The sequence below is a fragment of the Anaerostipes hadrus ATCC 29173 = JCM 17467 genome, assembly GCF_030296915.1.
GTDB classification, from domain to species: domain Bacteria; phylum Bacillota; class Clostridia; order Lachnospirales; family Lachnospiraceae; genus Anaerostipes; species Anaerostipes hadrus.
This window is the reverse complement of record NZ_AP028031.1, coordinates 1737226-1967911: the sequence shown is the minus strand read 5'-3', so window position 1 is coordinate 1967911 and position 230686 is coordinate 1737226. Positions and strand designations below refer to the sequence as shown.

193 protein-coding genes and 2 pseudogenes (2 of these 195 running past the window's edge) are annotated in these 230686 nt (G+C 37.7%); 175 read left to right on the top strand and 20 right to left on the bottom strand.

What is annotated here, in order from left to right; genetic code table 11:
• Both QUE18_RS09465 and QUE18_RS09460 read left to right on the top strand, forming a co-directional pair.
• A protein-coding gene (locus tag QUE18_RS09465) for an ATP-dependent helicase (RefSeq protein WP_009204364.1) crosses the window boundary here: on the top strand, positions 1-256 show its final stretch. It extends 1607 nt beyond the left edge of the window; 256 of the gene's 1863 nt are visible here — the last part of the coding sequence; its start codon lies off the left edge, out of view; its stop codon occupies positions 254-256.
• Entirely contained in the window at positions 246-824 is a 579-nt protein-coding gene (locus QUE18_RS09460; protein WP_009204365.1) for a DUF1653 domain-containing protein, read from the top strand. The genes QUE18_RS09465 and QUE18_RS09460 overlap by 11 nt, the downstream gene beginning before the upstream one ends.
• 29 nt (positions 825-853) lie before the next feature.
• On the opposite strand, the gene QUE18_RS09455 is transcribed toward QUE18_RS09460, so the two are convergent.
• On the bottom strand, positions 854-1171 hold the full coding sequence (locus tag QUE18_RS09455; protein ID WP_008392507.1) for a DUF1292 domain-containing protein: 318 nt from the start codon (positions 1169-1171) through the stop codon (positions 854-856).
• A 144-nt stretch (positions 1172-1315) separates the two neighbouring features.
• On the opposite strand from QUE18_RS09455, the gene QUE18_RS09450 reads away from it, so the two are divergent.
• Genes QUE18_RS09450 through QUE18_RS09435 form a run of 4 tightly spaced genes read left to right on the top strand, consistent with a single transcriptional unit; the run spans position 1316 to position 8186 of the window.
• Positions 1316-2482, top strand: a complete 1167-nt coding sequence (locus QUE18_RS09450) for a cation:proton antiporter (RefSeq protein ID WP_009204366.1) — start codon at positions 1316-1318, stop codon at positions 2480-2482.
• Positions 2483-2534: 52 nt separating this feature from the next.
• Positions 2535-3473, top strand: a complete 939-nt coding sequence (locus QUE18_RS09445) for a M14 family metallopeptidase (protein WP_008392505.1) — start codon at positions 2535-2537, stop codon at positions 3471-3473.
• Positions 3470-4417 carry a M14 family metallopeptidase gene (locus QUE18_RS09440; protein WP_008392504.1) on the top strand — a complete coding sequence of 316 codons (948 nt, stop codon included), beginning with the start codon at positions 3470-3472 and terminating at the stop codon, positions 4415-4417. Before QUE18_RS09445 ends, QUE18_RS09440 begins: the two co-directional genes overlap by 4 nt.
• Before the next feature lie 13 nt (positions 4418-4430).
• Positions 4431-8186 (top strand): phosphoribosylformylglycinamidine synthase, encoded by a 3756-nt coding sequence (locus tag QUE18_RS09435; RefSeq protein WP_040344500.1) that lies wholly within the window; start codon positions 4431-4433, stop codon positions 8184-8186.
• A gap of 43 nt (positions 8187-8229) precedes the next feature.
• Here the strand turns inward: QUE18_RS09435 and QUE18_RS09430 are convergent, their stop codons facing one another.
• Positions 8230-9480 carry an HlyC/CorC family transporter gene (locus QUE18_RS09430; protein WP_009204368.1) on the bottom strand — a complete coding sequence of 417 codons (1251 nt, stop codon included), beginning with the start codon at positions 9478-9480 and terminating at the stop codon, positions 8230-8232.
• 150 nt (positions 9481-9630) lie between these two features.
• Here QUE18_RS09430 and QUE18_RS09425 point away from each other — a divergent pair, with 150 nt between their 5' ends.
• The 55 genes and pseudogenes from QUE18_RS09425 (at position 9631) to QUE18_RS09150 (ending at position 70303) form a co-directional block, all read left to right on the top strand.
• Positions 9631-10110: a methylated-DNA--[protein]-cysteine S-methyltransferase gene (locus tag QUE18_RS09425; RefSeq protein WP_009204369.1), complete on the top strand. Its 480-nt coding sequence runs from the start codon at positions 9631-9633 to the stop codon at positions 10108-10110.
• Between the two features lie 280 nt (positions 10111-10390).
• Positions 10391-10951, top strand: coding sequence for a manganese efflux pump MntP (locus QUE18_RS09420; RefSeq protein WP_040344502.1), 561 nt, complete (start codon positions 10391-10393; stop codon positions 10949-10951).
• A gap of 159 nt (positions 10952-11110) precedes the next feature.
• Entirely contained in the window at positions 11111-13300 is a 2190-nt protein-coding gene (nrdD, locus tag QUE18_RS09415; protein WP_009204371.1) for an anaerobic ribonucleoside-triphosphate reductase, read from the top strand.
• A 23-nt stretch (positions 13301-13323) separates the two neighbouring features.
• Positions 13324-13812, top strand: coding sequence for an anaerobic ribonucleoside-triphosphate reductase activating protein (nrdG, locus tag QUE18_RS09410; RefSeq protein ID WP_009204372.1), 489 nt, complete (start codon positions 13324-13326; stop codon positions 13810-13812).
• A gap of 150 nt (positions 13813-13962) precedes the next feature.
• Positions 13963-14340 (top strand): GntR family transcriptional regulator, encoded by a 378-nt coding sequence (locus QUE18_RS09405; RefSeq protein WP_009204373.1) that lies wholly within the window; start codon positions 13963-13965, stop codon positions 14338-14340.
• A 14-nt stretch (positions 14341-14354) separates the two neighbouring features.
• Positions 14355-16814: an ATP-dependent Clp protease ATP-binding subunit gene (locus tag QUE18_RS09400; RefSeq protein ID WP_009204374.1), complete on the top strand. Its 2460-nt coding sequence runs from the start codon at positions 14355-14357 to the stop codon at positions 16812-16814.
• 67 nt (positions 16815-16881) lie between these two features.
• The gene (locus QUE18_RS09395; protein WP_008392491.1) at positions 16882-17295 is read left to right on the top strand and encodes a hypothetical protein; all 414 of its coding nucleotides are present in this window, start codon (positions 16882-16884) and stop codon (positions 17293-17295) included.
• 18 nt (positions 17296-17313) lie between these two features.
• The gene (gene radA, locus QUE18_RS09390) at positions 17314-18669 is read left to right on the top strand and encodes a DNA repair protein RadA (protein WP_009204375.1); all 1356 of its coding nucleotides are present in this window, start codon (positions 17314-17316) and stop codon (positions 18667-18669) included.
• Positions 18670-18769: 100 nt separating this feature from the next.
• The gene (locus tag QUE18_RS09385; protein ID WP_022092009.1) at positions 18770-20428 is read left to right on the top strand and encodes a glutamine--tRNA ligase/YqeY domain fusion protein; all 1659 of its coding nucleotides are present in this window, start codon (positions 18770-18772) and stop codon (positions 20426-20428) included.
• 28 nt (positions 20429-20456) lie between these two features.
• Positions 20457-20888, top strand: coding sequence for a PTS sugar transporter subunit IIA (locus QUE18_RS09380; RefSeq protein ID WP_008392488.1), 432 nt, complete (start codon positions 20457-20459; stop codon positions 20886-20888).
• Positions 20885-21370, top strand: coding sequence for a PTS sugar transporter subunit IIB (locus QUE18_RS09375; RefSeq protein WP_009204376.1), 486 nt, complete (start codon positions 20885-20887; stop codon positions 21368-21370). Before QUE18_RS09380 ends, QUE18_RS09375 begins: the two co-directional genes overlap by 4 nt.
• Before the next feature lie 172 nt (positions 21371-21542).
• Positions 21543-21815 carry a co-chaperone GroES gene (locus tag QUE18_RS09370; RefSeq protein WP_009204377.1) on the top strand — a complete coding sequence of 91 codons (273 nt, stop codon included), beginning with the start codon at positions 21543-21545 and terminating at the stop codon, positions 21813-21815.
• A gap of 62 nt (positions 21816-21877) precedes the next feature.
• Positions 21878-23503 carry a chaperonin GroEL gene (gene groL / locus QUE18_RS09365; protein WP_008392485.1) on the top strand — a complete coding sequence of 542 codons (1626 nt, stop codon included), beginning with the start codon at positions 21878-21880 and terminating at the stop codon, positions 23501-23503.
• A 381-nt stretch (positions 23504-23884) separates the two neighbouring features.
• Entirely contained in the window at positions 23885-24763 is an 879-nt protein-coding gene (locus QUE18_RS09360; RefSeq protein WP_040344504.1) for a class II fructose-bisphosphate aldolase, read from the top strand.
• Between the two features lie 83 nt (positions 24764-24846).
• Positions 24847-25896: a zinc-dependent alcohol dehydrogenase gene (locus tag QUE18_RS09355; RefSeq protein WP_040344506.1), complete on the top strand. Its 1050-nt coding sequence runs from the start codon at positions 24847-24849 to the stop codon at positions 25894-25896.
• A gap of 27 nt (positions 25897-25923) precedes the next feature.
• Complete coding sequence (locus tag QUE18_RS09350) at positions 25924-27078, top strand: iron-containing alcohol dehydrogenase (protein WP_009204381.1); 1155 nt, start codon at positions 25924-25926, stop codon at positions 27076-27078.
• 220 nt (positions 27079-27298) lie between these two features.
• Complete coding sequence (locus QUE18_RS09345; protein ID WP_009264050.1) at positions 27299-28120, top strand: sulfide/dihydroorotate dehydrogenase-like FAD/NAD-binding protein; 822 nt, start codon at positions 27299-27301, stop codon at positions 28118-28120.
• Positions 28121-28123: 3 nt separating this feature from the next.
• Positions 28124-29515, top strand: a complete 1392-nt coding sequence (gene gltA, locus QUE18_RS09340) for an NADPH-dependent glutamate synthase (RefSeq protein ID WP_009204382.1) — start codon at positions 28124-28126, stop codon at positions 29513-29515.
• Positions 29516-29529: 14 nt separating this feature from the next.
• On the top strand, positions 29530-29898 hold the full coding sequence (locus QUE18_RS09335) for a PTS glucitol/sorbitol transporter subunit IIA (protein ID WP_008392477.1): 369 nt from the start codon (positions 29530-29532) through the stop codon (positions 29896-29898).
• A 271-nt stretch (positions 29899-30169) separates the two neighbouring features.
• A complete protein-coding gene (gene guaB, locus QUE18_RS09330) occupies positions 30170-31621 on the top strand; it encodes an IMP dehydrogenase (RefSeq protein ID WP_008392476.1) in 1452 nt (483 codons plus the stop codon).
• Positions 31622-31833: 212 nt separating this feature from the next.
• Positions 31834-35511, top strand: coding sequence for an efflux RND transporter permease subunit (locus tag QUE18_RS09325; RefSeq protein WP_009204383.1), 3678 nt, complete (start codon positions 31834-31836; stop codon positions 35509-35511).
• 160 nt (positions 35512-35671) lie between these two features.
• The gene (locus QUE18_RS09320) at positions 35672-36400 is read left to right on the top strand and encodes a phosphatase PAP2 family protein (protein WP_009204384.1); all 729 of its coding nucleotides are present in this window, start codon (positions 35672-35674) and stop codon (positions 36398-36400) included.
• Between the two features lie 5 nt (positions 36401-36405).
• Positions 36406-37431: a lysylphosphatidylglycerol synthase transmembrane domain-containing protein gene (locus QUE18_RS09315; RefSeq protein ID WP_009204385.1), complete on the top strand. Its 1026-nt coding sequence runs from the start codon at positions 36406-36408 to the stop codon at positions 37429-37431.
• Positions 37432-37443: 12 nt separating this feature from the next.
• Positions 37444-38055, top strand: coding sequence for a CDP-alcohol phosphatidyltransferase family protein (locus QUE18_RS09310; protein WP_008391894.1), 612 nt, complete (start codon positions 37444-37446; stop codon positions 38053-38055).
• A gap of 19 nt (positions 38056-38074) precedes the next feature.
• Positions 38075-38941, top strand: coding sequence for a phosphatidylserine decarboxylase (locus QUE18_RS09305; RefSeq protein ID WP_009204386.1), 867 nt, complete (start codon positions 38075-38077; stop codon positions 38939-38941).
• A gap of 132 nt (positions 38942-39073) precedes the next feature.
• Entirely contained in the window at positions 39074-40474 is a 1401-nt protein-coding gene (locus tag QUE18_RS09300) for an alanine/glycine:cation symporter family protein (protein ID WP_009204387.1), read from the top strand.
• Between the two features lie 115 nt (positions 40475-40589).
• Entirely contained in the window at positions 40590-41885 is a 1296-nt protein-coding gene (rpoN, locus tag QUE18_RS09295) for an RNA polymerase factor sigma-54 (protein WP_009204388.1), read from the top strand.
• Positions 41886-42043: 158 nt separating this feature from the next.
• Positions 42044-42754, top strand: coding sequence for a C39 family peptidase (locus tag QUE18_RS09290; RefSeq protein WP_022092007.1), 711 nt, complete (start codon positions 42044-42046; stop codon positions 42752-42754).
• A gap of 423 nt (positions 42755-43177) precedes the next feature.
• Positions 43178-44023 (top strand): BglG family transcription antiterminator LicT, encoded by an 846-nt coding sequence (licT, locus tag QUE18_RS09285; RefSeq protein ID WP_009204390.1) that lies wholly within the window; start codon positions 43178-43180, stop codon positions 44021-44023.
• 141 nt (positions 44024-44164) lie between these two features.
• Positions 44165-46048, top strand: a complete 1884-nt coding sequence (locus QUE18_RS09280; RefSeq protein ID WP_009204391.1) for a beta-glucoside-specific PTS transporter subunit IIABC — start codon at positions 44165-44167, stop codon at positions 46046-46048.
• Between the two features lie 21 nt (positions 46049-46069).
• Positions 46070-47527, top strand: coding sequence for a glycoside hydrolase family 1 protein (locus QUE18_RS09275; protein ID WP_009204392.1), 1458 nt, complete (start codon positions 46070-46072; stop codon positions 47525-47527).
• A gap of 369 nt (positions 47528-47896) precedes the next feature.
• Positions 47897-50521 (top strand): pyruvate, phosphate dikinase, encoded by a 2625-nt coding sequence (gene ppdK / locus QUE18_RS09270; protein WP_008391903.1) that lies wholly within the window; start codon positions 47897-47899, stop codon positions 50519-50521.
• A 166-nt stretch (positions 50522-50687) separates the two neighbouring features.
• Positions 50688-51371 carry a YjjG family noncanonical pyrimidine nucleotidase gene (locus QUE18_RS09265; protein WP_008391905.1) on the top strand — a complete coding sequence of 228 codons (684 nt, stop codon included), beginning with the start codon at positions 50688-50690 and terminating at the stop codon, positions 51369-51371.
• A gap of 46 nt (positions 51372-51417) precedes the next feature.
• Positions 51418-52815, top strand: coding sequence for a phospholipase D family protein (locus QUE18_RS09260; protein WP_009204393.1), 1398 nt, complete (start codon positions 51418-51420; stop codon positions 52813-52815).
• Positions 52816-52848: 33 nt separating this feature from the next.
• The gene (locus tag QUE18_RS09255; RefSeq protein ID WP_009204394.1) at positions 52849-53625 is read left to right on the top strand and encodes a Cof-type HAD-IIB family hydrolase; all 777 of its coding nucleotides are present in this window, start codon (positions 52849-52851) and stop codon (positions 53623-53625) included.
• Between the two features lie 86 nt (positions 53626-53711).
• Positions 53712-53849 carry a hypothetical protein gene (locus tag QUE18_RS09250; RefSeq protein WP_173723825.1) on the top strand — a complete coding sequence of 46 codons (138 nt, stop codon included), beginning with the start codon at positions 53712-53714 and terminating at the stop codon, positions 53847-53849.
• Between the two features lie 404 nt (positions 53850-54253).
• Entirely contained in the window at positions 54254-54811 is a 558-nt protein-coding gene (locus QUE18_RS09245; protein WP_009204397.1) for a hypothetical protein, read from the top strand.
• 88 nt (positions 54812-54899) lie between these two features.
• A pseudogene (locus tag QUE18_RS13850) lies at positions 54900-55651 on the top strand (AAA family ATPase).
• 6 nt (positions 55652-55657) lie between these two features.
• Positions 55658-58813, top strand: coding sequence for an ATP-binding protein (locus QUE18_RS09235; protein WP_009204400.1), 3156 nt, complete (start codon positions 55658-55660; stop codon positions 58811-58813).
• 94 nt (positions 58814-58907) lie between these two features.
• Complete coding sequence (locus QUE18_RS09230; RefSeq protein WP_207642001.1) at positions 58908-59861, top strand: L-lactate dehydrogenase; 954 nt, start codon at positions 58908-58910, stop codon at positions 59859-59861.
• Between the two features lie 28 nt (positions 59862-59889).
• Complete coding sequence (locus tag QUE18_RS09225) at positions 59890-60051, top strand: GNAT family protein (RefSeq protein WP_008391919.1); 162 nt, start codon at positions 59890-59892, stop codon at positions 60049-60051.
• Between the two features lie 21 nt (positions 60052-60072).
• Entirely contained in the window at positions 60073-61443 is a 1371-nt protein-coding gene (locus QUE18_RS09220; RefSeq protein ID WP_009204402.1) for an MATE family efflux transporter, read from the top strand.
• 80 nt (positions 61444-61523) lie between these two features.
• Complete coding sequence (locus QUE18_RS09215) at positions 61524-62156, top strand: 5' nucleotidase, NT5C type (RefSeq protein ID WP_009204403.1); 633 nt, start codon at positions 61524-61526, stop codon at positions 62154-62156.
• 209 nt (positions 62157-62365) lie between these two features.
• A complete protein-coding gene (locus QUE18_RS09210; RefSeq protein WP_009204404.1) occupies positions 62366-62584 on the top strand; it encodes a TetR/AcrR family transcriptional regulator in 219 nt (72 codons plus the stop codon).
• Positions 62585-62626: 42 nt separating this feature from the next.
• Positions 62627-62959 (top strand): hypothetical protein, encoded by a 333-nt coding sequence (locus QUE18_RS09205; protein ID WP_227085214.1) that lies wholly within the window; start codon positions 62627-62629, stop codon positions 62957-62959.
• A 95-nt stretch (positions 62960-63054) separates the two neighbouring features.
• Positions 63055-63216: a hypothetical protein gene (locus QUE18_RS09200; protein WP_009204406.1), complete on the top strand. Its 162-nt coding sequence runs from the start codon at positions 63055-63057 to the stop codon at positions 63214-63216.
• A 144-nt stretch (positions 63217-63360) separates the two neighbouring features.
• On the top strand, positions 63361-64272 hold the full coding sequence (locus QUE18_RS09195) for an ABC transporter ATP-binding protein (protein WP_040344508.1): 912 nt from the start codon (positions 63361-63363) through the stop codon (positions 64270-64272).
• On the top strand, positions 64272-65162 hold the full coding sequence (locus QUE18_RS09190; protein ID WP_009204408.1) for an ABC transporter permease: 891 nt from the start codon (positions 64272-64274) through the stop codon (positions 65160-65162). Before QUE18_RS09195 ends, QUE18_RS09190 begins: the two co-directional genes overlap by 1 nt.
• Positions 65163-65219: 57 nt before the next feature.
• Complete coding sequence (locus QUE18_RS09185) at positions 65220-65834, top strand: TetR/AcrR family transcriptional regulator (RefSeq protein ID WP_009204409.1); 615 nt, start codon at positions 65220-65222, stop codon at positions 65832-65834.
• A 22-nt stretch (positions 65835-65856) separates the two neighbouring features.
• Entirely contained in the window at positions 65857-66093 is a 237-nt protein-coding gene (locus QUE18_RS09180) for a response regulator (RefSeq protein WP_008391929.1), read from the top strand.
• Positions 66094-66163: 70 nt separating this feature from the next.
• Positions 66164-66688 (top strand): annotated as a pseudogene (locus tag QUE18_RS09175) (Fic family protein); the annotation flags it as partial.
• Between the two features lie 209 nt (positions 66689-66897).
• Positions 66898-67776 carry a LysR family transcriptional regulator gene (locus tag QUE18_RS09170; protein ID WP_009204411.1) on the top strand — a complete coding sequence of 293 codons (879 nt, stop codon included), beginning with the start codon at positions 66898-66900 and terminating at the stop codon, positions 67774-67776.
• Between the two features lie 127 nt (positions 67777-67903).
• Complete coding sequence (locus tag QUE18_RS09165) at positions 67904-68374, top strand: flavodoxin (protein WP_009204412.1); 471 nt, start codon at positions 67904-67906, stop codon at positions 68372-68374.
• Between the two features lie 28 nt (positions 68375-68402).
• Positions 68403-69170 (top strand): carboxymuconolactone decarboxylase family protein, encoded by a 768-nt coding sequence (locus QUE18_RS09160; RefSeq protein ID WP_009204413.1) that lies wholly within the window; start codon positions 68403-68405, stop codon positions 69168-69170.
• Positions 69171-69835: 665 nt separating this feature from the next.
• Positions 69836-70303, top strand: a complete 468-nt coding sequence (locus tag QUE18_RS09150; RefSeq protein ID WP_081018811.1) for a low molecular weight protein-tyrosine-phosphatase — start codon at positions 69836-69838, stop codon at positions 70301-70303.
• Between the two features lie 9 nt (positions 70304-70312).
• Here QUE18_RS09150 and QUE18_RS09145 read toward each other — a convergent pair whose 3' ends face one another.
• From QUE18_RS09145 to QUE18_RS09135, 3 genes are all read right to left on the bottom strand, one after another.
• Positions 70313-71062, bottom strand: coding sequence for a TIGR03915 family putative DNA repair protein (locus tag QUE18_RS09145; RefSeq protein ID WP_009204416.1), 750 nt, complete (start codon positions 71060-71062; stop codon positions 70313-70315).
• Between the two features lie 31 nt (positions 71063-71093).
• Positions 71094-72587, bottom strand: coding sequence for a putative DNA modification/repair radical SAM protein (locus QUE18_RS09140; RefSeq protein WP_009204417.1), 1494 nt, complete (start codon positions 72585-72587; stop codon positions 71094-71096).
• A 144-nt stretch (positions 72588-72731) separates the two neighbouring features.
• Positions 72732-73082 (bottom strand): PTS fructose transporter subunit IIB, encoded by a 351-nt coding sequence (locus QUE18_RS09135; protein WP_008391950.1) that lies wholly within the window; start codon positions 73080-73082, stop codon positions 72732-72734.
• Between the two features lie 211 nt (positions 73083-73293).
• Here QUE18_RS09135 and QUE18_RS09130 point away from each other — a divergent pair, with 211 nt between their 5' ends.
• The 12 genes from QUE18_RS09130 (at position 73294) to QUE18_RS09075 (ending at position 89033) form a co-directional block, all read left to right on the top strand.
• Complete coding sequence (locus QUE18_RS09130) at positions 73294-74397, top strand: GntR family transcriptional regulator (protein WP_008391951.1); 1104 nt, start codon at positions 73294-73296, stop codon at positions 74395-74397.
• 22 nt (positions 74398-74419) lie between these two features.
• On the top strand, positions 74420-75916 hold the full coding sequence (araA, locus tag QUE18_RS09125; RefSeq protein WP_008391952.1) for an L-arabinose isomerase: 1497 nt from the start codon (positions 74420-74422) through the stop codon (positions 75914-75916).
• Between the two features lie 17 nt (positions 75917-75933).
• Entirely contained in the window at positions 75934-77526 is a 1593-nt protein-coding gene (locus QUE18_RS09120) for a xylulokinase (RefSeq protein WP_009204418.1), read from the top strand.
• Positions 77527-77540: 14 nt separating this feature from the next.
• Positions 77541-78233 (top strand): L-ribulose-5-phosphate 4-epimerase, encoded by a 693-nt coding sequence (locus QUE18_RS09115; RefSeq protein WP_009204419.1) that lies wholly within the window; start codon positions 77541-77543, stop codon positions 78231-78233.
• 53 nt (positions 78234-78286) lie between these two features.
• Positions 78287-79303: an aldose epimerase family protein gene (locus QUE18_RS09110; protein ID WP_009204420.1), complete on the top strand. Its 1017-nt coding sequence runs from the start codon at positions 78287-78289 to the stop codon at positions 79301-79303.
• 142 nt (positions 79304-79445) lie between these two features.
• Positions 79446-81065: a response regulator gene (locus tag QUE18_RS09105; RefSeq protein WP_009204421.1), complete on the top strand. Its 1620-nt coding sequence runs from the start codon at positions 79446-79448 to the stop codon at positions 81063-81065.
• Positions 81065-82531, top strand: a complete 1467-nt coding sequence (locus QUE18_RS09100; protein ID WP_009204422.1) for a sensor histidine kinase — start codon at positions 81065-81067, stop codon at positions 82529-82531. Before QUE18_RS09105 ends, QUE18_RS09100 begins: the two co-directional genes overlap by 1 nt.
• A 187-nt stretch (positions 82532-82718) precedes the next feature.
• Entirely contained in the window at positions 82719-83723 is a 1005-nt protein-coding gene (locus QUE18_RS09095; RefSeq protein WP_009204423.1) for an ABC transporter substrate-binding protein, read from the top strand.
• 178 nt (positions 83724-83901) lie between these two features.
• Positions 83902-85419, top strand: coding sequence for a sugar ABC transporter ATP-binding protein (locus QUE18_RS09090; RefSeq protein WP_009204424.1), 1518 nt, complete (start codon positions 83902-83904; stop codon positions 85417-85419).
• 2 nt (positions 85420-85421) lie between these two features.
• Entirely contained in the window at positions 85422-86462 is a 1041-nt protein-coding gene (locus QUE18_RS09085) for an ABC transporter permease (RefSeq protein ID WP_008391962.1), read from the top strand.
• Positions 86462-87508 (top strand): ABC transporter permease subunit, encoded by a 1047-nt coding sequence (locus QUE18_RS09080; RefSeq protein ID WP_008391963.1) that lies wholly within the window; start codon positions 86462-86464, stop codon positions 87506-87508. The genes QUE18_RS09085 and QUE18_RS09080 overlap by 1 nt, the downstream gene beginning before the upstream one ends.
• Before the next feature lie 40 nt (positions 87509-87548).
• Positions 87549-89033 (top strand): L-fucose/L-arabinose isomerase family protein, encoded by a 1485-nt coding sequence (locus QUE18_RS09075; RefSeq protein ID WP_015530365.1) that lies wholly within the window; start codon positions 87549-87551, stop codon positions 89031-89033.
• A 106-nt stretch (positions 89034-89139) separates the two neighbouring features.
• Here QUE18_RS09075 and QUE18_RS09070 read toward each other — a convergent pair whose 3' ends face one another.
• On the bottom strand, positions 89140-90156 hold the full coding sequence (locus QUE18_RS09070; protein WP_040344510.1) for a LacI family DNA-binding transcriptional regulator: 1017 nt from the start codon (positions 90154-90156) through the stop codon (positions 89140-89142).
• Between the two features lie 177 nt (positions 90157-90333).
• Here QUE18_RS09070 and melB point away from each other — a divergent pair, with 177 nt between their 5' ends.
• The 11 genes from melB (at position 90334) to QUE18_RS09015 (ending at position 104383) form a co-directional block, all read left to right on the top strand.
• Positions 90334-91716 carry a melibiose:sodium transporter MelB gene (melB, locus tag QUE18_RS09065; RefSeq protein ID WP_008391966.1) on the top strand — a complete coding sequence of 461 codons (1383 nt, stop codon included), beginning with the start codon at positions 90334-90336 and terminating at the stop codon, positions 91714-91716.
• Positions 91700-92983 (top strand): galactokinase, encoded by a 1284-nt coding sequence (locus QUE18_RS09060; protein WP_008391967.1) that lies wholly within the window; start codon positions 91700-91702, stop codon positions 92981-92983. Before melB ends, QUE18_RS09060 begins: the two co-directional genes overlap by 17 nt.
• Position 92984: 1 nt before the next feature.
• Positions 92985-94004: an aldose epimerase family protein gene (locus tag QUE18_RS09055; protein ID WP_009204426.1), complete on the top strand. Its 1020-nt coding sequence runs from the start codon at positions 92985-92987 to the stop codon at positions 94002-94004.
• 1 nt (position 94005) lies between these two features.
• Positions 94006-95502, top strand: coding sequence for a UDP-glucose--hexose-1-phosphate uridylyltransferase (galT, locus tag QUE18_RS09050; RefSeq protein WP_009204427.1), 1497 nt, complete (start codon positions 94006-94008; stop codon positions 95500-95502).
• Between the two features lie 30 nt (positions 95503-95532).
• Complete coding sequence (gene galE, locus QUE18_RS09045) at positions 95533-96543, top strand: UDP-glucose 4-epimerase GalE (protein WP_009204428.1); 1011 nt, start codon at positions 95533-95535, stop codon at positions 96541-96543.
• Between the two features lie 162 nt (positions 96544-96705).
• Complete coding sequence (locus QUE18_RS09040; protein ID WP_009204429.1) at positions 96706-98433, top strand: ABC transporter ATP-binding protein; 1728 nt, start codon at positions 96706-96708, stop codon at positions 98431-98433.
• 4 nt (positions 98434-98437) lie between these two features.
• Positions 98438-100186, top strand: a complete 1749-nt coding sequence (locus QUE18_RS09035) for an ABC transporter ATP-binding protein (RefSeq protein ID WP_009204430.1) — start codon at positions 98438-98440, stop codon at positions 100184-100186.
• A 29-nt stretch (positions 100187-100215) separates the two neighbouring features.
• Positions 100216-100803, top strand: coding sequence for a chromate transporter (locus QUE18_RS09030; RefSeq protein ID WP_009204431.1), 588 nt, complete (start codon positions 100216-100218; stop codon positions 100801-100803).
• Entirely contained in the window at positions 100800-101360 is a 561-nt protein-coding gene (locus tag QUE18_RS09025; protein WP_009204432.1) for a chromate transporter, read from the top strand. Before QUE18_RS09030 ends, QUE18_RS09025 begins: the two co-directional genes overlap by 4 nt.
• Positions 101361-101445: 85 nt before the next feature.
• On the top strand, positions 101446-103323 hold the full coding sequence (gene recQ, locus QUE18_RS09020) for a DNA helicase RecQ (protein ID WP_009204433.1): 1878 nt from the start codon (positions 101446-101448) through the stop codon (positions 103321-103323).
• 31 nt (positions 103324-103354) lie between these two features.
• Positions 103355-104383: a DUF3878 family protein gene (locus QUE18_RS09015; RefSeq protein ID WP_009204434.1), complete on the top strand. Its 1029-nt coding sequence runs from the start codon at positions 103355-103357 to the stop codon at positions 104381-104383.
• 35 nt (positions 104384-104418) lie between these two features.
• On the opposite strand, the gene QUE18_RS09010 is transcribed toward QUE18_RS09015, so the two are convergent.
• Positions 104419-105000 carry a 50S ribosomal protein L25 gene (locus QUE18_RS09010; protein ID WP_009204435.1) on the bottom strand — a complete coding sequence of 194 codons (582 nt, stop codon included), beginning with the start codon at positions 104998-105000 and terminating at the stop codon, positions 104419-104421.
• A gap of 269 nt (positions 105001-105269) precedes the next feature.
• Between QUE18_RS09010 and dpsA the strand changes: the two genes are divergently transcribed.
• From dpsA to asnB, 3 genes are read left to right on the top strand one after another with little or no spacing between them, the layout of a single operon-like run.
• Positions 105270-106142 carry a dipicolinate synthase subunit DpsA gene (dpsA, locus tag QUE18_RS09005; protein WP_009204436.1) on the top strand — a complete coding sequence of 291 codons (873 nt, stop codon included), beginning with the start codon at positions 105270-105272 and terminating at the stop codon, positions 106140-106142.
• Positions 106126-106716, top strand: coding sequence for a dipicolinate synthase subunit B (locus QUE18_RS09000; RefSeq protein ID WP_009263984.1), 591 nt, complete (start codon positions 106126-106128; stop codon positions 106714-106716). The genes dpsA and QUE18_RS09000 overlap by 17 nt, the downstream gene beginning before the upstream one ends.
• A gap of 15 nt (positions 106717-106731) precedes the next feature.
• A complete protein-coding gene (asnB, locus tag QUE18_RS08995; protein ID WP_009204437.1) occupies positions 106732-108588 on the top strand; it encodes an asparagine synthase (glutamine-hydrolyzing) in 1857 nt (618 codons plus the stop codon).
• Here the strand turns inward: asnB and QUE18_RS08990 are convergent, their stop codons facing one another.
• Together QUE18_RS08990 and QUE18_RS08985 are read right to left on the bottom strand one after the other, a co-directional pair.
• Positions 108589-109533, bottom strand: coding sequence for an AEC family transporter (locus QUE18_RS08990; protein ID WP_009204438.1), 945 nt, complete (start codon positions 109531-109533; stop codon positions 108589-108591).
• 2 nt (positions 109534-109535) lie between these two features.
• Complete coding sequence (locus QUE18_RS08985) at positions 109536-110240, bottom strand: YoaK family protein (protein ID WP_237968058.1); 705 nt, start codon at positions 110238-110240, stop codon at positions 109536-109538.
• 303 nt (positions 110241-110543) lie between these two features.
• On the opposite strand from QUE18_RS08985, the gene QUE18_RS08980 reads away from it, so the two are divergent.
• A complete protein-coding gene (locus QUE18_RS08980) occupies positions 110544-110960 on the top strand; it encodes a YjdF family protein (RefSeq protein ID WP_008391986.1) in 417 nt (138 codons plus the stop codon).
• 502 nt (positions 110961-111462) lie between these two features.
• Here the strand turns inward: QUE18_RS08980 and htpG are convergent.
• On the bottom strand, positions 111463-113463 hold the full coding sequence (gene htpG, locus QUE18_RS08975; RefSeq protein WP_009204441.1) for a molecular chaperone HtpG: 2001 nt from the start codon (positions 113461-113463) through the stop codon (positions 111463-111465).
• A gap of 228 nt (positions 113464-113691) precedes the next feature.
• Here htpG and QUE18_RS08970 point away from each other — a divergent pair, with 228 nt between their 5' ends.
• The 15 genes from QUE18_RS08970 to QUE18_RS08900 all read left to right on the top strand — a co-directional run bounded on the left by QUE18_RS08970 (position 113692) and on the right by QUE18_RS08900 (position 131977).
• Complete coding sequence (locus QUE18_RS08970; protein WP_009204442.1) at positions 113692-114324, top strand: epoxyqueuosine reductase QueH; 633 nt, start codon at positions 113692-113694, stop codon at positions 114322-114324.
• A gap of 273 nt (positions 114325-114597) precedes the next feature.
• On the top strand, positions 114598-115677 hold the full coding sequence (locus tag QUE18_RS08965) for a carbamoyl phosphate synthase small subunit (RefSeq protein ID WP_009204443.1): 1080 nt from the start codon (positions 114598-114600) through the stop codon (positions 115675-115677).
• Entirely contained in the window at positions 115670-118870 is a 3201-nt protein-coding gene (gene carB / locus QUE18_RS08960; RefSeq protein ID WP_009204444.1) for a carbamoyl-phosphate synthase large subunit, read from the top strand. Before QUE18_RS08965 ends, carB begins: the two co-directional genes overlap by 8 nt.
• Positions 118871-118895: 25 nt before the next feature.
• Positions 118896-120227 carry a type I glutamate--ammonia ligase gene (glnA, locus tag QUE18_RS08955; protein ID WP_009204445.1) on the top strand — a complete coding sequence of 444 codons (1332 nt, stop codon included), beginning with the start codon at positions 118896-118898 and terminating at the stop codon, positions 120225-120227.
• Between the two features lie 26 nt (positions 120228-120253).
• Positions 120254-120817, top strand: a complete 564-nt coding sequence (locus QUE18_RS08950) for an ANTAR domain-containing response regulator (protein WP_226796624.1) — start codon at positions 120254-120256, stop codon at positions 120815-120817.
• A gap of 9 nt (positions 120818-120826) precedes the next feature.
• Complete coding sequence (locus QUE18_RS08945) at positions 120827-122041, top strand: LL-diaminopimelate aminotransferase (RefSeq protein ID WP_008391995.1); 1215 nt, start codon at positions 120827-120829, stop codon at positions 122039-122041.
• A 308-nt stretch (positions 122042-122349) separates the two neighbouring features.
• Positions 122350-123063 carry an IMP cyclohydrolase gene (locus tag QUE18_RS08940; RefSeq protein WP_009204447.1) on the top strand — a complete coding sequence of 238 codons (714 nt, stop codon included), beginning with the start codon at positions 122350-122352 and terminating at the stop codon, positions 123061-123063.
• A gap of 32 nt (positions 123064-123095) precedes the next feature.
• Entirely contained in the window at positions 123096-124274 is a 1179-nt protein-coding gene (locus tag QUE18_RS08935) for a phosphoribosylaminoimidazolecarboxamide formyltransferase (protein WP_008392001.1), read from the top strand.
• A gap of 254 nt (positions 124275-124528) precedes the next feature.
• Entirely contained in the window at positions 124529-126781 is a 2253-nt protein-coding gene (pflB, locus tag QUE18_RS08930) for a formate C-acetyltransferase (protein ID WP_009204448.1), read from the top strand.
• 16 nt (positions 126782-126797) lie between these two features.
• Positions 126798-127550, top strand: a complete 753-nt coding sequence (pflA, locus tag QUE18_RS08925; protein WP_009204449.1) for a pyruvate formate-lyase-activating protein — start codon at positions 126798-126800, stop codon at positions 127548-127550.
• 321 nt (positions 127551-127871) lie between these two features.
• A complete protein-coding gene (locus tag QUE18_RS08920) occupies positions 127872-128246 on the top strand; it encodes a BlaI/MecI/CopY family transcriptional regulator (RefSeq protein ID WP_008392006.1) in 375 nt (124 codons plus the stop codon).
• A complete protein-coding gene (locus QUE18_RS08915; RefSeq protein ID WP_009204451.1) occupies positions 128230-129447 on the top strand; it encodes a M56 family metallopeptidase in 1218 nt (405 codons plus the stop codon). The genes QUE18_RS08920 and QUE18_RS08915 overlap by 17 nt, the downstream gene beginning before the upstream one ends.
• 186 nt (positions 129448-129633) lie before the next feature.
• Positions 129634-130758, top strand: a complete 1125-nt coding sequence (locus tag QUE18_RS08910) for a hypothetical protein (RefSeq protein WP_008392009.1) — start codon at positions 129634-129636, stop codon at positions 130756-130758.
• The gene (locus tag QUE18_RS08905; RefSeq protein WP_242852749.1) at positions 130755-131654 is read left to right on the top strand and encodes a VanZ family protein; all 900 of its coding nucleotides are present in this window, start codon (positions 130755-130757) and stop codon (positions 131652-131654) included. Before QUE18_RS08910 ends, QUE18_RS08905 begins: the two co-directional genes overlap by 4 nt.
• Before the next feature lie 62 nt (positions 131655-131716).
• Entirely contained in the window at positions 131717-131977 is a 261-nt protein-coding gene (locus QUE18_RS08900) for a hypothetical protein (RefSeq protein ID WP_009204454.1), read from the top strand.
• Positions 131978-132448: 471 nt separating this feature from the next.
• Here the strand turns inward: QUE18_RS08900 and ychF are convergent, their stop codons facing one another.
• Positions 132449-133540 carry a redox-regulated ATPase YchF gene (ychF, locus tag QUE18_RS08895; protein WP_008392014.1) on the bottom strand — a complete coding sequence of 364 codons (1092 nt, stop codon included), beginning with the start codon at positions 133538-133540 and terminating at the stop codon, positions 132449-132451.
• Between the two features lie 185 nt (positions 133541-133725).
• Between ychF and lgt the strand changes: the two genes are divergently transcribed.
• From lgt to ftsZ, 11 genes are all read left to right on the top strand, one after another.
• Positions 133726-134613 carry a prolipoprotein diacylglyceryl transferase gene (gene lgt, locus QUE18_RS08890; protein WP_009204456.1) on the top strand — a complete coding sequence of 296 codons (888 nt, stop codon included), beginning with the start codon at positions 133726-133728 and terminating at the stop codon, positions 134611-134613.
• A gap of 179 nt (positions 134614-134792) precedes the next feature.
• Positions 134793-135224, top strand: coding sequence for a division/cell wall cluster transcriptional repressor MraZ (gene mraZ / locus QUE18_RS08885; RefSeq protein ID WP_040344548.1), 432 nt, complete (start codon positions 134793-134795; stop codon positions 135222-135224).
• Positions 135225-135236: 12 nt separating this feature from the next.
• Positions 135237-136175 (top strand): 16S rRNA (cytosine(1402)-N(4))-methyltransferase RsmH, encoded by a 939-nt coding sequence (gene rsmH / locus QUE18_RS08880; protein ID WP_008392018.1) that lies wholly within the window; start codon positions 135237-135239, stop codon positions 136173-136175.
• A 12-nt stretch (positions 136176-136187) separates the two neighbouring features.
• Entirely contained in the window at positions 136188-136682 is a 495-nt protein-coding gene (locus QUE18_RS08875) for a septum formation initiator family protein (protein WP_008392019.1), read from the top strand.
• Between the two features lie 3 nt (positions 136683-136685).
• Positions 136686-138509: a peptidoglycan D,D-transpeptidase FtsI family protein gene (locus QUE18_RS08870; RefSeq protein ID WP_009204458.1), complete on the top strand. Its 1824-nt coding sequence runs from the start codon at positions 136686-136688 to the stop codon at positions 138507-138509.
• Between the two features lie 55 nt (positions 138510-138564).
• Positions 138565-140301, top strand: a complete 1737-nt coding sequence (locus QUE18_RS08865; protein WP_009204459.1) for a peptidoglycan D,D-transpeptidase FtsI family protein — start codon at positions 138565-138567, stop codon at positions 140299-140301.
• A 28-nt stretch (positions 140302-140329) separates the two neighbouring features.
• Positions 140330-141301, top strand: coding sequence for a phospho-N-acetylmuramoyl-pentapeptide-transferase (gene mraY / locus QUE18_RS08860; RefSeq protein ID WP_009204460.1), 972 nt, complete (start codon positions 140330-140332; stop codon positions 141299-141301).
• Between the two features lie 13 nt (positions 141302-141314).
• Positions 141315-142679 carry a UDP-N-acetylmuramoyl-L-alanine--D-glutamate ligase gene (gene murD, locus QUE18_RS08855; protein ID WP_009204461.1) on the top strand — a complete coding sequence of 455 codons (1365 nt, stop codon included), beginning with the start codon at positions 141315-141317 and terminating at the stop codon, positions 142677-142679.
• Positions 142680-142682: 3 nt separating this feature from the next.
• Positions 142683-143801: an FtsW/RodA/SpoVE family cell cycle protein gene (locus tag QUE18_RS08850; protein ID WP_009204462.1), complete on the top strand. Its 1119-nt coding sequence runs from the start codon at positions 142683-142685 to the stop codon at positions 143799-143801.
• Positions 143802-143812: 11 nt separating this feature from the next.
• A complete protein-coding gene (locus QUE18_RS08845; RefSeq protein ID WP_009204463.1) occupies positions 143813-144583 on the top strand; it encodes a cell division protein FtsQ/DivIB in 771 nt (256 codons plus the stop codon).
• 99 nt (positions 144584-144682) lie between these two features.
• On the top strand, positions 144683-145840 hold the full coding sequence (ftsZ, locus tag QUE18_RS08840; RefSeq protein WP_008392026.1) for a cell division protein FtsZ: 1158 nt from the start codon (positions 144683-144685) through the stop codon (positions 145838-145840).
• Positions 145841-145969: 129 nt separating this feature from the next.
• Here ftsZ and hydE read toward each other — a convergent pair whose 3' ends face one another.
• Complete coding sequence (gene hydE, locus QUE18_RS08835; protein ID WP_009204464.1) at positions 145970-147013, bottom strand: [FeFe] hydrogenase H-cluster radical SAM maturase HydE; 1044 nt, start codon at positions 147011-147013, stop codon at positions 145970-145972.
• 191 nt (positions 147014-147204) lie between these two features.
• Between hydE and typA the strand changes: the two genes are divergently transcribed.
• The 5 genes from typA to dapB all read left to right on the top strand — a co-directional run bounded on the left by typA (position 147205) and on the right by dapB (position 152060).
• Positions 147205-149025 carry a translational GTPase TypA gene (typA, locus tag QUE18_RS08830; RefSeq protein ID WP_009204465.1) on the top strand — a complete coding sequence of 607 codons (1821 nt, stop codon included), beginning with the start codon at positions 147205-147207 and terminating at the stop codon, positions 149023-149025.
• A 139-nt stretch (positions 149026-149164) separates the two neighbouring features.
• Complete coding sequence (locus QUE18_RS08825; RefSeq protein ID WP_009263958.1) at positions 149165-149800, top strand: single-stranded DNA-binding protein; 636 nt, start codon at positions 149165-149167, stop codon at positions 149798-149800.
• A gap of 81 nt (positions 149801-149881) precedes the next feature.
• On the top strand, positions 149882-150370 hold the full coding sequence (locus QUE18_RS08820) for a cob(I)yrinic acid a,c-diamide adenosyltransferase (RefSeq protein ID WP_008392031.1): 489 nt from the start codon (positions 149882-149884) through the stop codon (positions 150368-150370).
• 36 nt (positions 150371-150406) lie between these two features.
• Positions 150407-151291 carry a 4-hydroxy-tetrahydrodipicolinate synthase gene (dapA, locus tag QUE18_RS08815; protein WP_008392032.1) on the top strand — a complete coding sequence of 295 codons (885 nt, stop codon included), beginning with the start codon at positions 150407-150409 and terminating at the stop codon, positions 151289-151291.
• A 13-nt stretch (positions 151292-151304) separates the two neighbouring features.
• On the top strand, positions 151305-152060 hold the full coding sequence (gene dapB, locus QUE18_RS08810) for a 4-hydroxy-tetrahydrodipicolinate reductase (RefSeq protein WP_008392033.1): 756 nt from the start codon (positions 151305-151307) through the stop codon (positions 152058-152060).
• Positions 152061-152160: 100 nt separating this feature from the next.
• On the opposite strand, the gene QUE18_RS08805 is transcribed toward dapB, so the two are convergent.
• The gene (locus tag QUE18_RS08805; RefSeq protein ID WP_009204466.1) at positions 152161-153459 is read right to left on the bottom strand and encodes a putative ABC transporter permease; all 1299 of its coding nucleotides are present in this window, start codon (positions 153457-153459) and stop codon (positions 152161-152163) included.
• 297 nt (positions 153460-153756) lie between these two features.
• Between QUE18_RS08805 and QUE18_RS08800 the strand changes: the two genes are divergently transcribed.
• Complete coding sequence (locus QUE18_RS08800) at positions 153757-154848, top strand: glycerol dehydrogenase (RefSeq protein WP_040344514.1); 1092 nt, start codon at positions 153757-153759, stop codon at positions 154846-154848.
• 165 nt (positions 154849-155013) lie between these two features.
• Here the strand turns inward: QUE18_RS08800 and glmS are convergent, their stop codons facing one another.
• Positions 155014-156834, bottom strand: coding sequence for a glutamine--fructose-6-phosphate transaminase (isomerizing) (gene glmS / locus QUE18_RS08795; RefSeq protein WP_040344516.1), 1821 nt, complete (start codon positions 156832-156834; stop codon positions 155014-155016).
• 679 nt (positions 156835-157513) lie between these two features.
• Between glmS and QUE18_RS08790 the strand changes: the two genes are divergently transcribed.
• Complete coding sequence (locus tag QUE18_RS08790; RefSeq protein WP_009204469.1) at positions 157514-161545, top strand: fibronectin type III domain-containing protein; 4032 nt, start codon at positions 157514-157516, stop codon at positions 161543-161545.
• 67 nt (positions 161546-161612) lie between these two features.
• Entirely contained in the window at positions 161613-164666 is a 3054-nt protein-coding gene (locus QUE18_RS08785) for an Ig-like domain-containing protein (protein ID WP_009204470.1), read from the top strand.
• Positions 164667-164729: 63 nt separating this feature from the next.
• Here QUE18_RS08785 and QUE18_RS08780 read toward each other — a convergent pair whose 3' ends face one another.
• The 3 genes from QUE18_RS08780 to QUE18_RS08770 form a co-directional block, all read right to left on the bottom strand.
• Entirely contained in the window at positions 164730-166466 is a 1737-nt protein-coding gene (locus QUE18_RS08780) for a class I adenylate-forming enzyme family protein (protein ID WP_009204471.1), read from the bottom strand.
• A 216-nt stretch (positions 166467-166682) separates the two neighbouring features.
• On the bottom strand, positions 166683-168164 hold the full coding sequence (locus tag QUE18_RS08775) for a helix-turn-helix domain-containing protein (protein ID WP_009204472.1): 1482 nt from the start codon (positions 168162-168164) through the stop codon (positions 166683-166685).
• A gap of 169 nt (positions 168165-168333) precedes the next feature.
• Positions 168334-168588, bottom strand: coding sequence for a hypothetical protein (locus tag QUE18_RS08770; protein WP_040344518.1), 255 nt, complete (start codon positions 168586-168588; stop codon positions 168334-168336).
• Between the two features lie 115 nt (positions 168589-168703).
• On the opposite strand from QUE18_RS08770, the gene QUE18_RS13845 reads away from it, so the two are divergent.
• From QUE18_RS13845 to QUE18_RS08740, 6 genes are all read left to right on the top strand, one after another.
• On the top strand, positions 168704-168967 hold the full coding sequence (locus tag QUE18_RS13845) for a terminase small subunit (RefSeq protein WP_081018812.1): 264 nt from the start codon (positions 168704-168706) through the stop codon (positions 168965-168967).
• A 321-nt stretch (positions 168968-169288) separates the two neighbouring features.
• Positions 169289-169447, top strand: coding sequence for a DUF6462 family protein (locus QUE18_RS08760; RefSeq protein ID WP_242852750.1), 159 nt, complete (start codon positions 169289-169291; stop codon positions 169445-169447).
• A gap of 93 nt (positions 169448-169540) precedes the next feature.
• The gene (locus QUE18_RS08755) at positions 169541-171799 is read left to right on the top strand and encodes a phage/plasmid primase, P4 family (protein WP_009204476.1); all 2259 of its coding nucleotides are present in this window, start codon (positions 169541-169543) and stop codon (positions 171797-171799) included.
• Positions 171800-171956: 157 nt separating this feature from the next.
• Positions 171957-172226 (top strand): hypothetical protein, encoded by a 270-nt coding sequence (locus QUE18_RS08750; RefSeq protein ID WP_040344520.1) that lies wholly within the window; start codon positions 171957-171959, stop codon positions 172224-172226.
• A complete protein-coding gene (locus tag QUE18_RS08745) occupies positions 172213-172752 on the top strand; it encodes an ERCC4 domain-containing protein (RefSeq protein WP_009204478.1) in 540 nt (179 codons plus the stop codon). The genes QUE18_RS08750 and QUE18_RS08745 overlap by 14 nt, the downstream gene beginning before the upstream one ends.
• A 116-nt stretch (positions 172753-172868) precedes the next feature.
• Positions 172869-173930, top strand: coding sequence for a site-specific integrase (locus QUE18_RS08740; RefSeq protein WP_009204479.1), 1062 nt, complete (start codon positions 172869-172871; stop codon positions 173928-173930).
• Between the two features lie 345 nt (positions 173931-174275).
• Here the strand turns inward: QUE18_RS08740 and QUE18_RS08735 are convergent, their stop codons facing one another.
• The gene (locus QUE18_RS08735; protein WP_009204480.1) at positions 174276-174494 is read right to left on the bottom strand and encodes a helix-turn-helix domain-containing protein; all 219 of its coding nucleotides are present in this window, start codon (positions 174492-174494) and stop codon (positions 174276-174278) included.
• 285 nt (positions 174495-174779) lie between these two features.
• Between QUE18_RS08735 and QUE18_RS08730 the strand changes: the two genes are divergently transcribed.
• The 17 genes from QUE18_RS08730 (at position 174780) to QUE18_RS08650 (ending at position 194230) form a co-directional block, all read left to right on the top strand.
• Positions 174780-175067, top strand: a complete 288-nt coding sequence (locus tag QUE18_RS08730) for a hypothetical protein (RefSeq protein ID WP_009204481.1) — start codon at positions 174780-174782, stop codon at positions 175065-175067.
• A gap of 36 nt (positions 175068-175103) precedes the next feature.
• Complete coding sequence (locus tag QUE18_RS08725; protein WP_009204482.1) at positions 175104-175328, top strand: hypothetical protein; 225 nt, start codon at positions 175104-175106, stop codon at positions 175326-175328.
• A gap of 164 nt (positions 175329-175492) precedes the next feature.
• Complete coding sequence (locus QUE18_RS08720) at positions 175493-176629, top strand: tyrosine-type recombinase/integrase (RefSeq protein WP_009204483.1); 1137 nt, start codon at positions 175493-175495, stop codon at positions 176627-176629.
• Positions 176630-176876: 247 nt separating this feature from the next.
• Positions 176877-178883, top strand: coding sequence for an LTA synthase family protein (locus QUE18_RS08715; protein WP_009204484.1), 2007 nt, complete (start codon positions 176877-176879; stop codon positions 178881-178883).
• Positions 178884-178981: 98 nt separating this feature from the next.
• Positions 178982-180262 (top strand): trigger factor, encoded by a 1281-nt coding sequence (gene tig / locus QUE18_RS08710; RefSeq protein WP_009204485.1) that lies wholly within the window; start codon positions 178982-178984, stop codon positions 180260-180262.
• Positions 180263-180340: 78 nt separating this feature from the next.
• Complete coding sequence (gene clpP, locus QUE18_RS08705; protein WP_008392628.1) at positions 180341-180922, top strand: ATP-dependent Clp endopeptidase proteolytic subunit ClpP; 582 nt, start codon at positions 180341-180343, stop codon at positions 180920-180922.
• 23 nt (positions 180923-180945) lie between these two features.
• Complete coding sequence (gene clpX, locus QUE18_RS08700; protein WP_044921850.1) at positions 180946-182250, top strand: ATP-dependent Clp protease ATP-binding subunit ClpX; 1305 nt, start codon at positions 180946-180948, stop codon at positions 182248-182250.
• Between the two features lie 117 nt (positions 182251-182367).
• Positions 182368-184674 carry an endopeptidase La gene (lon, locus tag QUE18_RS08695; protein WP_009204487.1) on the top strand — a complete coding sequence of 769 codons (2307 nt, stop codon included), beginning with the start codon at positions 182368-182370 and terminating at the stop codon, positions 184672-184674.
• A gap of 29 nt (positions 184675-184703) precedes the next feature.
• Positions 184704-185978 (top strand): bifunctional folylpolyglutamate synthase/dihydrofolate synthase, encoded by a 1275-nt coding sequence (locus QUE18_RS08690; protein WP_009204488.1) that lies wholly within the window; start codon positions 184704-184706, stop codon positions 185976-185978.
• 12 nt (positions 185979-185990) lie between these two features.
• A complete protein-coding gene (locus QUE18_RS08685; RefSeq protein WP_008392623.1) occupies positions 185991-186470 on the top strand; it encodes an HD domain-containing protein in 480 nt (159 codons plus the stop codon).
• 10 nt (positions 186471-186480) lie between these two features.
• Entirely contained in the window at positions 186481-187287 is an 807-nt protein-coding gene (gene folP / locus QUE18_RS08680; protein WP_009204489.1) for a dihydropteroate synthase, read from the top strand.
• A gap of 12 nt (positions 187288-187299) precedes the next feature.
• The gene (gene folK / locus QUE18_RS08675) at positions 187300-188121 is read left to right on the top strand and encodes a 2-amino-4-hydroxy-6-hydroxymethyldihydropteridine diphosphokinase (protein WP_009204490.1); all 822 of its coding nucleotides are present in this window, start codon (positions 187300-187302) and stop codon (positions 188119-188121) included.
• Between the two features lie 3 nt (positions 188122-188124).
• Entirely contained in the window at positions 188125-189258 is a 1134-nt protein-coding gene (locus tag QUE18_RS08670) for a bifunctional chorismate mutase/prephenate dehydratase (RefSeq protein ID WP_009204491.1), read from the top strand.
• 69 nt (positions 189259-189327) lie between these two features.
• Complete coding sequence (locus QUE18_RS08665; protein WP_008392618.1) at positions 189328-191823, top strand: LTA synthase family protein; 2496 nt, start codon at positions 189328-189330, stop codon at positions 191821-191823.
• Between the two features lie 142 nt (positions 191824-191965).
• Complete coding sequence (locus tag QUE18_RS08660) at positions 191966-193252, top strand: adenylosuccinate synthase (RefSeq protein WP_008392617.1); 1287 nt, start codon at positions 191966-191968, stop codon at positions 193250-193252.
• A 19-nt stretch (positions 193253-193271) separates the two neighbouring features.
• Positions 193272-193823: a signal peptidase I gene (gene lepB / locus QUE18_RS08655; protein WP_008392616.1), complete on the top strand. Its 552-nt coding sequence runs from the start codon at positions 193272-193274 to the stop codon at positions 193821-193823.
• A 29-nt stretch (positions 193824-193852) separates the two neighbouring features.
• Positions 193853-194230 carry a RidA family protein gene (locus tag QUE18_RS08650; RefSeq protein WP_008392614.1) on the top strand — a complete coding sequence of 126 codons (378 nt, stop codon included), beginning with the start codon at positions 193853-193855 and terminating at the stop codon, positions 194228-194230.
• 84 nt (positions 194231-194314) lie between these two features.
• Here the strand turns inward: QUE18_RS08650 and QUE18_RS08645 are convergent, their stop codons facing one another.
• Positions 194315-195400 carry a pyridoxal phosphate-dependent aminotransferase gene (locus QUE18_RS08645; protein ID WP_009204492.1) on the bottom strand — a complete coding sequence of 362 codons (1086 nt, stop codon included), beginning with the start codon at positions 195398-195400 and terminating at the stop codon, positions 194315-194317.
• Between the two features lie 155 nt (positions 195401-195555).
• Between QUE18_RS08645 and QUE18_RS08640 the strand changes: the two genes are divergently transcribed.
• From QUE18_RS08640 to QUE18_RS08615, 6 genes are read left to right on the top strand one after another with little or no spacing between them, the layout of a single operon-like run.
• A complete protein-coding gene (locus tag QUE18_RS08640) occupies positions 195556-198699 on the top strand; it encodes a DUF5717 family protein (protein WP_009204493.1) in 3144 nt (1047 codons plus the stop codon).
• A gap of 3 nt (positions 198700-198702) precedes the next feature.
• Entirely contained in the window at positions 198703-199737 is a 1035-nt protein-coding gene (locus QUE18_RS08635; RefSeq protein WP_008392611.1) for a DUF5716 family protein, read from the top strand.
• Positions 199730-200530, top strand: a complete 801-nt coding sequence (locus QUE18_RS08630) for a tetratricopeptide repeat protein (RefSeq protein ID WP_009204494.1) — start codon at positions 199730-199732, stop codon at positions 200528-200530. Before QUE18_RS08635 ends, QUE18_RS08630 begins: the two co-directional genes overlap by 8 nt.
• Positions 200505-201521 (top strand): hypothetical protein, encoded by a 1017-nt coding sequence (locus QUE18_RS08625; protein WP_009204495.1) that lies wholly within the window; start codon positions 200505-200507, stop codon positions 201519-201521. The genes QUE18_RS08630 and QUE18_RS08625 overlap by 26 nt, the downstream gene beginning before the upstream one ends.
• 11 nt (positions 201522-201532) lie before the next feature.
• Positions 201533-204172, top strand: a complete 2640-nt coding sequence (locus QUE18_RS08620) for a valine--tRNA ligase (RefSeq protein WP_009204496.1) — start codon at positions 201533-201535, stop codon at positions 204170-204172.
• Positions 204173-204208: 36 nt separating this feature from the next.
• Positions 204209-204952, top strand: a complete 744-nt coding sequence (locus QUE18_RS08615; protein ID WP_009204497.1) for a phosphatase — start codon at positions 204209-204211, stop codon at positions 204950-204952.
• A gap of 50 nt (positions 204953-205002) precedes the next feature.
• Here the strand turns inward: QUE18_RS08615 and QUE18_RS08610 are convergent, their stop codons facing one another.
• Positions 205003-205935, bottom strand: coding sequence for a ribonuclease H-like domain-containing protein (locus QUE18_RS08610; protein ID WP_009204498.1), 933 nt, complete (start codon positions 205933-205935; stop codon positions 205003-205005).
• 230 nt (positions 205936-206165) lie between these two features.
• On the opposite strand from QUE18_RS08610, the gene ruvA reads away from it, so the two are divergent.
• The 24 genes from ruvA to QUE18_RS08490 form a co-directional block, all read left to right on the top strand.
• Complete coding sequence (gene ruvA, locus QUE18_RS08605) at positions 206166-206771, top strand: Holliday junction branch migration protein RuvA (protein WP_009263937.1); 606 nt, start codon at positions 206166-206168, stop codon at positions 206769-206771.
• Between the two features lie 13 nt (positions 206772-206784).
• Positions 206785-207789 carry a Holliday junction branch migration DNA helicase RuvB gene (gene ruvB, locus QUE18_RS08600; RefSeq protein ID WP_008392602.1) on the top strand — a complete coding sequence of 335 codons (1005 nt, stop codon included), beginning with the start codon at positions 206785-206787 and terminating at the stop codon, positions 207787-207789.
• A gap of 3 nt (positions 207790-207792) precedes the next feature.
• Positions 207793-210174, top strand: coding sequence for a U32 family peptidase (locus QUE18_RS08595; protein WP_009204499.1), 2382 nt, complete (start codon positions 207793-207795; stop codon positions 210172-210174).
• A 6-nt stretch (positions 210175-210180) separates the two neighbouring features.
• On the top strand, positions 210181-211557 hold the full coding sequence (locus tag QUE18_RS08590) for an FtsW/RodA/SpoVE family cell cycle protein (RefSeq protein ID WP_008392599.1): 1377 nt from the start codon (positions 210181-210183) through the stop codon (positions 211555-211557).
• Entirely contained in the window at positions 211490-212971 is a 1482-nt protein-coding gene (locus QUE18_RS08585; protein WP_009204500.1) for a peptidoglycan D,D-transpeptidase FtsI family protein, read from the top strand. The genes QUE18_RS08590 and QUE18_RS08585 overlap by 68 nt, the downstream gene beginning before the upstream one ends.
• A 125-nt stretch (positions 212972-213096) precedes the next feature.
• Positions 213097-213546, top strand: coding sequence for an NUDIX hydrolase (locus tag QUE18_RS08580; RefSeq protein WP_008392597.1), 450 nt, complete (start codon positions 213097-213099; stop codon positions 213544-213546).
• Positions 213547-213680: 134 nt separating this feature from the next.
• Positions 213681-214880 (top strand): D-alanyl-D-alanine carboxypeptidase family protein, encoded by a 1200-nt coding sequence (locus tag QUE18_RS08575; RefSeq protein ID WP_009204501.1) that lies wholly within the window; start codon positions 213681-213683, stop codon positions 214878-214880.
• Positions 214881-214991: 111 nt separating this feature from the next.
• Positions 214992-215807: an SDR family oxidoreductase gene (locus tag QUE18_RS08570; RefSeq protein ID WP_008392594.1), complete on the top strand. Its 816-nt coding sequence runs from the start codon at positions 214992-214994 to the stop codon at positions 215805-215807.
• 37 nt (positions 215808-215844) lie between these two features.
• On the top strand, positions 215845-217767 hold the full coding sequence (locus tag QUE18_RS08565; RefSeq protein WP_009204502.1) for a BglG family transcription antiterminator: 1923 nt from the start codon (positions 215845-215847) through the stop codon (positions 217765-217767).
• Positions 217768-217785: 18 nt separating this feature from the next.
• Positions 217786-218235: a transcriptional regulator GutM gene (locus tag QUE18_RS08560; protein ID WP_015530380.1), complete on the top strand. Its 450-nt coding sequence runs from the start codon at positions 217786-217788 to the stop codon at positions 218233-218235.
• 17 nt (positions 218236-218252) lie between these two features.
• Positions 218253-218795, top strand: coding sequence for a PTS glucitol/sorbitol transporter subunit IIC (srlA, locus tag QUE18_RS08555; RefSeq protein WP_009204504.1), 543 nt, complete (start codon positions 218253-218255; stop codon positions 218793-218795).
• A 34-nt stretch (positions 218796-218829) separates the two neighbouring features.
• On the top strand, positions 218830-219843 hold the full coding sequence (srlE, locus tag QUE18_RS08550) for a PTS glucitol/sorbitol transporter subunit IIB (protein WP_009204505.1): 1014 nt from the start codon (positions 218830-218832) through the stop codon (positions 219841-219843).
• 33 nt (positions 219844-219876) lie between these two features.
• Positions 219877-220230 (top strand): PTS glucitol/sorbitol transporter subunit IIA, encoded by a 354-nt coding sequence (locus QUE18_RS08545; RefSeq protein ID WP_008392588.1) that lies wholly within the window; start codon positions 219877-219879, stop codon positions 220228-220230.
• Between the two features lie 189 nt (positions 220231-220419).
• On the top strand, positions 220420-221304 hold the full coding sequence (locus tag QUE18_RS08540) for a metallophosphoesterase (RefSeq protein WP_070099282.1): 885 nt from the start codon (positions 220420-220422) through the stop codon (positions 221302-221304).
• A 3-nt stretch (positions 221305-221307) separates the two neighbouring features.
• Entirely contained in the window at positions 221308-222048 is a 741-nt protein-coding gene (locus QUE18_RS08535) for a segregation and condensation protein A (protein WP_009204507.1), read from the top strand.
• Between the two features lie 7 nt (positions 222049-222055).
• Entirely contained in the window at positions 222056-222649 is a 594-nt protein-coding gene (gene scpB / locus QUE18_RS08530; RefSeq protein ID WP_040344525.1) for an SMC-Scp complex subunit ScpB, read from the top strand.
• A gap of 1 nt (position 222650) precedes the next feature.
• Positions 222651-224396 (top strand): biosynthetic-type acetolactate synthase large subunit, encoded by a 1746-nt coding sequence (gene ilvB, locus QUE18_RS08525; RefSeq protein WP_009204509.1) that lies wholly within the window; start codon positions 222651-222653, stop codon positions 224394-224396.
• 11 nt (positions 224397-224407) lie between these two features.
• On the top strand, positions 224408-224917 hold the full coding sequence (ilvN, locus tag QUE18_RS08520; protein ID WP_015530385.1) for an acetolactate synthase small subunit: 510 nt from the start codon (positions 224408-224410) through the stop codon (positions 224915-224917).
• Between the two features lie 544 nt (positions 224918-225461).
• Complete coding sequence (locus tag QUE18_RS08515) at positions 225462-226646, top strand: acetyl-CoA C-acetyltransferase (RefSeq protein ID WP_009204510.1); 1185 nt, start codon at positions 225462-225464, stop codon at positions 226644-226646.
• Between the two features lie 36 nt (positions 226647-226682).
• Positions 226683-227474 carry an enoyl-CoA hydratase-related protein gene (locus tag QUE18_RS08510; RefSeq protein ID WP_008392578.1) on the top strand — a complete coding sequence of 264 codons (792 nt, stop codon included), beginning with the start codon at positions 226683-226685 and terminating at the stop codon, positions 227472-227474.
• A gap of 87 nt (positions 227475-227561) precedes the next feature.
• A complete protein-coding gene (locus QUE18_RS08505) occupies positions 227562-228401 on the top strand; it encodes a 3-hydroxybutyryl-CoA dehydrogenase (protein WP_008392577.1) in 840 nt (279 codons plus the stop codon).
• 87 nt (positions 228402-228488) lie between these two features.
• A complete protein-coding gene (locus QUE18_RS08500; RefSeq protein WP_008392576.1) occupies positions 228489-229640 on the top strand; it encodes an acyl-CoA dehydrogenase in 1152 nt (383 codons plus the stop codon).
• Positions 229641-229653: 13 nt separating this feature from the next.
• The gene (locus QUE18_RS08495; RefSeq protein ID WP_008392574.1) at positions 229654-230436 is read left to right on the top strand and encodes an electron transfer flavoprotein subunit beta/FixA family protein; all 783 of its coding nucleotides are present in this window, start codon (positions 229654-229656) and stop codon (positions 230434-230436) included.
• A 24-nt stretch (positions 230437-230460) separates the two neighbouring features.
• Positions 230461-230686, top strand: partial view of an electron transfer flavoprotein subunit alpha/FixB family protein gene (locus tag QUE18_RS08490; protein WP_008392573.1) — the beginning only. 809 nt of this gene lie beyond the right edge of the window; 226 of the gene's 1035 nt are visible here — the first part of the coding sequence; it begins with the start codon at positions 230461-230463; its stop codon lies off the right edge, out of view.

Below are 230686 nucleotides of genomic sequence, written 5' to 3'. Positions count from 1 at the left end.
CAGTACCAAAGGATTGGAATTTGAACGTGTCTTTTTGCCAGATGTCAATGAAGACGTGATTCCACATAAGAAGTCCATGAAAGAAGAAGACGTGGAAGAAGAAAGACGTTTGTTTTACGTTGGAGTTACAAGAGCCAAGAAATATCTGCACATCTTATCAGTAAAGAAACTTTATAACAAAGACAGCAGGCCGTCAAGGTTCGTAGAAGAACTAAGAAGCCGTCAGGAGAAAAGAGGTGTTTTGCATGGAAAATAGAGCGATGCCAAGAGCAGGCGAATTTTATATGCATTTTAAAGGAAAACTTTATCAGATCGTTACGGTTGCAATACATACAGAGACAGAAGAACCATTGGTGGTCTATCAGGCAATGTATGGAACGTTTAAGACATATGCAAGACCACTTGCGATGTTCTTAAGTGAAGTCGATCATGAAAAATACCCAGATGTGCAACAGATATACCGTTTTCGGAAAGTAGAACTGTGTGAAAATGCAGGAGACCAGTATGGTATAAAAATCACGGAGACAGAACAAGATTCAGAGGCAGAACTGGTTGATGAAGTGACAGCACAGGAAAATGAATATGATGAGACAGAAGAAACAGCAGACATTGAGCCACTGTTGAAATTCTTAGATGAAACAGATCTTCATGAGCGCCTGAATATTTTATTACAGTATAGAGATCAGATCACAGAAACGATGCTGGAATCCATGGGTATGGCAATGGATTGTGTCCTGAATGGAAAAACTCTGGAAGAAAAGTATTATGAACTTGACAAAGTGATCCGAACAAAACTTCAATATGAAAAAAAGCCCCGCATATAAGATGCAAGGGCTTTTTTATTAATATCATATTATTCTTCGTCTTCTAAGATCTCATCTAAGACAGCAGTGACTGTCTCATATTCTTCGTCTGTTTCAATGTTGTCAAGACTGAAAGTATCAGGATCTTCAGGGTCTTCGTTGTAACGATATAAAAGTAAAGCCCCTTCTTCGTCATCACTTTCTAAGTCTTCAACAGTGATCAATGCGATATATTCCTGATCATCTAATTCTTCTACAGAGAATAAAGCAATCACTGCACAGTCTTGTTCAGTTCCATCTTCTAATTCTAAATGGAGCACAGGAGTTTCTTCTTCGATGATATTATCTACTTCGTTAAATTCACTCATTTTGATACCTCTTTTCTTAGTCTTTTCTCCACTATACTAAAGGATCATAAAAAAAGCAAGAAAAGGATAAAAAAAGATCACTTTGTCTAAGAATTGACAAGAAAAAACAGGTATGATACGATACGAACTAATGGAGGTAAAACAATGGAAGAATATAAGTTTTTGCTGGATATCGCAATCATTCTGGCAATGACCAAGTCTTTTAGTCTTGTGTCGAAGAAGTTTAACATGCCGCCAGTCGTTGGAGCATTGATCGCGGGAATCATTTTAGGACCAGTGGTCCTTAATGTAGTGAGTCCTTCAGATTCAGTTTTAAATCTGGCTGAAGTAGGTGTAGTTGTTTTAATGTTTCAGGCAGGTCTTGAGACAGATATTGATGAGTTGAAGAAGAGTGGAATTCCTGCATTCGTCATTGCGTTATGTGGAGTATTGATCCCACTTATCATGGGAGCTGTTTTATCCGTTATATATGGAAATAATATCATGGAATCGATCTTTATCGGAGTGATCCTAACAGCAACTTCAGTAAGTATCACAGTAGAAGCCTTACAGGATATGGGACATTTAAAAGGAAGAGTCGGAACAGCAATCCTTGGGGCAGCGATCATTGATGATATCTTGGGAATCGTTTTATTATCAATTATGACAAGCCTTGGGGGAGCATCTGGATTCCATATTCAGGCAATCCTTAAGATCTTGATCCAGATGGCAGCATTCTTTGCGATTTCTATTATCGGTGGAGTTGGGATCAAGAAGTTCTTTGAGTGGCTTTCTACTTATAAGAATCCAGAGATTGAACGTCATAGAAGAAGAGTTCCGGTGTTTGCACTTGCATTTTGCTTAGCACTTGCATTTCTTGCAGAAGTGTTTGGAATCGCTGATATCACAGGTGCATATCTTGCAGGGATCATTTTATGCAGGCTCCCAGAACGATTTTATATATACAACAAGATTGAAGTTTTATCGTATATGCTGATCACACCAGTATTCTTTGCAAGTATCGGTCTGAATGTAAACATTCATGGAATGACACAGACGTTGATCATCTTTACGATCATTTTATGTGTGATCGCAGTGATCTCGAAGATCGCGGGATGCGGTTTTGGAGCATTGTTGTGCAAATATACGAAGAGAGAATCTGTACAGATCGGAGCAGGAATGGTATGCCGAGGTGAAGTTGCACTGATCGTTGCACAGAAAGGAATTTCTGTTGGATTATTATCAGAAGTTTTCTTTGCACCAGTGGTTATCATGGTCCTCGTCACAACACTCTTATCACCGATCATATTAAAAATGTTATTTGCAAAATAAGAAAAGTAAAATATTTACGATACAGATAAAACAATAGAAAAGAGGCTTTAATATGATAGACACAGTCGTATCTGTAAAACTTCCGATCGGAGAGATGCTAAGGATCAAAAGAAATCGTCTGATGCCGGATGTGGTGACTGGAGAGGAGAAGAGAATCTGTCTGGTGTCTGGAATCTACGGAGATGAGCTTGGCGGACAGTATATCTGCGGAGAGATCATTCGCCGGATCAAGGCAGAATTTGAGAATTTGACAGGTATTGTCGATGTGTATCCGGCGGTCAATCCATTAGGACTGGATGCACGAACAAGAGCAGTACCAATCTCAGATATCGATTACAGCAGTGCATTTCCAGGAGACATCAATGGAGGTCTGGAAGATTATACAGCAGCTAAATTGATCGAAGATATTAAAGGAGCATCCTGTTGCATTGATATTCATTCTAGTAATATCTTTTTGCAGGAAGTTCCTCAAGTACGTTTAAATAACGATTACGATGAGACATTACTTCATCTGTCAAAATATATGAATACGGATCTTGTCTGGATCCATCCTTCTCAGACAGTGAATGAAGGAAGTTTAGCTTTCACTTTAAACCAGATGGGAATCCCAACTATGGTTACGGAATCCGGTGCAGCATTTCGTATCCGTTACGAGTACTGCCGCCAGATTATAGATGGAATTTTTTCGGTGATGGCAGAACTTGGTATCTGGAAGGGAAAGGTTCAAGGCAAAACAAAGGTTCCGTTTATCCACGAAGACCAGATCTTTTATTTAAATTGTGAATCCAGTGGATTGTTTGTTTCTTACAAGCGATTAAAGGATCCGGTAAAGAAAGGCGAGATCATAGGGATCGTACAGAATCCTTTAATGGGAGCAACGGAAGAAGAAGTGGTTGCCCCAACCGATGGTATTTTGATGACATTAAGAGAACATCCAAGTGTAACGGAAGGGTCCTTGGTAGCCAGAGTGATCGGAGGGAATGCACTATGAAAAAAGAAATCATATATTCCTCAGGAAATTACTTAAGAGATGAGTTTAAGATCGAAGGATATCTCTTTGGAAAACAAAGTGAAGGATCAGAACCAGCGGCATGTATTGTCGGAGCAATGCGTGGAAATGAATATCAGCAGTTATATATTTGTTCTCAGTTAGTCAAACGTTTAAAAGAACTGGAAAACAGTGGTGCGATCGTTGGAGATAATCAGATTCTGGTCATTCCATGTGTGAATAATTTTTCAATGAATGTCGGAATGAAATACTGGGTATCTGATAACAGTGATATCAACCGTCAGTTTCCTGGGAATTTTGACGGGGAACCAACAAGCCGTCTGGCAGCACATTTATTTGAACGGGTTAAAGGATTCCGCTATGGAATCCATTTTGCATCATTTTTCAGAAGTGGGGATTTTGTGCCACATGTGCGAATGCCTGCAACAGGAAAAGAAAGCACCAGCCTTGCAAGTCTGTTCGGGCTGCCTTATGTATTAACAAGCAAACAACGAAATTTTGATAAAAAGACATTAACTTATAACTGGCAGATCAATGGGACGGATGCATTTTCGGTATATTCTGGGGAAACAGATAATATCGATGTGAATCTGGCCAGGAAGGCTGTATCTGCCGTGCTTCGCTTCTTGACTCGAATGGGTATTTTAAAATATAATTGCCATAACGGGTATATTGCGAGTATTATAGAAGAAGAGGATCTTGTATCCGTCAAAGCAAGTGCTCCGGGATTCCTAAGACGTTTTGTGACGATCAATGAGGAAGTTAACCGAGGTCAGCTGCTTGGTGAAGTCATTAATCCATATAATGGAGAGATTTTATCAGAGATCCGTTCAACGGCAGATGGGATCATATTCTATGCCGAGGATCAGCCAACGATTTTGGAAAATGCATCTGCATTTCAGGTGATTAAGAAACTACATGAATAAATGGGAGGAAATCATGGGAGAAGTTAGAAGAGTCTATGTTGAAAAGAAAAAAGACTACGCAGTAAAAGCAAAAGAGCTGCATGCATCATTGAAGCAGTATCTTGGACTGGATGTCGAATCTGTTCGTGTCCTTGTCCGCTATGACATCGAGAATCTATCCGATGCAAGTTATGAAAAAGCACTGGTTACAGTATTTAGTGAACCACCAGTTGACGACGTGTATGAAGAGACATTACCACTTGCCGATGGGGAAATATCTTTCAGCGTTGAGTTTCTGCCAGGTCAGTTCGATCAGAGAGCAGATTCTGCACAGCAGTGTGTGAAACTGTTGAATGAGGACGAAGATGCCCTGATCAGAAGTGCAACAACTTATGTTGTAAAAGGTGACTTAACTGACGAACAGTTAGAAGCAGTCAAAGAATATTGCATCAACCCAGTTGACTCAAGAGAGGCAGCTGCAGACAAACCAGAGACATTAGTGATGGATTTTGAAGAACCAGCAGATGTTAAGATTCTGGATGGATTCAAAGATATGGAAGAAGACAAATTTAAAGAATTATATGATTCTTTAAATCTTGCTATGACATTCAAAGATTTCCTTCATATCCAGAATTATTATAAAGGAGAAGAAAAGAGAGATCCTTCCATGACAGAGATCCGTGTACTGGATACTTATTGGTCAGATCACTGTCGTCATACAACATTCTCTACAGAACTTACAAGCATTGGATTCCAGGATGGATTTTATCGTGCACCATTAGAAGAAGCATATTATTCTTACATGGATGACTTTGAAGAGATGTACAAAGACCGTGATGACAAATATGTCTGCTTAATGGATATGGCATTAATGGCGATGAAACGTCTTAAAAAAGATGGAATTCTTGACAATATGGAAGAAAGCGATGAGATCAACGCCTGCAGCATTGTTGTACCAGTAGAAATTGATGGTAAGGAAGAAGAATGGCTGATCAGTTTCAAGAATGAGACACATAACCATCCAACAGAGATCGAACCATTTGGTGGAGCGGCAACATGTCTTGGAGGAGCGATCCGTGACCCATTATCAGGACGTTCTTATGTATATCAGGCAATGCGTGTTACAGGTGCTGCTGATCCAACAGTCCCATTAAAAGACACATTAAAAGGTAAATTACCACAGTATAAGATTGTAAATGAAGCTGCGAATGGATACAGTTCTTATGGAAACCAGATCGGTCTTGCAACAGGATATGTTAATGAAGTATATCATCCAGACTATGTTGCAAAACGTATGGAGATCGGTGCCGTTATGGGTGCAGCACCTAGAAAGAACGTGATCAGAGAGAACTCTGACCCAGGAGATATCATCATCTTATTAGGTGGAAGAACAGGACGTGACGGTTGTGGAGGAGCAACAGGATCATCTAAAGTTCATACAGAAGAATCTATCGAGACATGTGGAGCTGAAGTTCAGAAAGGTAATCCACCAACAGAACGTAAGATCCAGAGATTATTCAGAAGAGAAGAAGTCAGCCGTCTGATCAAGAAATGTAACGACTTTGGTGCAGGTGGAGTTTCCGTAGCGATCGGAGAACTTGCAGATGGTCTGGTTGTAGATCTTGATAAAGTACCTAAGAAATATGCAGGACTTGATGGAACAGAATTAGCGATTTCTGAATCTCAGGAACGTATGGCTGTTGTTGTAGATCCAAAAGACGTAGATCAGTTCCTTGCATACTCTGCAGAAGAGAACTTAGAGGCTGTAGAAGTTGCTGTTGTAACAGAAGATCCAAGATTAGTACTGAAATGGAGAGGAAAAGAGATCGTTAATATCTCAAGAGCTTTCCTTGATACAAACGGAGCACATCAGGAAACAGAAGTATTTGTAGAGATCCCTCACCGTGTAGAATCTTACTTTAACCGCAAAGACGAGACAGGTACATTTGAAGAAGTGTGCAAGAATACATTATCTGATCTTAATGTATGTTCACAGAAAGGTCTCGTAGAGAGATTCGACAGCTCTATCGGAGCAGCAACAGTTACAATGCCATATGGTGGAAAATACCAGATGACACCAATTCAGACAATGGTCGCAAAACTTCCAGTATTGAAAGGGGAATGCGATACAGTCACAATGATGAGTTATGGATTTGATCCATATCTGTCCAAATGGAGCCCATTCCATGGAGCAGTTTATGCGATCACAGAATCTATCGCGAAGATCGTGGCTACTGGTGGAGATTATAGAAATATCCGCCTGACATTCCAGGAATACTTTAAACGTCTTGGAGAAGATAAGACACGCTGGGGACAGCCGGTTGCAGCACTACTTGGTGCATATCAGGCACAGATGGGATTTGGACTTGCATCGATTGGTGGAAAGGACAGTATGTCTGGAACATTCAATGACATTGATGTACCACCAACACTGGTATCTTTTGCAGTCGATGTAGCGAAGACAACAGATGTTATCACACCAGAACTTAAGAGAGCAGGAAACCGTCTGATCCGTATCTGTATCCCAACAGATGCATACAATCTTCCAATCTATTCTGAAGTGAAGAAAGTATACAAACGTATTACAAAACTGATCAAAGATGGAATTATCAAATCTGCATATGCAATTGGCGGCGGAGGAGCTTTAGAAGCAGTTGCCAAGATGGCATTTGGTAATAAATTAGGTGTGATCTTTGATGAAGAAGTAGAATTAAAAGACTTAACAGATCCTAAGTTTGGATCATTTGTTGTTGAAATGAGCACAAGAGATGTTCATAAACTTGCGATTCCAGGATTAATGTTAGGTGAGGTTACAGACAAACATGAATTTGTATTTGGTGACGAAGTTGTAACATTAGAAGAAGCGATCGATACATGGAAGAAACCATTAGAGAAAGTATTCCCAACAAGATCTGAAGGAGATCAGAGCATCGTTGATACAACAAGACACTATATAAAAGGAAATATTTACGTATGTAAGAATAAAGTTGCAAAACCAAATGTATTTATTCCAGTATTCCCAGGAACAAACTGTGAATATGATTCAGCGAAAGCATTTGAACGTGCAGGAGCGAACGTGATCACAAAGGTATTTAAGAACTTAGATGCACAGGGAATCCGTGATTCAGTGGAAGTTTTTGAAAAAGCGATCAAAGAATCCCAGATCATCATGTTCCCAGGTGGATTCAGTGCCGGTGATGAACCAGATGGATCTGCAAAATTCTTTGCAACAGCATTTAGAAATGAAAAATTAAAAGAAGCAGTCATGGATCTGTTAAATAACCGTGATGGACTGGCACTTGGTATCTGTAACGGATTCCAGGCCCTGATCAAATTAGGACTTGTTCCAGAAGGTAAAATCGTAGAACAGAATGCGAAATCACCTACACTGACAACAAACCGCATTGGTCGTCATATTTCTAAGGTTGCTTATACAAGAATTGCTTCTAATCTGTCACCATGGTTTAACAATGTACATGTAGATGATATCTTCAGTATACCAGTATCTCATGGAGAAGGACGATTCGTAGCAGATGAAGATGTGATCCAGAAACTGTTTGAAAATGGACAGGTAGCAACACAGTATGTTGACCTCAATGGTGATCCTACAATGAATGAAGAATTCAATCCAAATGGTTCTTACCATGCGATTGAAGGTATCACAAGTCCAGACGGAAGAGTCCTTGGTAAGATGGGACATTCAGAACGTCGTGACAGCTATGTAGGAATCAATATTTACGGACAGAAAGATCAGAAGATTTTCGAATCCGGAGTAGAATATTTCAAATAAGAGTACAAAAAAAGAACCTTGCAAGAAAAAGCAAGGTTCTTTTTTACTGCTCTTTTGGAATGATATGAATTGTTTCCATACGGTTTTTGTCAACGGAAACAACTTTAAAAAGAAAATGTTCATCTTCTGCAGTTTCGCCCTCTGAAGGCAGATGATCAAGCAGTTCGATGATATATCCGCCAAGAGAATCATAATCCTCAGAATCAAGGTCTACGTCAAGCAGATCATCAAGATCATCAAGCTTTAAAGAAGCGGATACCATATAAGATCCATCGGATAATTTTTTGAAAGTTTCTTCCTCAGAATCATCATATTCATCACGCAGTTCTCCAAAAATCTCTTCAACGATATCTTCTAGAGTAATAAGACCTGCAGTCACTCCATATTCATCCAAAACAATGGAGAAACTAACAGATTTTTCACGCATCTGTGCAAGAAGGCTTGATACTTTCTGAGTTTCATACGTAAAGAACGGCTTACGCAGAACATCTTTCAAATGAAAGATCTCGCCTCTGTGCTGGCTGCGGTAGAAATAAACATCCTTAAAATAAACAATACCAACAACATGATCTTTACTTCCTTCATAAACAGGAAGTCTAGAATAACCGGCCTCGCGGAAAATATCAAGAACTTCATCATAAGAAGCATCTACAGACACAAAAGTTACATCAATTCGCGGGATCATAATATCCTTGGCAAGAGATTCCTTAAAATCAAAAACGTTGTTTAACATATCTTTCTCAGATTCTTCAATAACGCCTTCTTCGTGGCTGACATCAACGATCGTACGAAGTTCACGTTCAGTCATGATACGTTTGGATTGTTTCGAGTCGATCCGCAAGATGATAAGGATCGCTGTAGAAAGTTTGTTGATAATGTAAACAACCGGTGTCAGTAATTTTGTGATCAGATAAATGCTGGAAGCATAGCTTAGAGCAAGTTTTGTATTATTGATCGTTGCAAAAGTCTTTGGTGTGATCTCACCAAAGATCAATACAAGTACTGTGATCACAGCAGTTGCGATTCCGGCTCCCATGCTTCCAAAGATACGAATAGCGATCGTTGTAGTAAGGGATGTTAATGAAATATTCACAAGGTTATTTCCGACTAAGACGCTGGAAAGCATCTGGCTTGGATTCTCGATCAATTTTAAAACAATAGCAGCTTTTTTATTGCCATCTTCTGCCATGGCACGCATACTATGTGGATTGACGGTTGTAAGTGCTGTTTCTGCAGATGAAAAATAAGCAGAAAGCATTAATAAAATGATAATTGCGATTATCTGTAATATCATACTGGGGTCCAATGAAAATTCCTCCTAAAATAAATATCTGTTCATTTTTATACAGTTCTTTTCATTGTACGCAAGAAATATGTACATGTCAAGTTAGTCCTTGCCAACCATGGAAGAATATGGTATACCTATTTTTAGGAGGATTGTCATATGAGGTACTATTATGATTATAGTTTTCCAATCGGTAATTTAACGATTGAGGAAGATGGGCATGGCATTTGCGGGATATATTTTGGGACGAAGACATTAGAAGGCGAGAAGAAGAATACAGAATTGATCAGGGAAGCAGCACTGCAATTATCACAGTATTTTGATGGGCGGAGAAAGAAGTTTGACCTGAAGATTTCTTATCATGGAACAGAATTCCAGATCAAAGTATGGAAAGCATTGGAGAAGATTCCATATGGGGAAACTTGTACTTACAAAGACATTGCGGAATCAGTAGGGATTCCAAAAGGATGTCGAGCTGTTGGCATGGCGAATAACAGGAATCCGATCGTGATCGTTGTTCCATGTCACAGAGTGATCGGAATGAACGGTTCACTGACAGGATATGCAGGTGGTCTGGAAATGAAAGAATACCTGTTAGATCTTGAAAAGCGTAATCAAAAATTAAAGGAAAGATATTGACAAAGATTCTCAGTTGAGATATGATACATAGGCACATTTTGCCGGAAGCACATCCGGTATGATCTTATAGATATTTCCGTGAGGGAGTAGTTAGCAGAGAATCTGTGACAGTATCAACATAATGATGAACGACATCTGGTGCTGTCTTAATTAACGAGACTCACAGACGATAAGCTTTTGTTTATAACAAGGCTTTCGTCTGTGGGTCTTTTTCATATCATAGGAAATTCCGATGGAATCCCCTATGATATGAAAAACTTACGATATGGAGGACGTTTTTATGGATTTACTTACGTTATTAACACTGGCTGTTGGATTGGCGATGGATGCATTTGCTGTTTCTATCTGCAAAGGACTAGCGATGAGAGAAAAAGTTTTGAAAAAAGGGATCATTGTTGGTTTATGGTTTGGAGGATTTCAGGCACTGATGCCAACAATCGGATTTTTCCTTGGAACACAGTTTAAAGACCAGATCACATCGATCGACCATTGGATCGCATTTGTGCTTCTTGGGCTGATCGGAATCAATATGGTCAAAGAAGCATTATCAAATGATGAAGAACAGGCAGATGATTCGATCGCAGTGAAAGAAATGTTCATGCTTGCTGTTGCGACAAGTATCGATGCATTAGCAGTTGGGATCACATTTGCCTTTTTAAATGTGCATATTGTATCCGCAGCGTCGATGATTGGAGTCTGTACTTTCTTGATTTCATTTGTAGGAGTAAAGATCGGAAATATTTTTGGAACAAAATATAAATCCAAGGCAGAGCTCGCAGGTGGCATAATACTGATACTTTTGGGATTTAAGATTCTGTTTGAGCATCTTCATATTCTCTAAAATGAAAAATTAGCTCTTTCTTTTTTATGAAAAAGAGTGTAATATAATAAAGGCAATGGCACAAGATATAGTGCTGATTGGTAGAACGACAACAAGATTTTGTGCCAGAAAATGGAAACACACAGAATCTTGTAATTTTATATAAATGAGGGAGAAACTATGAATGGTGATGTAAAAACAAAGATTATCAAGAGAAACGGTGAGGAGGTAACCTTTGATCTCGATAAGATCATCAATGCGATCACGAAGGCGAATGAAGAGGTAACAAAGATCCATCAGATGAATCAGTATCAGATAATGGCGATCGCAGAGAAGGTTGCAGATCAGGTAGCAAACTCTTCTCATGCGGTGAATGTAGAAGATATCCAGAATATGGTCGAGACAGGGATCATGGAGATGAGAGGATATGAAGTTGCCCAGAAGTATGTAAGATATCGTTTTAAGAGAGAACTGAGAAGAAAATCAAATACGACCGATGATGGAATTCTTTCTTTACTTGATAATATTAATGAGGAAGTAAATCAGGAGAATTCGAATAAGAACCCAGTGATCAATTCCACGCAGAGAGATTATATGGCAGGAGAAGTCAGCAAAGACTTAAGTAAACGTGTCCTTCTGCCAAATGAGATCATTCGTGCTCATGAAGAAGGAATCATCCATTTTCATGATTCTGACTATTTTGCACAGAGAGAACATAACTGTGATCTGATCAACTTGGAAGATATGCTTCAGAATGGAACTGTGATCAGTGAGACATTGATCGAGAAACCACATTCATTTTTTACAGCATGTAATGTGACAACACAGATTGTTGCTCAGGTTGCAAGCAACCAGTATGGAGGACAGTCTTTTACATTAGCACATTTAGCACCATTTGTAGACATCAGTCGAAAGAAGCTGCGTAAGAATGTCGTGAAGGAACGTAAAGTGATCGGAGAATCTATGGATGATGCGATCATCGACAAGATTACAGAGATGCGTCTGTATGATGAGATCAAACAGGGAATCCAGACGATCCAGTATCAGCTGGTAACTTTAATGACATGTAATGGACAGGCGCCATTTGTCACAGTCTTTATGTATCTTGACGAAGTACCAGAAGGACAGACAAGAGACGATCTGGCTCTTGTGATCGAAGAAGTCCTGAAACAGAGAATTCAGGGTGTTAAGAATGAAAAAGGAGTCTGGATCACTCCAGCCTTCCCAAAACTTATTTATGCATTAGATGATGATAACATCACACCAGATTCCAAGTATTGGCATCTGACAGAATTAGCTGCAAAATGTACAGCAAAACGCATGGTTCCAGACTATATCTCAGCGAAAGTGATGAGAGAACTGAAGAATGGTGAAGTATATCCTTGCATGGGATGCAGATCATTCTTAACGGTCGAAGATTCCCAGAGAAATGCAGATGGAAGCCATAAGTTCTATGGAAGATTTAATCAGGGTGTTGTAACGATCAACTTGGTTGATGTCGCATGCAGTTCTAATGGAGATATGGACAAATTCTGGGACATCTTAGAAGAGAGACTGGAATTGTGCCACAGAGCATTAAGATGTCGCCATGAGAGATTAAAGGGAGCGGTATCTGATGTTGCGCCGATCCTTTGGCAACATGGAGCGCTTGCGAGACTGAAGAAAGGCGAGAAGATCGATAAGTTATTATACGATGGATATTCCACGATTTCCCTTGGATATGCAGGACTTTATGAGATGTGTGTCCGCATGACAGGCAAGTCTCATACATCCGATGAAGGAAAAGAATTTGCATTAAAAGTTATGCAGAAATTAAATGATAAATGTAATGAATGGAAGGCAGCAGAGAACATCAGCTATTCTGTATACGGAACACCAATGGAATCAACAACTTACAAGTTTGCAAAATGCTTACAGAAACGTTTTGGTATCATTCCGGGAGTTACAGATAAGAACTACATCACAAACAGCTATCATGTTCATGTAACAGAAGAGATCGATGCATTCAGCAAACTGGCATTTGAGTCAGAATTCCAGAAATTATCTCCAGGCGGAGCGATCAGCTACATTGAAGTACCAAACATGCAGGATAATATTCCAGCCGTCTTATCCGTGATGAAATTTATTTACAATAACATCATGTATGCAGAGTTAAATACAAAGAGTGATTACTGTGAATGTTGTGGATACGACGGAGAGATTCAGATCAAAGAAGATGAATCAGGAAAACTGATCTGGGAATGTCCAAACTGTGGAAATACAGATCAGGATCATATGTTTGTTGCAAGACGTACTTGTGGATATATCGGAACACAGTTCTGGAATCAGGGACGTACACAGGAGATCAAGGATCGAGTCCTTCATTTATAAGACACGATGACAGAGGAGATCATATGCACTACGGAGAAATTAAAAAATGTGATATTGCGAATGGACCAGGAGTCAGAGTCAGCTTATTCGTATCAGGCTGCCGAAATCATTGTCCAGGATGCTTTAATAAGGAGACATGGGACTTTTGTTATGGAAAGCCATTTACGACGGAGACAAAAGATTATATCATGGAACTGTTAAAGCCAGATTATATTGAAGGTTTTTCGCTTCTTGGAGGGGAACCATTTGAACCGGAGAATCAGGAAGAACTGGTCAGATTATTAAAAGAGATCAAAGAAAATTATCCAAAGAAGAATATCTGGTGCTATACAGGATATACGTATGACAAAGATTTGCTCGAAGGTGGTAAAGTATACACACCGTTTACGGAAGAGATGTTATCTTATATTGATACGCTGGTTGATGGACAGTTTATCGAATCCCAGAAAGATATCACATTAAAATTCCGAGGAAGTGCAAATCAAAGAATTTTAGATTTGAATGAAAAATAGACGAGAGAGATGTAGTTTTTTACACTGCATCTTTTTCTTTATCATCTGGAAGAGAAGCTCTTGACAGACTGTGCTTTATATTATAGTCTATGTATAACAAAATATCATAGATAAGTTGTAAATTTCGAAAGAGGAAAGAAGGGTTGCACAATGATACTGGAGATTGATTTCAATAGTGACGAGGCAATCTATGTACAGTTAAGAAATCAGATCATTATGGGAATCGCATGTGCAGAATTTGCTGATGGAGAATCACTTCCATCTGTCCGTCAGTTAGCACAGGTGCTTGGAGTGAACATGCACACGGTGAACAAAGCCTATGCGATCTTAAGAGAAGAAGGATACCTGAAACTAGACCGAAGAAAAGGTGCAGTCATAAGTGTTGAAACTTTGGAAAAACAGCAGGAATTAGCAAGCATTCAAGAGAATTTAAGGATGTTAGTTGCAGAAGCTGTCTGTAAAGGAGTTACAGAAGACGAGATGAACCGGTTGATTCATGATATGTACCAGAAATTAGACAGAAAGTAATAACAGGAGGAATTATGAACCGATTACCATTTACAAAATATGCCTCCAAAGCATTGAATGAAGGACGAGAGATTGCTGGATATCTTGGATTTAAAGATGTCAGCAGTATTTTTGTTCTGCTAGGACTTTATGGGGCAGACGGATCTCTTGCAAGTGAAGTGCTCAAGATGCACGGAGTGACAAGAGAATTAATAGAAGAAGCGATCAAAGAGAAGTCAAAGATGCCAAAAGACCGAAGAAGAACGGTAATGGATACTCCGAAGACAGAATACCTGTTAGAAATTGCAGGAGAACTTGCAATGAAATACGGGTGTGAAGCGATCGGATCAGAACATATCTTGATGGCGATGATCAAAGATGGAGATAATGAAGCATTCCGTTTTCTGGAAGATCATAAGATTTCATCCGAAGGAATCTATACAGATATTTTAGTTACTGCAGGAATTGATTTCAGAAGTGCGAAGAATGAATATAATGAAGCAATCTCTGATGGCGGTGATATGGAAGATGGAGCGGGAGAATATATGCTGCTTCAGTATAGTACAGATCTGACAGAGAAAGCCATGCTTGGGAAGCTTGATCCGATGATCGGACGTGAAAGTGAGATGGAACGTCTGATGCAGATCCTTTGCAGAAGGACAAAGAATAATCCATGTCTGATCGGTGATCCAGGGGTTGGTAAAACAGCAATCGTTGAAGGCCTTGCACAAAGGATCGCCGAAGGCAATATGCCAAGAATTCTTAAGAATAAGAGGATTTTGTCCTTAGACCTTACGAAAGTGATCGCTGGAACGAAATTCCGTGGAGAATTTGAAGAACGAATGAAACGTATCGTAACCGAAGCAACACAGGATGATTCTATTATTTTGTTTATTGATGAGATTCATACGATCATTGGAGCTGGAGGTTCTGAGGGAGCTATGGATGCATCTAATATCTTAAAACCAGCATTGGCAAGAGGAGATTTTCAGCTGATCGGTGCGACAACGAGTGAAGAATATACAAAATATTTTGAAAAAGATGCAGCATTAGTTCGAAGATTCCAACCAGTCAGAGTGAAAGAACCAACCGTAGAAGAAACGATCACGATCTTAAAAGGGATCAAACATCGTTTTGAAGATTATCATAGGATCCTGGTATCAGAAGATGTGGCAGAGGCGATCGCCTCTCTTTCTGATCGATATATCAGTGATCGTTTTCTGCCAGATAAAGCCATTGATCTGTTAGATGAAGCCTGTGCAAGGAAACGAATGGAACAGCTTGGAAGTCATGCAGGTTTTAAGAAAGAACGCAAGGAGATCAGGGAGATCATAGAGAAGATCGAAGCAGCGCTTTCTGATGGAGATATTACAGAAGCAAGAGAGCTTAAGAAAGAGAAGAACAAACTTGAGAAATCTCTGGAACGTAAGATGAAGAGAAATCAGAAGAAGCAAAATGAGATTCCAGAATTGACAACAGAGGATGCCGCAGAAGTCGTTTCTTTATGGACACAGATTCCAGTAACACAGCTTACAAAGGGAGATATGGAACGATTAAGACATTTAGAGAAAGAACTTCACAAACATGTGATCGGGCAAGATGAAGCGGTCAATGCAGTTGCCAAAGCTGTGAAGAGAAGCAGAGTCGGTCTTAAGAGTCCAAACCGTCCGATCGGATCATTCTTATTTTTAGGGCCAACAGGAGTTGGTAAGACGGAGCTGTCAAAGACATTAGCAAAAGCTTTATTTGGAAGAGAAGAAGATCTGATCCGTGTGGATATGTCTGAATATATGGAGAAGCACAGTGTATCAAAGATCATTGGATCTCCTCCAGGATATGTTGGATTTGGAGAAGGCGGACAGCTGAGTGAACAGATTCGAAGACATCCTTACTCTGTCCTTCTTTTTGATGAGATCGAAAAAGCTCATCCTGATGTATTTAATATCCTGCTTCAGGTATTAGATGACGGACATATTACAGATTCCAATGGAAGAAAAGTCGACTTTAAGAATACTGTTATCATTATGACTTCCAATGCAGGTGCAAACCGTATCATTGCACCAAAACATTTAGGATTTTCTATGGATGATACAGATAAAGCCAAGACTCATGAACGTATGAAAAAGGGTGTTATGGAAGAAGTGAAACAGATCTTTCGCCCAGAGTTTTTAAATCGAATTGATGAGACGATCGTATTTGCCGTCCTTACAAAGGAAGAAGTTAAGAAGATCGCAAAATTATTTATGGATGAATTGAGAGCCCGTTTATTAAGAGAACATCAGATCACATTAAAGATCACATCTGGTGCGATGGATCTGTTAGCAGATAAGGGATATGATGAGAATTATGGGGCAAGACCATTAAGAAGGATCATCCAGAATGAGATTGAAGATGTACTGGCAGATAAGATCTTAGAAGGAACCCTTACGAATGGACAGACGATGACGATTGGTAAAAAAGATAAAAAACTTACTTTTTCGGTAAAGGAAAACTAGTAAATAATACTGAAATATATTATAATATACATACGACGACCGAAACAGATATTAGGAGGAAAAGACAATGGCAGTGGTAACTGAATTATTCCGCAGCGAAGACAATGGAACACTTAGCTTTGGTGACTATACATTAGCACAGAAAGCGAAGAAAGGAGATATCCAGTTTGAAGGAGATATCTATAAGATCAAGACTTTCAAGACAATGACAAAACTGGACAAGAACGGACAGCTGATCTTTGAATCAGTTCCAGGTTCAGCAGTACATAACTTTGTTGCAACAACAGATGGAGTTGCATTTGAGATTGAATCTTCATCTGATGTCCAGGTTACTTTAGAAGTAGAAGCCGGACAGGAATATAAAGTTTTTATTGATAATACGAATGTAGGAATGATGAAAGCAAATCTTGGAGGAAAACTAACTCTGAGTGTTGAGTTAAGCGAGGGAACAGCAGCAGCTGTTCGTGTAAAGAAACAGTAGTAACATAAAGGAGCACCAATGGCAAAACAAAAGACAGTTTATTTTTGCAGCCAGTGTGGTCATGAGTCTTCCAAGTGGATGGGGCAGTGTCCTGCCTGTAAGCAGTGGAATACTTTTACAGAAGAGAAAGTTACAGAAACGAAAAAAGGAGGGGCGAAGTCTTTAAAGACTTCTGCCTCTCCTATGAATATATCCGAGGTAACCGTAGAGAATGAAGAGAGGATTCCAACAGGGATTCATGAACTAGACCGTGTGTTAGGCGGCGGGATCGTCAAAGGTTCCCTATCGCTGGTCGGAGGAGATCCGGGAATTGGGAAATCCACGTTATTATTACAGGTATGCAGGAATCTTGCGAATAGCAAACGTAAGGTTTTGTATATTTCTGGGGAAGAATCTATGCATCAGATCAAGATGAGAGCAGAGAGGATCGGAACATTTGAAGAAGAGATGCTTCTGTATTGTGAGACAGATCTTGATGCGATCACGAATGCGATCTTAAAGACGAAACCAGAATTTGCGGTGATTGATTCGATTCAGACAATGTACAGCGAGGATCTTTCCTCGGCAGCAGGCAGTGTGTCTCAGGTAAGAGAAGTGACTGCAGCGATGATGAGAGTTGCGAAAGAGAATAATATCGCAGTTTTTATCGTAGGACATGTGACCAAAGAAGGAGTGGTTGCAGGACCAAGAACACTTGAGCATATGGTAGATACGGTCCTTTATTTTGAAGGGGAAAGAGAAGCGGCATACAGAATCTTAAGAGGTGTCAAAAACCGTTTTGGATCCACGAACGAGATCGGTGTGTTTGAGATGTGTAACAATGGACTTGTAGAAGTGGAGAATCCGTCAAAGACGATGCTTAATGGAAGACCCCTTGATGCGTCAGGATCCGTTGTTGTATGTTCCATGGAAGGGACCAGACCGATCCTGATCGAGATTCAGGCATTGGTATCACCAACAAGCTTTCAGATGCCGAGAAGAACAGCAGTTGGAATTGATTATAACAGGGTGAATCTTTTGATGGCAGTGCTTGAGAAGAGAGTTGGACTGCAGCTTGGCGGCTGTGATGCGTATGTGAATCTGGCTGGAGGTATGAAACTTGGCGAACCAGCGATCGATCTTGGTATTATTATGGCAATCGCATCGAGTTATAAGAACCGGCCGATCTTAGAAGATACGATCATTTTTGGAGAAGTTGGTCTGGTAGGAGAAGTAAGAGCCGTATCAGGTGGAGAAGCAAGGATCAAAGAAGCACAGAAACTAGGATTTAAACGATGCGTTCTGCCTCAGGCGAATGTAGATCAGATCAAGGTCCAGACAGACATGAGACTTGTAGGAGTTTCAAATGTCATGGAGGCATTAGATCTTATATAGAAGGATTATCTGTATTTCACAATGATACAGAAATTATATGATTGCAAGTGTATAGAAGATACATTATAATCAGAATAGAAAAAACTATATGGAGGAAGACATGGAAGAAACGATTTCTAAGAATTTTATCGAACAGATCATAGAAAAAGATATAGAAGAAGGGCATTGCAAGAAGGTAGTTACAAGATTTCCACCAGAACCAAACGGATATCTTCATATCGGACACGCAAAATCCATCTTATTAAACTATGGACTGGCTCAGGAATATGGCGGAGATTTCCATTTCCGTTTTGATGATACAAACCCAACAAAAGAGAAGGAAGAATATGTAAATTCTATTAAAGAGGACGTAGAATGGTTAGGAGCAGATTATCACGAACATATTTATTATGCTTCCAACTACTTTGACAAGATGTATGAATGTGCAGAATTCCTGATCAAGAAGGGAAAAGCATATGTCTGTGATCTGAATGCTGAACAGATCAGAGAATACAGAGGAACTTTAACAGAACCTGGAAAGAACAGTCCATACCGTGACCGTACACCAGAAGAGAACTTACAGTTATTCCGCGAGATGAAGGAAGGAAAATACCCAGATGGAAGCAAAGTTCTTCGTGCCAAGATCGATATGACATCTGGAAATATCAACATGAGGGATCCAATTCTTTATCGTATCGCAAGAATGGAACATCATAATACAGGAAACAAATGGTGTATTTATCCAATGTACGATTTTGCTCATCCATTAGAGGATGCATTTGAAGGGGTAACACACTCTATCTGTACACTGGAATTTGAAGATCACAGACCACTGTATGACTGGGTTGTTAACGAATGCGAATTTGAGAATCCACCAAAACAGATCGAATTTGCGAAGTTATATCTGACAAATGTTGTTACAGGAAAACGTTATATCAAGAAACTGGTAGAAGATGGAATCGTAGATGGATGGGATGATCCACGTCTGGTATCATTATCAGCACTTAGAAGAAGAGGATATACACCAGAATCCATCAAGAAGTTTATGGAACTTGTCGGAGTTGCAAAGAGCCACAGCTCTGTAGATTCAGCGATGCTTGAATACTGCATCCGTGATGATCTGAAATTAAAACGTCCACGTATGGCAGCGATCTTAGATCCGATCAAACTGGTGATCACAAACTATCCAGAAGGAGAAGGGGAACTCGTTGACGTTCCAAATAATCAGGAAAACGAAGAGATGGGAACAAGACAGGTACCATTTTCAAGAGAATTATATATCGAACGAGAAGATTTCAAGATTGAAAAGCCTAAGAAATACCGTCGTTTATATGTAGGTAATGAAGTACGTCTGATGAATGCATATTTTGTGACATGTACAGGGTACGATGTAGATGAGGACGGCAATGTAACCTGTGTATATGCGACATATGATCCAGAATCCAGAGGAGGAAACAGTCCAGATGGAAGAAAGGTTCGCGGAACGATCCATTGGGTATCTGTACCAACTGCGAAAAAAGCAGAAATCCGTCTATATGAAAACATTGTAGATGAAGAAAAAGGTGTATATAATGAAGATGGAAGTATTAATGTGAATCCAAATTCACTGACTGTGATCAAGGAAGCATATGTAGAGCCTGAGTTAGAGAAATATGATAAGGAAGACAGTTTCCAGTTTATGAGAACAGGATATTTCTGTTTAGATTCCAAAGATTCTACAAAAGAACACATGGTATTTAATAGAATTGTAAGCTTAAAGAGTTCTTACAAACCAAATTAATCAAATTTGTCGTAACAGGCAAGATGTGATGAGAGAGAAGAGAGGAAAATTGATGAAGGTAATCGTGGTATCTCATGGAAGTTATGCAAGAGGACTTGTGGATACAGCACAGATGATCGCAGGGGAACAGGAAGACCTTGAGGCATTTGGGCTTGAACCAGAAGAATCAGTGGATACTTTGAGAGAGAAGATCAGAGAGAGTATTGAACAGACATCAGAAGGAGAAGAAGTCCTTATATTAACAGATCTGTTTTATGGAAGTCCGTTTAATACGGTCATTTCTTTAATGTCAGAATACGATCTCTACCACGTAACTGGAATCAATCTTCCGTTGATGATGGAAGTAGTTATGGGACGTTACGCGGGAAAGAGCGCACAAGAGGTGTGCAAAGATCTTCTTAAGGCAGCGCCAGAGACAGTGAAAGATGTGCGTGAATTATATAAGGAGGTAGAAGAATGAAAAACATTGTATTAGCGAGAGTTGATGACAGGCTCATACATACGGAGATTTTGACATTATGGGTGCCGGAAGTCAGAGCGAACAGGATCATTATTGTAGATGATGTTGTGGCGAAGGATAAATTCCGAAGCAAAGTGATCAAAGAGATGGCGCCCCAAGGCCTTATAATTCATGTATATGGGATCGATCGTGCAACGGAGAAATTAAAAGAAGCCCCATCCTTTGATGGAGAGCGGGTGATCGTAATTGCAGAATCCCCACTGGTATTTGAAGAATTGATCAAACGAGGAATCAAGATCAATCAGCTTAATATCGGAGGTATGGGAATTCGTGGAGAACGTAAAGCAGTTGCAAGAAGAGTTGCGTGTGATGCCATGGAGATGGAAGCTATTCATGAACTGATCAAAAAACATGTACATGTATATTTCCAGACTGTTCCAACAAGAAGTTCAGAAGAAGCAAAAAAATACATCAAAGAATAAGTAAAATACCAAAGAATGCAATCTCAGTTTATGGATTTTTTATAAAAAGGGGGTTGCATTTTTTTTGTCTGGTGTTATACTAAAGAACATAGAGTTAGCACTCGATATAAGCGAGTGCTAACAAAAGATAAAAAGAACAATAATTCTAATATATTTAGGAGGTAATATCATTATGAAGTTAACACCATTAGGAGATAGAGTTGTATTAAAACAGCTGGAAGCAGAAACAACAACTAAGTCAGGAATCGTCCTTACAACAGCAACACAGGAAAAACCACAGGAAGCAGAAGTTGTTGCAGTTGGACCTGGAACAGAAGATGTGAAGATGGAAGTTTCTGTAGGACAGAAAGTTATTTATTCTAAATATGCAGGAACAGAAGTAAAATTAGAAGATGAAGAATATATCATCGTAAAACAGAATGATATTTTAGCAGTTGTAGAATAGTTTTATTATAATACACAATTATTTAATTTCATTAAAAAATTTAGTCGGAGGTAATGAAGATCATGGCAAAAGAGATTAAATACGGAATTGAAGCAAGAAAAGCACTGGAAGCAGGAGTTAACCAGTTAGCAGATACAGTAAGAGTTACAATCGGACCAAAAGGACGCAACGTTGTATTAGACAAATCTTTTGGTGCACCACTGATCACAAATGACGGTGTAACGATCGCAAAAGAAATCGAATTAGAAGATCCATTTGAGAATATGGGAGCTCAGGTAGTCAAAGAAGTAGCAACTAAGACAAATGATGTTGCTGGAGATGGTACAACAACAGCTACAGTTCTTGCACAGGCAATGATCAACGAAGGAATGAAAAACTTAGCAGCAGGAGCAAACCCAATCATTCTTCGTAAAGGAATGAAGAAAGCGACAGAAGCAGCTGTTGAAGCAATTGCTGAGATGAGTAGCAAAGTTACAGGAAGAGATCAGATCGCGAAAGTAGCAGCAATCTCTGCAGCAGACGAAGAAGTTGGAGAATTAGTAGCAGATGCTATGGAAAAGGTATCTAACGACGGAGTTATCACGATCGAAGAATCTAAAACAATGAAAACAGAATTAGATTTAGTAGAAGGAATGCAGTTTGATCGTGGATATTTATCAGCATATTTCTCAACAGATATGGAAAAAATGGTTGCTGAATTAGATGATCCATATATTCTGATCACAGACAAGAAGATCACTAATATTCAGGAAATCCTTCCATTATTAGAGCAGATTGTACAGAGTGGTAAGAAATTACTGATCATTGCTGAAGATATCGAAGGTGAAGCATTAACAACACTGATCGTTAACAAATTACGTGGAACATTCTCTGTATGTGCAGTGAAAGCACCTGGATATGGAGACAGAAGAAAAGCAATGCTTGAAGATATCGCTATCTTAACAGGTGGTACAGTGATCTCTGAAGAAGTTGGTCTGGAATTAAAAGACGCAACATTAGATCAGTTAGGACGTGCAAAATCTGTCAAAGTTGAAAAAGAAAACACAGTCATCGTAGACGGTGAAGGAGATAAAGATGCAATCCAGGCACGTCTTGGACAGATCAAAGCACAGATCGAAGAAACAACATCTGAATTCGACAAAGAAAAATTACAGGAAAGATTAGCTAAATTATCTGGTGGAGTTGCAGTGATCCGTGTTGGAGCAGCAACAGAAACAGAGATGAAAGAAAGCAAATTACGTCTGGAAGATGCCTTAGCAGCAACAAAAGCAGCAGTAGAAGAAGGAATCATCTTCGGTGGAGGATCTGCTTATATCCATGCATCTAAGAAAGCAGCTGAGAAAGTAGCAGACTTAGAAGGAGACGAAAAGACAGGAGCAAACATCATCCTCAAAGCATTAGAAGCACCATTATTCCAGATCGCAGTCAATGCAGGTCTTGAAGGAGCTGTGATCGTCAATAAAGTAAAAGAAGCAGAAATCGGAAAAGGATTCGATGCATTACATGGAGAATACGTAGACATGGTAGAAAAAGGAATCATCGATCCAGCCAAAGTAACAAGAAGCGCATTACAGAATGCAACATCCGTAGCTTCTACATTATTAACAACAGAATCAGTTGTTGCGAACATCAAAGAAGAAGCACCAGCAATGCCAGCAGGAGCACCAGCCGGAATGGGAATGATGTAGGCATTGAACACTGGCATTGAACACTTAGTGAAAACAAGCTGACAAGTGAAGTTTGAACTTAGTGAGAAAGCCCATCCAGAACCTTAGCGAATCCGAGCCACAGGCGAAAGATGAGCTTAGTTGAGGGATGTTACCTTGTGGAGCGAAGCAACTCAAAGATTAAATAAAAAAACACCTCAGAATTCGAAAGAATTTTGAGGTGTTTTTTTCGTATAGAGAAAAATCCTATAAATCAAAAAAACAGTCTGAGAAAATGCGATATGGTCAAATGACCATGCAGCTGGAAAAATGTTTGACAAAACAAATGAGTTGTATTATTATAAATACAACAAGAACAAAATCACGTCACAAGGTGCATATGCACAAATGGAGGTAAAAACTATGCTGACAGATATGGGAACAATCTTAAGACAGGCGAAGAAAGAAGGATATGGAGTTGCCGCTCCAAACGCATGGAGTTTAAATACAGTAAAGAGTATTTTTGAAGCAGCAAGTGAATTAAAAGCACCGGTCATCATTGATGGTGCTGGAATTCATCAGATTGAAGAAATATCAGATGCCGTTCATTTTTATGAAAAGAAATTTCCAGAAGTAACAGCAGCATTAAATTTAGACCATGGAGGACCATTTGAAGAGATCATCCAGGCAATCCGCTGTGGATATACATCTGTCATGGTAGACCGTTCTACATTGACATTTGAAGAGAATGTCAGAGAAGTTGCAGAAATCGTAAAGATTGCTCATGCAGTTGGAGTTTCTGTAGAAGCAGAACTTGGACATGTTGGACAGGGATTTGAATACGAACAGACCAGAGATTCCGGTCTTACAAGGAAAGAAGAAGCGATTGATTTTGTAAAACAGACAAATGTAGATGCGTTGGCAGTATCTGTTGGAACTTCTCACGGAACTTACCATGGAACTCCAAAACTGGAATTTGAACTATTAGCAGACTTGCATCAGATGGTTGAAGTGCCATTAGTTCTTCATGGAGGATCAGGAACAGGAGATGATAACCTGAAGAAAGCAGTGCAGACAGGAATTCAGAAAGTTAATTTGTGCACAGACTTAAGTAATGCAGGGTTAGAAACATTAAAAGGATACTTACAGATTGACTATGATCATATGAAGAAAGATGGAAGTCTTGGAGAATTTGGAAATAAAACAGCGAATATGTTTGATCTTTCTAATGAGATGAGGATAGGATACAAAGAAGCATTAAAACACTACATCACACTATTCGGCAGTGTAAACAAAGCATAGCAATGGAGTAGTCTAGGTACGGTACATCAATATATGAAAAAATAAAGATAAGAAGGATGAATTTTGAAAGGAAGTGCAGTGTCATGGGAAGGAAAATGAAGTTTGGGTGTTTGGTAAAAAAGGGTGTTGCAGAGGTCAGAGAACGTGATCTTCCAGAAGTAGGGCCATATGATGTATTACTTCATATGAAAGTATGTAATATCTGCACGACAGATTATGGACAGTGGTTAGGATTACGAGAACATCAGGGATATCCTATGGCAGGAGGACATGAAGCAGCAGGGATCGTTGAACAGGTTGGAGAAAAAGTAACAGATCTCAAAGTAGGAGATATGGTAGCAACTGGATACGAAGGATGTGGACATTGTCCTGCTTGTCGTGAAGGACATATCGATCAGTGTGAAGAAATTCGCAATGATACAGAAGATGGATATAAATGGGGATTCTTTGGTTTTTCAAATTATTGTGTAAAGAATTCAAGTGGAGTTTATAAAGTGGCGAATGACCTAAATCCATCGGAAGCAGGATTTATGGAACCACTTGCAACAGTCATTCATGGAGCAAAGAAATTAAGATTAAAGCCATTTGAAACAGTTGTAGTCATTGGTGCAGGAACTATGGGATTAATTAACGCCCAGACAGCGAAAGCTTACGGATGTCGTGTGATCGTATCAGAGATGATTCCTAAGAAGATTGAGACAGCCAAAGCGATGGGATTTGAAGTGATAGACTGTAATGAAAGTGATCCTGTAGAAAAGGTAAAAGAGTTAACGGAAGGAATTGGAGCAGATGCTGTGATCGTAGCTGTTGGATCAACCAGTGCCAACAGTCAGGGACTTGAGATGTTAAAACAAAATGATGGAAGAATGTTATTATTTGCGGCAGGATATCCAGTTCCAGAGTTGAAAGTTGACTCAAATATGTTACACTATAGAAAGATGGAACTGATCGGGACATTCGGGGCAGATCATGAAGACTTCAAAGAAGCTGCCCAAGCATTAAGTACCAAGGTTGTGGATGTGTCTAAATTGGTAGAAGAGAAGAAATTTCCACTAAGCAGACTGCAAGAAGCTTATGAAGAGGCAAGCAAACCTGGAATGTACAGGGTCAGTGTCATGTTAGACGAAGAATAAATGAAACATTAAAAACAGGAGGTAGCCATGAACAATTTTACGTATTCTATTCCAACAAAGATTCATTTTGGAAAAGGACAGATTTCTCATCTTAGTGAACTTTCAGAGAGCGGTAACAAAGTTTTACTATGCTATGGCGGTGGAAGTATCAAAAAAGCAGGAATTTATGACGAAGCAGTCAAGATTTTAAAAGAAGAAGATATGGAAATCTTTGAATTATCAGGAATCGCACCAAATCCAAAGATTGAATCTGTTAGAGAAGGTGTAAAACTTTGTAAAGAAAACAGCATCGATATGGTACTTGCTATTGGAGGAGGATCTGTCATTGACTGTGCAAAGGTTGTAGCGGCAGGAGCTTGCTATGATGGGGATCCATGGGATCTGGTTATTACACCAAGATGGATCAAGAAAGCATTGCCAATTTACAGTGTCCTGACATTATCAGCCACAGGATCAGAGATGGATAAATTTGCGGTTATCTCCGATATGTCAAAGAATGAAAAATGGGGAACTGCAAGTGATCATATGAAACCAAAGATGTCAATCCTTGATCCGGAATATACCTATTCTGTATCAAAAAAACAGACAGCGGCTGGAACAGCAGATATCATCAGTCATATTTGCGAGAATTACTTTACCAATGTGAAGAATGCAGACGTTCAAGCAAGATTTGCGGAAGGACTGTTAAAGAACTGTTTTAAATATGGTCCTGTTGCTTTAGAAGAACCAGACAATTATGATGCAAGAGCTAATCTGATGTGGACAGCAAGTATGGCAATTAACGGAATGATTCAATATGGAGCTGAAGTCGCATGGTGTGTACATCCAATGGAACATGAATTAAGCGCATTCTATGATATCACACATGGAGAAGGATTAGCAATCTTAACACCTCACTGGATGGAATTTGCACTGAATGATGATACAGCATATAAATTTGCAGACTATGCAAGAAATGTCTGGGATGTTGTAAATGACGATGATATGGCAGCAGCCAAAGAAGGAATTGCATGTACAAGAGAATACTTTAAGAAGATGGGACTTCCACAGACGTTAACAGATGTTGGAATTGATAAAGAATATTTTGACATTATGGCACAGAAAGCGGCCGATGGATGCAAGGGATCTTTTGTACCATTGAGTAAGGAAGATATTGTAAGTATTTACGAAGCAGCTCTATAATAATGTAGAAAGTAAGCAGCATGGCAGCAAAGAAAGCAGTTATGCTGCTTTTTACATAAAAAATAACAAAATATAAAATAAAATTTCATTAAATATTGCAATACGAAATAAAATTTTATATAATTTTATTGTCGACAAAAAATAAATAAAAAAACACTTTCTTATTGTGCAGATTCCATGTATAATAAAAAGAAGATATTTTAAGAAAGAGGTGTACGTGGTGTATAAGATTGTCAAGAAGCAGACACTTAACCAGGCAGTTGAGTTAATGGAGATTCATGCTCCTTATGTGGCAAGAAAATGTGAACCGGGACAGTTCATCATTATCCGAGTAGATGAAGATGGAGAAAGAGTTCCTTTAACGATCGCAGATTATGATCGTGAGAAAGAGACAGTAACGATCATTTATCAGGTTGTAGGATATACAACAGAATTGTTAAGCAAGAAAGCAGAAGGAGATTATGTACAGGATTTCGTGGGACCATTAGGTCAGCCAGCTCCTTTGCACAAGTGTGACCGTGTCATCGGTGTAGCCGGTGGTGTAGGTGCAGCCCCATTATATCCACAGCTTCGTAAGTTAGCGAAGATGGGAGTACCAGTTGATGTGATCATTGGTGGTAAGAGTGCAGAATTTGTTATTCTTAAGGAATTATTCGAAGAATTCTGCGATAATGTATATATTGCAACAGATGACGGAAGTCTTGGAACCAAAGGTTTCGTTACAACAGTATTAGAAGACCAGATCAAAGCTGGAGTAAAATACGATGAAGTTATCGCAATCGGGCCACTTATCATGATGAAGAATGTGGTTAAGATCACAAAAGAATATGACATCCCAACTATGGTATCTTTAAATCCAATCATGATCGACGGAACAGGAATGTGCGGTGGATGCCGTGTCAACATCGGTGGAGAAACAAAATTCGCATGTGTTGACGGACCAGATTTTGATGGATTTAAAGTAAACTTTGACGAATGTATGCAGCGTCAGGGTATGTTCAGAGAAGAAGAACATGAATGTAGAATTGGAAGGGGGATGTAAACGATGGCAAATATGAGTCTTAAGAAGGTAGCTATGCCAGAACAGGACCCAAATGTCCGTAATAAGAACTTTGAAGAAGTTGCTCTTGGATATACAAAAGAGATGGCAATGGAAGAAGCAGCTCGTTGCTTAAACTGTAAGAATAAACCTTGTGTTGGAGGATGTCCGGTTAACGTACCAATTCCAGCATTTATCGAGAAAGTAGCAGCAGGAGATTTTGAAGGTGCATACGAAGTGATCACAACAGAGAATGCATTACCTGCAATCTGCGGACGAGTATGTCCACAGGAGAACCAGTGTGAAGGAAAATGTGTCCGTGGTATCAAGGGAGAGCCTGTTGGTATTGGACGTATGGAACGTTTCGTCGCAGACTGGCATATGGCAAACGCCAAAGAAACAGAAGTTAATATTGAGAAGAACGGAATGAAAGTAGCAGTTGTCGGATGTGGACCTGCTGGTATCACATGTGCCGGAGAACTGATCAAGAAAGGTTATGATGTAACAGTCTTTGAAGCATTACATAAACCAGGTGGAGTATTAAGTTATGGTATTCCAGAATTCCGTCTGCCAAAAGATCTGGTAGCAAAAGAGATCGAAAGCGTTCAGAAGTTAGGTGTAGATATTGAGACAAACGTTATCGTTGGACGTTCTATCACAATTGATGAATTAATGGAAGATGGATACAAAGCAGTCTTCGTAGGAAGTGGAGCAGGACTTCCAAGATTTTTAAATATTCCTGGAGAAAACCACTTAGGAGTATATTCTGCAAATGAATTCTTGACTCGTGTAAACTTAATGAAGGGATACAAATTCCCAGAGTGCCCAACTCCAGTCAAAGTTGGTAAGAAAGTAGCAGTCGTAGGTGCTGGTAACGTAGCAATGGATGCTGCCAGAACAGCAAAACGATTAGGTGCAGAAGAAGTTTATATCGTATATCGCCGTAGCGAGGAAGAAGCACCAGCACGTTTAGAAGAATTACATCACGCAAAAGAAGAAGGAATTATCTTCAAATTCTTAAATAACCCAGCTGCGATTAAAGCAGATGAAAACGGATGGGTAAGCAGCATGGAGGTCATTAAACAGGAACTGGGTGAACCAGATGCATCTGGAAGACGTTCTCCACAGCCAATCGAAGGATCTAACTATGATCTTGATGTTGATACAGTCATCATTGCGATCGGACAGAGCCCTAACCCACTGATCCGTCACACAACACCAGGACTTGACACTCAGAAGTGGGGTGGAATCATTGTCAACGAAGAGACAATGGAGACAAGCAAAGATGGTGTGTACGCAGGTGGAGATACAGTAACTGGAGCAGCAACAGTTATCCTTGCCATGGGAGCAGGAAAGAAAGCAGCAGCAACAATCGATCAGAAATTACAGGGTAAATAAAAGGAGGATTCCAAATGGGAAAAGCAATATTTCAGACTGAGATTATCGAACTGGGAGAACAGGTAGATGCTTTTTTTGAGGAAGGTATGTTTGTATTATTCGGAGACAATGTACCAGATACATTAAAAGATTTCTGTCATTTCATCGATCAGAAGAAGGTAGACGGAACAATCAAAAAAGGAGATAAACTGGTTGTGGATCAGAAAGAATATCTCATCACTGCCGTAGGAGATATTGCCCAGTCTAATTTGGAGACACTGGGACATTTAACCGTTGTCTTCAGTGGAGCGAAAGAAGCAGGTCTTCCTGGAAGTATTTGTGTTGAGGCAAAGCCAATGCCAAAACTTGCGATTGGAAGTAAAATTTCTATCGTAGAAGAGTAGAGATTACAAGAGATATCAAGCGGATTGCTATCAAGATCATAGAAAAGGAGTTATTGTGAAAGCAGTAATTCCTTTTCTTGTACTTAAAAAGATGTAAAGTGTGGATTGCTATATTTAGAATATTCAGATAATTCCACACATGTACAGAAAATAATCCATACGTTTTAAAAAAAGTATAAAATAATCTGTTGACATCAAAGAAACTATTTGTTAACATATCTAACAATACAAATCAGATATTAAAATACAAGAAAGTGAGGAAAACAAGAAAATGGGTAAGTTAATTGGTGAAGGAATTACATTTGATGATGTTTTATTAGTACCAGCATTTTCAGAAGTGATTGCGAATGATGTGGATACACGTACACGATTGACAAACAAGATTCAGTTAAATATTCCACTGATGAGTGCCAGCATGGATACTGTTACAGAACACCGCATGGCAATCGCAATGGCAAGACAGGGTGGAATTGGTATTATACATAAGAACATGTCAATTGAAGAACAGGCAGAAGAAGTGGATAAGGTAAAACGTTCTGAAAACGGGGTTATCACAGATCCATTTTCATTATCACCAGAACATACCATTCAGGATGCTGACGACTTAATGGCGAAGTATCGTATTTCCGGTGTACCAATTACAGAAGGTACAAAGCTTGTTGGTATTATCACAAACCGTGACTTAAAGTTCGAGACAGATTTCTCTAAGAAGATCAAAGAATCTATGACTTCTGAAGGACTAGTAACAGCTAAAGAAGGAATTACATTAGAAGAAGCAAAACAGATTTTAGGAAAAGCAAGAAAAGAAAAATTACCAATCGTTGATGATGACTTTAATTTAAAAGGATTGATCACGATCAAAGATATTGAGAAACAGATCAAATATCCAAATGCAGCGAAAGATGATCAGGGAAGATTATTATGTGGAGCTGGTGTTGGTATCACAGCAGACGTTTTAGATCGTGTGCAGGCATTAGTGAATGCTCATGTTGACGTTATCGTTGTTGACTCAGCACATGGACATTCTGCAAATGTATTAAGAGTCGTAAGAATGGTCAAAGACAAATTCCCAGATCTTCAGGTGATCGCAGGTAACGTTGCAACAGGAGCAGGAGCAAAAGCACTGATCGAAGCAGGAGCTGACTGTGTGAAGATCGGTATCGGACCTGGATCTATCTGTACAACTCGTGTCGTAGCTGGTATCGGTGTACCACAGATCACAGCGATCATGAGTGCATATGAAGAAGCTAAGAAAGCAGGAATTCCAATTATTGCCGATGGTGGTATCAAATATTCAGGAGAACTTACAAAAGCGATCGCAGCTGGAGCTGATGTATGTATGTTAGGAAGTATGCTTGCAGGATGTGACGAAAGCCCTGGAGACTTCGAATTATACCAGGGAAGAAAATACAAAGTATATCGTGGAATGGGATCCTTAGCAGCTATGGAGAATGGTAGTAAAGACCGTTACTTCCAGACAAACGCTAAGAAGTTAGTTCCAGAAGGTGTCGAAGGACGTGTTGCATATAAAGGAACTGTTGAAGACACAATCTTCCAGATGATGGGTGGTCTTCGTTCTGGAATGGGATATTGTGGAGCAAAAGATATCAAGACATTACAGGAGACAGGAGAATTTGTTAAGATTTCTGCTGCATCCTTAAAAGAAAGTCATCCACATGACATCCATATCACAAAAGAAGCACCAAACTACAGTGTAGAATAAGAGATCAAGAATATACAGAAGCCAGAGTACATAAGAAGATGTATTCTGGTTTCTTTTTGTTGTGTGAAAAAAGTTCATAATCCGATACATTAATTGACAATTATCAATAAAAGTGATTGACTTCTTTAAGAAACAGGAATATCATTAAATTACTTTGGCTATCAAAAGAGACAAACAAGGAATAAGAAAAGAAATGTGAGAAAGGTAAGAAAATGATTTCAAAATTCAGCGTAAAGAAACCGTATACAGTCATTGTAGCGGTTGTACTAGTTATCATTTTAGGAATCGTGTCATTTACAAAGATGACAACAGACTTGCTTCCAAGTATGGAACTGCCATATGCAATCGTTATGACGACATATCAGGGAGCATCTCCGGAGACTGTGGAAACGACAGTTACAAAACCAGTGGAACAATCAATGGCAACGATTTCAAATATCAAAGAAGTTAATTCAATTTCCAGTGAGAATATGTCAATGGTCATTTTGGAATTTGAAGGTGACACGGATATGAATGCAGTATCTCTTGATATGAGAGAGAAGCTTGACATGATCAAAGGCTACTGGCCAGACGAAGTAGGCAATCCAACGATCATGAAATTAAATCCAGATATGATGCCGGTTATGGTAACAGCTATGGATTCTGATAAGTTAAGTAATACGGAATTATCAGAGTTGATCAATGATAAGATTGCACCATCTTTAGAAGCTGTTGACGGAGTCGCATCCGTAAGTAGTACAGGACTTGTAACAGAACAGATCAATGCGATCATCAGCGAGAAGAAGATCAATAAATTAAATGAGAAGATCGAGAAGGCATTGAATGGTCAGTTTGATGAAGCTCAAAATAAGATTGATCAGGCAAGAGCCCAGATGGAATCTGGAAAGAACACATTAGATGCACAGAGAACAAAGGCTAATACTCAGCTTGCGAAAGCTCAGACTGCACTTACGGATGGACAGTTAAGTCTTGCTCAGAAAGAGGTGCAGGTAACGAGTTCAATCACGAATTTGAAGGTGCAGAAACAATCGTTGCAGACATCCCTCAAGACATTAAAAACACAGATCGCCAAGATGGAAGAACAGGCAAAACAAGTTCCGGATGCAGCAACAAAGATGCAGCTTGCGGCTCAGATCGAAGAACTGAAAAAGCAGGAGACAACAGCAAAAAGTTCGATCAAAGCATTGGATAAGAATTTAAAAACATTAAACAATGCATTAAAACAGATCAAAAAAGGAAAGAAAACGATCAATTCTAAACTGACACAGTTTAATGTACAATCAGCAACGGCAACCCAGAAGATGAATGATGGGGAGATCAAACTGGCACAGGGAGAAGCACAGTTGAATTCCAGCCAGCAGCAACTTGATTCCAGTAAAGAGCAGGCAAAAGAAGCTGCAAATATTAAGAATAAGCTGACAGTTGCGAATGTCAAAGCACTGTTAACAGCACAGAACTTTGAGATGCCGGCAGGATATATCAGTGAAGGGAATACACAGTATCTGGTACGTGTTGGAGATAAGGTGACGAATCAAAAAGATCTTGCCAATATGGAATTATTAGATCTTGGAATCAAAGGAATCCCACCGGTCAAACTTTGTGATGTAGCAGACGTAGCGATTGTAGATAACTCAGCAGATACATATTGTCGTGTGAATGGAAATAACGGTGTTGTATTAACAGTCCAGAAACAGAATAATTATTCTACAGCTGATGTAGCAGACAAAGTTGCAGCGAAGATGAAGACACTTACCAAAGAAAATAAAGGATTCCATTATGTTAATATTATGGATCAGGGTGTATACATTGATATGGTGACAGGTTCTGTCATCCAGAATCTGTTAATGGGAGCAATCCTTGCAGTCTTTATCCTATTATTATTTTTGAAAGACGTCAGACCGACGATCGTTATTGCATGCTCCATTCCATTAAGTGTCATTTTTGCGGTGGTGTTGATGTACTTTACAGGAATTACGCTAAATGTAATCTCCTTGTCGGGACTCGCACTTGGAGTGGGAATGCTTGTGGACAACTCGATCGTAGTTATTGAGAATATCTATCGATTAAGAAAAGAAGGAGTTCCAGTTAAAGAAGCAGCGATCACAGGAGCAAGAGGGGTTGCAGGAGCGATCACATCTTCGACACTAACAACAATTTCTGTATTCCTGCCGATCGTATTCACGACAGGGCTTACAAAACAGCTCTTTGTGGATATGGGACTAACCATCGGTTATTCTCTGGTAGCCAGCCTGATCGTAGCGGTGACATTTGTGCCAATGATGTCAGCTGGAGTACTCAATAAAGTCACACAAAAAGATAGTAAAGTGATCAATAAACTGCAGACATTATACCGTAAAGTTATGACAAGGTTGTTAAATCGTAAGATCATTGTAGTAGCTGTAACACTCGCACTGTTTGCGGGAAGTATTTTTGGAGCAATGAATATTGGAAGTTCTTTAATGCCAAGCATGGACAGCACACAGATGACGATGACGATCAAGATGCCACAGGGATCTTCAATGGAAGAAACAGCATCGATGACAGATACAGTAATGAAGAAAGTAAAAGAGATCAAAGATGTTGATAGTGTAGCAGGAATGATTTCTTCTGGCTCTTCTGGAATCTCTTCAATGACATCAGGAGGATCTTCAAATGAAGACCAATCCAGTATGTATGTTTTATTAAAAGAAAAGAAGAAACATACAAACAAAGAGATCAAGAAAGAAATCCTAAAGAAAACAAAGAAATTTGATTGTGAGGTTGAAGTGCAGGAATCCAGTATGGATATGAGTGCACTTGGTGGAAGCGGTATTTCCGTACAGATCAAAGGAAATGATTTAAATAAACTAAGGTCTATTGGAAAAGATATTGCCCAGATTGTAGAGGATACGAAAGGAACACAGAACATCTCGAATGGAAGTGAAGAGACAACACCAGATCTTTATGTTGTGGTAGACAAGAAAAAGGCAGTAAAAAATGGTTTAACAGTTGCAACAATCTATCAACAGTTAAGTGAGAAATTAAAAGATGCTAGTGAAGCAACAACGATCACGATCAATGAAAAAGAGTATAGTGTCAATGTTGGAAATAGTGCAAAGAATACACTGACAAGAGATGATCTTAAGAAAGTGAAACTTACAGGAACAGTAAGTGGAAAAGAAAAAGAAGTTACATTGGATCAGGTAGCGAACTTCAGAAATAGTGACAGTTTATCTTCTATTAATAGAAACCAGCAGGAAAGAACATTGAGTGTAACATCAGAGATCAAAGATGGCTACAATGTAGGAAAAGTCAGCAGCGCTGTACAAAAGAAGATTAAGAAATACAATGCACCAAAAGGATACAGTATTACAATGAAAGGTGAGATGGAATCCATTCAGGAAACAACAGGACAGATTGGCCTGATGTTATTGCTGGCAGTAGCATTTATGTATTTGATCATGGTAGCACAGTTCCAGTCACTGAAATCGCCATTTATCATTTTATTTACGATTCCAATGGCATTTACAGGAGGATTCTTAGGACTGCTGATCACTGGAAAAGACTTAAGTGCGATTGCAATGATCGGATTTGTTATGCTTGCAGGTATCATTGTAAATAATGGTATCGTGCTGGTAGATACGATCAATCAGTTAAGAGAATCGGGATACGAATTTGAAGAAGCAATCCTGACAGCAGGTACGATGCGTGTACGCCCGATCTTGATGACAGCCCTTACAACGATTCTTGGATTATCTACAATGGCGATTGGTTTAGGGCAAGGTGCCGAGATGATGCAGCCGATGGCGATCGTTACGATCGGTGGTTTGATTTATGGAACTTTACTAACATTATTAGTGGTTCCATGTATTTATGGACTCTTCAATAGAAGAAAAAAGAAAGCAGAGTAAATCTTACAAAACTATTAAATATGACCGCTTTCCTTTACTTTTAAAAAGAGAAAAGATATAATAGTACAAGAATCATGTCAGAATTGACATGATTCTTTGATATATGGAAGAACCATAAGAGAGAAAAGAAAGAGGATAGATCATTGGAAGGAGCAGACATATGAATCAGAAAAAAGATTATGTTCTGAGATGGATTCCGAAGTATTCTATCATTCCGCTGATTACAGCGTTAGTACTGAATACGTTGGTTTACAGTGGAACAATGGTGCTTTGTAAAGGATTATATCATCATGATTTTACAACAGCATTTGACCGGATGGTACCGGTGATCCCAGAATTTACAAGTATTTATTTGATATGTTATGTGTTTTGGGTTGTGAACTACATTATGACTGCGAGAATCAGTAGAGAACATATGTATAGATTTTTGACAGCAGATTATCTGTCAAGGATCGTATGTGGGATTTTCTTTGTCTTTTTGCCAACAACACTGGTAAGACCAGAGATCACAGGAACAGGATTTTGGGATCAGGCATTACGATTTGTGTATTCGATCGATCAATCGGCAAACTTATTTCCATCGATTCACTGTCTGGTAAGCTGGTTTTGTTATATTGGGATCAGGCATCAGAAGAAGATTCCAGTGTGGTATCAGAGATTTTCACTTGTTTTTGCAATTTTAGTCTGTATTTCCACGCAGGTAACCAAGCAGCATTATATCATAGATGTGTTTGGCGGGATCATTTTAAGTGAAGTTTGTTATCTGATCGGAAGAAAGACCAATTTGTATCAAGGACTCTGGAAGGTGTTTGAGAAGGTCAACCAACGAGTTGGTTTAGAGAGAAAATCTGTGAAATACAAAGGAAAATTATCGGAGATCAAAGGGTAGGAAAGATGAAGAATAAGAAAAAAGTCATCGGTAATACAGTCTTTTTCTTTGCATTATTTGGATTGACTGCATATGCCGTATTGAAAGGAAAGGAACTTTCTGAGCTGGCGGAAGTTCTAAAATCAGTAAAACCTGCATATTATATTGCGGGATTGGTTATGATCGTTGTGTTTGTGTGCTGCGAGTCGTATATTATTTATCGCATGCTACGGCTGCTTCATTACAATGATGTGCCGAAGAGAAATTGCGTCAAATATTCGTTTGTAGGTTTCTTTTTCAGTTGTATTACACCGTCTGCAACTGGCGGACAGCCAATGCAGCTTTACTACATGAACCGCGATAAAGTTGACATATCCGTGGGAACCGTCATTTTGATGATCGTTACCATTTTATATAAATTTGTTCTGGTATTTTTAGGAGCACTGATCTTTTTATTCCGTCATTTTCTTGTGGCAGAATATATTGGGAAGGCAGCATTCTTCTTTTACCTTGGAATGGCATTGAATGTGTTTTGTGTTGCGTTCATGCTGATTCTTGTATTTGAGCCAACGTTAGCATCCAAAATCGTGCTGTGGCTGTTTCAGAAATTAGAAAAGTTCCATATTTTAAAGAAAAAAGAAGAACGTCTTGAAAAACTTCAGAATTCTATGATCGAGTATCATAAAGCAGCAGCAATCATTCAAGGACATCGGATTTTTATTTTTCGGATGTTCGTTGTCACATTGATTCAGAGACTGATCCATTTTTCAATTACATATCTTGTATACAGAGCAATGGGACTTTCTGCATTAGGATTTATTGATGTAGTTGCTTTACAGAGTGTTATTTCAATTTCTGTGGATATGCTTCCGTTGCCAGGCGGAATGGGAATCAGTGAAGGCTTATTTTTAAATATCTTTAAGAAGATTTTTGTTGGCGGATTATTATATCCGGCAATGCTGTTAAGCCGAGGAATCAGTTATTATGCACTGGTATTGATCAGTGCAGTGATGACAGGAGTCGCACATGTTACGATAAAGCGTAAAGAATAGAGGGAAAAAGGTATGATAGGATTTTATAATGCATCTGTAATACTGACATATTTAGGAGTTGTCAGTGCAGTATTTGGAATGTCACAGGCATTCAATGGAAACTTTAAGATCGCAATTTTATGTTTGATGATCTCAGGATTAACAGATATGTATGATGGAACGATCGCAAAGATGATCAAGAGAAGTGAAGACGCCAAGAAGTTTGGAATCGAGATTGATTCTTTATGTGATCTTGTCTGTTTTGGAGTGTATCCGGTTGTGATCGGTTACTGCCTTGGAATGGACCAATGGTATGCAAGGATCATTTATATGTGTTATGTTTTAGGCGGAGTTATTCGTCTGGCATATTTTAATGTTACAGAAGAACAGCGTCAGGCACACAGCAGTTCCAGAAGAAAACATTATCAGGGACTGCCAATTACATCGGTTGCACTGATCATTCCGATCGTATATCAGCTTCGAAGATTCTTTCCAGAAGAATTTCCATACATATATGTTGCAATGTTAGCAGTGATCGCTTTCTTATTTGTATTTGATTTTAAAGTCTTTAAACCAGATAAGAAATGTATGCTTGCATTTGTAGTTATTGGAGCATTGATCGCAGTAAAGATGTTCTTACTGTAAGATGATAGGAGAATCGTAGATGAGATATGCCGATAGAGATGGGAATATTTACGAAGAAGAGAATGGGCAAGATCGTTTGCTTCATTGGATGTATACAACTATGGCAGGACGAGCCAGTCTAAAAATATTAATCAGACCTTGGGTATCCAAACTAGGGGGAGCTTTCTTAAGTTCTCCCATCTCCAAATGTCTGATCAAAGGATTTGTCAAGAATAATCATATTGATATGAGTGAATATGAGAAGAAAAATTACAAATCTTATAATGAATTCTTCTCAAGAAAGATCAAAGAAGGAAAACGTCCATTTCCGGAAGATAAAACAATCTTAGGAAGTCCTTGCGACTGTAAAGTAAGTGTGTATCCAATCGAAGAGAAGACATCTTTTGTTGTAAAGGATACAAGATATACGTTGGATTCATTGATCAGAAACCGCAAGATCGCAAGACATTTTCAGGGCGGTTATGCCGTGATCTTACGCCTGACAGTAGATGATTATCATAGATACTGCTATTTTGATGATGGAATTAAGAGTGAGAATCATAGGATTGATGGAGTTTATCATACCGTCAATCCGATCGCAAATGATCATGTGAAAATCTATAAAGAGAATACCAGAGAATATACATTGATGAAGACAAAACATTTTGGAGATGCACTCCAGATGGAAGTTGGAGCATTGATGGTTGGAAAGATTGTTAATCACGATGGAGCCGGATCTATGAGGCGCGGGATTGAGAAAGGATATTTTCAGTTTGGAGGTTCAACGATCATTTTATTATTAGAAAAGGATAAGGTTGAGATCAGAGAAGAACTGTTAGAACGTACCAAGAACCAGTGTGAGACAAAGATCAGGCAGGGTGAGATGATCGGGAAAGCATTGGTATGACCTTAAAATAAATATTGACAGAGTGGTCATATATGGCTATACTAAGCTCATAAGTTGAAGGAGCAACGAATTTTCGTTGCTCCTTTTTTGCATTTTAGAAATGAAAATAAGATCAGAGAGGAGAGATAGTATATGTTAAGTAAGATCATATCTGATGTGGATGCTTTTGTATGGGGACCAGTGATGCTAGTGCTTCTCGTGGGAACAGGAATCCTTTTAACAATTCGATGCAATTTCCTAACCTGGAGAAACCTTCCTTGGGCGATTATAAAGACATTAAGTAAAGAATCCAGAACAAAAAACAGAGGAGAGGGTGATGTATCACCATTTTCAGCATTGACAACAGCACTGGCGGCAACAATCGGAACTGGAAATATCGTAGGAGTAGCGACAGCAATGGTTTCAGGAGGTGCTGGAGCATTGGTGTGGATGTGGATTTCTGCATGTTTTGGATTATCATCTAAATTTTCAGAATGTATGTTGGCAATCAAATACAGAGAAGTCAATGAAAAGGGCGAGATGTCCGGTGGACCAATGTATACAATGAAAAAGGCACTCAAGAACAAAAAGCTTGGAGCCGTACTTGGATGGCTGTTTGCTTTATTTGCCGTGATCGCATCCTTTGGAATTGGAAATATGACACAGGGAAATTCAATTTCAACAGCAGTTCATGAGACATTTGGAGTATCGGTTAGTACTGTTGGAGCAGTGATCACTATTTTAGCCTTACTGATCATCATCGGTGGAATAAAAACGATATCAAAAGTATCTTCTGTCGTAGTTCCAGTGATGGCAATCTTTTATGTGATCGCAGGAGTCATCGTTATTCTTGGGAATATCAGTAATCTTCCAGCAGGACTTTCTATGATCTTTCATATGGCATTTAGTGTGAAAGCGGTTGGTGGGGCTCTTTGTGGAAATATCGTCGCATCTATGATGAATGCAGCACGTTACGGAGTTGCCAGAGGATGTTTTTCAAATGAAGCTGGAATGGGATCTGCAGCGATTACAGCGGCAGCAGCAACAACAGATCATCCGGTTCGGCAGGCATATATCAATATGACAGGAACTTTCTGGGATACGATCGTTGTCTGTACGATCACAGGTCTTGCGATCGCAAGCTCCGGAGTGCTCGGACAGATCGATCCGGCAACAGGAGAGATGTACATAGGTTCTGCATTAACGATTGCGGCATTTTCCACAGTTCTTGGAAAAGTTGGAGGATATCTGGTAACGATCGGAATTGCACTTTTTGCATTTTCCACAATTCTTGGATGGGAGTATCATGGAGAAAAGGCGTTTGAGTATCTGATGGGAACTCATAAGTTCAACATGATCTACCGAATTATCTTTTCTCTGGTAGCTTATGTCGGGGCAACACAGACATTGGAGCTTGTATGGAACTTCTCAGATATTGCAAATGCATTGATGGCAATCCCAAATCTGATCTGTATGCTGTTATTAAGCGGTGAGATCGCAAAAGATGTGAAAGAATTTCAGAAGACCATAGAAGAAGAGAAAGCGGGAAAATAGATATAAGATAACTTAGAAAAAGAGATCATCCAAGCAAAATCTCTTTTATTCAGAGTGAAAATAGATTATGATAAGATTAAGTACTTGATCAAAGAAAGTAATTGGAGGATGTAAAATGTCATATGAAATGAAGCTGGAACAAGGCTTGTCACAGCAATTAAATCAGTTTCAGGTACAATCATTAAAGATCTTATCGTTTGATAATTATGAACTTGAGAAGTTTTTGCAGGATGAATATGCAGAAAATCCATTGATGGAACATAAGGAATCTGGAAAGGAATTCTTTACATTGCATGGAAATGCAGGCGGATATCAGGATATTGAGCAAAGTGATATTGAAGATAAGAAAATCGAAGATCCCGAAGCCTTCTTTATGGAACAGTTAAATGCAAAAGATTATACAAAGAAAGAGTGGAATGTTATGAAATACATGGCACAATGCCTAGAGGAATCCGGGCTTTTGCTTGTTTCCACAAAAGAGATCAGTCACAAGCTTGGAATTGAAGAAAAAGATTGTGAAAGGCTTTTAGATCATCTCAAGCAATTAGAACCAGCAGGTGTATTTGCAGAAAGTGTATCGGAATGTCTCCTTCTTCAGCTTGAAAGAGAAGGAATATTAAATGATGACCTGCGATATATCGTAGAAAATCACCTGGAAGATATCGCAATGGGACATTTATCGACTGTTTCAAGAGCACTTGATATTAAGACATCACAGGTAAGAAAGTATATTTTTAAAATTCAAGAATTAAATCCAAGACCGTTAAGTGGATATACAGGGGGAACCGATCAGTATATCGTCCCAGACATTTTAATGGAAAAAGATGGAGAAGAACTAAAGATTCGTTTAAATGATGACTGGATCGGTGATTATTCAATCAATGATTATTATGTCAAAATGATGGAACAGGCAGAAGATTCTGAGCTAAAAGAATATTTCAGAAAGAAATATGAGAGATGTCGTTTTATCATTACAAGTATTGAACAAAGAAGAGAGACGATGCTTAAGATTTCAAATGCAATCCTAGATTGTCAGAGAGAATATTTTATGAACCATAAGCAGTTGAAACCAATGACTATGCAAAATATAGCAGATGATATTGAAATGCATGTATCAACGGTAAGTCGCGCAGTCAAAGGAAAGTATATTCAATATCCAGGTGGAACGATCGGAATGAGAGACATTTTTAATAATACACAGACATTTGGAGACCAAGATTCGACGACAGAAGAGATTAAGGAAGAAATCAGACGGCTTGTGAAAGAAGAAGATAAGAAAAAACCATTAAGTGACAGTAAGATCGTAAGTTTGTTAGAACAAAAGAATATGAAGATTTCAAGAAGAACCGTAGCAAAATATCGTGCACAGCTTGGAATTGCAGGAACGACACAGCGAAAAATTCATGAATAAATGCAGCGACATTTATCATCTTTTGGCAAAAAAATGAAAAAATGTAAACGAGATTTAATAAAAAATTAACAATTGAAACACTTGATTAACAAACTACCCTCTGTTATAATTAATAACTGATGTATTATGTCAAAAGCAGAAGTTATCTGGAGGGTACTATGAGATTGAACAAGATGACTGGCAGAGTGATCGCAACGATGGGGATCGCAGCAATGATGATGACACAGACAGCAGGGGTTATGGCTGCAGAGCAGACAGAGAACAAGCAATTAAAAGTTGTTTATTATAATCAGGCAGATTATCCGGGAAAGAAGATCGGCGGAAGTACGATTCAGGCAGCAGGATGCGGACCAACCGCAGTTGCTGTATGCTACAGTTCTTTAACTGGAAAGAAAGCTGATGTTCCAAAGATGTGCAAACAGGCATATAAACATGGATGGTATTACACAGGACAGGGATGTTCTCACAGCGTAGTTCCAGGATTATCCAAATTATACGGAATGGAGTGTAAAGGTCTCGGAATGGATAAAGATGCTGTAGAGAAAGCATTAAGAGCAGGACATCCGGTCGTGGCACTGATGGGGCCTGGAGATTTCACAAAGAATGGACATTTTGTTGTATTAACAAGAATGGTCGGCAAAGATAAAGTAAAGATTGCCGATGTAGGAAGCAGAGCCAGAACAGCTGAGACGTGGTCGCTTAAGAAAGTGATCCGACAAGGCAAAGAAGGTGCTAATGCAGGGGGACCATTCTGGGAGATCAGTGTGAAAGAAGAGAAGCAGGAAGAACCAGATTATAAACAAAAGATGTTAGATGGTCACAAAAACATAGATGCTGTGACAAATGCGATCGATAAGATTGCGGATTAGAATTAAAAATAAAATGTAAAAATTATGAAAAATACATAAAAATTCACAGATTCGTCATAATGCACAAAAAAAGTTTGTGAAATTAGAATAAATGACGAAAATAGAAAAAACAATGGACAAATAAAAAGTTACCTGATATTATAATAGCAGTAAGTTTGTTATTACGTAATGGTAAGCAAGACTGTTTATGACATAGGAAGAGAAGTATGTCTTAAGCAGTCTTTTTTTATATCATAGGAAATTCCGATGGAATCCCTTATGATATGAAAAAGCCCTCCGGGCAGGATCGCACTGCGGCGGAAGGGTAATATGTCGCAGAAGCGACCCGCCGTAGGCGGAGAATCCTGTAAATCAGGATTCTTTCTTGTACATTTATAGAGATACAAAAAATGATGAAAAACTTAGATAAAATTAGAGGAGAGGATGAACGTGAAAATAATCAGAGTTCTGAATACAAATGCTGTTGTCAGTGTAGATTCACAAGGAATGGAATTGATCATGACAGGTCCGGGAATTGGATTTAAAAAAAGAAAAGGTGAAAATATTGATCAGTCTCTGGTAGATAAGACATATCATCTAGAGAATAAAGAAGAAAGCAAGAGACTACAGGAAGTAGTAAAAGAGATTTCGGAAGAATACCTTGGAATTGCGGATCGTGTAGTAAAAGAGGCAAAAAAAGAAAAATTAGAAATAAGAGATTCCTTATATGTGACACTGACGGATCATATCAATTCAGCAGTCGCTCGTTATCGAGAAGGAATCGCATTAAAGAATATGATGAAAATCGATATTCGTAAGTTTTATCCAAAGGAATATCAGGTTGGTATGCATGCGATTGAATGGATTAAAGAACAGACAGGAGAGGATTTGGGAGATGATGAAGCTGCATTTATTGCAATGCATATCGTGTCTGCAGAATTAAATGCACAGAATATAACCTATGTGAATCAGATTACAGAGTTGATCAATACAGTCTTACAGATTGTAAGGATTCATTTTAAGATAGATTTAAATGAAGAATCTATTTCGTATGAGAGATTTTTAACACATTTAAAGTTTTTTGCGGCAAGAGTCTTTGACCATATGGAATATAAAGATACGATGCAAGAAATTTATAAAGTGATGGTAGAACAGAATGAAAATGCTTTTTCAGGAGTAAAAAAAATTGCAGAATATATTAAAAAGCAATATAACTATAAATTAACAATTGATGAACAATTATATTTATTAATTCATATCAAACGAATTTTAGATGAACAAACAAAATAATCATAGGTTTGTTATTATTAAGTTAAGCAAGACCTGACAATAGATGAAATAACCCCGGGAATTATTTTATCTATTGTCAGGTCTTTGTTATATAAAGAAAAATGAAAATTTTTAGATCCAGAAAAAAAGGAGGAAAACAAAATGGATTATGAAAATACAGCAAAAAAGATCCTTCAAAGAGTTGGAGGAAAAGATAATGTCATCAATCTGGTACATTGTATGACAAGACTTCGTTTCACATTAAAAGATGAATCCATCGTTGATGATGAAGCAGTAAAGAAAACAAAAGGTGTTATGGGAATCATGAAAAAGGGTGGACAATATCAGATCATTATTGGAAATGATGTTGGAAACGTATTTAACGAATTAAATAAACTTGGGAATTTTTCTAATGAAGTAAAAGAAGTACCAGCAAAATCGAATGAAAAGAAAAATATCTTTACAATGCTGATGGATACGATTTTAGGTATCATGGCACCTGTTATTCCAGCAATCATTGGTGCAGCTATGATCAAAGTATTGCTTACATTACTTCCTATGATCGGTGTGTTAAGCACAAATGGGCAAACATATCAGTTATTAAGTGTTATAGGAGATGGTGCGTTTTTCTTCATGCCAGTACTGATTGCAATTTCAGCATCCAAAAAGTTTGGAACAAATATGTATTATGCAGCAAGTATTGCACTGATCATGTTACATCCAAACTTGATCACACTGATGAATACAGCACATGATGCAGGACAGACTGTGAAATTTTTGAAATATATTCCGGTAACTTATGCATCCTATTCTTATTCGGTTATCCCAATCATTTTGGCAGTATATTCTCTAAGATATGTAGAACGTTTTGTAGATAAAATCACGCCAGTTGTCACAAAGAACTTCTTAAAACCAATGTTAGTTGTTTTAATTGAAGCACCGATTGCATTGATCATTCTTGGACCTTTAGGAGCTATTTGCGGTAATGGATTATCAACAGTAGTTTATGCAATTCATGATAAATTAGGATTTATTGCCATTGGTCTTGTGGCTGGCGTTTATCCATTCGTTGTTATGGCAGGTATGCATCATGCATTTACACCGATTAAATTAGGGATGATCGCAACAACAGGATATGAGAACTTTATCTGTATCGGAGAATTATGTTCTAATATGGCACAGGGTGCAGCCTCCCTTGCAGTTGCACTTCGAAGCAAAAACAAAGACTTTAAACAGATCGCAGGATCTTCTGCGTTTTCAGCATTATTTGCTGGTATCACAGAACCTGCACTTTATGGTGTAACACTTCGTTTAAAACGACCAATGTTAGGAGCATGTATTGGTGGTGCTGTTGGTGGATTAGTCGGTGGATTTTTCCAAATGAAATGTTTTGGAATTGCAACACCAGCAATCGTAACGATTGTTCAGTATGTAGAAAAAGGAAAACCACAGACATTATTATTTGCAGCACTCACAATTTTGGTCACAGTAGTTGTTACATTTGTTGCAACACTGATTATTGGCTTTGAAGATATTGTAGATGAAGATGATGATTTAGATTTTGTAGAAGAATCTAATGCACAGTTATTAGATAATGAGATCAGCATTACAAGTCCAGTTGAAGGGAAAGTGATTCCTTTAACAGAAGTGAAAGATCCAACATTTTCGCAAGAAATCTTAGGAAAAGGAGCAGCGATCATTCCTGAAAAAGGAGTTGTCTATGCACCATTTGACGGAAAAGTAGATGCTGTTTTTGAAACAGGACATGCATTAGGATTAGTAAGTGAAGATGGAGTAGAACTTTTGGTACATGTAGGAATCGATACAGTAAATTTAAAAGGAAAATATTTTACTCCAAAGAAAAAATCTGGAGATACAATGAAAAAAGGGGATATCTTACTAGAATTTGATATTGACAAGATTAAAGCAGATGGATACGATGTAACAACACCGATCATTATTTCCAATACAGAACAATTTGCAAAAGTTAAAGCATGTGAAGATAAAGTAGTAACAAAGGAAAGTAAATTATTAAGTGTACAGTAGCAGAAAGGAAGCGTAACATTTATGGAAGAAATGAAAGTTACAAAATTTCCAGAAGGATTTTTGTGGGGAAGTGCTTCAGCTGCCTATCAGATTGAAGGCGGCTGGAGAGAAGATGGAAAAGGGATCACAAACTGGGATCAATTTGTAAGGATTCCAGGAAAAACATATAAAGCGACAACCGGAGATGTTGCAGTTGACCATTATCATCGCTACAAAGAAGATATCGCGTTGATGGCGGAAATGGGATTAAAAACCTATCGTTTTTCTGTTTCATGGGCAAGAATCTATCCGGAAGGAAGAGGAGAGGTCAATCCCAAAGGAATTGAGTTTTATGAAAATATTATTGATGAATGTTTAAAATATGGGATTGAACCAATGGTGACAATCTACCATTGGGATCTTCCTCAGGCATTAGTGGATCTCTATGGAGGATGGGAATCTGAGGAGATCATTGAGGATTATGTAAATTATGCTAAGACTTTATTTAAGGCATATGGAAGTAAGGTAAAATACTGGATTACATTTAATGAACAAAATATTTTTACATCACTTGGATGGCTGACAGCACAGCATCCTCCAGGAAAGTTTGACGATCAGAAAACATTTTATCAAGTGAACCATCACGTCTTTATGGCACATGCAAAGGCTGTTTTGGCATATCGCGAGATAGGCGGAACAGGAAAGATTGGTGCAAGCTTTGCTTATACACCATCTTATGCACTTGATTGTAAACCTGAAAATGTTATGTCAAAACATGATTATGATGAGCTGAAGAATTTCTGGTGGATGGATGTTTATGCATATGGAAGATATCCCAAAGCAGCCATGAATTATTTAAGAAAAAAAGGATTTGCACCAGTTGTTACAAAAGACGATCAGAAAATTTTAAAGGCAGCAGCGGCAGAGATTGATTTTATGGGAGTTAATTATTATCAAAGTTGTGTATGCGAGTATAATCCGATGGATGGAGTAACACCATATGGTACAATGAATACAACAGGAGTGAAAGGTTCTGCGCAGGTACTTGGAGTTCCTGGAATTTATAAAAATCCAGGCAATCCATATTTGATGACAACAGACTGGGATTGGAGTATTGATCCAGTTGGGCTTCGCTATTGTTGTCGTGAGATCACAAGTCGTTATGATCTGCCAATCATCATTTCGGAAAATGGACTTGGAGCATTTGATAAGAAGACGGAAGATCATAAGATTCATGATGAATATCGAATTGATTATCTAAGAGAACATTTAAAAGAATTAGGAAAAGCCATCGAGGAAGGCTGTGAAGTGCTTGCATATTGTACATGGTCTTTTACCGATTTGTTAAGCTGGCTGAATGGATATCAAAAACGATATGGATTTGTGTATGTAGATCGCGAAGAAGAAGAGGGCGCTACATTAGATCGATATAAGAAAGATAGTTTTTATTGGTATCAAGATGTGATCAAACAGGATGGAGAGAATCTGTTTAAAGAATAAATAATTAGAAATTTTGGATAAAGAAAAAAAGAAGCAGCAAAAACCAGACTATAAAAAGAAAACATTCTTAAAAAACTGAATAACTTTGATATAAAAATGAAATCCTAGGATCTTTTCAGTGAAAAGACTCTGGGATTTTTTATATATTGTATACAAAAAATAAAACATAAAAATCGTTAAAATAAGACAAAAATAACAGTATAAATTGCATCGAAAATCATGTAAATGTGCAGTTTTTATAATGAAAAACGAGAAAAATGAAAAAAATTATGTAAAATACACAAAAAAGTTTTGCAAAATCTGAAATTTGTGGTACAATAAGTTCAATGACATATGAATGTGACATAATTAATTTTAGGAGGTATTGACATGGCAACAAAATGGGTCTACAAATTTAGTGAAGGAAATGCCGAAATGCGTAACCTTCTTGGAGGAAAAGGTGCAAACTTAGCAGAGATGACAGGACTTAATTTACCAATTCCTCAGGGATTCACAGTTACAACAGAAGCGTGCACAAACTATTATGACTGCGGTGGAAAAATCAGTGATGAAGTAGCATCACAGGTAATTGAAGCAATGAAAGACTTGGAAGAGATTCAGGGAAAGAAGTTCGGAGACCTTGAAGATCCTCTATTAGTATCAGTAAGATCAGGAGCAAGAGTATCCATGCCGGGTATGATGGATACGATCCTTAACTTAGGATTGAATGATGAAGCTGTCGAAGGATTTGCGAAGAAGACAGGCAATCCTCGTTTTGCATATGATTCTTATCGTCGTTTTATCCAGATGTTCTCAGACGTTGTAAAAGAAGTGGATAAAGCGAAATTCGAAGATGTCTTAGATGACATCAAAGCAGAGAAAGGTGTGAAGTTTGATACAGACTTAGATGCCGATGATCTGAAAGAAGTGATCAAGAGATACAAAGGTATCTATCGCAAAGCTTTGAATGAAGAATTCCCTCAGGATCCAAAGGACCAGTTATTTGAAGCAATCAAAGCGGTATTCCGCTCTTGGGACAACCCACGTGCTATCTATTATCGTCGAATGAACGACATCCCAGGAGACTGGGGAACAGCTGTTAACGTTCAGACAATGGTATTTGGTAACATGGGAGATACATCAGGAACAGGTGTGGCATTTACAAGAAACCCATCTACAGGTGAGAAACAGATCTACGGAGAATACCTGATCAATGCACAGGGTGAAGACGTAGTAGCTGGTGTTCGTACACCACAGCCAATTACTAAACTGGCAGAAGACTTACCAGATTGTTATAAACAGTTTATGGACATTGCTCATACACTGGAAGAACATTATCGTGATATGCAGGATATGGAATTTACAATTCAGGAAGGAAAACTGTACTTCTTACAGACAAGAAATGGTAAGAGAACAGCCCCAGCTGCACTCCGTATCGCCTGTGAATTAGTAGATGAAGGAAAAATCACAAAAGAAGAAGCAGTTTCAAGAATCGATGCGAAAGCATTAGATCAGTTACTGCATCCAAACTTTGACCAGGCAGCATTGAAAGCCGCTCTTCCAATCGGAGAAGCACTTCCAGCATCTCCAGGAGCTGCTGCTGGTAAAGTATATTTTGATGCTGAGATGGCGAAACTGCATCATGAAGCAGGACTGAAAGTTATCTTAGTTCGTTTAGAAACATCACCAGAAGATATCGAAGGAATGCATGCAGCAGAAGGTATCTTAACAGCTCGTGGTGGTATGACATCTCACGCAGCCGTTGTAGCACGTGGTATGGGAACAGCGTGTGTAGCAGGATGCGGAGATATCAAGTTTGCTGAAGATGGCAAATCTTTCACATTAGGTGGAAAGACAGTACAGGAAGGAGATTATATTTCCTTAGATGGATCCACAGGTAAGATTTATCTGGGTGAGATCCGTACAGTACCTGCAAGTATCAGTGGTAATTTCGATCGTATCATGACATGGGCCGATGAAATCCGTACATTACAGGTAAGAACAAATGCAGATACACCTGCCGATGCATTGAATGCAGTGAAATTCGGAGCACAGGGTATTGGACTTTGCCGTACAGAGCATATGTTCTTTGATGCAGAGAGAATTCCAAAGATTCGTCGTATGATCCTCTCTACAACAAAAGAAGCAAGAGAAATCGCATTAAATCAGTTAATTCCTTATCAGAAGAAAGACTTTAAAGATTTATATGAGGTTATGGAAGGAAGACCGGTCACAATCCGTTTCTTAGATCCACCTCTTCATGAGTTCCTTCCAAATACAATGGAAGAGATCACAGCTCTTGCCAAAGATATGGGAGTTACAGTAGAAGAGATCAATATGAGACGTGCAGCTCTTCATGAATTTAACCCTATGATGGGACATCGTGGATGCCGTCTGGCAGTTACTTATCCAGAGATTGCCAAGATGCAGACAAGAGCCGTTATGGAAGCAGCGATCGAAGTAAAACAGGAAAAAGGATATGATATCGTTCCTGAGATCATGATTCCATTAGTAGGAGAGAAGAAAGAGTTAGCATATGTTAAAGAAGTTGTTGTACAGACAGCTGAGAAAGTAAAAGCTTACTATGAATCTGACATTAAGTACAAAGTTGGTACAATGATTGAGATTCCTCGTGCAGCATTATTGGCAGACGAGATTGCCGAAGAAGCAGAATTCTTCTCTTTCGGAACAAATGACTTAACACAGATGACATTTGGATTCTCTCGTGATGATGCAGGTAAGTTCTTAGAGTCTTACTATGAGAACAAGATTTACGAATCTGATCCATTTGCTAAATTAGACCAGAAAGGTGTTGGACAGCTGATCGAGATGGCAGCTAAGAAAGGAAAAGCAACTCGTCCAGATATCCACTTAGGAATCTGTGGAGAACATGGTGGAGATCCATCATCTGTAGAATTCTGCTACAGAGCCGGATTAGACTATGTATCCTGCTCACCATTCCGTGTACCAATTGCAAGATTAGCAGCAGCTCAGGCAGTATTGAAAGACAAATAAGTCGATCATTATTCATATAATCTATAACAATTCATTCTAACGAAAAGAGATTCATCAATTATGATGAATCTCTTTTTGGATATATGTGCAAGGACAAACATAATTTATACTTTTGATACTTACATCATGTTATAATATCACTATATATTAAAAGGGAGATTGATTTATGATCGATACATTATTATTTGATTTAGACAATACATTACTGGATTTTGATAAAGCAGAAGCCAATGCAATTACAAGGGCATTAGGTGATGTAGGAATTTCTGTGACGAATGAGATGCGTGATTGCTATCATAAGATTAATCTTGCTCAATGGAAATTGTTGGAACAAGGGAAAATGACAAGAGAAGAAGTAAAAATGCGCAGATTTAAGCTTTTATTTCAAGAATTTGATATAAAAGCATCACCACAGGAAGTGGCAAAACATTATCAGGACTATTTAGGACAGGGACACTATTTTATCGAAGGAGCCGAAGAAGTTTTACAGGAATTATCAAAGAGATTTCGTATCTATCTTGTAACGAATGGAACATTGTCTGTACAAAGAGGAAGATTAAAAAGTTCAGGAATTGAGAAGTATCTGCAAGGTGTTTTTATTTCCGAGGAAATTGGATATAACAAACCAAGCATTGAATATTTTGAGAAATGTTTTTCTAAGATTCCAGATTTTAAGAAGGAGAACACAGCGATCATTGGAGACAGCTTGAGTTCTGATATTCAAGGCGGGATCAATGCAGGGATCAAGACAATCTGGTTTCACAGAGCACAAGATCTGACAGAAGATCCACAACCAAAACCCGATTATGAAATCAATAGTTTAAAATCTTTATTAAAGATGTTAAAATAGAGACAGTAAAATTATTTATCTAAATTAAAATAAGGATTTTAGAACAATGAAAAAATTAAAAATAGCAGGAATCGTTCTGATTTTGTTTATTTTGTATGTGATCATTGGAATGCTTGTACCATTTATACATATGCAATCGGTAAGCAAAACAAATAAGTCAAAGATTCATACGGAAACATTTTATTCAACATCAAACGAAAATGGATCAGACCGAGCAAAGATCGTCAGTGATAATCAGGAAGCACTTGATCTGCGGTTGGATATGATACGAAAAGCAAAGAAAGAGATCATTCTATCAACCTTTGATATCCGTGAAGGAAGCAGCAGTGATGATATTTTTTCAGAATTACTCAAAGCATCCAGACGAGGCGTCAAGATAAAGATTCTGGTTGATGGGCTTTATGGAACGATCCATATGACAGGAAAGGATATTTTTGCAGCAGTTGGAAGTGAGCCAAATGTTGAAATTCGTTTTTATAACACGCCAAATCTTTTGAAACCATGGACGATCAATGGATGTCTGCATGACAAATATATTGTGGCAGATCATAAGTATCTCTTAATGGGTGGCAGAAATATGTTTGATTATTTCCTTGGAACACACAAAGGAAAAAGCAAAGGTATAGACAGGGAGATTCTGATCGTCAATCAAGGATCAAAAGATCAAGGTGCAGTCGGACAGATCAGAAGATATTTTCAAAAAGTCTGGAACTTAGAAGTCTGCAAAACAAAATTTAGTACATGCTCAAAGAATAAAAAAGAGAAGGAAGTCAAGCGCCTTTTATCCCATGCAGAGAAAGTGAAAGTTCCAGATTATGATTATCAAAAGATTACAGTTCCAACGAAGAAAACAACACTGGTAACCAATCCGACAACAATTTATGGAAAAGAACCAGTTGTATTTGAAACGCTGAAGCAGTTGATGTTACAGGCAAAAAGCAAAGTTATCATTCATACACCATATGCAGTGTTTTCCAAAGAAATGTACGAAGGGATCGCACAGGTGAAACAACAGGTTCCGAACACAACAATGATCTTGAATTCAATCGCATCAGGAGATAATATTTGTGCATCAGCAGATTATCAAAAGAACCGATCAAAGATTTTAGGTACAGGAGTGTCACTGTATGAATATATGGGCAGACATTCCACACACGGAAAATCTCTGATCATTGATGATGATATAGCAGTGGTTGGTTCTTACAACTTTGATTGCAGAAGTACCTATGTAGACACAGAAACGATGCTTGTTGTACAAGGAAAAGAGATCACAAAACAGCTGGAAGAAGATTTTAGCAGATTAAAAAGCGGATCTTTGAAAGTGAATCAAGATGGAAGTTATCAAAATGACAAGGATGTAGCAGAACGCACGATGGATAGCAAAAAGCAGGGTATGATCAAGATTTTGTCTTATATCATACAGGCATTTCGTTATTTAGCGTAAACTCTCATCATAATATAGAAGGAAAAGAAAGACATGAAAGATATTAAAATCATATTTTTTGACATTGATGGTACATTGATCGCTATGGATCAAGATACGATTTCAGAAAAAACATTAGAAGCATTAAAGCGACTACAGGAAAAAGGAGTCAAACTTTGTTTGGCAACAGGAAGAGGACCGATGCTTGTCCCACATTTTGAAGGAGTTGAGTTTGATGCATTTCTTACATACAATGGGTCTTATTGCTATGATCACAGTGGAACACTCTATAGCAATTGTATTCCATTAAAAGATATTGAAAGGATCATTAAAAATGCAGACAAAATGGGAAAGCCAGTTGCATTAGCAACGAAAGACCGTATGGCTGCAAATGGAAAAGATCAGGACTTGATCGATTACTATGCATTTGGGAATGCCGAAGTTGATGTAGCAGAAGATTTCGAAGATATAAAAAAAGAAAAAGTTTATCAAGTGTTGATGGGTGCAAGAGTAGAAGAGTATCAAGAGATCTTAAAAGGTGTCCAGGGAGCTGAGATTACGGCATGGTGGGATCGAGCAGTTGACATCATACCGGTCAATGCAGGAAAAGGAGCAGGGATTGAGAAAATGTTAAAACATTATGGCATAGATAAATCTCAGGCTATGGCATTTGGGGATGGCAATAACGATATCGAAATGTTAAAAGCAGTTGGCAATGGAATTGCAATGGCAAATGCATCCGATGATCTGAAAGCAGTGGCAGATGAAATCTGTGGAGATGTTTCGGAGGATGGAATTTATCATTATTGTTTGGAAAAGAGACTGATTTGAGCAGCAGATGAGGGCGATGAATTCTGTCCTCGTTGTGATGCAAATCTTACATTGCAGAAAAGATACTGAATATGGAAAAGCGTACGATGAAACCATTATATGCAAAAGACAAGCGGGATGCATGCATCATCGTAGCAGTGAACCACAGAAAATATGATCTGGGCGATATTGATGAAATACTGGAAAATCAAAGGTTGACGAAATTATCAAAAGGAATTGAATAACGGATTTATTACATCCTCACCATTATGGTGGGGATTTCTTTTTATTCAGAAGTGTACAATTGTAACCAAACAAAAGAAGGAGAAATGAATATGAAGAAGAAAATATTGTTAGGATTAGTGCTTATTTTTCGTTTAATGGATATGGGGTTAGTCGTAGACAATTTGAAGCATATGTAGAAAAAGTAAAAACAAAATTTTCAGATATTGAAACTGACGACAGTGACATAAAATATTTTGAAGCAAAAAATAATAATGGTGATGAAATAGAATTATCATACTATACGGAAATTCAGGTTAGAGTTACAAAGAAATTAGCGGATATTCAATAAATACATAGGAAAATATTTTACAAAAAAATTTCACAAGAGTATAATTAAAGAAATTTAAATTTACGGAGGAAGATCATGAGCAAACTTACAGATTTTATAAAGTTAATGACTGGTCATTTTGACAACAAAGAACAATTTGACAAAATGCAGGCAGAAGGAAAAACCTATCCATATGCAAAACACATCAATACAGCATGTAACGATAAAATCAAAAATCTCCCAGAAAACTTCAATGGTACATTTGTTGTAGAAGAAAGTTACTATAAAACAGATGGAAAAAGCCACACATCACCACATCTTTTTCTTATTTCAGAAAATAATGAAGGAATTGTGCTTTCTTCCTACGATATTCCGAATGGAGAAGATAAGAATACATTTTCTTATGATTCTATGAAAGCAGTAGATTACAGTGAACTGAACGAATCAAAAAAATTCACACCAGCACTTTATCGCGAGAAGGATGGTGTCTGGGAAGGCGGCAGTACAAGCCAGTTTTCACCAGTTATGATCTTTAAATTATGGGAAAGATTTTCAGAGGATAGTCTGGAGGTATCAGAGATCATAGAAGTAAATGGAAGAAGAACATTTGGATATGATGATCCAATCGTGTATAAACGGAAGATTTTTGTTTGATTGTATCTCACTACACATCATGTTATAATGTTTTGTAAATTATAGCATAAAAGAAAGATTTCCATGGGCGAGCATAGTGGAGGTGTATATGGCAGACACTTTGAAATTACCAGTAGGTGTTGATAGTTTCGAAAAAATCAGAAGAAACAGATTTTATTATATAGACAAGACAAAGCTGATAGAACAACTTGTAGAAATGGGTGGAGAGGTAACACTGTTTACGCGTCCTCGTCGTTTTGGAAAGACATTAAATATGAGTATGTTGCGTTCCTTTTTTGAGATAGGTGCGGATGCTTTATTGTTTGAAGGGCTGTATATTGCTAAAAACAAATCCCTTTGTGAAGCGTTATTATCAACAAATGATTTCTATGATTCGAGGGATTTTGGTTTTACAGATCATGAGGTAAAGAAAATACTGGATGATTATGGATTGACATCACATTTAAAAGAAATAAAGGAATGGTATGATGGATATCATTTTGGTAATGCTGATATATATTGCCCATGGGATGTCATAAATTATATAGATCAGCTTAAGTATGATCAGTCAATGGATCCACAGGATATCTGACACACAAAGGCCGTACAGAAAGTGGAAAATACCATCTGATAATTCCAAACCGAGAGATCAGGAATTTTTTTGTAAAGAAGATCAGAGAGTGGTTTTCGGATGTCTCAAGAAAAGATGGTGGGAATCTGGATGCTGCGTGTGATGAAGCATTAAGACAGATTGAGGAAAAAGATTATACAGCGAAACTAAAGCAGGATGGAATGATAAATTTCATCAAGTACGGGATTGCATGTTATAAGAAATTTTCTAAAGTAGTGATAGGGGAATAAAAGTTTATGTCTGATACGGCAAAAAGAAAAAAACCAAATATGATCCATATCGGCATCGGTATTCTGACGGTACTTTTAGTGGTCTTTATCGTCATCCTGATGCAGTTGGTCTCGAACATTCAGGGAACAGCCCGCGTTGTAAATTATGCAGGGTTAATAAGGGGAGAAACACAAAGGATTATTAAGCTAGAGAATTCCGGACAGCGAGAAGATGAGCTGATCAAGGAAGTGCAGTCCTTTATCGAAGGGCTGCGTCATGGCAATGACCAATTAAAACTCGTACGATTAAAGGATGATGATTTTCAGGATAAGATGAAGGAACTGGATGAATATTTTATTTCCTTACACAAAGAAATTTATCGTGTGCGGACGGTCGGCTATGAGCATACAGATATCATTTCAAAGAGCGAGAGATTCTTTAAGATCTGTGATGAGGCAACAGGTCTTGCGGAAGTATATGCACAGAGAAAAGCAACGTCATTAGCAACTCTTGAGAAATTCATCACAGCAGATATCGTTGTATTGATGCTGCTGATCGGATATGAGTTTATTAAAGCGGTCCGTTTTGCGGCGATGAACCGTATATTGCGGCATAAAGCTTATTTAGATAATGCAACAGGACTTCCGAATAAGAATAAATGTGAAGAGATATTAGGTGAACTGAATCCACCAGAGGATATTATTGTATGCAGTTTTGACCTTAATAATCTCCGTCGGATCAACGATAGTATGGGACATGATGCAGGAGATGCGTATATTTATCGGTTTGCTGTTTGTCTGCGATCTTCCATACCATCGGAACATTTTGTCGGAAGACTTGGGGGAGACGAATTTATCGCAGTGCTGCAGGGGCTTGATAAACAAGCGGTGAGAAAGCTATTTGAAGATCTTCGCAAAGATATAGCAGCAGAATCCAAAGAACATCGAGAGATTCCGTTAAGTTATGCAGCGGGTTTTGCTATGGCAAGTGATTATCCTGGCAAAACAATGAGAGAATTATTCAATGATGCAGATAAAAATATGTACATCAATAAAAACCATGTGAAACGGGAAGAAGCACTTGAAGAGAAGCGGTTGAATTATCAATTATTAAAACTGCTGAATCAACATGGAAAGAACTTTTTAGACTGTTTATATTGTGATGCTAAGCTGGATACATATCGTGTGATCCGTTCCAGTGAAAACTTTTTCTTAGCTTTAGATGGTGCGTATTCCAGTGCAGTAGAGCAGATCGTACAGGAAAAGATTGGGAAAGATGAGCAGAAGAACATTTGGGAAAGGCTTCAGATCACAAGACTTCAAGAGAAGATGAAGGAGAAACAGGATGTACAGGAATATCAATATGATATGCAGGAAGAAGGATTCTATAAGCGTATGACATTGATCCCAGTTGACTGGGATGAAGATAAGAAATTACATCATTTTCTTCTGGCATTTGAAATCATCCGAAAAGGAGCTGACGATCAGACAGGGGCCAGAGAACAGTTACAGATTTATTATGAACAGCTAAAACAATCAATCATTGAAAATGACAGTTATGTCGATGCACTTTTGGAATTATCCGATGTGATCTATACGGTCAATCTAAAGACAGATATTCTGGAGAAAAATATTATTCTAAAGGGAAAAGAGCAAAAGAACAAAGAGCTGTTTCTTGATTATCCATTACCATGTAATTATCAGGATTACTGTGCAGAATATGAGAAAAAAGTCACGAAGGAGACAAAAGCAGAGTATAATATGACAAATGATACGAAAAAACTGCTGGAGAGATACAACAATGGTGACACAAATATTTCTGTGGAATATTGTTTTCATGAAGATGATGGAAGTATTCGCTGGGTACAAAAAACAATTCTTATGACACAGATCGTGGTATACGATGAAGAGACAATGAGCGAGATTCCGACAGTTTATGCGATCACGCTCTTACAGGATACATCGCAAAGACATAAACAAGAAGAATTAGAACACGCACGTTTACAGGCAGCATTTGACGAAATGCGTACAGCAAGTCAGGCGAAGACCGATTTCTTAAGCCGTATGAGCCATGATATCAGAACACCATTAAATGGAATCATTGGACTTCTAAATATCAATGAAAAACATTTCGATGATCAGAAACTGGTATTAGAGAATCATAAGAAAATGGAAACTGCTGCCAAACATCTGCTTTCTCTGATCAACGATGTATTGCAGATGAGTAAGATCGAGGAAGGTCAGATCACACTGGCACACCAAGAGATTGCTGTGAAGAAACTGATGCGGGAAGTTGAGACGATGATCAGAGAGCGGGTTCTAGAGGCAGGAATCCGATGGAACTATGAAGAAGATAACATAGATGACAGATATCCATATGTATATGCAAGCCCATTGCATCTTCGTCAGATCTTATTGAATATTTATGGAAACTGTATTAAATATAATCATCCGGGTGGAACTATTTCTACAAAGATGGAACAAATGGATGTTCATGATAAGATCTGTACGTATCGTTGGACGATCAAAGACACGGGAATTGGTATCAGTAAAGATTATATCGATCATATTTTTGAGCCATTTTCACAGGAAAAGATGGATGCCCGAAGTGTATATCAGGGGACTGGGCTTGGAATGTCGATCGTCAAGGGACTGGTAGAACAGATGCATGGAGAAATCAAAGTGACAAGCGAGAAAGGAATGGGATCTACCTTTGTGATTACGATTCCATTTGAAATCGCACAGAAGAAAGAACAGCCAGTGGCTGAGAAGATAGTGGAGCAAGCAGATATTCGTGGTTTAAACTTATTAGTTGCCGAGGATAATCAATTGAATGCAGAAATCATACAGACACTTCTGACGGATGATGGAGCCAATGTCACTGTTGTGGAAGATGGGCAACAGGCAGTGGATCAATTTAAGAATGCTCCACAAGGAACATTTGATGCGATATTAATGGATATTATGATGCCGGTTATGGATGGATTGACAGCGACCAAGGAGATTCGATCCATCAAACGAGACGATGCAGCACAGATACCGATCATCGCTATGACAGCAAATGCATTTGAAGAAGATGCAAAGAAATGTTTTGCAGCAGGGATGAATGCACACTTAGCGAAACCATTTCAGATTGATAAGGTTGAAAAAACATTAGTACAATGTATTCATAAGAGTATATAATAAACAATATAGTAAAAATCTTTTTGCATGAATTGATATAATGGAATTGGGTGATAATATTGTCATTCTAAAAAATGTAAAAGGAGACCCAATAATGAGTAAAGGAATAAACAGCAGAAAAGTAGCAGTGATCGGAACAGGATTTGTAGGTTCATCTTCTGCATTTGCATTAATGGAAAGTGGATTATTTACTGAAATGATGTTGATCGATGCTGATAAGAATCGTGCAGAAGGAGAGGCATTAGATATTGCCCATGGACTCCCATTTGCCAGACCAATGAAGATCACAGCAGGCGATTATGATGATATCGTGGATGCAGCGATCATTGTTGTGACAGCGGGTGCAGGACAGAAACCAGGAGAGACAAGACTTGATCTTGTCAAGAAAAATGTAGCAATCTTTCAATCGATCATTCCAGAGATCGCACAGAGAAAATGTGAAGGGATTCTTTTGATTGTAGCCAATCCAGTAGATATTTTGACACAAGTTGCAGTAAAACTATCAGGATTTCCTGAAAACAGAGTCTTTGGTTCTGGTACAACCCTAGATTCTGCCAGATTAAAATATCTTCTTGGAGAACATTTACAGGTAGATGCAAGATCTGTTCATGCATGGATCATCGGGGAACATGGAGATTCTGAAATCGTAGCATGGTCAAGTGCCAATGTATCAGGCGTACCAATTTCAGAATTTTGCGAGATGAGAGGTTACACAGAACACGACGAGCATATGGAGGAGATTGCACAGGGAGTCAAAAACAGTGCATATAAGATCATTGAAAAGAAAAAAGCAACATATTATGGAGTTGCAATGGCTGTCAGAAGAATCTGCGAAGCAATCATCCGAGATGAAAAATCTGTATTACCAGTATCTTCTATCCAACATGATACCTATGGAATTGAAGGTGTTACATTAAGTATGCCAGCGATCGTAGGAAAAAATGGTATTGAGAAACAACTGGCGATTAAGCTGAATGAAAAAGAACAGGAAGCATTGAAGAAATCAGCAGAAGCCTTGAAAGAAGTGTTAGAAGATCTGGATATTTAAAAATTTATTTTTGGCCAGGAGGATTCGTATGTGGTTTATGATCAGGAAATTACAGAAAACAGATATAAATAGAGTTGCAGATATATGGTTAGATACAAATTTAAAAGCACATGATTTTATTCCTGCCAAGTATTGGAAAAACAATTTTCAATTAGTAAAAGAATATGTAATGATATGGTCGCAAAAATAAATTCACAGGAGAGAAAAGTAATTGGAAGGAAATTTAACAAAAGGACCAATTTTAAAAACACTAACGAAACTTGCGGTGCCGATCATGGCATCGTCATTTTTAGGAACATTATACAACATTACAGACATGGCATGGATTGGACTTCTTGGATCAAAAGCAGTTGCCGGAGTTGGTGTCGGAGGCATGTTTACGTGGTTTTCACAAGGATTAGCTTCGATGTCGAGAATGGGAGGACAGGTACAGGTAGCACAATGCATTGGACGAGGAGACAAAGAAGAAGCCCATAAGTATGCACAGACAGCAGTTCAGCTGGCAACGCTTATGGGACTTTTATTTGCAGCAGTGATGTTACTGTTTTTGCATCCGCTGGTAGGATTCTTTCAGCTACAAGATCCAGAGGCATTGCAGGCAGCATTATCTTACACAAAAATAGCCTGTGGATTGATCGTGTTTTCATTTTTGACACTCACTTTAACTGGAATCTATACAGCACAAGGAGATTCAAAGACGCCATTTATAGCCAATTTTATAGGACTTGTAACGAATATGATCTTGGATCCATTACTGATCCTGGGGCTTGGACCAGTAAACAAGTTTGGGGTAAATGGAGCTGCGATTGCAACAGTAAGTGCACAGGCAATTGTTATGACTATTTTGATCCTTGGAATTATCCGACAGAAAAAACAAAATGTATTAAAAGGAATCAAGTTATTTACAAAAATTCCATTTAAATATCTAAGTGGAATCTGCAAGATTGGTATTCCGACAGCGATTCAGGGAATGGTTTACTGTGGAATTTCCATGGTATTAACTCGTATGGTTTCAGGGTTTGGAGCAGAAGCAGTTGCAGTCCAGAGAGTCGGAGGGCAGATTGAATCTGTTTCATGGAATACAGCCGATGGATTTGGGACAGCTCTAAATGCATTTATCGGGCAAAATTATGGAGCAGGAAAGATGGATCGTGTCAGAAAAGGATACAAAGCCTCTTTGTGCAGCGTTGGAATATGGGGAATCTTTATTACGATCATGTTTGTTTTTCAACCAAAGGCAATCGCAGAGATTTTCTTCCATGAACCAAAGGCAATTATGATCGCGATCGGATATTTGACGATCATTGGGGTGAGTGAAGCGTTTATGGCTGTAGAACTGATGACAGTAGGGGCATTATCAGGATTAGGAAAAACACATTTATGCAGTGTGATCAGCATTTTATTTACCAGTGCAAGAATTCCGCTTGCGATCATTTTGGGTGGAGCATTGCTTGGACTGGAAGGTATATGGTGGGCATTTTCTGTGACATCAATTGTAAAAGGAATTATCTTTGTATGTACATTTTGCTGGATCACGAGAGACAAAGGTACGGCAAAAATGACGAAACTCAATAAGGAATAATAGAATTATTGCCGATAATATAGTTTGATCATGTTTAAGGGATGTCTAAAATATATATGTAGACTGGAAAGGATGTAGCGATGAAAATATATATAGACTTTGATGACGTTATCTGTGAAACAGCGAAGTATTTTACCAAAATTGCAAAAGAATTATTTAATATTGATGTGCCATATAGGGAAGTACAGTTCTTTAATCTTCAGAAATCATTTGATCTAAGTGGAGAACAGTATGATGAATTGATGAAGGCAGGGCATATTCCAGAAAATTTACTAGATTATGAAGAAACACCGGGAGCTTCAGAAGTGATCAACAAGTGGGTTGATGAAGGACATGAGGTTTTTGTTGTCACAGGCAGACCATTTGATTCTTATGAACCATCTAGAAGATGGTTGGATGAACATCACTTAAATAGGCTTCCTATTTATTTTGTTGATAAATATGGACGAGAAATGTTCAAACAGGATCATACCTATAATCTGACATTAGAAGAACTTTATTGCATGCATTTTGATTTTGCAATCGAAGATTCACCAGCTGCGTTTGAGCATGTGCAGCATTTTAAAGATTGTAAAGTAGCTGTATATGATCGTCCGTGGAACAAGCAGGTGGAATTTCCAGATGAAAGCTTTGTGAGATGCCTGGATTGGAAGGAAATAGATAGATTATGGCAACAGCAGGTTGCTTTTCAGACGGCAGATTTATCGATATGATAAAGATGACGGAGGAGACCGGTGTTTTGGTATTCTGGCAGATATGGATTTTATCATCATATGTACATATGAAAAAGATGGTGAAAATCCAGAACTTCTGATTTATAAAAAGAGATAATATAAACAAAAAGAAAAGTATTGACAAATAAACGATCGTTTACTGTTATTAAGATGTAAACGGTCGTTTATTTATTTTGGAGGAAATGTGCATGGGTAATAGGAAAGAAGAAATATTAATTGTGGCACTGCATCTGTTCGCCAGAGATGGCTACGAGGCTGTCTCTGTTAGCCAGATAGCAGGAGAACTTGATATGACAAAAGGGGCATTGTACCGTCACTACAAAAGTAAAAGAGATATTTTTGACTGTATTGTGCAGCGTATGGAGCAACAGGATGGCGAACAGGCAACAGAATATGATATGCCATAAGAGGATAAAGAGAAAACGCCTGAAAAGTATGAGACAGTATCATTGGATGATTTTGTGGAATACAGCAAGTCTATGTTTGAATATTGGACAGAGGATGATTTTGCATCATCGTTTCGGAAGATGCTGACAATAGAGCAGTTTCGTAGTGAAGAGATGCAGAATTTATATCAGCAATATCTGGTATCTGGACCGGCAGGATACGTGAAGGATCTCTTCAAAAATATGAAAATAAAAGATCCAGAGGAGAATGCAGTTAAGTTTTATGCAAATATGTTTTTTTATTATAGCTTGTATGATGGTGCAGCAGATAAGGCGAAAGCAAAATGTCAGTTTGAACAGATGCTAGATAAAATAGTAGAAGAAATGAAACAGTAATATAAGAGCCAGACGCTTAAGACGCAGAGCCGTTAATTCTGATACTGAAAAATTAGGATTATCGGTTTTTATTTTTAAGAAAGGACATAAAAGAAATGGAAAAAAGTAATATTGAGATTCGTTTAGAGAAAAAGGAAGAACAACAAAAAGTAGAAAATCTGGTAAGAGAAAGTTTTTGGGATGTGTATCGTCCAGGATGCCTTGAGCAGATTGGGAGATTTGGCTGTTTTTTCGTCATGTTCATTTGTTATAAGTAATAAAAGATTGACAAGTTACCGTTTGGTTACTATAATATAAGTAACCAAACGGTAACCTATGAAGAAAATGAAGGTAAGAATAGTAAAGGTAAATCTAATATATACTGTGGCATTTAAAGAAAAATGAAAACAAAAGGAGAATATATGGAATCAGATATAATTAAAATCAGCCATCTGAATAAAAGCTTTGGCGATGTAAAAGCGGTAAATGATTTGAGCTTTCGTGTGAAAAAAGGAGAATTGTTTGCTTTTCTTGGAGTAAACGGTGCAGGGAAAAGTACAACCATTTCTATTCTTTGTGGACTGCTGAAAAAAGACAGTGGAACGGTTCAGGTAAACGGAATAGAAACTGACAAAGCCGGCGCACAGACAAAAAGGATGCTTGGTGTTGTATTTCAGGATAGCGTACTTGATAAACCACTTACGGTGAAAGAGAACCTAATGAGCAGAGCTGCTTTGTACGGAATTACAGGAAATGCCTTTGATAAGAGATTACAGGAGCTGGTCGAGATTCTGGATTTTGACGAGTTTTTAAACAGACCTGTAGGTAAGCTGTCGGGAGGTCAGAGAAGAAGAATTGATATTGCCCGTGCATTATTGCACAGACCGGAAATTTTGATTCTTGACGAGCCTACCACAGGGCTTGATCCACAGACAAGACAGTTAATCTGGAATGTTATCGAGAAGCTTCAGAAAACAGAAAATATGACAGTATTTTTGACTACACATTATATGGAAGAGGCTGCCAATGCTGGTTATGTTGTAATTCTTGACAAAGGAAGTGTTGCAGCAGAAGGTACACCGTTTGAACTTAAGAATGATTATGTACAGGATATAGTGTCTGTTTATGGTGTTTCCGAAGATGAAATAAAGTCATTGAACAGAGAATATAAAAAAATACGTGACGGATATCAGATAAAAGTAAGAAATACGAAGGAAGCTACGAAGCTTATTGTAGAGCATCAGGACCTATTCATGGATTATGAAGTAGTAAAAGGCGGTATGGATGATGTATTTCTTGCAGTCACAGGGAAGAAGCTTGGAGGTGAGCATTAATGAGAACAGTATTGGCGTTAATGAACAGGAATAGGAAACTGTTTTTTAAAGATAAAGGGATGTTGTTTACATCAATGATCACACCCGTCATTCTGATTGTTCTGTATGCTACGTTTCTTGCAAAGGTTTTCAGAGATTCTTTTACAGCAGCGATTCCGGATGTGATCACAATTTCGGATAAGCTCATTAATGGAACAGTAGCAGCACAGCTGACAGCATCACTTATGGCAGTAAGTTGTATTACTGTAACATTTTGTGTGAATCTGACTATGGTGCAGGACAAGGCAAATGGAACAAGGAAGGACTTTGATGTTTCACCTATCAGCAGTGGAAAAATTTATTTGGGATATTTTCTGTCAACAGTTGCTAATTCTTTGATGGTCAATGGACTTGCGTTTGTATTATGCCTGGGATATTTACTTAAAATGGGATGGTATATGAATGCAGCAGATGTATTATGGGGTCTATTTGATATGATATTGCTCGTTCTGTTTGGAAGTACGCTTTCAAGTATCGTTAGCTTTCCATTAACAACACAGGGACAGCTTTCAGCTGTAGGTACAATTGTCAGCGCAGGATATGGTTTTATATGTGGTGCTTATATGCCGATTTCAAATTTTGGTTCAGGTCTTCAGAAGGCACTGTCTTATCTTCCGAGTACATATGCCACTTCATTGATTAAGAATCATATGCTTCACGGAGTATTCAGGGAGATGGAGAGAAAACATTATTCTGGTGAAATGGTTGATGTAATAAAAAGAACTCTTGATTGCAATCCGGTATTTCATGGAAATGTGGTAAGTGTAAATCAGATGATTGGTATTATGCTGGGAAGTATAGCTGTATTTGGAATTATTTATTATATTGTTACAGTGTCATCGGACAGGTAACTATAATTAAAGTAACCAAAAGGTAACTTGATAACGGATTTAAATTAGGAGATATATATGGAAAGTAAAGAAAAGAACACAAAGGAAAAAATATTGGAAGAAGCCCTGAAGTTATTTGCACAGAGTGGATATATGGGAACATCCATGAATGATATTGCTTCAAAACTTGGAGTGACCAAGGCTGCATTGTATAAGCATTATAAAAGCAAGCAGGAGATATTAGACAGTATTATTGAAAAAATGAAGGAATTGGATATTGAGAGAGCAAAGCAGTATGAAATGCCGGAGGGTGATCTGGAAAAGGTTACAGCCGAGTATAAAGAAATGGCATTTGATAAGATCAAGCAGTTCACAAAGGTGCAGTTTCTTCATTGGACAGAGGAAGAGTTTTCAAGCTGTTTTCGTAAGATGTTGACATTGGAACAGTACAGGGAACCACAGATGGCACAGCTATATCAGAATTATCTTGCAAGCGGACCATTAACATATATGGAAGCTTTGTTTTCAGGAATGCTAGGCGACGCAGGAAAAGCCAGACAGACAGCACTTGATTTTTATGGACCTATTTTTTTGCTTTACAGCATATATGATGGAGCAGAAGACAAGAGCCATGTGATAAAACTACTGGAAGAGCATATGGATCATTTCTTACAGGAAATGCAGATAAGTTGAAGGATAAAGCAATAAGACAAGATTGTCAGATAAGGATAAAGCGAGTATACCGATTATTGCAATGACAGCAAATGCATTTGAAGAAGATAAGAGAGATGCTATTGCAGCCGGAATGAATGGACATATAGCAAAGCCAATCCAGGTTGATAAACTGTTGTCGATATTATCAGAAGTAATAAGGAAACAGTCGTTATATCGGCTAAAAAATGGTACTATGGGTAAAACTGATGATGTTTTTGCCGATAATGTGATATATTAGTTAGTAGATTAGTATGTTTTGAATTTGGGTTATGGTTTGTGATGGAGGATTGTAGATGAAATACCTTTTAGTTGCTGAAACAGCAAATCACTTCCGTTGCATTGACATGATTATTGATGATGCAAAAGCAGCTTTGACGGAGAAGTTCATCAAAGAACTTCACTTGGTTTTGAAGAATGGCACCAGCGATTCCAGAAAAGATTGGTTTGCTGTTGGTGATTATAAGAAACTTCCGAATGAAGTTGGCGGCAGGGATACAGCCCTTCCGGAAAAAGTTGCCGATAAAATGAAAGCCTTGCTGACGGAATACAGCACCAAAGAAGAAAAGACCTTTGAGGATATTCTGGACTTCCATGTGAAGTTTGAGCGGATTCACCCATTCCAAGATGGAAACGGTCGTGTGGGCAGATTGATCATGTTTAAGGAGTGCCTGAAATACAATATTGTTCCGTTCATCATTGAGGACAATTTGAAGATGTTCTATTATCGTGGATTGAAGGAATGGGACAACGAAAAAGGATATCTGACAGATACCTGTCTGACAGCACAAGATAAATATAAAGCATATTTGGATTATTTTAGGATTACGTATTAAAAGTAAAAGGGGATAGTGCGATATGACAAGTTGGAAAAATGTGATGTGGTATACAGTTGATTTGTAATCCATTTTTACACCTTTTGCGGATGATATTATGCGAAAATAAACTACGGTATTTTGTGCAGATATTACATGTAAATATAGATGATGTTTGGGATGCAACATGATAGAAGGGTTATAAGAAAAATTTGTAGGAATATAAAGATATGGAATTAAGATTATTACGCTATTTTTTAACAGTAGCAAAAGAACAGAGCTTTACAAAAGCAGCAGAACAATTGCATATTACCCAGCCAACGCTTTCCAGACAAATGGCGGCATTTGAAGAGGACCTGGGAATAACATTATTTATTCGAAGTGGGAAGAAAATTTCGCTTACTGATGAGGGGATTCTATTAAAAAGGCGTGCCTTGGAGATTCTTAATCTTGAGGAAAGGACGCTTGAGGAACTGAAAGGAAAAGAAGAGGTTGTAGAGAGTACGATAACCATTGGATGCGGTGAATTTGCAGCAGTGGAGACATTGGCGAAGATATGTAAAACATATAAAGAAAAATATCCGCTGGTTCAGATTGTATTGCATACTGCAACAGCAGATGTAGTGTATGAGATGATGAACAAAGGGCTTGTAGATATTGCATTATTCATGGAGCCGGTGGACACCGAAGGGCTGGATTATATCCGGATCACAGATTGCGATCACTGGTGTGTCGGAATGCGGCCGGATGATCCGCTGGCAGAAAAAGAGTTTATAAAAAAAGAAGATCTTATTGGAAAGCCCTTGATCCTGCCGGAAAGAATGAACGTTCAAAGTGAACTTGCCAACTGGTTTGGGAAAGACTTTTCAAAATTACAGATTGCTTTTACGAGTAATCTTGGAACGAATGCCGGAGTTATGGTGGCAAATGGACTGGGGTATCCAATTTCAATTGAGGGTGCTGCAAAGTATTGGCGAGAGGATATTCTTGTACAGCGAAGAATTTCTCCTGAAATCACGACCAGTACGGTGATTGCTTGGCGACGGAATATTCCATATTCTTTGGCAGTCCGTAAAATGATCGAGGAGATTAATGCTTTTCAGGCATAAAATAAAATTCAATATAAGCATTAGACATAATGAAGCGATAGAGCTTAAAATAGATGTGTAAGATGAATGTAAATCTTATACATCTATTTTTTTTGTGAAAAATACGTAAAGAAAGGGGCTTTTTATTATGAGTAAAAAATTAGTGGCATTTTTCAGTGCAAGCGGAACAACGAAAAAAGTAGCAGAAATGATTGCAGAGGAAGTAAAGGCGGATTTATTTGAGATTGAGCCGAAAGTTCCATATACAAAGGCTGATCTTGACTGGATGAATAAAAAATCCCGAAGCAGTGTGGAAATGAGTGATAAGAAATACAGACCGGCGATTATGAAAAAAGAGATGGATATGAGTTCTTATGACGAGATCCTTCTGGGATTCCCAATCTGGTGGTATGTGGCTCCGACAATCATCAATACATTTTTAGAAACTTACAATTTCAGTGGTAAAAAGATTGTGCTTTTTGCAACATCCGGAGGAAGTGGATTTGGGAACACTGTAAAAGAATTGCAGTCATCTGCATCAGACGCAGTTATTACAGAAGGCAGACTGTTAAATCATGGAACAAAACAGGAAATCAGTGCTTGGATAAACTCTTTATAAACAACAGTATTATGGAGGTATACAGAAAATGGGAAAAATAATACAGACAGCAGGAAGAAATGCACTTGGTGAATTTGCACCAGAGTTTGCACATTTTAACGATGATGTGCTTTTTGGCGAAAACTGGAATAATCAGGATATCGATGTAAAGACAAGAAGTATCATCACAGTGGTTGCTCTGATGGCTTCCGGAATTACGGATTCTTCTTTAAAATATCATCTTCAAAATGCAAAAAATCATGGTGTAACACAAAAAGAGATTGCTGCAGTGATCACACATGTCGCATTCTATGCAGGTTGGCCAAAAGCATGGGCTGATTTCAATCTTGCAAAGGAAGTGTGGGAGGCAGGCGAAGGAGATTTACCATACAAAGAGGATGCAATGCGTGCGCATGCAAAAGAGATGGTATTTCCAATCGGCGCACCAAATGATGGGTTTGCACAGTATTTTTCTGGCAGAAGTTTTCTTGCACCGATCTCCACTTCTCAGGTTGGAATTTTCAATGTGACATTCGAACCTGGATGCAGAAATAACTGGCATATTCATCATGCGAAAAGTGGCGGGGGACAAATTCTGGTATGCGTTGCCGGAAGAGGATATTATCAGGAGGAAGGCAACGAAGCTATAGAAATGAAGCCAGGTGACTGCATTAATATTCCTACAGGTGTTAAACACTGGCATGGTGCTGCACCGGATGAATGGTTTTCTCATCTGGCAATAGAGGTTCCAAGCGAAAATGGTTCTAATGAATGGCTTGAACCGGTAAGTGATGAAGAATATGGGAAATTACAATAGGAAAGTGAATGAAATGTTTGATAGAAGTATTGTATTGAATAATGGAGTAAAATTCCACAGCTCTGCATTAGATATACGCTTCAGCTTGGTGCAATTTCTTTGCCAAAAACAGGTAATCCTGAACATATGAAGAGTAATGCCCAATTAGATTTTCAAATTAGTGCTGAAGACATGGAACTGTTAAAGAATTTTAAAAAAATTAAGAGCTATGGTGACAGTGGAAATTTCCCTGTTTATGGTGGAAAGATGTAAGAAATTTAACAACAAACGGCTAATCCGTTGGAAATCCAAATATTGAATAACAACTTAATATCATGTATAGCAAAGCTATAAGATTTCAAAAATGGAGTCTTATAGCTGTTTTTTTTGCATTTGCTCACTGTATTTTACCCTCTGAGCGATAGTTCCAATGCAGAATATCTGTTGTGGAACGGAAACCGTGTGCAGATCAAGAAAGATTTGAACGATTTATAGATACACTTAGTGCAATATAAAAAGACAAATATGAAAAAATAAAAAAAGGAGATGTTCGAGGTGTAGACAACGTGATATACTAACAATATCATGTTGCGTCCCCTTGGAGGTAGAATATGATTTCAAAGAGACGTGTATGAATGCTGGAAAGCCAGTATTTACAAGGCTTTGAGAAGATATAAGGAGATAAAATGAGCAAGATAAAAGTGTTATTCATCTGCCACGGCAATATCTGCCGAAGCACAATGACCCAATTTGTTTTCCAACACATGGTAAACGATCAAGGACTAAAAGACAAATTTTACATCGACTCTGCTGCAACGAGCAGAGAAGAAATCGGTAATCCACCACATTATGGAACGGTAAATAAACTAAGACAGGAAGGAATCCCAGTCCTAAAACACCGTGCCATCCAGATGACAAAACAAGATTACAAAGAATACGATTATATTATCGGTATGGATGCATGGAATCTAAGAAATATGAATCGTATTACAGGTGGTGACCCAGATGGAAAGATTCATCTGTTATTAGACTATTCCAAACATCCAAGAGACATCGCAGATCCATGGTATACAGGGAATTTTGACGATACATACAGAGATGTAGTCGAAGGGTGTGAAGCGTTCATGAAATATTTAAGGGAAGAACAATTATAAAACTGAAAATTACTGAAATTCTGTCATATGTTTCCGATACCACAATGGCATCAGATTCCTCTGACACTGATGATTTTCTCGTTCTTTAATTCCGATCGTATTGAAAAAGTCTTTCCATAGATCAATAAACGGATCGTCTGTCTGAATGGACAGCCGATCCATTTCTTCTTTTGAAAGTATTGTTAAATAATAATCTTGATCTGCAGGATGAACGACAGCGATGAAGCGTTTATCATCAATGATCATCCAGTTTTCAGAAGGCAGACGATCAGAAAAATGTGGTGCAACCAGAGTTAATACATTACTCTTTGGCTCAATATGACTTACCAACACATCCCCAGGCATATTCGCAAATCGGATAAATTCCACATGAAAATGAGCTTCATTTCCAACTTTACGTTTCAATTCAAACATCCGCATAACCACAGGTTCCTGAAGAAAATCCACAACATGAGCACCATAATGGAATCCAGCAACCATAAAACGATAAATCGTATCTAATTTATCCTCGGCATCAGACATTGCAGCTTCATAGATCATAATATAAGCCTGATAAGAAATCTTACTCTTGATAGAACGAACGACACTGGCAGTTTTCTCCGGATCAGCATCCACATGCCGATAATCACAGAATAATTCCAGATTCCCAATCGGTTCTGTCTTCAATTTAATATTGGAATGACCAAGTCTTGATGCCCAGGCCTCATAAACACAAGTCATCATCGCATCAAAATTATCTTCACAGGTAAAAACAGTCATAATAGCCTCCAGAATAAAAAAATAACGAAAATTACATCTGTCCAAACAAAGTTTTCGAAGAATCTTCTACAGTGACTTCAGATTGAAAATTAAAATCATCAAATAAAGAAAGCTGTCGATAGGTCTGTGGATGATCGATCTCCCAATTTTGCTTTCCATCCTCACCAATCAGCTGCCTGGTAATAAAATCTTCCTCAATCGGTATCCGATACATCATCTTCCCGCTGCAGGTGATAAAATACTTCGCACGTTTTAATACAATCCCCATTTTCTTCAAATGCTCAAAATTAAGAGTTCCATGTTTGCGTGCCTTTACAATACGAAATGCAGACTTTGTCCCAATTCCAGGAACACGAAGCAACACATCATAAGAAGCACGATTGATCTCAACTGGATAAATATCAAGGTGACGTAACGCCCAGTCACACTTTGGATCAAGCATCGTATTAAAATTCGGCCGATCTACAGAAAGTAATTCATCTGCCTTAAATCCGTAAAACCGTAGCAGCCAGTCTGCCTGATACAGACGGTGTTCCCGAAGAAGTGGCGGTGCGGTTCCAAGAGCTGGCAGATTAGAATCCTCATTCAAAGGAACATAGGCAGAATAAAACACACGTTTCAAGTCATACTGCTGATATAATTTCTGCGTTGTTGATAAAAGCTGCAGATCACTCTCCCCAGTTGCGCCAATGATCATCTGTGTACTTTGACCGGCAGGAACAAAAGAAGCTGGTTTCCCATTATTTTGCAAACGTAAAGTATTCTTAAGAGAAGGATCTGCAAGTGTCAATGGGGAAGAACCAGTCTGAATCCGCTGATAAGGATTCTCTTGAAAGATCGTATGCTTCAAATACTTATTACTTTGAGAACGTTCCATAGAGGCATTTTTCCCGATCATCAACCGATGATCCACGATTCCATTCTGAATCTGACGAATTGGAGCAACAAGTTTCTTCGGATTCTTATGAGGAGCCAGTCTCTTAAGCCCGTCAATTGTAGGAAGTTCTAGATTCACACTCATACGATCGACAAGATATCCCATATTCGTGATCAATTCATCCGAAGTGCCAGGAATCGCTTTCACATGGATATATCCATTAAAATGGTACTTTGTACGAAGCAGATAAATCGCCTGATACATTAATTCCATCGTATAAGTCGGACTCTTTACGATTCCAGAGCTTAAAAATAACCCTTCAATATAATTTCTTCGATAAAATTCCACAACAAGTGTACAGATCTCGTCCGGAGTAAATGTTGTACGAACCCTGTCATTACTTACTCGGTTTAGACAATACTTACAATCATAAATACATTCATTGCTAAGTAAAATCTTAAGCAAAGACACACAGCGCCCATCCGAAGAAAAACTATGACAGATTCCAGCAGCCTCTGTATTCCCGAGCATTCCTTTCTTTCCACGGCGGGAAGAACCACTGGAAGTACAGGCGACATCGTATTTTGCTGCATCAGCTAAAATCTTCAATTTTTCATTTAAAGATAAATCTTTTGATGAGATTTCCATATCAAACAGTTCCTTTCGAATATATGTTCTAGTTTAACATAAATAAACGTAATTTACAAATTGTATTTTGATCTGATCATCACATATATTTGAAAAAAACCACCACATTAGTGACCATTAAGATCATAAATGTGATGGCTTTTTCTAACCAAGAATCTTCTTATTCGATACAGCTGCATCCTGATAAGAATATGACTTGGTTGTCAGAGATTCTAAAATCTGCTCAGGATGAACAATGGCATCTTCTAAAGATGTGACATAAAGCTTTTTATTACCGAAGCGGGAAGCTTCGTCGATCGCAACATCAGCAGCAATCACAATATAATCAGCTTCATCGATCTGTTCAGGGGAAAACTGATTTTGAATTCCCATAGCTCCCTGTGTTTCCACAGAAAGGTCAACGCCAAGTTTCTTACCTGCCTGTTCTAGTTTCTCTGCCGCAACATAGGTTTGAACCATTCCAGTTGGGCATTTTGTTACACACAAAATTTTCATGAAATCCTCCAATCGTATGTTACTCCTTCTTGATAGTCAGTATAGCATGAGATAGTAGAAAAGGAAAAGCAGAATGATAGAAAAAATAGTTTTTGTTAAAAGTGCATAGAAATAAAGTGAAAATATTGTTAATATCGACCATAAACAACAACTTGTAAAGAGGACCGTACAAGTTTTAAAATAAGAACCATAAGGAAGGAGGATGTCAAGCATGGGAAAGAACAAAGGAGAAATGAAATATCACACATTAAAGGAATCACTGAAGAATGATATTTTATCTGGTGTCTATCAACCGGGAGATAAGATGCCGTCAGAGAATCAACTAGTACAGGAATATGATCTTAGCCGCCATACCGTACGTAAGGCGCTGTCAATTCTGGAAGAAGAAGGTTATATCATTGCAGTTCATGGAAAGGGAACGTTTTGTACAGAACGGGCACTTCATAAAAAGGAATCAAAGAACATTGCAGTGGTTACAACCTATATTTCTGATTATATATTCCCTAGATTGATCCAAGGGATCAACAGTGTCCTTTCCAAAGATGGATACAGCATTATTTTTAAGACAACAGAAAATAGCAGACGAGGAGAGACAGCATGTCTTGAAGATATTCTTACAAAAGATATTGATGGCTTGATCATTGAGCCAAGTAAAAGTGAGATTGTATGCAGACATCCAAAACTTTATGAGAATCTTGATAAATATGAAATTCCCTACATTTTTATTCACGGAGTCTATGAGGAGATGAAAGACAAACCCCACATTCTTATGGACGACTGTAAAGGAGGTTATCTGCTTACAAAATATCTGATCGATATGGGACATCAACATATCGTAGGAGTTTTTAAAGCAGATGATCATCAAGGAAGAGAACGACATAAAGGTTATGTGATGGCACTTCAGGAAGCAGGATATCAATATGATCCAGATATGGTTGTCTGGTTTCATACAGAAGATCGTCAGACGAAACCAGTAACATCGGTTGTTCAGATGATAAAGGATCAAAGAAAGATGGATGCAGTTGTCTGTTACAATGACCAGATCGCATTTTCAATCATTGGAGGATTGCATCAGATTGGTGTTTCAATTCCAGAAGACTTGTCGATTACAGGATATGATAATTCAATGCTTGCACATCAGCATCCACTTTCTTTAACGACTATTGCTCATCCACAGGAAAAACTTGGCGAGATGGCAGGACAGTTGTTGCTAGAAAAGATACAAGGTGGATCAGATAAAGACATGAAAACAGAGTATTTGATCGAACCGAAATTGGTGATCGGAAACTCATGTAAAAATAGGAATCAAGAATAGATATAAAACTGGGAGGCAAAAAATGGAACTTAAAAAAAATTACAAATTTTGGTTTGCAACAGGATCACAGGATTTATATGGAGATGAATGTTTAAGCCATGTGGCAAAACATGCACAGATCATTGTGCAGAATTTCAATGAAAGTGGTATCTTACCATTTGAAGTTGTATGGAAACCGACATTAATTGATAGTACTTCGATCAGAAGAACATTTGAAGAAGCAAATGCAGATGAAGAATGTGCCGGTGTCATCACATGGATGCACACATTCTCCCCAGCAAAATCATGGATCGCAGGATTACAGGCATTTAAGAAACCATTATTACATCTTCACACACAGTTTAATGAAGAAATCCCATATGACACGATTGATATGGATTTTATGAATGAAAACCAGTCAGCACATGGTGACAGGGAATTTGGACATATCGTAACAAGAATGGGAATCCCAAGAGAAGTTGTTGTTGGATATTATGAATCAAAAGAAGTGAAAGAAAAGATCGCATCTTGGATGAGAAGTGCAATCGGAATGGTGGAAAGTAAAAATATCCGTGTGGTAAGGATTGCGGATAATATGAGAAATGTTGCGGTTACAGAAGGTGATAAAGTCGAAGCACAGATTAAATTTGGATGGGAGATCGATGCATATCCAGTCAATGAAGTTGTAGATTATGTCAATGCAGTCAGCAAAGGTGATATTGATGCACTGACACAGTTATATTATGAAAAATACAATCTTTTATTAGAGGGCAGAGATCCGATCGAATTTAAGAAACATGTAGAGGTACAGGCAGGAATCGAGATCGGACTGGAAAAATTCTTAAAAGACCATGATTATCAGGCAGTTGTTACACACTTTGGCGATCTTGGTGGATTAAAACAGCTTCCAGGACTTGCGATTCAGAGATTAATGGAAAAAGGTTATGGATTTGGTGCAGAAGGTGACTGGAAGACAGCAGCAATGGTACGACTGATGAAAGTTATGACAGCAGGAAAGAAAGATGCCAAAGGAACATCATTTATGGAAGATTATACATACAATTTTGTTCCGGGAAAAGAGGGTATCTTAGAAGCTCATATGTTGGAAGTATGCCCAACGATCGCGGATGGTCCTGTTTCAATCAAAGTAAATCCATTATCTATGGGAGATCGTGAAGATCCTGCAAGACTTGTATTTACAGCAAAAGAAGGAGAAGGAATAGCCACTTCTTTGATCGATCTTGGACATCGTTTCCGTCTGATCATTAATAAAGTGGATTGTAAAAAGACAGAAAAACCAATGCCAGAGCTTCCAGTAGCGACGGCATTCTGGACACCAAAACCAGATCTTTATAAAGGAGCAGAGGCATGGATCTTAGCTGGTGGAGCACATCATACAGCATTTTCTTATGATCTTAGTGTAGATCAGATGGTTGCATGGGCAGAGGCTATGGGAATTGAGAGTGTTGTCATTGATGAGAATACAGATATCAGAATATTAAAGAATGAATTAAGATGGAATGAAGTAGTTTATCGTTAGAAAATGGAGGTAGTATCATGGAAACAAAGCAAATGATCGCAGATGGAAAAACAGCATTGGGAATCGAATTTGGATCAACAAGGATCAAAGTTGTACTGATCGACAAAGATCATCATCCGATCGCATCCGGAAGCCATGACTGGGAAAATCGTCTGGAGAATAATATATGGACTTATACATTAGAAGACATCTGGAGTGGACTACAAGACAGTTACCAAAACTTGGTAAACGACGTGAAAGAAAAATATGATATTACACTAACTAAGGTTGGAAGTATCGGATTTAGTGCGATGATGCATGGATATATGGCATTTGATAAAGATGGAGAATTGTTAGTGCCATTCCGAACATGGAGAAATACAATGACAGAAGAAGCTTCTGAGAAATTAACGGAAGCATTTTCTTATCACATTCCTCAAAGATGGAGTATCGCACATCTGTATCAGGCAATTTTAAAAGAAGAAGAACATGTAAAAGATATTGATTATCTGACAACACTGGCAGGATATGTCCATTGGAAATTAACAGGTGAAAAGGTGCTCGGTGTTGGAGAAGCGTCTGGAATGTTCCCAATCGATATTGAAACAAAAGATTATAACCAGACGATGATCAAGACATTTGACAACCTGATCAAAGATAAAAAATTTGGATGGAAATTAGAAAATATCTTACCAAAAGTTTTAATAGCTGGAGATAAAGCGGGTATCTTAAGCGAAGAAGGAGCAAAATTATTAGATCCATCTGGTAATCTGGAAGCTGGAATTCCTTTATGTCCTCCAGAAGGAGATGCAGGAACTGGAATGGTTGCGACAAACAGCGTGACAAGAAAAACAGGAAATGTATCTGCAGGAACAAGTGTTTTTGCAATGATCGTTTTAGAGAAAGAATTAAAGAAAGTTTATGATGAGATCGATCTTGTCACAACGCCATCAGGTGATCTTGTGGGTATGGTACATTGTAATAACTGTACATCAGATCTGAATGCATGGGTCAACTTATTTAAAGAATTTGCACAGAACTTTGGTGTGGAAGATGTAGATATGGATCAGCTTTATGGAACTCTTTACAATAAAGCATTAGAAGGTGACAAGGATTGTGGTGGATTACTTGCATACAACTATTTCTCAGGAGAACATATCACAGGATTTGAAGAAGGAAGGCCATTATTTGTAAGAAAACCAGATAGTAATTTTAATCTTGCAAACTTTATGAGAGTTCATCTATACACAGCACTTGGAGCTTTGAAGACGGGGCTTGATATCTTGATGAAAGAAGAAGATGTCAAAGTTGATAAAATGCTGGGACATGGTGGATTATTCAAAACAGAAGGTGTTGGACAAAAGATCATGGCAGCGGCTGTGAATGCACCAGTATCAGTTATGAAAACAGCTGGAGAAGGTGGTGCATGGGGAATGGCGATCCTTGCAGCCTATATGCTGGATAAAGCAGAAGATGAGACGCTTGATACCTATCTTTCTGACAAAGTATTTGCAGGGGAAGAAGGTACAACGATCGCTCCAGATGAAAAAGATGTGGAAGGCTTTGATGAATTTATCAAACAATATCAAAAAGGTCTTGCACTTGAACGAGTTGCAATTGATGTCATGTAAAAAGGAGACGAAAAATGTTAGAACAATTAAAAAAAGAAGTCTATGAAGCAAATATGGAACTTCCTAAAAGAGGTCTGATCACATATACATGGGGAAATGTCAGTGGAATTGATAGAGAAAGTGGTTTATTTGTTATTAAACCAAGTGGTGTGGATTATGATAAACTTTCTCCAGAAGATATGGTTGTCATGGATCTTGATGGAAACAGAGTGGAAGGAGATTTAAATCCATCTTCTGATACACCAACGCATATTGAATTATATAAAGCATTCGAAGATTTAGGAGGAATTGTACATACACATTCCCCATGGGCAACATCATGGGCACAGGCGGGGAGAAGTATTCCATGCTATGGAACAACACATGCAGATTACTTCTATGGAGAAATTCCATGTGCAAGAAGCCTCACAAAAGAAGAAATTGAAGAAGCCTATGAGAAGAATACAGGATTGGTGATCATTGAGACATTTAAAGATAAGAATCCAGTTTATGTTCCAGGAGTGCTTTGTACAAATCATGGACCATTTACATGGGGAGCTGATGCAGCCGAGGCAGTTCATAATGCCGTTGTCTTAGAAGAAGTCGCAAAGATGGCATACCGTTGCGAGCATTTAAATCCAGAAGCAAAGCCAGCACCACAATATCTGCAGGATAAACATTTCTTCAGAAAACATGGGGCAAATGCTTACTATGGCCAAGGCAAATAATGAAAATGGATCAATAAAGATATCAGATAAAATTTAAAAGAAAGTGTTGTAAAATGATGAAAGTAAAAATGATCGAAAAAAGACAAAATGGAGTCTGCTTATTTGAATTACAAAATGATGAGATAAAAGTGATCACGAGTAACCTTGGTTGTCATATTTTATCTGTGTTCACAAAAGACAGAGATGGGAATTATGGAGATGTCGTTCTTGGATATCAAGATGTGGAAGATTGTCATAAAGATGATAAATTTTTAGGATGTATCATCGGACGTGTTGCAAACAGAATTGCAAATGGAGAGTTTCAGTTGAATGGAAAGACCTATAAACTTGCAGTAAATTCTGGACCGAATACGCTTCATGGTGGTATAAATGGATTTAATCAGAAGATTTTTAACTATGAGATTTTAGAAGATGGAATCCGTTTTATCTATCTTTCTCCAGATATGGAAGAAGGATTTCCAGGAAGTCTTTGTTTAAAGATAGTATATCGTCTATCTGGAAATGAATTAAAGATGGAATATGAAGCAATGACAGATCAAGACACACTGATCAATATAGCCAATCATTCCTATTTTAATCTTTCAGCAAAAGACAGTAAGATCTATGATCATCAATTGATGATCAAATCAGATCAGATTGCATATGCAGATGAGAATGGTCTTCCAACAGGTGAGTTTTTGGATGTAGAGAATACACCATTTGATTTTAAAAGTTTTCATGAGATTGGAGAACGGATTCATGATGATGATGAACAGTTGAGATTCGTTGGAGGCTATGATCATTGTTTTATGTTAAAGGATGAGAAAGATCAGGCAGTCTTATATGATAAAGAAAGTGGACGAAAATTAACGATCACAACAACACTTCCATGCATGCAGTTATATGCAGGAAACTTTCTGGCAGGAGGAAGTGATGGTAAATTTGGAAAACCATATGAGAACAGAGATGGTGTTGCATTAGAACCACAATTCTTGCCTAATTCTATGAATATAGAGAAAAAGCCAAGAGTTATTTTAAGAAAAGGCGAAGAGTATGAAGCAGTGACAACATACCGATTTGAAACAGAATAATATAGATTGAAATTAAAAAATAAGAATCATATCCATACAATATCCCCTTCCCCTTTTTATTTGTATGGATATATTCTTGTTTATTTCTGGAATATAATTCTATAAGAGAGTATAATAATATTTTAGAAAAGAGGAAGGTAATATGATCAAAGTATTTTTAGTAGAAGATGAAAAGATCATTCGTAAGAGTATAAAGAATAACGTAAAATGGGAAGAAAATGGTTTTGAATTTGCGGGAGAAGCACCAGATGGTGAGATGGCTCTTCCAATGATCGAAAAACTACATCCAGATATCGTGATCACAGATATCAAGATGCCATTTATGGATGGACTTGAATTAAGTGATATCTTAAAGAAAAAAATGCCCAAAATACAGATCATCATACTTTCTGGATATGGGGAGTTTGACTATGCAAAAGAAGCGATCAAGATCGGTGTAACAGATTATCTGACCAAACCAGTAACTGGTGAGCAGTTATTAGAAGCACTAAATAAAGTAAAACAAAAGCTTGATAAGAAAAAAAGACAGGAAGAAGATATAAAAAAATTACAAAAAAATATAAAAACACAAATGAAAAATATGAGATATCAATTTTTCGGGAATCTGATCCGTGGAAAGATATCTGTATCTAAATTAATGGAACAAGGGAATGAACTTGGAATAGATCTTATGGCACCGGCATACAATTTTATGTTATTTAAAATATTTTCAAAGAATGAGAATGATACAGAGGCAGTATATGATCTTCGTACCAAAGAAGATACGATCGTAGAAGAAGTAAGCAGCCAGTTTGAAAATATGATTGTTTTTCACCGTGTAACAGAGGGCTATGTTTTAATGATCAAGGCACAGAATACAGAGGAAACCATACAAGTGGCAAAAGATTATGTTGCAGCATTGACAAAGCGTATGAAAAAAGAGAAAGAACTACAATGGTTTGCAGGGATTGGACATGCAGTGGAACGATTACATAACCTTTCGGAATCTTACGACAGTGCAAGCAAGGCTTTTGCATACCAGTATCAGTCTTCTGGGAATGAAGCGGTGTTTTTTGATAAATTAGATAATGAAAAGATAGAAAGAGCAGAAGATCTGCAGCAAGTAGATTTTACCAAAGTAAATTCAGAATCGCTGGAAGAGTTTTTGAAAAATGGAAAAGAAGAAGCTGTACATTTATTTGTAGAGGATTATACCAAGACATTAGGAAAATCTAATATGGATTCCTTTATGTTTTGTCAGTATATGCTGATCAATATACAGGTAGGTGTTATGAAATTCGTTGAGAAAATGGGAGTTGAGAAAGCAAATATCGATCGCACGTTTAAGGATTACAAACAACAGATCGCTGCAGTTTCAACAGGAGAGAAAGCAGCGGAGTATATCGAAGAACTTATCATACAAGCGATCAGAATGCGAAATGAAAGATTAGGGAAGAAACATTCTTCATTGATAACGGAGGCAAAAGAATTTATTGTGAAAAATTATCAAGAAGAAACATTATCGTTGAGTGATGTTGCAGATCAGGTTGGATTAAGCAGCAGTCATTTTAGTACAACGTTTAAACAAGAAACAGGGAAATCTTTTGTGGAATTTTTGACATCAGTCAGAATGGATAAAGCAAAAGAAATGCTTTGTTTTACAGATATGAAGGCATCACAGATCAGCTATGAAGTGGGATATAAGGATCCACATTACTTTAGCTACCTGTTTAAAAAAACGCAAGGATGTACTCCGAGTGAATATAGATCAAGGAGGATGTAATGAAAAAATATGTGAGAGAATTTATTGCTCGATTTCGGAAGTTCTCAATAGAAAAAAAACTAAAATGGTTAAGGATGGTCGTGATAATTCCTGCGTTAGTGGGGATTATCACGCTTCTTGTTATCATGATAAATTTTAATGAAAGTTATAATGAGGCGGTAAAAAACGTATCAGTAGCTAGCAAGTTTAATTTCTCATTTTCAGAAGATATGGATTATAAAATGTATCGTATTGTTATCGGTGCAGAGAGTTTTGATGCGATGAAACCATATGAGGAGATTAAGGAAGCGAAGGAGCTGGTAAAGGAACTGAATAAAAATGCTGTAACAGATGAAAGTAAATTAAGAACGAGACAGATAGGAAAACTGTTGGATAATCTGAAGATTTCCATTGAAGAAATTGAACACTCAGATCTAAAAAACGATTATATGGAAAATAATCAGAGATTAAGATTAAATGTGAATGTATTTACAGAGATCATTAAAGAAAAAGTATCCGAATACATTTACTATGAGATTGGGAATATGGAGAGTATGCGTGTAAAACTGGAAAAAGAAATCATGCATACGATCACGATCACATTGATCGCTGTACTGTTTTTGTCTCTGATAACATGGAAATTATCGAAATTGATTTCGCAAAGCATTAGTTATCCAGTCAGACAGTTATGTGAGATGACAAAGGAAGTGGCGCAGGGAAATTTTGATGTACATGGACCTCAAAATACAACAGAAGAGCTGCAGATCTTAACAAATAATTTCGAACATATGGCACAAAAGGTAGAGAGATTGATCGAAGATGTAAAAGTAGAACAACAAAATCTTCGAAAAAAAGAGCTGCAGTTACTACAAGAGCAGATTAATCCACATTTCCTTTATAATACATTGGACACGATCATGTGGCTTGCCATTGATCATCAGGATGACAAAGTGGTAGAAATGGTAGCTGCCTTGTCTGGCTTTTTCCGTACAAGTTTAAGTCACGGAGAAGATAAGATAACGATTAGGGAAGAATTAGAGCATGTTGAAAATTATTTAAAGATACAACAATTAAGATACGGGGATATTATGGAATATTCTATTGATGTCCCAGATGAGATCAAGAAAAATGATATTGTAAAGATCACTTTACAGCCATTAGTAGAAAATGCATTATATCATGGATTGAAAAAACAAAGAGAAAAAGGAATGATAAAGATTTCCAGTGTAGATGATGAAAATAATATATTCCTGATCGTTGAAGATAATGGAGTTGGTATGCAGCCTGAGCAGGTAGTTCAGATCAATAAAGAAATGTATGAAGATATATGGGTAAACAGGACAACAGGGTTTGGAATTGCAAATGTAAATCGGCGGATTAAATTATATTATGGAGAAGAATATGGGTTGATCCTTGAAAGTGAACCAGATATTGGAACTAAGGTGATCGTAGTTGTACCGAAGACTAGACAAGCAGAGAAAAAATAATCAAAAATCAAAAAAATTCAAACCATTATCAAAAAAAATCAAACTTTAAACAGACAAGATAAAAATTTCATAAAATAATCCACCAAATGCAAAAGAAATTGCATTGAAAGAAATACAATTTCAAGTAAAATATAACTTGTAATTAAGGAAAACGAAAAAATCAAAAAAGAAAAAGGAGGAAATCATAATGAGAAGAAGTATTAAGAAGGTGGCTGCAGGTTTACTTGCAACAATGATGATCGGAACAATGCTTACTGGTTGTGGTGGAGGAAACAAGAAAGACAGTGGTTCTTCAAAGAAGGAAACTTCAGAGATCAACATCGGATTTTCACAGGTTGGAGCTGAGAGTGATTGGCGTGTAGCGAATACAAAGTCTATGAAATCTGAATTAACAGCAAAGAACGGATTTAAATTATCATTTGCAGATGCTCAGCAGAAACAGGAAAATCAGACAAAAGCGGTCAGAGAATTTATCACACAGGGTGTTGATGTGATCGCAATCGCACCTGTAACAGAAACAGGTTGGGAAACAGTTTTAAAAGAAGCAAAGAAAGCTGACATTCCAGTTATCACAGTTGACCGTCAGATCAAAACTTCTGATGATTCACTAATCACAGCATGGGTTGGATCAGACTTCAAAAAAGAAGGTGTGAAAGCGGCTGAATGGTTAATTAAAGAAAAGGGAAAAGAAAAAGGTGACGTAAACATCGCTGTATTACAGGGAACGATTGGTTCTTCTGCAGAAATCGGACGTACAAAAGGATTTAAAGAAGGAATCAAAGATCAGAAAAACTTCAAGATCATTGCTTCTCAGACAGGAGAATTTACACAGGCAAAAGGTCAGGAAGTTATGGAATCTTTCTTAAAACAGAACAAAGACATTGATGTTGTAGTAGCACAGAATGATAACATGGCATTCGGAGCAATCGATGCATTAAAAGCAGCAGGAAAAACACCTGGTAAAGACGTAACGATCATTTCTTTCGATGCGATCAAAGCAGCATTAAAGAAAGTTCAGTCTGGAGAGATCAATGCTGAATTTGAATGTAACCCACTTCATGGACCTCGTGTAGCTGAATTAGCTAAGAAGATCATGAAAGGTGAAAAAGTAGATAAGATCCAGTATGTAGATGAGCAGGTATTTACAAAAGATAATACTACAAAAGAAGTTATTAACAAACGTGCATATTAATAAACATTGTTGAAAATCCCCTTAAGTACACACATGTAACTATTAACAATCGCACTACAAATAAAGATTGCAGGCTCTGGGTCAGGACAATCTGACTTATCCTGTAATTTTTATGCCAAAAATCAGGGCATTTTCATTAAAATCGGCTCAAAAATCATGAAAAGAAAGGAGAATTGTCATGAGTGATGAAAAGAAGACAGTTCTATCCATGCGACATATTAATAAAACATTCCCAGGAGTGAAAGCACTGTCCGATGCACAGCTTACATTGAGAGAAGGAGAGATTCATGCCTTAATGGGAGAAAATGGTGCAGGAAAATCTACACTGATCAAAGTTCTTACAGGAGTTGAGGAATTTGAGACAGGTGAGATCATCATGGATGGAAAAAGTATTATTAACACATCCCCTCAAGAAGCGGGAAACAATGGAATCAGCACCGTTTATCAGGAAGTAAACCTGTGTCCGAATCTAACGGTAGCAGAAAATATCTTTATCGGAAGAGAACCAATGAAAATGGGGAGGATCGACTGGAAGACGATGAATACACAGGCACAGAAGATCCTTGATAATCTGGAATTAGAAATTGATGCCACACAGGAATTGGAAAACTATTCCGTAGCGATTCAGCAGATGGTGGCGATCGCAAGAGCAGTTGACATTCAGTCAAAAGTATTGATCCTTGATGAACCAACATCAAGTCTTGATGAAGGAGAAGTTGAGAAATTATTTAAGGTTATGAATATGCTAAAGAAACGCGGAACAGCGATCGTATTCGTAACACACTTTTTGGAACAGGTCTATGCAGTCTGTGACAGGATCACAGTACTTAGAAATGGACATTTTGTAGGTGAATATAAGACAGAAGAGCTTCCAAGATTTAAATTAGTTGCAACAATGATGGGAAAAGAATTTGATGATCTGGCAGACATCAAAGGAAGTGGAACATCATCAAAGAAACAAAGCGACGAAGTTGTGATCGAAGCAAAAGGTCTTTATCATAAAGGAACGATCAAACCATTTGACATTAAGATCCATAAAGGAGAAGTTGTTGGATTATCTGGATTATTAGGATCTGGACGTTCCGAACTTGTAAGAGCGATTTATGGAGCAGATAAACCAGATGGAGGAGAATTATATGTCAAAGGAGAAAAATTAGATGTCAAAGCACCAATTGATGCAATGCATAAAGGAATGGCATATTGTCCGGAAGATCGTAAAGTAGAAGGAATCATTGCAGATCTTTCTGTAAGAGAAAACATGATCTTGGCACTTCAGGCAAAACGAGGAATGTTCAAACTGATGAGCAGAAAAGAACAGGAAGAGTTGACAGATAAGTATATTAAGATGCTGCAGGTTAAGACAGCAAGCAGAGAAACACCGATCAAATCATTAAGTGGTGGTAATCAGCAGAAAGTAATCCTCGGAAGATGGCTGATGACAGAACCAGATTTCCTGATCCTTGATGAACCAACCAGAGGTATTGATGTTGGAACAAAGACAGAGATTCAGAAATTAGTCGTAAAACTTGCAAATGAAGGAATGTCTGTTGTATTTATTTCATCCGAAGTAGAAGAAATGCTTCGTACCGTGACTCACATGGGAATCTTACGAGATGGTGAGAAAGTTGGAGAATTGGAAGAAAGTGAATTATCACAGGAAAATGTAATGAAAGCAATCGCAGGAGGTGACAAATAATTATGGATAAATTAAAAAAGATGACATCATATCGCCTCTTCTGGCCAATTGTATGTCTGGCACTTGTATTATTATTTAACCTTATAAAATCCCCATCATTTTTTGAAATCTCAATTAAAAATGGTGTGTTATATGGATATCTGGTCGATATTTTCAACCGATCCAGTGAATTGATCATCTTAGCAGTTGGTATGACACTTTGTGTAGCATCCAGTGCAGGAACTGATATCTCTGTCGGAGCGATCATGGCATTATCAGGAGCTGTATCTGTTTATCTTCTTGGAAGTGGAGAAACATATGCAATTCCTTGGATCGCAGCAATCCTGATTGGGCTTGTGGTATCTGTATTATGTGGTATGTGGAACGGATTCTTAGTTGCGAATATGAAGATCCAGCCAATGGTAGCAACCTTGATCTTATTTACCGCAGGACGAGGAATGGCACAGTTGATCACAGGTGGAAATAACTTATATGTCAAAGTGGACAGCTTTAAGTATTTAGGAGGATTTCTGCCACATATTCCAGTTCCAACACCGATTTTGGTAGCGATCATCGTAGTCATTTTAGCAACATTATTCTTAAATAAGACAGCAACAAAATTGTATATTGAAAGTGTAGGTATCAACCCAAGAGCCAGTCGTTTGTTTGGACTGAATTCTACAAAGATCATCTTTATCACATATGCAGCCTGCGGACTTTGTGCAGGAATCGCGGGAATGATCGCAACATCAAGAATCACATCCATTGATGCAAATAACGTAGGAAACTTGATGGAATTAGATGCGATCTTAGCAGTAGCACTTGGAGGAAACTCTCTTGCAGGTGGTAAATTCTCAGTCGCAGGAAGTGTTATTGGAGCGATTACGATCCAGGCATTATCTACAACATTATATGCAATGAAAGTAACTGGAGATCAGCTTCCACTTTATAAAGCGATCGTGGTTATCATAATCGTGACATTACAGTCTCCAGAATTTAAGAAATACTTAAATCGTATTAAAGCAAAACGTGCAGCAAAAACTGCTGGAGAGAAGGTGGCATAATGGCAATGGTAGAGAAAATTAAAAATAAACTTAGAGGAAATGGATTTTTGCTTGCAGTTACGATCGTATTATTCTTCGTGCTCTATATTGCAGGTGCGATCCTTTACGGAGATCGAAACTTTACAAGCCCACAGGTGTTTTTAAACTTGTTCATTAGTAATGCTGGATTGATCATTGCAGCCGTTGGTATGACATTTGTACTGATCACAGGAGGAATCGATATTTCGATCGGTTCCGTCATCGGTGTTGTTTGTATGATGCTTGCATGGATGATGGAAGTGAAGCATATGAGCGCAGTCGTTGCAATTATTCTGGTATTAGCATTTGGTGTGATCTTCGGATTGGTTCAAGGATTTTTAGTAGCTTATTTAAAAATACAGCCATTCATCGTAACACTAGGAGGAATGTTCTTTGCCAGAGGTCTTACAGCATTGATTAGTTCCGATATGATCAGTATTGAAAATCCAACATTTTTAAGTCTTGCAAACTATCGAATTTATTTTGGATTTATTACATATTACAACAACCGAGGAGTTGCAATGCATCCTTATATCTACCTAAGTGTTGTCATTGCATTATTGGTTGTAGCGATTTCCTTTGTGATCCTTCGATACACAAAATTTGGACGTGCCGTATTTGCAGTAGGTGGAAATGAACAGTCTGCATTATTAATGGGATTAAATCCTAAAGTTACAAAATTAAAAGTTTATGTGTTAAATGGATTTTTAGCATCATTAGCTGGATTTGCTTTCTGCTTAAACTCTTGTGGTGGATTCGTAGAGCAGGCCAGAGGATTTGAGATGGATGCGATCGCAGCAGCAGTTATTGGTGGAACACTTTTAACAGGAGGTGTTGGAACTGTCGTAGGATCACTATTTGGATCACTGATCAAGGGTATCATTGAAACGATCATTACATTCCAGGGAACATTATCATCCTGGTGGACAAGAATCGTGATCGCATTACTTCTTTGCTTCTTCGTAATCTTACAGAGTGTATTTAAATCAATTCGTGAGAAGCGTCTTGCACAAGGTAATGAAAAGTAGATAGTTATATTTGGTTGATGTATTAAAGGAGGAAAACAATATGAATAATATGCCAAAAACAAAGATCGGGATCGTAGCAGTCAGTCGTGACTGCTTCCCAGAAAGTTTATCAGTTACAAGAAGAGAAGCATTGATAAAAGCATATAAAGAAAAATATGATCCTGAGGACATTTATGAATGTCCAGTCTGTATCGTGGAGAGTGAGATTCACATGGTACAGGCATTAGAAGATATTAAAAAAGCAGGATGTGATGCATTAGTTGTTTATCTTGGAAACTTTGGACCAGAAATCTCAGAAACACTTCTTGCAAAACACTTTGATGGACCAAAGATGTTTGTGGCAGCAGCTGAGGAAAGTGGTGATAACCTCTTAGATGGAAGAGGAGATGCATATTGTGGAATGTTAAATGCAAGTTATAATCTGAAATTAAGAAATATAAAAGCATATATTCCTGAATATCCAGTAGGAACAGCAGAAGAATGTGCAGATATGATCCATGAATTTTTGCCAATCGCAAGAACAGTAAAAGCATTAAGTGAATTGAAGATCATAAGTTTTGGACCAAGACCACTGAATTTCCTTGCATGTAATGCACCGATCAAACCATTATATGATCTTGGAATCGAAATTGAAGAAAACTCAGAATTAGATTTATTTGAAGCATTTAATCAGCATGAAGGGGATGAAAGAATTCCTGCAATCATAAAAGAAATGGAAGAAGAACTGGGTGCAGGAAATAAAAAACCAGAGATTCTTTCCAAGCTTGCACAGTATGAACTGACATTAAAAGACTGGATCAGGGATCATAAAGGTTACAGAAAATATGTAACAATTGCCGGAAAATGCTGGCCAGCATTCCAGACTCAGTTTGGATTTGTACCATGTTATGTAAACAGTCGTTTGGCAGCACAGGGAATTCCAGTATCCTGTGAAGTAGATATCTATGGTGCATTAAGCGAATTTATTGGAACGGTTGTAAGTCAGGATGCTGTGACATTATTAGATATCAACAACTCCGTACCAGCAGATATGTATAATGAAGAAATTAAAGATAACTATGACTATACACAAAAAGATACATTTATGGGATTCCATTGTGGAAACACAGCAAAATCTAAATTATCTTTCTGTGAGATGAAATATCAGAAGATCATGGCAAGAACATTACCGGAAGAAGTGACACAGGGAACATTAGAAGGTGATATCGCGCCAGGAGATATTACATTCTTCCGTTTACAAAGTACAGCAGATACAAAATTAAGAGCATACGTTGCACAAGGAGAAATTCTTCCAGTAGCAACAAGATCTTTCGGATCTATTGGTGTATTTGCTATCCCAGAAATGGGAAGATTTTACCGCCATGTACTGATCGAAAAGAATTTCCCACACCATGGAGCTGTTGCTTTTGGTCATTTTGGAAAAACTTTATATGAAGTATTCAAATACATTGGTGTTGATGTCGATGAGATTGGATTTAATCAGCCAAAGAATATGCTTTATAAGACTGAGAATCCATTTTCATAAATAAATTTTACCTATTAACTTTTTACTCCTTCTTGGGAAAAACTGCATGCGGTTAGCATGCAGTTTTTTCTATGCTTAGAAAAACAAGTAAAAATATTACTAAATATTATGACTGTTTGCGCGGAGCAGCACAAGAGTTACGGACAATAAGATTACATGGAAGTGTCAGACGAATCGGAGTCTGCTGCTCCAGAGAATCTTCTTTTGTCCGAAGTAAAATATAATGAGCAGCATATTCTCCCATAAATTCAGCCGGTGTATGAATCGTTGTCAGCGGAGGGTTTGAAAAACTTGCAACGCTGATATCATCAAAACCAATGATGGATATATCATCTGGAATTTTATAACCATTCTCATATAAAGCACGCATTGCACCGATTGCAAGAGGATCACTGGCAGAGAAAATAGCGGTTGGAAGGTCGCCATCAGCAATCATTTGTTTTGTCATGTTATATCCGGATTCAGCAGAATAATCTCCCTCATAAATAAAAGATTTATGGTCAATGGAATGTTCCTGGCAGAAGTTGATGAAGGTATCTTTACGTTCTTCAAAATATACACTGTTATCAGCGAGAACTTCCTTCCCGCCAAGATAAGCAATCTTTCGATGGCCAAGATCATACAAATAATCTAATGCTTCAGTAACTGCCTGTTGGAAATCAAGATTGATCGTATCACAATAAATCTTTGGTGTCTTCATATCAACAAAAATAGTGTTGGAATTAAGTTTTTGAAAAGACTTAATCTGAGATTTATTAAATTTACCAATACAAATCAGACCTTGAAGATCCTTGAGTGTGTCAGGATAATTGCAATCGCTCTGGAAAGCACGGACAACGTGGATATTATGATCGGCACAATATTTTTCAATACCGACACGGATTGCCTGATAATAAGGATCTTCCAGTTCCTGAAAGACAGAATACCATTGAAAGATACCGATAGAAATCGATTTTTCAACGGTATTTTTTAGATGCTTTGTATAATTTAATTCCTGGGCAACCTTTAAAACGCGCTGTTTTGTTTCGTCGGTTACACTCAGGGTATCGTCTTGGTTTAAAATTCTTGATACAGTTGCAGCAGAAACAGATGCTTTCTGTGCAATGTCTTTGATTGTTGCCATGGAGATAAAATCCTTTCTCATAAATATTAATTTATCTCATTATAACAGAGAAAAGCACAAAAGTAAATTTAGTAAAATAAAAGTAAAAAATTTAGTAAAAATATATTGACAATTTTACTAAAAAGTTTTACTATACAAGTATCAAAGACAGTTTACTAAAAACAGGAGGAAAGAAAAATGGGAACAACTAATGGAAAGGTTCCAGGCAGAGTAAAATATACTTTTGCATTTGGAGCATTGGGAAAAGATTTAATTTATGGAATGATGGCGACATTCGCTATGATCTACTTTACGGATGTATTGAAAGTATCACCGGGGTTTGTAGGAATCGTTTTCTTCGTAGCAAAACTTTGGGATGCATTTAACGATCTGTTTATGGGAATGATCGTAGATAACACAAGATCACGCTTTGGAAAATTCGTACCATGGCTAGTGATCGGAACTTTAGTCAATTCCGTTGTGTTTGTCGTATTATTTACTGACTTTAAATTAACAGGAACTTCACTTTGCATCTTCGTTGCAGTGATCTATGTATTATGGGGAATGACTTATACGATTATGGATATTCCATACTGGTCTGTAATTCCAAACCTTACATCAGATCCACACGAACGAGAAGTTGTTTCCGTTTTACCTAGAATTTTCGCAAGCATTGGACAGTCATTAGTCATCGCAGGATTCGGTGTTCAGATCATTGCAGCATTAGGTGGAGGATATATCGGATATCATCGTTTTGCTATGATTATTGCAGGAACATTTATTCTTACGATCGGTGTTGCAGTTTGTAACCTGAAAGTCAAAGAAAACAATGCACCAAGTGAGAAGATTTCTTTCAAAGATGTATTCTCAATCATTAAGAAAAATGACCAGTTACAGTCAGCTGTAGGACTGATTCTTTTATATAATGTAGGAATTCAGTTTATCATGGGTGTTGCAGTTTACTACTTTACATATGTATGTGGAAATGCCAACATGTTATCAGCCTTCATGATCAGCGCATCTATCGCAGAAGTTGTTGGGTTGATCATCTTCCCAGAAGTAGCAAAGAAATTATCCAGACATACATCATTTTTACTGGCATGTATTTTACCATTTATTGGTTTAGCATTATTATTAGTCGTTGGATTTGTATGCCCACAGAATATCGTATTAACAGCAGTTGCAGGAGTGATCGTAAAGACAGGAACAGGATTAGAACTTGGATGTGCGACAGTATTCTTATCTGATGTCGTTGACTATGGTGAGTACAAACTGGGAACAAGAAATGAATCCGTTGTATTCTCTTTACAGACATTGATCGTAAAATTCACAGCGGCTTTAACATCACTTTTCATTGGATTTGCACTGGAACGTACAGGATATATTCCAAATCCAAACGCAGTACAGTCTGCATTAACATTAAATTCTATTCGATTTTTAATGTGTGCGATCCCAGCGGTGTCCATGCTTGTAGCCTATGTAGTTTATAAAAAAGCCTATCATTTGGATGACAGTTTCATGAAGAAAGTTATTCAGACAATCGAAGAAAGGAGAGCAAATCGCAATGCCGAACAGTATTAAAAAATTAGAAGAAGCTTTTAAAGAAGGGAAATATGATCAGTTATTAAAAGATATCTATGTAGATGAAAGTGTTCTTGCATATCAGCAGGAACGTTATATCAAAGCATTAGAATCCTTTAAAGATATTTATGGAGAAAAAGAAGTAGAAATCTATAGTGCTCCAGGAAGAAGTGAAGTAGGAGGAAACCACACAGACCATCAGTTTGGAAAAGTTCTTGCAACTTCCATTAACTTGGATGCGATCGCAATCGTTGCAAAAAGAGATGACGATGTGATCGATCTGAAATCAGAAGGATATGAAAGAATCATAGTAAGTCTTAGTTCTTTTGACCCAGCCAAAGCAGAAAAAGGAACATCACAGGCACTGATTCAGGGAGTTGCTTCTAAATTAAAAGAAGAAGGATATAAAATCGGTGGATTTGAAGCTTATGTAACAAGTGATGTATTAAATGGGGCTGGAATGTCATCTTCTGCTGCATTTGAAGTATTGATCGGAAATATTTTATCTGGGTTATATAACGATATGAAGATCGATCCTGTATTTTTGGCGCAGGCCGGACAGTATGCAGAGAATGTATACTTTGGAAAACCATGTGGATTGATGGATCAGATGGCATCTTCCATTGGAGGTCTGATCAATATTGATTTTGAAGATCCTCAAAGTCCAAAGATCAAAAAGGTTGAAGTGGATTTTGAAGAATATGGACACAGCTTATGCATTGTGGATACAAAAGGATCTCATGCAGATTTAACAGATGATTATGCAGCAATTCCATACGAAATGAAGAAAGTTGCCAATTACTTTAATCAGGAAGCATTAAGAGAAGTTGATAAAGATGATTTTTACTTAAATCTACCAAAGATCAGAGAAATCTTAGGAGATAGAGCAGTTCTTCGTGCAATGCATTTATTTGAGGAAAATAAACGTGTAGATCAGCAGGTAAAAGCTTTAGAAGAAGGAGATTTTGATACATTTAAGAAATTGATCAAAGAATCTGGTGATTCATCCTTTAAATATTTACAAAATGTATATTCAAGCCATGACCTGACAAATCAGAGTGTATCGATCGGATTGGCGATCAGTGATATTTCATTAGGTGATAAAGGAGTCAGCCGAGTTCATGGCGGAGGATTTGCAGGAACGATTCAGGCGTTTGTGCCAAATGATATTGTTAGTATGTACAAAAAGAACATGGAACATGTATTTGGTGAAGGAGCATGTCATGTCTTAAAAGTACGTCCATACGGAGGAATGAAGGTATTATAAGATGATGAAAGTAAGAATGATAGAACAAAGAGATAACGGAGTCTGCTTATTCGAATTAAAAAATGATGAGATCAAAGTGATCACAAGTAACCTTGGATGTCATGTATTATCTGTATTTACAAAAGACAGAGAAGGAAACTTTGGGGATGTTGTTCTTGGATTTGAGAATGTGGAAGATTGTTGGCATGGAGATGGAAGTTACATGGGAGCGATCGCCGGACGTGTTGCAAATCGTATCGGAGATGCAAAGTTTGAATTAAATGGAAAGACATACGAATTGGCAGCAAACAATGGAAAGAATTCTCTCCATGGAGGAATCAAAGGATTTAATCAAAAGATATTTAAATATGAATTGTTGGAAGATGGAATCCGTTTTATCTATCTCTCACCAGATATGGAAGAAGGATATCCGGGAAATCTTTATCTGAAAGTTGTGTATCGTTTATGCGATAATACATTAAAAATGGAATATGAAGCAGTATCCGATCAGGATACACTGATCAATATCACAAATCATTCTTACTTTAATTTATCTGCTGGAAAAGATAAAATTTATCATCATCAGTTAAAGGTAAAAGCGGATGAGATTGCATGTGTTGATGAAAACTGTCTTGCCAATGGAACATTTTTAAAGATAGAAAACACACCATTTGACTTTAAAGAATTTCATGAGATCGGAGAGCGGATCAACGATGATCATGAACAGTTAAAACTTGCCGGAGGTTATGATCATTCTTTTATGGTAAAAGATGAAGATGACCAGTTAGTTCTATATGACAAAGAAACTGGAAGAAAAATGACGATGACAACAACACTTCCATGCATTCAGGTATACACAGGAAACTTCCTGTCTGGCGGATGTAATGGAAAAGGTGGGAAACCATATGAAAACAGAGATGGTGTTGCCTTAGAAGCCCAGTTCTTACCAAACTCCATACATATAGAAAAAGAACCAAAGGTAATTTTAAGAAAAGGCGAAGAATACGAAGCAGTAACAACATATCGATTTGAGGTGGAATAAGATGGATTTACAAAAAGATATCAAAAAACTTGTAACATATGGACTTGATAAAAAACTGATCATGCCAGAAGATGAAATCTATACGATCAATCAATATCTGGAAGTGTTTCGATTAGATGAATATGAAGATCCTGATATTGAAGGAGAAGAAATCATCCTGCCAGAGATTTTAGATCGTTTGACAGATACAGCTTATGACCGCTATATCATCAAAAGTGATGATATCGTGACAAGAGATTTATTTGACACAAAATTAATGGGAATCCTGACACCAAAACCAAGCCAGGTCATCAAAGAATTCCGTACCTATTATGAAGAGAGTCCAAAGAAAGCAACAGAGTTTTTCTATGAATTCAGCCAGGATACCAACTATATCCGAAGAGACCGCGTCAAAAAAGATATGAAATGGAAAGTAAATAGTCCATATGGAGATATTGATATCACGATCAATCTCTCCAAACCAGAGAAAGATCCGAAAGCGATCGCAGCAGCGAAAAATGCAAAGCAAAGTTCTTATCCAAAGTGTCAGCTTTGCATGGAAAATGAAGGATATGCAGGAAGAATGAATCACCCTGCAAGACAGAATCACAGGATCATACCGCTTACGATCAATGACAGAAAATGGGGATTCCAGTATTCTCCATATGTATACTACAATGAGCATTGTATCGTATTTAATGGACAGCATGTACCAATGAAGATCGATCGGGCAGCATTTACAAAACTATTTGATTTTGTAAAACAGTTTCCTCATTATTTCCTTGGATCGAATGCCGATCTTCCGATCGTTGGAGGTTCTATCTTAACACACGATCATTTCCAAGGCGGTCATTATGAATTTGCTATGGAACGAGCAGAGATTGAAAAAGAATTTACAATCCCAGGATATGAAGATGTCAAAGCAGGAATCGTTCACTGGCCATTATCTGTGATCCGTATTCAGAGTAAAGATGAAAAACGCCTCATTGATCTTGCTGATCATATTTTGAAAAAATGGCGTGGATACACGGATGAAGAAGCATATATTTTTGCTGAGACAGAAGGAGAACCACATAATACGATCACACCGATCGCACGTAAAAAAGGTGATATGTATGAACTGGATCTGACACTTCGTAATAATATCACAACTGAAGAGTGCCCATTAGGACTTTACCATCCACACAATGAGTATCATCATATCAAGAAAGAAAATATCGGGCTGATCGAGGTTATGGGACTTGCTGTTCTGCCATCTAGATTAAAGGCAGAGATGGAACATTTAAGCCAGTGTCTGATCAAAGGAGAAGATATTGTTTCTAAGGAAGATTTAAAGAAGCATGCAGCATGGGTTGAAGAAATCAAAGGAAAATATACAGATATCAATAAAGGAAATGTCATGGATATCTTAAAAGAAGAGATCGGACAGGTATTTGTTAAGGTTCTTGAAGACGCCGGAGTTTATAAATATAATGAAGAAGGAAGAAAAGCATTCGACCGATTTATTGCAGTTTTATAATGACAAGGTCATAGAAAGGAAAGCAAGACAATGAAAATATTAGTATTAGGCGGAGCTGGATACATAGGTTCTCATACAGTATACGAACTGATCGATGCTGGAGAAGAAGTCGTGATCATCGATAATCTGGAAACAGGACATATCGAGGCAGTTCATCCACAGGCGAAGTTTTATAAAGGAGATTTAAGAGATAAAGACTTTGTAGACAGTGTACTAGATCAGGAAAAAGATATTGATGCAGTCATTCATTTTGCGGCAAACTCCTTAGTCGGAGAAAGCATGGTTGACCCATTAAAATATTACGATAACAACCTTTGTGGAACAAAAACAATGGTACAGTCTTTGGTAGAACATGGTATCGATAAGATCGTATTTTCCTCAACAGCAGCAACTTATGGAGAACCAGAAAAGGTACCGATCGTAGAGACAGACCGTACAGAACCTACCAACACTTATGGAGAGACAAAGCTTTCCATGGAAAAAATGTTTAAATGGGTTGGACGCGCTCACGGACTTCGTTATGTATCTTTAAGATACTTTAACGCCTGCGGAGCACATGTAAGTGGACAGATCGGAGAAGATCATAATCCAGAAACACATTTGATCCCATTGATCTTACAGGTGCCAAATGGCAAAAGAGAAGCAATCAGTATCTTTGGAACTGATTATGATACAAAAGATGGAACTTGTGTAAGAGACTATATTCATGTAACAGATCTTGCACAAGCACATATTCTGGCAGTGAAATACTTAATGGAAGGTAATGAAAGCAACATCTTCAATCTTGGAAATGGTGTTGGATTTACTGTAAAAGAAGTCATCGAAACAGCCAGAAAAGTGACAGGAAAGCCGATCAAGGCTGTGGAAGAAGGAAGAAGAGCTGGAGATCCGGCTGTCTTGATCGCTTCCAGTGAAAAAGCGAAGAATATCCTTGGCTGGAAGCCAGAACATGCAGATCTTGAAGAAATCATTGCATCCGCATGGAAATGGCACAGCAGCCACCCACAAGGATATTGTTCTGTTCAAAAGGAAGACAAATAACTCTTTTTGAACCATAAATCATCCCCGTACCGTTTAGAGCATGTTACCTGGCTCTAAGCGGTACTTTTTTGTTTTCGTAAAATATCTGGTACTATGTTCAAATAAAAAATAAAATGGTGTATACTAAAGAAAATAGTAAGATAAAAGAAGGAGTACGAATCGATGAAACGGTTACTAGGATATTTAAAGGAGCATCTTTGTGTTACGATCCTTGCACCATTATTTAAGATGCTGGAAGCTAGTTTTGAACTATTTGTACCATTGGTCGTTGCCAGAATGATCGATGTAGGAATCGGACATCACGATATTGGATATTTGTGGAAGATGGGAGGATTATTGATCTTACTTGGAATCATTGGATTTTCATTTTCTATCACAGCACAGTATTTTGCGGCAAGATCGGCTGTGTATACAGGAAAGTCGATGAGAAGTGATTTGTTTGCACATATGAATCAATTTTCTTATCAGGAGATCGATCAGGTTGGGACATCAACGCTGATTAATCGTATGAGTAATGATATCAATCAGGTGCAAAATGGAGTTAACATGTTCCTGCGTTTGTTTTTAAGGTCACCATTTGTTGTATTTGGTGCGATGTTCATGGCATTTACGGTGGATCATAAGGCAGCAGTTTCCTTTGTATTTACGATCACAGCATTGGCAGTAGTTGTCGGACTGATCTTATGGATCACGATGCCAATGTATAAGAAAGTACAAAAAAAGGTCGATGAAGTATTAAAAAGCACAAGGGAAAATCTCCTTGGAATTCGTGTGATCCGTGCGTTTAACAGACAAAGAAGCGAAGAAGAGAATTTCAGAGTACAAAGTGGACAGCTTTATAACAAACAGATCCATGTTGGAAAGATTTCAGCGTTACTAAATCCTCTGACTTACATGATCATTAATTTGGGGATCATTGCAATCCTATGGTCTGGTGGAAAACAGGTTGATCTGGGTTATTTAACACAAGGACAGATCATTGCCCTGATCAATTATATGTCACAGATCCTTGTAGAACTTGTAAAACTTGCGAATCTTTTGATCATCTTATCTAGAGCGTTTGCAAGTCTTGACCGTGTGGATCAGATTTTTGCATTAGAGCCATCCATGAAGGAAACTGGAAAAACAGATATAGAAGAGAAGAAAGATACACCTATTCTTGAGTTTAAAGATACATCGTTTGTCTATCATGGTGCAAGAAAAGAGACGATCCATCCATTTGATTTTGCGGTGAAAGAAGGCGAAACGATCGGGGTGATCGGAGGTACAGGGTCAGGAAAGAGTACTTTTGTATCTTTGATCGCAAGATTATATGATGTGACATCAGGAAGAATTCTATACCGTGGAGTTGATGAGAAAGAATTAAAACCAGAATTTATCCGAGGAAAGATCGGATTTGTTCCGCAGAAAGCATCTTTGTTTGAAGGAAGCCTAAGAGATAATATGAAATGGGGTAAAGAAGATGCCATAGATGAAGAAATCTATCAGGCATTGGATATCGCACAGGCAAGAGAATTTGTTGATCAGAAGGAACAGGGATTAGACTTTAGAATTGAACAAAATGGAGGAAACTTATCTGGCGGACAAAAACAGAGACTAACGATCGCAAGAGCATTAGTACGTAAACCTGAGATCTTAATTCTTGACGATAGTGCATCCGCACTTGACTTTGCAACAGATGCAAGACTTCGAAAAGCGATCAAAGAAAATACAGATAATATGACAGTATTTCTTGTATCCCAGAGAGTATCAACGATTCGTAATGCTGACCATATCTTAGTGTTGGATGATGGAAAGATTGCAGGAATCGGGACTCATCTACAGCTATTAAAAGAGAATCAGGTATATAAAGAAATCTGCGCATCACAGATGGCAGGAGAGGAGGCATAAGATCATGAAGAAAGACAAAAAACAAAAGACATTACAAAGGATCATGGAATATATGAAGCCTTATCGATTTTTGATTTTTGCGTCTTTAGTGTTGGCGGTGATCAGTGTGGCACTGACACTTTATGTTCCGATTCTGACAGGACAAGGTGTGGATTGCATTATATCAAAAGGAAATGTTGATTTTGCAAGATTGATAAGTATTATAAAAACGATCGTGATCTGTATCGTATTGACGGCGGCAGCGCAGTGGCTGATGAATCATGTCAATAACCAGATTACATATAAGATTGGAAAAGATTTAAGGATTCAGGCATTTGAGCATTTGCAGAAACTGCCATTATCTTATGTAGATGCACACTCCTCAGGAGACTTGATCAGCCGGATCGTAACGGATATTGATCAGTTTACGGATGGATTGCTGCTTGGATTTACACAGTTATTTACTGGTGTGATCACGATCATTGGAACCATTTGTTTTATGTTAGGAATCAATCCATGGATCACATTGGTCGTTGTTATTTTAAGTCCGTTTTCGTTTTTTATCGCAAGTTTTATCTCAAAGCGAAGTTTTAATATGTTCCGGAAACAATCACAGACTAGAGGAAATATGACAGGATTTGTCAATGAAATGCTTGGAAATATTAAAGTAGTCAAAGTGTTTGATCATGGAGAAAAAGCACAGGAAGAGTTTGATCAGATCAATGATGATCTTGCATATTACTCCTTAAGAGCGACATTTTTCTCATCTATCACAAATCCGGCAACCAGATTTATGTATTCAGGAATCTATGCAGGGGTTGCGATCGCAGGATGTATGAGTGTTATTCGCGGAAGTATCAGTGTTGGGCAGTTATCAAGTTTTTTAAGTTATACAAACCAGTATACAAAGCCGTTTAATGAGATCACAGGGGTTATCACAGAATTTCAGAATTCTTTAGCGTCTGCGGCAAGAGTTTTTGAATTATTAGATGAGGAGCCGATGATTCCTGATGCCAAAGATGCGAAGGAGTTACAGGATGTGAAAGGAAATGTAGAATTAGAGCATGTGGACTTTTCTTATGTGAAAGAAGTACCTTTGATCCAGGATTTTAATCTGAAAGTGGAACCAGGACAGCGGATTGCAATCGTTGGACCGACAGGATGTGGGAAAACAACGTTGATCAATCTGTTAATGCGTTTTTATGATGTGAATGTAGGAATGATCAAGGTGGAAGGAAATGATATCCGGGATGTCACAAGAGAAAGTTTACGATCTAGTTATGGAATGGTACTTCAGGAGACATGGTTAAAAGCAGGAACGATTCGTGAAAATATCTGCTATGGAAAACCAGATGCAACTGAGGAAGAGATGATCATGGCAGCAAAAGAAGCCAATGCACATGGATTTATCGAGCGAATGCCAGATGGTTATGATACGATCATTACAGAAGGTGGCGGAAATCTCTCTCAAGGACAGAAACAGCTCCTTTGTATTGCAAGAATCATGTTAAGTCTTCCTCCAATGCTGATCTTAGATGAAGCGACATCATCAATTGATACGATGACAGAGATCCGAATTCAGAAAGCATTTGAAACGATGATGAAAGGAAGAACAAGTTTTATCGTAGCCCACCGACTTTCAACGATTCAGAATGCGGATGTGATACTTGTTATGGAAAATGGACATATTTTGGAGCAGGGAACACATGAAGAACTTTTAGCGAAAAATGGTGCGTATGCCAGATTATATAACAGCCAGTTTGCACCAGTATAAATGGTAAGATTTTTGACTGGAGATGTCATATGGAAGAAAAAGGAATGAAAAAAAAGAAAAAATTATTGAGGTTGTTTATAGAAACTTTTTATTTAAGTGCATTTACCTTTGGTGGCGGCTATATGATCGTATCTTTGATGAAGAAGAAGTTTGTGAATGAATATCATTGGATCGAAGAAGACGAGATGCTTGATCTGGTGGCAATCGCACAATCAGCCCCAGGAGCAATCGCAGTGAATGGAGCAATCGTTGTTGGCTATAAATTAGCAGGTATCAGTGGTGTGATCGTAAGTGTATTCGGAGCTGTTCTACCGCCATTTTTGATTATATCTGTAGTCTCTGTTTTTTATGAAATATTTCGGGATAACAGGATTGTTGCAGCGATGCTTTCTGGTATGCAGACGGGTGTTGGCGCGGTGATCATCAGTGTTGTGTACGAGATGGCAAAAGGGCAAAGTAAGAAGGAAAACAGAATAGAACTTGCGATCATTATGGTTGTGGCATTTATGGCAAGTTTTGTCTTTGATATTAGTGTGATCTACATTATTCTTGCATGTATTGGAGTTGGAATCGTACAATATGGTATTTCAAGAAAGAAGACAGGAGGCAGAAAATGATCTATTTGCAATTATTTTTAAGCTTCTTAAAGATCGGAGCATTTAGTTTCGGAGGTGGATATGCAGCAATGCCAATGATACAGCAGCAGGTGGTAGATGCATATCATTGGCTGTCTGTGTCTGAATTTGGAGATCTCGTGACGATTTCACAGATGACACCGGGACCAATCGCAATTAATGCGGCGACTTTTGTTGGTATAAGGGTAGTTGGATGGCAAGGAGCATTATGTGCAACGATGGGATGCGTATTCCCGGCGTGTGTGATCGTTACAGTGATTGCTTATTTTTATGTAAAATATCGTCATATGGAAGGACTACAAATGGTGTTAAATACTTTACGCCCTGCGGTGATCGCACTGATCTTAACTTCTGGAATCACGATCCTTACACAGGCATTTTTTCAGGAAAGTCATATAGATCTTCAACAGATCAACTGGATACAGGGTGGTATTTTTATCATTTGTATGTACCTTTTATTGAGAAAGAAAAAAGATCCGATCATTGTCATGCTGTTTGCGGGTGTGCTAAATGTGATTGGAAGCTTTTTCATTTTATAGGAAATTTCGATGAAATCCCCTATGAAATAAAAAAATGGGAATATAAACGATGAGCGTGGTAAAAGTATAAATAAAACAATAGGAAGTGATAGATTTGAGTAAGATACAAGAAGCGAAGAAACTATTAAAACAATACTTTGGATACGATGAATTCCGCCAAGGTCAGGAACAATTGATCGAGGCAGCATTAAATGGGCAGGATGTCTTAGGGATCATGCCGACAGGAGCAGGAAAGTCTCTTTGTTTTCAGATTCCAGCATTGATGATGGATGGAATTACACTTGTGATCTCTCCACTGATCTCGCTGATGAAAGATCAGGTTGGGACACTGAATCAAGCCGGAATTCATGCGGCATTTTTAAATAGTTCTCTGACACAGGGACAGTATCATACCGCATTAAAATATGCGATGCAAGGAAGATACAAGATTATCTATGTGGCACCAGAACGCTTGGAAACAGAAGGTTTTATCAATTTTGCGCTAAATAGTGGAGTGAAGATATCAATGTTGGCAGTTGATGAGGCACATTGTGTGTCTCAGTGGGGGCAGGATTTCAGACCAAGTTATCTAAAAATTCTGGAATTTTTAAAGAAACTTCCGTATCGTCCTGTACTGACTGCATATACAGCAACAGCGACAGCAGAAGTCAGGGATGATATTATGGATATTTTGAACCTGAGAGATCCATTTGTATTAACGACAGGGTTTGACCGGGAGAATCTTTACTATGCAGTAAAACGTCCAAGGGATAAGTATAGAGAATTACTAAGTTATTTAAAAGAAAAAGAAGAAAAGATGCCAGGAAGCAGTGGGATCATTTACTGTTTATCTAGGAAAAATGTTGAGGAAGTCTGCTATCAGTTAAGAGAAGATGGATTCTCCGTGACAAGATACCATGCAGGATTATCGGATGAAGAACGAAAGGAAAATCAGGAAGATTTTATCTATGACAGAAAGCAGATCATGGTAGCGACAAATGCCTTTGGAATGGGAATCGACAAGCCGGATGTCCGTTTTGTTGTTCATTATAATATGCCGAAGAACATGGAAAGTTATTATCAGGAAGCAGGAAGAGCAGGACGTGATGGAGAACCTGCGGAATGTATCTTATATTATGCGCCGATTGATAACCGAACCAATCGTTTTCTGATCGAAAATGGAGAGGAGAATGAGGAATTAGATGCGATCACAAAGCAGATCGTGATGGAAAGAGACTGGGAAAGACTTCGTCAGATGACATTTTACTGCTATACGAAGGAATGTTTACGTCATTATATTTTAAATTATTTTGGAGAACAGACAAGCGGATACTGTGGAAACTGCTTAAACTGTCTGACCGAGTTTGAAACGGTTGATGCAACAATGGAAGCGAAAGCTATCATCCAATGTATTAGAGATTGTTATCGAGATTTCGGACTATCCACGATCGTGGATATTTTAAAAGGTTCAAAGAGCCAGAAAGTATTAAGCCGTCATTTAGATGAGAATTCACAATATGGAGCATTGGCATCAGAAAGCATTGCAAGGATACGACAGATCATCAATGAAATGTTAGTCTATGGATATCTGGAAATGACAGCTGATGAATATCCGGTTTTAAGCGTTGCAGATATCACTAAGATTGATGATAACTGGAATTTTGAGATCAAGATTCCAAAAGAAGTCGAAAAAGAGAAAGAAGAACGAAAGATTCAGACGAAGAAACGTAAGAAAGCAGGGGCTGTGGCAGCACTTGCTGAGGAAGATACAGAATTGTTCGAAGCATTACGTGTACTTCGAAGAATGATCGCATCCGAACAGAAAATCCCGCCATATATGGTCTTTTCCGATAAGACACTGGTACATATGAGTACGATGAAACCTTCTAATGATGAGGAAATGTTAGAAGTCAATGGAGTCGGAGAACATAAGCTTCAGAAATATGGCGAACGTTTTTTAAATGAAATTCAGAAATATAAATAAAATACATAGATAATAGGAAAAGGAATTCCGTATGAACTATTTTGAAACAAATTTAGAAGAAATATCAAGATCAACACAGTTGCTTGCACAGATTTTTGAATATCAGGTGTTTGAACTTCAAGTTGAAGAAAAAGATGGAAATCAAACAGGATATGTTCCATATATGATGAACGATGCAATTGAGTGTTATCTAAGTTTCCATGGACTTCGTATCTCTGGAAAATATGACAAAGACTATGAAGGAGAGATGTGGGCACAACTAGAAGAACGAGAAGGTCGTTATGGGTTAATTGTTCATCAGGGAGAAGAAAGTGTCTTTACGATGTGGTTTGATGCGATCATGGAACATACGAACTGTTACCGGTATCATGAGATCGGACATTTCTGGAGAGATGGAGCTGAGCAGTGGCGCCAGCTAGTCTATATGATTGGAACGATCCGTGAGAAATATCGCTTTTTAGGGGAAGAAGTGTGTAATGATCAAGAGATGGAGATCATGTCACTGATCGAATTTGCACCATTTTATTACTATTTTCCAATCAATGAAGATCCAGAAGAATGGTATGACAAAACCGAAGAAGGATTAGAATGTATGAGAAATCTTGCTATGCAGGCAGGTGATAAAGATTATTTAAAATGGATCGATAAATATGAGAAGCACCCAACCAAACGAATGGAGATGACGCTTGCAAAGAAACTGCAAGATCCAAAGAGACAAGATTTATATGAATTGATCTGCGAGAAAGTCTGCAATGCTTCTGATCCATATCCAGCAAGGAATTATGGAGAAAGAATCGATCAGAAGATTCAACGATACAGGGAACAGGTTGATAAAAAACTGAAAGAACAAGGATTTACAGGAACTTATCCACAATATGAGAGTGAACATTTATCGGTTTGTGTAACAGAAGAACATCCATTTACGATCTTGGAATCTGAAGATTTTAAATTTAAGATTCAGTTGATGATCTCAGAATGCAGAGAAAAACATCCGAGAAAAAATGCTGGATTTTTTAAAGGATATCAAAGAAAAGGCAAAATAAAAAGACTCGATTTTTAATTATGAAAATCGAGTCTTTTCTTTCACTGATTTATTTATTCTTCAGCCGCTTCTTCGTCTTCATCTTCAGGAACAGCTTCAGGTTCTGCGATGTTAACGACCAGAGTATCTTCTGGTGTAACAAGAGAGATTTTGCTGTTAGCAGCTAATGGCAAGTCTTTGACATGGATCATATCACCAACATTGTACTGTGTTAAATCAATCTCAACCTTTTCAACGATATCAGCTGGGAATGCTTTGTATTCGATTTCAGATAAGGACTGTTCAACGATACCATTCTGTACAGCATCTTCGTTTAATAATTCGATCGCAGCAGTTGTGTGGATCTTTTCGTCAGCAACTAATGCCTGGAAGTTAATAAACATTGTTTCGTTTTTCATGGCATTGTAGTCGATTTCTTTTACGATGGCGTCTACATTTTCTCCGTCAACAAGTAAAGTAATATGAGCTCCTTTTTTGTTATCCTTTAAGAATTTAGCGGCTTCACGGGAATCAACTTTCAATGGAATGGAATTTTCGATATCTCTGCCAAACAGATTTCCGATAACATAACCTTCTTTTCTTAATTTTTTAGCCTTTGTTTTCAAATCTCTTTTTTCTGCAGTTAATGTGTTCATAAAAAGTTCCTCCTTGAAAAAACATTAAGATATTATGCATGTTATGGTATAACACCGGAAGTACTTTGTGTATAAAATATATAAATACACAAAAAGAGCTCCCAGTGTAGTGGAAGCTCTTGCTGTATTGTAGGTGTTTCTATGCACTTGAGTTTATTATATCACTACTTTTTAATTTTTAAAGGGGTAAAATTGATGTATTTTTAAAAGAACAAAATGAATAAAAATCACATATATTAAATAGAAGAAAAAAGAAAGGAAAAAAGACTGTGATTTATGATTTTGCCGTTATCGGCGGTGATATGAGACAGGTATATTTAGCCAACTATCTAAAAAATCAAAGATATCAGGTTATCACATATGCAACCAAAAAAGAAGGCTCAGAATGCAAGGAAGGTAAATCTTTTGAAAATGTCATAAGAGAAGCAAAGTGCATTATTGGACCCGTCGTTTTTTCAAAAAACGGGGAAATCACAGGAAGTTCTAGTAACAAAAAAATGTCAGTAGAAACACTGTTTCAAGAAATGACGAAAGAACAGATTTTATTTGGGGGATGTATCAATGAAGAAATTCGACATGAATGTGAACAAAAAGAAATCAAAGCATTTGACTTCATGAAAATGGATGATGTCGCTATCTACAATGCGATCGCAACTGCAGAAGGTGCGATCATGGAAGCGATCAAGATGCAGCCGATCAATCTTCACAAAAGTCGTTGTCTGGTTCTTGGCTATGGAAGATGTGCAAAAGTTCTTGCAGCGAAACTAAAAGGAATGGATGCTCAGGTAACAGTCTGTGCCAGAAATAAAACAGCAAGAAGTCTTGCAAAATCTTTTGGACTTGATGTTATGGATTTTACGGAACTAAAACGGCGGATCTGTCAGTATGATCATATTTTTAATACCGTTCCAAAACAGATCCTAAAAGAAGATATCCTCAGGAAGATCTCCAAAGAATCCTGTATCATAGATATTGCTTCCTATCCTGGTGGAACAAACCATCAAATGGCGGAAAAACTAGGAATCTGTGCAAAACTATGCCCAAGTCTTCCAGGCATTTATTCCCCGAAATCTTCTGGGATCATGCTTGCAAAAAAAGTTTTAGAAATCAGTGGAGAGATCAAACATGGTATTGAAAAATAAAAGAATCGGAGTAGCAATGACAGGTTCCTTTTGCACTTACACAAAAGCCTTTGAACAGATTGATCGCTTACTAGAAGAAGGTGCGATCTTGCAGACGATCTTTTCTGACATATCCCAGCATATTAAATGCAGGTTTGGAAAAGGTGAGGAATTTGTAAAAAGAGCACACGATATGACAGGAAATGAACCGATGAAAACGATTGAAGAAGCAGAAATCATCGGTCCGACAGGGTGTCTGGATATCCTGATTTTAATGCCATGTACAGGAAATACCATGGCGAAACTTGCCAATGGAATTACAGATACTCCGGTTTTAATGGCAGCTAAAGCGCAGCTGCGGAATGAAAAACCAGTCGTTATCTCTATGGCGAGCAATGATGCCTTAGGTATGAATCTTAAGAATATCGGGAATCTTTTAAATCATAAGCATATTTATTTTGTACCATTCGGACAGGATGATCCGGTAAAGAAGCCAAACTCCATGATCGCGGATACAAGACTGCTCATTCCGACAATTTTGCAGGCATTAAAAGGCAGACAATACCAGCCGGTTCTCATTGATCATAAAAAATAAAAAGAGGTAGCGTGTATGTGTGGAATTGCAGGATTTCTAAATCCTAGAAACAATGATAAAAAAACAGAGAAAGAAATATATCAGATCTTAAAGAAAATGAATGAAGTTCAAAGACATCGAGGTCCAGATGATGAAGGAATATTTTTGGAAAATGGCTGTGCATTAGGGCATGTACGATTGTCAATCCTTGACCTTTACAGGGGACATCAGCCAATGTGTAAAAAGAAAGAAGGAAATACCTACGCAATCATCTTAAATGGCGAGATTTATAACATGAAAACGTTAAAAGAACAACTGATCAAAGAAGGAGAAATGTTTTCGACAACGAGTGACACGGAAGTTGTATTAACCGGGTATATCAGGTATGGGATTTCTTATATTGAAGAGTTGAATGGAATTTTTTCTATTGCTCTGTGGGATGGGAAACGGAAGAAATTATATTTGATCAGAGATCGTGTTGGTGTGAAGCCATTATTCTATATAAAACGGGGAGATACATTAATCTTTGCATCTGAGATCAAAGGCTTGTTTGCCTATCCAGGAGTCAAACCAGTGATCAACAGAGAAGGACTTTGTGAAATCTTTGGGTTGGGACCTGCAAAGTCATATGGAAAAGGAGTGTTCAAAGATATTTATGAAGTCCTTCCAGGGCATTTCCTGGAATACGATCGTGAAGGGCTGAAAGATCGTGCATATTGGGAATTGAAAGCGAAAAAACACACAGACAGCGAAAAAGATACGATCGAGCATACAAGGTGGCTAGTAAAAGATGCCGTGGAAATGCAGATGTTATCCGATATTCCAATCAGTACATTTTTATCTGGTGGAGTTGACAGTAGTCTTGTCACAGCAATCTGTGCGAAAAAGCTTCAAAAAGAAGGAAAAAATTTAAACACATTTTCCTTTGATTTTGTAAATAATCATAAATATTTTAAATCAAACGCCTTCCAGCCAAGCGAAGACCGCCCATGGGTTGATAAGATGGTTGATTATGCAAAGACAGATCACAGATATTTGGAATGCGACAATGAAAATATGATCGAAAATCTATACAAAGCAGTTGATGCCAGAGATCTTCCATGTATGGCAGATGTGGAGTCTTCGATGCTATATTTTTGTTCGAAAGTTGTAAAATATAACAAAGTAACATTAACAGGGGAGTGTGCAGATGAAATTTTTGGCGGTTATCCATGGTTTCATAAAGAGGAATGCTTCAAGGCAGAGATTTTCCCATGGTCTATGGATATGCAGCCAAGAAAAATGCTGTTAAATGATGATATCATACAGAAAGTGGATTTAGAATCTTATGCAAGAACAGCTTATCAAAAGACGATCAATGAGACGCCAAAACTTTATGGAGAAGATCAGATCGAAGCTAGAAGAAGGCAGATTTCTTATCTGAATCTAAGATGGTTTATGGTAACCTTAATGGATCGCATGGATCGCACGAGCATGCATTGTGGGTTAGAAGCACGAGTGCCGTTTGCTGATCATAGGATCGTGGAATATCTTTATAATGTTCCGTGGGAGTTAAAATGTTTAAATGGTGTGGTAAAAGGATTGCTAAGAGCAGCAGGGGAAGGAATCCTGCCAGATGAGGTATTGTATCGAAGAAAAAGTCCATATCCAAAGACTTATGATCCAAACTATGAAAAAATCTTATCCAAAGAACTTCTGAAAGTTATGGCAAAAAAAGGAGCACCGATCAAAGAACTGATCGATGCATATAAACTAAGCAGATTCTTAGACAGTCCGAAAGACTATGGTAAACCATGGTATGGACAGTTGATGGCAGGTCCTCAGATGATCGCTTACCTTCTGCAAGTCAATTACTGGCTGGAAAAATACCAGATCATATTGGATCTAAGTTAGCTAGATTAACATAAAATGTCTTAAAATATATAGCCATCCCGTAACTGTAAATGCACTAAACATCGTTGTTAACATGACAACACTGGAAGAAAGAGTTCCCTCATGTCCCATATTCTTCGCCATAACAAAACTACTTACTGTTGTTGCGGAACCAAGCATGATAAGGATGGCAACCAACTTATCGGTACGGAATCCAAGTTTCACTGCAATTGGCAGGAAAATGGCACAAAGACCAATAAGTTTCATAAAAGCAGCAATGGCAGATGGTTTGATCTTTCCAAAAGCTTTTTTGATATCGAAGGTAGCGCCCATCGCCATGAGTCCCATTGGAGTGGCGACATTTCCAATGCTTGAAATAACCTTTTTAGGGATTGCAGGCATTGGAATTTTTAATGCAGACCAGACAAGTCCAGCAACAATTCCGATAAGGATTGGGTTTGTCACGATTCCTTTGACCGTTTTTTTCACAACAGTATGGTCAAGCCCACTCTGTCCAGGTTTAAATACAGATAAGACAACAACAGCCATCATATTATATAATGGTACACTTCCAATGATCATCAAAGGAGCCATTCCGGCATTTCCATAAATGTTTTGGATAAATGCGATTCCAAGGAGAGCAGCACTGCTTCGGTAAGCCGCCTGAATAAATTCTCCACGGATCGTTTTATCACCTAGCAGACAAGAAATCAGAAAAGAAATCGTAATACTGATCATGGTAACGATAAAACAAAACAGGACAAACTTAACATCCCAGACTTTTGAAAAATCAACCGTTGCAAGATCCTCAAATACCAAGACAGGCAAAGGAACCATAAAAACAAACTTATTCATTTTCGAAGCAAAAATATCATCAATCCATCCAATCTTTTTAAAGACAAGTCCTAAGAGCATCATCAAAAAGACAGGAACTGTAGCGTTTAAGCTAAAGATTAAATTTTCCATAATTACTCACTTTCTGTAGTATAAGCTGAACTTTTCTTTGGTGTGATCAGATAGTTGTAGACAAAATGTTTCACTGCAACAAAATGTTTTCTCGTCCACACAAGACAAAAACCACTGAAAACAGGCAGAAAACATACAAGAGAACCAGTATGTCCAAAGTTTTTGCAAGATAGATAAGAAACGATAACACCAAAATGGAAACAAAGCAAAACAGAAGCGAAAAATTTCCATTTTCTTAAGGCGTCGGGATCTTTACTGCAAAGATATTCTGTCATAGATGTCGTAAACTGACGCAGGTTATTCGTAGAAAAAATTGTAGAGCAGGTAAATCCATCCCCACCCTTAAAGGAACACCACTGAATTGCCATTGCAAAATACAACGGATAGAGGGCAATGAAATCATTCAGATCCGATGGAAGAAAAGCAACGATCAAGGCTGCCATTGCATCTATAAAAAGACTGACATAAGGAAGATGCAGCCTTGTAAACTTTGGTAAGATCACCGTCAGTGATAATGCAAACATATAAATAAAAACACCAAGAAGTCGCACAAAGAAATTCGCATCCGGGTGTCCAGCAAGATCTGCAAATACAGAGATCAGATTCGAAGTCTGCGCAGAACCAAAGAGTTCATGATGATTAAGAATCGCAAAACCACCAAGAAATCCCCCAACGATTGCCATATTAAAATGGATCCAACGATCCATATCCCTACTACACATGAAAAAACCAGCTTTCTTAAAAATATTTCCAAAATATTATATATCCATCCAGAAGAATTGTAAAGATGAGGAAGAGATAAAAAAGAAGCAAAATTTTCATACAACAATGAAAATTTTATGGTATTATTACTGATAGAGTAGCTTATAAATGCAAAGATAAAAACGCAACGTACAATCATTTATGTACCAGAGCCGGTAGGTAGCCCGGCCGTCCTATGTAAATAGGGTAAGTAACCTGCCCCTCCGGGTTGTCCATTCTTTGCCTAATTAATTTTAGGAGGGATTCTTATGGACAAAACAAATGGAAAACTGACGGTATATTTTGAAAAGCCATTTTGGGTAGGCATATTTGAGCGTACGGAAGACGGCAAACTATCTGTGGCGAAGGTAACGTTTGGTGTAGAACCAAAAGATTATGAAGTGCAGGAATATATTCAAAAACACTATTTTCGTTTGAAATTCAGTCCAGCTGTTGAAACTGTTGTAAAGGATTTAAGAAGAAATCCGAAACGGATGCATCGAGAAGCAAAAAAGCAGATGCTGGAAACAGGCATTGGGACAAAATCGCAGCAGGTGTTGAAATTACAGCAGGAACAGAACAAACAGAAGCGTAAAGAGAAAAGTCGCAAGAAAAAAGAGACCAAAAAACAACGAACGTTTGAGCTGAAACAGCAAAAGAAAAGAGAAAAGCATAAGGGACATTAAAGTCCCTTGGTCTTTTCATAAGTGAATCATCTATATAAAAGACCTGTTGTTTGATGACAGGTCCTGTTTGTATGCTATAAATGCTTATTACCCAGCACCACCAGCAAAAAAATTCCAGCCACATAGAATTTATGTTCTTCTGAGTGAAGAAGGAACCATTTATAGATTAGAAATCAATACCGTTTAACATACATACCCACTTAAGTTTTTCAATCTTGTAATTGTCCACACTTTAGACTTCTGGTATATGATAAAAAATAAATAAACGATCGGAAGAGCAGCATTAGAATTTTGCCACGTTTTTTACGGATTCGCAGCCGGCTTGGTGCGTTGTTTGAGCTTCAAAGAGTTCTGGTTTGAATATCATTGAAGGCGAGTTACGCAAGGAAAGCCGGCGGATCAGCGATCTGTAAAAAACGTGAGAAAAATTCTCTAGCTGCTCTTCCGATCGTTTATTTATTTTTTATCATATACTCAAAATCTACAGTTGGCCAACTACAAATTAAAATTTCGTGATCATTTCCATAATCTCATTACTTCTCTGAACAAATTTTGTCATTTCTTCAGGAGCTAATGTTGTATGACTTAACATGGCAAGATCATACAGCTGTTCGCAAATAATCTTTGCATTTTGGGCATCTCCATGCTCAAACAGATATTTCACAAGTGTATTATTTGCATTTAGAGTCAGAACCTGTGCAGGAGCACCAAACATATTAGGGTCCATACCAGGCATTGCATACATCTTCATCATATCCTGCATACGTCTGCTTTCTTCAGATAAAGTGATGATAGAAGAAATCTTTGCATCTTTTAATTTTTCAACGTGAACTTCAAGGTTTTCTTTGTTTAAAGTCTTTCTAAACAGGTCAGTTAAAGAAGTCTTGATTTCATCTAATTCTTTTTCATCTACATCTTCTTTAAGGGCATCTTCGACATCCGCATCGATACGTTTAAATTTGATATGCTGATTCTGCTGTTCGATCTGTGTGATAAATGCAGAATCAATGTTATGATTTAAAATGACAGCATCCATATCCTGTTCTTTGAACATATTGATATACTGGCTTTGCTGAACTTCATCTGTGATATAGTATAAAGTTGTCACATCATCATCGTTTGCAGGAGCTGGAACCAGGTCGCTTAATGTTACATATTTATGTTCCATATTCTTAAATAAGATGTAATCTTTGATCTTATCTGCGAATTTCTGGTCACGGATGAATCCAAATTTGATAAATGGACTGATATCATCCCAGTATTTTTCATAAGATTCACGGTCTGTCTTGCACATACCAGTTAACTTATCAGCAACTTTCTTTGTGATGTAATCAGAAATTTTCTTCACGAATCCATCGTTCTGAAGAGCACTTCTTGATACGTTCAGTGGAAGGTCAGGACAATCGATCACACCTTTTAATAACATTAAGAATTCAGGAATGACTTCTTTGATGTTATCGGCGATAAATACCTGATTGTTATATAATTTAATTGTTCCTTCGATAGAATCATATTCTGTATTGATCTGAGGGAAGTAAAGGATACCTTTTAAGTTAAATGGGTAATCCATGTTTAGGTGGATCCAGAATAATGGTTCTTTAAAGTCATGGAAGACTTTGTGATAGAAGTTTTTGTATTCTTCATCAGTACATTCATTTGGACGTTTATTCCAAAGAGGATGTGTATCACTTAAAGAAACAGGCCGTTTATTGATCTTAACAAGATCTTTTGCAGGGGAAACTTCTATAGTTTCTTTTGTACCGTCTTCGTTTTCTTTTTCTTCAGTTTTTGCATCTTCATGGATGTGTTCTACAACGACATCATCGTCTTTTACCTGATCTTCTGGGATTGTCTCAAATTCTTGTTCGGCACCTTCTACAGATAAGAAAATCTCTGTTGGCATGAAAGAACAGTATTTCTCGATGATCTCTCTTGCACGGTATTCATTTGCGAATTCTGTGCTTTCTTCATTTAAGAATAAAGTGATCTCTGTACCAACCGTTTCTTTTGTACCTGTTGCCATTGTGTATTCTGTACCACCATCACAAGTCCAGTGAACAGGTTCTGCTCCTTCTTTATAAGAAAGAGTGTCAATCGTAACTTCGTCCGCTACCATAAATGCAGAATAGAAACCAAGACCAAAATGTCCGATGATCTGGTCACCTTCTGTTTTGTCTTTGTACTGTTCTAAGAACTGAGTTGCACCAGAAAATGCAATCTGAGTGATGTATTTTTCAACTTCATCAGCAGTCATACCAAGACCAGTATCGATGAATTTTAAAGTTTTCTTCTCAGGATCAAGGATAACTTCAACTTTGTTTTTATGTCCTTCTGGGAAATTGTATTCTCCCATCATATCTAATTTCTTTAATTTTGTGATGGCATCACATCCGTTAGAGATTAATTCACGGAAGAAAATATCGTGATCGGAATAAAGCCATTTCTTAATGATTGGGAAAATATTATCGCTGTTAATGGAAAGAGTTCCCTTTGTTTCTGCCATAATTTGTACACTCCTTTATCTAAAAATATTATGATCTTAATCAAGTGTTCTATGCCAAATAGAACTTTTACAAAGAGTATTGTAGAACCAAAGTTGATAAAAGTCAAGTAAAAATTAGCACTCATGAAAAAAGAGTGCTAACAATTAACTGCCGGTGTTTTCTTTTTATATAAATACTAGTATAATAGAAAGAAAACAGTAAAAAACAAAATCAGAAAGAGACAGCCAATGAACAAAATAAACTACCAAAAACAATTAGATAAAGTAATCGAAAACTTAGGAGAAACCAAACCAACCCTATTACTCCACAGTTGCTGTGCGCCATGTAGCAGCTATGTCATGGAATATCTCTCCCAATATTTTGATATCACCATTGACTACTACAATCCAAATATCGACTCCAAAGAAGAGTATGAAAAAAGAGTCCACGAACAACAGCGTCTGGTCAGTGAAATGAATCTTCCTATTAAAGTGATCGATGCTGGATATGCCCCGCAGACTTTTTTTGATATGGCAAAGGGCTATGAACAGGAACCAGAAGGTGGTAAGAGATGTTATCGTTGTTACAAATTAAGATTGGATCAGGCGGCAAAACTTGCCCAAGAAGGTGGATATGATTATTTCACAACAACCCTTACGATTAGTCCATTAAAAAATGCTGCATGGCTGAATGAACTTGGACAGAAAGCAGGAGAATTAGCAGGAGTTAGATTTCTTCCATCTGATTTTAAAAAGAAAGGTGGTTATCAGAGATCTATTCAATTATCGAAAGAATATAATTTGTATCGTCAGAATTTCTGCGGATGTGTTTTTTCTAAAAGAGAGAGTGAAGAGCGGATGCATAAAGAAAAAAACATATAAAAATACAAAAAAGTACTTGCAACGACAAAAAATATATGATAAAATTTTTACAATTTGTAGAGAAATATTTCTGAAATAAAAAATAACTTGGGTATTGGAAGGACAAGATCGCTGAATTTCCAATACTTAGCTTTGTAATTTTTATTTTAGGGTATTTCTTTTTTTTATATAAAATCAAGGGTTTTGGCAAAACTCTTATTTTATAAATAGGAAGTTAGTTCTTCCTGACAAAATACAACCCTATGAAAGAGACTTTTTAGGAGGAAAAATTACATGAACGCATTTTTGATATTGGAAGACGGACACGTATTTGAGGGAAAAAGTTTTGGAGCCCAAAAAGAAGTGATCTGTGAAGTCGTATTTAATACTTCCATGACAGGCTATTTAGAAGTATTAACAGATCCTTCCTATCAGGGACAGGGAGTCGTAATGACTTACCCACTGATAGGAAATTATGGAGTATGTCTAGAGGACATCGAATCTGAAAAACCTTGGCACTCAGCCTTTATCGTAAGAGAAATCTCAAGAACTTCAAGCAACTTCAGAAGAGAAGAAGACTTAGAAGATTATCTGAAAGAACATGACATTCCAGGTATTTGTGGTGTTGACACAAGAGCTATCACAAAGATTTTAAGAGAACATGGATGCATGGGTGGAATGATCACCACAAATCCTGATTTCAATTTAGATGAAATCCTTCCAAAATTAAAAGAATATACAGTAACAGATGCAGTAAAAACTGTTTCCAGAACAGAAAAAGAACATTTCAATGGAGATGGATTTAAAGTTGCATTATTAGACCTTGGAACAAAGAATAATATTATTCGTTCTTTAGAAAAACGTGGATGTGATGTAACAGTTTATCCAGCAGATACAACAGCAGAAGAAATCTTAGGAGATCAGCCAGACGGTATCATGTTATCAAACGGACCTGGAGATCCAAAAGAATGTGTACAGATCATCAAAGAGATCAAGAAATTATATGACAGCGAGGTACCTATCTTTGCAATCTGTTTAGGACATCAGTTGATGGCACTTGCAACAGGTGCAGACACAGAAAAAATGCGTTGGGGACATCGTGGAGGAAATCATCCGGTGAAAGACTTAAAGAGCGGAAGAGTTTATATTTCTTCTCAGAACCACGGATATGTGATCAAGGAAGAAACAATTGATCCAGATGTTGCAGAAGTTTCCTTTATTAATGTAAATGATAAAACAATCGAAGGATTAGACTATAAAAATAAAAACATTCGAACAGTTCAGTTCCATCCAGAAGCATGCCCTGGACCACAGGATACAGCTTACTTATTTGATGAATTTATGGATAGAATGAAAGGAGCAAAAAATGCCTAAGAGAGAAGATATAAAGAAAGTACTTGTAATCGGATCAGGACCGATCGTTATTGGACAGGCAGCAGAATTTGACTATGCAGGAACACAGGCTTGTAGAGCACTTCAGGAAGAGGGAGTGGAAGTAGTCTTAGTAAACTCAAACCCTGCAACGATCATGACAGATAAAGACATTGCAGATAAAGTATATATCGAGCCATTAACAGCTTCTGTCATCGAAAAGATCATTGAAAAAGAAAAACCAGACAGTATCCTTCCAACACTTGGTGGACAGGCAGCCTTAAATCTGGCCATGGAATTAGTAGAGAGCGGATACCTTGAAAAATCCGGAGTGAAATTGATCGGTACATCTCCATCTACGATCAAAAAAGCAGAAGACCGTTTAGAATTCCAGCAGACAATGGAAAAGATCGGGGAACCGATCGCCGCAGGACAGGTTGTTAAAACAGTAGAAGATGGTGTGGAATTCGCTAAAGTGATCGGATATCCAGCAGTACTTCGTCCAGCATATACACTTGGAGGAAGTGGTGGAGGAATCGCCCATAACCAGGAAGAATTAGAGACGATCCTTGAGAATGGTCTTCGTCTAAGCCGTGTAGGTGAAGTATTAGTAGAACGTTACATCGGTGGATGGAAGGAAATCGAATACGAAGTAATGCGTGATGAAAATGGAACATGTATTACAATCTGTAACATGGAAAACATCGACCCAGTTGGTGTTCATACAGGAGACAGTATCGTAGTAGCTCCATCTCAGACTTTAGGAGATAAAGAATACCAGATGCTTCGTACATCTGCATTAAACATCATCACAGAATTAGATGTTCATGGTGGATGTAACGTACAGTACGCATTGAATCCAGACAGCTTTGAATACTGCGTTATTGAGGTAAACCCTCGTGTCAGCCGTTCTTCAGCCTTAGCTTCCAAAGCAACAGGATACCCAATTGCGAAAGTAACAGCAAAGATCGCGATTGGATATACATTAGATGAAATCGAAAATGCGGTAACAAAGAAAACGTATGCAAGTTTTGAGCCAATGCTTGACTATTGTGTAGTGAAAATGCCTAGACTTCCATTCGATAAGTTTATTCATGCAAAACGTACTCTGACAACTCAGATGAAAGCAACTGGAGAAGTTATGAGTATTGGAACAAACTTTGAAGGGGCGTTAATGAAAGCCATCCGTTCCTTAGAGCAGCATGTAGACAGCTTAATTTTCGGTGATTACGATAAATTAACAGATGATGAATTATTAAAAGAACTTGAAAAGATCGACGACCTTCGTATCTATGTGATCGCAGAAGCAATTCGTCGTGGATTTGACTATGATACGATCTTTAACATCACAAAGATTGACCGCTGGTTCTTAGATAAGATCGCAGTCTTAGTTGAGATGGAAAAGAAATTAGCACAAGCCGATACATTAGATAAAGCTTTATTACAGGAAGCAAAACGTTTAGAATTCCCAGATAAAGTGATCGGAAGCTTAACAGGTAAGACAGAACGTGAGATCAAAGAATTAAGAAATGAATATAATATTCATGCATCTTACAAGATGGTAGATACATGTGCAGCTGAGTTTGATGCAGCAACACCTTACTACTATTCTTGCTATGACGGAGAAAATGAAGTCGAAGAAACATCAGGAAAGAAAAAAGTCATGGTACTTGGTTCTGGACCAATCCGTATCGGACAGGGTATCGAATTCGACTTCTGTTCTGTACACAGTGTATGGGCATTAAGCAAAGAAGGATACGAGACAATCATCGTAAACAACAACCCTGAAACAGTTTCTACAGACTTTGATGTTGCTGATAAACTTTATTTTGAGCCATTAACAGCAGAAGATGTAGAAAGTATCGTAGATCTTGAGAAACCAGACGGTGCAGTCGTACAGTTCGGTGGACAGACAGCGATCAAATTAACAGAAGCACTGATGAAGATGGGAGTACCAATCCTTGGAACAAGTGCTGAAAATGTAGATGCAGCTGAAGATAGAGAATTATTTGACGAGATCTTAGAAGAATGCTGTATCCCAAGACCAAAAGGAACAACAGTCTTTACATGCGAAGAAGCAATCAAAGTTGCACATGAACTTGGATATCCAGTGCTTGTAAGACCTTCTTATGTACTTGGTGGACAGGGAATGCAGATTGCGGTATCTGATGAAGATATCACGGCATTTATGGAAGTTATCAACCGTTACGAGCAGGAACATCCAATCTTGATCGATAAATATCTGGTTGGTAAAGAAGTCGAAGTTGATGCTGTTTGTGATGGAACAGATATTCTGATCCCAGGAATCATGGAACATGTGGAACGTGCCGGAATCCATTCAGGAGACAGCATTTCCGTATATCCATCTATTAATTTAACAGACAGGATTAAACGAATCATCGCAGAATATACAAGAAAACTTGCAAAATCATTACACGTTATCGGACTGATCAACATTCAGTTTATCGTAGCAGATGATGAAGTATATGTCATCGAAGTAAACCCAAGATCTAGCCGTACTGTACCTTATATCAGTAAAGTAACAGGTATTCCGATCGTAGCATTAGCAGCGAAAGTGATCACAGGGGCAAAGATCAGAGATCTTGGATATGAACCAGGACTTCAGAAAGAATCTGAATACTATGCAGTGAAGAAACCTGTCTTCTCATTTGAAAAATTAAGAGGAGCAGAGATCAGCCTTGGACCTGAAATGAAATCTACAGGTGAGTGCTTAGGTATTTCTAAGAACTTCCATGAAGCATTATATAAAGCGTTCTTAGGAGCTGGAGTCAATCTTCCAAAATATAAGAAGATGATCTTAACAGTGAAAGACTCCGATAAGATCGATGCGATTGATATTGGACGCAGATTTGAAGCATTAGGATATGAGATTTTCTCAACAAAGAGCACTTGCAGAGTCTTAAATGAAGCTGGAGTTCATGCAAAACAGATTAATAAATTAGAAGAAGAATCTCCAAACTTGCTAGATCTCATTTTAGATGATAAAATTGATTTAGTCATTGATACACCATCTCAGGGTGTAGGTCGAAGCAGAGATGGATTCCTGATCCGCCGTTACGCGATTGAAACAGGAGTAACATGCCTTACAAGTCTTGATACGGCAGATGCTCTACTGACTAGTTTGGAAACAGGAAACAGAGATCAGCTCAGCGTAGTTGATATCGCACAGATTTAATTAAGAAGTAAGAAGGAGTGATGTTATGGGTCGATACACAAAACAGGATGTGATAGACCTCGTCAGAGAAAATGATGTCGAATTTATCAGACTACAATTTTCTGACTTGTTCGGAACAATGAAGAACGTCGCGATCACCGCAAGACAGCTTGAGAAAGCGTTGGATAATAAGTGTACATTTGATGGATCTAGTGTAGATGGATTTGTCCGTATTGAAGAATCAGATATGTATTTATATCCAGATCTTGACAGCTTTGCAATCTTCCCGTGGAATGCGGGAGGAAACCGCGTGGCAAGATTGATCTGTGATGTATACGGACAAGATGGACTTCCATTTGCTGGAGATCCAAGAAATGTATTAAAACGAGTGATGGTTGAGTGCCAGAAAATGGGTTATAAATTTAACGTCGGTCCGGAATGTGAATTTTTCTTATTCCACACAGATGAAGAAGGCCGCCCAACGACGGTTTCTCATGAGAAAGCCGGATATTTTGATGTAGCTCCGTTAGATTTAGGAGAAAGTGCCAGAAGAGATATGATCTTGAATCTTGAAGATATGGGATTTGAGATCGAGGCATCTCATCATGAAGTTGCACCAGCACAGCATGAGATCGACTTTAAGTATGACAATGCCTTAAGAACGGCCGATAACATCCTCACATTTAAATTCATCGTAAAATATATTGCTAAAAGACATGGACTTTATGCAAGTTTTATGCCAAAACCGATCACTGGAGTGGACGGTTCAGGAATGCATCTTAACATGTCTTTATGGAAGAATGGAAAGAATATTTTTGCTGATTCTAAGAATAATCTTGGAATCAGTGAGGAGGCTTTTCACTTCATGGCTGGAGTTATGGAACATGCAAATGAGATGTGCCTGATTACAAATCCACTGGTAAACTCTTATAAGAGAATCGTGCCAGGATATGAGGCACCTGTGGATGTTTCGTGGTCACCATCGAACAGAAGTCCACTTATCAGAGTACCAGCAGCCCGTGGAAGCGGAACAAGGCTTGAATTTAGAAGCCCTGATTCTGCTGCGAATCCTTACCTTGCACTGGCAGTCAGCCTTGCAGCAGGATTAGATGGGATCAAGCGCAAATTAACACCAGGAAAAGGTTCCATGAAGAATCAGTATGAGATGGCTGAGGGAGAAAAACAAGAAGCAGGGATTAATACACTGCCAAGAGACATGAAAGAAGCTCTTGAGATTTTCAAACAAAGCACTTATATGAAAGAACTTTTAGGAGATCATATTTTTAACAAGTATGTTGAAGCTAAGAGTGCTGAATGGGAGTCTTATCAGAAGTTCGTATCACAATGGGAAGTCGATCGTTATTTATACAAGATCTAATGATTGATATATACATGATACGGGAGGTGAGAAGCTTGGTAAACGTCATCGTTTTATTCCCGAAACAAGAAGTCGCCAGAAGCATTAGGAATCTTCTGGTAAGAAGTGGTTTTGAAGTGACCGCTGTATGTGCAACGGGTGCACAGGTAGTCCAGCGTATGGAAGGTGTTGAAGAAGGACTAGTCGTCTGCGGATACAAATGTTCCGATATGATCTACAGTGAATTAAGAGAATATCTTTCTGAAGAGGTCAAGATGTTGCTGATCGCTTCTCGCCAATATTTAGATGACTGCGTGTATCCGAATGTCATAGGACTTTCGATGCCGTTAAAAGGGTATGAATTAGTCGAGAAAACGAGAGAGATCGTTACCGAAATTTCTGAGAAGCAAAGACGAAGAAAACAACGTCCAAAACAACGTACGAGAGAAGAAGTCCGTCTTCTGGAAGAAGTCAAAGAATTACTGATGCAGAATAATCAGATTACAGAGAGTGAAGCCCACGCATATATACAACAAAGAAGCATGAACAGTGGAGTGGGTCTTATCGAAATGGCAAAGATGATTAAAGAATCATTAACATATCAAAACTAGGAGGAATTTATGTTTAAAATTAACGACAATTACTTGAAACTGCCTGGAAGTTATTTATTTTCTACAATTGCGAAAAAAGTAAATGCATATTCCGAGGCAAACCCTGACAAAAATATTATTCGTTTAGGAATTGGAGACGTAACACAGCCTCTGGCACCAGCGATCATTGACTCTTTACACAAAGCAGTAGATGAAATGGGACATGCAGAAACATTTCACGGATACGCACCAGACCTTGGATATGAATTTTTAAGAAATGCAATCGCAAAGAATGATTATCAGGATCGTGGAGCAGATATCAAAGCAGATGAAATCTTTGTAAGTGATGGAGCAAAATGTGATTCTGGAAATATTCAGGAAATCTTTGCACAGGATAACAAGATTGCCGTATGTGACCCTGTATACCCAGTATATGTAGATACAAACGTTATGGCAGGAAGAGCCGGAACATATGATAAAGCAACAGAAACATGGAGCGATGTTATCTACATGCCATGTACAGCAGAGAATAACTTCGCACCAGATTTCCCAAGCGAAGTGCCAGATATCATTTACCTTTGCTTCCCTAACAATCCAACTGGATCAACAATCACAAAAGACCAGTTACAGGGATGGGTAGACTATGCAAACAAAAACGGATGCGTGATCATTTATGATGCAGCATACGAAGCATATATCTCAGAAGATAACGTTGCACATACAATTTATGAATGTGAAGGTGCAAGAACATGTGCGATCGAATTAAAGAGTTTCTCTAAGAACGCAGGATTTACAGGAGTTCGTTTAGGATATACTGTTATCCCTAAAGATTTAAAATGTGGAGATACACAGTTACATGCGTTATGGGCAAGACGTCACGGAACAAAATATAACGGAGCTCCATACATCGTACAGAGAGCTGGAGAAGCAGTTTACTCTGAAGCCGGAAAAGCTCAGTTAAAAGAACAGGTTGGATACTACATGAACAATGCAAAAGTAATCTTTAACGGATTACAGGATGCAGGATACACAGTATCTGGTGGTGTCAATGCACCATACATCTGGTTAAAGACACCAGACAACATGACATCTTGGGAATTCTTCGATCATCTGTTAGAAGATGCCAACGTCGTTGGAACACCAGGATCAGGATTCGGACCAAGCGGAGAAGGATACTTCCGACTTACAGCGTTCGGTAACTATGAGAATACAGTCGAAGCTATTGAACGAATCAAGAGAATGTAATTTTTGAATATAAAATAAGAAAAAGGATGGAATGTCAGGGATTGATGTTCCATTCTTTTTTGTATGTTAAAATAATAAATTATGCGGAATTTCTACCTTATGGAGTTGCTTGCTATAAGAAGGATTGTAAAATAAAAAAGCATAACTATGTAAAAAATGATAGAAATAAAGGACAGTGTTACAAAAATATATAGGAAACCTGCCCTTTATTTTATAATTGTTAGTTTTTTCTTGTATTCAATCCATTTTTTATATACAATAGAAGAAATAAAAAAACAAGATTTTCAAAAGAAGGAGATTTAAGACCAATGAAGAAGTTAGCTCTTGCTCAGGAATTAAAGGAAAATGCTTACCCAGGACGAGGAATCGTCATCGGAAGATCCAAAGATGGGAAGAAAGCGGTCACTGCATACTTTATCATGGGACGCAGTGAGAATAGCCGTAATCGTGTCTTTGTAGAAGAAGGGGAAGGAATTCGCACACAGGCATTTGATCCTGCTAAACTAGAAGATCCAAGCCTGATCATTTATGCACCAGTTCGTGTTCTTGGAGACGAGACGATCGTTACGAACGGGGATCAGACAGACACAGTATATGAAGGAAGAGAAAAGGGACTTACCTTTGAAGAATCTTTAAGAAGTCGTGAGTTTGAACCAGACGGACCAAACTATACACCAAGAATTTCTGGTCTGATGAAGATTAAAGATGGGACATTTCACTATGCAATGTCTATTTTAAAGAGTAACAATGGAAATCCAGAAAGTTGCAATCGATTTACATATACATATGAAAATCCAATCGCAGGAGAAGGACGTTTTATCCACACATATATGCATGATGGGAATCCACTTCCAAGTTTTGAAGGAGAACCTAAATTAGTAGCAATCGAAGAAGATATCGATGACTTCACAAATACACTTTGGAACAGCTTAAACGATGACAACAAAGTATCTCTGTTTGTACGTTATATTGATATTGCAACAGGAGAATATGAGACAAGAATCGTAAATAAGAACAAATAATCAGTCAATCAGCAGATCAAAGGAGAAGAAAAATGAAGGAATTAGAATTAAAGTACGGATGTAATCCAAACCAGAAACCATCAAGAATCTACATGGCAGACGGAAGTGAACTTCCAATTGAAGTATTAAACGGAAGACCAGGGTACATCAACTTTTTGGATGCATTTAATGGATGGCAGCTGGTAAGAGAATTAAAGAAAGCAACAGGACTTCCTGCTGCAACTTCTTTCAAACACGTATCACCTGCGGGAGCATCTGTAGGACGTCCAATGTCTGATACCTTAAAGAAGATCTACTGGGTAGATGATATGGGAGATTTATCTCCATTAGCATGTGCATATGCCAGAGCAAGAGGTGCAGACCGTATGTCTTCATTTGGTGACTTTATTTCTTTATCTGATGTATGTGATGCAGATACAGCACGTCTGATCAAGAGAGAAGTATCTGACGGAGTGATCGCACCAGGATACACAGATGAAGCACTGGAAATCTTAAAAGCAAAGAAAAACGGAAACTATAACATCATCAAGATCGATGAGAACTATACACCAGCACCATTAGAGCATAAACAGGTATTTGGTGTTACATTTGAACAGGGAAGACAGGAACTTCCGATCGATGATGAATTATTATCTAATATCGTGACTGAGAACAAAGAGATTCCAGAAGAAGCATTGATCGATATGAAGATTTCTTTGATCGTATTAAAATACACACAGTCTAACTCTGTATGTTTCGTAAAAGACGGACAGGCGATCGGAATCGGAGCAGGGCAGCAGTCACGTGTGCATTGTACAAGACTTGCAGGACAGAAAGCAGACAACTGGTGGTTAAGACAGTGTCCAAAAGTTATGAACCTGCCATTTAAAGAAAAAATCCGTCGTGCAGACAGAGATAATGCGATCGATCTTTACATTGGAGATGAATACATGGATGTTTTAGCAGACGGAGCATGGGAAAACATCTTCACTGAGAAGCCAGAGGTCTTTACAAAGGAAGAAAAGAGAGAATGGTTAGATAAATTAACAGATGTTACATTGGGATCTGATGCATTCTTCCCATTCTTTGATAACATTGAGAGAGCACATAAGAGTGGTGTAAAATACATCGCACAGCCAGGTGGATCTGTAAGAGATGACGCTGTCATTGACTGCTGTAATAAGTACAACATGGCAATGGCATTTACAGGAATCAGATTATTCCATCACTAAAAAGTTTCTTTATATAGTCATTGAACATGAAAAAACAGTATATGGTCTGAAGTATAATTTTTTGGACCATATACTGTTTTTGTATGCAAAAAAATATGAAAAACAGGAGTTGTTATTTATTTAACGAGAAAGTTTATCGGTTAAGTATATTGTATTCAATTTTATTTTTGCTATAATGTAATTGAGTTAGATAGAGCTAACCAAAGGAGTTTTTATAATAATTTTAATCCAAAAGAAATGGAGGAGTTTTCAAAATGAAACAGTTTGAAGAATGGGAAGGATTTAAAGGTAGAATCTGGAAGGAAGAAATCAATACAAGAGATTTCATCCAGGAAAACTACACACCTTATGATGGAGACGAAAGCTTCCTTGCAGGATCTACAGAAGCAACAGATAAGCTATGGGGTATCTTACAGGGACTTCAGAAAGAAGAACGAAAAAAAGGTGGAGTTCTTGACATGGATACAGATATCGTATCTTCTTTAACTTCTCATGGACCTGGTTATATCAGCGAAGAAACAAAAGATTTAGAACAGATCGTTGGTCTTCAGACAGACAAACCATTAAAACGTGCATTTATGCCATATGGTGGTATCAAAATGGCAGAAGAATCTTGTCGTAACTATGGTTATGAACCAAGCGAAAGATTGCATGAAATCTTTACAAAATATTCAAAGACTCATAACACAGCTGTTTTCGATGCGTACACACCAGAAATGAAAAAAGCAAGACATAACAAGATCATCACGGGTCTTCCAGATACTTATGGACGTGGTCGAATTGTAGGTGACTACCGTCGTGTTGCTTTATACGGAATCGACTACTTATTAGAAGAAAAAGAAAATGATTTTGCAAACTGTGGATGCGGTGTGATGACAGATGATGTGATCCGTCTTCGTGAAGAGATCGCAGAACAGAAAAAAGCATTAAAAGGTATGAAAGAAATGGCTAAGATCTATGGATTTGACATTTCAAGACCAGCGAAAACTGCAAAAGAAGCAATCCAGTGGATGTACTTTGGATATTTAGCAGCAATCAAAACTCAGAATGGAGCTGCCATGAGTATCGGACGTGTCGCTACATTCCTTGATATTTATATCCAGCGTGACCTTGACAAAGGAATCATCACAGAAGAAGAAGCTCAGGAAATGATCGATCATTTAACAATGAAATTCAGAATGGTAAAATTCGCAAGAATTCCTTCTTACAACCAGTTATTCTCAGGAGACCCAGTATGGGCAACACTTGACCTTGCTGGTATCGGCGTGGATGGACGTTCCATGGTTACAAAGACTGACTTCCGTTTCTTGCATACATTAGAGAACATGGGACCATCTCCAGAACCAAACATCACGGTATTATATTCTTCTGATCTTCCAGAAAACTTCAAGAAATATGCAGCTGATATCTCTATTCGTACAAGTTCTATACAGTACGAAAATGATGATGTTATGAAACCAGTATGGGGAGATGATTATGCAATCTGTTGCTGTGTATCTGCAACTAAGACTGGTAAGGAAATGCAGTTCTTTGGTGCAAGAGCAAACCTTGCAAAATGCTTATTATATGCGATCAACGGTGGTGTGGACTGCAAATCAAAACAGCAGGTAGGACCTTCTTACAAACCAATCATGTCTGAATATTTAGACTATGACGAAGTCATGGAGAAATATGATGTTATGATGGACTGGTTAGTAGATCTTTATGTGAACACATTAAACTTGATCCAGTATATGCATGACAAATATTACTATGAAGCAGCGGAATTAGCATTAATGGATACAGAACTTGAAAGAACATTTGCAACAGGAATCGCAGGATTCTCTCATGCAGTTGACTCTTTAAGTGCGATCAAATATGCAAAAGTAAAAGCAATCCGTGATGAAGATGGATTAGTTGTAGACTATGAGATCGAAGGAGACTTCCCTAAATACGGAAACGATGATGACAGAGCTGATGATATCGCAGTATGGCTGTTAAGAACATTCTTAGCTAAGATCAAAAAACATCACACATATCGAAACTCTGAGCCTACAACATCTATCCTTACGATCACATCTAACGTTGTATACGGAAAAGCAACAGGAACAATGCCAGATGGTAGAAAAGCAGGAGAACCTTTAGCACCAGGAGCAAACCCAAGTTATGGTGCAGAACAGAACGGATTATTAGCATCCTTAAACTCTGTAGCTAAACTTCCATATGAATGGGCATTAGATGGTATTTCTAATACACAGACGATCAACCCAGATGCATTAGGACATGAAGAAGGCGAAAGGATCAACAATCTTGTAAATGTTATGGATGGATACTTTGATCAGGGAGCTCACCACTTAAATGTAAACGTATTTGGTAAAGAAAAACTGATCGATGCGATGGAACATCCTGAAAAAGAAGAATATGCAAACTTTACAATCCGTGTATCTGGATATGCAGTTAAGTTCATCGACTTAACAAGAGAACAGCAGATGGACGTTATTTCCAGAACATGCCATGCAACAATGTAATTAGTGGAATGAAACTATGAATGAAAAAATAACCGGAAAAATCCATTCCATCGAGACTTTTGGTCTCGTGGATGGTCCCGGTGTGCGGTTTATCGCTTTCATGCAAGGCTGCCGGATGAGATGCAAATATTGTCACAATCCGGAGACTTGGCAGGAAAACTGCGGTGAAGACTGGCAGGCAGAAGCCCTCTTAAAGAGGGCTTTGCGTTACCGCATGTACTGGGGAAGTGATGGAGGAATTACAGTCAGCGGTGGAGAACCCCTTCTACAGATCGAGTTCTTGATCGAATTTTTTAAATTGGCAAAACGAGAAGGAATCCATACTGCACTTGATACCTCTGCTAATCCATATACAAAAGAAGAACCATTTCACAGCAAATGGTTAGAATTAATGAAATACACTGACCTTGTCATTCTAGACTTAAAAGAAATGGACAAGGAAAAACATAAGAAATTGACAGGCTGTCCAAATAGTAATATTTTAGCAATGGCACAGGAAATCTCAGACCTCGGAGTAGATCTGTGGATCCGTCACGTGCTAGTGCCAGATTTAACAGACGATGAAAAAGGACTAGCAGACTTAAAACATTTCATCGATGGACTAAAGACAGTTAAGAGAGTGGAAATCTTGCCATACCATACACTTGGACTCTTTAAATGGGAAAAATTAGGGATAAAATACCCATTAGAAGGCGTAAATCCGCCAAGCGAAGAAGCTGTAGCAAAGGCAGAAAAGATCCTTGGTATTGAGAAAGTTTCTCAAAAATAAAGGTAGACAAAACATCCAGGATAGGATATTATAATAACAGTTAGTTAAGACTAACTAACATAAAACAAAAACAAAACATAACAAAGCTAGAAAATCTGACCAGACTTCCTTGGGTCGGATTTTTTATTTGGCTTTTTTAGCGTGTTGAATATGTATGAGTCAATAAAAATGGATATGCGAAGGCTGAGAAAAAGACAAAAGTGAAAAATCAAAGATAGTTTTTGTATACAAATTCGTTATAATTATCACTAATCTTGACAAAGACAAGCTTGATTTATATAATGGTTATAATAATAACCAGTTTAGATGGAAGGAAGAACAATGAAATTAATAGAATTATCAGAAGTAGAAATACTTATCATGAAAAGTATTTGGAAACTTGGGGATGGGATTACGGTATATGAAATTATTGATTATCTAGATCAAGTATATGATAGGAAATATACAAGAAGCACAGTAAAGACATATATCACAAAATTAAAGAAAAAAGGATTTGTAGATACACAAGTGAAAGGCAATTACAGCTATATCACAGCAAAGATCACAGAAGAAATGTATCGTGAAGAACAGATGGAATTGATGAAGGATTTCTGGCATGATGGGTCGATGAAAGAATTGGTTCAGACGTTAACACACACAATATCAAAAGAAGAGAAAGAAGAATTAAAGGATTTGATCAATGATTTGGATGATTAAAAAAATATATATTTATGTCATCAGTATGATACTGCTGAATGGTTTGGTGGGAAGTATTTCGTATCTTTGCTTTCGCAAGATAAGGCAACAACTAGAGCGAAAAGGATTGATCAGTATGTGCATTACTGTTTTAAGAGGAGCAGTTTTATCATTTCTGATGCCAATCGTAATTGTATTGATCTATTTCATTTATTATGTATATGAAGAAGATTATACAATGTTTGCACTGTCTCCATTGGTAGGATGGGTATTTTTTGTTGTAGGAATCATTTGGACGATTGGATTTTTAAAAGCTATACTGAAAACAATACGTATTCAGGCACAAATGAATCAATTACGAAAGAGGGCATGTGTATGCAGCAGATCTATTTTAGATTGCAAGAATCAATGGAAAGAAGAAGTAGGTGTTCGTAGAAATATAGAAATTAAAGCTGTATATGGATTGGCGGTACCGATTATTTGCGGATTTCTAAAACCGATGATTTTGCTTCCAGAAAGAGAATATAACAAAGAAGAATTAAAGATTATATGCATCCATGAGTTGATTCACTGTAAGCATAAAGATATTTTGTGGAAACAGTTATGCGGACTTGTAAGGGTCATTCATTGGTGGAATCCATTAGTAAAACAATTAGATATGGATGTAGACAGCTGGAATGAAACATACTGCGATTTAGAATCAATCACAATTATGAAAAGCAAAAAAAGATATTTTACAACAATCTGTGAAATCGGAATATCACCATTTGCAAAAGGAGCATATCTGTGCGCAGCATTAGGAGAAGACAAAAGTCAATTAAAGACACGAATTTTAAGAATTAAATCAATTGAAAACAAAAATACAAGGAATGTAATGGCAGGAACATTCCTTTGTATAGGATTATCTTTCGTGGTCGTTGCGGTAATTATTCTAAGCACGATCGGCTATCATAAAATTTATGTAGAAACAGTCTGGGCAACGGAAATAGAAGAGGATCTTCCAGAAGAAGAGACAGAATATACAATGGATTTGAAAGAATATACCGCAAAAAGGATCGGGACAAACTTAGCAGTTACAAAACTAAAACAAAATATCAAAAAAGGAGAAGAACTAGATGTAGTTCAGCCATTAAACGCAAAAACAAGGCTAGAAACAAAAGAGCTGGAATTAAAAAAAGGCGAGAAAATTAAACTGACCGTTTTTTCATCTCAAGAAATATAAAGAGACGACAAGGATTTTGTAGCAGGAGTTATAGATGGGACAGGAAAAGAACGATATGTGATGCATGCGGTCGATATTATACATGACTTTTATGTGAAAAAAGATGGAAAATATAAAGTATTCGTTGAAAATCGTTATAAAAAGAAAATAAAAATAGGAATAGCGATTTGTGTGGAGAAATGATAAATGAGGAAATATGTAGTTCGTTTTATGGTATTTTATATATTAAGCATTGGGTGTTTACTGGGAATTATTATATATTCGTATCAAAATAAGATTGATCGTCATAATGAACAAGTGGAGATAGAATACCCTGGAGTATGGAAGTTATCAGATGAATATGATAATAGAAATTCTAGCTATATGGAATTCCTTCATCAGAAAAACTCTCTCAGTATTTTAAAAAAAGTATATAAAGAATTAGAAAAAGCAGAGTTATACAGAGAATATTCCAGACAGATTCTATCTTATCATGAATATTTTCGTGGGAATGAAAAACTTGCATCTGGATCATATAATGACAAAACGGAAGATGGATATCTTACAAATTTAACTGTACTTCAGATGCCAGAGAAAATGATAAGTGAAAAGAAGATAGAACAACATATTGAAAAAGGTCGTTGCTTTACTTTAAAAGAGTATCAAAGACCTTTGAATCAAGAGATTCCATTAATTGCAGGATATGATTATCAAAAAGTTTTCCATTTGAATCAGAAAATTAAGGCAGGATATTTGGGAACTGAAAATTGTACGTTTAAAATTGTTGGGTTTTTACATAAGAATACTAGGTTGTCATCGGAATTAAATCTTGATGAAACATTGATTATGCCAACAGTAAGTAAAATGAAAACAATGAAACAAGAGAATGAAAAAATATTAATGTCAGTAAAATGTTCAGGTTATTTTTGTTATAAGAATGAGAAAGAGTATCGTCAAATAAGTAATTTGCTAAAAAGAATACGCAGGGAGACAGGTTATCGTTATGTGATACCGCAGATGAAATGGAAATCAAATAATTTATTACCAATGACAACTGAAAAAGCATTGATATTCATGAGTTTAAATTTGCTACTAGAATTCATCGTTGTATATAAAGTACTGGCTGTGAATACAAGAAAAGTGAAAACATTGGTATATAAAACAGTAGCCCTATGTACAAGTGGGAGTATATTTGCAAATGTATTTTTGCGGTTCTTGTTTCCTAAACACATAAAAATAATTCAAATATATTCTTCTGATTTTGTGGCTTATATGATAATAGTATTTTTGTTATGTGCAGGAATGATTGGATTAAAGGAGAAAAGAACATGATGGAGAAAATTCTGCTTGGGAGTAGTTATCTAGCTCAAGCTATTGTTATGGCAACGATTGCATTTGCAGTCATAAGCACAATTTACTATTTACGATATAATAAAAAGATTATATGTCAGCCAGGATGGATCATAAAATACATATTTTTGGTTTACATAGCAACCGTTGGCATGGTCACGAGAGTATTAGACATCACATCATGGTCATATGGAGGATTTACAGCCTGGAATATTGTACCATTTGTGAATGAAAGCTGGAAATTGATGCTGTTAAATACATTAATGTTTCTGCCAATGGGACTTTTTGTTCCCATATTTATAAAGAAAATAAAATGGAACTATGGAAAAGCAATAATTGCAGGGGCATTGATATCTTTGATGATTGAGTTTGTACAAGTTGTATTTGCAGGAAGAATTGGTGATATTGATGATATCATTTTTAATACACTAGGATTTCTGATCGGGTATATCCTAGAGAACCTATTGCAAAAAATTCTTTTGAAAAAGCAATTAGGATTTGGAACAGAGGCATTGATACTGGTTATGATTAATGGATTTTTAAGTATCCCATTTTATGAGAAGACGGTGTCAATTGGAGATATGATTTTGGATAGTTTGAATCTCAACAGTTGGTCAGGAAATAGTGGATATATATTGTCATATAACGGCATCCACTACACAATGATCCCATGTATAATACTAGCAGTCATCAGCTGGGCTATAGCACATAGACATCCAAAAGACTATGGTGCTAAAACAGCGAAAATAATCAGTATATTTATGATTGTTTGCTTCATTGGAAATTTTATTCAGATTTTAAGCCAAGATAGTATTATACCAATGCTTGCTGCATCCATTGTGTGTGCGGTAATAAGTCGAAAAACTATTAGATATTAGGGATTTGATATTCCATGAAAAATATGAGATACTATAGTATAAAACATTAAGGAGAATAAGATATGAAAAAATTATCAATACTACTTGCAGGGGTATGCCTAACAGCTGCACTATACAGCGCAGGCACAACTTATGGACAAAACAAAACCAACTCTGCCAAGCAGAAAGAAGACACAGTTACAACAAATAAATACCAAGGTGTAACGATTAAAGACAAAGCCAAAGGAAAAGTAACAAAGCAACAAGTCAGGGAACTAAAAAAAGAACACTCCGGTAAAGATGAAGGAAACATCATTATCTGGGAAGCAGAAGAAGCTAAATAGAGGGGAAAGAAATGTTAATACCAGATCTAATTATACAACTTATCACAGTAGTTATTGGAGTGGTACTATATACAGCTATATTTAAAATAGTAAAAAATGTGATTCATAAAATAATACATTAAAGAGGACAGTATTAGTTTTAGGGAAACAGTTGTGATATAACCAACACATTTTATTATTCAATAGTTCTTTCCAATAAACTTCAAGTATGTAAGATATCATAACAATCAAATAGTTCCCGTCCACAACGATTAGCATTTTATCATTATTTTTGACCGATTCGCAGCCGACATGGTGTATTGTCTGAGCGATATGGAAGTCATTTTGGACTTCCATAAGCGAGTTATACAAGGAATGTCGGCGAATCAGCGATCGGTCAAAAATGATGAATAAAACGCGTGTTGTGGACGGGAACTATTTGATTGTTATGATATCTTATATACTCAAAGTCTATGGTAAAGAAACTATAAATTAAACATTAAAGCGGAATACAATAATATCTCCATCTTTAACAACATATTCTTTTCCTTCCTGACGTACAAGCCCTTTCTCCTTACAAGCCTGCATCGTACCATACTCCTTCAAATCTTCAAAAGAAACAACTTCAGCACAGATAAATCCACGCTCAAAGTCTGTATGGATCTTACCAGCAGCCTGAGGAGCCTTTGTACCTTCTTTGATCGTCCAAGCACGTGTCTCGTCTTCTCCGGAAGTTAAGAAACTGATCAGTCCAAGAAGAGAGTAGCTGGCAGAGATCAGTTTTTCAAGACCAGATTCTTCTAATCCAAGATCCTCTAAGAATTCTTTCTTCTCATCATCATCTAATTCAGAGATTTCCTGTTCAATCTGAGCACATACAACGAATACTTTCGCATCAACGTCTGCAGCATACTCACGGACAGCTTTTACATAATCATTATCTTCTCCAGCAAGTTCATCTTCGTTAACGTTTGCAGCAAAGATCACTGGTTTGATCGTTAACAGGTTGCAGGAATTTAGGATTTCCTGATCTTCTTCATCATCGACTTCGAATGTCTTAGCAAGCTTTCCATCTTCCAGATGAGCTTTTACCTTAGATAAGAATTCAACTTCGTGAGCAAGAGATTTATCATTTCTTGATCCTTTTGTTGATTTTGCGATACGACGGTCTAACACTTCGATATCAGAGAAGATCAGCTCGAAGTTGATCGTTTCGATATCACGAAGTGGGTTTACAGAACCGTCAACGTGAACGATATTTCCATCATCAAAACAACGAACAACGTGAACGATCGCATCGACTTCACGGATATTTGCAAGGAACTGGTTTCCAAGACCTTCCCCTTTGGAAGCTCCTTTCACAAGACCTGCGATATCAACGAATTCGATCGCTGCAGGGATCACTTTCTTTGAATGGTATTTCTCAGCCAGATAATCAACACGAGCATCTGGAACTGTTACGATTCCCACATTAGGGTCGATCGTACAGAATGGATAGTTAGCGGATTCAGCACCGGCTTTTGTTAAAGAGTTAAATAATGTACTCTTTCCGACGTTTGGTAATCCAACGATTCCTAATTTCATAATCTATTAATTTCCTTTCTCATGGGTATTTCTTAAAACAGACCTTGAAAAAATATCCAAGGTCATACTGTAGATAGTTTACCATAAGCGACTTGAAAAGAAAAGAGAAATGGGATAAGATATCTTTGATTTGAGTAACAAAACAAAGAAGAGACAAAACGAGGCTTTAGAAAGGAAGAAAAGTGATGGAACATCAAATCAGATTCCCACATTTAGGGATCGTACTGAAAAATGTCGGTGATGGAATCAATATTGGAGGGTTTGAGATCAAATATTATGGAATGATCATTGCAACAGGATTCTTGCTTGGATTGATCGTTTCTTATTACGCAGCAAAACATGAAAATAAATTTGATCCGGAATTAGTCTTTGACTATCTGATCACGATGATCATTCCGGCGATCGTAGGAGCAAGACTCTATTATGTGATCTTTTCATGGGATTATTATAAGAATCATTTGTCAGAGATCATACAGATCAGAAATGGAGGACTTGCAATTTATGGAGGTGTGATCGCAGGTGCAATCACATTATATATCTTCTGCAAGAAGAAACATTTATCTATGCTTCAGTTTGGAGATGTGGCGGTAAAAGGGCTGCTTGTCGGTCAGATTCTTGGACGATGGGGCAATTTCTTTAACAGAGAAGCGTTTGGATCATATACCAACAGTTTATTTGCAATGCAGATTCCGACAAATTTCTTTATTGAACACGGAAGGATTGATGAGATCGTATCCAATGGATTGTATGATAAGGCAACTTATGTTGTATCTGGAAATGAAGCAGCAACCTTTATTCAGGTACATCCGACATTCTTATATGAATCTATGTGGAATCTTGTTTTACTACTGTTGATCATTTTCTTTTTTACGAAGAGAAAGAAATTTGATGGAGAATTGATTGCCATTTATTGTATTGGTTATGGAATCGGAAGATTTTTGATTGAAGGATTAAGGACCGATTCCCTGATGATCGGATCTACAGGGATCAGGGTATCCCAGATTTTAGCACTGATCCTTGCAGTATTTGGAACGGCATTTATCATATATAAAAGGAAGAAAATAACGAAATAAGACACAAAAAGAAGGGAAATAAAACCACTTTTAGGGAATCCCTTCTTTTTTGTGCAAAAAAACAAGGATTTCTAAGAAAAAACTAAGATTTGATTGTGGATTATTCCTTGCAATTTATAAGTCTATCGTATAAAATGAAATTTATAAGTGGTAAGAAGTGGTGGAAAGTGGTGATGTCCATGTTTATGGGGGAATTTAATCACACGATTGATGCAAAAGGCAGGCTGATCATTCCTTCACGATTCCGGGAAGAATTAGGTCAGGAATTTGTGATGACAAAGGGATTGGATGGATGCCTGTTTGTGTTCCCACAAAACGAATGGGAAAGTTTTCAAGGGAAGCTAAAAACTTTGCCACTTATTAATAAAGATGCCAGAAAGTTTTCGAGATTTTTCATGGCAGGGGCAGCTCCATGTGAGATGGACAAGCAGGGAAGAACCTTGGTCCCAGCGACACTTCGGGAATTTGCCCAGATGAAGAAAGAAGTTGTATTAACAGGAATGGCTGACCGCATCGAAATCTGGAGTAAGGAGAAGTGGATTGAGAACAATTCTTATGAGGATATGGATGATATTGCAGCCAGCATGCAGGAATTAGGATTAAGTATATAAGTTAGGTGGATTATGGAATTTAAACACATTTCCGTTTTATTAGACGAAACGATCGAAGAACTACATATTAAACCAGACGGAATCTATGTGGATGGGACTCTGGGCGGAGGCGGACATGCATATCATGTATGCCAGAAACTATCAGAGAAAGGAAGATACATCGGGATCGACCAGGATGCGGATGCGATTGCTGCAAGCACGAAGCGGTTAGAACCGTTTAAGGACAAAGTAACGATCGTGCGTGATAATTATGTAAACATGCCGAAAGTGTTACATGATCTTGGAATCGAACATGTTGATGGAATCTTGTTAGATCTTGGGGTATCATCCTTTCAGTTAGATGAGAAGGAACGTGGATTTACTTACAGAGAAGATGTTCCGCTTGATATGAGAATGGATCAGAGACAGTCACTGACTGCAAGAGATATTGTCAATGAATATTCCGAGATGGAACTATTCCATATAATCAGAGACTACGGCGAAGAGAAATTTGCAAAGAACATTGCAAAACATATCGTGAATAAGAGAAAAGAAAGTCCGATCGAAACGACCGGACAGTTAATAGAAGTCATCAAAGGTGCGATTCCGATGAAAGTCAGAGCCGTTGGAGGACATCCGGCGAAGAAGACATTTCAGGCGATCCGTATCGAATGTAACAGAGAATTAGACGTATTGAAAGACAGCATTGATGCGATGATCGATCTTTTAAATCCAGGTGGAAGATTATGTATCATTACCTTCCATTCTTTAGAAGACCGTATCGTCAAACGAGCTTTTAAGAAGAATGAGAATCCTTGTACATGCCCGCCAAACTTCCCAGTATGTGTATGTGGCAACGTATCGAAAGGAAAACAGTTAACAAGAAAACCAATCATTCCAGGGGAAGAAGAACTAGAGTACAATAAGAGAGCAAAAAGTTCCAAGCTTCGAGTATTTGAAAGGGCAGAATAAGGGAGAGTATCAATGGACAAGACGAGACAAGAACGATATAACATGATCTATGGCAACACAGCAAGGAAGATAGAAGATCTTGCTGCAGAGCCAGTGCGCAGACAGCCAAGGAAGACAAGAAAGGCAAGACCAAGAAGAGAACATCAGGTAAAGGAGTCAACAAGACAGAATCAGAAGAGAGCAATGTCGATCGATCTGGCCTTTATCAAGGTATTAGTTGCGGGACTTTGTGTGATCGCAGTTGCAAGTTTCTTTTATCTGTCAGAGCGTACGAAAGTTTTGAATCAAAAAGCGGCTCTTACGGATGCAAAGACACAGTTGAACACGCTGCAGGTAGAGAATGAAGATCTGAATCTTGAGATTGAACAGAGTATTCGTTTTGATACTGTAGAAACTGCGGCAAAGAAATATGGAATGGTGAAACCAGATTCCAAACATACTCTTCGTTATGAGAGCCAGGATGCAGAATACATACGCCAGTACGGGAAGATACCAAAAGCAGACTAAGAGGTGGCAAACTTGAAGAAAAGAAGAAAACCTATCAAACGATTAAATGATGCTATGAAACGACGTACGATGATCGCGTGCGGAATCATAGCACTTCTTTTTGTTCTACTGATTGGAAGATTGATCTATTTTAGTATATTTAAGAACGGAATTTACAAAAGACAGGTATTATCACAGCAGAATTATTCTAGTGAAACGCTTCCGTATAAAAGGGGAGATATCTTAGATCGTGATGGAAATACATTAGCAACCAGCCAGAAGATGTATACATTGGTTTTAGAACCAAAGAATATTTTAAGATCTGAAGAGGTACAGAAAGCAACCATTGATGCACTTCATAAATATATGAAGTTAGATGAAGATAAGCTGTTAAAATTTATAAAAAGACATAAAGATTCTTACTATTCTGTATATCGAGAAGAACTTTCTTATAGTCAGATCGCAGATCTGAAAGATTTTATCGCTTCAGACAAAGCAGAGAATGTCTCAGGGATCGTATTTAATGAAAAATACAAACGTCGTTATCCGAATCAGTCACTGGCAAGCCAGGTCATTGGCTTTGTATCAGACGGTACGATCGGAACTGGAGGGATCGAGCAGTATTATAACAGTACTTTATCAGGCGTCGATGGAAGAAAATATAAATATTTAAACGAAGAATTAGAACAGGATAGCTCCATTGTGGAGCCAGAGAATGGGAAAACAGTTGTCACAACGATTGACTCCAATATTCAGAAACTGGCAGAAGATCAGCTTTCTAAGTTTGAAAAGAAATATGGAAGTAAGGGAAGCAGCATTCTTGTGATGAATCCCAATAATGGAGAGATCTATGCAATGGCAAATTCTACTTCCTATAATCTGGAAAGCCCAAGAGATGATAAGAATCTCTTAAAGAAATACTCACAAAGTCAAGTTAATAAGATGAGTGAGAAAGAAAAGACAAAAGCATTTAATGAGATCTGGAAGAATCCAATTGTATCAAATGCATTTGAACCAGGTTCAACATATAAGCCATTTACGGTAGCAGCTGGTCTTGAAGAAGGAATCTTAAAGGGCAATGAAACTTATTATTGTGATGGATACCAGAAGGTTGGACCGCATACTATTCACTGTTCTCATAGAAGCGGACATGGATTGATCACGTTGTCTCAGAGTATTTCATTATCGTGTAATGATGCATTGATGCAGATTGCAGCCAAAGAAGGCAAGAATGTATTCGCAAGATATCAGAAGAATTTCAATTTTGGGAATAAGACAGGGATCGATCTTCCTGGAGAAGCACAGACAGCATCGCTTCTTCATGATGCAAAAGATATGACAGCTGCAGATCTTGCCACAAGTTCTTTTGGACAGTCATTTAACTGCTCTATGATCCAGATGGGAAGTGCATTTTGTTCTCTGATCAATGGAGGAAATTATTACAAACCGCATGTGGTCAAACAACTTCGAAGCAGTAATGGAGAAGTTGTCAGCAATATAGAGCCGACGTTAGTGAAACAGACGATCTCAAAAGAGACATCGGATAAATTAAGAAAATACATGAAAGAAACTGTTGATTCAGGAACTGGAACAAAGGCAAAGATGAAAGATTATACAGCTGGTGGTAAGACTGGTACTGCACAGAAGATTCCAAGAAGTGCAGGAACTTATATCGTATCTTTTTGTGGATTTGCTCCAGTGGAGAATCCACAGGTGTTAGTTTATGTTGTGATCGATGAGATTCAGAGGGATTCTCAGACGAATACAGGACTTGCAGTTGAGATCGCAAAGAAGGTGTTAGAAGGATCACTCAAGGAATTAAATGTTGCGAAAAGCAGCAAAAAGTAATATCATCATTTTATTTTCATAATCTTTATATTAAGACAGGGATCATGGAGATAAAATGAGGACGAAAGCAAAGAAAAAACTGTTGCTTGTCACGGCTGCATTTTTCACAGGGTTTTTGGTTGTGACGATAAAACTTTCTTATGTGATGATCGCTCAGGCGGATAAATATTTAAGTTTAGCCAGAAACCTGCATCAAAGAGACCGGGAGATTAAAGCGCCAAGAGGCAGTATTTACGACAGAAATGGCGTAAAGATCGCTTCGAACAAAGCAGTCTATTCGATCTCTGTGATATATTCTCAGGTGACCGACAGGGAAAAAGTAATAAAGGTCTTATCTGAGAATCTTAAGATCAAAGAATCTTTGATCCGAAAAAAAGTATATAAAAATTCAGTAAGGGAAAAAATTAAAAGTAATGTAGAAAAAGACATCGCAGACCGTATCCGTAAGTTTAAACTTGACGGGGTCAAGGTGGATGAAGATTACAAAAGAGTATATCCATATAATAACCTGGCATCGAAAGTTCTTGGATTTACAGGAGGAGATAACCAGGGAATCATTGGACTGGAGGTTTTTTATGATCGATATCTTAAAGGAAAGTCCGGAAGGATCCGGACACTGACAGATGGAAGCGGCATAGAAATCGATGGAGCATATGAAGAGAGGGAAGAACCAGTTGCCGGAGGGGATCTTTATATTTCGCTTGATGTGAATCTGCAAAATTATGCCGTGCAGGCATGTAAGAAGGTGAAGAAAGAGAAGAAGGCAAAACAGGTATCCATGATCTTGATGAATCCACAGAATGGAGAAATCTATGCAATGGTCAATGTTCCAGAATATGATTTGAATGATCCTTTTTCTTTGTCGGCAAAGAAAAGAAAGGCAAATAGTAAGAAACAACAGGAATATCTCAATAAGAAGTGGCGGAATTCCTGTTTAAATGATACTTATGAACCGGGATCGGTCTTTAAGATCGTAACGGCGACTGCAGGACTGGAATCATCGAAAGTCAGCGTGAATGATCATTTTAATTGTCCAGGATTTCGGATTGTGGAGGATCGCAAGATCCGGTGTCACAAAGTCGGAGGACATGGAAGTGAGACATTTAAAGAAGGTGTTATGAATTCCTGTAATCCAGTATTTATGGATGTCGGTGCCAGAGTTGGTGTGGATGGAATGTATCAGACATTCCGCCAGCTTGGACTGTTTGAGAAAACAGGGATCGACCTTCCTGGAGAAGCATCTTCGATCATGCATCAAAAGAAGAATGTCGGTGCAGTTGAACTTGCAACGATGTCTTTTGGACAGTCCATACAGATCACACCGTTACAGCTGTTAAGAGCAGTCAGTGCGGTGATCAACGGCGGGAAGCTGATCACACCGCATTTTGGAAGATATGTTCAGAAGCAGGATGGAACAAGATTAAAAGCTTTTTTTTATTCAGTGAAAGAAGGTGTCATAAAAAAACAGACATCGGAGACGATGAAAGAATTGTTAGAAGCAGTTGTTTCCGATGGATCAGGAAGAAACTGCCGGATGGATGGTTTTTCCATTGGGGGAAAGACGGCAACCAGTGAGAAACTTCCAAGAGGAAATGGAAAATATATTTCTTCTTTTTTAGGATTTGCGAAAGCAGACAATCCTGCGATCATTGGGATCGTGTTGATCGATGAACCACATGGAACTTACTATGGAGGAACGATCGCAGCCCCTGTGATGAGAAGTGTGTTTCAAACTGCACTTCCATACATGGGGATTTATAAAGAATATACGCCAGATAAAAAAGAACCGTAGACGAAACAAGAACAAATGAGGTGGCGACATGAATTATGGTATTGTAAAACCAGTTTTAATTGCCTTTTTTATCAGCGTACTTCTTAGCCCGATGATGATCAGGTATTTACACAAATTAAAATTCGGTCAGTTTATCCGGGGAGAAGGACCCGAATCACATCTGAAGAAATCAGGGACTCCGACGATGGGAGGACTGATCATATTACTTGGAATCGTAATCGCATCGTTATTTTATGTTAGAAGATATCCGATGATCATCCCAGTGCTGTTTGTGACGCTGGGATTTGGATTTATCGGATTTATCGATGATTACATCAAGGTAGTTATGAAAAGGAACCTGGGACTGCGGGCCTGGCAGAAGATGTTTGGGCAGATCATAGTCACAGGAATCTTTGCGTATTATTTGATAAATTACACGCAGATAGGAACTTCGATGCTGATTCCTTTTACACATGGTAAATATTTAAACCTTGGAGTATTTTTTATCCCAGCGGTTTTTATCATTTTGTTAGGAACTGTGAATGGAGCTAATTTTACGGATGGATTGGATGGACTTGCATCAAGTGTTACGGTATTGATCGCAACATTTTTTACAGTGGCAGCCATTGGAATGGGGCATAATGATCTGGCAGCTGGAATCTGGCCGGTATCTTGTGCGACGGTTGGCTCACTTCTTGGTTTTTTAGTATTTAATGTATATCCGGCGAGAGTGTTTATGGGAGATACAGGCTCGCTTGCACTTGGGGGATTTGTGGCAGCAACAGCATTGATGCTTCGCCTGTCTTTATTTATCCCAATTGTTGCATTGATCTATATGATCGAGGTATTATCTGTTATGGCACAGGTATTATATTTTAAAATGACAAAAGGAAAAAGATTATTTAAAATGGCACCGATCCATCATCATTTTGAATTGTCAGGATGGCCAGAAACAAAGGTTGTAGCAATCTTTGCGATCACCACGGCAGTTTGTTGCCTGATCGGACTGGTAGCGATTTAGTAAGGAGAAAGAAATGATAGATACAAGCAAGAAATTTTTAGTAGCAGGAGCAGGAAAAAGTGGAATTGGTTCTGTCAATCTGCTTTTAAAAACAGGTGCAGATGTCAGTCTGTATGATGGAAAGGAAGACCTTGAGAAAGAGGCACTTTATGAGAAATTATATGAAAAGAAAGAGATTCCATTGATCTTAGGAAATATCACAAAAGAAGATGTAAGTAAGTTCGATCTATTAGTGTTAAGTCCTGGGATTTCAGTAAATGCACCGATCGCACAGATGTTTCGTGATCAGGAAAAGCCAGTATGGAGTGAGATTGAATTAGCATATCAGGCATCCAAAGGAAGAATCGCAGCGATCACAGGAACCAACGGAAAGACAACGACAACAGCGCTGACTGGAGAGATCATGAAAGGATATTATGAAAGCAGTTTTGTTGTCGGAAATATCGGAATTCCTTATACAAGTGTTGCGCTTGATACAAAAGAGGACAGTGTAACAACTGCAGAGATCAGCAGTTTCCAGTTAGAAACGATCGTTGATTTTAAACCGGATGTATGTGCAGTTCTTAATATCACACCAGATCATTTGGATCGTCATGGTACAGTAGAAGTTTATGCACAGACAAAAGAATCCATTGGAAAAAACCAGACAAAAGACCAGGTAATGGTATTAAATTATGAAGATGATACAACAAGAGCTATGGCAGACAGAGCGAATGGAACAGTTCTGTTTTTCAGTTTGCATCATAAAATAAAAGAAGGGGTTTCCATGGAAGGTGATGCATTTATCATCGAAGAAAATGGAAAGAAACAGATCGTATGTACATTAGATGATGTGAATCTGTTAGGAGACCATAATTATGAAAATATTTTAGCAGCGATCGCAGTGACTTATTCTATGGGGGTTCCAGTTTCATATATCAAAGAAGGAATCAAGAGGTTTAAAGGTGTAGAACATCGTATTGAATATGTGGATACAGTGAAAGGTGTTGCATACTATAACGATTCTAAAGGAACGAATCCAGATGCAGCGATCAAAGGAATCAAAGCAATGAACCGCCCAACATGGCTGATCGGTGGTGGATATGACAAGAAATCTACATATGATGAGTGGATCGAAGCATTTGACGGAAAAGTTAAAGAACTGATCTTGATGGGTGTAACAGCACCAAAGATCGCTGATTGTGCAAAAACACATGGATTTGATAAGATCAAGTTTGTTGATTCTATGGAAGAAGCAGTTTCATACATTGCAGGAAAAGCCCAAGATGGAGAAGCAGTTTTATTATCACCTGCATGTGCAAGCTGGGGAATGTTCCCGAATTATGAAGTCAGGGGAGATATCTTCAAAGATTGTGTCAGAAAATTAAAGGAGAACTAAAAAGTGGCAAATCGCATCAAAGAAAAATATATGGCCGGCAAAAGATACTTTGATTATCCGATGTTGTTTTTGGTAATATTTCTGATATGTTTTGGTCTGGTTATGATCTATAGTACAAGTTCATATAAGAGTACTGTCACATATGGAAATTCCTATCACTGGCTGTTAAGGCAGGCAGTTGCGATAGTGTTAGGTGCGGTTGCAATGGTTGTATGCTGTAAACTAGATTACCACATCATGAAAAGTGAGAAGTTTGGAAATGGCTGTTATTGGGCTAGTATCGTACTGTTAGTTCTTGTGTTGATCATAGGTGCAGCAAAGAAGGGTGCAGTCCGCTGGATCAGCATCGCAGGATTTCAGTTTCAGCCATCAGAAGTATCTAAGATCCTGGTTGTGATCTATCTCGCGAACAGATTATCAGCAAATGCTCATAAGATTCGAACATTCAAAGATAGTATCGTGATCGTTCTTCCAACGGTCCCGATCATTGCTCTGATCGTTACACAGAACTTAAGTACAGCACTTGTCGTGTGTTCGATGATCGGTGTCATGCTGTTTGTGGTAAGTCCGAAGATGAAAGAACTTATGTTAACAGCAGGCGGTGGAATAATACTCTTGTTCGTGTATCTGTTGACGGCAAATAGTTATCGAAACGAGCGTGTACAGATTTGGCTGCATCCAGAAAGTCACAAAAAGGGATTTCAGACGATGCAGGCATTATATGCGATCGGTTCCGGTGGGATTTTTGGAAAAGGACTTGGGCAGAGTATGCAGAAGATGGGATTTATTCCAGAATCACACAATGATATGATCTTTTCAATCATTTGTGAAGAATTAGGATTGTTCGGGGCAGTTTGTCTGATCCTTGTGTTTGTGGCACTGATCTTTCGGATGCTCTTGATCGCACTGAATACAGAAGACTTATTTGGATCACTGGTTGTGATCGGTTTTATGACACATATCGCAATTCAGGTATTCATTAATATCGCCGTTGTAACAAACACGATCCCACCGACAGGAATTCCACTTCCATTTATCAGTTATGGAGGTACATCGATCCTTGTTGTTATGATCGAAATGGGAATCGTATTATCAATTTCTAAGAAAATTCACATAAGATAAGGGTGAGTGTGATGGAAGAAAAAAAAGTCATCCGTATGGATGAGCATAAAAACAAGAATAAAGTACATAAACTATCGGGGAAGAAAATACTGCTTGGTATCGTTGCAGTTTTGATCCTTACAGTTGTGATCATTGCAGGGACGTGTAAAACAAAACAGATCAAAATTTCTGGATTAAGTTATTATACAGAAGCAGAAGTTAAAAAGGCAGTTGTAGAGAATGGATATATTGATAACTCGGTTGCATATTTCTTAAAATGTAAGATTGCGTCACCAGATCTTCTGCCATTTATAGATTCGATTCATGTAAGGATCAACCGGCCAGATACGATCACGGTCGAGGTAAAAGAAAAAAAGAGGGCTGGATGCCTTCTGTATAATGGAAAATATGTCTATTTTGATAAAAATGGTTATGCATTGGAAAGCTATGAAAAGAAATATGACGATGTTCCATTGGTTACAGGGCTTAAATATGATGAATTGGTCATGCAGGAGAAGATCCCAGTCAAGAAAGAGAAAGTTTTTTCTTATCTTTTAGAACTTACGACTGCAATTGATAAATATAATCTTCCGATCGATCAGATTTATATCAAAGAAGATGGAAATGCCTTATTGATCAGCGATAAGATAACGGTTGATCTTTATAATAAAAAGGATATTGATATCAAGATTTCTGAATTAGCAGGGATGCTTAAGAAAGTAAAAGGGAAAGGTGGAACTATTGACATGAAGTACTTTAGCGAGGACCACAAAATTGCTGTTTTTCAACCAAAAAAGAGTTGAAAAAACTTAGTAAAGAAGGTATCATTAAGTTAGTGTACAGAATTTAAGGGAGTCATTTTAACATAGATGGCGTGAAGGAGGAACAACGTGGTTGAGATTATGCCTAGTGTTGAGAACACACAAGCAAGGATTTTAGTAATAGGAGTCGGTGGAGCAGGAAACAATGCGGTAAACCGAATGGTAGATGAGAATGTCCAGGGTGTTGAACTCGTGGGTGTGAATACAGATAGACAGGCTTTATCTTTATGTAAAGCAGGAACAAAGATCCAGATCGGGGAGAAACTGACAAAGGGACTTGGAGCAGGAGCAAAACCTGAGATCGGGGAAGCAGCGGTTGAAGAGAATCGTGAAGAGATCACAGAATTGGTTCAGGGATCAGATATGGTATTTGTAACATGTGGAATGGGTGGAGGTACCGGTACAGGTGCAGCACCGATCATTGCAGAGATTTCCAAAGGACTTGGAATCTTAACAGTTGGAGTTGTGACAAAACCATTTACATTTGAAGGAAAGCCTCGTATGAACAATGCAATGTCAGGAATTGCACGCCTTCAGGATCAGGTGGATACAATGATCGTCATTCCGAATGACAAGTTGTTACAGATCTGTGATAAGAGAACAACGATCCCAGATGCACTGAAGAAAGCAGATGAAGTACTGCAGCAGGGTGTACAGGGAATTACAGATATGATCTACAACCCAGGATTGATCAATGTCGATTTTGCTGATATTCAGACAGTTATGAGAGATAAAGGTATTGCACATATCGGTATGGGTGTTGCAGACGAAGAACTTGAAGCAATCAAGACAGCGATGGAAAGTCCATTGCTTGAGACAACTGTTGCAGGAGCTACAGATGTGATCGTCAATTTCGCAGGAGCGGTTGGAATGTTAGAAGCACAGCAGGCTGTGGAATACTTGAAAGACGAAGCAGGAGACGATGTCAATGTCATCTTCGGTACAGTCAATGCAGATTTTGGAGATCAGATCAGTGCAACGATCATCGCAACAGGAATCAAATCCGCAGATATTACAGGGAATGCAAGAACTGGATTTGCTGCAGCGAAGAAGCCAGTACAGCAGACACAGCAGGCTCCGGAATTTTCAGGGCAGCCATTACATAATGGAAAGGTCATGGAGGAAGAACAGCCAGTACAGACAACAAGCTATGTTTCTGAACCTGAGATGAAAGAGATCGAACAGGAAAGCTCTAAGATCAACATACCAGAGTTCTTATTAAAGAGCAGAAGAAGATAATTTCTTAACAGATAAAAGACAGAATAAAAGCGTGTAGGATTTCAAAGATTCTACACGCTTTTTCATATCATAGGAAATTCCGATGGAATCTCCTATGCAAAGATTCTTTCTTAACTGCTGATAAGCAGGTTATTCGATATAATCTCCACGGCTGAATACAAGCTGATAATCAATACTGGCAAGACGTCTTCCAAGACAGCCAGCACATTCAGCAGCTTCCTCACCAGTGCAGATCTTATTGTCATATAAAGAATAATCTTTTCTTACTGCAACAGGAGAAAGGTTCGGCATAACAACATTTGCACCTGCAAGAATTCCTTTTTCCCTTCCACGAGGATCAATCGTACCAAGTGCTGTTGTGGAAGGAAGCAAAAGATGAGGATTCATCAGACGAAGAATACTCACAAGGTATGTGGTAAGTTCCACACTTCCAGAAGGGAATTCCTTAAATCTTGTATCGTGATGTGGAACAAAAGGACCGATTCCGACCATCTGTGGGTCAAGTTCCTTGATAAATAGCAGGTCGTCTGCAAGATTCTCAACCGTCTGATAAGGGGCTCCAACCATAAATCCAGTTCCTACAGCATAGCCGATTTCTTTTAGATTCCACAGACACTGGATCCGGTTTTCTAAAGAAAGACTTTCTGGGTGGAGTTTCTGGTATAGCTCTGGGTCAGCAGCTTCATGTCGAAGCAGATAACGATCAGCACCTGCATCATATAATTTTTGATAACTTTCTTTGGAGCGTTCCCCAAGAGAAAGTGTGATGGCACAATCAGGGTAGCGCTTTCTGATCTCTGCCACGATAGGAACCATAACTTCATCTGTATAATGAGGATCCTCACCGCCTTGAAGAACAAAGCTTCGATATCCAAGCTGGTAACCATTCTCACAGGCAGAAAGGATTTCCTCTTTTGACAGACGGTAACGATTTGCATTTGGATTGCTGCCTTGAATTCCGCAGTAATAGCAGTTATTTTTGCAGTAATTCGTAAATTCTACCAATCCACGTGGGAAAACACCATTTCCATAGATATTTACAGCTTCTTCTCTGGCAAGAGAGGCAAGATAAGATGCGCTTTCTTCGTTCCGTTCTTTAATAAGTGTGATAAATTCTTCTTTTGTCAATGTATGCTCTTTATGCAAACGATCAATTAGTTCGTGTAAATTCATAATGTCCAACTCCTTTTCTGGTCTATAAGAAATATAACATATAATAGAAGAAAAGCCAAAGAATATCGTTGGTACAAAATAATAAAATTGCAACTTTTCATTGAGTGTGATAGAATAAGAAAGTTAATCTTGGCATGCTTTATAAATGCCATGGAAACTGATACAGAAAGATACTAGAAAGAAGGATATAAATGAAGCGCGAAGATGTGAGAAATATTGCAATCATTGCCCATGTCGATCATGGTAAGACAACATTAGTAGACGAGATGTTAAAACAGAGCGGAATCTTCCGTGACAATCAGGAAGTCGCAGAGAGAGTCATGGACTCAAATGACATCGAGAAAGAAAGAGGAATCACGATTCTGTCTAAGAATACAGGAGTTATGTATAATGGAATCAAGATCAATATCATCGATACACCGGGGCATGCTGACTTTGGTGGAGAAGTAGAACGTGTACTGAAGATGGTAAATGGTGTTGTATTAGTTGTTGATGCATTTGAAGGACCAATGCCACAGACAAAGTTTGTATTAAAGAAAGCATTAGAGCTTGATCTGTCTGTGATCGTATGTGTCAATAAAGTAGACCGTCCAGAAGCAAGACCAGATGAAGTTGTTGATGAGACATTAGAACTATTAATGGAATTAGATGCAGGGGATAAACAGCTTGACTGTCCATTTGTATTTGCATCAGCCAAAGAGGGATTCGCAACATTAGATCTTGATGGTGAGAAGAAAGATATGAAACCATTATTTGAGACGATCATTGAACATATCGAAGCACCAGAAGGTGATCCAGAGAAACCATTACAGGTATTGATCAGTACGATCGACTACAATGAATATGTTGGACGTATCGGAATCGGTAAAGTAGATAATGGCGAGATCGCGGTCAACAAAGAATGCATCGTAGTGAATGCTCATGACCCAGAACGTAAAGAAAAAGTCCGCATCACAAAATTATATGAATTTGAAGGACTTGATAAAGTAGATGTAAAGAATGCACAGATAGGATCTATTGTAGCGATCTCAGGAATCTCAGATCTGTCAATTGGAGATACGATCTGTGATGTGGATGGAGCAGAAGCAATTCCATTCCAGAAGATCTCAGAGCCAACGATCTCTATGCAGTTTATGGTAAATGACAGCCCTCTTGCAGGTCAGGAAGGTAAATATGTTACATCAAGACATATCAGAGACAGATTGTTCAGAGAATTGAATACGGATGTCAGCCTTCGTGTGGAAGAAAGTGAGAATCAGGACAGCTATAAAGTATCTGGACGTGGAGAATTACATTTATCTGTATTGATCGAGAACATGCGTCGTGAAGGATATGAATTTGCAGTCAGTAAAGCAGAAGTATTATATCATTATGATGAGAATGGTAAGAAATTAGAGCCAATGGAGATTGCCGTCATTGATGTTCCAGAAGAATTTACAGGGGCAGTTATTGAGAAGTTAAGCCAGAGAAAAGGTGAACTTCAGAATATGACAGCAGCCAATGGAGGTTATGCAAGACTTGAATTCTCTATCCCATCCAGAGGACTGATCGGGTATCGTGGAGAATTTATGACAGATACAAAAGGAAATGGTATCTTAAATACACTGTTTGATGGATATGGACCATACAAAGGGGATATCCAGTATCGTAAACAGGGATCATTGATCGCATATGAAGCAGGAGAAACGATCACATATGGTCTGTTTAATGCACAGGAGAGAGGTACTTTATTTGTAGGACCTGGTGAGAAAGTATACGGTGGAATGGTCATCGGACAGACTGGTAAAACAGAAGATATCGAGATCAACGTATGCCGCAGCAAGAAGCTTACAAATACACGTGCTTCAGGATCAGATGATGCATTAAAATTATCTCCTCCAAAGATCTTAAGCTTAGAGCAGGCATTAGAGTTTATCGATACGGATGAATTACTTGAGATCACTCCAGAGAATATCCGTATCCGCAAGAAGATCTTAGATCCAACAATGAGAAAACGTGCAAAATTCTCATAAGATCATGCACGGTATGAAAGCCGTTTAAAACATGTCGAAAAAGTGTGACTAACTTTGTCGAAGGATTTTTCTTCTAATTGTGTCAAAATTGGAATACGATTTAAAGTATACTAATAGAACACAAGAAGGGAGAAAGAGTATGACAGAGCAGGGAATCAATCATAATCAAGTGGAGGTTTGCGGACGAATTAATTCAGCGTTTGAATACAGCCATGAGATTTTCGGAGAAGGATTTTATACAGTCAAACTTTTAGTAAACAGATTAAGTGAAGCAACAGACGAGATACCATTATTAATATCAGAGAGGCTCGTTGATGTGACAAAAGATTACAAAGGAATGCTTGTAAGAGCTTGCGGTCAATTCCGTTCCTTCAACAAGCACGAGGAGAATCGTAATCATTTGATCTTATCTGTATTCGTCAGGGATCTGGAATTTATAGAAAGCATGGATGGAGTCAGACCGAATCAGATCATTTTAGATGGATTTATCTGTAAGCAGCCAGTATATCGGATGACACCGCTGGGAAGAGAGATTTGTGACATCTTGCTTGCAGTGAACCGTTCCTATGGCAAATCCGACTACATACCATGCATCTGCTGGGGAAGGAATGCGAGATTTGCAGGGAATCTTGAAATCGGTTCAAGAATTCAGCTGATCGGAAGAATTCAAAGCAGAGAATATCAGAAAAGAGTTTCAGAAAATGAACTGATCAGACGAGTTGCATATGAGGTATCAGTAAACAAACTGGAGTTTCATGAAAAGGATGAAGAATAGTTGTATTTATAGTATCAGAAATGATATAATATCCTAAACCAAATATATTACTACAAAAGGAAGATTCTTTGAGGTGAAAAGATGGAAGGACGAGTGGAAATATACTGTGGCCAGGGCAGAGGGAAGACATCCTGTGCGATCGGCCAGTGTGTGAAAGCAGCCGGGCAGGAAAAGCAGATCATTATGGTTCAGTTCCTGAAAGGAAAGGAGACCGAAGAATTAAGCTTTTTCAAACGTTTAGAACCAGAAGTACAGTTGTTTCGTTTTGAAAAGTACGAGAGATTGTATGAGGATCTGAATGAAGAAGAGAAGAAAGAACAAGATCATTTTATTTATAATGGATTAAAATATGCACATAAAGTCATAGATACGAGACAGTGCGACATGGTCGTTTTAGATGAAGTGCTTGGACTTTTGGACCTTGGACTATTAAAGACCGAAGAACTGGTGGAGATGTTAGAAAATCGTAGTGATGACCAGACGATCATCATGACAGGACGGCAGATTCCAGAAGCATTGATTCCATATGCAGATGCAGTATATGAGATTAGTACGATCAAAGAATCTTAATGTTGATGCTACATAGGATGATAGGAGGAAAGAAAAATGTCAATTTTTACAGGTGCAGGTGTTGCATTAGTGACACCATTCAAAGAAGATTTATCGGTGGATTATGATCAGTTAGAGAAATTTATTGATTTCCAGATCGATAACGGAACAGACAGTATCGTTATCTGTGGAACTTCAGGAGAGGCTTCTACAATGTCTCATGACGAGCAGATCGAAGTAGTCAGTGCATGTGTTTCTCATGTCAATGGAAGAGTTCCAGTTATCGCAGGAGCAGGAGCGAACTGCACAGATGAAGCACTGAACCTTGCCAAGAGATCAGAGAAAGCAGGAGCAGACGGACTGTTAGTCGTAACACCATACTATAACAAAGCAACACAGAAAGGTTTGGAAGAATATTATACAACAGTTGGTAATTCTGTAGACATTCCAATCATCATGTACAATGTGCCAGGAAGAACAGGAACAAACATCCAGCCAGCTACAGCAGTGAAGATCGCGAAGAGTGTTGATAATATCGTAGCGATCAAAGAAGCAAGCGGAGATATCGGTCAGGTAGCAACTCTTGCAGCATTAGCAGACGGATGCTTAGATATTTATTCAGGAAATGATGATCAGGTTGTACCTCTTTTAGCATTAGGTGGAAAAGGTGTCATCTCTGTATTATCCAATGTAGCACCAAGAGAAACTCATGATATGGTAATGAAGTTCTTAGAAGGGGACGTCAAAGGAAGTTTAGATATCCAGTTAAAATACATGGATGTGATCCATAACTTATTTAGCGAAGTAAACCCAATTCCTGCAAAACGTGCAGTAGCAGAGATGGGATATTGTAAAAATATCGTTCGCCGTCCATTAACAGAGATGGAAGAGGATCACGCACAGGTATTAATTCAGTCAATGAAAGAAGCAGGAATTCTTTAAGGAGTTACAAAAGATGGTTAAGATTATGATGCATGGCTGCAATGGAGTCATGGGACAGGTGATCAGCAAGATCGTAGAAGAGACAGAAGGAGCTGTTATGGCATGCGGTGTTGACCGTGTGGATGATGGGCACAACGATTATCCTGTATTTACAGATATCAATGCGTGTGATGTAGAAGTTGATGCGATCATCGACTTTTCCGCAGCACCAGCCGTTGATGGTTTACTGGATTTTGCAGTAGAGAGACAGATTCCAGTTGTGTTATGTACAACAGGATTAAGCGATGAACAGTTAGAAAGAGTTCATGAAGCAAGTAAGAAGACAGCAGTTCTTCGTTCTGCGAATATGTCATTAGGAGTTAACACATTATTCAAAGTATTAAAATCTATGACAAAGTTATTAGCAGATGCAGGATTTGATATTGATATCGTGGAGAAACATCACAGAAGAAAGTTAGATGCACCATCTGGAACAGCAATCGCGCTTGCAGAAGCTGTCAATGAGCCGTTGAATAACGAATATGAATTCGTATATGACAGAAGCCAGAGAAGAGAACAGCGTCCAAAGAAAGAGATTGGAATCTCAGCAGTCCGTGGTGGAACGATCGTTGGAGAACATGAGATCATTTTTGCAGGACAGGATGAAGTTATTGAGTTAAAACATACTGCATACAGCAGAGCTATTTTTGGAAAGGGAGCAGTCAGTGCAGCTCTTTATCTTGCAGGAAAAGAAGCAGGTATGTATGATATGAGTGATGTGATCGGATAGGATCATATTTTAAAGAAAAGATAAGAAAAGGGAATGAAACAACAAAATGTTAGTTTCATTCCCTTTTTCTGCATCAGAAGTTTTTGTAAAAGTATCTCAATCAATGCACTTTCTTTGCTTTAGGATAGATGAGTTTCATTTTCTGGTCGTTATAATGGGTATCCAGATATCGTTCAAAGAAATTAGAAGCAGGTATTTTTTTGCCACGCTGATCATAACGGATCAAGGCAGATAGTGACATGAACATATTTAATACCATGAAAACGACAATGATCCATGTAAATACAGTTCCAAATGCAATCGGAAGTTTCTCGATCAGATTGGATAAGAAAGGATAAATCCTCTTAAACCAGACAACGGTTGCAATTCCCCAGAAGAAACAATAAAGAAGATTGATTCTTCCATTCAAGTTAAAAGGCATTTTACTGTAATCCCAGAAAACCTTTCCAAAGACGATTTCACTTAAAACGCTGCAGAGATATTCATAGGCGCCGCCAAGAAAAGTACCAGTTAAAAATAGAAAGCTGTCTGAACGATCTTTATAGCGGTATAGAAGCAATGTAACACCAGCAAAGGCAAATCCCCACACAATGCTAAAAGGACCCCATACAAGGCTGCTCCTGCTCATCCAGACGCCCATCTTCAAACGACAGAAGATCGTTTCAATGATATCTCCAAGCAAAGAACCGATGGAAAATAACAAAAACACCTTATAAAAACCGCATCCCTGGGCAAATACACCAGTCTTTGGGATCGTTGGCAGTTTTAATTTACGCTGTGGATAAGCACGTTCAACACGACGATCCACATAAGATGTTATCAACGAACTCAATTTCACGCTGATCTTTGTAAGATAAGCATCCGCAGATTCCCAACGTCGTTTATCGATATTTTTTCCAAAGACAACGATCGTGGTTGCTAAAATATCAATGATCAGGACTGCAAGAAGGATAAAAATGATAAGATGCCGGATAAATGGTGGAATCAGATGATAAAATTTAAAGAGCAGTGGATTGACAAACTTTACTCCGATATATCCTAAAAGTCCCCAGAAAACCGAATGGGACAGGCAGATGTAGCCATCAAGATTCCATTTATTTTTGGAATAATCCCACCAGCGTTCATGGTAAAAATGTTCAATAAAATGTCCGCCAAACCATTCAATGACTGTGGCATCGATCATGGCGGCAGCAAAGATCCATAGGCCGCTCATCTGATGCGTATTGATCGTAATAACGATAGCTCCGATTCCATAGGAAATACAAAGCGGTGAGTTGATAAAACCACGGTTTACCAAACGTTTCTGATGAAATGCTGATTGTACCACTTCTAAGATCCAGCCGATAAATGAGTAGATAAAGAAGAGAAAGCTTAGCAAAAATAAAGTTTTGATCATCATTTGTAAATGTCTCCTTTTGTCGGATTTTGTATTCAGTATGTATAAGTATATGGAAAAATGATAAAAAAGGCAAGAAAATAGAAAAAATCTAAACGAAAATTTGACAATATATTAACGTGAGAAATAAAAAAATGATAAACTTACGGGTAAAAACAGATAAAAAAAGAATGAATATAAATATATTTATGTTTAAATATAACAAAAAGAGTGTTATAATAATAACGAGATGTTGATATCAAATGGTATTTTGACCATGGTATCATGATGAGAAATAGAGTTGATATGGAGGGAAATATTATGGCAGCAATTATTGGAAGTCCAACACGCTACATTCAAGGTAAAGGAGAGATGAAGAATCTTTGTTCTTATGCAGATAAATTTGGAAAGAATCTCTTTATTCTGACGAGTGCATCTGGAAGAAAAAGAGTAGAACCGGCGATCAATGAAGGAAATAAAGACAGCAATCTTGTTTATGATGTATTCAATGGAGAATGCTGTATGACGGAGATCAACCGAATTATAAAGATCGTGGAAGAAGCAGGAAGTGATGTGATCATTGGAATTGGCGGTGGTAAGATTCATGATACATCAAAAGCGGTTGCCTATTATACAAAGAAACCAGTGATCATCGTGCCAACGATCGCATCTACGGATGCACCATGCAGTGCATTATCTGTTATCTATACAGATGAAGGTGTTTTTGAAAAATATCTGTTCTTGCCATCAAGCCCAGATATGGTCATGGTAGATACCGATATCGTCTGTAAAGCACCAGTAAGACTGTTGATCTCAGGAATGGGAGATGCTTTAGCGACATATTTTGAAGCGAGAGCATGTAAAAGATCTGATGCAAGTAACTGTGTTGGAGGTAAATGTACATTGGCAGCAATGAATCTTGCTCAATTATGCTATGATACATTAATGGAAAATGGAGTACAGGCAATGATAGCAGCTAAAGAAGGAATTTGTACAAAAGCTGTGGAGAATGTTATTGAAGCTAATACTTATTTATCAGGAATTGGATTTGAGAGTGGAGGATTAGCAGGGGCTCATGCAATCCACAACGGATTTACAGCGATTCCAGAAACACATAAGATGTATCATGGAGAGAAGGTGGCATTCGGAACACTGGTTCAGCTGGTATTAGAAGATGCGGGAGAAGATGAGATCATGGAAGTGATTGATTTCTGCAGTGAAATTGGACTTCCTGTAACATTAAAAGGATTAGGAATCGAGGAAGTGAAACCAGAGCAGATCATGGAAGTGGCACGTCTTGCATGTGCACCAGATGATACAATGGGGAATATGCCATTTGATGTGGAACCAGAAGATCTGTATGCTGCGATCATGGGTGCGGATGCTTTGGGCAGATATTATACGGAAGAGTAGAATTGTAATAGAATATGTTTTTTCGAATCAGAACTAAATGATATATGAATAAAAAGAAGTGATAGAATTTGGTGCGGAAGCCTTAAACTCTATCACTTCTTTTTATATAAGTTTCTTTGTTCTGTGAATCTAGGTTGTGGCGTGTTGAACACGTCAACTCAATGCCTACTCTACAGTTACAGATTTAGCCAGGTTTCTTGGCTGGTCTACATCATATCCTCTAAATACTGTGACATGATAAGCAAGTAACTGTAATGCAACGGTAGAAGCAAATGTTGCAAACAGGTCGTCTGTTGCAGGAACCTGAATCAAATCATCATAGATTCCTTCGTAATTACTCATATCTTTATCTGTTACTACGATCACATGAGCACCACGAGCTTTTACTTCTTCAACGTTTGCCATTAATTTTGGTAAGACATTTTCCTGTGTAGCGATCGCAATAATAGGTACACCTTCTGTAATCAGAGAAATTGTTCCATGTTTCAATTCTCCGGCACAGTATGCTTCTGCATTTACATAAGAGATTTCTTTTAATTTTAAGCAGGCTTCACAAGCAATACCGTAATCTAATCCTCTTCCAAGATAGAAAGCAGAGAATGTATCTTTGATCTTTTCTGAGATTCCTTTGATATAATCATCCATCTTTAAGACTTCTTCAACGGTTCCGATCGCCTGTTCAAATTTATCACAGAAATCTTTCATCTGTTCATCTGTCATTAAGTTGTTAACTTCTGCAAGTTTTAATGCGATCAGATACATACCTGCACACTGTACAGAGAACGCTTTTGTACTTGCAACAGCGATCTCTGGACCTGCATGTGTATATAATACATAATCACTTTCACGAGCGATACTTGATCCTTTTACGTTAACGATAGAGATCGTTTTTGCTCCACGTTCATTTGCAAGACGAAGTGCAGCAAGGGAATCAGCTGTTTCACCAGACTGTGTGATGACAACAACTAAAGTATGTTCATCTAAGATCGGATTCATGTAACGGAATTCAGAAGCTAATTCAACGGTTACAGGAATACGGATCATAGCTTCGATCAGATGTCTTCCAACTAATCCTGCATGCCATGCAGTACCACAAGCTGTTACGATCACACGGTTTACACCTTTAAAGATATCATCAGAGATGTTATCTGCACTAAAGTCAGCGTGACCATTATGGATACGAGGCATGATTGTATTATGAAGAGCCTCTGGCTGATCATAGATCTCTTTCTGCATAAAGAAATCATATCCGCCTTTCTGGGCAGCTGTTGTATCCCAGTCAACATGAAGCATCTTAGGTTCTTCAACCCCACCGTCCATTGTATATAATGTAATGCTGTCAGCTTTCATGACAACGATATGTTCTTCTGGTACAACAAAATAATCTTTTGTGTATTTTAATAATGCAACCATGTCAGAAGCGATAAAAGATCCGTCTTCTGTATGGGAAGCAACTAAAGGACTGGCGTTTCTCATGCAGTAGATCTCGCCTGGATGATCTTTAAACATAACACAGAAACCATAAGCTCCTTCTAGCATTTGATCTGCTTCTTTTAATGCTGCAAATGGATCTCCATCATATAAAGAATCGATCAACATAGCAGCTACTTCTGTATCAGTTTCGGAAATAGCAGTAAATCCTTTTGTTTTTAAGGAAGCAGCTAATTCTTTGTAGTTTTCAATGATTCCGTTATGGATCAGAGTTACATTTCCAGATACATGAGGATGTGCGTTAACTTCTGTAACACCACCATGAGTTGCCCAGCGAGTATGTCCGATACCGCATGTTCCAGCAAGGTCAGCAGTAGCTTCAACTTTCTCACGAAGTGTTGCAACTTTTCCAGTTGTTTTTACGATCTTAGTTTCTGATCCATTATTTACTGCGATTCCGGCACTGTCATATCCTCTGTATTCTAACTGCTGTAATCCATCAACTAAAATTCCAGGTGCCTGTAAATTTCCAGTAAATCCAATAATTCCACACATAATATAAATCTCCTTAAAATTGCGCAAAGAAAATAAAAGGAAGTATAGATATGTAAAAAACTTCCAAATAAATCTTTTGTTTTCTTTTTCTAAATCATATGCGGTTTTGTCCAGATTATACTGCCTCTGTTTCATGATCACTCATGGGTTTACTCAGTATATCACGTAGTCTGGAGCTGCGGGAAAGCATCCGCCGAATCTTTCGATTACTTTCCTCCTCGTTAACCTTCCTATCAGACCCTCATCGGTCTGTTTCCGTATCAGGAAGGTGCATGGCGCTTAAATTCTGTAAAACTCCCTTCGAACATATTTTGTCAAAAACCCAAAACCCAAAGTTTTTAACGTTAGTGATTTTAACACGGAATATGTGTGAAGTCAAATGAGAATGTGGTATTTTATAAAAACTTAATAAGTTCATATGAATGAAAAGAATTTACCTATTAAAAAGGAGAGTGTATTTAAAACAGAAGAAGTGATTGACGAAAAGTACCAATAAATGTATAATATACATGTGATGATGAATACAAATGATCGCAATTTGTTTGTGATATTTTCCTTAGGTTAGGAAGATATCGCATATATTTTTGATATTTGTATTATAGGGGGGTTATAGGACTCGATGAGTTATATAACCATAGAACAAAAAAATTAACACATGAGTTCATGAGAAGGAGGAACTATGAGGAAGATGAAGAAGATTCTGGCATGGTTAACAGTCTTGACAGTTAATGTCAGCATGATGCCTATGCCAACAGTAGCAGCTGCTACTGCTACAGACGCTTCTACAGCATCAAATGAAGAGACAACAACTTCTGATGCAACTAAAGAAGCAACACAGGCGCAAGAAGTAGCAAAGAAAGCTGTAGAAAGCGCAACAAAAGCAGCAGCTACGACAACAGCAAAGAAAGTAACAACAGAAACGAAGAAAGCAGAGAGCAAATCAAAATCTGTAGCTTCAACACAGAGTTTACAGGATACGATTGAAGAAGGAATCGTCAAAGATCGTGACCAGACAAAGATCGATGTATCTGATTATGATGCGTCAAAAGCAGAAGTAAAGAAAGCTACAAACAAAGTATTAAAAGATAATAGTCTGTCTAAATTAACAGATGTTACTTATGATACAAATTCTGAAGGAAAAGTCGAAACTGTAAATGTTGAGACGGATGCAACTTATTTAATGGCAGTTGATGAATTAGAAGCAATCAACGATGCTGCTAGTGATGAGGATAAGGCTTCAGAAGTTACAATGGAAGAAGTAGAGAAAAGTTATGCTGAACTTCAATCATACTATGAATCTCAGCCAGAGTACTTTGGTATTGCAGTACCATACTTCACATCAAAAGATGCAAAAGAAGGACCAATCAGTGCCTTACTTTCTGTTGCTGATATTCCAAGAGCAGCAATCGGAGTTGAAGGTGGAGTAACGATCAAGGATGTTCAACAGTTAGTTGATGGATTTAAACAGGCATTGCCAGGATTGGTTCAGGCTCATGGAAAAGAGCTGTTAGCTGCTAGAAAACAGGCACTGTCCCATATTAAGGCTGGCATGACAACAGCTGAGAAATTACTAGTACTGAATGACTGGTTAGGTAATTACAGTAATTTTGATATGGCTGATATCATGAAGAATCAGAAAAAGGATTCTGGTTCAGAAGATACAAGCAAACAGGCAGTTGAAGCAAAAGTTCAGAAAGCAGCAGATGATCCATTTGCAGAATTATATAAATCAACAGCATTTGGAACTCTTACAAATAGAAAATCTGTATGTATGTCATATACAGCAGCTTATAATTATCTTGTGCAGTGCGCATTCCCAGAAGTTTACCAAAACTCTGATGGAACATGGAAGACAAAAGATGAAGTTAACGGTAAATTAGAACTGAAGACAGATGCTGATGGTAACGCTATCTTAGATAGTGAAGGAAACAAACAGTATATAACAAAAGTACTGAAGAAAGATGAAGATGGAAATCCGGTTAAAGACGATCAGGGAAATGAAATCTATGAAGAAGGTGGAACACCTGATTATATGGTGGATTTTGTTAGAATTCAGTGGAAGTCTGAAGTAGAAATGTTAGGAGAAACATCTACTTTCAATAACCCTCATTTCTTTAGTGCAGCAAAAGTTGATGGAAAATGGTACTATGTAGATTCTTGCTACAATGACATTTATGTAGAATGCATGCAGCGTAATAGAGTTGAGACTGATGGTAATATGACTCATTCTTATTTCTTAGTAAGTGATACAACTTTAAGAGATCAGTTTAAAGGAAACTTTGATTACATTGATACATTATATGAAAATGTTGCGACAGATACTACATATGAAGATTCATGGGTAAACAAGGCGCAGGGACCGGTTTCTTATGATGATACATATTATTATTATATAAAGAATACATCTAGCTACAGCCAGTCAGATGGATATAAAAAGGGAGAAGAACAGATTGTTCGAGTTCCTCGCAAATCCGGATTAACTTCAAGTGATGGAGAAGAGGTTCTTCTTAACTTATCTACAGGAGACACAAAGAGTGATAATAAAGAAGCTGCAGAACTTGTTAAAAAAGAATTTGCAGTAGATAATGATGTGAATTCAAAAAAATATGCTGGAATTACACATTCTGTAGGTTATTATAACAGTGCATTATACTTTAATGTTAATAATAAGATTTTTAAATATGATTTAGAGTCAGATAAGATTACAGAAGTTAAAGAATACAATACAGTTTCCGCACAGCAGGATGAAGATAATGAATTCACAGGAATGTCATTTACAGTAACAACTGACAAAGACAAGACGGTTCATACAGTAAAGAATCATCCAATTGCTGCATTAGCAATCAAAGATGATGGAAAGATGTATGTATCTATTGCAACAAACTATTGTTATGCATCTGATTATAAATATGAAGAAACAAACTACAATAGTGAATACATGAACTATAAGATGGGCAATCAGACAATCAAAAGAGGTGGAGATAACGACAACCAGGAATTTATGTGGAGTGCAAATTTTGTAGATACACTGGATATGTCAAAAGTTTCTTCAACAGATGAATCAGCACATCATTTTGATAAAGTAACAGTCAATCCAACTTGTGATGCAAACGGATTCACAGAAGAACGTTGTACAGATGCAGACTGTGGCATTGTCAAAGCTGACACGAAAGAAGATACAGATCAGAAAGCAACAGGACATCATTATATCAAAGCAAATGATCTTTATTATACAAAAGATGATGCTGGTAATAGAAAGTCTGGTACCTACTATTTATGTACAAATTGTTTAGATGCACAGTCATCTCTTCCAGATGGTGAAACAGCAGAACATACATATGGAAATGCAAAAGCAACATGGAATGATGACAATACAAAAGCAGATGTAACAGTTTCTTGTACTGTATGTCAAGATAAAGAATTAGACGCTTTATTAGATGATCAGAACAAAGATACACAAGAACTTATAAAAACTGCAGAGACAAAAGATATCAAAGTAAAGAAGCCAGACGATTTTGATTGTGAAAAAGGTGGAAATGTTACTTATGTAGCAACTGCAACAATCGATGGAAAAGAATATGAAGTAGAGAAAACAGTGACTGTAGAAGCAGGCCAGCATACATATGGAAAACCATCTTATAGTTGGAGCAAAGATGACAAAGGAAATATGATTTGTGTAGCAAAATTTACATGTGAAAAATGTAAAAAAGAAGAACCTCCTGTGCCAGTGAAAGAAAATGCTACAACAGATAATGGTACGATCACAGTTGAAAAAGTAGAACCTACATGTACAGAAGATGGAACATACACATATAAAGCAGTTGTTAAATTCCAGGGTGAATCATATACAGAAACAAAAGTTGAGACAGTGAAGAAAACTGGTCATAAATATGACAACAATGGTGTTTGTACAGTATGTGGACACAAGAGACCAACAATCACTTTAACATCCAAGAAAGAAGTTTACACAGGAAAACCAATTTCAATCGATGCACCAAAAGTTGTTGGAGACGTTAAAGACTTAAAATATAGCTACTATTCTGATAATGCTTGTAAGAATGAAATCAGTGAACCAACTGATCCAGGTGTATACTATGTAAAAGTAACTGCTGATGCAGGAGTAACAAGTAACATAGCAACACTTACGATCGTTCCACAGACTGCTAAGATAACAACTGTTGCAAATGCAACAAGTTACATGACAGTATCTTGGAACAAAGTTAACAAAGCAAGTGGATATTATGTATACCGCAGTACTAATGGTAAGAAATTCACGAAGATTGCAACTGTAAAATCTGCAAATGCAGCAAAATACAGTGATAAGAAAGCAACAAAGAATGGCCAGAAATATGTATACAAAGTTGTAACATATTATAATGGAAACCAGACAGTATCAAGTGCAGATTCATCTGTTAAGACAGGATATCGTTTAAGTACAATGAAAGTCTCAAGTCTTACAAATAAAAAAGGTAAGAAGGCTTACATTAAATGGACGAAGAATCCTAAGTCTACAGGATATCAGATTAAATATGTAACTGGTAAATCAAAAGCTAAGACAGTTAAAGCTTCATCAAAAGCTAAGACAAAGACAATTAGCAAATTGAAAAAAGGTAAGACGTATAAAGTAAGAATCAGATCTTACAAGAAAGTCTCTAATGTAACATATTATAGTGCATGGAGCAAACAAAAATCAGTTAAAATTAAAAAATAACATGAGATGAACATGCTCCGATTACACTTATTTGTTGTGATCGGAGTTTGTTTGTGGAGGTTTATAGATGAAACTAAGTAAAATCATAAAAAAGGGGATTATGATGGTATTGTTTGTCTTTTTATCTTTAAATTTTCCAAATACTCATGTGAATGTACAGGCAAGTGTTGAAGCGAAAGAAGTAATTGAGCAGCAGTTGTTTGGAAAAGATGGAAAGACGTCGATAGATGTTTCACAATATCAGCTTAATAAAACTGAAACAAAGCAAATAGTAACGGAACTTCAAAAAGATTACGGAACAATAGGCTTGATGGAATGTACTTATCAAACAGATGAGAGTGGTTCTGTACAGACAATCAAAGTACAGACAGATGAAAGTTTAAAATCTGTGATCAGTGAAATTAATGAGATAGAGGAAAAGACAGATGCGGATGATTCACAAGAGAAACTAAAACAACAGGTAATCAGTGATTATGTCGAATTGCAGAAGTATTATGAGGCGAATCCAGATTATTTTGGTGTTGCAGTTCCGTATTTTGCAGATAAAGATACGGAAGAGACTCCATTGGGGGCAATCATAGAATTGGCTGAGCTTGATGAAAATAATTTGAATTTGAATCAGTTAGATCAGACAATATTAGGCATAAAATATAGCCTTGAAATGTATGTAAAGAATTATGGGGAGAATCTTTTGAAAATTAAAGATGAAATTCTTTCCAAGACAGATGATGATATGTCAGAAATTGAGAAACTACTTGTTATACATGATGCGTTGGCAAATCGTACTTCGTTTGATACAGATTATTTAGAAGAAAACGGAAATGGTGGTAGTGGATTTTTATCTAGCACAGTTTTTGGTGCATTAAATAATAAGAAAGCGATTTGTTTAGGGTATGCTGCAGCATATGCTTATCTAGTTCAAAATATGCATCCGGAGATTTATAAACATGCAGATGGAACATGGAAGACAAAGGAAGAAGTTGATGATGATTACATTATAGATTATTCTAAGTACACGAATGGAAATCCTCATTATATGAATGTTGTTAAAATAAATGGTAATTGGTATTATTTAGACCCAAGTTTTGATGATAGCAAGATTGATGAGGTTGCTAGATTAAGAACTCAAACAGATGGAAATTGCAGCCATAGATTTTTCTTGTATACAGAAGATAATATGGAAACTTGGTTGAACCTATCTTCAAATAAGATTGATGGTGCATACAAGGAAAAATGTGTAGATACTAATTATAGTAATCAATGGTATACGAATGTTTCTTCAGAGATATCTCATGATGATCAAGCTTGGTATTATGTAAAACCTCAGGTGGTTCCGGAAAGCCAAGTGTCTGGAGTTATTGGAAATTATAAGTATATTGATAAAAAAGACCAACTTGTAATGCGCCAGAGAGAGAATGGAAAAATGCAAACTTTAATTGATTATGAATCAGGACAGGTTTATAACACAGATGGTACTTTGATGGAAACGAATGAGGAAATCAAAGAAGAATATCAAAGAGATATTGTTTATAATAAGGTTTACCCAGCATTGCAGCATAGTGCCAGCTTATATAATGGAAGTTTATATTTTAATCTTGGAAATAAGATTTATGCTTATTCTCTGAAAGATGCAAGTGTAGTAAAGATTAAGGAATATAATAAATTATATATTAAAAAAGATAATACAATATCACCAATCAGAGAAGGCTTTTTTTTGACAGATAAAGCCGGAGATAATACAAATTACAATTTTGTAGAACATCCAATTGCAGGTCTTTCGATTAAGGATGATGGGAAGATGTATGTATCTCTTGCAACTAATTTAAGTGGTATGTATTCTTATGAGAGAGAAGCATTAAATTATGTTCCTTATTATGGATCCTTGGGAGAAACAATCGTATGTAATAATGCACAATTTAAAAAATGTGCGAATGCAAAAGAAATGATTGATATGGCGCATTTGATTGGTGATGATCATGAGTATGAGACGGTGAAAGTAGATCCGACTTGCTTACGGAAAGGATTTAGTGAAGAACGTTGCAAAGTTTGTGGAAGAATTAAAGAAAGCACTTGTAAAGTGACAGATGATAAAGTAGATCATCATTATATCTATGATTCTCAAGTAAAAAAATACCGTTGTACATTCTGTAATCAGGTGATTTCTGATGCGTTGGAACATAACTATAAGAAGCCGAAATTTATATGGAGTGATGATAAGAAAAGCTGTGAGGCTTCTTTTGTTTGTTCATCGTGTGGAAATATAGAGAAGGTTGAATGCGAAATAACATCTAAAGTGATCAAGAAAAGCAACTGTATTGAAGAAGGAATAGAAGAATATACAGCAAAATGTAAATTCCAAGGAAATTTCTATAATGATAATCGTGCAAAGATGATAGCAAGGCTTACGCCAGATGTATCTCTTGAAGAGACGAAATTAACTGTCCATGTTACAGAAGGGAAAGAAATAGATTTAAATTCTAATTATCCTAATGATTATATAAAATCTTTAAAAGCAGCAAAGAATGGAATTGTCCGTGTTAAGGGAAATGAGATTTACGGAGAAAAACCAGGGAAAGTGATCATTACAGTAACAACAAAGAGCAATATGAAATTAAGTTGTGTAGTGACGGTAGAAAAAGCATATGTTTCATTATCTAAAAAGACTCTTACGCTTATTGCTAAGAATACATATAAATTAACAGTTATTAAAAAGATTCGTTCAGATTCTATATCCAAATGGATTTCATCGAATAAGAAGGTTGTAACAGTGGATAGAAATGGAAAAATAACTGCGAAATCTAAAGGTACTTGTTATATCACAGTAATAATGAAGAGTGGAGCTAGTGCGAAAGTCAAAGTTACAGTACAAAAAAAAGTTGCGATTAAGAAATTAAAACCTAATGTAAAAACTGTAGTTTTGCGTGGAATAGGAAAAAACTATCAACTGAAAGTTAAGAAAATCCCGGCGAAAGCTAATGAAAAAATTATTTATAAAACATCTAGGAGCAAGATTGCAACAGTAAGTAACCAAGGAAAGATTACAGCAAAAAAAAGGGGAACTTGTGTGATTACAGTGATTGGAGGTAAAAAGAAAGCACGAGTGAAAATTACAGTAAAATAAATATAATAAATGAAAAAGCCGAAACACTTATGATATAAAATCAAAGTGTTTCGACTTTTTTATTTATTCGAATTTGCCATTTAAGATATCATTTGTTAAACCAATACGATTTGTTTTGAAATGGAAGAATGGACGTTCTTCAAGTTCGATGATATCAACAGGATACATATATGGCTCCAGACATTCGGTAACCTTTTCGCGGATATCGTCAACTGAATAACCATCTTCTAAAACTACAAATAGATATGGTAGGAAGCAACGATGATGTTCCTCATCAGGAATGATTACAAAGAATTCGTCATCAATTCCTTCAATTTTCGCATCAGCAAGCAGATTTTCCATTGGAAGTGTCGCAAGATCTCCTCCACCATAACGAGGAGCGCTTCCTCGTGTCAATTCAAAGATGGTTCCATCTTCTGTCATATAACCAATATCGCCTGTATGCAGCCATTTTTTACCGTCAGAATGGAGTTTGATTGCGTTATCAGTTGCTTTCTTATTGTCATATCCAAGCATTGTTCCAGGACCAGACTGGCAAATCTCACCTAACTGATTATATGTACATTCTTCCTCTGTATTTGGTTGGAAGATGGAGATTGTAGTCAATGGCATAGGAATTCCAACGTTTCCATTTCCAATTGGATGAGCGGACATAGGAAGACTCATGTTAGATCCTGCTTCACTGCACCCATATCCAGCGGTAAAACGTGTTTTACAGTTATGGTCATTTAAGAACTTCTGGGCACGTTCTAACTGGTTGTTATTGTATGCTTCGCATCCTGCACCAGCAGAGATTAAATGAGACATATCATAGTCGTCAGGAACTCTTCCATTGCGCATAACAAGCTCGATAAACATCGGAATCAGTGGCCAGCAGTTTGGACGATAGCGCATCATCTCAAGGTCAACGTCCTCAGCTGCAACAAATGGACAAAGAATCAATAGTTTGTTGGATGCAAGTGGCAACAATACCATAGAAACAACAACAGCAACCAGAGATGGTGGCAATAATGTTACCATCCATGTTGGACGAAATTGATCAGAAGAACCGTAGAAATTCATTTGCTGTACGACACCAACCATAGAAAACGCAGAATGGACTACCTGTTTAGATGGACCTGTAGATCCACTTGTGTATGCACGGAATAAAGGACGATGGATGTCTTTAGGTGCTTCTACTTCCCCGGTGTAGTTTTCGCCTAATGCAAGGAAGTCATCCCATGTCATAGTACAAGGACCATAAGCAGGATAATCTGTATATTGGGAATTTAAGAAATCCCAGCTGTAATCAGGAAGAGTTGATTTGTCAGCACTGCGCAGTGGGCTTAAAAGGATTGCTTCACGGACACCACAAGCGCGGAATTTGTTAAAATCTTCCTGTGAAAGAAAATCATGAGCAAAAATTATTTTTGCTCCAGCTTTCTTGACAGCTGCAACATTTTCTTCAATTGTATTATCTCGACAAAGTAGAGAAGCTCCGATTTTTTCTGCACCTAAAAGCAGGAAGATAAATTCAGGCACAGATCTTAGGAACATAGGAATTTCATCGTTTTCACCAAAACCAACAGCCTTTAAAGCACGTGCAACCTTGTCTGTTTCTTCTTTTATCTGTTTCCATGTGATGTCACGTCCGTAATAGTGAATGGCAACAACATCATCACCTGGACAATTATACATTAAATATTCATAAATTGTAGAATTTGGAACAGTAAGATTTTCAATCATCTCCTGTGGATAATATTGCATCCATGGACGATCAATACTTGGTTTTCCAGTCAATTTTTGTTTTATACTCATCATAACAACCTCTTTTTTTTAGTTTTTGCATTAATTCATTTATATAAAAATAATAATTAATTAAATGCTGAATTCTAGTTTATCATAGAAAAGAATGAATTGAAAAGAATAGACTTGAAAAAAAATGACGTTTTTTGATTTTTATACAAAAAGCAACTGCAACATAAAAAAATAACGATTTTATCGCATGTTGCAGCTACATAAAAAGTAAGTTATGATCTATATTTCTGATAAAATATTGATTTGTTGAATGATATGGATGAAAAATGAATGTATTTCACTGTAATCAGAGAGAAGTTCACTAGTCGCATCATTCCATACCGCGTTAAAGAAACGGTCAAACATATGTTTAAGGTTTGGATGATTAATGATCGCAAGATTATTTGCCCAGTTATATGTGTTTAATCGAATATAAGAAAACTGGTCCGACAAAAAGATACATTGATTAGTTTGATATTTGAAATCAAGGATCATTGGTTCTTTTGCAAGCTTAAAGGTAAGGTTGGAATTCGTCTCAAATACATGTAGTAAATGATTGAAGTACTTTTTTCTCTGCGATAAAGTAAGATGAACTTTCTGGTCGTAAAAATCAAGATTTCCATCAACTACAAGATCTGATAATGCCTGGCAGTGGATAAAAAGATCAATTTCTGATTCTGCGAGTGTTCTTTGTGTCATAGAATGAAGATAACAAAGGTGATCTTCATCAAAGAACAATTCGTCGTTACTGCTTTTAAGCAAATCAAGAATTTCATGAAACAGATCATCTGGCAGGAAATGCTCTGTCATGTGACCAATTCCCCATTTTGAATGAAGAGACAAGATGGAATGCATATAATCGTGAGAGGAAAGCATCTCTTTCATGCTTGTTCTTCGGCAGAGTAAAGATTCTCTGGTACATCTGTCTTTTATTCCGTGATAGATTGGGTTGCAGTTTTTCTCATTACTGCTGATTGTAACTGACATGCAACGGTCAGGATTTACAAGAAGAGCGGAAATCATAAAATCATTTTTGACTGTAAAGATCATTCGTCCAGAAGCTTGCTGATTCTGGTACAAATAAAAATCCACCTGAGACATGGCAGAAAGCATGTTCATTATGAAGATTGAATCATAAATGTCATCAATTTTATTAAGAGACAAGTCAATAACAAGAGAGAAATGAACATCCGGGTAGGTATGTAATAACTTTCGATGGACATCACCTTGCATAATCTGTAAGCGGTATTCGTGGTTTAATTTTAAAAGATCCATCTCTGCCATAATATCAAGCATTTTTACTCGTCTAAGTACAGGGTGCTGCATCTTTGTAATATACTGGGCGGGGCTTAAAGATGCAAAGAAGCTCACATCAGGTGCGATTAAGGAACCACAAGTATTTTGAAGATCTGTAACATAGTCATATTCGATTTCTAAGTTATCATAAATAACATTTTCAAGTTCTTCTGGAAATGAAACCTGGTAATTAGCATATAAATTTTCAAGTCCTTCAGAAGTACTTTGGCTTACAATTTCATGACTTAGACCAGAGAGAATCTTTTTCTTTGTTTTTTCTGTTGGGAGCAGGCGTCCACTGACCCATTTGCTGATATAACTGGCATCATACTGCAATGCCTTTGCAAGACCGGAATTTTTTACACCGGAGATACTTATTAATTCTTCAAGCAGGGTGCTGAATCTGTTTTTTTCATTTGTTGACATATGATTACCTCGTGTATGTAAGATATACTTTGTTATCTTTAGTATAGCACAAAAAAAGATTTAATAAAGATTTAAGAAGTTCCCTCACTCTATGTTGGCATAGAATGGGGGATTTTTATATATAAAGGTTGGCTAGTGTACCACTTTTTGTACCACATTTTGAAAATTATCATTTTTCTTCTTTCATCTTTGCATATCGTCCAGTTCCATTTGCATAATGGATTCCGTCACAGATTTTCATAGTTACTTCTAACATTCCCAATGGTTCAAACTGCCTACGAATGTTTCTCGGAATTGTTTTGTCCTTTAAATACTCATGCATATCATTCAGTAATTCAAACCATTCCTGTTCATGTTCTGATACATCCATATCTTGTTTCATTAGCTGATCGAATTTTTCTTTTAATTCAAGATGTTTTTCCATTTTCCAAAACCTCCTTATTTGATCTGCGATCGCCAATTAAATTATATACGTAAATTATCAGGTATTCAATTTTTATGAAACAAACGAATATTAGAAATATAATCAATGTAATAATCTGTTACGGAAAAGATATTTTTATTTATCGGAGTACTCCAAACAAAAAAATAATAGCCAAACCAAAGCCGGTGTTGAAGAAGTTAAACAGGTTATAGAAAATCCTGAATTAACTGATAAACAGCGGCTTTTTTGCATTTATTATGTACGTTGTTTTAATGCTGTGAAAGCATATCAAAAAGCATATAGATGTAGTTATCAAACAGCAGCATCAGGAGCATATCGAATGTTGGAAAATGATAGAGTACTGCCTAAAAAATCCTAAGATAAAAAAACAAGTGTATGGAGTCCTAAAAAGGGCTTCTTTTTGTGGATATTCATAAAAGTTATGACAGACGGTTGATTAATAAATAAAATATATATCTATTCAGATTTTAACAAATTTTATTAAACTTTATTATGTATTTCAGTTATTTCAGCTATTTTGCTTTATGGAAAAAAATGTTGATTAATACCAATTTGCAAACAAATCAAAACCGTGTTGAAATATAGCCATAACAAAGGCAACGGACAATCATACACAAGAAAGCGAGGTATCTACATGAATAGTAGAGAAAATATTTCGATTAAAGGAGAATCTAGATTAATGGACACAACAGAGCTTAGAGCCTATACCAATTTAGGAAAAAACATGGCTACAAAGCTAGGAATTGAAGCAGGAGCAAAAATCAAGATTGGTAGACGAACATTATGGGACAGGGTTAAGATTGATCAATATTTGAATGAGCTGACAGGCGTTGAGTAATCAAATGATTAGAAAAGATACAGGGTTAACACAAGCATCTATAAGGCTGCTGCCAGATCAGGCAAATACAGACAGCAGGAGAAAGGACCAAGAATGAATTTAAAAGAAGCTAGTACATATTTTGACGGAGTAACAAGATTTAAAGATAACAGTTTTCAATGCAAATGCCCCGTACATAATGATCACACGGCAAGCATGACCGTATCTAAGGGCGAGAAAGGAATCTTGATACATTGCCATGCAGGGTGTGAAACAAAATCAATCCTAGAGGCTGTCGGGCTTCGTGAGAGTGATCTATTTTATGATAGTAACGTTACAAAGATAAAGCAGGACTGGAAAGACCGCTTAGAACACAGCAAGAAAAAGAAGATCGTAGAAATTTATGATTATGTGGACCAGAGCGGCAAATACCTATACAGCAAGATTAGATTTGAAAAGGACGAGAACGGCAAAAAAGAAATGCTGTACGGAGTTCTCAACAAAGAAAAAGACTGGTTTCAATATGGATTAAAGGGAAAACATAAGACTCTTTACAATCTGCCAGAGATCAGAGAGGCAGCAGCACAAAAACGAACAATTTACTACGTTGAGGGAGAAAAGGACGTTGAAACACTGCGAGGACTGGGATTGATCGCAACCACGGCAGGAAGTTCTGTGGATTGGCGTAGATTCTTTTCTAAGTACTTTTCAGGGGCTGACGTGGTCCTGCTGCCAGATAATGACGAAGCAGGCGAGAAACTAACAGCAAGGATCATAAGTGATCTGATCGGAGTCGTTAACAGTATCAAGGTAGTAAAAACATCTGAACGGAATCATGGAGATGTAACGGATTACTTCCAAGACGGCTACACGATCGAAGATTTCAACAAATTAGTGAGAGAAGCGGAAGCTATTCCACAGAATCAAGGGCAGGAAGTGGACAAGCCAAAGAAGAAAAAGGAAATACCGCAATGGATCAAGGATAAGGTTGCAGAGCTAAAGCCAGAAGTTAACTATTCATTGGATGATCGAGGCAATGGAGATCTATTTGCTGATGTGTTTAAAGGTGTATGCAGGTTTAACAGCACGGCCAGATGTTGGTATTGCTATAACGGGAAATATTGGGAAGAAGATAGCTCTGATCTGATCGTTGCAGAAAGAGCCAAAATCTTACAAGATGCCTTGATGATCTATTCGATTACCATTGAGGACTACAAGAAACGAGAAGAATATACTAAGCACATTATCAAAATGGGAAAACAGCACATAAGAAAGAACATGATCATAGATGCAAGGTCTAAATATCCAGTAAAAACAGAAGAGTTTGACCAGAATACAAATCTATTCAACTGCAAGAACGGTACATATAACTTAGAAACTGGAACGTTACAAAAACACAATCCAGGGGACTATATTTCTAAGATCAGCAACGTTTATTATGATCCTGCTGCCCCAAGTACAGAAATAGAAAAGATCATGGACACGATCATGCAGGGAAACAAGGAAAATGTTGAATACATTCAAAAGATTCTAGGTTTGGCACTGATGGGGAACACAGACGAAGAAAAGTTATTTATTTTTTACGGACCATCTACCAGAAACGGAAAGAGTACACTTGTAGAAACGTATCTTTCAATGGTGCGAGATTACGGCACAACGATGCAGCCTGAATCATTGGCATTAAGTAAAAAAGATTCAAGATCTGCGAGCAGTGATATAGCAAGACTCAAAGGCGTAAGGTTTGTCGATGCACCAGAACCACCGCAGAGTATGAGGCTAGATGCTGCACTGATCAAGCAGTTAACAGGTAACGATATGATCACAGCCAGAAAGATATATCAGGAAGAGATCACGTTCATGCCAGTGTTCATTACAGTGATCAATACCAATCATTTACCGATCATCACAGATGAAACGTTATTTACTAGCGGCAGAATTGTAGTAATTCCATTCAAGAAGCATTTTACGGCAAAAGAGCAGGACAAGGGTTTGAAACGTAGATTAAGAAAAAGGCAGAATATTAGCGGATTTTTTAACTGGTGTGTTGCAGGGTATCAGAAATATTTGAAAGATGGACTGAAAACAACAGAATCCATGAATAAAGAAATAGAATCTTATCATACGGACAGTGACAGAGTAGCAGCGTTCATTAGTGAGGAGTTAACGGAAGATTTAAGCCAATCCGTTACGATTATAGAACTTTATCCAGAGTATGAAAAATGGTGTACAAGAAATAATTATCAGGCGTTAGGAAAAACGAAATTTACTGACTATTTTAGAAGAATGGGAAGATTGAGAAATCAGCTAAAAATTAATGGGAAAAACTATAAAAATGTTATTAAAGGATATTATATAAATCCATTTAAAAAATAAGGCGGTACCAAAAGTACCCTTTTATGGTGGGAACTATTCTATATAGGAGTTTTTATATAAAAGTTTACGCCTAAAAAAGGTACTTTTGGTACCGATATGTTAGAAACTGCATAAATACGTGGTTTTACGGCACTGCAAAAAATAGAGAAAATCAATCTTGAAATTTGCAAAATCAAAAATGAAATTTAAAGGGCTTAAAAACATGGCAAAAAATGAAGAGATGAAAACAGAGTTTAATGTCTTTAAAGATGTGTGGAATGTCTACAAGAAATTTTACTTTGTAACGGATAATAATGAGTTTTGGGATGAACTTGTAAATGAATGTGGAAAGGTCAGGGATAAATACAAAAATAGTAATCTGTGCAGCAGGCTATTGATGGTTATTATTCAGGATCTGGAAGAAAGGGGGAAGAATGATGATCACTGAATGCAAGTTTAGTTATGACCAGATCAAGAAGCTATCAAAAGAAATGGTCATACTGATTGATACAAAAGAGAAAGCAAACGATCATATCACAGATTACTTTGATAAAAAGGGGATTGCATACAAGAGGCAGGCGTTAGAGTTTGGAGATTATAGTTTTATGATTCCACAGGTTGAGGGTTTGACTAGTAACGAGCTGTATTTTCATAAAGAAATCGTAGTAGAACGCAAGAATAGCCTTGAAGAATTGAGTGGCAACCTAGGGAAGAATCGCGATCGGTTCGAGAAAGAATTTCTAAAGGCTAGGAATAACGGTTGCAGCATCCATCTAATGGTTGAGAATCCGCAGGGCTACAACGACATTATGAGACACAACTACAACACAGATTTCAAGCCCGTTGCGTATATGGCCAGTCTAAAGAGCTTTGAACAGCGATATGATCTGAAAGTACAGTTTATAGATAAGCAGTACAGCGGATACAACATATATAGCACGTTTTACTACTACATGAGAGAAATGTTGCACTGATGTTATAAAATGGCTAGAAAACGATTCTGTGAAGTCACAGATGTATATAACATGATTGTGAACATAACAATAGATAAAAAATGTTCTAAATTATTAAAGCTAAGGAGAGTGATACTATGCCAGCATACAAAGACACACAACGTAATACCTGGTACTGTCAATTTTATTACACTGATTGGAAAGGTGATCGAAGACAAAAACGTAAACGAGGATTTATCAAAAAGAAAGATGCTCAAGAATTTGAAAGAATGTTCCTGGAACAATTTAGTATTTCTCCAGACATTACTTTTGAAACATTGATTGATAAATATTATGACAATGTAAGACATCGTCGTAAAGAATCTACGTTATACAATTTAAGAGGACATATAGAAAAGCATTATTTACCATTTTTTAAGAAGTTAAAAATAGACAAAATAACAAGCGCACATATTGCCAAATGGCAAAATAGCCTCATTTTAAGCAATTATAAGAGGTCATATATAAAGACATTGACTAGTCAGTTATCTTCGATATTTGAATATGCTGTGCGCCATTGCGGACTAAAAGAAAATCCTTGCAGGAATCTCGATCAATTAAAAGATAAAGGCAGCAAAAAATTTCAAATCTGGACAGAACAAGAATTTAATGAATTTTATAATTTATTGTCAAATCCTCGTCAAAAAATAATGTTCGAAACTTTATTTTATACTGGGATGAGAAAAGGTGAACTTATGGCAATAAATCAAGACGATCTATATTATGATCAACAAAATACCTGCTATATGATTAGCATTACAAAGACGTATTCAACTGTTGGTAATAAAAAGATGATCACTACACCTAAGACAAAGAAAGCGGTCAGAGATATCTCGATTCCAGACTTTTTGTATTTTGATCTCATTGCTTATATCAAAAGAGTTCCTGGAATGAAATCAACAGATAGAATCTTTCCAGTTAATTCAACATATTTAAATGATGCAATGCTTTCAATGTACAAAAAGCACCCAGAAATCAGACAGATCAAAGTCCATGATCTCCGACATTCCCATGCATCAATGTTGATCCATATGAAGGTAGATATCGCAACACTATCTTACCGACTCGGACATGAAAATATTTCTACTACTCTTGATACTTACTCACATATGTATGGTAATAGTCAAAAATCTATTGCGGATCAGTTAACAATAGGGTGAAATATCAATGATGAAATTAAAAATAATACTGCAGGGCAGCAGGTAATTAATGAACACGATACACGCACGAGATCAGAAAAAGCGTATACGGAATGATAGGAAATCGTAATAAGTTACGTTTTGGACAAAAATGTCCGAAAGTGAGGGGCGTACTTTAGGTACGGTTGTACTGAAAAAGTTAAGAAATGTTAAGATTGAAACATATATATAGGCAAGATGTTGAGAATGAACTCCGAGGGAACACGGGAAAATGCTAAGAAACGTTAAGGATGAATCTATATGCACCAAAAAAAGGACGCACACAAAAGTATAAGGTGCATCCCTGATCATTTGATTGTAACGGGGTTATTTCTTTTGAAAATCAATAAGGAGATCATAACCCATGGCATTAAGAATTTTAGCAGCATCTTCAAAACCGAAGTTCTTTTTATTCATAAGTTTAGTGAGTCCCTGCGGTTTCATTTTGAGGATTTCGGCAATTTGGCGTTGGGTTATTTTATTCTCAAGCATAAGTTTTTTGATTTCGATTAAAATTTGATCGTTATTTTTATAAATAATTTGCATTATATTATATACTCCTTTCTAAGTGGATTATAAAACAAAAAGGGTTATAAGTCAATCTAATAGAATTATAAATAATAAAAAAAGATATTACAAAATGGTTGACAGGTAACCCAAAAAGGGTTATAATATAATTACAGTAAAGGAAAGGCAACCGAGGAAAGCCGAAAGCACTCGATACCTGAAACCATATCCTTGTGAGCTACCAAAGGGATTCGCAATAGTCAAGAAGATGATTCAGGGGTTGCCGAACTAATACAAGAACCACAAAGAAAGGAAGTGTAAGCTATGGGAGAAAGAGCAATACAAAACAGAATCCGCAGGCTTCAGGAACTGGACAGGCAGCAGGCAGAGATTGAAGCTGAGAGGGAGAAGTTAAAGGAAGAAATCAAGAAAGATATGCAGAAGAAAGGTATTGATCAGGTAAAGGCGGGCAACTTTATCGTAAGATGCAAGAAGATCATATCTAGTCGTTTTGATTCTAAGAGATTCAGAGCAGATCATGAGGACCTTTATAAAAGTTACCAGAAGAAACAGGAAACAATGAGATTTTCCGTTACGGGAATGAATGCATAGGACTAACACAAGAACTAATTAGAAAAGGAGAAAAAGGTGGAAACAACGACTAGAAATACACTGGACAATATAACATATCAGATGTATGCAGTAAGGGCAGGATTAAAAGTGCTAGAAAATAGCTTTTTATATGCAGATGCAAATGATAAGAATTTTAATACGGACCATGGATATGTAACAGAATTGATAACGAACACAGTAGATAAATGTATAAATGATTTAGAGAACATTGAATATGACATTAGGAATCAAAGTAATTAAAAATAAAAATGCTCTGTAGACACAGGCAAATGAGCTACAGAGCTAACACAAGAACCTATTAACAGAAAGTAATAGGCTGATTAAATTATATCATAATTCAGCCTAAAAGCAACAGGCGGCAGACATAAAAACCTGCTGCCTTTTTTGTACAAGGGGGAATTAGTATGGCAAAGCTACCCAATGGAGTAACACAGCGAAAAGACGGCTTGTATGTAGGTCGTTTTCAATATCAGGGAATCAGGTACAACGTTACTGATCAGGACATGAAGAAGTGTGCTGACAAACTGGAAAAGATGAAATACGAGATCAAGAACGGGATCTACTGCAAAGAGTCCGTTGTAACGGTCAACAGTTGGTTTCGTACATGGATAGACGAATACAAAAAGCCAACCGTTAAGGAAAACACGATTGATACATATGAGATTATTTATAAAAAGCATATCAAAAAGCCTTTGGGCAGCAGGAAGATAAAAGAGGTACGCCCCGAAATGATCCAGAGACTGTATAATTCAATGAAAAAGCGTGATCTATCAAAGTCAACGATTCAGACAACAGGAACGATCTTACACAGTATGTTTCAACAGGCGTACAAGAATGAGATGATACAGAAAAATCCCGTATCAATGGCAACGATCCCAAAAATGAAGAACAAAAAGGAGTCAAGAGTTATGACGTTGGAAGAACAGAAGTTATTTATGGAATATGCAAAAGATAGTGAAATAGCGGATATATGCGAATTATTCCTATCCACAGGGCTTAGAAGTGGAGAATTAAGAGGCTTAGACTGGGAAACTGATATAGATTTCAAGAATAAAGTGATCCATGTAACGGGTACATTATGCCACAGTGGGGAAACTGGATGGCGTAAAGATGAACCAAAGACCAGAACATCAAAGAGAGATATACCGATGTTGGGCAATGTGGAACGCCTGCTAAAGAGAGTAAGGCGGCAGCAGATGGAAAAAAAGCTGTATATGGGGGATAAGTGGCAGCCAGTCAAAGGCTTTGAAAATCTTGTGTTTCTGGAAGAATCAGGACTACCAATGTACCAAAGTTCGTTAAAAACCAAAGTAGATAAAATACAACGTACGATCATTAAGGATGGTCATGTGTTTGAATGGATCACGCCCCACACATTTCGTCATACATTTGCTACAAGATGTATAGAGAATGGAATACCACCGCAGGTATTAAAAGGAATTTTAGGACACAGTACGTTATCAATGACAATGGATTTATACGCCCATGTACTGCCAGATACCAAAGCAAAAGAGCTACAGAAGATAGCCAACCTATTTTAACCGTTGATTATTCAGCGGTTCTTTTTTTACTTTGTAACGGGTTTAGTGTACCACTTTTTGTACCACTTTCTATAAAACATGATAATCAAAGACGGTAGTATAATATAGAAGAAATGGCGTAAATAGGCGTTGATAATCAAAGATAGACATGAAAAGATTTAATAAAGATTTAAGAAGTTATAACTAGATACTTTCTGTTTTGAATGATATAATACTATGATAGCGAAAAAGAGCAAAGGAGAAAAGCATGAAAACTTTTTTTAAGAATATCGGGAATACGATCGTAAAGAAGCTTCGAAAACATCCATTGATATGTAATTTTGCATTGTCAGTTGTGCTTGCGTTTGTATTGGAAGTTTTGGGACGTCAGACATTTGATCTTAGTGCTATGGGATTTGTGGATCAGAGAAGTAAGATGTTTTTATATAGCATCTTTATTATTTTTGTAACATACTCTGTGACACTGATTACTAAGAGACGACTATTTTCCTATATAATAGTAACACTGCTATGGAGTATCGTTGGAATCGTAAATTTTATGATGCTCAGTTCAAGAAATACTCCATTTACGTATGTAGATATTACGTTGATGAAGTCTGTATTGCCAGTTATGAATAATTACTTCTCGCCACTTGAGATTGGAGCAATGGGAGCATTGTTACTGATCGCATTGGTATTGTTAGTAGTGGCTTACATGTATCTTCCAATAGAAGAACACTTAAACCGTAAGAGCGGATTTATAAAAGTTATAGTGATCATAGCAGTATTTTCGGGAGTTACTTCTTATGGATTTAAGAGTGGAATGCTGGTAGATCAGATCCATAATATCCGAATTGCATTCAGTGATTATGGAACACCGTATTGTTTCAGTATTACAGCCTTGAAGAATGGAATTGATAAACCATCAGATTATTCGGAAAAGAAGATCAAAAAGATTGAGAAACGAACACAGAAGAAGGTTGCAAAGATGAAGAAAGAAAAGGTAAAGAAACCAAATATCATCTTTGTACAGTTGGAATCACATTTTGATATTACGCAGGTCAAAGGAGTTAAGTTTGACAAAGATCCATTACCAAATTTCCATAAGTATATGAAAGGATATTCCTCTGGACAGCTTTCTATGCCGTCTTATGGGGCAGGAACAGCAAACTCTGAGTTTGAACTGATCACAGGAATGAATCTGGACCATTTTGGAGCAGCAGAATATCCATATAAAACAGTGCTTCAGAATACAACGACAGAGAGCATGGCGACGGTATTGAAGAATTACGGATATAAGGCACACGCGATCCATGATAACAGTGCGGCATTTTATGATCGAGATCTGGTATTCTCACAGCTTGGTTTTGATACATTTACAACAAAAGAAAGTATGAACATCAAGAAATGGACAGAAAATGGATGGGCAAAAGATCAGATCCTGACCGGTTGTATTATGGATAGTCTGGATTCTACAAAGGGACAGGATTATGTTTATTGTATTTCTGTACAGGGACATGGAGATTATCCAACAACACAGATCATCGAGAATCCAGAGATCACGGTTGAAGGAATTGAGGATGAAGCACTGAAGAATAGATATACTTATTATGTCAATCAGGTTTATCAGATGGATCAATTTGTCGGGGAATTGGTCAAAGCATTACAACAGCGTGGAGAACCAACGATTCTTTGTATGTATGGAGATCATCTTCCAAGTTTGGAGATCGAAGATGAAGATCTGACATATGGAAATAAATATCAGACAAGTTATTTTATGTGGGATAATATTGGATTGAAGAAGAAGGACGGAACGATCGAGGCGTATGATCTTGGATCAGAAGTTCTGAATAAGTGTAATATTCATACAGGACTAATGAACAGTTTTCACCAGACAAGAAAAGGTACAAAAAATTATCAGAAAGACATGAAAGAGCTCCAGTATGATATGTTGTACGGAAAACAGTATGTATGGAATCAGGAGAATCCATTTAAGGCAACGGATCTTCAATTTGGAATCCGGCCGCTTACGGTGACGAAGGTATATGAGACAAAGGACAGCATCTTTATCGTAGGAAACAATTTTACGAATTTCTGTCAGGTATTTAATGGCGATGTAAAGATCAATACAACCTACCATAATGAACATCTTTTGGAGGTATCGAAGAAAGATCTCAAAGATGTGGATACGTTTAAAGTGAGTATCGTCAGCAAGGCTCTAAGGGTACTAAGCAGTTCAAATGAGTATGTTTATCAAGAAAAAAGTGAAAAATAACGCAAAGATGCTTGTATAACGCGCAAATCTTATGCTATAATAGGTGAATGTTTGTGAAATTACAAAAAAGATAATAATTTTTAGGAGGATCTATACAGATGAGTTTGCAAGTGGAAAACTTAGAACATAATATGGCAAAGGTAACAATTGAAGTTGAAGCAGCGAAATTAGATGACGCTATCAAACAGGCTTTCAACAAGAAAAAAGGACAGTTTAATGTACCTGGATTCCGTAAAGGAAAAGTACCTTTCCAGTTGATCGCAAAAGAATACGGAGTTGAAATCTTCTATGAAGATGCAGCAAACATCTTAATTCCAGACGCTTATGCAGAAGCTATGAAAGATACAGATTTAGAGATCGTTTCAAGACCAGAAATCGATGTTACTCAGTTAGAGAAAGGTAAAGACTTTATCTTCACAGCAACATTTGCATTAAAACCAGAAGTAACTTTAGGAGACTACAAAGGAATTGAAGTACCTAAAACAAGAGTTACAGTGAAAAAAGACGAAATCGAAGAAGAATTAAAGAAAGTTCAGGAACAGAACGCAAGAGAGATCACAATTGAAGATCGTGCAGTAAAAGACGGCGATATCTTAACAATTGATTACTCTGGATCTGTTGATGGAGTGAAATTCGAAGGTGGAACAGCTGAAGATCAGACATTAGTTATCGGATCTGGAGCATTCATCCCAGGATTTGAAGAACAGTTAGTAGGAAAGAATTTAAACGAAACAGCAGATATCAACGTGACATTCCCAGAAGAATATCATGCACCTGATCTTGCAGGAAAAGATGCTGTATTTACAGTAACAGTAAAAGCAATCAAAGAAAAAGAACTTCCAGAATTAGATGATGAATTCGCAGCAGAAGTATCTGAATTTGAAACATTAGAAGATTACAAAGCAGATATTAAAGAAAAGATCCGCGATAGAAAGAAAGAAGCAGCTAATACTGAAAGAGAAAACAAGATCGTAGATGCAGCTGTAGAAGCAGCTACAATGGATATTCCAGAAGCTATGATTGAAGAACAGGTTCAGCAGATGACAGATGAATTTGCTCAGAGATTAAGCTATCAGGGACTTTCTATGGAACAGTATTTAATGTTCTCTGGAATGGATGCACAGAAATTCGCAGATGACTTAAAACCACAGGCAGTTAAGAGAATCGAAACACGTCTGGTATTAGAAGCGATCGCGAAAGCAGAAGATATCACAGCAAGCGAGGAAGACTTCAAAGCAGAACTGGAAAAGATGGCAGGAATGTATCAGATGGAAACAGAGCAGCTTGAAAAGATCATTCAGGGAGCTCAGAAAGACCAGATGATGGATGACATCGCAGTACAGAAAGCTGTAGATTTCCTTGTAGGTGAAGCAAAATAAGCAAGGCATTTTATAACTTTATGTTCTATTTGACAGACATAAATAAACTGCCTTAACTATCATTAGGAGGATGCAAGGATGAGTTTAGTACCTTATGTCATTGAACAAACAAGCAGAGGAGAAAGATCTTATGATATTTACTCCAGACTGCTGAAAGAAAGAATTATTTTCTTAGGAGAAGAAGTGAATGATGTCACAGCAGGACTTGTGGTTTCTCAGTTATTATTCTTAGAATCAGAAGATCCAGATAAAGACATCAATTTATATATCAATAGCCCTGGCGGTTCTGTAACCGCCGGAATGGCAATCTATGATACGATGCAGTATGTGAAGTGTGACGTATCCACAATGTGTATGGGAATGGCTGCCAGCATGGGAGCGTTCCTGTTATCTGGTGGAACAAAAGGAAAACGTCTGGCTTTACCGAATGCTGAGATCATGATCCATCAGCCATCTGGAGGAGCACAGGGACAGGCAACAGAGATTGAGATCGCAGCAGAACATATTCTTAGAACAAAGAAAAAATTAAACACGATCTTAAGCGAGAATACAGGACAGCCATACGAGACAATCGTCAAGGATACAGAACGTGATAACTGGCTCACTGCACAGGAAGCACTGGAATACGGCCTGATCGATAAGGTTATGGAAAATAGATAGTGATAGAATAGTGGGGTGATCTGGTGGCAGGTTATAATGACGAAAAAAAAGTATTAAGATGTTCTTTTTGCAATAAGACACAGGACCAAGTCCGCAAACTGATCGCGGGACCAAAGGGTAAGAATGTTTATATTTGTGATGAATGTATTGACATTTGTTCTGAGATTATTGAAGAAGAATTTGAACAGTATGCAGAGAATGACGGAGAGATCAATTTACGTAAGCCAAAAGAGATCAAAGAATTTCTAGACCAGTATGTTATTGGACAGGATGAAGCAAAGAAAGTACTTTCTGTAGCTGTATATAATCATTACAAAAGAATTTTAATGGGTGGAGACTCTGATGTGGAATTGCAGAAGAGTAATATTTTAATGCTTGGACCAACAGGTTCAGGAAAAACATTATTAGCCCAGACATTAGCAAAGATGTTAAATGTACCATTTGCGATCGCAGATGCGACTGCTCTTACAGAAGCAGGATATGTTGGTGAGGATGTTGAGAATATTCTTCTTAAGATCATTCAGGCAGCAGATTATGATATTGACCGTGCACAGTGTGGAATCATCTATATTGATGAGATTGATAAGATCACAAGAAAGTCTGAGAATACATCGATCACAAGAGATGTCTCTGGAGAGGGTGTGCAGCAGGCATTATTAAAGATCATTGAAGGTACTGTAGCGTCTGTGCCGCCACAGGGAGGAAGAAAACATCCTCATCAGGAATTTATTCAGATTGATACATCCAATATCCTGTTTATCTGTGGAGGAGCCTTTGACGGATTAGAGAAGATCATCGAATCAAGAATTGGCAAGAAATCTATTGGATTTGGAGCAGATGTATTTGGGCAGAAGGAAACAGATCTCGGTGAGCTGTTAAGACAGGTATTGCCAGAAGATTTTGTGAAGTTTGGTCTGATTCCAGAGTTCATTGGACGAGTTCCAGTGAATGTATCTTTAAATCCATTGGATGAAGAAGCCTTAGTGCGCATTTTGAAAGAACCAAAGAGTGCTCTTGTGAAACAGTACCAGAGATTGTTCGAGATGGATGGTGTGAAACTTACGTTTGATGATGATGCATTAATTGCAATTGCCAAGAAAGCATTAGAACGTAAGACAGGTGCCAGAGGACTTCGTGCGATCATGGAAGGTGTGATCATGGATTTAATGTACGAAATCCCATCACAGACAGATGTATCAGAGTGCCTGATCACAAAAGATGTCGTAGAAGGTAAAGAAAAACCAATGATCGAACATTCTGGAGTGAAGGTGAAAGCCGCAGTGCCAAAGAAACGGGTAAAGACAAGCAATCATGGTGAGATTGCATAGATAGATTAGCCGAAATAAAAACTGCTTTCATGCAAGAGATTCTTGTGTCAAAGCAGTTTTTCTTCATGTCTGACGAAATTTACAGACAAATAATTCAGAAATGAAAGGAAGACTTGAATGAAAAAAACACTACCAATGCTTCCACTGAGAGGCAAGTATATATTTCCGAATACAGTCATTCATTTTGATGTATCACGAAGCCGTTCTGTAAAAGCAATTGAAGAAGCTATGGAACATGATCAGATGATCTTTTTAAATAATCAGATCGATCCGACGGCAGAAGACCCAGGAATTGAAGATTTATATCGTGTAGGAACACTGGCAAGGATCAAACAGGTTGTAAAGCTTCCAAAGAATATTTTGAGAGTTTTTGCAGAAGGATTATTTCGTGCAGAGCTTTCTGAAACTGTTGAGTACGAACCATTCTATAAAGTAGAGGTTTTATATGATCATGTAGAACAACAGTCATTTGAGGAATTTGAAAGAGAAGCATTTCTTCGAATGATCAAAGAAGCATTTGAAGGTTATGCGAAAGCCTGGCCACATTTGGATCAGAATATAGTAAATTATATTTTATTATTGACAGATGTGGAGATTCTGGTGGACGAACTTGCAACACATATTCCATTTTCTTATCCAGAGAAACAGAAACTTTTGGAAGAAATGGATCTAAAAGAGCGCTGTGAATTAATGCTTGTCATGCTGCAGGAAGAACTAGATGTTCTGAAATTGAAGCAGAAGATCCAACAGAAAGTTAAAGTGAATATTGACAAAAATCAGAAAGAATATGTGCTGCGAGAGCAGATCAAAGTGATCCGTGAGGAACTTGGAGAGACGAATGTAGAAGATGAAGCGGATGAATTTATGGAGAAACTTAAGAATCTAAAAGCATCCGATGAAGTCAAAGAGAAGCTCAAAAAAGAAATATCGCGTTTTCAAACAATGGGAAATCAGACACCAGAAAGCTCTGTGTTAAGAACTTATATCGAGACAATGTTTGAAGTTCCATGGGAAGAGATGAGCGAAGATTCCACAGACTTAGATCATGCACAACAGATACTCGATCGAGATCATTATGGAATGGAAAAAGTCAAGGAACGTGTTTTGGAATATTTAGCAGCACGTGCTATGAGTGGAAAGAAAGATGCAGCGATCCTTTGTCTTGTAGGGCCTCCAGGAACAGGAAAGACATCCATTGCCAGATCAATTGCGAAAGCAACGAACAAAAAATATATTCGTTTATCTCTTGGCGGCGTCAGGGATGAATCAGAGATCCGTGGACATAGGAAAACTTATGTTGGAGCGATGCCAGGACGTATTGTTGAAGCATTAAAGAAGGTAAAAGTTAGAAATCCGTTAATGTTATTGGATGAGATCGATAAGACAGGGAAAGACCAGAGAGGAGATACCGCTTCTGCACTGCTTGAAGTATTAGACCCGGAACAGAATGAACATTTTACAGATCATTATCTGGAAGTTGCATTGAATTTAAGTGATGTCTTATTTGTTGCAACGGCCAATGACCTTTCTACGATTCCAAGACCACTGCTTGACCGTATGGAGATCATCGAGGTATCAAGTTATACAGAGAATGAGAAGTATCACATTGCGAATGACTATCTGGTAAAGAAACAGATGGAAGCAAATGGATTAAATGATACACAGATTCACTGGAAGGAAGATGCCCTGAGATTTCTGATCACAGATTACACAAGAGAAGCAGGGGTCAGAAACTTAGAGAGAAGAATTGGACAAGTTTCGAGAAAGGTGACAAGAGACATCTACCAGAAGAAACACAGAAAAGTAACGATCACAAAGAAAGTGATCAAAGATTATCTTGGAAGACCTGTTTATGAATGGGAAAAAGACACTCTAAGAGATCATGTCGGAATTGTTCATGGACTGGCTTGGACAGCTGTTGGTGGGGTGACATTAAAGATTGAAGTAAATGTTATGCCGGGAAAAGGAGCGATTCAGGTGACAGGATCCCTTGGAAATGTTATGAAAGAGTCTGCACAGGCGGCGATCAGTTATATCAGAAGCCAGAGTAGAAAATATAAGATCAAACAGGATTTCTTTGAAAAACATGATATACATATTCATATTCCAGAAGGAGCCGTGCCAAAAGACGGACCATCTGCTGGAATTACGATGACAACAGCCGTTTTGTCAGCGATCACAGGTAATAAAGTCTGTGGAAATCTGGCAATGACAGGGGAAGTTACGATCCGCGGAGATGTTCTTATGATCGGTGGATTAAAAGAAAAGCTTCTCGCAGCAAAACGGCTTGGAATTACAAAAGTACTTGTTCCAAAATCAAATGAAAAAGATGTCAAAGAGTTTGAAGAGGAAGTTGTCGAAGGACTTGAGATCGTCTATGTAAAAACTATGACACAGGTGATCAAAGAAGCATTTGTACATTAGATCGAAGGAAATAGAAACTGGAGGCAGTGATGAATTACGAAGAAGCAATGAATTTTATACAAAATACGAGTAAATTTGGAAGTGTTTTAGGACTTGATAATATCAAAGAATTATTAGAAAGACTTGGAAATCCACAGGATCAGCTTAAAGTGGTTCATATTGCCGGAACCAATGGAAAAGGATCAACACTTGCATTTCTTGCAGGAATCTTCAGAGAAAGTGGATATCGTGCGGGGAGGTATGTCTCCCCGGCATCTTTTTGCTACGAAGAGAGATTTCGCATCAATGAAGAGAACATTTCGAAAGAAGATCTGTGCTTTTATATGGAAAAAATAAAGAAAATTTCAGAAGAGATGGTGAGAGACGGGATGTCACATCCGACAATGTTTGAGATTGAAACGGCACTCAGTTTTCTTTATTTTCTCGATAAAAAAGTGGATGTTGTGTTATTGGAAACAGGAATGGGTGGCAGACTTGATGCAACGAACGTAGTTAAGAAACCGATCGCGGTGATCATTGCATCGATCGGAATGGACCATATGCAGTTCCTTGGAGACACGATAGAAAAGATCGCAGCAGAAAAAGCGGGAATCATAAAAGAAGGATGTCCAGTTATTTCATATAACAATCAAGAATCCGTAAACGAAGTGATCAAGGAAAAAGCAAAAGAGATGCACTGCAAGGTTACTTTTGTAAATTCGGAAGGGATCCGTGTGTTAAGTGAATCTTTAAATGGGGAGAGCTTTTCTTATCGCACATCTGATGGAAGATGGTATGAAAAGATAGAAATCCCGCTTCTTGGAAGACATCAGATCAATAATGCTGCCTTGGCATTAGAAGCATTGAATACGATAAGAAATTATTATTGTATCAGTGAATTTCAGACAGAAGATGGATTACGCAAAACAATCTGGAGAGGCAGGATTGAGATCTTAGAAAAGGACCCACTGGTCATTTGTGACGGAGCACATAATCCGGATGGAGCGAAAAGTCTGTTAAATTTTTTACAAAATAATTTTACAAATAGACGATTAATCTATATAATGGGAGTGTTATCAGACAAAGACTATGAACAGATGATACAGATCCTTACGCCGATGGCAGCAAAAGTTTATACGGTAGCACCAGATAATGCGAGGGCTTTATCAAGCAAAGATCTTGCAGAATGTGTAAGAAAATATCATCATAATGTAGAAGAAAGACAGAGACTGAAAGAGTGTCTTGAAGAGGTAAAACAACAAGCAGATAAAGAAGACGTGATCATAATCTGTGGTACATTATCATTTCAGAATGAATTAAAATAGAGGATAGAAACAGTGGAAAGATTCCAAAAGATCGTATGGCATGAGAAATACAAGGAGACATACGAGAGACTACAACAATTAGAAATAGATCGAAAGTTTTGCGGTCATGATATAGAACATTTTTTGTCGGTGGCAAGAATCAGTTATTTGATGATCCTTGAAAAAAGACTTCCTGTGTCCAAAGATATCATTTATGCGACAGCATTGCTTCATGATCTTGGGAGAGCTGATCAGTATGAAAAGGGAATTTCTCACGAGGAAGCGGGAGCGATTCTTGCCGAGGAGATCTTAACGGACTGTGGATATACCAGAGAAGAGAGAAAGTTTATGACAGATACGATCTTAAGGCATAGAGATATGAAAGAAGAAAGCGAAAGTTTTGCATCAATCTTTTATCGTGCAGATAAACTTTCAAGAGATTGCATCCACTGCAAAGCAAGACAGGAATGTTATTGGCCGGAAGAAAAGAAAAACAACAAGTATATATACTAGGAGAGATGCTATGATTATTGGAAATAAGACATTTGATACGAAACATCATGGATACATCATGGGAATTTTGAATGTGACACCAGATTCATTTTCAGATGGAGGAAAATATGATCATTTAGATGCGGCACTAAAGCATGCTGATGAGATGGTCAGAGATGGAGCAGCGATCATTGATGTTGGAGGAGAATCTACAAGACCTGGATACACGTTGATCTCTGATGAAGAAGAGATCGCAAGAGTCACACCTGTGATCGAAGCATTAAAAAAGGAATTTGATGTGCCAGTATCCCTAGATACTTATAAATCAGGAGTTGCAAAAGCGGGAATCGAGGCTGGAGCAGATCTGATCAATGACATCTGGGGGCTTAAGTGGGATGGAACTATGGCTGCAGTTTTAGCAGAAACAGGAGTTGCTTCTTGCTTGATGCATAACCGTAAGGATACAGATTATAAGGATTATTTAAATGATGTGGTAGCAGATTTAGATGAGACGATGAAGATGGCAAAGGAAGCTGGAATCAAGAAAGAAACGATCATGCTGGATCCAGGAATTGGATTTGCCAAGGATCTTGATCAGAATTTAGAGCTTATGAACCATCTGGAGTTATTAAATCAGTGGGATGTACCAGTTCTTCTTGGAACATCTAGAAAATCCATGATCGGTTTAACGCTGAATCTTCCATCAGATCAGAGAGTAGAAGGAACTGTGGCAACAACGGTCAGTGGATATATGAAAGGATGCAGATTTTTCAGGGTTCACGATGTTAAAGAAAATATGCGTGCGATGAAGATGATAGAAGCAATTTGTGCAAAATAGGGAGAACAGATGATGGATCAGATTACAATCAAAGATTTGGAAGTTTATGCAAATCATGGTTTGTATAAAGAAGAGAAAGCACTTGGGCAAAAATTTCTGGTATCTGCAATTTTATCGCTTGATACGAAACTTGCAGGTGTCAGTGATCAGATGGATTATTCCGTTGATTATGGTAAAGTATGTCATAGGATCAAAGAGATCCTTACAGAAAATGACTTTAACCTGATCGAATGTGTGGCTGAAACAGTGGCGAAGAAATTATTACTTGAGTTTTCATTGATCAGAAAACTAGAGATTGAAGTAAAAAAACCATGGGCGCCGATCGGATTGCCACTCGACTATGTTTCAGTAAAGATCAAAAGAGGATGGCACAGAGCGTATCTTGGAGTAGGATCAAATATGGGAGATCGTATGGAATACATTAATCAGGCAATCAATGCGATCGAGGCACAGGATGATACAAGAGTTGTTCATGTTTCCAGTCTGATCGAGACCAAGCCATATGGCGGTGTGGTACAGGATGATTTTTTGAATGGATGTATTGCTATTGACACATTAAAAGAGCCAGAAGAACTGTTGGACTTTCTGATGGATGTTGAAGCACAGGCGGAAAGAGTCAGAACAATTCATTGGGGACCAAGAACATTAGATCTTGATATCCTGATGTATGATGATCTGGTGATGAATGAGAGAAGACTGACGATTCCACATAAAGAGATGCACAAGAGATTATTTGTATTAGAACCATTAGAAGAAATCGCCCCATATCTGATGCATCCGCTTCTTGGACAGACGATCACGCAATTAAAAGAAAAGATAAAAGAGGAACAGTAACTTATGAGAGATTTGACGGAGATAAGGCAGCAGATCGATCAGATCGATCAGAAAATGCTTGCATTATTTAAAGAAAGAATGGGATGTTCTGTAGAAGTTGCAGAGTATAAAAGAGGAACAGGAAAGGCAATTTATGATCCTGTTCGTGAAAGACAGAAAATTGATGCCTTGACAAAAGACGAAGATGAACTTATCATTAAAAAGTCTGTCGAAGAGATGTTTCTTCAGATGATGAGTATCAGCCGAAGATATCAGTATAGTCTGTTATCACAAGAAGATGCTTATATTGATCAGACATTTGAAGAAGTGGAAGCATTGGATATCAATGAAGATACCAAAGTTGTATATCAGGGAATTCCAGGGGCATATCAGGAACAGGCAATGGTACAGTATTTTGGAGAGGATGTCAAGAATTTTTCTGTACCAGAATTTAAAGATGTTGTAAAGACTCTAGATCGAGGAGAAGCTGATTATGGAGTATTGCCAATAGAGAATACTTCAGCAGGAACAGTCAGTGGAATTTATGATATGATCCTTGACTATGACATTTGCGTCGTGGGAGAAGAATCTGTAGATGTAAGGCATGTATTGGCTGCAATTCCTGGAACGAGCTTAGATAAGATTGAAAAAGTATATTCTCATCCACAAGGATTGATGCAGTGTAAAGGATTCTTGGATGAACATCCAGACTGGGATCAGGTAAAAGTTGCAAATACAGCGATCAGCGCAAAGAAAGTAGCAGATGATAATAAGCCTGTGAAAGCTGCAATCTGCAGTGAACGTGCTGCAAAGATGTATGGACTTGAGATTTTGAAACGTGAGGTGAATGATGAAGGAAATAATACAACAAGATTTGTGATCATGTCAAAGAAGAAACAGTACAGAAAAGATGCGGGCAAAGTCAGCATCAGTTTTAGCGTGCCACATGAATCAGGATCTTTATACAATATTCTGACGCATTTCATGTTTAACAATGTCAGTATGAGTAACATTGAATCTAGACCACTTCCAGGAAGAAAGTGGGAATACGGATTTTATGTGGATGTGATCGGGAATCTGGATGATCCTGCGATCCGTAATTCCCTTGCAGGAATTAAAGAAGAAACCAAAGATTTCAAAATCTTAGGGAATTTTTAAGAGAGAATGAAAAAGAGAGAAAAAGGAAAAATAACTGGGGAAATACAAACGAATGGAAGGTAAGGTAAAATGACACAGACAAATGGTGAAACGAAATTACAAAAATTTCACAGCGTCATGCAAAAAGTTCTGAAATATGGAATTGTTTTAGCATTGATCGCATTTATCGTATTGGTTTTGATGAATAAAGACCAGTTTTCCGAAAAAGTTGCAAAAGGAACACCAGAACATAAGCTGACGAAGATTGAAGTGACAGATGGTGATAAGGTTGTTCAGAAATTTAAAGCAGTTTCACATACGATGGAACGGTTAGATATCATGATCGACCGAAACGAACAGACAGGAAGAGCAGGAAGTATTGATCTGAATGTAAAAGACAGTAAAGGAAAATCTATTTTCCACATTACTCCAACACTGTTAGAGGTTGACGGACTGACAGATATGAAAGCAACGATGCGTCGTACTTTGCGTAATGAAAATAAATGGTACAAAGTAGTCGTGAATCAGAAGTTGAATAAAGGGGAAACTTATACGATCGAGATAACAGGAAAGGGTATTAAGGCCGAACGCCCATTATATCTGTATACATCAAGCAATATGGGAAAAATCTATCAGTCAGCTAAATTAAATGGTGTAACACAGAAGAATTTTCATGTTAGAACCAGAGTGTGGACGACACAGATTGATGTATCAGCAGTTGTTTTAACAGTAGCGATCACACTTGCTTTGATCATTTTAATTCTTACACCATTAAAGATTCCAGAAAAATGGAATAAGAGATTCACATGGGCATTATTTATCGTCAATCCATGGGTCGCATTTTATATGGTAGAAAAAGTATTCTATAATCCGATCAGTGTGATGAATAAATTGGCATTTGGAATGAACATCCTATGGTACTATATATTGTTCTTCATTTTATTACTGATCTTTAACCGTGTGAAATGGGCGTTGCTCGTTGGAGATGTATTTTTATATGCAGCTGCGATCGGAAACTATTTTGTATTAGCATTCCGTGGAACACCGATCACGCCGGCAGATATTTATGCACTTGGAACAGCAATGGACGTTGCAGATCATTATGTATTAAGTTATGATAAACCAGCAATCGTTGCGACGGTTGTATTATTGGGATTATGTGTGTTTGCATGTAAACTCGATACATATAAGATCTTCCATTGGAAGAAACGTCTAGTTGCATTACTGATCACAGCAATCGTAACAGTAGGAAGTTCTTTCTTCTTGACAAGAGTAGACTTTTTGTCAAAGAAAGGTGTTGCTGTAAACTTCTGGCAACAGAAGAAAGGATACTTAAAAAATGGATATATTTTAAGCTTTTTAATGAATATTCAGTATACGATCGTTTCCCAGCCAGATGGATATAGTCCAGAAGCGGTAGATAAGATCGCAGATAAGTATCAGGTAACACAGGGAACCAATAAGAAATTAAAACAGAAACCAAATGTTGTCGTGATAATGAATGAAACATTCTCAGATCTGAATGTAGTAAATAAGATCAAGACAAACAAAGAGGTTATGCCATTTATCAATAGTTTAAGTGAAAATACGATCAAAGGACATATGCTGGTATCTGTTTTTGGTGGAGGAACAAGTAATTCAGAGTATGAGTTCTTAACAGGAAACTCTGTATCATCTCTTCCATTAAACGGAAATGCATATACACAGTTTGTAAAACATAAGGTGCCAAGTCTGGCATCTCAGTTAAAACAGCAGGGATATGATACACTGGCATTCCATCCATACAAAGCACACGGATGGAACCGAGATACGGTATATCCGCTAATTGGATTTGATAATTTCTTAGATGAGACATCTATGAATCCAAATGGAGAGAAATTCAGAGGATGGTATAGTGATGCAGAAGATTACAATAAGATCATAGATATCTTTAATAAGAAAAAAGCGGGACAGCCATTATTCTTATTCAATGTAACGATCCAGAACCATGGTGGATATCTGATCGCAGACAAGAACTTTAAGGAAGAGATCAAGATCAAAGATGAGAAGGCAACAGATACAGCAAACCGTTATTTATCACTGATCCATGAATCAGATCGAGCATTCGAGAAGATCATCAACTACTTTAAGAATCAGAAAGAGCCAACGATCGTTGTAATGTTTGGAGATCATCAGCCAAAACTTGAGGATTCTTTCTATGAGCTGTTATATGGAAAATCTCTAAACAGCTTAAGTTTAAAAGAACTGCAGAAGAAATATACAGTTCCATTTATCATCTGGGCAAATTATGATATTGATGCAAAGAGCGATGTGGAAAATGTCAGTGCAAACTATTTATCAAGCCTGATGTTACAGCAGACAAACTTAAAGATGTCAAGATACAATGAGTTCTTATTAAATATGAGAAATGAAGTCCCAGCATTAAATGCCAATGGATATGTTGATAAAGATGGAAAGAACCATGAGTTATCTGAGAATAATGAATATACAAAACTGATCACTCAGTATCAGTATCTACAGTATAACAGTCTGATGGATAAGAAACATGTAAGTACAGACCTGTTTAGTGTAAAAGATGGAAAATAAATTAAAGCTTTGGACACTCTGCCTTGACAGAGTGCCCAAAACGATATAGAATGAAACGTGTTGTCATGTTGTTAAATATAACAGCATTATAAATAATATAAGAAAAAGTCAAAGTAATTGATTTTATTAGGAGGATACACATATGGTAAAAGCAGTCGTTGGAGCCAATTGGGGAGACGAAGGAAAAGGTAAGATTACAGACATGTTGGGTGAAACATCCGATATTATCGTTCGTTTTCAGGGAGGAGCAAATGCAGGTCATACGATCATTAATGACTATGGTAAGTTTGCATTGCATACATTACCATCTGGGGTATTCTACAACCATACAACTAGTGTGATCGGTAATGGTGTGGCATTAAATATCCCTGTATTATTTAAAGAGATCGAAGGAATCGTAAGTCAGGGTGTTCCACAGCCAAAGATCTTAGTATCAGATCGTGCACAGATGGTCATGCCATATCATATTTTATTTGATCAGTATGAAGAAGAACGTTTAGGAAAGAATTCTTTTGGATCAACAAAATCTGGTATTGCACCATTTTATTCAGACAAATATGCAAAGATCGGTTTCCAGGTAAGCGAATTATTTGATGATGATTCTTTAAAAGAAAAGATCAAAGCAGTATGTGAAAAGAAGAATGTTTTATTAGAGCATTTATACCATAAACCACTTCTTGATCCAGATGAATTATACAATACATTAATGGAATACAAAGAGATGGTAGCACCATATGTATGTGATACATCTCTGTTCTTGCATGAAGCGATCAAAGAAGGAAAGAATATCTTATTAGAAGGACAGTTAGGATCATTAAAAGACCCTGATCACGGAATCTATCCAATGGTTACATCATCTTCTACATTAGCAGGATATGGTGCGATCGGAGCCGGAATCCCTCCATATGAGATCAAGAAAGTCGTTACAGTTGTAAAGGCATATTCAAGTGCTGTAGGAGCTGGAGCTTTCGTAAGTGAGATCTTTGGAGATGAAGCAGATGAACTTCGCCGCCGCGGTGGAGATGGAGGAGAATTTGGAGCAACTACAGGACGTCCAAGAAGAATGGGATGGTTTGATGTTGTAGCAACCAAATACGGATGCCGTATGCAGGGAACAACAGATGTTGCATTTACAGTATTAGACGTACTTGGATACTTAGATGAGATTCCTGTATGTGTTGGATACGAAATTGATGGAGAAGTAACAACAGATTTCCCAACAACAGGAAAACTTGAGAAAGCGAAACCAGTATTAGAAGTACTTCCAGGATGGAAATCTGATATCCGTGGAATCAAAAACTACGAAGATCTTCCAGAAAACTGCCGTAAGTACATCGAGTTCGTAGAAGAGAAGATAGGATATCCGATCACTTTGATATCTAACGGACCAGAAAGACATGATATCATCAGACGTGGTTTTGAGGATTAATTATTAAGGACAGATCAATATGAGCAAAGAAAATGCAGATAAAGAACAGAAGAGAAGTTTCAAGCGTGAGGCATTTAGCTGGATCGCATGTATTGTTGTAACGATTCTTCTGACAGAATTTATCTTGAATTTTGTAATTATCAATGCGAATATTCCAAGTGGTTCGATGGAGAATACGATCATGACGAATGATAAACTGATCGCTCTTCGAACATCCTATTGGTTTAACGATCCGAAACGTGGAGATATCATTATCTTCAAATATCCGGATGATGAGACAGAATGGTTTATTAAGCGTGTAATAGCACTTCCAGGAGAGACTGTGTTGGTAAAAGACGGTAAAGTATATATTAATGGAAGTAAGAAAGCACTCAGTGAGCCATATATCAAAGAAGAACCAGTAGAAGATTTTGGACCATATAAAGTACCAAAGAACGGGTATTTTGTGATGGGAGATAACAGAAATAATTCAAATGATGCCAGAGAATGGGAGACCCATTATGTTTCCAGAGATGAAGTCTTAGGAAAAGCATGGTTTAGGTATTACCCATCGATTAAAGTGATCAAGTAAATGACCAAAGAGAAAGGCAGGAAGATAAGATGGATACAAAGATCATCAATGCAGAGAATGCTCCAGCAGCAGTAGGACCATATTGTCATGCAGTAGAAGCAGGAGATTTCGTATTTACATCCGGACAGATCGGATTAGATCCACAGACACAGGAATTAAAAGAAGGTGTCGCAGCACAGACCAAACAGGTATTAGCGAACTTAGGTGCTGTATTAAAAGCATCAGATCTTACATTAGATAATGTTATCAAAACAACAGTGTTCTTAGCAGATATCAACGATTTTGCAGAAATCAATGAAATCTACGAAGAAGCATTTGGAGATAACAAACCAGCAAGATCTTGTGTACAGGCAGGAGCTCTACCAAAAGGAGCACTGATCGAGATTGAAGTTATCGCAGTAAAATAAATAGATGAGTTATAGAAATCCCTGAGAATGAGTTGTAAAAGATTCATTCTCAGGGATTTCTTGTTTTTATAAAAATATTTATGATCAGAGTGTCAATAAATTCAGCAAACGATCGTTATCTTCTTTCTTCTGAATACAGAATCGGATAAATTCACCGTCTAGTCCATGGAAACTTGCACAGTCACGGATCATCAGGCCAGACTTAATGCAACGTTCAAACATTTCAAAAGAAGTTGTGCCATCTAATAATTTTACAAGGATAAAGTTTGCATAAGCTGGATAAATCTTTAGGTTATCGCGTTTGGATAAAATATCAATGCAGCGTGTACGTTCAGATTGTATATAATCCTTTGTTGTTTGAATATAATCTGTATCCATAAACATAGCTTCTCCTGCAAGAGCAGCAAGTGTATTGATCGTCCAAGGATTTTTGATACTGTTCATACGTTCAAGGAAAGCAAGATTTCCACAGATTCCATATCCAAGTCGCAGTCCTGGAGCGCAGAAGAATTTGGAAGTTCCACGAAGTATCATGAAATTATCGAATTTTGTTGTTAGGGATACTGCAGAGATCGTATCAATATCAGGTGCAAATTCTACATAAGTTTCATCGATCATAACGAAGATATCATGTAATTTACAATGAGTTAGGATCTTTGTGATCTCTTCGGTATTCAAAGCGCTGGACGTCGGGTTGTTTGGGTTACAGATCGCAAGAAGATCAATATCATCGGTAAGCTTTGAAATCAGGTCATTAAGATCTAGTTTAAAATCAAGATCTTCTCTTAAAAAATATTCTTCTACATGTCCGCCAACCAGATCGATCTCTCTTGTATACTCAGAATAAGTTGGAGAAAGCAGCAAGGCATGTTTTGGACGTAACAGCTGCATGGTCAGACTGATCATCTCAGTTGCACCATTTCCAACAATGATATGTTCCATTGGGACATTGCAGTAAAGTGCAAGGGTGGAACGAAGCTCTTTATAATCACGGTCAGGATATTCGCTGATCGATTCAATATGAGAAGCCATACTTTTCTTTAACAAAGGAGAAATTCCGAGCGGATTGACATTTCCGGCAAAGGGAATGATATCTTCTTTTTTGATTCCATAATAAGCTTCTACTTTCTCAAGATCACTTCCGTGAAATTCTTGTTTTTTTTCTGACATGGTAATTCCTCTTTTCCTTTTCTATTGTGTCGAAATTTGGTATAATACATATTATGCGATAAGTACGCATGGGTGTACTTGAATTTGTATTTTTGATATTTACATCATAATTATACCCACAAAATCTTTTGGTTGGCAAGGAGCAGAATAAGATTATGTCAGAATCATTGGAAAATTTTACAAATATCGTGAAAGAAGATATAAAAGAGGCAAAAACACTCTTTTTTTCTGAAGCGTTTAAAGAAGAATATCTAAAAGATCGAAGAGAAGAAAAAGAGCTTTATCATCAGCTTTTGCTGGGGAGAAACAGGAATCAGATCTTGGAGGAATTTTTGCTGAGTTCAGGACAGAAAAAGCCGGTTCTCTTGAGTGCAGCAAAGACGATCTATCAGGCAACGATCATGAATCTTGATGAACCATTGGAGATAAAAGTCAAGAGAGAAGGATGGGGGTATCTGGTAGGGAGAATAAAAAGTGACGGAACTTTCCTGTCTCTTCACAAGAATACATTTCAGGCAGAGGATTTTGAAGATGGCACTCTGACGATCTATGCAGATATGAAAACAATTCCGAAGGATGGAGATATCGACCATCTGATCATTCAGACTGTTTATCAGACTCTGCAGATCGAGGTTGTCTATAAAGAACAGAAAAGTGAAAGAAAAAAAGAAGAAGAATTCCGTCAAAAGAAATTGATCGAATTATATGTGGATTTCTGTACAGGAAGGATTACAACAAGTCAGCTTTATGAGAGAGGAAATATGGTTCTTGATAAGATGCCGGATGATCCGGTTAAGAATCGTATTTATGATCTGATGAAACTGCATCTTTCTATTCTTGAAGGAAAAGGAGACTTAGAAGAAAAGATTCCAGAAGATGCATCGAAAGAGCCGCTTTTGATCGCGCAGGGCTATGTTTGGTATCTTCAGGCATTTTATGATAAGGAAGAAGAAACGATCATAAGATCAAGAGATGAGATTAAAGAACTCTATGATCAATGCGAAGATGGAAAAATCAAAGGATATCTGTTCTGGCTTTATATGAATCTAAGCGAAGAATTGATGAAGGATGCTAAACTTCGAATGGAACTGATCAAAGAATTATATCAGGAAGGATGTCAAAATCCGCTTTTGCAATTTGAAGGATGCTGTATTTTAGGCGAAGATGAGCAGCTGTTGGATGAGATAGATTCTTATGAATTATGGGTGCTTGAATTTGGTGCAGAGGAGAAGATCCTGAATTCCAAACTCATTGGAAGGATTTGTTTTTTGATTTCAAGAAACAAGGTGTTTTCCGAAGAAGTCCTTTGGTTGTTCCTTTGTATTTATAAAGAATACCGTCAGAGTGATGTGCTGCAGGGAATCTGCGCACTGATGATCCAAGGCAATTGTATGGACGAGGACTGTCATCCTTATTATGAGGAAGCACTTCAAAGAGGAGTACAGCTCATTGGCTTGCAGGAAGCTTTTTTAAGAACAATCCCGAAGGGACAATATCCATTGCTCCCAGAAGAGATCTTAAGATATTTTACGTATAGTAAGAGTCTTGGAAAAGAAGATCAAAGCCGTCTGTTTGCAAATGTTGTACAGAACAGAAGAAAATACCATAAGGTGTTTGCAAATTATGAAGAATTGATCAGAGCTTTTTTAAGAGAAGAATTAAGAAGAGGTCAGATCAATGAAGATCTGATCTTATTATACCGGTATTATTTTGAAGAATTGCTGGAAGATGAGAGATCAAGGCAGGATTTAGGTAATATTATTTTTGTCAGACAGTTGATCTGTGACAATGAATTTATCCAGAAAGCGGAGATTAGTCAGAGATGGAAGAAGAATCTGGATGTTTGTTACTTAAGAGAAGAAAAGATCTATGTAGAGATTTTTGACGAACATGCATCATTTGTGTTTTTTGACAGTGAGGAAAACAGATACATTGGATCAGTGGCTTATCAGTTAAAACCAATCTGGACGAAGGAGCAGATCCAGGCATATTGTGAGGCAGCAGACGGAACGAATGAGCATTTTGTCCTATATAAAGGTGCAGCTTTTGAAAGAAAACAACAATTAGAAGACGAAGACTTCCCAGTTGTGTTATCTGCATTAAAGAGTAGAGCACTGGATGAAGACTATGAACAGCAGTTATTTGAAAAAGTGTTGGATTATTACTGGGAACATGAGATGTCTGAAGAATTGAAACGTGCACTTTCTTATGTGGAATGGAAGAGCTTAAAAGACGGAAACAGAATTCATATGATTTGCTATTTCATAGCAGGGGAATTGTATAATGAGGCTTTGAAAGGAATCGAACAATACGGATATCAGTTTTTGGATAAGCAGCAATTGTGTACGATCTGCTTATATGCACTGACAACATTAAGTACCAGACGCTCAGAACTGTTGGTTGAGATGTGTGAATATGCATTCTCCAGGGGAGAGGAAAACAGTGAGATCGTTGCATATCTGCAAAGATATTTCCACGGAACCAAGGAAGAGATGCTGGCAATATTTGAAGCAGGAAACAAAGGTGGTATGTATGACCGCATTTTTGTGGAAAGTGTGTTAAAAGCCTGTATCGCAGATGGTGTGGATGGAACAGAATTTAAGGTATTTTCTACTTATATTCAGCAGGTACAGACAGATACGGCATTGATTGATGCGATGTTAGTAGAATATGTGAATTTTGCATATGAACAAGATCAGATACTTCCAGAGGAATTTTATGAACTGATCGGAAAGAAGATCGACATCGGAAAGATGGACTGGATGTATCAGCAGCTCTATCTTGATTATTATAAAGATAAAAAAGAGAATTTAAGTGACAGATGTAAAGGACGCATCGAGAAGATCAAAGATCATCAGGTGGTTCAGACGGATCATGTTCTTCCAGTGTTGTTCCAATATCTGGATGTGATAAAACTTCCAAAGTATCTTTGTGCCAGAACATTTATAGAATTTCGTGCAAAGAGTGGGCAGACAGTGATATTCCATTTTATGGATGGGACAAGTACAGTATGGAAAGAGGAAGTGATGAAAGAGCTGCTTCCTGGATATTATGTATTCTCAGCTTCTATATTTGATCATGAATTAAATGACCATTATGTAACCATAGAAGGAGAAGAAAGAAGATATCGTGACCAGGTGGTCGTGACAGATCATTTGAAGTACTGCAAGGGAAGCCGCTTTTATGAACTAAATGAACTGATCCGGCATCAGCAGGATGAAAAACTCCAGATGATGATGGAGGAATATGCAGCAAAGACAATGATGGTGCAATTTATAAAACCAATGACAGAGGAATAAGATATGCAGACGGCAATACATTTTGAAGGAGATCTGGCATATATTTGTGTGTCAGATCAAGGAGAGATTAAGGAAGAAGAACCTGTCACTTATGGCAGATCCAGAGTGGAATTTGTCATTTCGACAGCACAGGCACAAAAGGAAGGAACGATTGGAGTTGTTCTTGATGAAGCAGCGCCGCAGATCGTACAACAAGCAGAAGAACAGTGTATCCGTGCAGGAATCACAAAAGAAAGGGTAAGATTTTTTACCAAAGAAGAAGCAGCGTTGGGAGTTGTTGGATTCCGTGGAGATAATCTGTTGCGTGGAAATTCAGTGATTTTTGATTATACCAAGAAACGATTTATCTGCTATGAGATCCGCAAGACAAAAGATCGTGTTTTAGTTGACAGCAGGGATTATACGGAACAGATCAAGGATGCGGTGGCGAATGAAGAGAAAGATATCGCATTCTTACAGATCATCAAACAGGCACTGGTAAGAGGTGTGACGGCTACAGTTTATCTTTGTGGAGAGGGCTTTGAAGGAAGCTGGTTTAAACAGTCTACGAAAGCATTGTGCCTTGGAAGAAGAGTATTTATGAGCAAACATTTGTTTGCATGTGGAGCAGTGTATTTATGTGAAAATGATAAACATGTTTCCAGAGATGAGGTTGTGTTTGCACAAAATGTTACGATCAGTCAGATCGGGCTGGTCGTGCATCACCATGGAAGAGATATGTTCTGTCCTTTGATCATGGATGGAAAGCCATGGAAAGAAAGCCGTGGAGAGATTGAAATTTTTGTATCAGGAGTGAATGGATTGATCTTTGAAGTCAGAAATCGTTCTGGAATCAAGAAAGCTTCGATCTGTATGTCATTAGACGGAATGAAGAAAGATCCAAATCTTGTATATAAATTAAGAATTCAGGGAGAATACATCAAAGCAGATCAGTGTAAGATCAAGATCACAGATCTTGGGTTTGGACAGATTCGCCAGGCAAGCTATCAGACGTGGCAGCAGGTCATACAGCTGGAAAGAGGTGATTATCATGAGTAAGATCGTTTTGTGTGAGACAAAACCAGCGAAAGTTCCATATAAGATCGCAAAGATTGGGAGAAGCTTTCAAAGTTATGAGGAATTTTGCTGGCTGTTAGAACATTACTTGATATTTTTCTTGACAGAAGGTTTTGAATATCCATTAAAAAATTATTTAAAAGAGCAGCTGGATATTGTGATCAAGAGTGATGATGTGGTACAGCAAGTCAAGGAAGTGATAAATTACTATAATTACTTTACTTCAGATGAGAAAATCCAGTTTCAGCAAAAATTACGCACAACTTATCTTTATTCTGCTGCAAAGAAGCAAAAACTTCTGGCAGATATGTATTTAAAGCATCAATTGTATGTAAGAGCATTGATTGCTTACCAGAAACTTGAAACAGTTTCAGGGAAATTAAATGCTGCGGAACAGATTCAGGTACTATATCATATGGGATTATGCCAAAGCCGGATGTTTTGTTTTGAAGAGGCAAAAGAATCTTTTGCAATGGCATTAAGGATCAAAGAAGATAAACAGATACAGGAAGCGTATTTTACAGCAGCATATCTGGCAGGAGATGAGGAAGCATTTTTGGAAGCAGGAAGAAGGATTTCTTTTGATGAAGATCAATGTAAGATGATCTATCAGAACATAAAAGAAAGAGAAAAAGAAGTTTTTCAAAAAGAAGAGTTTGATAAACTTGGTAAAATAGATTATCATAGAAAGAAGGCAGACGAAAATATAACCCGCCGCCTGATTAAGACAACTTTAGGGAAGTGGAAAGATGAATACAAAGCGCAGACTATCTGATGACCTGTCGAATGATAGTGAGATCTTAAGTGAAAAACGATTTGTAAAACTTTATAAAGAAGAGTTAGAAAGCATTGAGAAACAGATCCATGATCTTAAGAAACTTGATCAGAAAGATTTTGATATAAAACCAGAGGTAGAGGACAAAGCAAGACTTTATTATCGGACATTTGCAAGAGAATTTTATGATGTTTGTGAAGGAAGAGTCAGTGATGAAGAGTTTTTTGATCTTTGGGAACGCGAAGAAGAATTAAAGGCAGGACTCAATTCGATCAATTCTCTGGAAGGAGAACAAAAACAGTTAGAGAAGGAACTTGTGCATGCGAATGAAGATGAGACCATGATGAATGGGAAGATCAAGGCAGCACAGGAGAAGAGAAGAAATAAAAAGGCACTGTTTATTTCATTTCTTTGCATGGCAGCAGTGGTATGCGGAGTGAGTGCTGGATATTTATATCATTTTGAAATGAATGCCAAAGATTATCTGTGGCAGTTGAGTGCAGGAGCAGTGATCATATTATTGCTTCTTGTGATTTTATTTCAGTCACAGAGGAAAGCTGGTGATCAGCTGAAATTATTAGAGATGATGGTCACACACAAGAGTCATACTGGAAAGCGGTTAGAAGATGATAAAAGAGAGATTGGCAATGATCTTAAGTTTTATTATGAGAAATTTGAAAAAGTATTTTCATATATTTCACCGGAACAGTGGAAATTATTTGATTTTTGTGGTAAAGTGTCAGCCAGATTAAGATTTAGCGATGCGATCCTTGAGGCATCCAATGATCTGGAACGATTATTAGAAAAGAACCAGTGGGATAATCCAGGAATCTGGATGTATCATCCAAAGGTTTTATATGATCTGATCAAACGAAAGGATTACCTGAATACATTGAATGATAGAAAAGATATATGCAATCAGGAATTGATCCGGCATGAGCAGATTTTAGAAGGAATCGGTGAACAAGCAGATTCTGAAACTATAGAGTAAGGAGTTTAGAGATGAAGAAAGAATTAGAAACAACGTATGATCCAGGTGCGATTGAAGAACGCCTGTATCAGAAATGGCTGGATAACAAGTATTTCCATGCAGAAGTAGATGAGACAAAACAACCATATACGATCGTGATTCCACCTCCAAATATCACAGGAAAGCTTCATATGGGACATGCGTTAGATGAGACACTTCAGGATATCCTGATCCGTTTTAAGAAGATGCAGGGATACAATGCATTATGGATACCAGGAACAGACCATGCAAGTATTGCGACAGAAGTAAAGATCATCAATGCACTGAAAGAAGAAGGAATCGAGAAGGAAGATCTTGGAAGAGAGGAGTTCTTAGAACGTGCTTGGGATTGGAAAGAAGAATATGGTGGAACGATCATCGAACAGATGAAGAAACTTGGATCTTCCTGTGACTGGGATCGTGAGAGATTCACAATGGATGAAGGGTGTTCCGAAGCAGTCAAAGAAGTTTTCATCAAATTATATGAAAAAGGTTATATCTACCGTGGATCAAGAATCATCAACTGGTGTCCAGTCTGCCAGACATCTATCTCTGATGCGGAAGTAGAATACGAAGATCAGGCAGGACATTTCTGGCATATTAAGTACCCAGTGGTTGGAAGCGAAGGTGAATATGTAGAGATCGCAACAACACGTCCAGAGACATTATTAGGAGATTCTGCAGTTGCAGTTCATCCAGATGATGAAAGATATACACATTTAGTTGGTAAGATGTTAGAATTGCCATTATGCAATCGTCAGATTCCAGTTGTAGCAGATGAATATGTAGACCGTGAGTTTGGAACAGGTGCCGTTAAGATCACACCAGCACATGATCCAAATGACTTTGAAGTTGGGAAACGCCACGATCTGCCAGAAATCAATATCTTAAATGACGATGCAACGATCAACAAGAATGGTGGTAAATACGAAGGTATGGATCGCTATGAAGCAAGGAAGGCCATTGTTGCTGACTTGGAAGAACAGGGATATTTAGTTAAGATCAAAGAACATGAACATAACGTAGGAACACATGACCGCTGCGGAACAACGGTTGAGCCTATGATCAAGCCACAGTGGTTTGTGAAGATGGAAGAACTCGCAAAACCAGCGATCGAAGCTGTGAAGAACGGAGATCTGAAATTCGTACCAGAACGTTATACAAAGACATATCTTCATTGGTTAGAGAACATCCGTGACTGGTGTATTTCCAGACAGTTATGGTGGGGACACAGAATTCCAGCATATTATTGTGATGAATGTGGAGAAGTTGTCGTAGCAAGAGAAACACCGGAAGTATGTCCTAAGTGTGGATGCAAGCATTTCACACAGGATGAAGATACATTGGATACATGGTTCAGTTCTGCATTGTGGCCTTTCTCAACACTCGGATGGCCAGAGAAGACAAAAGAATTAGATTACTTCTATCCTACAAATACACTGGTAACAGGATATGATATCATCTTCTTCTGGGTAGTCAGAATGGTATTCTCAGGATACGAACAGACAGGAAAGAGTCCATTTGACACAGTACTGATCCATGGATTAGTTCGTGATGAACAGGGACGTAAGATGAGTAAATCCCTTGGAAATGGTATCAATCCATTGGATGTCATTGCACAGTATGGTGCAGATGCCTTAAGATTTACACTGATCACAGGAAATGCCCCTGGAAATGATATGCGTTACACAGAAAAACGTGTCATTGCAAGCCGTAACTTTGCAAACAAGATCTGGAATGCATCTCGTTTCATTATGATGAACTTAGAGCAGGCTGATTTCTCTGATGTTACATTAGAAGATCTTACAAGTGCAGACAAATGGATCTTATCTAAGTTAAATACACTTGCCAAAGATGTTACAGACAACATGGAGAAATACGAACTTGGTATCGCAGTTCAGAAACTAAACGACTTCTTATGGGAAGAATTCTGTGACTGGTATATTGAGATGGTAAAACCTCGTCTGTACAATGATGAAGATCAGACAAAGGCAGCAGCACTTTGGACATTAAATACAGTTTTAACAGAAGCATTAAAACTGTTACATCCATATATGCCATTTATCACAGAAGAGATTTATTGTAATTTAACAGATGAAGAATCTATTATGTTAGCAAAATGGCCAGAGTTCAAAGAAGAATGGAACTTCAAGGCTGATGAGAAGGCTGTAGAGACGATCAAAGAAGCAGTCAGAGGAATCCGTAATGTTCGTGCAGAGATGAACGTATCACCAAAGAAAAAAGCACAGGTTTACGTGGTATCTGAAGATGCGGAGATCAGAGATATTTTTGAACAAGGGAAAGTTTTCTTTGCTACACTTGGATATGCAAGTGAAGTTATCATTCAGGACAACAAAGACGGAATCGGAGACGATGCAGTATCAAGTGTGATCGCAGGAGCTGTGATCTACATGCCATTTGCAGAATTAGTTGACATTGCAAAAGAGAAAGAACGTCTTGCAAAAGAAGAAAAACGTTTAAATGGCGAGATCAAACGTTGCGAAGGAATGCTTGGAAATGAAAGATTCGTAAGTAAAGCGCCTGAAGCGAAAGTTCAGGAAGAAAAAGACAAACTTGCCAAATATCAGCAGATGTTAGAACAGGTCAAAGAACAGATCGCAAGAATTTCATAAAGATCAGAAGTGGATGATAAAACGAGGTTTTGAAAAATGGAATTTACATTAGATTTACACACACATACAGTAGCCAGTGGACATGCGTATTCAACAGTACAGGAGATGGCAAAAGCAGCGGCAGATAAAGGATTGAAACTTTTAGGAATCACAGAACATGCACAAGGAATTCCTGGAACATGCGATGAGATTTATTTCCATAATATGCGTATTATTCCAAGGAAGATGTACGGGATCGATCTGATGTTTGGCTCTGAGATCAACATTATCGATCATGATGGAACTTTAAGTATGGAAGAGAAAATTATTGAGAAGACATTGGATATCCGGATTGCGGGAATCCATCTTCCATGTTATGAAGTTGGAACCGTCACGCAAAATACGAATGCCTATGTAAAAGCGATCGAGAATCCAATGATCGATATTATCAGTCATCCAGATGACAGCAGAATACCGATTGATTATGAAACGATCGTAGATGCGGCAAAAGAAAATCATACACTGCTAGAGATAAATAACAGTTCCTTGGATTCTTTGTCATCAAGAGTTGGAGCATGGCAGAATCTGCAGATCATGCTTCAGATGTGTGAAGAGAAGAAAGTGCCGGTAGTCGCAGGGACAGATGCACATTTTTCAAGCGCGGTTGGCGTGTTTGATCATGTGGAAGTCTTATTACAAGAGATGAATTTCCCAGAAGAACTAGTAGTGAATCGCTCTGTAGATGTGTTAAAACAAGAAATTTTACAACATCGTGAAATCCGAAAGATCGGAAGAGATTAAAAATAGAAACATCCATCGAGAATTAAAGTTCAGATGGATGTTTTTTTACTTTATTTTTCAGATAAAATGTAATAAATAATGTCAGCACAATAATTGGTAACATCAGTTTTTGCAGATAAGAAGCTATCTCCTGGAGTAAATTTTGAATAACAATTGTTTTTATCGGCACGAATGATACTCGTAGTATCCACAAATGACTTCATACTTTTATGGATCACAAGATCTTCCATAGGGAGGTAATAATAATTTTTATAATCTTTGAGGTAATGTTTTAGATGACCATTTTCCAAAGGACATGTAAGTATAGCATTTGAATGATCAAGAGTCAGAGATATGCCAGACTTTTCGTAATTGCAGCTGACAGGAATCTGTATATCAAGATTCAGATGAGCAACAAAATGATCATTTTCAATAAAATAGGATGATAAAGTAAATTCTTTATCAAGCAATGCGGGATAAGACATCAACGAATAAATTTTATGTAGACCGATAAGATCTTCGTGGTTATGTAAAAGTAGCGATTCTTTATTCTTGATCTCTCCATTCTCAAGATAATCCTGATAAGTTTTGATAAGTTTTTTTCCAGAAAGTTTGTCGGTTCGTTGAATTCCTAAATATTCTTCCAGATTCTTCTGCCGGAAATTCTTTAATCCCCACAGATTTTTATAAGGTTTTAAAATTTGATAAAGATCAAGATGTTCATACTGATCAAATGATGCATTGATCTTAAACTCCTTGATCTTCGATGTCAAAAAAGGAAGATCAAAAGTTTTGCCATTAAATGTAATCAGTGTATTATAAGGTTGGATAAATGCAAGAAAATCAGTTAAGATCTGTTTCTGAGATAGTCCGTCTTCATTAAACCATTGTGTTACATTTCCATCCATATCACAGCATCCGATCACAGTAATCGCTGAGATATCAGCACTCAATCCAGTTGTTTCTATATCAAAAAATAAAGATTGTTGTATGTTATGTTCCATAAAAATCCTTTCTGTGAACAAGAATCATATCCACAGATTTATTATATCGGCTTTTGATCGGATTTGCAATGAATGGAAAACCAGAGTATGACACTCCATCATATGATCATTTAAGATAAGAACATATGTACGGATTATTTGTGAATTCTGATCCAATAGACTGGACTGTTAAGACATGATAAGGTATAATACGAAACGAATGGAAAAAGACAGAATAAGGAGAAACCAAATTGATTTCATATATAAAAGGAATACTAGAAGATATGTCACCAGGGATGGTGGTTGTGGACAATCATGGGATTGGGTACCAGATGATGGTTCCGATGAGAGGAGAATCTTTTCCTAAGATCGGACAAGAAATCAAGATCTATACCCATATGCATGTAAGAGAAGATGATGTCAGTTTATTTGGCTTTTTATCAAAAGAAGAGAAAGAAGCATTTGAACTTCTGATCGGAGTCAATGGGATCGGACCGAAGGTAGGATTGTCTGTATTATCAACGCTGTCCGTTTATGAACTTAAGATGGCAGTGATCAGTGAAGACGTCAAGACAATTTCTAAGACCCCGGGACTTGGACCTAAGGGAGCGAAGAAATTGATCTTAGAATTAAAAGATAAGTTAAGCTTTGAAGAATTAGAAGAAGATGGTGTGGGAGCAGAGATCTTTGATACATCTGCAGACAGCAGTGATTCTGTGATGATCACGATCGAAGGATTAGTAAGTCTTGGATATTCAAAAAGTGAAGCAGCGATCGCAGTTAACAAGGTAGAAGATGCGAAAGATCTCACCCCAGAAGAACTTCTTAAAAAAGCATTGAAGAATATTATGATATAGATAGAGGGTAATTATGCAAAACAGAATGATTTCCACAGAACTTGTGGAAGAAGATATCAAAATTGAAAATCATCTGCGCCCACAAATGTTAAGTGATTACATTGGACAGGAAAAAGTCAAAGAGAATTTAAAAATTTTTATTGAGGCAGCCAAAAGTCGAGGAGAATCTTTAGATCATGTACTGTTTTACGGTCCCCCGGGATTAGGAAAGACAACACTTGCAGGGATCGTAGCAAATGAAATGGGTGTACATTTGAAAGTAACAAGTGGACCAGCGATCGAGAAACCAGGAGAAATCGCGGCAATTCTTAATAATCTGCAGGAAGGAGATGTCTTATTTATTGATGAGATTCACCGTTTAAATCGACAGGTAGAAGAAGTTCTGTATCCAGCAATGGAAGACTATGCCATTGATATATTAGTAGGAAAAGGACAGGCTGCGAGATCGATCCGGCTGGAACTGCCAAGATTTACATTAGTCGGGGCAACGACAAGAGCTGGAATGTTAACAGCACCGTTAAGAGATCGATTTGGAGTTGTAAACCGCTTGAATTTCTATAACAGTGAAGAGTTACAGACGATCATTGAACGGTCTGCAGAAGTCTTAGAGATTGGGATTGATCCAGAGGGTGCATTAGAGATTGCAAGAAGATCCAGAGGGACACCAAGACTTGCCAATCGTTTATTGAAACGTGTGCGAGATTTTGCACAGGTAAAATACGATGGACAGATCACATTAGAGATTGCAAGAGATGCACTGAATCATTTAGAAGTTGATACGATCGGGCTGGATCAGACAGATAGAAATTTATTAAAGACGATGATGGAGACATTTGAAGGAAGACCAGTCGGACTTGATACATTAGCAGCAGCGATCGGAGAAGATTCAGGAACGATCGAAGATGTGTATGAGCCATATCTGATCCAGAACGGATTGATTCAGAGAACACCAAGAGGAAGAGTTGTAACAAGAAGTGCATATGAGCATTTTCATTTACCAATACCAGAGGATAGATAACAGATGAGAACAAAGAACAGACCAATTGAAGTATTAGCTCCAGCTGGTTCCATGGAATGCCTAAAAGCAGCAATTCTAAATGGAGCGGATGCCGTTTATTTAGGTGGAGAGATGTTTGGAGCCAGAGCTTATGCCGGGAATTTTAATAAGGAAGAACTATTAGAAGCAATCGATTACGTACATTTGTATGGTAAAAAATTATTTCTTACAGTCAATACTCTGATGAAAGAAGAAGAACTTCCATTACTGCCGGGATTTTTAAAACCTTTTTATGAGCAAGGACTGGATGCGGTGATTGTACAGGATTTGGGAGCTGTATCCGTGATCCGAAAACACTTTCCGAAACTTGAGATTCATGCGAGCACCCAGATGACGATCACAGGGGTTCATGGAGCAAGGATCGCAAAGAAAATGGGTGCAAAACGAGTTGTTCCAGCAAGGGAATTATCTTTGGAAGAGATTCAGGAGATTAAGGATGATACAGGACTTGACATGGAATGTTTTGTTCACGGAGCATTATGCTACTGCTATTCAGGACAGTGTTTTATGAGTAGTATGTTAGGTGGAAGAAGTGGAAATCGTGGGCGATGTGCAGGAACATGCCGTCTGCCATTTTATCTTGATGGGACAAAGAATACAAAGAATGCGTATCCATTAAGTTTGAAAGATTTATGTACCATTGAACATTTACCAGAGATTTTAGATCATGGAGTGGATTCCTTAAAGATCGAAGGACGCATGAAAGGTCCAAGATATGTCGGGGAAGTCACAAGAATCTATCGCAAATACGTAGATCTTTATCTTTCAGAAAAACCATATAAAGTAGAATCCGAGGATCTGAAGATCTTGATGGAAGTATTTAACCGTGGGGGATTTACTGGCGGATATTATAAAGAATATCATGGAAAAGATATGATGAGTATGAAACGGCCAGATCATCAGGGGTTATATGTTGGGAAGATCAGCAAACTTATGAAAGGTAAGATTTCTTTTACGGCCCAAGAAGATATCCACAAAGGAGATGCTTTGCAGATCCGTATCAATTCAGAAGAAAAAGTAGAACTTACCAGTCCCTCTGAATTTAAAGCAGGCAGCAAGGTTGTTTTAAATGGACAGAAAATGAAGAAACTTCATGAAGGCATGGAAATCAAAAGAACCTTGAATCATCCAATGATCGAACGGATTGATGAAGGATTAAAGCAGAAAAAGAAAGAAAATCTTAAGGGAAAAATCATAATTCAGAAAGATCAGTGTGCTAAACTCATTCTCAAAGACGGAGAAGATCACATAGAAGTAATTGGTCCAGTGATCGAAGAAGCGCAGAAAAATGGTGCCATGCCAGCAGATATTGAGAAGCTTCTTAAGAAAACAGGACAGACCCACTATACATTTGAAGAATTAGAAGTTGTTCTTGGAGAGAACTTGTTCGTACCAGGTTCTGTGCTCAAGAAACTAAGAAAAGAAGCATTTGCACAGATGGATCAGACAAAGATTTTAAAATACAGAAGAACTTACGAAGATCCAGTCAAAGAAAATGATGTAGCAAGCAGTCAGGAACAGGAAGACAGCAAGATACAGATTGCAGTTTCTATGGAGAACCTTGAGTATCTGGATATTGTAACAGAAGACAGGGAAGTAATGAAGATCTATCTTTCATGGATGGAACTCAAACAGCAGGAGGATCCACAATCTATCCTGAATAAAATAAAGACTGCAGGAAAACAGTGTTATCTGATGCTTCCACAGATTGCAAGAAAACGTCAGATGGAAGAATTAAAGGCAAAGAAAGATCTTATATTTACAAATGAAATTGATGGGCTGCTCGTACGCAATTTAGAAGAATTTTCATGGTTGATCGAAGAAGGATACCAAAAGGAAATGATCGCGGATTACATGTTTTATGGATATAACAAAGAGGCTGTCAAAGAATACCAAAGATTATCAGGTATTCAAATTCGAATGACGTATCCATCAGAATTAAACAAAAAAGAGATGGAACAGTTAGAACTTCTGAATGCGGACCTATTCCTCTATGGTTATCAGCCATTGATGGTGTCTGCACAATGCGTGAAGAATAATCTTCGAGGATGTGATAAGACTCCATCTTGGCTGACATTAAAGGATCGTTACAATGCAAACTTCTTCGTTCACACAAGTTGTTGTGACTGCATCAATGAGATTTATAATGGAAAACCATTGTGGGTTGGAAATGAAGCAGGAATTCTTAATGATCTTCATCCATCCGTGATCCGTTTTCATATTACAAGAGAAAATGAGGTGCAGATCAAGGAGATTTTAAATGCAGCGAAATCTATACAGAAAGGGGAAAGAGCTTCTCTTGCCACAGAATATACGACAGGGCATTTAAAGAGGGAAGTTTTATAAAACCATATGATAGACATTATTACTACGATAGCAAAATATCTGATCATCATTATGTGTCTGATCTATACACTGTCATGTTATACAGTATTTCGTCCAAAGAATAGAGATAGAAAGGAAGACCTGTTAGACAATCAGGTCATCTATATGTTTGTATTTTTATTCTTATGTTACACAGTACTGTTTTTGCAGGAATTTGAATTAAAGATCTTGATCTTTTTTGCGGCACAAGTGATCTTTTTCGAGATTTTGATGATCGTATTTCCGAGAATCTATAAAAGATGTTCAAGACCGCTGATCAATAACACCTGTTTTTTGTTAGGAGTTGGGTTTGTGATCTTAACAAGATTATCATTTGATCTGGCAATGAAACAGTTTGCGATCGCGGCAGGAAGTGTGATCGTGACAAGTTTTATTCCATTGATGATGCATAAGATCACGATCTGGAATAAATTTGGATGGCTTTATGCAGTGGCAGGATTTTTACTGTTGTCTACAGTATTCGTGTTTGGTATCAACAAGTATGGGGCGTATAACTGGGTCAGCATTGCGGGACTTAAATTTCAGCCTTCTGAATTTGTAAAGATCATCTTTGTGTTCTTTGTTGCAGCACTGCTTTCTAAGGCAAAGGAATTTAAAGATCTGGTAAAGATCACAGTGATCGCAGCACTTTATGTATTAGTGCTTGTTGTTGAGAAGGACTTAGGCGGAGCGTTGCTTTATTTTGTGATCTATCTGATGATGCTTTATGTTGCAACCGCAAAAGCAAGTTACTTATTTGGCGGTTTGGCAGCAGGATCTGTGGCTGCTATTATCGCAGATAAGATTTTTACTCATGTACAGATCCGTGTAGCGGTATGGAAAGATCCGTTTTCCATGATCGAAGGAAGAGGACTTCAGGTCTGTCAATCCTTATTTGCTATTGGAACTGGAAGCTGGTTTGGAATGGGGCTTGGAAACGGACGGCCGTTTGATATTCCGGTCAGGGAATCAGACTTTGTCTTTTCTGTGATCTGTGAAGAATTTGGTGTGATCTTTGGAATCTGCCTGATCTTTGTTTTAATGAGCAGTTTTATCCTCTTTATGGATATTTCCACAAGAAGCAGAAAATTGTTTAACAAATTGTTATGCCTTGGATTCGGAGTTTGTTTCTTATTCCAGGTATTCTTAAGTATCGGTGGTGTGACAAAATTCATTCCATCCACTGGAGTTACGATTCCACTCGTAAGTTATGGAGGAACCTCTGTGATCAGTACTTTGATCATTTTTAATATCATACAAGGATTACATATGTTAGCAGATAGCGAGGAAGAAGAATATGAGCATATTAAGGCACAAGAATCAGAAAAACAATATACAAGACAAAACAACCGAAAGAATCAGTAAGATAAAGAAGAAAAAGAAAAAAAGAGCAAATCGCCAGATTCTGCAGATTACTTATATATTTGTTGTATCATTTTTGGCATTGATCGCTTATATTGCACATTTTGTTGAGGTAGATAGTAAAAATGTGATCACGAATGCGCATAACCGGAGATTACAGTCTATGGCAGAGAAAGTAGTACGAGGAAAGATCATCAGTAGTGATGGAAAAGTGCTGGCACAGACACTTACTGAAAATGGATCAGAGATCAGAGATTATCCTTATGGCAGAATGTTTGCACATGTTGTAGGATATAACGATAAAGGAAAGTCAGGACTGGAATCTGTATGTAACTTTGATCTATTAAAATCGGATGCGAACTTGATGACACAGATCACAAGCAGCTTAAAAGGTGAGAAAAGTATAGGGGATAATGTATACACAACATTAAATACCAAAGTTCAGAAAGCAGCATATTATGCTTTGCAGGGACAAAAGGGAGCGGTTGTTGCGATGGATCCAGAGACAGGAAAGATCTACGCAATGGTATCCAAACCAGATTACAGACCAGCTTACGTCAAAGAAAACTGGACAGAATTAAATACAAGCAAGAATTCTTTGTTGTTAAACCGTGCAACGCAAGGATTATATCCGCCAGGATCAACATTTAAAGTTGTGACGGCATTAGAATATATGAGAGAACATAAAAACACATATAAGAATTTCAAATACCATTGTACTGGATATACAACGGTTGGAACTTTAAAGATTCATTGTTATGGAGGAGAAGCACATGGAACGGTGAATCTTGAACAGGCAATCGAAAAATCCTGTAACTGTGCGTTTGTGCATATGTCAGAAGAGATCAACAAAGGAAAACTCGCAAGTCTTGCAGGAGATCTGATGTATAATTCGAAAGTTCCGATCAATCTTCTTGCAAACAGCAGTCGTTTTGTTCTTGATAAGAAATCAGGAACTAATGAGATGGCACACACTTCGATCGGACAAGGTCAGACTTTGATCACACCACTTGAAAATGCGATGGTCATGTCTGCGATCGCCAATGATGGAGTTGTGATGCAGCCATATCTGGTAGAGAATGTCAAAAATATCGACGGTGGAGTGATCAAGGAAACAAAAGCATCAAAACTATCAGAACCTTTAGAGGCATCGGAATGTGAGACATTAAAGAAAATGTTGAGAAAAGTTGTCACAAAGGGAACTGGAACAAGAGCTTATTCTTCACACTATAATGTATATGGAAAGACAGGATCAGCAGAATATAACAGCGCGAAAGATTCCCACGCATGGTTTATCGGATGTGCCGAAAGAGGCGGGAAGAAGATCGTAGTCAGTGTTCTTGTAGAGGGTGGAGACTCTGGAGGACGAGTTGCGGCACCGATCGCAGATAAAGTATTTCATGCATTTTTAGATTGATATTTTCAAAAGAGTAAAACAGATAGCAGTTGAAATCAGTTCACAATCCATGTATAATATTTGTCAGAGAAAGACACACATACTTAGGCGAATAAGATCGTTTAAGAGACAGGAGGTTGTAACTGGTGACAAAAGCAACGAGCTGTGGTGGTGTCGTAATATTTAGAGGAAAGATTTTGCTGTTATACAAAAGTTATAAGAACCGATATGATGGCTGGGTACTTCCGAAAGGTACTGTTGAGCAAGGAGAGACTCACGAGCAGACAGCACTTCGTGAGGTAAAGGAAGAGACAGACGCGGACGCATCAATTATCAAGTATGTAGGGAAAAGTGAATATTCTTTCTATTCATTTCATGAACAGATCATAAAGAGTGTACACTGGTACTTGATGGAATCCGAGAACTATCACTCAAAACCTCAGAAGGAAGAGTTTTTTGTAGACTCAGGGTATTACAAATTTCACGAGGCTTACCACTTATTGAAATTTCCTAATGAGAAAGAGATCTTAAAACAAGCATATGATGAATATAAAAAGTTGAGATCTGCGAATCGTTGGGGTAAGAAAACAAGATAAATGAAGGAAAATCAGAGATATGATCAGAAGATATTTCTGGTTTTCTTTTTTAAAAAAACATATACTGCAAAGAAATTATGTATAAATCTAAGTATCTGCCACTAAACTATAACAAACAGGTTTGAGGTGGATGCATGCAGAAATGGAAAGAGATACTGCTCGTTGCAGCAATACTCGTTCAAAGCTTTCATTGTCCAGTCATGGCAAGAGAGGCAAGATTTTTAGAAACAGCAGCACCAGTACTTGATCTTTCAGCAAAATCAGCAGTAGTTATGGAACAGGAAAGCAAGGAAATCTTATTTGCGAAAGATAAGGATAAAGAACTTGCACCAGCCAGTGTAACGAAAATAATGTCCTTGCTGCTTATTTTTGAAGACTTAAAGCAAGGTAAGATCAAACTTACAGATACGGTTACAGTCAGTGAACATGCAGCATCTATGGGTGGCTCTCAGGTGTTTTTAGAAACAGGAGAGAAGCAGCAGGTACAAACATTGATCAAATGTGTTGTGATCTCAAGTGCGAATGATGCGGTTGTTGCATTGGCAGAGCATGTCTGCGGAAGTGAGGAAGCGTTCGTATCAAGGATGAACAAAAAAGCCAGAGAGCTTGGAATGAAACATACGACATTTCAAAATGCCTGTGGGCTTGATGCAAAAGGACATGTGACAAGTGCATATGATATTGCGTTGATGACGAGAGAACTTGCACAAAGATATCCAGAAGTTTTTAAATATACAAAGATCTGGATGGATACGATCATACATAAAACGAAAAAAGGTGAGAAAGAATTTGGTTTAAGTAACACAAACAAACTGATCCGTCAGTACCATGGATGTACAGGAATGAAGACTGGAAGTACAGGGGAAGCAGGATTTTGTCTAAGTGCAACTGCAACAAGAAATAAGATTCATATGATTGCGGTAGTGATGGGGTGTGAAAGCTCTAAAGCAAGGATTAAAGATGCAAGAACTCTTTTGGACTATGGATTTTCAAATTGCCAGCGGATACACAGCGAAACTACAAGAAAAGAAATCGGAAGGATTCCAGTACAAAAGGGTCAGAGATCAGAAGTATCCTGCCAAGAAAAGGTGACTGCTGATCTGATCGATATTAAAACACAGAAGGGAAAGATCGTGAAAAAGATCAAGATAGATTCTGTGAAAGCACCAGTGAAGAAAGGACAGAAGATTGGTGAGATTCAATATAGCAAAGGTAATATTATGATCCATAAAGAAAAGATCCTGGCACAAGAAACAATAAATAAGGCAGATTTTTTGACACAGATTAAAAAAATTTCCACTCAATATTTCTTGATTTTAAGCCATTTTTTGTAATAAGTCCACAAAATTTCTTCACGATGGAAAATGAAAGAATTAAATTTTTCCTTGACGCTCTATATAATGAACTCATGAAGCAAAGAAACACAGATTCAAAGGAGGATTATAATGAGCGAATCTTGGTTAAATCTTGAAGGAAAAACAGTCATCGTAACTGGTGGAGCATCTGGAATCGGAAAAGCAGTTGCACAGGGATTCTTAAATGCAGGATCTAACGTAGTCATTTCTGATATGGCACCTGAAGCACCAGAGATGGACGAAGCAGCAGGAAAATTACTGTATGTGAAAACAGATGTTACAAAAGTAGCAGATGTTGAAGCAATGGTAGAAAAAGCCAAAGAAACATTCGGAACGATCGACGTATTAGTAAACAATGCCGGAATCAACATCCCTCGTTTGTTAGTAGATCCAAAAGATCCAAAAGGACAGTACGAATTAGATGAAGCAGTATGGGATAAAGTTTGCAATGTAAACTTAAAAGGTGTATTCTTCTGTGCACAGGCTGTTGGTCGTGTGCTTGTTGAAAAAGGTGAAGGAGTTATCATTAACATGTCTTCTGAAAGTGGTCTGGAAGGATCTGAAGGACAGAGCGTTTACGCAGCAACAAAGAACGCTGTAAACTCTTTGACAAGATCTTGGGCAAAAGAACTTGGAAAACAGGGAGTCAGAGTTGTCGGAGTAGCACCTGGAATCATGGAAGCTACAGGACTTCGTACAATTGCTTATGAATCAGCATTAGCATATACAAGAGGAATCACAGTAGATGACTTAAGAGCTGGATATTCTAAAACATCTACAATTCCACTAGGAAGATCTGGTAAATTATCAGAAGTTGCAGATATGTGTGTATATCTTGCAAGTCAGAGAGCTTCTTATGTTCATGGAGTTACAGTGAACGTAGCAGGAGGAAAAACAAGAGGTTAAAAACAATTAACCTGTATCAATAGAAAAGAGGATCAATATGAAACAGCTTTTTAACAATGAAAACAGAACCGCAGTTATTTTAAGGAATATCGAAATGCAATCTGTTTGCAGTGTAGAAAGCCTCGCGGCAAAGCTTGATGTGTCGCAAAAAACGATCCGCAATGACATTAAGGAATTGAATTGCCTGCTTGGAGGATACGCATGTATCAGCAATAACAAAGGAACATGTAAACTGATCGTGTTTGCACCGAAAGGTTTTACAGAAATCCGCAATAAGATTTACAAACAGGAAGACCTTTTTAATTCCAGTCATACAAGAATGGCATATATGTTCTGGCAGCTGATGCATGCCGAGGAACCGTATCTAACGGATGATCTTTCTGAGGAGATGAAGGTTGCCAGAACAACAACGATCGGTGATCTGAACCGATTAAGAAAGGTGATTGAGAAATACGACCTGAAGATCAAAGGGAAAGCCAATACAGGACTGGCTCTTTGTGGCGATGAGTATAAGATTCGCCTGTTCATCTTAGAGAATATCTATGAACAACTGTATTTAAACTTCCCACTTGGACAGATAATTCGTGAAAAACTATATGATTTTCAGGAAAGATTATCAATGGATGCACTGGGATTCGGTTTCTTTTACAGATTCTTCGTTGTGATGATTCAGAGAATGGAAAGTGGACATACGATTAAAAAGCTGGAGCCGAAATATGAAGAACTGTATGGAAGTTCAGCATACATGATCGTGGATGAGTTCCTTAATGAAATTGAACAGGTCAAAGGATATAAGATATCCAAAGAAGAGCGATTGTTTTTAAGTATATCTGTAGCAGGAATGAGAACACCGGCAAATACAGCAGAGATCGAGCAAAAGATCAGTATTTCGGAAGGTGTTGCAGATCTTATCATTGAAATTTTAGATCGGATCAAAGCAGAACTTAATGTAACAGTTGTAGCAAATGAATTATTTGATGATTTTGTCTATCACGTATTTTTTATGATCAACCGGCTAAAATATGGCTTTCATATTTATAATCCGATGGTTGATGATTTCAAGAACAAATACAGTGTAGCCTATAAAATGGCGGAGATTGCAAAAGGTGTTTTGGAAGAACGTGTAGGAATCGAGATGACAGAAGATGAGATGGGATTTCTGGCTGCTTATTTTGGAGTGTTTTTATTAGAGCAGGAACCAGAAAAGAAACGATGCAAGATCGCGATCGTTTGTGGATCTGGAAAGATCATCGGACGTCTGATCGAGAATCAGTTAAAGAAAATCTTTGATGTAGAACCGGAATTTGAAATTTTCTATGGTATCTTCGATGAAAATCGCAAAGATGATTTTGATTATATTGTTACGACGACAGAATTACATATGGATACGAAAACCCCGGTCATTTTTATGGATGAAGTATTCGATAGAGAATATATTCAACGTAAATTTGAAAATATGAGATACCTTTCTGAAGCAGGACGAACAATCCGAAAGGGAATAGATTCTTTGTTTATGAATTTATTAGATGAAACGAGATTTTTTGTTCTGGATCAAGAAAGTTCATATGATGAGAACGTTGATCGGATGGCAAGGGCACTTACCAATCAGGGAGAACTTGATGCAGGATTTGCCCAGAGAGTGAGAGAACGTGAAAAATATTCAACAATGGTTCTTGACCAGAATATTGCGTTTCCACATACAAAGAATATGCTGTCAAAATTAACATTGGCAATGGGTGTGTTTCCAGATATGTTAAAAGATGATAAATACGGAAATATCCGAATCATTATTTTACTGGGAATTCCTGAATCAATGGAAGATGACACAGTACTTGTCCGATTATATGATGATATTTTGTCGATTGGCAAGAAACCGGATGTCATTTCTAAGATCCAGAAAATGGAAAGCTACAGAGAATTTCTTCTCTATATTGCAGAAGAAAATAATATATTTGAGTAAGCGAAAAGGAGGAAGACGATGTCATTTATGGTCATAGCTGTGGCGATGCTTGCAGCATTTTGTCTGCAATTTTTATTTCAGATGGTGCAGATGAAAAGTTTTAATAAATTTTATACAAAACTTCGAAAAAAAGGCCGGGTTGCCATAGGAAAGGCAAAAGGCGGTTTTCATGCAGGTGCGATCGTTATGTTTGCGATCGATCAGGATGGAGTGATCATAGATGGTTGCTTTATGAGAGGATTTACAATGCTTGCACGATTTAAAAACTGGGATTTCTTTAATGGAATTGATGTTGGAACGATTAAAAAAGATGATTGTGCAACGATCGGTGTATCCTTAAGAAGAGCAGTGCTTAATGCTTCCTCAAATTACAACACGATTATGAGTGGAGGCGAAGTCTTAGAAAAGCCGAGTCTGTTTACAAGAATTGGAGACAAGATTTACGGTGTCAATAAGAAAAAAGCCTGAAATGAAAGGAGAATTATATGAATATCATTATTAAAGGTGCATCAGGATTCATGGGATTATTTGATACAGGTGCAGAAACATTTATAAGCTGGGTGTCAGGAATCGTACCAAAGGTATTATTACTGTTAATCCTAATGAATACGATCATCGCCCTGATTGGACAGGAAAGAGTTAATAAATTTGCTAAAATATGTTCAGGAAACGTAATCCTTGCATATGGAGTATTACCATTTATTTCAGCATTTATGTTAGGAAACCCAATGGGATTATCAATGGGTAAATTCCTTCCAGAAAGAATGAAACCAAGCTATTATGCATCAGCTTCTTATCATTGCCATACAAACAGTGGAATTTTCTCTCATATTAACCCAGGTGAAATCTTTATTTACCTTGGAATTGCACAGGGTGTTCAGAAAGCTGGATTTGATATGACAGAATTAGGTCTTCGTTATATGTTAGTTGGTCTTGTTATGAACTTCTTCTCAGGATGGGTAACAGACTTTACAACAAAGATGGTTATGAAACAGCAGGGAATCGAATTAAGTAACGAATTGAAATAAGATGGATTTACGAGTGTAATTAGGAGGAAAAACTATGTCAGAATATAGAGCGATTACGATCACACAGGGAAGCGGTGGATTTGGTGGTCCATTAACAGTAGAACCTAAAGAAGGAAAAGATGTATTATTATATATCACAGGTGGTGGAGCAGAACCTGATATCTTACCTAAAATCGTAGAATTAACAGGATGCCGTCCAGTTAACGGATTTAAGACATCTGTTCCAGAAGAAGAGATCTTCCTTGTGATCATTGACTGTGGTGGAACACTTCGTTGTGGAATTTATCCACAGAAGAGAATTCCAACGATCAATATCAACCCAGTTGGAAAATCTGGACCAATGGCAAAATATATCACAGAAGATATTTATGTATCTGGTGTTAAAAATGATAACATTGCATTGGCAGATGGATCTGCAGCACCTATTTCAGAAGCAGCACCTGCAAAAGAAGAAAAAGACTTCAAATACAGCGCAGATAAGAAAGTATCTGAAACAATGGGAAGCTCATCAAAATCAAGCTTGATCCAGAGAATTGGTATGGGAGCTGGTAAAGTCGTTGCTACTTTCAATAGTGCAGCGAAAGAATCTACAAACACAGTACTTCATACGATCATTCCATTCATGGGATTCGTATCATTGCTGATCGGTATCATTCAGGGATCTGGATTCGGTAACTGGTTTGCTAAATTATTACAGCCATTATGTGGAAATATCATCGGACTTGTAATCTTAGGATTTATTTGTTCTATTCCATTCTTAAGCTGTCTGCTTGGACCTGGAGCTGTAATTGCTCAGATCGTTGGAACATTGATCGGTGTAGAAATTGGTAAAGGAAACATTGAACCAAGCCTTGCACTTCCAGCATTATTTGCAATCAATACACAGTGTGCTTGTGACTTCGTTCCAGTAGGACTTGGACTTGCAGAAGCAGATCCTGAAACAGTAGAAGTTGGTGTACCAGCTGTACTGTACTCAAGATTTATCACTGGGGTACCTCGAGTTATCGTTGGTTACTTAGCAAGCTTTGGATTATATGCAGCAAAATAAAAATAATTATTAGTGAGAAAGGAAAGTAGTATTATGTATCAGGTAACGATTAAAGGAAAAGGAGCTATGGTAGACGCATTTAGAGAAGAAGGGATCTTCGTTACATTTGGTGATAACGCACCAGATACTCTGAAAGATTTCTGCTATTCCATCGATGTAAATCCAGTAGATGGAGAAGTAACTCCTGGATGTAAACTTGTAATTGACGGTAAAGAATTCAAGATTGTAAAAGTTGGAGAAGTTGCCAACGAGAATCTGAAGAATTTAGGACATGTTACATATAACTTTGGTGGAGAAGACGCTGAGTGTCTTCCAGGAACTATCTGTATGGAAAAGGCAGAGCTTCCAGCACTTGATATCGGAAGCACGATCGCAATCGTAAAATAAGGCTGCTTTCCAGACAGTAATATTATAATGAGAAAAAGAGGATGTCAGAATCTAGGCATTCTCTTTTTTTGTACAATATTCCTAAAGATGTTGTGCTATGGGTTGTTTTTTTTTGCTATATCTAGTAAAATAGGAAAAAGACATTTACGAATCAGAAGATGGATTGGGAAACAGAGAGAAGGAGTGTTTATGATTCCTTTATGGATATGGATCATAGCAGTGCTGTTGGTTGTGGGGATTGCCGTGGCAGTGCTTTTAAGCAGTTATGAAAATAAGAGATTGACAGTTGAATATTACGAAATAGAGTCAGAAAAGATTCCAGAAGCATTTGATGGATATCGGATCGTGTTTTTAACAGATCTGCATTGTGCACAGTTTGGAGAGAATAATCAGGAATTGATCGAACGAATTGATGAATGCAGACCGGATATGATCCTGGTTGGAGGAGATATGGTAATAAGCCGCGAATCTTCGAATGAGGAAGTGCCGCTTGCACTGATGAAAGAGTTATCTGCAAAGTATCCGATCTATTATGCGGATGGAAACCACGAATTGAAGCTTGCAAGGAATGAAGAAATCTTTGGTGTGCGTTATAAAGATTATGTTCATAGTCTGAAAGAGTATAACATACATCACATTTCGAATGAAACGATCGTAATTCAGTCAGAGACTGGATTTATTTCTTTAACTGCGTTTGATCTTGAGAAGAAATATTATCAGAGATTTCATGTACCGCGCATGCCGCTTTCTCATATGGAATCTGTGGTAGGAAGTTCTCCAGGAAACATTTTTCATATTTTATTAGCACATAACCCAAACTATTTAAAAACATATGCAGATTGGGGCAGTGATCTTGTCTTAGCTGGTCATTTCCATGGAGGAATGGTAAGAATTCCGAAATTTGGAGGTGTGATCTCACCGCAATTTCAGATTTTTCCAAAATACGATGCAGGAGAGTTTCATGAGGGAGAGACAACGATGATCTTAAGCCGTGGACTTGGAAACCATTCCATCAAATTAAGATTGTTTAATAAACCAGAGATTTCATGCATTGAATTAAAGAAGAGAGACTGATTTATGGGAATAGATATTAAGGTAAATGCATTTGAAGGACCATTAGATCTTCTGTTGCATCTGATCGAGAAGAATAAAGTGGATATTTATGATATTCCAATCTCTGAGATCACAAGCCAGTATCTTGATTATATCCGCTCTATGGAAGAGGAAGATCTTGATGTGATGAGTGACTTTCTCGTTATGGCAGCCACATTATTAAAGATCAAGGCGAAGATGTTGCTTCCAGTGAAGGAAGAAGAGGAAGAAGAAGGAGATCCGAGAGAAGAACTTGTAAGAAGACTGATTGAATATAAGATTTATAAATATGCCTCTTTACAGTTGAAAGAACGAGAGATGACGGCAGAGAAGAGTTTTTTTAGATCACCAGATATTCCACCGCAAGTACTTGCATACAGAGAAGAGATCGATCCTGTGCAGATGTTATCAGAGGTAACTTTACAGAGGATTTCTGAAGTTTTTCAGTTTGTGATGAGAAAACGACAGGATAAGTTAGATCCGATCCGAAGCGAATTTGGGGAGATCAAGCAGGAAGAGATCAAATTAGAAGATAAGATCACGGAAGTGTATAATTATATTATACAATATAAAGAAGTGAACTTTTATGACCTTCTAAACGAACAGGAGACAAAAGAAACAGTGATCGTCACATTTCTGGCGGTTCTTGAATTGATGAAGACAGGAAAGATTTACGTTCAACAGGAAAATATCGAAGATGATATTTTCATACGGGCATTGGAGTAATGAATTTATGAAGAATAAACTTGCAGCGATCGAAGGAATTTTATTTTCGATGGGAACAAGTGTGACAAGGCGGCAGCTGATGGAGGCACTTGAGATAGATGATGAACAGTTTGATGAGTTGATCAAACTGTTACAGATAGAATATGACAAAGAAGAGAGAGGAATCCGGTTATTGGAATTGGATGATGCTTATCAGCTTTGTACCAAAACGGAATATTATGGATCATTGATAAGAATTGTGAACCATCCAAAGAAACCAAGGCTTACGGATGTAATGCTTGAGACTTTATCGATCATTGCTTATAAGCAGCCAGTAACGAAACAAGAGATTGAAGCGATCCGAGGTGTGAAATGCGATCATCCGATCAACAAGCTGTTAGAATACCGGCTGATCAAAGAGGCTGGACGGCTGGATGCGATCGGGCGTCCGATCTTATTTCGTACGACAGAAGAATTTTTGAGATGTTTTGGAGTAAAATCAACAGATGATCTTCCAGTTGTTGGAGAAGAACAGGTGGAAGATTTTAAAATACAGGCTCAGGAAGAAGTGAAATATACACTAGATGAGACTAATCTGGAAGAAGAGATGGAGGAGATGTAGTATGGGTAAAATGACAGGAAATGAATTTCTGGTAAAGGCATTACAGGAAGAAGGCGTAGAGAAGATCTTTGGATACCCGGGTGCGTGTGTCATTGATATTTTTGATGAAATCTATAAGCAGGATCAAGTAGAACTGATTCTTCCAAGACATGAGCAGGGGTTGATCCATGCGGCAGATGGATATGCAAGAGCTACAGGAAAAGTTGGTGTCTGTCTGGCAACAAGTGGACCAGGTGCCACAAACCTTGTTACAGGAATAGCAACAGCGAATTATGACAGTGTGCCATTGGTGTGTTTTACAGGACAGGTTGCCACAAATCTGATCGGTAATGATACATTTCAGGAGATCGATATTGTCGGAGTTACAAGAAATATCGCGAAATTTGTTATAGTCGTCCGTAAAAGAGAGGATTTGAATCGCCTGATCAAAGAGGCATTTTATATTGCAAGAACAGGGAAACCGGGACCAGTCTTATTAGATCTTCCAAAAGATGTGATGGCAGAATTAGGAAGTGATGAATATCCAGAGGAAGTCAATATCCGTGGATATAAACCAAACACGAAACCACATCATGGACAGATTCTTCGTGCAATGAATATGATCTATGATGCGAAACGTCCATTATTCTTAATCGGTGGAGGTGCGAAGATCGCAGGGGCACAAGAAGAGATGTGCAAATTAATGGAAACATTAAAGGTTCCAGTTGTTACAACGATCATGGGACGAGGAATCGTACCAACAAATCATGAATTATATTATGGAAATATTGGAATGCATGGAAATTATGCTGCAAATCAGGCAGTAAATGATTGTGACCTGTTGATTTCCATTGGAACAAGATTTAATGACCGAATTACAGGAAAACTTGGAACATTTGCATCGGATGCCAAGATCATTCATATTGATATTGATACAGCGGCGATCTCTAAGAACGTTACAGTTGATGTGCCATTGGTAGGAGATGCAAAAGAAGCCATCGCATTAATGTTGTCTATTGCAGAAAATGAAGAACCATGTAAAGTAGATGAATGGCTGTCAAGAATGAATGAATGGCATGAACAAAAGCCATTAGTAATGGAAGAAAAAGAAAAATTAGTTCCCAAACAGGTCATTGATGCGATCAATGAGTACTTTGATGAACCAATTGTTACAACAGACGTTGGACAGAATCAGATGTGGACGACACAGTTCTTACAACTATATGGAAGACGACAGATGCTGACATCTGGTGGACTCGGAACGATGGGTTATGGTCTTCCAGCAGCAATTGGTGCAGCAATTGGTAATCCAGGAAGAGAAGTTGTTTGTGTATCTGGAGATGGTGGATTTCAGATGAATTCCCAGGAGATCGCGACAGCTGTGATTCAGGAACTTCCTATTACAATCTGTATTTTAAATAATGGGTATCTTGGAATGGTGAGACAGTGGCAGGATCTCTTCTATGATAAAGCATATGCAGGTACATGTTTAAGAAGAAGAAAGAGTTGTGAACATCATTGTGATGGAGATTTTTCAAAATGTCCGCCATATACACCAGATTTTGTAAAACTTGCTGAAAGTTATGGAGCACAGGGGATCAGAGTCTTTAAGAAAGAAGAAATTATCCCAGCATTTGAGAAAGCAAAAGCGAAAACAGATGGGCCAACGATCATTGAATTTATCATTGAGAATGAAGAACTTGTTATGCCAATGGTGAAACCAAATGGATCTATCACAGATCTGATCATGGAACGTGGAGAAGAATAGGAGGAATGAAAATGGATAATCAGATGGAAAGAAGATGGCTTTCCTTGTTCGTAGAAAACCGTGCTGGTGTTCTTGCAAGAATTTCCGGACTATTCTCTGGAAAAGCCTACAATATACACAGTCTTACAGTTGGAGAAACAGAAGATCCAACAATGTCTCGTATGACGATCTGTATTGATGCAGATGAAAAGACATTTGAACAGGTCAAGAAACAGTTAAATCGAAGCGTGGAAGTTATTAAAGTTATTGACTATACAGATACATCGATCCGAACAAAGGAAATCATGTTTATCAAAGTGAAAAGTCTTACAGAGAAGCAGATGGCAGAGATCTTCCAGATGGCAGAAGTGTTCCGTTTCCTGATCAAGGATATGGGAAAAGACAGCTTATTAATAGAAGCAATTCGTACAGAGACAAAGAATGATTCTATTTTAAAGGTGTTTAAAGAACGTTATACAAATATTGAAGTAGTCAGAGGTGGTCCGGTAGCGATCGATTGTATCAGTATGCAGGATCGTTAATGATCAGAAGACAATAATATAGAAGAGAAAAGAGAGTTTGGTGTTTTAACGCACACACCAAGCTCTCTTTTTGCGTGTACAGAAATAAGTTTTTAAAAAATATGGGGATTTTTCATAGGAATAAAAAGTTTTTTCTTTCAATGAAAAAATACAGGGATGTGTTAAGTTAGACATGTTGAAAGTGAAGTAAATTTAACGAAAAATCAATTTATAAAGCGTGTAAATATATTTATATTGTAAAAATTGTTATTTTTTTCACGAAAAAATCAGGATTATTTCATAGAAAATACAAGAAAGTTATCAATTCGGTGAGAAAGTGTTATAAGTTATGTCGGATTGTGTTAAAAAAAATACAATCCGACAAGGACATTGTATACATCGAAAAAACACGTATTTATGCGGCTTTTGGCACTTTGCACAATTTATTGAAAATCTTTTTAAAAAATAGCAATTGAAAATGAGAAAAGATTGTGATAGTATTAACATATCGGCGAGAGAGAAGATCGCCAAAGTATAATAATCAAGAATATGGAGGAAAATTGATATGGCAAAGAAAGTAGTTATCGCAGGAGCATGCCGTACAGCGATTGGTAAAATGGGTGGAGTACTCAGCACAGTACCAGCAGTAGACATGGGATCAATCGTAATCAAAGAAGCATTAAAGAGAGCAGGAGTTCCAGCTGATCAGGTAGACCATGTATACATGGGATGCGTTATCCAGGCAGGATTAGGACAGAACGTTGCTCGTCAGGCTTCCTTAAACGCAGGACTTCCAATTGAAACACCAGCAGTTACAGTTAACGTAGTATGTGGATCAGGATTAAACTGTGTAAACATGGCAGCACAGATGATTCAGGCAGGAGATGCTGATATCGTTGTTGCCGGTGGTATGGAAAGCATGTCAATGGCTCCATTTGCATTACCAAAAGCACGTTTCGGATATCGTATGAACAACGGAACACTGGTAGATACAATGGTTAACGATGCATTAACAGATGCATTCAATCACTATCACATGATGATCACAGCTGAAAACGTAGCAGAACAGTGGGGATTAACTCGTGAAGAATTAGATGAGTTTGCAGCAGCTTCTCAGCAGAAAGCAGTCGCAGCTCAGGAATCAGGAAGATTCAAAGATGAGATCGTTCCTGTAGAAGTAAAACAGAGAAAGAAAACAGTTATCGTAGATACAGACGAAGGACCAAGACCTGGAACAACAGCTGAATCTTTAGCAGGATTAAGATGCTGTTCAGGAAAAGAAGGTGGAATGGTTACAGCTGGTAACGCATCAGGAATCAACGATGGTGCAGCAGCAGTCGTAGTAATGAGCGAAGAAAAAGCCAAAGAATTAGGTGTTACACCAATGGCTACATATGTAACAGGAGCTCTTGGTGGTGTAGATCCATCTATCATGGGTGTTGGACCAGTAGCTTCTACAAAGAAAGCTTTAGCAAAAGCAGACTTAACAATTGACGATATGGACTTGATCGAAGCAAACGAAGCTTTCGCAGCACAGTCTGTAGCAGTAGCAAGAGATCTGAAATTCGATATGAGCAAAGTAAACGTAAACGGTGGAGCAATCGCTCTTGGACATCCAGTAGGAGCTTCAGGATGCCGTATCTTCGTTACACTGCTTCATGAAATGCAGAAGAGAGACGCTAAGAAAGGTCTTGCAACACTTTGCATCGGTGGTGGAATGGGTTGCACAACTATCGTTGAAAGAGACTAATTAATTATAGATAATTAGGAAAGGAGAATTCTTAGAATGGAATTCGTTACATATGAACAGGACGGTTTTGTAGGTGTTGTAACAATCAATCGTCCAAAAGCATTAAACGCATTAAACAGTGAAGTATTAAAAGAGATCGAAGCAACTTTTGATGCGATCGACTTAGATGCAACAAGAGCCGTTGTATTAACAGGTGCTGGAGATAAATCTTTCGTTGCCGGTGCTGACATCGGAGAGATGAGTACATTAACAAAAGCAGAAGGAGAAGCTTTCGGTAAGACAGGGAACGATGTATTCCGCAAGATCGAAACATTCCCTATTCCAGTTATCGCAGCAGTCAATGGATTCGCTTTAGGTGGTGGATGTGAGATTTCCATGAGTTGTGATATCAGAATCTGTTCTGAAAACGCAATCTTTGGACAGCCTGAAGTTGGTCTTGGAATCACACCAGGATTCGGTGGTACACAGAGACTTGCTCGTATCGTCGGAGTTGGAAAAGCCAAAGAAATGATCTATACAGCATTTAACATCAAAGCTGAAGAAGCTTACAGAATCGGACTTGTGAATGCAGTATATCCACAGGAAGAATTATTAGCAGCAGCTAAGAAATTAGCTAACAAGATCGCATCTAATGCACCAATCGCAGTACGTGCATGTAAGAAAGCAATCAACGAAGGTCTTCAGGTAGATATGGATCAGGCAATCGTTGTTGAAGAAAAAGCTTTTGGAAGCTGTTTTGAAACAGAAGACCAGAAAGCAGGAATGGGTAACTTCTTAGAGAAAGACAAAGCTAAGAAATTAAAAGTTGTTCCTTTCCAGAACAAATAATAATGAAATTTAATATATTTTCAGTCTGCGGTATTTGCTGCAGACTGAAAAACCACATAGTAAAATAATTTTACAGGAGGAATTATAATGAAAGTTGGAGTAATCGGCGCTGGAACAATGGGTAGCGGAATCGCACAGGCATTTGCACAGACAGAAGGATATGAAGTATGCTTATGTGATATTAATGAAGAATTTGCAGCAAACGGAAAAGCTAAAATCGCAAAAGGTTTAGAAAAACGTGTTGCAAGAGGAAAAATGGAACAGGCAGCTGCAGATGCTATCTTAGCAAAGATCACAACAGGTGTAAAAGATATCTGTACAGATTGCGACTTAATCGTAGAAGCAGCTATTGAAAACATGGAAATCAAAAAACAGACATTCAAAGAATTACAGGATATCTGTAAAGAAGATGCTATCTTTGCTACAAATACATCTTCTTTATCAATCACAGAAATCGGTGCAGGACTTGATCGTCCAATGATCGGTATGCATTTCTTTAACCCAGCTCCTGTTATGAAACTGGTTGAAGTTATCGCTGGTATCAACACACCAAAAGAAGTTGTTGATAAGATCAAAGCAATCGCTGAAGAAATCGGTAAAACACCTGTACAGGTTGAAGAAGGTGCTGGATTCGTAGTTAACAGAATCTTAATCCCTATGATCAACGAAGCAATCGGAATTTATGCTGATGGAGTAGCTTCTGTAGAAGGTATCGACACAGCTATGAAATTAGGAGCAAACCATCCAATGGGACCTTTAGCTTTAGGTGATTTAATTGGATTAGACGTTTGCCTTGCAATCATGGAAGTACTTTACAATGAATTCGGTGATACAAAATATCGTCCACATCCATTATTAAGAAAGATGGTTCGTGGAGGATTATTAGGATGTAAGACTGGTAAAGGATTCTACGATTACAGCAAGTAAGAAAAAGAGCTTTTCTTTTGCATCCGGAGATGGTGAACTCCGGATGCAGAAGTTAACTTTATAGAAATCATGATGGAGGAATAAAGAATGGATTTCACATTAAGTAAGAAACATGAAATGGCAAGAACTCTTTTCAAAGAGTTTGCTGAAAAAGAAGTAAAGCCTCTTGCACAGGACGTGGATGAAAATGAACAGTTTCCAGTTGAAACTGTAGCAAAAATGGCTAAAGCAGGATTCTTAGGTATTCCAGTTCCTAAAGAATATGGTGGACAGGGATGCGATCCATTAACATACGTTATGTGTGTTGAAGAATTATCAAAAGTTTGTGGTACAACAGGTGTTATCGTTTCTGCACATACATCTCTTTGTATCGATCCAATCCAGACTTTTGGTACAGAAGAACAGAAGAAAAAATATATCCCAGATTTAGCATCTGGTAAGAAATTAGGAGCTTTTGGTCTGACAGAACCAGGTGCTGGTACAGATGCACAGGGACAGCAGACAAAAGCCGTATTAGACGGAGACGAATGGGTATTAAACGGATCTAAGTGCTTCATTACAAATGGTAGCTACGCAGACGTTTATATCGTAATCGCAGTAACAGGTGTTGTTGAAAAACGCGGAAGAAAGATGAAAGAAATTTCTGCATTCATCGTAGAAAAAGGAACTCCAGGTTTCACATTCGGAACAAAAGAAAAGAAAATGGGTATCCGCGGATCAGCTACATATGAATTAATTTTTGAAGACTGCCGTATTCCAAAAGAAAATCTGTTAGGAAAACAGGGTAAAGGTTTCGGTATCGCAATGCATACTCTTGATGGAGGACGTATTGGTATCGCTTCTCAGGCTCTTGGACTTGCAGAAGGTGCTTTAGAAAGAACAATCGAATATGTAAAAGAAAGAAAACAGTTCGGACGTTCTATCGGACAGTTCCAGAATACACAGTTCCAGTTAGCTGATATGGCAACAAAAGTAGAAGCTGCAAAACAGTTAGTATACAAAGCTGCTATGGCTAAAGCTACTCAGAAAGTATACAGTGTTGAAGCTGCTATGGCTAAATTATATGCAGCAGAAGTTGCTATGGAAGTAACAACAAAAGCTGTTCAGTTACATGGTGGTTACGGATACATCAGAGAATACGATGTAGAACGTATGATGCGCGATGCTAAGATCACAGAAATCTACGAAGGAACATCTGAAGTTCAGCGTATGGTTATTTCTGGAAACTTATTGAAATAGGGAGGTACTTACCGTGAAGATAGTTGTTTGTGTAAAACAGGTACCAGATACAAAAGGTGGAGTTAAATTCAACCCAGATGGTACATTAGACAGAGGTGCTATGCTTACTATCATGAACCCAGATGACAAAGCTGGATTAGAAGCAGCACTTAGAATTAAAGATGAATATGGAGCTGAAGTTACAGTTCTTACAATGGGACTTCCAAAAGCTGACGAAGTTCTTCGTGAAGCTATGGCAATGGGTGCTGATAAAGGTATCCTTGTAACTGACAGAGTATTAGGAGGAGCTGACACATGGGCAACTTCTACTACATTAGCTGGAGCATTAAGAAATCTTGACTATGATCTGATCATCACAGGACGTCAGGCTATCGATGGTGATACAGCTCAGGTTGGACCACAGATTTCTGAACATCTTGATATTCCAGTTATCTCTTATGCAGAAGACATTAAAATTGACGGTGACAGCGTAGTTGTACAGCGTCAGTATGAAGATAGATACCACATCTTAAAAGCTAAAATGCCTTGCTTAGTTACAGCATTAGCTGAATTAAACGAGCCAAGATATATGACTCCAGGTGGAATTTTTGATGCATATGATGCAGAAGTAACTGTTTGGGGAAGAAAAGACCTTAAAGATGTAGAGGATTCTAACCTTGGTCTTGCTGGATCTCCAACTAAGATCGCAAAAGCATCTGACAAAGTAAGAAAAGGTGCTGGAGAAAAAGTTACACTTGATCCAGAAGAAGCAGTAGATTATATCATGGATAAATTAGCTGAAAAACATGTAATTTAGTGAAAAGGAAAAGTGGTGAATAAAATGGGTTTAGAAGAATATAGAGGCGTATACGTCTTTGCACAGCAGGTAGATAACGAATTAAGCGGAATCGCATTCGAATTACTTGGAAAAGCAAAAGACTTAGCAAAAGACTTAGATACAGACGTAACTGCTGTTCTTGTAGGTTCTGACGTTAAAGGATTAGTAGATGATCTTGCAAAATACGGTGCTGATAAAGTTATCGTAGTTGACGATCCAGAATTAAAAG

Bases quoted from the DNA above. Each gene is read 5' to 3' on its own strand.
- QUE18_RS09460 (WP_009204365.1), top strand. From the start codon at position 246: ATGGAAAATAGAGCGATGCCAAGAGCAGGCGAATTTTATATGCATTTT.
- QUE18_RS09455 (WP_008392507.1), bottom strand. From the start codon at position 1,171: ATGAGTGAATTTAACGAAGTAGATAATATCATCGAAGAAGAAACTCCT.
- QUE18_RS09450 (WP_009204366.1), top strand. From the start codon at position 1,316: ATGGAAGAATATAAGTTTTTGCTGGATATCGCAATCATTCTGGCAATG.
- QUE18_RS09445 (WP_008392505.1), top strand. From the start codon at position 2,535: ATGATAGACACAGTCGTATCTGTAAAACTTCCGATCGGAGAGATGCTA.
- QUE18_RS09440 (WP_008392504.1), top strand. From the start codon at position 3,470: ATGAAAAAAGAAATCATATATTCCTCAGGAAATTACTTAAGAGATGAG.
- QUE18_RS09435 (WP_040344500.1), top strand. From the start codon at position 4,431: ATGGGAGAAGTTAGAAGAGTCTATGTTGAAAAGAAAAAAGACTACGCA.
- QUE18_RS09430 (WP_009204368.1), bottom strand. From the start codon at position 9,480: ATGATATTACAGATAATCGCAATTATCATTTTATTAATGCTTTCTGCT.
- QUE18_RS09425 (WP_009204369.1), top strand. From the start codon at position 9,631: ATGAGGTACTATTATGATTATAGTTTTCCAATCGGTAATTTAACGATT.
- QUE18_RS09420 (WP_040344502.1), top strand. From the start codon at position 10,391: ATGGATTTACTTACGTTATTAACACTGGCTGTTGGATTGGCGATGGAT.
- nrdD (WP_009204371.1), top strand. From the start codon at position 11,111: ATGAATGGTGATGTAAAAACAAAGATTATCAAGAGAAACGGTGAGGAG.
- nrdG (WP_009204372.1), top strand. From the start codon at position 13,324: ATGCACTACGGAGAAATTAAAAAATGTGATATTGCGAATGGACCAGGA.
- QUE18_RS09405 (WP_009204373.1), top strand. From the start codon at position 13,963: ATGATACTGGAGATTGATTTCAATAGTGACGAGGCAATCTATGTACAG.
- QUE18_RS09400 (WP_009204374.1), top strand. From the start codon at position 14,355: ATGAACCGATTACCATTTACAAAATATGCCTCCAAAGCATTGAATGAA.
- QUE18_RS09395 (WP_008392491.1), top strand. From the start codon at position 16,882: ATGGCAGTGGTAACTGAATTATTCCGCAGCGAAGACAATGGAACACTT.
- radA (WP_009204375.1), top strand. From the start codon at position 17,314: ATGGCAAAACAAAAGACAGTTTATTTTTGCAGCCAGTGTGGTCATGAG.
- QUE18_RS09385 (WP_022092009.1), top strand. From the start codon at position 18,770: ATGGAAGAAACGATTTCTAAGAATTTTATCGAACAGATCATAGAAAAA.
- QUE18_RS09380 (WP_008392488.1), top strand. From the start codon at position 20,457: ATGAGAGAGAAGAGAGGAAAATTGATGAAGGTAATCGTGGTATCTCAT.
- QUE18_RS09375 (WP_009204376.1), top strand. From the start codon at position 20,885: ATGAAAAACATTGTATTAGCGAGAGTTGATGACAGGCTCATACATACG.
- QUE18_RS09370 (WP_009204377.1), top strand. From the start codon at position 21,543: ATGAAGTTAACACCATTAGGAGATAGAGTTGTATTAAAACAGCTGGAA.
- groL (WP_008392485.1), top strand. From the start codon at position 21,878: ATGGCAAAAGAGATTAAATACGGAATTGAAGCAAGAAAAGCACTGGAA.
- QUE18_RS09360 (WP_040344504.1), top strand. From the start codon at position 23,885: ATGCTGACAGATATGGGAACAATCTTAAGACAGGCGAAGAAAGAAGGA.
- QUE18_RS09355 (WP_040344506.1), top strand. From the start codon at position 24,847: ATGGGAAGGAAAATGAAGTTTGGGTGTTTGGTAAAAAAGGGTGTTGCA.
- QUE18_RS09350 (WP_009204381.1), top strand. From the start codon at position 25,924: ATGAACAATTTTACGTATTCTATTCCAACAAAGATTCATTTTGGAAAA.
- gltA (WP_009204382.1), top strand. From the start codon at position 28,124: ATGGCAAATATGAGTCTTAAGAAGGTAGCTATGCCAGAACAGGACCCA.
- QUE18_RS09335 (WP_008392477.1), top strand. From the start codon at position 29,530: ATGGGAAAAGCAATATTTCAGACTGAGATTATCGAACTGGGAGAACAG.
- guaB (WP_008392476.1), top strand. From the start codon at position 30,170: ATGGGTAAGTTAATTGGTGAAGGAATTACATTTGATGATGTTTTATTA.
- QUE18_RS09325 (WP_009204383.1), top strand. From the start codon at position 31,834: ATGATTTCAAAATTCAGCGTAAAGAAACCGTATACAGTCATTGTAGCG.
- QUE18_RS09320 (WP_009204384.1), top strand. From the start codon at position 35,672: ATGAATCAGAAAAAAGATTATGTTCTGAGATGGATTCCGAAGTATTCT.
- QUE18_RS09315 (WP_009204385.1), top strand. From the start codon at position 36,406: ATGAAGAATAAGAAAAAAGTCATCGGTAATACAGTCTTTTTCTTTGCA.
- QUE18_RS09310 (WP_008391894.1), top strand. From the start codon at position 37,444: ATGATAGGATTTTATAATGCATCTGTAATACTGACATATTTAGGAGTT.
- QUE18_RS09305 (WP_009204386.1), top strand. From the start codon at position 38,075: ATGAGATATGCCGATAGAGATGGGAATATTTACGAAGAAGAGAATGGG.
- QUE18_RS09300 (WP_009204387.1), top strand. From the start codon at position 39,074: ATGTTAAGTAAGATCATATCTGATGTGGATGCTTTTGTATGGGGACCA.
- rpoN (WP_009204388.1), top strand. From the start codon at position 40,590: ATGTCATATGAAATGAAGCTGGAACAAGGCTTGTCACAGCAATTAAAT.
- QUE18_RS09290 (WP_022092007.1), top strand. From the start codon at position 42,044: ATGAGATTGAACAAGATGACTGGCAGAGTGATCGCAACGATGGGGATC.
- licT (WP_009204390.1), top strand. From the start codon at position 43,178: ATGAACGTGAAAATAATCAGAGTTCTGAATACAAATGCTGTTGTCAGT.
- QUE18_RS09280 (WP_009204391.1), top strand. From the start codon at position 44,165: ATGGATTATGAAAATACAGCAAAAAAGATCCTTCAAAGAGTTGGAGGA.
- QUE18_RS09275 (WP_009204392.1), top strand. From the start codon at position 46,070: ATGGAAGAAATGAAAGTTACAAAATTTCCAGAAGGATTTTTGTGGGGA.
- ppdK (WP_008391903.1), top strand. From the start codon at position 47,897: ATGGCAACAAAATGGGTCTACAAATTTAGTGAAGGAAATGCCGAAATG.
- QUE18_RS09265 (WP_008391905.1), top strand. From the start codon at position 50,688: ATGATCGATACATTATTATTTGATTTAGACAATACATTACTGGATTTT.
- QUE18_RS09260 (WP_009204393.1), top strand. From the start codon at position 51,418: ATGAAAAAATTAAAAATAGCAGGAATCGTTCTGATTTTGTTTATTTTG.
- QUE18_RS09255 (WP_009204394.1), top strand. From the start codon at position 52,849: ATGAAAGATATTAAAATCATATTTTTTGACATTGATGGTACATTGATC.
- QUE18_RS09250 (WP_173723825.1), top strand. From the start codon at position 53,712: ATGAAACCATTATATGCAAAAGACAAGCGGGATGCATGCATCATCGTA.
- QUE18_RS09245 (WP_009204397.1), top strand. From the start codon at position 54,254: ATGAGCAAACTTACAGATTTTATAAAGTTAATGACTGGTCATTTTGAC.
- QUE18_RS09235 (WP_009204400.1), top strand. From the start codon at position 55,658: ATGTCTGATACGGCAAAAAGAAAAAAACCAAATATGATCCATATCGGC.
- QUE18_RS09230 (WP_207642001.1), top strand. From the start codon at position 58,908: ATGAGTAAAGGAATAAACAGCAGAAAAGTAGCAGTGATCGGAACAGGA.
- QUE18_RS09225 (WP_008391919.1), top strand. From the start codon at position 59,890: ATGTGGTTTATGATCAGGAAATTACAGAAAACAGATATAAATAGAGTT.
- QUE18_RS09215 (WP_009204403.1), top strand. From the start codon at position 61,524: ATGAAAATATATATAGACTTTGATGACGTTATCTGTGAAACAGCGAAG.
- QUE18_RS09210 (WP_009204404.1), top strand. From the start codon at position 62,366: ATGGGTAATAGGAAAGAAGAAATATTAATTGTGGCACTGCATCTGTTC.
- QUE18_RS09200 (WP_009204406.1), top strand. From the start codon at position 63,055: ATGGAAAAAAGTAATATTGAGATTCGTTTAGAGAAAAAGGAAGAACAA.
- QUE18_RS09195 (WP_040344508.1), top strand. From the start codon at position 63,361: ATGGAATCAGATATAATTAAAATCAGCCATCTGAATAAAAGCTTTGGC.
- QUE18_RS09190 (WP_009204408.1), top strand. From the start codon at position 64,272: ATGAGAACAGTATTGGCGTTAATGAACAGGAATAGGAAACTGTTTTTT.
- QUE18_RS09185 (WP_009204409.1), top strand. From the start codon at position 65,220: ATGGAAAGTAAAGAAAAGAACACAAAGGAAAAAATATTGGAAGAAGCC.
- QUE18_RS09170 (WP_009204411.1), top strand. From the start codon at position 66,898: ATGGAATTAAGATTATTACGCTATTTTTTAACAGTAGCAAAAGAACAG.
- QUE18_RS09165 (WP_009204412.1), top strand. From the start codon at position 67,904: ATGAGTAAAAAATTAGTGGCATTTTTCAGTGCAAGCGGAACAACGAAA.
- QUE18_RS09160 (WP_009204413.1), top strand. From the start codon at position 68,403: ATGGGAAAAATAATACAGACAGCAGGAAGAAATGCACTTGGTGAATTT.
- QUE18_RS09150 (WP_081018811.1), top strand. From the start codon at position 69,836: ATGAGCAAGATAAAAGTGTTATTCATCTGCCACGGCAATATCTGCCGA.
- QUE18_RS09145 (WP_009204416.1), bottom strand. From the start codon at position 71,062: ATGACTGTTTTTACCTGTGAAGATAATTTTGATGCGATGATGACTTGT.
- QUE18_RS09140 (WP_009204417.1), bottom strand. From the start codon at position 72,587: ATGGAAATCTCATCAAAAGATTTATCTTTAAATGAAAAATTGAAGATT.
- QUE18_RS09135 (WP_008391950.1), bottom strand. From the start codon at position 73,082: ATGAAAATTTTGTGTGTAACAAAATGCCCAACTGGAATGGTTCAAACC.
- QUE18_RS09130 (WP_008391951.1), top strand. From the start codon at position 73,294: ATGGGAAAGAACAAAGGAGAAATGAAATATCACACATTAAAGGAATCA.
- araA (WP_008391952.1), top strand. From the start codon at position 74,420: ATGGAACTTAAAAAAAATTACAAATTTTGGTTTGCAACAGGATCACAG.
- QUE18_RS09120 (WP_009204418.1), top strand. From the start codon at position 75,934: ATGGAAACAAAGCAAATGATCGCAGATGGAAAAACAGCATTGGGAATC.
- QUE18_RS09115 (WP_009204419.1), top strand. From the start codon at position 77,541: ATGTTAGAACAATTAAAAAAAGAAGTCTATGAAGCAAATATGGAACTT.
- QUE18_RS09110 (WP_009204420.1), top strand. From the start codon at position 78,287: ATGATGAAAGTAAAAATGATCGAAAAAAGACAAAATGGAGTCTGCTTA.
- QUE18_RS09105 (WP_009204421.1), top strand. From the start codon at position 79,446: ATGATCAAAGTATTTTTAGTAGAAGATGAAAAGATCATTCGTAAGAGT.
- QUE18_RS09100 (WP_009204422.1), top strand. From the start codon at position 81,065: ATGAAAAAATATGTGAGAGAATTTATTGCTCGATTTCGGAAGTTCTCA.
- QUE18_RS09095 (WP_009204423.1), top strand. From the start codon at position 82,719: ATGAGAAGAAGTATTAAGAAGGTGGCTGCAGGTTTACTTGCAACAATG.
- QUE18_RS09090 (WP_009204424.1), top strand. From the start codon at position 83,902: ATGAGTGATGAAAAGAAGACAGTTCTATCCATGCGACATATTAATAAA.
- QUE18_RS09085 (WP_008391962.1), top strand. From the start codon at position 85,422: ATGGATAAATTAAAAAAGATGACATCATATCGCCTCTTCTGGCCAATT.
- QUE18_RS09080 (WP_008391963.1), top strand. From the start codon at position 86,462: ATGGCAATGGTAGAGAAAATTAAAAATAAACTTAGAGGAAATGGATTT.
- QUE18_RS09075 (WP_015530365.1), top strand. From the start codon at position 87,549: ATGAATAATATGCCAAAAACAAAGATCGGGATCGTAGCAGTCAGTCGT.
- QUE18_RS09070 (WP_040344510.1), bottom strand. From the start codon at position 90,156: ATGGCAACAATCAAAGACATTGCACAGAAAGCATCTGTTTCTGCTGCA.
- melB (WP_008391966.1), top strand. From the start codon at position 90,334: ATGGGAACAACTAATGGAAAGGTTCCAGGCAGAGTAAAATATACTTTT.
- QUE18_RS09060 (WP_008391967.1), top strand. From the start codon at position 91,700: ATGCCGAACAGTATTAAAAAATTAGAAGAAGCTTTTAAAGAAGGGAAA.
- QUE18_RS09055 (WP_009204426.1), top strand. From the start codon at position 92,985: ATGATGAAAGTAAGAATGATAGAACAAAGAGATAACGGAGTCTGCTTA.
- galT (WP_009204427.1), top strand. From the start codon at position 94,006: ATGGATTTACAAAAAGATATCAAAAAACTTGTAACATATGGACTTGAT.
- galE (WP_009204428.1), top strand. From the start codon at position 95,533: ATGAAAATATTAGTATTAGGCGGAGCTGGATACATAGGTTCTCATACA.
- QUE18_RS09040 (WP_009204429.1), top strand. From the start codon at position 96,706: ATGAAACGGTTACTAGGATATTTAAAGGAGCATCTTTGTGTTACGATC.
- QUE18_RS09035 (WP_009204430.1), top strand. From the start codon at position 98,438: ATGAAGAAAGACAAAAAACAAAAGACATTACAAAGGATCATGGAATAT.
- QUE18_RS09030 (WP_009204431.1), top strand. From the start codon at position 100,216: ATGGAAGAAAAAGGAATGAAAAAAAAGAAAAAATTATTGAGGTTGTTT.
- QUE18_RS09025 (WP_009204432.1), top strand. From the start codon at position 100,800: ATGATCTATTTGCAATTATTTTTAAGCTTCTTAAAGATCGGAGCATTT.
- QUE18_RS09015 (WP_009204434.1), top strand. From the start codon at position 103,355: ATGAACTATTTTGAAACAAATTTAGAAGAAATATCAAGATCAACACAG.
- QUE18_RS09010 (WP_009204435.1), bottom strand. From the start codon at position 105,000: ATGAACACATTAACTGCAGAAAAAAGAGATTTGAAAACAAAGGCTAAA.
- QUE18_RS09000 (WP_009263984.1), top strand. From the start codon at position 106,126: ATGGTATTGAAAAATAAAAGAATCGGAGTAGCAATGACAGGTTCCTTT.
- asnB (WP_009204437.1), top strand. From the start codon at position 106,732: ATGTGTGGAATTGCAGGATTTCTAAATCCTAGAAACAATGATAAAAAA.
- QUE18_RS08990 (WP_009204438.1), bottom strand. From the start codon at position 109,533: ATGGAAAATTTAATCTTTAGCTTAAACGCTACAGTTCCTGTCTTTTTG.
- QUE18_RS08985 (WP_237968058.1), bottom strand. From the start codon at position 110,240: ATGGATCGTTGGATCCATTTTAATATGGCAATCGTTGGGGGATTTCTT.
- QUE18_RS08980 (WP_008391986.1), top strand. From the start codon at position 110,544: ATGGACAAAACAAATGGAAAACTGACGGTATATTTTGAAAAGCCATTT.
- htpG (WP_009204441.1), bottom strand. From the start codon at position 113,463: ATGGCAGAAACAAAGGGAACTCTTTCCATTAACAGCGATAATATTTTC.
- QUE18_RS08970 (WP_009204442.1), top strand. From the start codon at position 113,692: ATGAACAAAATAAACTACCAAAAACAATTAGATAAAGTAATCGAAAAC.
- QUE18_RS08965 (WP_009204443.1), top strand. From the start codon at position 114,598: ATGAACGCATTTTTGATATTGGAAGACGGACACGTATTTGAGGGAAAA.
- carB (WP_009204444.1), top strand. From the start codon at position 115,670: ATGCCTAAGAGAGAAGATATAAAGAAAGTACTTGTAATCGGATCAGGA.
- glnA (WP_009204445.1), top strand. From the start codon at position 118,896: ATGGGTCGATACACAAAACAGGATGTGATAGACCTCGTCAGAGAAAAT.
- QUE18_RS08945 (WP_008391995.1), top strand. From the start codon at position 120,827: ATGTTTAAAATTAACGACAATTACTTGAAACTGCCTGGAAGTTATTTA.
- QUE18_RS08940 (WP_009204447.1), top strand. From the start codon at position 122,350: ATGAAGAAGTTAGCTCTTGCTCAGGAATTAAAGGAAAATGCTTACCCA.
- QUE18_RS08935 (WP_008392001.1), top strand. From the start codon at position 123,096: ATGAAGGAATTAGAATTAAAGTACGGATGTAATCCAAACCAGAAACCA.
- pflB (WP_009204448.1), top strand. From the start codon at position 124,529: ATGAAACAGTTTGAAGAATGGGAAGGATTTAAAGGTAGAATCTGGAAG.
- pflA (WP_009204449.1), top strand. From the start codon at position 126,798: ATGAATGAAAAAATAACCGGAAAAATCCATTCCATCGAGACTTTTGGT.
- QUE18_RS08920 (WP_008392006.1), top strand. From the start codon at position 127,872: ATGAAATTAATAGAATTATCAGAAGTAGAAATACTTATCATGAAAAGT.
- QUE18_RS08915 (WP_009204451.1), top strand. From the start codon at position 128,230: ATGATTTGGATGATTAAAAAAATATATATTTATGTCATCAGTATGATA.
- QUE18_RS08910 (WP_008392009.1), top strand. From the start codon at position 129,634: ATGAGGAAATATGTAGTTCGTTTTATGGTATTTTATATATTAAGCATT.
- QUE18_RS08905 (WP_242852749.1), top strand. From the start codon at position 130,755: ATGATGGAGAAAATTCTGCTTGGGAGTAGTTATCTAGCTCAAGCTATT.
- QUE18_RS08900 (WP_009204454.1), top strand. From the start codon at position 131,717: ATGAAAAAATTATCAATACTACTTGCAGGGGTATGCCTAACAGCTGCA.
- ychF (WP_008392014.1), bottom strand. From the start codon at position 133,540: ATGAAATTAGGAATCGTTGGATTACCAAACGTCGGAAAGAGTACATTA.
- lgt (WP_009204456.1), top strand. From the start codon at position 133,726: ATGGAACATCAAATCAGATTCCCACATTTAGGGATCGTACTGAAAAAT.
- mraZ (WP_040344548.1), top strand. From the start codon at position 134,793: ATGTTTATGGGGGAATTTAATCACACGATTGATGCAAAAGGCAGGCTG.
- rsmH (WP_008392018.1), top strand. From the start codon at position 135,237: ATGGAATTTAAACACATTTCCGTTTTATTAGACGAAACGATCGAAGAA.
- QUE18_RS08875 (WP_008392019.1), top strand. From the start codon at position 136,188: ATGGACAAGACGAGACAAGAACGATATAACATGATCTATGGCAACACA.
- QUE18_RS08865 (WP_009204459.1), top strand. From the start codon at position 138,565: ATGAGGACGAAAGCAAAGAAAAAACTGTTGCTTGTCACGGCTGCATTT.
- mraY (WP_009204460.1), top strand. From the start codon at position 140,330: ATGAATTATGGTATTGTAAAACCAGTTTTAATTGCCTTTTTTATCAGC.
- murD (WP_009204461.1), top strand. From the start codon at position 141,315: ATGATAGATACAAGCAAGAAATTTTTAGTAGCAGGAGCAGGAAAAAGT.
- QUE18_RS08845 (WP_009204463.1), top strand. From the start codon at position 143,813: ATGGAAGAAAAAAAAGTCATCCGTATGGATGAGCATAAAAACAAGAAT.
- ftsZ (WP_008392026.1), top strand. From the start codon at position 144,683: ATGCCTAGTGTTGAGAACACACAAGCAAGGATTTTAGTAATAGGAGTC.
- hydE (WP_009204464.1), bottom strand. From the start codon at position 147,013: ATGAATTTACACGAACTAATTGATCGTTTGCATAAAGAGCATACATTG.
- typA (WP_009204465.1), top strand. From the start codon at position 147,205: ATGAAGCGCGAAGATGTGAGAAATATTGCAATCATTGCCCATGTCGAT.
- QUE18_RS08825 (WP_009263958.1), top strand. From the start codon at position 149,165: ATGACAGAGCAGGGAATCAATCATAATCAAGTGGAGGTTTGCGGACGA.
- QUE18_RS08820 (WP_008392031.1), top strand. From the start codon at position 149,882: ATGGAAGGACGAGTGGAAATATACTGTGGCCAGGGCAGAGGGAAGACA.
- dapA (WP_008392032.1), top strand. From the start codon at position 150,407: ATGTCAATTTTTACAGGTGCAGGTGTTGCATTAGTGACACCATTCAAA.
- dapB (WP_008392033.1), top strand. From the start codon at position 151,305: ATGGTTAAGATTATGATGCATGGCTGCAATGGAGTCATGGGACAGGTG.
- QUE18_RS08805 (WP_009204466.1), bottom strand. From the start codon at position 153,459: ATGATGATCAAAACTTTATTTTTGCTAAGCTTTCTCTTCTTTATCTAC.
- QUE18_RS08800 (WP_040344514.1), top strand. From the start codon at position 153,757: ATGGCAGCAATTATTGGAAGTCCAACACGCTACATTCAAGGTAAAGGA.
- glmS (WP_040344516.1), bottom strand. From the start codon at position 156,834: ATGTGTGGAATTATTGGATTTACTGGAAATTTACAGGCACCTGGAATT.
- QUE18_RS08790 (WP_009204469.1), top strand. From the start codon at position 157,514: ATGAGGAAGATGAAGAAGATTCTGGCATGGTTAACAGTCTTGACAGTT.
- QUE18_RS08785 (WP_009204470.1), top strand. From the start codon at position 161,613: ATGAAACTAAGTAAAATCATAAAAAAGGGGATTATGATGGTATTGTTT.
- QUE18_RS08780 (WP_009204471.1), bottom strand. From the start codon at position 166,466: ATGATGAGTATAAAACAAAAATTGACTGGAAAACCAAGTATTGATCGT.
- QUE18_RS08775 (WP_009204472.1), bottom strand. From the start codon at position 168,164: ATGTCAACAAATGAAAAAAACAGATTCAGCACCCTGCTTGAAGAATTA.
- QUE18_RS08770 (WP_040344518.1), bottom strand. From the start codon at position 168,588: ATGGAAAAACATCTTGAATTAAAAGAAAAATTCGATCAGCTAATGAAA.
- QUE18_RS08760 (WP_242852750.1), top strand. From the start codon at position 169,289: ATGGACACAACAGAGCTTAGAGCCTATACCAATTTAGGAAAAAACATG.
- QUE18_RS08755 (WP_009204476.1), top strand. From the start codon at position 169,541: ATGAATTTAAAAGAAGCTAGTACATATTTTGACGGAGTAACAAGATTT.
- QUE18_RS08745 (WP_009204478.1), top strand. From the start codon at position 172,213: ATGATGATCACTGAATGCAAGTTTAGTTATGACCAGATCAAGAAGCTA.
- QUE18_RS08740 (WP_009204479.1), top strand. From the start codon at position 172,869: ATGCCAGCATACAAAGACACACAACGTAATACCTGGTACTGTCAATTT.
- QUE18_RS08735 (WP_009204480.1), bottom strand. From the start codon at position 174,494: ATGCAAATTATTTATAAAAATAACGATCAAATTTTAATCGAAATCAAA.
- QUE18_RS08730 (WP_009204481.1), top strand. From the start codon at position 174,780: ATGGGAGAAAGAGCAATACAAAACAGAATCCGCAGGCTTCAGGAACTG.
- QUE18_RS08720 (WP_009204483.1), top strand. From the start codon at position 175,493: ATGGCAAAGCTACCCAATGGAGTAACACAGCGAAAAGACGGCTTGTAT.
- QUE18_RS08715 (WP_009204484.1), top strand. From the start codon at position 176,877: ATGAAAACTTTTTTTAAGAATATCGGGAATACGATCGTAAAGAAGCTT.
- tig (WP_009204485.1), top strand. From the start codon at position 178,982: ATGAGTTTGCAAGTGGAAAACTTAGAACATAATATGGCAAAGGTAACA.
- clpP (WP_008392628.1), top strand. From the start codon at position 180,341: ATGAGTTTAGTACCTTATGTCATTGAACAAACAAGCAGAGGAGAAAGA.
- lon (WP_009204487.1), top strand. From the start codon at position 182,368: ATGAAAAAAACACTACCAATGCTTCCACTGAGAGGCAAGTATATATTT.
- QUE18_RS08690 (WP_009204488.1), top strand. From the start codon at position 184,704: ATGAATTACGAAGAAGCAATGAATTTTATACAAAATACGAGTAAATTT.
- folP (WP_009204489.1), top strand. From the start codon at position 186,481: ATGATTATTGGAAATAAGACATTTGATACGAAACATCATGGATACATC.
- folK (WP_009204490.1), top strand. From the start codon at position 187,300: ATGGATCAGATTACAATCAAAGATTTGGAAGTTTATGCAAATCATGGT.
- QUE18_RS08670 (WP_009204491.1), top strand. From the start codon at position 188,125: ATGAGAGATTTGACGGAGATAAGGCAGCAGATCGATCAGATCGATCAG.
- QUE18_RS08665 (WP_008392618.1), top strand. From the start codon at position 189,328: ATGACACAGACAAATGGTGAAACGAAATTACAAAAATTTCACAGCGTC.
- QUE18_RS08660 (WP_008392617.1), top strand. From the start codon at position 191,966: ATGGTAAAAGCAGTCGTTGGAGCCAATTGGGGAGACGAAGGAAAAGGT.
- lepB (WP_008392616.1), top strand. From the start codon at position 193,272: ATGAGCAAAGAAAATGCAGATAAAGAACAGAAGAGAAGTTTCAAGCGT.
- QUE18_RS08650 (WP_008392614.1), top strand. From the start codon at position 193,853: ATGGATACAAAGATCATCAATGCAGAGAATGCTCCAGCAGCAGTAGGA.
- QUE18_RS08645 (WP_009204492.1), bottom strand. From the start codon at position 195,400: ATGTCAGAAAAAAAACAAGAATTTCACGGAAGTGATCTTGAGAAAGTA.
- QUE18_RS08640 (WP_009204493.1), top strand. From the start codon at position 195,556: ATGTCAGAATCATTGGAAAATTTTACAAATATCGTGAAAGAAGATATA.
- QUE18_RS08635 (WP_008392611.1), top strand. From the start codon at position 198,703: ATGCAGACGGCAATACATTTTGAAGGAGATCTGGCATATATTTGTGTG.
- QUE18_RS08630 (WP_009204494.1), top strand. From the start codon at position 199,730: ATGAGTAAGATCGTTTTGTGTGAGACAAAACCAGCGAAAGTTCCATAT.
- QUE18_RS08625 (WP_009204495.1), top strand. From the start codon at position 200,505: ATGAATACAAAGCGCAGACTATCTGATGACCTGTCGAATGATAGTGAG.
- QUE18_RS08620 (WP_009204496.1), top strand. From the start codon at position 201,533: ATGAAGAAAGAATTAGAAACAACGTATGATCCAGGTGCGATTGAAGAA.
- QUE18_RS08615 (WP_009204497.1), top strand. From the start codon at position 204,209: ATGGAATTTACATTAGATTTACACACACATACAGTAGCCAGTGGACAT.
- QUE18_RS08610 (WP_009204498.1), bottom strand. From the start codon at position 205,935: ATGGAACATAACATACAACAATCTTTATTTTTTGATATAGAAACAACT.
- ruvB (WP_008392602.1), top strand. From the start codon at position 206,785: ATGCAAAACAGAATGATTTCCACAGAACTTGTGGAAGAAGATATCAAA.
- QUE18_RS08595 (WP_009204499.1), top strand. From the start codon at position 207,793: ATGAGAACAAAGAACAGACCAATTGAAGTATTAGCTCCAGCTGGTTCC.
- QUE18_RS08590 (WP_008392599.1), top strand. From the start codon at position 210,181: ATGATAGACATTATTACTACGATAGCAAAATATCTGATCATCATTATG.
- QUE18_RS08585 (WP_009204500.1), top strand. From the start codon at position 211,490: ATGAGCATATTAAGGCACAAGAATCAGAAAAACAATATACAAGACAAA.
- QUE18_RS08575 (WP_009204501.1), top strand. From the start codon at position 213,681: ATGCAGAAATGGAAAGAGATACTGCTCGTTGCAGCAATACTCGTTCAA.
- QUE18_RS08570 (WP_008392594.1), top strand. From the start codon at position 214,992: ATGAGCGAATCTTGGTTAAATCTTGAAGGAAAAACAGTCATCGTAACT.
- QUE18_RS08565 (WP_009204502.1), top strand. From the start codon at position 215,845: ATGAAACAGCTTTTTAACAATGAAAACAGAACCGCAGTTATTTTAAGG.
- QUE18_RS08560 (WP_015530380.1), top strand. From the start codon at position 217,786: ATGTCATTTATGGTCATAGCTGTGGCGATGCTTGCAGCATTTTGTCTG.
- srlA (WP_009204504.1), top strand. From the start codon at position 218,253: ATGAATATCATTATTAAAGGTGCATCAGGATTCATGGGATTATTTGAT.
- srlE (WP_009204505.1), top strand. From the start codon at position 218,830: ATGTCAGAATATAGAGCGATTACGATCACACAGGGAAGCGGTGGATTT.
- QUE18_RS08545 (WP_008392588.1), top strand. From the start codon at position 219,877: ATGTATCAGGTAACGATTAAAGGAAAAGGAGCTATGGTAGACGCATTT.
- QUE18_RS08540 (WP_070099282.1), top strand. From the start codon at position 220,420: ATGATTCCTTTATGGATATGGATCATAGCAGTGCTGTTGGTTGTGGGG.
- QUE18_RS08535 (WP_009204507.1), top strand. From the start codon at position 221,308: ATGGGAATAGATATTAAGGTAAATGCATTTGAAGGACCATTAGATCTT.
- scpB (WP_040344525.1), top strand. From the start codon at position 222,056: ATGAAGAATAAACTTGCAGCGATCGAAGGAATTTTATTTTCGATGGGA.
- ilvB (WP_009204509.1), top strand. From the start codon at position 222,651: ATGGGTAAAATGACAGGAAATGAATTTCTGGTAAAGGCATTACAGGAA.
- ilvN (WP_015530385.1), top strand. From the start codon at position 224,408: ATGGATAATCAGATGGAAAGAAGATGGCTTTCCTTGTTCGTAGAAAAC.
- QUE18_RS08515 (WP_009204510.1), top strand. From the start codon at position 225,462: ATGGCAAAGAAAGTAGTTATCGCAGGAGCATGCCGTACAGCGATTGGT.
- QUE18_RS08510 (WP_008392578.1), top strand. From the start codon at position 226,683: ATGGAATTCGTTACATATGAACAGGACGGTTTTGTAGGTGTTGTAACA.
- QUE18_RS08505 (WP_008392577.1), top strand. From the start codon at position 227,562: ATGAAAGTTGGAGTAATCGGCGCTGGAACAATGGGTAGCGGAATCGCA.
- QUE18_RS08500 (WP_008392576.1), top strand. From the start codon at position 228,489: ATGGATTTCACATTAAGTAAGAAACATGAAATGGCAAGAACTCTTTTC.